210 protein-coding genes, 1 tRNA gene and 2 pseudogenes (1 of these 213 only partly in view) are annotated in these 227,214 nt (G+C 72.6%); 116 read left to right on the forward strand and 97 right to left on the reverse strand.

Going from position 1 to position 227,214, the window contains the following annotated elements; translation table 11 throughout:
• Positions 1-64 precede the first annotated feature (64 nt).
• Positions 65-190: pseudogene (locus ACQ393_RS11790) on the forward strand (integrase core domain-containing protein); the annotation flags it as partial.
• Between the two features lie 151 nt (positions 191-341).
• Entirely contained in the window at positions 342-500 is a 159-nt protein-coding gene (locus tag ACQ393_RS11795) for a hypothetical protein (RefSeq protein WP_430647320.1), read from the forward strand.
• Positions 501-554: 54 nt separating this feature from the next.
• Here ACQ393_RS11795 and ACQ393_RS11800 read toward each other — a convergent pair.
• Positions 555-625 (reverse strand) — tRNA-Gly (locus ACQ393_RS11800).
• A gap of 80 nt (positions 626-705) precedes the next feature.
• On the opposite strand from ACQ393_RS11800, the gene dcd reads away from it, so the two are divergent.
• From dcd to ACQ393_RS11860, 12 genes are all read left to right on the forward strand, one after another.
• The gene (gene dcd / locus ACQ393_RS11805) at positions 706-1,311 is read left to right on the forward strand and encodes a dCTP deaminase (RefSeq protein ID WP_430647030.1); all 606 of its coding nucleotides are present in this window, start codon (positions 706-708) and stop codon (positions 1,309-1,311) included.
• 4 nt (positions 1,312-1,315) lie between these two features.
• The gene (locus ACQ393_RS11810) at positions 1,316-2,506 is read left to right on the forward strand and encodes a hypothetical protein (RefSeq protein WP_430647031.1); all 1,191 of its coding nucleotides are present in this window, start codon (positions 1,316-1,318) and stop codon (positions 2,504-2,506) included.
• Positions 2,503-3,570 carry a glycosyltransferase gene (locus ACQ393_RS11815; RefSeq protein WP_430647032.1) on the forward strand — a complete coding sequence of 356 codons (1,068 nt, stop codon included), beginning with the start codon at positions 2,503-2,505 and terminating at the stop codon, positions 3,568-3,570. The genes ACQ393_RS11810 and ACQ393_RS11815 overlap by 4 nt, the downstream gene beginning before the upstream one ends.
• A 106-nt stretch (positions 3,571-3,676) precedes the next feature.
• Positions 3,677-5,152 (forward strand): hypothetical protein, encoded by a 1,476-nt coding sequence (locus ACQ393_RS11820; RefSeq protein WP_430647033.1) that lies wholly within the window; start codon positions 3,677-3,679, stop codon positions 5,150-5,152.
• 5 nt (positions 5,153-5,157) lie between these two features.
• A complete protein-coding gene (locus ACQ393_RS11825) occupies positions 5,158-5,967 on the forward strand; it encodes a glycosyltransferase family 2 protein (RefSeq protein WP_430647034.1) in 810 nt (269 codons plus the stop codon).
• Positions 5,968-6,073: 106 nt separating this feature from the next.
• A complete protein-coding gene (locus ACQ393_RS11830; RefSeq protein ID WP_430647035.1) occupies positions 6,074-7,885 on the forward strand; it encodes an ABC transporter ATP-binding protein in 1,812 nt (603 codons plus the stop codon).
• A 51-nt stretch (positions 7,886-7,936) separates the two neighbouring features.
• Positions 7,937-8,860: a polysaccharide pyruvyl transferase family protein gene (locus ACQ393_RS11835; protein WP_430647036.1), complete on the forward strand. Its 924-nt coding sequence runs from the start codon at positions 7,937-7,939 to the stop codon at positions 8,858-8,860.
• A gap of 117 nt (positions 8,861-8,977) precedes the next feature.
• The gene (locus ACQ393_RS11840) at positions 8,978-9,943 is read left to right on the forward strand and encodes a glycosyltransferase family 2 protein (RefSeq protein ID WP_430647037.1); all 966 of its coding nucleotides are present in this window, start codon (positions 8,978-8,980) and stop codon (positions 9,941-9,943) included.
• The gene (locus ACQ393_RS11845; RefSeq protein ID WP_430647038.1) at positions 9,940-11,058 is read left to right on the forward strand and encodes a polysaccharide pyruvyl transferase family protein; all 1,119 of its coding nucleotides are present in this window, start codon (positions 9,940-9,942) and stop codon (positions 11,056-11,058) included. The genes ACQ393_RS11840 and ACQ393_RS11845 overlap by 4 nt, the downstream gene beginning before the upstream one ends.
• A gap of 100 nt (positions 11,059-11,158) precedes the next feature.
• Complete coding sequence (locus ACQ393_RS11850; RefSeq protein ID WP_430647039.1) at positions 11,159-12,583, forward strand: O-antigen ligase family protein; 1,425 nt, start codon at positions 11,159-11,161, stop codon at positions 12,581-12,583.
• 72 nt (positions 12,584-12,655) lie between these two features.
• A complete protein-coding gene (locus ACQ393_RS11855) occupies positions 12,656-14,200 on the forward strand; it encodes a polysaccharide biosynthesis tyrosine autokinase (protein WP_430647040.1) in 1,545 nt (514 codons plus the stop codon).
• A 36-nt stretch (positions 14,201-14,236) separates the two neighbouring features.
• A complete protein-coding gene (locus ACQ393_RS11860; RefSeq protein WP_430647041.1) occupies positions 14,237-15,451 on the forward strand; it encodes a glycosyltransferase family 4 protein in 1,215 nt (404 codons plus the stop codon).
• A gap of 59 nt (positions 15,452-15,510) precedes the next feature.
• Here ACQ393_RS11860 and ACQ393_RS11865 read toward each other — a convergent pair whose 3' ends face one another.
• On the reverse strand, positions 15,511-16,578 hold the full coding sequence (locus ACQ393_RS11865; RefSeq protein ID WP_430647042.1) for a glycosyltransferase family 4 protein: 1,068 nt from the start codon (positions 16,576-16,578) through the stop codon (positions 15,511-15,513).
• A gap of 176 nt (positions 16,579-16,754) precedes the next feature.
• Between ACQ393_RS11865 and ACQ393_RS11870 the strand changes: the two genes are divergently transcribed.
• From ACQ393_RS11870 to ACQ393_RS11890, 5 genes are all read left to right on the forward strand, one after another.
• Positions 16,755-17,633, forward strand: coding sequence for a nucleotidyltransferase family protein (locus ACQ393_RS11870; protein WP_430647043.1), 879 nt, complete (start codon positions 16,755-16,757; stop codon positions 17,631-17,633).
• Positions 17,630-17,899 (forward strand): PqqD family protein, encoded by a 270-nt coding sequence (locus ACQ393_RS11875; RefSeq protein WP_430647044.1) that lies wholly within the window; start codon positions 17,630-17,632, stop codon positions 17,897-17,899. The genes ACQ393_RS11870 and ACQ393_RS11875 overlap by 4 nt, the downstream gene beginning before the upstream one ends.
• A gap of 62 nt (positions 17,900-17,961) precedes the next feature.
• Positions 17,962-19,113 (forward strand): ATP-binding protein, encoded by a 1,152-nt coding sequence (locus ACQ393_RS11880; RefSeq protein ID WP_430647045.1) that lies wholly within the window; start codon positions 17,962-17,964, stop codon positions 19,111-19,113.
• Between the two features lie 128 nt (positions 19,114-19,241).
• Positions 19,242-19,799 carry a hypothetical protein gene (locus tag ACQ393_RS11885; protein WP_430647046.1) on the forward strand — a complete coding sequence of 186 codons (558 nt, stop codon included), beginning with the start codon at positions 19,242-19,244 and terminating at the stop codon, positions 19,797-19,799.
• Positions 19,800-19,902: 103 nt separating this feature from the next.
• Positions 19,903-21,063 carry a glycosyltransferase family 4 protein gene (locus tag ACQ393_RS11890; RefSeq protein ID WP_430647047.1) on the forward strand — a complete coding sequence of 387 codons (1,161 nt, stop codon included), beginning with the start codon at positions 19,903-19,905 and terminating at the stop codon, positions 21,061-21,063.
• 179 nt (positions 21,064-21,242) lie between these two features.
• Here the strand turns inward: ACQ393_RS11890 and ACQ393_RS11895 are convergent, their stop codons facing one another.
• Genes ACQ393_RS11895 through ACQ393_RS11915 form a run of 5 tightly spaced genes read right to left on the reverse strand, consistent with a single transcriptional unit; the run spans position 21,243 to position 27,883 of the window.
• Positions 21,243-22,376, reverse strand: coding sequence for a glycosyltransferase (locus tag ACQ393_RS11895; protein ID WP_430647048.1), 1,134 nt, complete (start codon positions 22,374-22,376; stop codon positions 21,243-21,245).
• Entirely contained in the window at positions 22,373-23,416 is a 1,044-nt protein-coding gene (locus ACQ393_RS11900) for a glycosyltransferase family 4 protein (RefSeq protein WP_430647049.1), read from the reverse strand. Before ACQ393_RS11900 ends, ACQ393_RS11895 begins: the two co-directional genes overlap by 4 nt.
• Positions 23,413-24,552 carry a glycosyltransferase family 4 protein gene (locus ACQ393_RS11905; protein ID WP_430647050.1) on the reverse strand — a complete coding sequence of 380 codons (1,140 nt, stop codon included), beginning with the start codon at positions 24,550-24,552 and terminating at the stop codon, positions 23,413-23,415. Before ACQ393_RS11905 ends, ACQ393_RS11900 begins: the two co-directional genes overlap by 4 nt.
• Positions 24,549-25,736 carry a glycosyltransferase family 4 protein gene (locus tag ACQ393_RS11910; RefSeq protein ID WP_430647051.1) on the reverse strand — a complete coding sequence of 396 codons (1,188 nt, stop codon included), beginning with the start codon at positions 25,734-25,736 and terminating at the stop codon, positions 24,549-24,551. Before ACQ393_RS11910 ends, ACQ393_RS11905 begins: the two co-directional genes overlap by 4 nt.
• Positions 25,733-27,883: a glycosyltransferase gene (locus ACQ393_RS11915; protein WP_430647052.1), complete on the reverse strand. Its 2,151-nt coding sequence runs from the start codon at positions 27,881-27,883 to the stop codon at positions 25,733-25,735. The genes ACQ393_RS11910 and ACQ393_RS11915 overlap by 4 nt, the downstream gene beginning before the upstream one ends.
• A gap of 80 nt (positions 27,884-27,963) precedes the next feature.
• Between ACQ393_RS11915 and ACQ393_RS11920 the strand changes: the two genes are divergently transcribed.
• On the forward strand, positions 27,964-28,722 hold the full coding sequence (locus ACQ393_RS11920; RefSeq protein WP_430647053.1) for a hypothetical protein: 759 nt from the start codon (positions 27,964-27,966) through the stop codon (positions 28,720-28,722).
• Positions 28,719-29,888, forward strand: a complete 1,170-nt coding sequence (locus tag ACQ393_RS11925; protein ID WP_430647054.1) for a glycosyltransferase family 4 protein — start codon at positions 28,719-28,721, stop codon at positions 29,886-29,888. Before ACQ393_RS11920 ends, ACQ393_RS11925 begins: the two co-directional genes overlap by 4 nt.
• On the opposite strand, the gene ACQ393_RS11930 is transcribed toward ACQ393_RS11925, so the two are convergent.
• The gene (locus ACQ393_RS11930) at positions 29,858-30,805 is read right to left on the reverse strand and encodes an alpha/beta fold hydrolase (protein WP_430647055.1); all 948 of its coding nucleotides are present in this window, start codon (positions 30,803-30,805) and stop codon (positions 29,858-29,860) included. The genes ACQ393_RS11925 and ACQ393_RS11930 overlap by 31 nt on opposite strands.
• Positions 30,806-30,874: 69 nt before the next feature.
• On the opposite strand from ACQ393_RS11930, the gene ACQ393_RS11935 reads away from it, so the two are divergent.
• Positions 30,875-31,546, forward strand: a complete 672-nt coding sequence (locus tag ACQ393_RS11935) for a TetR/AcrR family transcriptional regulator (protein WP_430647056.1) — start codon at positions 30,875-30,877, stop codon at positions 31,544-31,546.
• Positions 31,547-31,642: 96 nt separating this feature from the next.
• Here the strand turns inward: ACQ393_RS11935 and ACQ393_RS11940 are convergent, their stop codons facing one another.
• From ACQ393_RS11940 to ACQ393_RS11980, 9 genes are read right to left on the reverse strand one after another with little or no spacing between them, the layout of a single operon-like run.
• Positions 31,643-33,067, reverse strand: a complete 1,425-nt coding sequence (locus ACQ393_RS11940) for an FAD-dependent oxidoreductase (RefSeq protein WP_430647057.1) — start codon at positions 33,065-33,067, stop codon at positions 31,643-31,645.
• 31 nt (positions 33,068-33,098) lie between these two features.
• Positions 33,099-33,938, reverse strand: coding sequence for a uroporphyrinogen-III C-methyltransferase (cobA, locus tag ACQ393_RS11945; protein ID WP_430647058.1), 840 nt, complete (start codon positions 33,936-33,938; stop codon positions 33,099-33,101).
• Positions 33,935-34,870: an ABC transporter permease gene (locus tag ACQ393_RS11950; RefSeq protein WP_430647059.1), complete on the reverse strand. Its 936-nt coding sequence runs from the start codon at positions 34,868-34,870 to the stop codon at positions 33,935-33,937. The genes cobA and ACQ393_RS11950 overlap by 4 nt, the downstream gene beginning before the upstream one ends.
• Positions 34,860-35,609, reverse strand: coding sequence for an ABC transporter ATP-binding protein (locus ACQ393_RS11955; RefSeq protein ID WP_430647060.1), 750 nt, complete (start codon positions 35,607-35,609; stop codon positions 34,860-34,862). Before ACQ393_RS11955 ends, ACQ393_RS11950 begins: the two co-directional genes overlap by 11 nt.
• Positions 35,606-36,712: an ABC transporter substrate-binding protein gene (locus ACQ393_RS11960; protein WP_430647061.1), complete on the reverse strand. Its 1,107-nt coding sequence runs from the start codon at positions 36,710-36,712 to the stop codon at positions 35,606-35,608. The genes ACQ393_RS11955 and ACQ393_RS11960 overlap by 4 nt, the downstream gene beginning before the upstream one ends.
• Entirely contained in the window at positions 36,709-38,034 is a 1,326-nt protein-coding gene (locus tag ACQ393_RS11965) for a sulfate adenylyltransferase subunit 1 (RefSeq protein ID WP_430647062.1), read from the reverse strand. Before ACQ393_RS11965 ends, ACQ393_RS11960 begins: the two co-directional genes overlap by 4 nt.
• The gene (gene cysD / locus ACQ393_RS11970; protein WP_430647063.1) at positions 38,034-38,999 is read right to left on the reverse strand and encodes a sulfate adenylyltransferase subunit CysD; all 966 of its coding nucleotides are present in this window, start codon (positions 38,997-38,999) and stop codon (positions 38,034-38,036) included. Before cysD ends, ACQ393_RS11965 begins: the two co-directional genes overlap by 1 nt.
• A complete protein-coding gene (locus ACQ393_RS11975; RefSeq protein ID WP_430647064.1) occupies positions 38,996-39,763 on the reverse strand; it encodes a phosphoadenylyl-sulfate reductase in 768 nt (255 codons plus the stop codon). Before ACQ393_RS11975 ends, cysD begins: the two co-directional genes overlap by 4 nt.
• On the reverse strand, positions 39,760-41,529 hold the full coding sequence (locus ACQ393_RS11980) for a nitrite/sulfite reductase (protein WP_430647065.1): 1,770 nt from the start codon (positions 41,527-41,529) through the stop codon (positions 39,760-39,762). The genes ACQ393_RS11975 and ACQ393_RS11980 overlap by 4 nt, the downstream gene beginning before the upstream one ends.
• Before the next feature lie 229 nt (positions 41,530-41,758).
• Here ACQ393_RS11980 and dinB point away from each other — a divergent pair, with 229 nt between their 5' ends.
• The gene (gene dinB / locus ACQ393_RS11985) at positions 41,759-42,955 is read left to right on the forward strand and encodes a DNA polymerase IV (RefSeq protein ID WP_430647066.1); all 1,197 of its coding nucleotides are present in this window, start codon (positions 41,759-41,761) and stop codon (positions 42,953-42,955) included.
• A 36-nt stretch (positions 42,956-42,991) separates the two neighbouring features.
• Here the strand turns inward: dinB and ACQ393_RS11990 are convergent, their stop codons facing one another.
• The 5 genes from ACQ393_RS11990 to ACQ393_RS12010 all read right to left on the reverse strand — a co-directional run bounded on the left by ACQ393_RS11990 (position 42,992) and on the right by ACQ393_RS12010 (position 48,145).
• The gene (locus ACQ393_RS11990; protein ID WP_430647067.1) at positions 42,992-43,729 is read right to left on the reverse strand and encodes a sirohydrochlorin chelatase; all 738 of its coding nucleotides are present in this window, start codon (positions 43,727-43,729) and stop codon (positions 42,992-42,994) included.
• A gap of 94 nt (positions 43,730-43,823) precedes the next feature.
• Positions 43,824-45,737, reverse strand: a complete 1,914-nt coding sequence (locus ACQ393_RS11995) for a substrate-binding domain-containing protein (protein ID WP_430647068.1) — start codon at positions 45,735-45,737, stop codon at positions 43,824-43,826.
• A gap of 165 nt (positions 45,738-45,902) precedes the next feature.
• The gene (locus ACQ393_RS12000; RefSeq protein WP_430647069.1) at positions 45,903-46,457 is read right to left on the reverse strand and encodes a hypothetical protein; all 555 of its coding nucleotides are present in this window, start codon (positions 46,455-46,457) and stop codon (positions 45,903-45,905) included.
• Positions 46,458-46,571: 114 nt separating this feature from the next.
• Positions 46,572-47,363, reverse strand: a complete 792-nt coding sequence (locus ACQ393_RS12005) for a cache domain-containing protein (RefSeq protein ID WP_430647070.1) — start codon at positions 47,361-47,363, stop codon at positions 46,572-46,574.
• A complete protein-coding gene (locus ACQ393_RS12010) occupies positions 47,360-48,145 on the reverse strand; it encodes a FadR/GntR family transcriptional regulator (RefSeq protein ID WP_430647071.1) in 786 nt (261 codons plus the stop codon). Before ACQ393_RS12010 ends, ACQ393_RS12005 begins: the two co-directional genes overlap by 4 nt.
• A gap of 151 nt (positions 48,146-48,296) precedes the next feature.
• Here ACQ393_RS12010 and ACQ393_RS12015 point away from each other — a divergent pair, with 151 nt between their 5' ends.
• From ACQ393_RS12015 to ACQ393_RS12035, 5 genes are all read left to right on the forward strand, one after another.
• Positions 48,297-49,346, forward strand: a complete 1,050-nt coding sequence (locus ACQ393_RS12015; protein WP_430647072.1) for an ABC transporter ATP-binding protein — start codon at positions 48,297-48,299, stop codon at positions 49,344-49,346.
• A 41-nt stretch (positions 49,347-49,387) separates the two neighbouring features.
• The gene (locus tag ACQ393_RS12020) at positions 49,388-50,578 is read left to right on the forward strand and encodes an ABC transporter substrate-binding protein (RefSeq protein WP_430647073.1); all 1,191 of its coding nucleotides are present in this window, start codon (positions 49,388-49,390) and stop codon (positions 50,576-50,578) included.
• Positions 50,579-50,662: 84 nt separating this feature from the next.
• Positions 50,663-51,625: an ABC transporter permease gene (locus ACQ393_RS12025; RefSeq protein ID WP_430647074.1), complete on the forward strand. Its 963-nt coding sequence runs from the start codon at positions 50,663-50,665 to the stop codon at positions 51,623-51,625.
• Between the two features lie 10 nt (positions 51,626-51,635).
• Positions 51,636-52,439 (forward strand): ABC transporter permease, encoded by an 804-nt coding sequence (locus tag ACQ393_RS12030; RefSeq protein WP_430647075.1) that lies wholly within the window; start codon positions 51,636-51,638, stop codon positions 52,437-52,439.
• Positions 52,440-52,465: 26 nt separating this feature from the next.
• Positions 52,466-53,068 (forward strand): nucleoside deaminase, encoded by a 603-nt coding sequence (locus ACQ393_RS12035; RefSeq protein ID WP_430647076.1) that lies wholly within the window; start codon positions 52,466-52,468, stop codon positions 53,066-53,068.
• Positions 53,069-53,104: 36 nt separating this feature from the next.
• On the opposite strand, the gene ACQ393_RS12040 is transcribed toward ACQ393_RS12035, so the two are convergent.
• Entirely contained in the window at positions 53,105-53,893 is a 789-nt protein-coding gene (locus tag ACQ393_RS12040; protein WP_430647077.1) for a hypothetical protein, read from the reverse strand.
• Positions 53,894-54,078: 185 nt separating this feature from the next.
• Positions 54,079-54,315, reverse strand: coding sequence for a hypothetical protein (locus ACQ393_RS12045; RefSeq protein WP_430647321.1), 237 nt, complete (start codon positions 54,313-54,315; stop codon positions 54,079-54,081).
• A 114-nt stretch (positions 54,316-54,429) separates the two neighbouring features.
• On the opposite strand from ACQ393_RS12045, the gene ACQ393_RS12050 reads away from it, so the two are divergent.
• Complete coding sequence (locus tag ACQ393_RS12050) at positions 54,430-54,762, forward strand: MarR family winged helix-turn-helix transcriptional regulator (protein WP_430647313.1); 333 nt, start codon at positions 54,430-54,432, stop codon at positions 54,760-54,762.
• Between the two features lie 174 nt (positions 54,763-54,936).
• Positions 54,937-58,113 (forward strand): ExeM/NucH family extracellular endonuclease, encoded by a 3,177-nt coding sequence (locus ACQ393_RS12055; protein WP_430647078.1) that lies wholly within the window; start codon positions 54,937-54,939, stop codon positions 58,111-58,113.
• Positions 58,114-58,194: 81 nt separating this feature from the next.
• Here ACQ393_RS12055 and ACQ393_RS12060 read toward each other — a convergent pair whose 3' ends face one another.
• The 6 genes from ACQ393_RS12060 to ACQ393_RS12085 all read right to left on the reverse strand — a co-directional run bounded on the left by ACQ393_RS12060 (position 58,195) and on the right by ACQ393_RS12085 (position 65,166).
• A complete protein-coding gene (locus ACQ393_RS12060) occupies positions 58,195-59,652 on the reverse strand; it encodes an MFS transporter (RefSeq protein WP_430647079.1) in 1,458 nt (485 codons plus the stop codon).
• A gap of 181 nt (positions 59,653-59,833) precedes the next feature.
• Entirely contained in the window at positions 59,834-60,406 is a 573-nt protein-coding gene (locus ACQ393_RS12065; RefSeq protein ID WP_430647080.1) for a YceI family protein, read from the reverse strand.
• Positions 60,407-60,507: 101 nt separating this feature from the next.
• A complete protein-coding gene (locus tag ACQ393_RS12070) occupies positions 60,508-61,386 on the reverse strand; it encodes a serine protein kinase RIO (RefSeq protein WP_430647081.1) in 879 nt (292 codons plus the stop codon).
• Positions 61,387-61,668: 282 nt separating this feature from the next.
• Positions 61,669-62,919, reverse strand: coding sequence for a 23S rRNA (adenine(2503)-C(2))-methyltransferase RlmN (gene rlmN, locus ACQ393_RS12075; RefSeq protein WP_430647082.1), 1,251 nt, complete (start codon positions 62,917-62,919; stop codon positions 61,669-61,671).
• Between the two features lie 104 nt (positions 62,920-63,023).
• The gene (locus ACQ393_RS12080; protein WP_430647083.1) at positions 63,024-63,584 is read right to left on the reverse strand and encodes a hypothetical protein; all 561 of its coding nucleotides are present in this window, start codon (positions 63,582-63,584) and stop codon (positions 63,024-63,026) included.
• A 70-nt stretch (positions 63,585-63,654) separates the two neighbouring features.
• Entirely contained in the window at positions 63,655-65,166 is a 1,512-nt protein-coding gene (locus tag ACQ393_RS12085) for a M1 family metallopeptidase (protein ID WP_430647084.1), read from the reverse strand.
• Positions 65,167-65,469: 303 nt separating this feature from the next.
• On the opposite strand from ACQ393_RS12085, the gene dnaK reads away from it, so the two are divergent.
• The 5 genes from dnaK to ACQ393_RS12110 all read left to right on the forward strand — a co-directional run bounded on the left by dnaK (position 65,470) and on the right by ACQ393_RS12110 (position 70,434).
• Positions 65,470-67,353, forward strand: coding sequence for a molecular chaperone DnaK (gene dnaK / locus ACQ393_RS12090; protein WP_430647085.1), 1,884 nt, complete (start codon positions 65,470-65,472; stop codon positions 67,351-67,353).
• 2 nt (positions 67,354-67,355) lie between these two features.
• Complete coding sequence (locus tag ACQ393_RS12095; protein WP_430647087.1) at positions 67,356-68,009, forward strand: nucleotide exchange factor GrpE; 654 nt, start codon at positions 67,356-67,358, stop codon at positions 68,007-68,009.
• Between the two features lie 96 nt (positions 68,010-68,105).
• The gene (locus ACQ393_RS12100; protein ID WP_430647089.1) at positions 68,106-69,104 is read left to right on the forward strand and encodes a DnaJ C-terminal domain-containing protein; all 999 of its coding nucleotides are present in this window, start codon (positions 68,106-68,108) and stop codon (positions 69,102-69,104) included.
• A complete protein-coding gene (locus ACQ393_RS12105) occupies positions 69,104-69,526 on the forward strand; it encodes a heat shock protein transcriptional repressor HspR (protein ID WP_430647091.1) in 423 nt (140 codons plus the stop codon). The genes ACQ393_RS12100 and ACQ393_RS12105 overlap by 1 nt, the downstream gene beginning before the upstream one ends.
• 125 nt (positions 69,527-69,651) lie before the next feature.
• Positions 69,652-70,434 (forward strand): EAL domain-containing protein, encoded by a 783-nt coding sequence (locus tag ACQ393_RS12110; RefSeq protein WP_430647092.1) that lies wholly within the window; start codon positions 69,652-69,654, stop codon positions 70,432-70,434.
• Here the strand turns inward: ACQ393_RS12110 and ACQ393_RS12115 are convergent.
• From ACQ393_RS12115 to ACQ393_RS12155, 9 genes are all read right to left on the reverse strand, one after another.
• Complete coding sequence (locus ACQ393_RS12115; protein ID WP_430647093.1) at positions 70,419-70,682, reverse strand: hypothetical protein; 264 nt, start codon at positions 70,680-70,682, stop codon at positions 70,419-70,421. The genes ACQ393_RS12110 and ACQ393_RS12115 overlap by 16 nt on opposite strands.
• Positions 70,683-70,734: 52 nt before the next feature.
• On the reverse strand, positions 70,735-71,049 hold the full coding sequence (locus tag ACQ393_RS12120) for an ATP-dependent DNA ligase (RefSeq protein WP_430647094.1): 315 nt from the start codon (positions 71,047-71,049) through the stop codon (positions 70,735-70,737).
• A 73-nt stretch (positions 71,050-71,122) separates the two neighbouring features.
• Positions 71,123-71,440: an ATP-dependent DNA ligase gene (locus ACQ393_RS12125; RefSeq protein WP_430647095.1), complete on the reverse strand. Its 318-nt coding sequence runs from the start codon at positions 71,438-71,440 to the stop codon at positions 71,123-71,125.
• A gap of 86 nt (positions 71,441-71,526) precedes the next feature.
• A complete protein-coding gene (locus ACQ393_RS12130) occupies positions 71,527-72,978 on the reverse strand; it encodes a diguanylate cyclase (RefSeq protein ID WP_430647096.1) in 1,452 nt (483 codons plus the stop codon).
• Positions 72,979-73,253: 275 nt separating this feature from the next.
• Positions 73,254-73,571, reverse strand: coding sequence for a hypothetical protein (locus ACQ393_RS12135; protein ID WP_430647097.1), 318 nt, complete (start codon positions 73,569-73,571; stop codon positions 73,254-73,256).
• 84 nt (positions 73,572-73,655) lie between these two features.
• On the reverse strand, positions 73,656-73,868 hold the full coding sequence (locus tag ACQ393_RS12140; protein ID WP_430647098.1) for a hypothetical protein: 213 nt from the start codon (positions 73,866-73,868) through the stop codon (positions 73,656-73,658).
• Positions 73,865-74,281: an arsenate reductase ArsC gene (locus ACQ393_RS12145; RefSeq protein WP_430647099.1), complete on the reverse strand. Its 417-nt coding sequence runs from the start codon at positions 74,279-74,281 to the stop codon at positions 73,865-73,867. Before ACQ393_RS12145 ends, ACQ393_RS12140 begins: the two co-directional genes overlap by 4 nt.
• 140 nt (positions 74,282-74,421) lie before the next feature.
• The gene (locus ACQ393_RS12150) at positions 74,422-75,324 is read right to left on the reverse strand and encodes a metalloregulator ArsR/SmtB family transcription factor (protein ID WP_430647100.1); all 903 of its coding nucleotides are present in this window, start codon (positions 75,322-75,324) and stop codon (positions 74,422-74,424) included.
• A 47-nt stretch (positions 75,325-75,371) separates the two neighbouring features.
• Entirely contained in the window at positions 75,372-76,688 is a 1,317-nt protein-coding gene (locus ACQ393_RS12155; RefSeq protein WP_430647101.1) for an FAD-dependent oxidoreductase, read from the reverse strand.
• Between the two features lie 91 nt (positions 76,689-76,779).
• On the opposite strand from ACQ393_RS12155, the gene ACQ393_RS12160 reads away from it, so the two are divergent.
• Positions 76,780-77,172: an ArsR/SmtB family transcription factor gene (locus ACQ393_RS12160; RefSeq protein WP_430647102.1), complete on the forward strand. Its 393-nt coding sequence runs from the start codon at positions 76,780-76,782 to the stop codon at positions 77,170-77,172.
• Positions 77,173-77,196: 24 nt separating this feature from the next.
• Here ACQ393_RS12160 and ACQ393_RS12165 read toward each other — a convergent pair whose 3' ends face one another.
• Positions 77,197-78,033, reverse strand: a complete 837-nt coding sequence (locus tag ACQ393_RS12165) for a hypothetical protein (RefSeq protein ID WP_430647103.1) — start codon at positions 78,031-78,033, stop codon at positions 77,197-77,199.
• Between the two features lie 81 nt (positions 78,034-78,114).
• Positions 78,115-81,261 (reverse strand): hypothetical protein, encoded by a 3,147-nt coding sequence (locus ACQ393_RS12170; protein ID WP_430647104.1) that lies wholly within the window; start codon positions 81,259-81,261, stop codon positions 78,115-78,117.
• Between the two features lie 182 nt (positions 81,262-81,443).
• Here ACQ393_RS12170 and ACQ393_RS12175 point away from each other — a divergent pair, with 182 nt between their 5' ends.
• From ACQ393_RS12175 to ACQ393_RS12205, 7 genes are all read left to right on the forward strand, one after another.
• Complete coding sequence (locus ACQ393_RS12175) at positions 81,444-82,781, forward strand: ion channel protein (protein ID WP_430647105.1); 1,338 nt, start codon at positions 81,444-81,446, stop codon at positions 82,779-82,781.
• Between the two features lie 9 nt (positions 82,782-82,790).
• A complete protein-coding gene (locus ACQ393_RS12180) occupies positions 82,791-83,924 on the forward strand; it encodes a class I SAM-dependent methyltransferase (protein ID WP_430647106.1) in 1,134 nt (377 codons plus the stop codon).
• A 58-nt stretch (positions 83,925-83,982) separates the two neighbouring features.
• Positions 83,983-86,652: an adenylate/guanylate cyclase domain-containing protein gene (locus ACQ393_RS12185; protein WP_430647107.1), complete on the forward strand. Its 2,670-nt coding sequence runs from the start codon at positions 83,983-83,985 to the stop codon at positions 86,650-86,652.
• 97 nt (positions 86,653-86,749) lie between these two features.
• On the forward strand, positions 86,750-87,046 hold the full coding sequence (gene clpS, locus ACQ393_RS12190; RefSeq protein ID WP_430647108.1) for an ATP-dependent Clp protease adapter ClpS: 297 nt from the start codon (positions 86,750-86,752) through the stop codon (positions 87,044-87,046).
• Positions 87,043-87,540 (forward strand): DUF2017 family protein, encoded by a 498-nt coding sequence (locus ACQ393_RS12195; RefSeq protein WP_430647109.1) that lies wholly within the window; start codon positions 87,043-87,045, stop codon positions 87,538-87,540. Before clpS ends, ACQ393_RS12195 begins: the two co-directional genes overlap by 4 nt.
• Before the next feature lie 135 nt (positions 87,541-87,675).
• The gene (locus tag ACQ393_RS12200) at positions 87,676-88,083 is read left to right on the forward strand and encodes a DUF7144 family membrane protein (RefSeq protein WP_430647110.1); all 408 of its coding nucleotides are present in this window, start codon (positions 87,676-87,678) and stop codon (positions 88,081-88,083) included.
• A gap of 138 nt (positions 88,084-88,221) precedes the next feature.
• A complete protein-coding gene (locus ACQ393_RS12205) occupies positions 88,222-89,349 on the forward strand; it encodes a hypothetical protein (protein ID WP_430647111.1) in 1,128 nt (375 codons plus the stop codon).
• A 52-nt stretch (positions 89,350-89,401) separates the two neighbouring features.
• On the opposite strand, the gene ACQ393_RS12210 is transcribed toward ACQ393_RS12205, so the two are convergent.
• A complete protein-coding gene (locus ACQ393_RS12210) occupies positions 89,402-89,797 on the reverse strand; it encodes an SHOCT domain-containing protein (RefSeq protein ID WP_430647112.1) in 396 nt (131 codons plus the stop codon).
• A gap of 181 nt (positions 89,798-89,978) precedes the next feature.
• Between ACQ393_RS12210 and ACQ393_RS12215 the strand changes: the two genes are divergently transcribed.
• The 10 genes from ACQ393_RS12215 (at position 89,979) to ACQ393_RS12260 (ending at position 100,072) form a co-directional block, all read left to right on the forward strand.
• Positions 89,979-90,410 carry a DUF6325 family protein gene (locus tag ACQ393_RS12215; RefSeq protein ID WP_430647113.1) on the forward strand — a complete coding sequence of 144 codons (432 nt, stop codon included), beginning with the start codon at positions 89,979-89,981 and terminating at the stop codon, positions 90,408-90,410.
• Positions 90,411-90,420: 10 nt separating this feature from the next.
• Positions 90,421-90,771 (forward strand): SHOCT domain-containing protein, encoded by a 351-nt coding sequence (locus tag ACQ393_RS12220; RefSeq protein ID WP_430647114.1) that lies wholly within the window; start codon positions 90,421-90,423, stop codon positions 90,769-90,771.
• A gap of 9 nt (positions 90,772-90,780) precedes the next feature.
• Complete coding sequence (locus ACQ393_RS12225) at positions 90,781-91,404, forward strand: hypothetical protein (RefSeq protein WP_430647115.1); 624 nt, start codon at positions 90,781-90,783, stop codon at positions 91,402-91,404.
• A 7-nt stretch (positions 91,405-91,411) separates the two neighbouring features.
• On the forward strand, positions 91,412-93,172 hold the full coding sequence (locus ACQ393_RS12230) for a SulP family inorganic anion transporter (protein ID WP_430647116.1): 1,761 nt from the start codon (positions 91,412-91,414) through the stop codon (positions 93,170-93,172).
• Positions 93,153-93,824, forward strand: a complete 672-nt coding sequence (locus ACQ393_RS12235) for a GAP family protein (protein WP_430647117.1) — start codon at positions 93,153-93,155, stop codon at positions 93,822-93,824. The genes ACQ393_RS12230 and ACQ393_RS12235 overlap by 20 nt, the downstream gene beginning before the upstream one ends.
• Before the next feature lie 55 nt (positions 93,825-93,879).
• Positions 93,880-95,754, forward strand: a complete 1,875-nt coding sequence (locus tag ACQ393_RS12240) for an alkyl/aryl-sulfatase (protein ID WP_430647118.1) — start codon at positions 93,880-93,882, stop codon at positions 95,752-95,754.
• Between the two features lie 35 nt (positions 95,755-95,789).
• Positions 95,790-96,926 (forward strand): AI-2E family transporter, encoded by a 1,137-nt coding sequence (locus tag ACQ393_RS12245; RefSeq protein ID WP_430647119.1) that lies wholly within the window; start codon positions 95,790-95,792, stop codon positions 96,924-96,926.
• A gap of 61 nt (positions 96,927-96,987) precedes the next feature.
• The gene (locus tag ACQ393_RS12250) at positions 96,988-98,136 is read left to right on the forward strand and encodes a type III polyketide synthase (protein ID WP_430647120.1); all 1,149 of its coding nucleotides are present in this window, start codon (positions 96,988-96,990) and stop codon (positions 98,134-98,136) included.
• Between the two features lie 3 nt (positions 98,137-98,139).
• Positions 98,140-98,901 (forward strand): methyltransferase, encoded by a 762-nt coding sequence (locus ACQ393_RS12255; protein WP_430647121.1) that lies wholly within the window; start codon positions 98,140-98,142, stop codon positions 98,899-98,901.
• On the forward strand, positions 98,894-100,072 hold the full coding sequence (locus tag ACQ393_RS12260) for an FAD-dependent oxidoreductase (RefSeq protein ID WP_430647122.1): 1,179 nt from the start codon (positions 98,894-98,896) through the stop codon (positions 100,070-100,072). Before ACQ393_RS12255 ends, ACQ393_RS12260 begins: the two co-directional genes overlap by 8 nt.
• 21 nt (positions 100,073-100,093) lie before the next feature.
• Here ACQ393_RS12260 and ACQ393_RS12265 read toward each other — a convergent pair whose 3' ends face one another.
• On the reverse strand, positions 100,094-100,579 hold the full coding sequence (locus ACQ393_RS12265) for a nitroreductase family deazaflavin-dependent oxidoreductase (RefSeq protein WP_430647123.1): 486 nt from the start codon (positions 100,577-100,579) through the stop codon (positions 100,094-100,096).
• 301 nt (positions 100,580-100,880) lie between these two features.
• Here ACQ393_RS12265 and ACQ393_RS12270 point away from each other — a divergent pair, with 301 nt between their 5' ends.
• Both ACQ393_RS12270 and ACQ393_RS12275 read left to right on the forward strand, forming a co-directional pair.
• Positions 100,881-101,204, forward strand: coding sequence for a hypothetical protein (locus tag ACQ393_RS12270; RefSeq protein WP_430647124.1), 324 nt, complete (start codon positions 100,881-100,883; stop codon positions 101,202-101,204).
• Positions 101,205-101,446: 242 nt separating this feature from the next.
• Positions 101,447-103,666 carry an ATP-dependent Clp protease ATP-binding subunit gene (locus tag ACQ393_RS12275; RefSeq protein ID WP_430647125.1) on the forward strand — a complete coding sequence of 740 codons (2,220 nt, stop codon included), beginning with the start codon at positions 101,447-101,449 and terminating at the stop codon, positions 103,664-103,666.
• Here ACQ393_RS12275 and ACQ393_RS12280 read toward each other — a convergent pair.
• Entirely contained in the window at positions 103,653-104,963 is a 1,311-nt protein-coding gene (locus ACQ393_RS12280) for an MFS transporter (RefSeq protein ID WP_430647314.1), read from the reverse strand. The genes ACQ393_RS12275 and ACQ393_RS12280 overlap by 14 nt on opposite strands.
• Positions 104,964-105,098: 135 nt before the next feature.
• Between ACQ393_RS12280 and ACQ393_RS12285 the strand changes: the two genes are divergently transcribed.
• Positions 105,099-106,652, forward strand: a complete 1,554-nt coding sequence (locus ACQ393_RS12285; RefSeq protein ID WP_430647126.1) for a carboxylesterase/lipase family protein — start codon at positions 105,099-105,101, stop codon at positions 106,650-106,652.
• A 99-nt stretch (positions 106,653-106,751) separates the two neighbouring features.
• Here the strand turns inward: ACQ393_RS12285 and ACQ393_RS12290 are convergent, their stop codons facing one another.
• Entirely contained in the window at positions 106,752-107,132 is a 381-nt protein-coding gene (locus ACQ393_RS12290) for a hypothetical protein (RefSeq protein ID WP_430647127.1), read from the reverse strand.
• A gap of 137 nt (positions 107,133-107,269) precedes the next feature.
• On the opposite strand from ACQ393_RS12290, the gene ACQ393_RS12295 reads away from it, so the two are divergent.
• A complete protein-coding gene (locus ACQ393_RS12295) occupies positions 107,270-108,319 on the forward strand; it encodes a zinc-dependent alcohol dehydrogenase family protein (RefSeq protein ID WP_430647129.1) in 1,050 nt (349 codons plus the stop codon).
• Positions 108,320-108,426: 107 nt separating this feature from the next.
• Here the strand turns inward: ACQ393_RS12295 and ACQ393_RS12300 are convergent, their stop codons facing one another.
• Positions 108,427-109,014: a nitroreductase family protein gene (locus tag ACQ393_RS12300; RefSeq protein ID WP_430647130.1), complete on the reverse strand. Its 588-nt coding sequence runs from the start codon at positions 109,012-109,014 to the stop codon at positions 108,427-108,429.
• Positions 109,015-109,151: 137 nt separating this feature from the next.
• The gene (locus tag ACQ393_RS12305; RefSeq protein ID WP_430647131.1) at positions 109,152-109,754 is read right to left on the reverse strand and encodes a hypothetical protein; all 603 of its coding nucleotides are present in this window, start codon (positions 109,752-109,754) and stop codon (positions 109,152-109,154) included.
• Positions 109,755-109,818: 64 nt separating this feature from the next.
• Between ACQ393_RS12305 and ACQ393_RS12310 the strand changes: the two genes are divergently transcribed.
• The gene (locus ACQ393_RS12310; RefSeq protein WP_430647132.1) at positions 109,819-111,240 is read left to right on the forward strand and encodes a cellulase family glycosylhydrolase; all 1,422 of its coding nucleotides are present in this window, start codon (positions 109,819-109,821) and stop codon (positions 111,238-111,240) included.
• A 101-nt stretch (positions 111,241-111,341) separates the two neighbouring features.
• Positions 111,342-114,917, forward strand: coding sequence for a cell wall-binding repeat-containing protein (locus ACQ393_RS12315; protein WP_430647133.1), 3,576 nt, complete (start codon positions 111,342-111,344; stop codon positions 114,915-114,917).
• Between the two features lie 70 nt (positions 114,918-114,987).
• Here the strand turns inward: ACQ393_RS12315 and ACQ393_RS12320 are convergent, their stop codons facing one another.
• Positions 114,988-116,079, reverse strand: coding sequence for a threonine aldolase family protein (locus ACQ393_RS12320; protein ID WP_430647134.1), 1,092 nt, complete (start codon positions 116,077-116,079; stop codon positions 114,988-114,990).
• Between the two features lie 210 nt (positions 116,080-116,289).
• Here ACQ393_RS12320 and ACQ393_RS12325 point away from each other — a divergent pair, with 210 nt between their 5' ends.
• A complete protein-coding gene (locus ACQ393_RS12325; RefSeq protein WP_430647315.1) occupies positions 116,290-117,681 on the forward strand; it encodes an MFS transporter in 1,392 nt (463 codons plus the stop codon).
• A gap of 3 nt (positions 117,682-117,684) precedes the next feature.
• Here ACQ393_RS12325 and ACQ393_RS12330 read toward each other — a convergent pair whose 3' ends face one another.
• The 3 genes from ACQ393_RS12330 to ACQ393_RS12340 are packed head-to-tail and all read right to left on the reverse strand — an operon-like array spanning position 117,685 to position 119,041.
• The gene (locus ACQ393_RS12330) at positions 117,685-118,245 is read right to left on the reverse strand and encodes a dihydrofolate reductase family protein (RefSeq protein ID WP_430647135.1); all 561 of its coding nucleotides are present in this window, start codon (positions 118,243-118,245) and stop codon (positions 117,685-117,687) included.
• On the reverse strand, positions 118,245-118,706 hold the full coding sequence (locus tag ACQ393_RS12335; RefSeq protein WP_430647136.1) for an SRPBCC family protein: 462 nt from the start codon (positions 118,704-118,706) through the stop codon (positions 118,245-118,247). The genes ACQ393_RS12330 and ACQ393_RS12335 overlap by 1 nt, the downstream gene beginning before the upstream one ends.
• Positions 118,703-119,041: an ArsR/SmtB family transcription factor gene (locus tag ACQ393_RS12340; RefSeq protein ID WP_430647137.1), complete on the reverse strand. Its 339-nt coding sequence runs from the start codon at positions 119,039-119,041 to the stop codon at positions 118,703-118,705. The genes ACQ393_RS12335 and ACQ393_RS12340 overlap by 4 nt, the downstream gene beginning before the upstream one ends.
• Positions 119,042-119,301: 260 nt before the next feature.
• Here ACQ393_RS12340 and ACQ393_RS12345 point away from each other — a divergent pair, with 260 nt between their 5' ends.
• The 3 genes from ACQ393_RS12345 (at position 119,302) to ACQ393_RS12355 (ending at position 123,151) form a co-directional block, all read left to right on the forward strand.
• A complete protein-coding gene (locus tag ACQ393_RS12345) occupies positions 119,302-120,321 on the forward strand; it encodes an extracellular solute-binding protein (RefSeq protein WP_430647138.1) in 1,020 nt (339 codons plus the stop codon).
• A 77-nt stretch (positions 120,322-120,398) separates the two neighbouring features.
• Positions 120,399-122,006, forward strand: coding sequence for an ABC transporter permease (locus ACQ393_RS12350; RefSeq protein WP_430647139.1), 1,608 nt, complete (start codon positions 120,399-120,401; stop codon positions 122,004-122,006).
• Positions 122,003-123,151, forward strand: a complete 1,149-nt coding sequence (locus ACQ393_RS12355) for an ABC transporter ATP-binding protein (protein ID WP_430647140.1) — start codon at positions 122,003-122,005, stop codon at positions 123,149-123,151. Before ACQ393_RS12350 ends, ACQ393_RS12355 begins: the two co-directional genes overlap by 4 nt.
• A gap of 64 nt (positions 123,152-123,215) precedes the next feature.
• On the opposite strand, the gene ACQ393_RS12360 is transcribed toward ACQ393_RS12355, so the two are convergent.
• The 4 genes from ACQ393_RS12360 to ACQ393_RS12375 form a co-directional block, all read right to left on the reverse strand.
• Positions 123,216-123,881 carry a DUF305 domain-containing protein gene (locus ACQ393_RS12360; protein WP_430647141.1) on the reverse strand — a complete coding sequence of 222 codons (666 nt, stop codon included), beginning with the start codon at positions 123,879-123,881 and terminating at the stop codon, positions 123,216-123,218.
• Positions 123,882-124,016: 135 nt separating this feature from the next.
• A complete protein-coding gene (locus ACQ393_RS12365; RefSeq protein WP_430647143.1) occupies positions 124,017-124,409 on the reverse strand; it encodes a phage holin family protein in 393 nt (130 codons plus the stop codon).
• A gap of 212 nt (positions 124,410-124,621) precedes the next feature.
• A complete protein-coding gene (locus tag ACQ393_RS12370) occupies positions 124,622-127,384 on the reverse strand; it encodes a PQQ-dependent sugar dehydrogenase (protein WP_430647144.1) in 2,763 nt (920 codons plus the stop codon).
• A 133-nt stretch (positions 127,385-127,517) separates the two neighbouring features.
• Entirely contained in the window at positions 127,518-128,669 is a 1,152-nt protein-coding gene (locus tag ACQ393_RS12375; RefSeq protein ID WP_430647145.1) for a sugar phosphate isomerase/epimerase family protein, read from the reverse strand.
• A gap of 370 nt (positions 128,670-129,039) precedes the next feature.
• Here ACQ393_RS12375 and ACQ393_RS12380 point away from each other — a divergent pair, with 370 nt between their 5' ends.
• Both ACQ393_RS12380 and ACQ393_RS12385 read left to right on the forward strand, forming a co-directional pair.
• Positions 129,040-130,353, forward strand: coding sequence for an MFS transporter (locus ACQ393_RS12380; RefSeq protein WP_430647316.1), 1,314 nt, complete (start codon positions 129,040-129,042; stop codon positions 130,351-130,353).
• Positions 130,354-130,446: 93 nt separating this feature from the next.
• Positions 130,447-131,847 carry an FAD-binding oxidoreductase gene (locus ACQ393_RS12385; protein WP_430647146.1) on the forward strand — a complete coding sequence of 467 codons (1,401 nt, stop codon included), beginning with the start codon at positions 130,447-130,449 and terminating at the stop codon, positions 131,845-131,847.
• Positions 131,848-131,861: 14 nt separating this feature from the next.
• On the opposite strand, the gene ACQ393_RS12390 is transcribed toward ACQ393_RS12385, so the two are convergent.
• The gene (locus ACQ393_RS12390; protein WP_430647147.1) at positions 131,862-132,677 is read right to left on the reverse strand and encodes an alpha/beta fold hydrolase; all 816 of its coding nucleotides are present in this window, start codon (positions 132,675-132,677) and stop codon (positions 131,862-131,864) included.
• Between the two features lie 52 nt (positions 132,678-132,729).
• Positions 132,730-133,572, reverse strand: a complete 843-nt coding sequence (locus tag ACQ393_RS12395; protein ID WP_430647148.1) for a PIG-L deacetylase family protein — start codon at positions 133,570-133,572, stop codon at positions 132,730-132,732.
• 261 nt (positions 133,573-133,833) lie between these two features.
• Between ACQ393_RS12395 and ACQ393_RS12400 the strand changes: the two genes are divergently transcribed.
• On the forward strand, positions 133,834-134,295 hold the full coding sequence (locus tag ACQ393_RS12400) for a hypothetical protein (protein WP_430647149.1): 462 nt from the start codon (positions 133,834-133,836) through the stop codon (positions 134,293-134,295).
• A gap of 39 nt (positions 134,296-134,334) precedes the next feature.
• On the opposite strand, the gene ACQ393_RS12405 is transcribed toward ACQ393_RS12400, so the two are convergent.
• Positions 134,335-134,994: an SDR family NAD(P)-dependent oxidoreductase gene (locus tag ACQ393_RS12405; protein ID WP_430647150.1), complete on the reverse strand. Its 660-nt coding sequence runs from the start codon at positions 134,992-134,994 to the stop codon at positions 134,335-134,337.
• 111 nt (positions 134,995-135,105) lie between these two features.
• Positions 135,106-136,569, reverse strand: a complete 1,464-nt coding sequence (locus tag ACQ393_RS12410; protein ID WP_430647151.1) for a DUF6421 family protein — start codon at positions 136,567-136,569, stop codon at positions 135,106-135,108.
• A gap of 368 nt (positions 136,570-136,937) precedes the next feature.
• Here ACQ393_RS12410 and ACQ393_RS12415 point away from each other — a divergent pair, with 368 nt between their 5' ends.
• The 4 genes from ACQ393_RS12415 to ACQ393_RS12430 all read left to right on the forward strand — a co-directional run bounded on the left by ACQ393_RS12415 (position 136,938) and on the right by ACQ393_RS12430 (position 140,265).
• Complete coding sequence (locus tag ACQ393_RS12415; RefSeq protein ID WP_430647152.1) at positions 136,938-137,594, forward strand: hypothetical protein; 657 nt, start codon at positions 136,938-136,940, stop codon at positions 137,592-137,594.
• A 177-nt stretch (positions 137,595-137,771) separates the two neighbouring features.
• Positions 137,772-137,963 (forward strand): hypothetical protein, encoded by a 192-nt coding sequence (locus ACQ393_RS12420; RefSeq protein ID WP_430647153.1) that lies wholly within the window; start codon positions 137,772-137,774, stop codon positions 137,961-137,963.
• Between the two features lie 164 nt (positions 137,964-138,127).
• The gene (locus tag ACQ393_RS12425; RefSeq protein WP_430647154.1) at positions 138,128-138,592 is read left to right on the forward strand and encodes a hypothetical protein; all 465 of its coding nucleotides are present in this window, start codon (positions 138,128-138,130) and stop codon (positions 138,590-138,592) included.
• Positions 138,589-140,265, forward strand: a complete 1,677-nt coding sequence (locus ACQ393_RS12430; protein ID WP_430647156.1) for a DUF5671 domain-containing protein — start codon at positions 138,589-138,591, stop codon at positions 140,263-140,265. Before ACQ393_RS12425 ends, ACQ393_RS12430 begins: the two co-directional genes overlap by 4 nt.
• Before the next feature lie 39 nt (positions 140,266-140,304).
• On the opposite strand, the gene ACQ393_RS12435 is transcribed toward ACQ393_RS12430, so the two are convergent.
• The 4 genes from ACQ393_RS12435 to ACQ393_RS12450 all read right to left on the reverse strand — a co-directional run bounded on the left by ACQ393_RS12435 (position 140,305) and on the right by ACQ393_RS12450 (position 143,952).
• Entirely contained in the window at positions 140,305-141,219 is a 915-nt protein-coding gene (locus tag ACQ393_RS12435; protein WP_430647317.1) for an ABC transporter permease, read from the reverse strand.
• Between the two features lie 140 nt (positions 141,220-141,359).
• Positions 141,360-142,385, reverse strand: coding sequence for an aliphatic sulfonate ABC transporter substrate-binding protein (locus tag ACQ393_RS12440; protein WP_430647157.1), 1,026 nt, complete (start codon positions 142,383-142,385; stop codon positions 141,360-141,362).
• Between the two features lie 68 nt (positions 142,386-142,453).
• A complete protein-coding gene (locus ACQ393_RS12445; RefSeq protein WP_430647158.1) occupies positions 142,454-143,332 on the reverse strand; it encodes an ABC transporter ATP-binding protein in 879 nt (292 codons plus the stop codon).
• Positions 143,333-143,481: 149 nt separating this feature from the next.
• Positions 143,482-143,952, reverse strand: a complete 471-nt coding sequence (locus tag ACQ393_RS12450; protein ID WP_430647159.1) for a GNAT family N-acetyltransferase — start codon at positions 143,950-143,952, stop codon at positions 143,482-143,484.
• A 68-nt stretch (positions 143,953-144,020) separates the two neighbouring features.
• Between ACQ393_RS12450 and ACQ393_RS12455 the strand changes: the two genes are divergently transcribed.
• Entirely contained in the window at positions 144,021-144,857 is an 837-nt protein-coding gene (locus ACQ393_RS12455) for an SDR family NAD(P)-dependent oxidoreductase (RefSeq protein WP_430647160.1), read from the forward strand.
• 30 nt (positions 144,858-144,887) lie between these two features.
• Here ACQ393_RS12455 and ACQ393_RS12460 read toward each other — a convergent pair whose 3' ends face one another.
• The 5 genes and pseudogenes from ACQ393_RS12460 to ACQ393_RS12480 all read right to left on the reverse strand — a co-directional run.
• Positions 144,888-145,370 (reverse strand): hypothetical protein, encoded by a 483-nt coding sequence (locus ACQ393_RS12460; RefSeq protein ID WP_430647161.1) that lies wholly within the window; start codon positions 145,368-145,370, stop codon positions 144,888-144,890.
• Positions 145,367-146,653, reverse strand: coding sequence for a serine/threonine-protein kinase (locus ACQ393_RS12465; RefSeq protein WP_430647162.1), 1,287 nt, complete (start codon positions 146,651-146,653; stop codon positions 145,367-145,369). Before ACQ393_RS12465 ends, ACQ393_RS12460 begins: the two co-directional genes overlap by 4 nt.
• A 64-nt stretch (positions 146,654-146,717) precedes the next feature.
• Positions 146,718-147,563 (reverse strand): exodeoxyribonuclease III, encoded by an 846-nt coding sequence (locus tag ACQ393_RS12470; RefSeq protein WP_430647163.1) that lies wholly within the window; start codon positions 147,561-147,563, stop codon positions 146,718-146,720.
• Positions 147,564-147,644: 81 nt separating this feature from the next.
• A complete protein-coding gene (locus ACQ393_RS12475; RefSeq protein ID WP_430647164.1) occupies positions 147,645-148,166 on the reverse strand; it encodes a DUF6328 family protein in 522 nt (173 codons plus the stop codon).
• Positions 148,167-148,289: 123 nt separating this feature from the next.
• Positions 148,290-148,763 (reverse strand): annotated as a pseudogene (locus ACQ393_RS12480) (hypothetical protein); the annotation flags it as partial.
• On the opposite strand from ACQ393_RS12480, the gene cofE reads away from it, so the two are divergent.
• The 4 genes from cofE (at position 148,757) to fgd (ending at position 152,628) form a co-directional block, all read left to right on the forward strand.
• Positions 148,757-149,539, forward strand: a complete 783-nt coding sequence (cofE, locus tag ACQ393_RS12485) for a coenzyme F420-0:L-glutamate ligase (protein ID WP_430647165.1) — start codon at positions 148,757-148,759, stop codon at positions 149,537-149,539. The pseudogene ACQ393_RS12480 and the gene cofE overlap by 7 nt on opposite strands.
• Before the next feature lie 100 nt (positions 149,540-149,639).
• On the forward strand, positions 149,640-150,638 hold the full coding sequence (locus ACQ393_RS12490; protein ID WP_430647166.1) for a TIGR03557 family F420-dependent LLM class oxidoreductase: 999 nt from the start codon (positions 149,640-149,642) through the stop codon (positions 150,636-150,638).
• Entirely contained in the window at positions 150,635-151,609 is a 975-nt protein-coding gene (locus ACQ393_RS12495) for a hypothetical protein (RefSeq protein ID WP_430647167.1), read from the forward strand. The genes ACQ393_RS12490 and ACQ393_RS12495 overlap by 4 nt, the downstream gene beginning before the upstream one ends.
• A complete protein-coding gene (gene fgd, locus ACQ393_RS12500) occupies positions 151,606-152,628 on the forward strand; it encodes a glucose-6-phosphate dehydrogenase (coenzyme-F420) (RefSeq protein WP_430647168.1) in 1,023 nt (340 codons plus the stop codon). The genes ACQ393_RS12495 and fgd overlap by 4 nt, the downstream gene beginning before the upstream one ends.
• A 108-nt stretch (positions 152,629-152,736) precedes the next feature.
• Here the strand turns inward: fgd and ggt are convergent, their stop codons facing one another.
• Complete coding sequence (ggt, locus tag ACQ393_RS12505; RefSeq protein ID WP_430647170.1) at positions 152,737-154,581, reverse strand: gamma-glutamyltransferase; 1,845 nt, start codon at positions 154,579-154,581, stop codon at positions 152,737-152,739.
• Positions 154,582-154,739: 158 nt separating this feature from the next.
• Here ggt and ACQ393_RS12510 point away from each other — a divergent pair, with 158 nt between their 5' ends.
• From ACQ393_RS12510 to ACQ393_RS12520, 3 genes are read left to right on the forward strand one after another with little or no spacing between them, the layout of a single operon-like run.
• Positions 154,740-156,062, forward strand: coding sequence for a LolA family protein (locus ACQ393_RS12510; RefSeq protein WP_430647171.1), 1,323 nt, complete (start codon positions 154,740-154,742; stop codon positions 156,060-156,062).
• 10 nt (positions 156,063-156,072) lie between these two features.
• Positions 156,073-157,026, forward strand: a complete 954-nt coding sequence (locus ACQ393_RS12515) for an ABC transporter ATP-binding protein (protein WP_430647172.1) — start codon at positions 156,073-156,075, stop codon at positions 157,024-157,026.
• Entirely contained in the window at positions 157,013-157,903 is an 891-nt protein-coding gene (locus ACQ393_RS12520) for an ABC transporter permease (protein ID WP_430647173.1), read from the forward strand. Before ACQ393_RS12515 ends, ACQ393_RS12520 begins: the two co-directional genes overlap by 14 nt.
• 36 nt (positions 157,904-157,939) lie before the next feature.
• On the opposite strand, the gene ACQ393_RS12525 is transcribed toward ACQ393_RS12520, so the two are convergent.
• The 5 genes from ACQ393_RS12525 to ACQ393_RS12545 all read right to left on the reverse strand — a co-directional run bounded on the left by ACQ393_RS12525 (position 157,940) and on the right by ACQ393_RS12545 (position 162,272).
• Positions 157,940-158,566: an MSMEG_1061 family FMN-dependent PPOX-type flavoprotein gene (locus ACQ393_RS12525; RefSeq protein ID WP_430647174.1), complete on the reverse strand. Its 627-nt coding sequence runs from the start codon at positions 158,564-158,566 to the stop codon at positions 157,940-157,942.
• Between the two features lie 80 nt (positions 158,567-158,646).
• The gene (locus ACQ393_RS12530; protein ID WP_430647175.1) at positions 158,647-159,132 is read right to left on the reverse strand and encodes a hypothetical protein; all 486 of its coding nucleotides are present in this window, start codon (positions 159,130-159,132) and stop codon (positions 158,647-158,649) included.
• Positions 159,133-159,172: 40 nt separating this feature from the next.
• Complete coding sequence (locus ACQ393_RS12535) at positions 159,173-160,069, reverse strand: ATP-binding cassette domain-containing protein (protein ID WP_430647176.1); 897 nt, start codon at positions 160,067-160,069, stop codon at positions 159,173-159,175.
• The gene (locus ACQ393_RS12540) at positions 160,066-161,259 is read right to left on the reverse strand and encodes a putative F420-0 ABC transporter permease subunit (RefSeq protein WP_430647177.1); all 1,194 of its coding nucleotides are present in this window, start codon (positions 161,257-161,259) and stop codon (positions 160,066-160,068) included. Before ACQ393_RS12540 ends, ACQ393_RS12535 begins: the two co-directional genes overlap by 4 nt.
• A complete protein-coding gene (locus ACQ393_RS12545) occupies positions 161,259-162,272 on the reverse strand; it encodes a putative F420-0 ABC transporter substrate-binding protein (protein WP_430647178.1) in 1,014 nt (337 codons plus the stop codon). Before ACQ393_RS12545 ends, ACQ393_RS12540 begins: the two co-directional genes overlap by 1 nt.
• Positions 162,273-162,569: 297 nt before the next feature.
• Between ACQ393_RS12545 and ACQ393_RS12550 the strand changes: the two genes are divergently transcribed.
• Positions 162,570-163,040 (forward strand): hypothetical protein, encoded by a 471-nt coding sequence (locus ACQ393_RS12550; protein WP_430647179.1) that lies wholly within the window; start codon positions 162,570-162,572, stop codon positions 163,038-163,040.
• Between the two features lie 15 nt (positions 163,041-163,055).
• Here the strand turns inward: ACQ393_RS12550 and cofD are convergent, their stop codons facing one another.
• Positions 163,056-164,126, reverse strand: coding sequence for a 2-phospho-L-lactate transferase (gene cofD / locus ACQ393_RS12555; protein WP_430647180.1), 1,071 nt, complete (start codon positions 164,124-164,126; stop codon positions 163,056-163,058).
• Positions 164,127-164,225: 99 nt separating this feature from the next.
• Here cofD and ACQ393_RS12560 point away from each other — a divergent pair, with 99 nt between their 5' ends.
• Positions 164,226-165,665, forward strand: a complete 1,440-nt coding sequence (locus ACQ393_RS12560) for a DUF1254 domain-containing protein (protein ID WP_430647181.1) — start codon at positions 164,226-164,228, stop codon at positions 165,663-165,665.
• A gap of 12 nt (positions 165,666-165,677) precedes the next feature.
• Here the strand turns inward: ACQ393_RS12560 and ACQ393_RS12565 are convergent, their stop codons facing one another.
• On the reverse strand, positions 165,678-166,667 hold the full coding sequence (locus tag ACQ393_RS12565; protein ID WP_430647182.1) for a zinc-binding alcohol dehydrogenase family protein: 990 nt from the start codon (positions 166,665-166,667) through the stop codon (positions 165,678-165,680).
• An 83-nt stretch (positions 166,668-166,750) separates the two neighbouring features.
• Between ACQ393_RS12565 and ACQ393_RS12570 the strand changes: the two genes are divergently transcribed.
• The 3 genes from ACQ393_RS12570 (at position 166,751) to ACQ393_RS12580 (ending at position 170,467) form a co-directional block, all read left to right on the forward strand.
• Positions 166,751-167,398: a phosphoribosyltransferase gene (locus ACQ393_RS12570; protein WP_430647183.1), complete on the forward strand. Its 648-nt coding sequence runs from the start codon at positions 166,751-166,753 to the stop codon at positions 167,396-167,398.
• A 10-nt stretch (positions 167,399-167,408) separates the two neighbouring features.
• Entirely contained in the window at positions 167,409-168,284 is an 876-nt protein-coding gene (locus tag ACQ393_RS12575; RefSeq protein WP_430647184.1) for an LLM class flavin-dependent oxidoreductase, read from the forward strand.
• 122 nt (positions 168,285-168,406) lie between these two features.
• On the forward strand, positions 168,407-170,467 hold the full coding sequence (locus ACQ393_RS12580; RefSeq protein ID WP_430647185.1) for an elongation factor G: 2,061 nt from the start codon (positions 168,407-168,409) through the stop codon (positions 170,465-170,467).
• A 90-nt stretch (positions 170,468-170,557) separates the two neighbouring features.
• On the opposite strand, the gene ACQ393_RS12585 is transcribed toward ACQ393_RS12580, so the two are convergent.
• Both ACQ393_RS12585 and ACQ393_RS12590 read right to left on the reverse strand, forming a co-directional pair.
• The gene (locus ACQ393_RS12585; RefSeq protein ID WP_430647186.1) at positions 170,558-171,136 is read right to left on the reverse strand and encodes a dihydrofolate reductase family protein; all 579 of its coding nucleotides are present in this window, start codon (positions 171,134-171,136) and stop codon (positions 170,558-170,560) included.
• Between the two features lie 103 nt (positions 171,137-171,239).
• Positions 171,240-172,631 carry a DUF222 domain-containing protein gene (locus tag ACQ393_RS12590; RefSeq protein WP_430647187.1) on the reverse strand — a complete coding sequence of 464 codons (1,392 nt, stop codon included), beginning with the start codon at positions 172,629-172,631 and terminating at the stop codon, positions 171,240-171,242.
• 226 nt (positions 172,632-172,857) lie between these two features.
• Here ACQ393_RS12590 and ACQ393_RS12595 point away from each other — a divergent pair, with 226 nt between their 5' ends.
• Positions 172,858-173,544, forward strand: a complete 687-nt coding sequence (locus ACQ393_RS12595; RefSeq protein ID WP_430647188.1) for a hypothetical protein — start codon at positions 172,858-172,860, stop codon at positions 173,542-173,544.
• A 10-nt stretch (positions 173,545-173,554) separates the two neighbouring features.
• Here ACQ393_RS12595 and ACQ393_RS12600 read toward each other — a convergent pair whose 3' ends face one another.
• A complete protein-coding gene (locus ACQ393_RS12600) occupies positions 173,555-175,009 on the reverse strand; it encodes a PLP-dependent aminotransferase family protein (RefSeq protein ID WP_430647189.1) in 1,455 nt (484 codons plus the stop codon).
• 276 nt (positions 175,010-175,285) lie between these two features.
• Here ACQ393_RS12600 and ACQ393_RS12605 point away from each other — a divergent pair, with 276 nt between their 5' ends.
• From ACQ393_RS12605 to ACQ393_RS12645, 9 genes are all read left to right on the forward strand, one after another.
• Entirely contained in the window at positions 175,286-176,134 is an 849-nt protein-coding gene (locus ACQ393_RS12605; RefSeq protein WP_430647190.1) for a nitrilase-related carbon-nitrogen hydrolase, read from the forward strand.
• Between the two features lie 28 nt (positions 176,135-176,162).
• Complete coding sequence (hydA, locus tag ACQ393_RS12610; RefSeq protein ID WP_430647191.1) at positions 176,163-177,599, forward strand: dihydropyrimidinase; 1,437 nt, start codon at positions 176,163-176,165, stop codon at positions 177,597-177,599.
• Between the two features lie 15 nt (positions 177,600-177,614).
• Positions 177,615-178,631, forward strand: a complete 1,017-nt coding sequence (locus tag ACQ393_RS12615) for a TIGR03842 family LLM class F420-dependent oxidoreductase (RefSeq protein ID WP_430647192.1) — start codon at positions 177,615-177,617, stop codon at positions 178,629-178,631.
• A 188-nt stretch (positions 178,632-178,819) separates the two neighbouring features.
• Entirely contained in the window at positions 178,820-179,638 is an 819-nt protein-coding gene (locus ACQ393_RS12620) for an ABC transporter permease (RefSeq protein ID WP_430647193.1), read from the forward strand.
• Positions 179,635-180,540, forward strand: coding sequence for an ABC transporter ATP-binding protein (locus ACQ393_RS12625; RefSeq protein ID WP_430647194.1), 906 nt, complete (start codon positions 179,635-179,637; stop codon positions 180,538-180,540). The genes ACQ393_RS12620 and ACQ393_RS12625 overlap by 4 nt, the downstream gene beginning before the upstream one ends.
• Complete coding sequence (locus ACQ393_RS12630) at positions 180,540-181,352, forward strand: ABC transporter permease (RefSeq protein WP_430647195.1); 813 nt, start codon at positions 180,540-180,542, stop codon at positions 181,350-181,352. Before ACQ393_RS12625 ends, ACQ393_RS12630 begins: the two co-directional genes overlap by 1 nt.
• A 185-nt stretch (positions 181,353-181,537) precedes the next feature.
• On the forward strand, positions 181,538-182,686 hold the full coding sequence (locus ACQ393_RS12635) for an ABC transporter substrate-binding protein (protein WP_430647196.1): 1,149 nt from the start codon (positions 181,538-181,540) through the stop codon (positions 182,684-182,686).
• Between the two features lie 71 nt (positions 182,687-182,757).
• Positions 182,758-184,077, forward strand: coding sequence for an aspartate aminotransferase family protein (locus ACQ393_RS12640; RefSeq protein WP_430647197.1), 1,320 nt, complete (start codon positions 182,758-182,760; stop codon positions 184,075-184,077).
• Positions 184,078-184,166: 89 nt separating this feature from the next.
• Complete coding sequence (locus tag ACQ393_RS12645; protein WP_430647198.1) at positions 184,167-185,702, forward strand: CoA-acylating methylmalonate-semialdehyde dehydrogenase; 1,536 nt, start codon at positions 184,167-184,169, stop codon at positions 185,700-185,702.
• 15 nt (positions 185,703-185,717) lie between these two features.
• Here the strand turns inward: ACQ393_RS12645 and ACQ393_RS12650 are convergent, their stop codons facing one another.
• The 3 genes from ACQ393_RS12650 to ACQ393_RS12660 form a co-directional block, all read right to left on the reverse strand.
• Positions 185,718-186,182 (reverse strand): CinA family protein, encoded by a 465-nt coding sequence (locus ACQ393_RS12650; RefSeq protein WP_430647200.1) that lies wholly within the window; start codon positions 186,180-186,182, stop codon positions 185,718-185,720.
• Positions 186,183-186,260: 78 nt separating this feature from the next.
• On the reverse strand, positions 186,261-187,082 hold the full coding sequence (locus ACQ393_RS12655; protein ID WP_430647201.1) for an enoyl-CoA hydratase/isomerase family protein: 822 nt from the start codon (positions 187,080-187,082) through the stop codon (positions 186,261-186,263).
• 77 nt (positions 187,083-187,159) lie between these two features.
• On the reverse strand, positions 187,160-188,131 hold the full coding sequence (locus ACQ393_RS12660; RefSeq protein WP_430647202.1) for a LysR family transcriptional regulator: 972 nt from the start codon (positions 188,129-188,131) through the stop codon (positions 187,160-187,162).
• Positions 188,132-188,269: 138 nt separating this feature from the next.
• On the opposite strand from ACQ393_RS12660, the gene ACQ393_RS12665 reads away from it, so the two are divergent.
• From ACQ393_RS12665 to ACQ393_RS12705, 9 genes are all read left to right on the forward strand, one after another.
• On the forward strand, positions 188,270-188,392 hold the full coding sequence (locus ACQ393_RS12665) for a hypothetical protein (RefSeq protein ID WP_430647203.1): 123 nt from the start codon (positions 188,270-188,272) through the stop codon (positions 188,390-188,392).
• 205 nt (positions 188,393-188,597) lie between these two features.
• A complete protein-coding gene (locus ACQ393_RS12670; protein WP_430647204.1) occupies positions 188,598-190,001 on the forward strand; it encodes a threonine/serine ThrE exporter family protein in 1,404 nt (467 codons plus the stop codon).
• 139 nt (positions 190,002-190,140) lie between these two features.
• Entirely contained in the window at positions 190,141-191,547 is a 1,407-nt protein-coding gene (locus tag ACQ393_RS12675; protein ID WP_430647205.1) for a threonine/serine ThrE exporter family protein, read from the forward strand.
• A 9-nt stretch (positions 191,548-191,556) separates the two neighbouring features.
• Positions 191,557-192,126 carry an orotate phosphoribosyltransferase gene (gene pyrE, locus ACQ393_RS12680; RefSeq protein WP_430647206.1) on the forward strand — a complete coding sequence of 190 codons (570 nt, stop codon included), beginning with the start codon at positions 191,557-191,559 and terminating at the stop codon, positions 192,124-192,126.
• Positions 192,123-195,200 (forward strand): septum formation family protein, encoded by a 3,078-nt coding sequence (locus tag ACQ393_RS12685; RefSeq protein WP_430647207.1) that lies wholly within the window; start codon positions 192,123-192,125, stop codon positions 195,198-195,200. Before pyrE ends, ACQ393_RS12685 begins: the two co-directional genes overlap by 4 nt.
• On the forward strand, positions 195,197-196,135 hold the full coding sequence (locus tag ACQ393_RS12690; RefSeq protein WP_430647208.1) for a ribokinase: 939 nt from the start codon (positions 195,197-195,199) through the stop codon (positions 196,133-196,135). Before ACQ393_RS12685 ends, ACQ393_RS12690 begins: the two co-directional genes overlap by 4 nt.
• Complete coding sequence (locus ACQ393_RS12695) at positions 196,132-197,079, forward strand: nucleoside hydrolase (protein WP_430647209.1); 948 nt, start codon at positions 196,132-196,134, stop codon at positions 197,077-197,079. Before ACQ393_RS12690 ends, ACQ393_RS12695 begins: the two co-directional genes overlap by 4 nt.
• A gap of 10 nt (positions 197,080-197,089) precedes the next feature.
• The gene (locus ACQ393_RS12700; RefSeq protein ID WP_430647210.1) at positions 197,090-197,272 is read left to right on the forward strand and encodes a hypothetical protein; all 183 of its coding nucleotides are present in this window, start codon (positions 197,090-197,092) and stop codon (positions 197,270-197,272) included.
• Positions 197,273-197,316: 44 nt separating this feature from the next.
• Complete coding sequence (locus ACQ393_RS12705) at positions 197,317-198,027, forward strand: NUDIX hydrolase (RefSeq protein WP_430647211.1); 711 nt, start codon at positions 197,317-197,319, stop codon at positions 198,025-198,027.
• 33 nt (positions 198,028-198,060) lie between these two features.
• Here ACQ393_RS12705 and ACQ393_RS12710 read toward each other — a convergent pair whose 3' ends face one another.
• The 4 genes from ACQ393_RS12710 to ACQ393_RS12725 form a co-directional block, all read right to left on the reverse strand.
• Positions 198,061-198,858 (reverse strand): HAD-IIA family hydrolase, encoded by a 798-nt coding sequence (locus ACQ393_RS12710; RefSeq protein ID WP_430647212.1) that lies wholly within the window; start codon positions 198,856-198,858, stop codon positions 198,061-198,063.
• A 94-nt stretch (positions 198,859-198,952) separates the two neighbouring features.
• Positions 198,953-199,360 (reverse strand): UBP-type zinc finger domain-containing protein, encoded by a 408-nt coding sequence (locus ACQ393_RS12715; RefSeq protein ID WP_430647213.1) that lies wholly within the window; start codon positions 199,358-199,360, stop codon positions 198,953-198,955.
• Positions 199,357-201,000 (reverse strand): FAD-dependent oxidoreductase, encoded by a 1,644-nt coding sequence (locus ACQ393_RS12720; protein ID WP_430647214.1) that lies wholly within the window; start codon positions 200,998-201,000, stop codon positions 199,357-199,359. The genes ACQ393_RS12715 and ACQ393_RS12720 overlap by 4 nt, the downstream gene beginning before the upstream one ends.
• Positions 201,001-201,134: 134 nt before the next feature.
• Positions 201,135-201,794, reverse strand: coding sequence for a metal-dependent transcriptional regulator (locus tag ACQ393_RS12725; protein WP_430647215.1), 660 nt, complete (start codon positions 201,792-201,794; stop codon positions 201,135-201,137).
• Positions 201,795-201,993: 199 nt separating this feature from the next.
• Here ACQ393_RS12725 and ACQ393_RS12730 point away from each other — a divergent pair, with 199 nt between their 5' ends.
• Positions 201,994-204,540, forward strand: coding sequence for a rhamnogalacturonan lyase (locus ACQ393_RS12730; protein WP_430647216.1), 2,547 nt, complete (start codon positions 201,994-201,996; stop codon positions 204,538-204,540).
• A gap of 119 nt (positions 204,541-204,659) precedes the next feature.
• On the opposite strand, the gene ACQ393_RS12735 is transcribed toward ACQ393_RS12730, so the two are convergent.
• Positions 204,660-206,090 carry an Nramp family divalent metal transporter gene (locus tag ACQ393_RS12735; RefSeq protein WP_430647217.1) on the reverse strand — a complete coding sequence of 477 codons (1,431 nt, stop codon included), beginning with the start codon at positions 206,088-206,090 and terminating at the stop codon, positions 204,660-204,662.
• Between the two features lie 171 nt (positions 206,091-206,261).
• Between ACQ393_RS12735 and ACQ393_RS12740 the strand changes: the two genes are divergently transcribed.
• The 5 genes from ACQ393_RS12740 (at position 206,262) to ACQ393_RS12760 (ending at position 209,553) form a co-directional block, all read left to right on the forward strand.
• The gene (locus tag ACQ393_RS12740; RefSeq protein ID WP_430647218.1) at positions 206,262-206,588 is read left to right on the forward strand and encodes a hypothetical protein; all 327 of its coding nucleotides are present in this window, start codon (positions 206,262-206,264) and stop codon (positions 206,586-206,588) included.
• A gap of 98 nt (positions 206,589-206,686) precedes the next feature.
• Positions 206,687-207,355 carry a TrmH family RNA methyltransferase gene (locus tag ACQ393_RS12745; protein WP_430647219.1) on the forward strand — a complete coding sequence of 223 codons (669 nt, stop codon included), beginning with the start codon at positions 206,687-206,689 and terminating at the stop codon, positions 207,353-207,355.
• 73 nt (positions 207,356-207,428) lie between these two features.
• Positions 207,429-208,061, forward strand: a complete 633-nt coding sequence (locus ACQ393_RS12750; RefSeq protein WP_430647220.1) for a TetR/AcrR family transcriptional regulator — start codon at positions 207,429-207,431, stop codon at positions 208,059-208,061.
• 91 nt (positions 208,062-208,152) lie between these two features.
• A complete protein-coding gene (locus tag ACQ393_RS12755) occupies positions 208,153-209,169 on the forward strand; it encodes a magnesium and cobalt transport protein CorA (protein ID WP_430647221.1) in 1,017 nt (338 codons plus the stop codon).
• 15 nt (positions 209,170-209,184) lie between these two features.
• Complete coding sequence (locus ACQ393_RS12760; RefSeq protein ID WP_430647222.1) at positions 209,185-209,553, forward strand: nuclear transport factor 2 family protein; 369 nt, start codon at positions 209,185-209,187, stop codon at positions 209,551-209,553.
• 70 nt (positions 209,554-209,623) lie between these two features.
• On the opposite strand, the gene cls is transcribed toward ACQ393_RS12760, so the two are convergent.
• Both cls and argG read right to left on the reverse strand, forming a co-directional pair.
• Positions 209,624-211,099 (reverse strand): cardiolipin synthase, encoded by a 1,476-nt coding sequence (cls, locus tag ACQ393_RS12765; RefSeq protein WP_430647223.1) that lies wholly within the window; start codon positions 211,097-211,099, stop codon positions 209,624-209,626.
• Positions 211,100-211,381: 282 nt separating this feature from the next.
• The gene (gene argG / locus ACQ393_RS12770; protein ID WP_430647224.1) at positions 211,382-212,809 is read right to left on the reverse strand and encodes an argininosuccinate synthase; all 1,428 of its coding nucleotides are present in this window, start codon (positions 212,807-212,809) and stop codon (positions 211,382-211,384) included.
• 204 nt (positions 212,810-213,013) lie between these two features.
• On the opposite strand from argG, the gene ACQ393_RS12775 reads away from it, so the two are divergent.
• Positions 213,014-214,456, forward strand: a complete 1,443-nt coding sequence (locus ACQ393_RS12775; RefSeq protein ID WP_430647225.1) for a S8 family peptidase — start codon at positions 213,014-213,016, stop codon at positions 214,454-214,456.
• Between the two features lie 85 nt (positions 214,457-214,541).
• Here the strand turns inward: ACQ393_RS12775 and ACQ393_RS12780 are convergent, their stop codons facing one another.
• Both ACQ393_RS12780 and ACQ393_RS12785 read right to left on the reverse strand, forming a co-directional pair.
• Positions 214,542-214,766 (reverse strand): helix-turn-helix domain-containing protein, encoded by a 225-nt coding sequence (locus ACQ393_RS12780; RefSeq protein ID WP_430647226.1) that lies wholly within the window; start codon positions 214,764-214,766, stop codon positions 214,542-214,544.
• A complete protein-coding gene (locus tag ACQ393_RS12785) occupies positions 214,766-215,263 on the reverse strand; it encodes a DUF2975 domain-containing protein (RefSeq protein ID WP_430647227.1) in 498 nt (165 codons plus the stop codon). Before ACQ393_RS12785 ends, ACQ393_RS12780 begins: the two co-directional genes overlap by 1 nt.
• A 279-nt stretch (positions 215,264-215,542) precedes the next feature.
• On the opposite strand from ACQ393_RS12785, the gene ACQ393_RS12790 reads away from it, so the two are divergent.
• From ACQ393_RS12790 to ACQ393_RS12800, 3 genes are all read left to right on the forward strand, one after another.
• Positions 215,543-216,352: an NAD(P)H-hydrate epimerase gene (locus tag ACQ393_RS12790; RefSeq protein WP_430647228.1), complete on the forward strand. Its 810-nt coding sequence runs from the start codon at positions 215,543-215,545 to the stop codon at positions 216,350-216,352.
• A gap of 192 nt (positions 216,353-216,544) precedes the next feature.
• Positions 216,545-217,084 carry a DUF3151 family protein gene (locus ACQ393_RS12795; RefSeq protein ID WP_430647229.1) on the forward strand — a complete coding sequence of 180 codons (540 nt, stop codon included), beginning with the start codon at positions 216,545-216,547 and terminating at the stop codon, positions 217,082-217,084.
• Position 217,085: 1 nt separating this feature from the next.
• Positions 217,086-218,372, forward strand: coding sequence for an adenylosuccinate synthase (locus tag ACQ393_RS12800; protein WP_430647230.1), 1,287 nt, complete (start codon positions 217,086-217,088; stop codon positions 218,370-218,372).
• A 120-nt stretch (positions 218,373-218,492) separates the two neighbouring features.
• Here the strand turns inward: ACQ393_RS12800 and ACQ393_RS12805 are convergent, their stop codons facing one another.
• Entirely contained in the window at positions 218,493-218,699 is a 207-nt protein-coding gene (locus tag ACQ393_RS12805; protein ID WP_430647231.1) for a hypothetical protein, read from the reverse strand.
• Here ACQ393_RS12805 and ACQ393_RS12810 point away from each other — a divergent pair.
• Together ACQ393_RS12810 and ACQ393_RS12815 are read left to right on the forward strand one after the other, a co-directional pair.
• Positions 218,689-219,354 carry a GNAT family N-acetyltransferase gene (locus ACQ393_RS12810; protein WP_430647232.1) on the forward strand — a complete coding sequence of 222 codons (666 nt, stop codon included), beginning with the start codon at positions 218,689-218,691 and terminating at the stop codon, positions 219,352-219,354. The two genes, ACQ393_RS12805 and ACQ393_RS12810, sit on opposite strands and share 11 nt — an antisense overlap.
• 224 nt (positions 219,355-219,578) lie before the next feature.
• Entirely contained in the window at positions 219,579-220,790 is a 1,212-nt protein-coding gene (locus ACQ393_RS12815; protein WP_430647233.1) for a choice-of-anchor L domain-containing protein, read from the forward strand.
• Positions 220,791-220,880: 90 nt separating this feature from the next.
• On the opposite strand, the gene ACQ393_RS12820 is transcribed toward ACQ393_RS12815, so the two are convergent.
• The 4 genes from ACQ393_RS12820 to ACQ393_RS12835 form a co-directional block, all read right to left on the reverse strand.
• The gene (locus ACQ393_RS12820) at positions 220,881-222,347 is read right to left on the reverse strand and encodes a cation acetate symporter (protein WP_430647234.1); all 1,467 of its coding nucleotides are present in this window, start codon (positions 222,345-222,347) and stop codon (positions 220,881-220,883) included.
• A complete protein-coding gene (locus tag ACQ393_RS12825; RefSeq protein WP_430647235.1) occupies positions 222,344-222,706 on the reverse strand; it encodes a DUF485 domain-containing protein in 363 nt (120 codons plus the stop codon). Before ACQ393_RS12825 ends, ACQ393_RS12820 begins: the two co-directional genes overlap by 4 nt.
• Positions 222,707-222,819: 113 nt before the next feature.
• Complete coding sequence (locus ACQ393_RS12830; protein WP_430647236.1) at positions 222,820-223,557, reverse strand: LytR/AlgR family response regulator transcription factor; 738 nt, start codon at positions 223,555-223,557, stop codon at positions 222,820-222,822.
• Positions 223,554-224,786 (reverse strand): sensor histidine kinase, encoded by a 1,233-nt coding sequence (locus tag ACQ393_RS12835; RefSeq protein ID WP_430647237.1) that lies wholly within the window; start codon positions 224,784-224,786, stop codon positions 223,554-223,556. The genes ACQ393_RS12830 and ACQ393_RS12835 overlap by 4 nt, the downstream gene beginning before the upstream one ends.
• A gap of 180 nt (positions 224,787-224,966) precedes the next feature.
• On the opposite strand from ACQ393_RS12835, the gene ACQ393_RS12840 reads away from it, so the two are divergent.
• Both ACQ393_RS12840 and ACQ393_RS12845 read left to right on the forward strand, forming a co-directional pair.
• Complete coding sequence (locus tag ACQ393_RS12840; RefSeq protein ID WP_430647238.1) at positions 224,967-225,335, forward strand: DUF485 domain-containing protein; 369 nt, start codon at positions 224,967-224,969, stop codon at positions 225,333-225,335.
• Complete coding sequence (locus ACQ393_RS12845) at positions 225,335-226,948, forward strand: solute symporter family protein (RefSeq protein ID WP_430647239.1); 1,614 nt, start codon at positions 225,335-225,337, stop codon at positions 226,946-226,948. Before ACQ393_RS12840 ends, ACQ393_RS12845 begins: the two co-directional genes overlap by 1 nt.
• 177 nt (positions 226,949-227,125) lie before the next feature.
• On the opposite strand, the gene lpdA is transcribed toward ACQ393_RS12845, so the two are convergent.
• Positions 227,126-227,214, reverse strand: partial view of a dihydrolipoyl dehydrogenase gene (gene lpdA, locus ACQ393_RS12850; RefSeq protein WP_430647240.1) — the final stretch only. It continues 1,312 nt past the right edge of the window; 89 of the gene's 1,401 nt are visible here — the last part of the coding sequence; its start codon lies off the right edge, out of view — the gene reads right to left on this strand; it ends in the stop codon at positions 227,126-227,128.

Below are 227,214 nucleotides of genomic sequence, written 5' to 3' on the forward strand. Positions count from 1 at the left end.
AGTTCGAGGTCATCATGAACACGCCAGCCGCACTGGCTGCGTGACTAAAAACTGTCACCTATCCGTGCAGCAGACCCAACGGCTCTGGCAGACCCTGAAGAAACACCTCGACACCCGACCCACCGCGAGCATCGAGGAGCTGCAGTCCGTGCTGGAGCTCTTCCGCGAGTACTACAACACCCAACGCCCACACCGGCGGCATCGGCCGGCGCACCCCCGCCTTCGCATACGGGCTGCTGCCGAAAGCATCCCCGACGGCACCGGACGACCCGAACCTGTGGCGCGTCCGCTACGACCGCGTCGACCCCGGCGGGAAAGTCTCACTCCGCTACGCCAACCGGATGCTGCACCTGGGCATCGGCCGACCCCACGCCGGCACCGACATCATCATCCTCATCCACAACCACGAGGCGACCGTGATCGACCCCGACGGCACCGTGCTCAGCGAACACCGAATCGACCCCGAACGCACCTACCAACCGGCAACGAAAAACGGCTGAACCCGCGTCATCCGCGGGTTCAGCCGTTCACAATGTCCTGAGACATCACAGAAGAGCCGATGACGGGAATCGAACCCGCGCTGTCTGCTTGGGAAGCAGAAGTTCTACCATTGAACTACATCGGCATGCGGCATCCGCTCGGTGAGGGCTGACCCGCGGAGACCATCGTAGCAAGCCGCGCGCACCCCCTCGGTAGGCTGACCTCGTGCTTCTCTCGGATCGCGACATCAGGGCCGAACTCGATCGCGAGCGCATCCGGCTCGACCCCTACGACCCGGCGATGATCCAGCCGTCTTCGATCGACGTGCGCCTCGATCGGTACTTCCGGCTGTTCGACAACCACAAGTACCCGTTCATCGATCCGGCGGAGGACCAGCCCGAACTGACCCACCTCATCGACGTGCGGCCCGACGAGGCGTTCGTGCTCCACCCCGGCGAGTTCGTGCTCGCGTCGACGTTCGAGGCGGTGACCCTGCCCGACGACGTGGCTGCGCGCCTGGAGGGCAAGAGCTCGCTCGGTCGGCTCGGCCTGCTGACCCACTCGACCGCGGGCTTCATCGACCCGGGATTCACCGGTCACGTCACCCTCGAACTCAGCAACGTCGCGACGCTCCCGATCAAGCTCTGGCCGGGCATGAAGATCGGGCAGCTCTGCTTCTTCCGCCTGTCGTCGCCGAGCGAGCGGCCGTACGGCTCGCCGGCCTACGCGAGCCGCTACCAGGGGCAGCGGGGGCCGACCGCATCGCGGTCGTTCCAGAACTTCTCCAGGGCGGATGTCGGCGTGACCGACGCCGGCGCCGCGGGGAGCTGATCCCGTGTCGATCGCCATCGGTCCCCCGACGATCGAGGTCGAGGGCGACCGGCTCGAGTACCGGGTCGACCTGTCCGGGTTCCCGGGCGTGGATCGACTCTGGTTCAGTCTTCCCGCTTCGGCCGCACCGTTCGTGAACGAGCGCACCGACGCCGCGGTCCTCGCACTGGCCGTTCCCGCGATGAGGCTCGGCCGTGACCTGGTCGTCCAGGGCGCAGTGACGGACGAGATCGTCTGGAATCTCAGTCGGGACCTCGGCGTGATGCTCGAGGTCCTCCGGCCCGAGATCGGCCCGATCTCCATCCGAGCAGACGACCGCCGGCCGGCCGCGGCAGGTGGAAGCGCGGTCGCCACGGGGTACTCCGCCGGCGTGGATTCGTTCGCCACGCTCGCCCGCCATCACTTCGCGGCGGATGTTCCCGAAGCCCTGCGCCTCACTCACCTGCTGTACAACAACGTCGGCTCGCATGGAACCGGGGAGAACGGGCGGGAGCTCTACCGGAAGCGGTTGGCATTGCTGCGTCCGAGCGCACTCGCCACCGGACTGCCACTCATCGACGTCGACTCGAACGTCGACGAACTCTTCTCGTCGGTGCGACTCGAGTTCCAGCCGACGCACACGATCCGCAACGCCGCCGTCGCGCATCTGCTCGGCGGCGGCCTCCGTCGCTACCTGTATGCGTCGACGGCCCCGTACTCCGATATCGCCGTTGCGCCGACGGGTGACATGAGCATGGCCGATCCCATCCTTCTCCCGTATCTGTCGACGAGCGCGTTGACCCTTCAACCGGATGGCACCGATCTCACGCGCGCGGAGAAGATGGAGGTCATCGCAACCGTCCCCGAGACATGGGACACCCTCGATGTGTGCGTGGCGTCGCGCGACGGCTCCAACTGCTCCGAGTGCTGGAAGTGCCAGCGGACGATGCTCACGCTGGAGCTGCTCGGAGTGTTCGACCGGTACAGCGGGCGATTCGTCGAGCCTCGAGACCCGGAATGGCGCGACGAGTACGTCATCCGCGCGATGCGCGAACCCGGCCCCAGCGCACGGGACTTCCTCCGGCTGTACGACCAGCGCATCGGCATCCCGCTCCGCCTGAGGCTGGCTGCCGGCAGGCGGAGAGCGGCGGGCGCCGCGGCCTACGCCGGGCGCCGGATCGGACGAGAGGTGCGCCGCAGAGTGGGGCGCGGGTGACCGAGATCGTCCTCGCGCACGACTACCTCGTGCAGGTCGGCGGCGCCGAGCGCGTCGTGGCGGAGTGGGCGGCCGGGTTCGAGGCGACCCGAGTCGTCACGCTCGCCTACCGACCCGAGACCACGTTCGATGCGTTCCGCGACCTCGACGTGCGAGCGACGATTCCGCCCGCGCTGTCGGGCCAGGTCGAGCGGATGCTGCCGGCGCTGCCGGCCATCGCGGCTCGGACGACGGTCACGGGCGGCGACGTCGCCCTCGTCTCCTCGAGCGGCTGGGCGCACCGCTTCCGCTTCGAGATCCCGCACGTGGTCTACGTGCACAGCCCGGCGCGCTGGCTGTACGCGGCCGACGACTACCGGATGCGGCTCAGCGCGATACGCCGCGCGGGCTTGACGGTGAGCACCCCGATACTTCGGCGCGGAGACGCGGAGGCGATGGCGCGTGCGACCGCGGTCATCGCCAATTCCGAGGTCACGCGTGAACGCATCCGAGCGGCGTACGGGCTCGAATCGGCCGTGGTGCATCCGCCGGTCGAGCCGGTGGCGACGGATGCCGTGGCGCCGGCCCGCGTGATCGCCGACGCGTTCGCCGTGGTCGTCGCGCGCGACCGCGGATACAAGAACGTGCCCCTGGCCGTCGATGCCGCTCGCGCCGCAGGTCTCTCGATCGCGGTGGTCGGATCGGGTTCGGAGTCGCTCGACGACCCGGCGGCCGGCGTGCACGGCCTCGGGCGCGTCGGCGACAGCGAACTCTGCTGGCTCTACCGCAACGCCGAGGTCGTCGTCGGCGCCGGACGGGAGGACTTCGGCCTCACGGTCCTCGAGGCCGCGCTCGAAGGCACGCCCGCCGCTACGGTCGCGGCCGGCGGATACCTCGAGACGGTACGCCCCGGCGTGAGCGGCGCGCACGCGGCATCCGCCACCGTCGCCGACCTGGCCGACGCGATCCGCGCCGCGCGGATGTCGGATCCCGACGAGGTGCGGCGATGGGGGCGCGCCTTCCGGCGCGATGCCCATGTCGCCCGGATCAACGCCGTGATCGGAGCAACATCGGACCGAGCGTGAGGCTCGAGCCGGAGGCCCGGTGCTGTCGGCCGGACGCCTCGACACCGAGGATCGACCGGCACGATACGCTGGCGCGACATCCGCGTCGACCTCCCGGGGGCCTCCATTGATCGCACAGCTCTGGACCGCGGTCCTGCTCGGCATCGCCGCTCTCGGGAGCGGAGCGGGGGTCGCGTCCGTCGTCACCCGTCGACTGCCCGTGCCGCCTGCGACCCGGATCGCGCTGATCGGTGCCGGCGGCCTCGCCGTCATCGGCGTCGCCACGCTCCTGGTCGGCCATCTCCTCCTGCTCGGGCCGTGGCTGCCATACGGGCTCGCGGGGCTGGGTGTGCTCCTCGGCGTCCTCGCACGCACCGAGCTCGTGGACGCCGTCCGCGCGGGCTGGCGCGGGATGGCGCGACAGTTCCGGACGTATCCGGTGCCACTCGCGGCCGTCTCGCTCTGCCTCGCCGTGGCGGCAGTCGCCACGCTCGCGCCGCCCTCTCGACGCGACGAGATCGAGTACCACTGGCCGGCACCGCTCGACTGGGCGGCGAGCGGCGGATGGACGGACAGCCCGTTCAAGCACGTCGACGGGTTCCCCTTCATGGAGATCGTCTACACCTCGGCGGCCACGCAGGGGTCGTACGTCGCGGCGCACCTGCTCCACTTCGGCGCATTCCTGACGCTCGGCTTCGCCGTCGCCGGCGTCGCCGCGAGCATGGGCATCCGCGGCACGGGCGTCACCGCCGCAGCAGCGCTCGCGATGCCCGTCGTCTGGGACTCCGCCTATGCCGCGTACAACGACACTCCCGTCGCCACGTTCACCGTGCTCGCCGTGGCCATCGTGCTCGCGGCCCCGCGCGAATCCGTGCGTGCGGTCGTGGTAGCCGGAATCCTGATCGCCCTCGCGACCAGCGTGAAGCCGACGGGGATCGCCGGCATCGGCATCATCGGCCTCGTCATCCTGTTGCGGTTCCTGTTCGGCGACACCGCCGTGCGGACCCCGCCCGACCGGTCCGCTCCGGATGCCCGGCCCTCGGTGGGAAGGCTCCTCGCCCAGCTCGCCGTCCTGGTCGCACCGGCGACTTTCGCGCTCATCTTCTGGAGTGTGCGCCAGTACGCCTACACCGGATTCTTCGTCGATCCCGCCTTCTTCGCCGAACCCAGTGCGGACGCGTTGTCGAGATTGCCGGACACGGCGCAGAAGGTGCTCGCGCCCTTCCTCCCGTTCGTCAGCGGGATCATCGGCGCCGGCGAGCCCTGGGGCGGCCGCACTGCGCTCGTGATCCAGCTCTTCCTGATCCCGGTCCTCGTGTACGTCATCTGGCGGCGCGGCGCGGTGCTGCGGCGGACGATGCTGATGCTCGTGCCCGCGTGGGCGCACTGGATCCTGCTCGGGTTCCGCATCGTGAGGACCCGGTTCCACGTGGCATCCTGGGCGCTCATGGTCGTCGCCGTGCGCATCGGCGTCGAGGACTTCGCCCGGCGGCACCCGCGCGCGAGGTTCTGGCTCGAAGCAGCATGGACGGTGTGCATCCTCCTCGGCCTGGTCGATGTCTCGTTCGAGATGTTCCGGCACATCCGCGCGATGTGGGGCTGAGTTCGATGCAGACGGTCTCCGTCGTCATCCCCGCACACGACCCCGGCCACTACCTCCTGGAGGCGGTCCGATCGGCTGTCGAGCAGGATCCGCCGCCGCTCGAGGTGCTCGTCGTCGACGACGGGTCGACGCAACCGCTCACCACCCCCGAGCACCCGCTCGTCCGCGTCATCCGCCAGCCGCGGGGCGGGGTGAGCGCCGCGCGCAACCGTGGAATCCGGGAGGCTCGCGGCGAACTCATCGCCTTCCTCGATGCGGACGACGTCTGGTACCCGGGCAAGCTCGCGAGCCAGCTTCGACTGATGCGGCCCGAAGTGGGGCTGTGCTCGTGCGACTTCGAGGCGATCACGCCGACGGGGGTGCGACCGGGCTGGGGCGGCCATGGCGGCGACTACCGTCGGCTGCTGCGCGGGAACAGCATCCATACCTCGGGTGTCCTCGTCCGTCGTGATCTGCTGCTCCGGGTCGGATGCTTCGACGAGCGGTTGACGCACAGCGAGGACTGGGCGACCTGGCTGGACGTCGCGAGGCTGAGCGCACTCGAGCACGCGGGGCAGGTGCTCCTCGGGTATCGCCTGCACGAACGGAACGCGAGCCGCGACTACCGGCGGATGTGGGTGGGTTCCATGCGCGTGCTCTGGCGGCACCGCGGGCCGCACGCCCTCGCAGGGGTTCGCCGCGTCGGGCAGATCTACGGCGCCCAGGCATTCGACGCGTTCCGCGAGACCCACCTGCCGGGTCACCTGCTCTGGTCGCTGGCGCTCTGGCCGGGATACGTCCTGAGGCAGGCCGTGCGGCGACGTCGGAGGAACTGAGACCCGGTCCGCCCAATGCGGCCGATCCCTCGCACTGGCGCAGCGCAGCTAAGATTCCGAGGGTCTGCACTGCCGTGCCGTCGGCAGATCGGCACGGAGGAGGATCATGGTCCACGCCAAGGCCGAGGGGCGTCTGGTCGCGCAGCTGCGGACCATGCTCGCGATGGCCGGTGCGCGTCCGAGCCGGTGGATCTTCAGCACGGTCGTCGTCTCCCTGGCGCTCGCCGCGCTCGACACGCTCGGTGTCGCCGCGATGATCCCGCTCACGCAGCTCGCCACCGGCGGTGAGCCCGACGATCCCCTGACCGATTGGCTGGGTTCCCTGGTCGGCACGACCGATCCCGTCGAGCTCGTTCCCGTCGTCGCCGCATTCGTCGCGATGGTGTTCATCCTGAAGAGCGTGGCCTCGATCCTCTTCCGATGGTGGCTGCTGGGTCGCACCACGCTCGTCTCCGCGCTCTCGTCGGCTGAACTGGCGCGCCGCTACGCCCTCGCGCCCTACGCCGACCATCGCGCACGTCGGCTGAGCGAGGTGTACCGCAACGTCAACGACGCGACCACCCAGTCGGCGAGCGTGCTCCTCGGAATCCTGAGCATCTGCACCGACCTCGTCGTGCTGATCGCGATCTCCGTCGTGCTCGCGATCACCTCGCCGTTCGTGACGCTGATCGCGGTCACGCTCTTCGGCGCATTCGTGCTCGGCGTGCAGGGCGTCCTCCGTCGGCGGCAGTATCGCGTCGGAGAGGAGATGGCCGAGGCGGGGCTCGAGGCCTGGCAGTTCCTGATCCCCACGCTCGACGGCTTCCGCGAAGCCCGCCTGAGCTCGAGCGGCGGCAGCCTGGTCGAGGGTTTCCGGCGTGCGCGGATGCGGCGCGCGAGGGCCGCGCGCGTCATGGGAATCCTGTCGGACGCCCCCCGGTACCTGCTGGAGATCGGCTTCGTCCTCGCGATCATGGCCGCGTCCGCCTACCTCTTCGCGACCACCACACCCGCGGCGGCGCTGACCGTGCTCGGCGTGTTCGCGGCCGCCTCGCTCCGAGCCCTGCCCACGCTCAACCGCATCTCGGCCAACCTGACCACGGTGCGCACCGGGCGACCGGGGCTGGACATCTTCATCCGCGCCGCCGACGAACTGGCAGCGGGCGGAACGCACGACGAGATGCCCCGGGGAGGCGAGGGCTTCACCGGCGACATCCTGTTGCAGGATCTCCGGTACCGCTATCCGGACACCGAGGACTTCGTCCTCGACGGGATCACGCTGCGCATCGCAGAGAACCGGACGACCGCGTTCGTCGGCGCGAGCGGAGCGGGCAAGAGCACGCTCATGGACCTGGTCCTCGGCCTGCTCGAGCCAACGTCAGGCTCGATCGAATGCGGCGGGCGCCCGCCGTCCGACGACCTCGCCGGATGGTACGCCCAGATCGGCGTGGTCCCACAGGACGTGTTCCTGCTCAACGACACCCTCATCGCGAACATCGCGTTCGGCGTCGCGCCTGATCGGGTCGATACGGACCGGGTTCGGAAGGTGCTGGAGATGGCGCGGATGACCGAGTTCGTCGCCGCACTGCCCGACGGCCTCGACACGATCGTCGGGGAACGCGGAACACGCCTCTCGGGTGGGCAGCGGCAGCGCATCGGTCTCGCGCGGGCCCTGTATCGCGAGCCCCGCATCCTGGTGCTGGACGAGGCCACCTCCGCGCTCGACAACCTCACCGAGCACGAGATCGCGGCGACGCTGGCCACACTGCGAGGCTCCATGACGATCCTGATCGTCGCCCACCGGCTCAGCACCGTGCGGAATGCCGATACGCTCGTCTTCCTGAAGGCCGGCGCGATCGAGTCGCTCGGGAGCTTCGAGCAGGTCATCGAGGGGAGCCCGGACTTCGCCAGGCTGGTCGAGCTGGGATCGCTGGACTGACACCGCGCTCCGCCCGGCTCGGCGTCGCGGATCGGCATGAGAGGGGAACCGGTGGAGTACACGCACCGAGTCCGGCGACGTGCACGCGCCCTGCGCCGGTTCGCGGTCGCGGCGGCCCAGCCCGCTGTGCTCCGTCGCGGAACGGTCGTGGGGGCCTACTGGTGGGTCGGGCTCCCGAACTTCGGCGACGACCTCACGCCGTGGCTGCTGCCCCGGTACGGCGTCGTGCCCGTGCATCGGACGGCCGGAACCGCTCGGCTCGCCGGTGTCGGCAGCATCCTCGAGCACCTGCCTCAGGACTTCTCGGGTGCGATCTGGGGGAGCGGCCTCATGCACGACCGGGAGCACCCCATGCCGGCGGCGAACGTGCTCGCCGTGCGCGGCCGCCTCACCGCCGAGCGGATCGGCGCGCCCCAGGGCACGGCGCTCGGTGATCCCGGGCTGCTCGTCGGTCGGCGCGTCCGGCGGGCACCGGTCCGCTGGGACGTCGGCATCGTGCCGCACTTCTCGCATCGAACGAATCCGGTGCTGCGCGCGCTCGCGGGTGGAGCGGCCGGGCGCGTACGTACCATCGAGGTGCAACGATCGGCGGCCCGCACCGTTCGCGACATCAGCGCCTGCGGGGCCGTCGTGACGACCTCGCTGCATGGGCTCATCACGGCCGACGCCTTCGGCATTCCCGCCGTGTGGACCAGCGTCGAACCGGATCTGGGCGGCGGTGACTTCAAGTTCCGCGACTACGAATCCGTCGTCACCCCGGGTCGCACCCGGTTCGTCTCGATCGACGAGCACACGAGTCTCGACGACCTCGTGGCGAGTGCGGAACCGGTCTCGCGCACCGTCGTGCGCGAGACCGGAGACGCGCTCATCGAGGCGCTGGGTCGCCTTCCGGATGCACTCGGCGGACTGGAGCGCTTCCCACTCGGCATCCTCGAAGTCGTCTCCGGCCGGGACCTCGGGGGGATGGCGCGCTGACCCACCCGTCAGCGGGATCGCGGCCCCGAGTTCCGGCGCCCTCGATCAGATCGGCGATGTCACCGACGAGATCGTCGGGGATACTTGACGCATTGCCGGCCGTCATGAGGAGAGTCGATGACATCACGCACGCTCTCGGTGTGCATCGTGACGTATGAGCGGGCGGTCTTCCTCCAGCGGTGCGTGGATGCGCTCGCGGCTGCGCCGGAGTCGATCGAGGAGATCGTGGTGGTGGATGCATCGCGTGTCGCCGCCTCGCCGACGTCAGCGGGGGTGCCGCTGCGCTACGTGCACGCGCCGGAACTGGCCGGTCACATGACCCGGTCGAGGAACCGGGGACTGAGGTACGTCCGAGGTGAGGTCATCGCGTTCCTCGACGACGACGTCACGGTGCGGGCCGGATGGGGACCCGCACTGCTCCGCGGCTTCGCGGCCGGCGGGGCGGATGCCGCGGTCGGGAGGACCTGCAACGGCCTTCCCGGGGAAGACGACTACCCCCGGGAGATCGGCCGCCTGCTCGCCGACGGATCGCTGACGGACGGCTTCGCGGCCCTGCGAGGCGAACCGTGCGAGGTCGATCACGGCATCGGGGCGAACATGGCCTTCACGCGAGAGGTGCTGCGCGAGCTCGGCGGATTCCGCGACGATTACCCGGGTACCGCCCTTCGGGAGGACACCGACATCTTCCTCCGCGTGAAGCAGCTCGGCGGTCGGTCGGTGTTCGTGCCCGACGCCACGGTCGACCACCGTCCTGCCCCTCACGTCAAGGGCGCCCGCTTCGACACCAGGTACAAGCTGTACGGCCGACGCAACCACTTCGTCCTGCTGGCGCGGTACGAAGGATGGCGCAGCCGCCGACTCCGCCGATGGGTCGGTGGGGAATTCGCGGGAGTCCGCCGCGTGACCGGCATCCGGCGGCGCCTGGAACGACTGGCGGTCGTGGTCGTCGGAGTGGCGTTCGGAGCCGGAGCGGCGCTCCGCCAGGCGCGATGGAATCCGACTCCGGCGCGTCGTTCCGGCCCGGCCGCCGAAGAACTGCGCCGCGCGCTCTCCGACCCCGACCGAAGCGCCGTATCACCGTGACCGGAGATGACGAAGGGCGCCGCACGGCGCACGGCGCGGGACGGGCCTTCGGCCTGCTGTCCTACCGCACGGCGAACATCGGCGATGAGATCCAGAGCCTGGCCGCTCGCCAGTTCCTCCCGCGCGTCGACCACCACCTCGATCGCGACGCACTGACCGAGGAACTGGGGAAGGTGCCCGGTACCGTCGACGCCATCCTGAACGGCTGGTGGATGTGGGGTACGGCCTGGCCGCCCCCGCCGAATCTCGCTCCCCTGCTGGTCTCGATGTACTTCGAGGTGTCGGATGATGCCGTGCGAGAGCGCATCGAGTCACCCGAGAGCCGCGAGTTCCTCGCGAGGTTCGGTCCGGTCGGCGCCCGCGACCACTCCACACGCGAGTACCTGCAGTCGATCGGCGTGGACGCCTACTTCTCGGGATGCCTGACCTTGACGCTCCAGCGCGATCCGCAGGTGCCCCGACAGGACTTCGTCCTCGCGGTCGACCTCGCACCCGACCAGGTGGGTGAGCTGAGGCGGCGGACGACTCGCCCGGTCATCGAGCTCTCGGTCGCGCACGATCCCGACATGACCGTCGACCGGAGATTCGCCCTGGCGGAGCTCTTCCTGTACTTCTACCAATCCGCCAGTTCGGTCGTCACCTCCCGACTCCACTCGGTCCTCCCATCGCTCGCGCTGGGCACACCGGCACTCCTCGTGACCAACGGCGGGACGTACCAGCGGCACCGCTTCCGAGGACTCGAAGAGCTGGTGCACTCGGTCGCGGCGAAGGATTTCGGCGACGCCCTGACGTGGTTCTCGCCCGATGATCCCGTGGCGAACCCGGACGAGCACCTGAAGCTCCGGCGCGACCTGATCGAACGGTGCCTGAGGTTCTCGGGACAGGACGAGGTGCGAGCCCCTCTGGTGTCCGGCAGGCTGCCCGGGCTCTCCGACCCCACGGTGCTGCTGGACCTGCTCTCGGATCAGCTGTCGAAGGCGCACGAGGGATACGTGTACCGCGTCGGCCAGGAGACGCACCCCTGGACGCTGCTCGGCCGAACGGCGAGGCGCATCGTGCCCGACGGGATCCTGCACCGGGCGGCGGCGGCGGTCCGCCGTGCCGGGCGAAACTGAGGGCCCGCGCGACCCGCATCTTCGACCGCCTCCTGTTCACCGGGAGTCCGTCCTCGCTCCCCGGGTGTGATACTGGACGGAACTCGATGAAGGACCGGGAATGAGCTCGAAGGCGCAGCCAGCGGTCTGGCGCATGCGCATCGCCGATGGCTGGGCAGGGTCGTGGCGGTGGCTCGCACTGGCGTCCGCCGCCGTCGTGGTCACGTGGGTGCTGCTCGAGCGCGGTCTGCAGAACGGCACCACGAACGCCGTCGTGCTGGCGGCATTCGTGGTGGCCGCTGCCCTCACGAAGTCCAGGCCGCTCGCGATCGCGCTCTTCGCCACCCCGGGCCTGCTGGTCGCGCAGCGGGTGGGCCTCGGCGGAGGAGACCTCTCCGTCTCGGATGCCGCCCTCGTCGCGGCCTTCGGAACCGCACTGCTGCTGGGAGAACGTCCCTACAGCGCCCCCCTGCGTTGGCTCCTCGCACTGAACCTGGTCTACCAGTTCGCCACGTTGTTCACCGTGATCGTGAACCCGTACCCGCTCAACACCATCGAGTGGTTCCACGCATGGATGCTGGTCTCCGGCGGGCTGATCGTCGGATGGGCACTCGGGGCCGCCGGGTACGCCAGGCTCGCGCTCTCGCTGCTCGTCTGGACCGCGTGCGTGATCGCGATCTCCACCATCGCCACGGCTGTCGTGCAGTTGATGCAGGGCGACACCGGTCCGGCCGCTCCGGTCTGGCCCTGGCCGATGCACAAGAACTTCGTCGGCACGGTCACCGCCTTCGCGGCGATCGTGACCTACGTGAACCCCGATTGGGTCGGCTGGACGCGCGGATGGTCGCGCGTGGCGTTGTTCGTGCTCGGTGTCGCTGCGGTGGCATCCCAGTCGCGGCAGGCGCTGATCGGCCTGATCGCCGCCGTCGTCTTCGTCGTGCTCCGGCGCAGCGCGTCGAAGCGGTCGCGACTCGTGCTCCTCCTGCTCATTCCGGCCGGATGGCTCGTCGTCTCGATGGTGATCGAGCAGGTCGAGTCGCAGAACCAGCACAACTCCGTCTTCCAGCGACTCGAGTGGTTCCGCGAGGTCTATCACTTCTGGCGCGACTCGCCGGTCTTCGGACACGGCTTGCGGTACTGGTACGTCGAGGGCAACCTTCCGTACCAACCGCCCCAGGCTGAACTCGAGGTCATCGCCTCGGCGGGCGTGGTCGGACTCATCGCATTCGTCGTGATGTGGATCGGTGCCTTCATCGTGCTCTGGCGCATCGACCCGCGATATGGAACCCTCGCGATCGCGGTCCTGCTCAGCCGCATCGTCCAGGCGCAGTTCGACCTCTTCTGGGTCGCCGTCCAGGTATCGGTGCCTTTCGTGATCGCCGGAATCTGCCTCGGCGCCATGGCGCGAGACGAACGCGCGTCGCCCGATCGTCCACCGGCCGGACGGCGGCGCCCGCGGGTCGGAGCTGCGGACGGGGACCCCCGATATGGGGGTGCGCCGGCGGGCAGGGCGACCGCCGCGATCGAGCAGGTCGAAGCCGCTTGACATACCATTGATCGAATTCGCGCCGCCTCCCGGCGGGGCGAACCGATGGCGGCATCACCCGGAGGTGTCCACTTGGAACTGCGCGACTACCTCCGCGGATTGCGCCGCCATTGGGTCGCCGTCGCACTGATGACGATCGTCGGCATCGGCGCCGGGTACGGGTGGACCCTGCTCCAGACACCGGTCTACGTCGCCTCGGCGAGCGGGCTGGTGCAGTCGACGGGACAGGGCACGGATGTCGGCAGCATGTCGCTGGGCGACAGCGTGGCCCGGTCTCGCGTGTCGTCCTACCTGATCATCGCGGGATGGTCGGATGTCGCGAAGGGCGCGATCGACGAGCTCGGTCTCGAAACGACGCCGGAGGCGCTGATCAACCGGGTCGAAGTGACGAATCCCGCCGGCACGCCCATCCTGAAGGTCGAAGCCGAGGCCCCCACGGGGCCCGATGCCAAGGTGCTCGCCGAAGCATGGCTCCGATCGATGGCCACCGTGATCGAGGGTGTCGAGTCCGAGAGCAGCGAGACCGGTGAGGCTCCCGTCGCGGTGATCTCGCGCGAATCCGCAACGGTCCCGTCGTCCCCCGCATACCCGGACGTGCAGACCGCCCTGATCGTCGGCGGGATCCTGGGCTTCGGGTTCGGCCTCGCCTTCGCGATGATCCGCACGGCGGGGGACCGTCGCATCCGCAACGCGGAGGACACGGAGGAGAAGACCGGCGTCGCGGTGGTCGGCACCATCCCGTTCGTGCCGAGCATGGACGAGAAGAATCGGCTGGTCGATTCCTCGGCCGCGAACAGTACGGGCAGGAACGGCACGTTCGCGGTCTCCGAGGCACTCCGTGCGCTGCGCACGAACCTCCAGTTCATGGATGTCGATCATCCGCCCAAGACCATCGTCGTCACCAGCCCCTTGCCCGGGGACGGCAAGTCGACGGTCGCGTGCAACCTCGCGCTCACCCTCGCCGCGGCAGGAACCACCGTCGTCCTCGTCGACGGCGACCTGCGCCGGTCGATGGTGGCGAAGACCATGGGGCTCCCCGGCGGTGCCGGGTTGAGCGACGTGCTGGCCGGGCGTGCGGCCCTGTCCGAGGTGCTCCAGCGCACGCCGAAGTCGAACAACCTGCTCGTGCTCACCGCGGGCAGTGTCCCGCCGAACCCGAGCGAGGTGCTCGGTTCGGAGCGCATGCACACCCTCCTCGCCGACCTCACCAAGCATGCGACGGTGATCATCGACGCCCCGCCGCTCCTGCCGGTGACGGACGGCGCCGTCCTGACCCACCAGGCCGACGGCGCCCTCATCGTCGTCACGCTCGGCAAGACGACGTTCGACCTGCTCGAGAAGGCGCTCGACACGCTGCGGAAGGCGCGCGGCCGCGCGCTCGGCATCGTGCTGAACAAGTCGCCGCTGCGAGGCGCGGATGCCGCCACCTACTCGTACGAGTACCGCAACGACTACACGTCGCAACCTGCGGATGTCGCCCAGCCGAAGCCGTCGTCGGGGGCACCGAAGTCCTCGCACAAGGCTTCCTCGTCGAAGTCCACCCGCAAGGGCGCAGCCGCGAAGGCGGATGCAACGGACGAATTCATCACCGAACCGCCGACCGACCAGCACGGCTGACGCGTGGCCGCGTCGGGATCGCGTCGTCGAGATCGTATGGCGTCCGGGTACCGTATCGCCCTTGTCGCCTCCTCGTACGCTCCGCACGTCGGCGGGGTCGAGGAGCACGTGCGCCAGGCGGCTCGCGCCCTGATCGAGCTGGGTTGCGCGGTCGAGGTCTGGAGCGTCGACCGCGGAACGGGCCCGGTGGTCCGCGAGATCGAGGGCGTCGCGGTCCGGTACCTCCCGACCCCGCTCCCGTCCGCGTCGCCCGATGGGGTCGGGCGCTTCGCGCGCGCACTCCCCGGTGCATGGCGGCGCTGGTCGGGCGCGCGCCGGGAGTTCCGCCCGGATCTCGTCCACGTCCACTGCTTCGGTCCGAACGGCGCATACGCGCTCGCGCTCGCCAGGCGATTCCGCGTTCCGCTCGTGGTCACCTCGCACGGGGAGACGATCGCCGACGACACCGCGGTCTACGACCGCTCGGCTCTGCTGCGAGCCGCGCTCCGTCGTGCGCTCGCCACCGCCTCGGCCGTGACCGCGCCGTCGGCATTCGTCCTCGACGACCTCCGCTCCCGGTTCGGGCTCGTCGGCGGTGAGGTCGTAGCGAACGGCGTCGACCTTGCGCTGCGAGGTGACGCGGGCCGCAGCCCGTTCGTCGGCGAGTACCTGCTCGGGGTCGGTCGACTGGGCCGCACGAAGGGGTTCGACCTGCTCATCGAGGCGATGGCCGGCCCGCGAACGGATCCGGAGGCGGATGCCGCACGCGGACGTGCCGCCGATGGCGATGTCGCCGCAGGCGCAGACATCCGTCTCGTCATCGTCGGAGACGGGCCGGAACGGGTCCGGCTCGAGTCGCTCGCCGATGAGCACGGGCTTGCGGGTCGCGTCGAGTTCGCGGGCCGCCTCGACTCGAGCGGCGTCGCCGACGCGATGGCCGGAGCGGTGGCCGTCATCGTGCCGAGCCGGACGGAGGCGTTCGGCATCGTCGCCCTCGAGGCCTGGCGGTCCGGGGCCGCGCTCGTCATGACGGACCGCGGCGGTGCGCGGGGCTTCGTGGTCGACGGCGTCGACGGACTGCTCGTCGATCCGCTGGACGTCGACGCGTTGCGAGCCACGATCGGTCGCGTCGTCGCCGACCCGCAACTGCGCTCGCGCCTCGTCGAGGCCGGGCGTCGGCGCGTGCCCGAATTCACCTGGCGTCGCGTCGCCGAGGCCTATCTCGAGGAGTACGCGCGGATCCTCGACGGCCCCGACGCCGAGGAGCGGTGAACGGAGAGCGGTGAGCGGCGGAGTCGGCATGACGACGCCCTCCACGTCGCGCCCCTCGCTCAGGCCAGGGACGCCCAGATGCGGGCGTGCTCCTCGGCGCACCGCTCCCAGGTGAACTCCCCGGCACGGGCTCGCCCCGCCGCGACGAGTGACGACAGGTCGGCCGTCGCGCTCGTGGCGTCCAGGAGCCCCGCGGCGATCGCAGGTCCGGTGGGATCGACGAGGATGCCGGCATCGCCGACGACCTCGGGCAGGGAGCTCGTCGCCGCGGCGACGACGGGGACGTTCGCGGCCATCGCCTCCAGCGCGGGCAGGCCGAACCCCTCGTACCGCGAAGGGACGACCACGACCCGGGCACCCGCGACGAGGCCCGGCATCACCGCATCAGGCAGGCGACCGACGAGGCGGGTACCGGGCATGCCATCGAAGAGTGCAGTGCGTGCCGGGTGCGGCGGGCCGGCGAGCACGAGTTCGAGGCCAGGGCGCTCGCGGTGCACGCGTGGCCACGCCTCGGCGAGGGCATCGAGGTTCTTGCGCTTCGTGGCACCGCCGGCGTGCAGCACGTACCGCTCGGGCAACGCGTGCACCTGCCGGGTGGCGGCATCGAGCGGCGGGGCGTCGAAGAACCGCGAGTCGACGCCGTTGTGCACGACGTGCGGCTCCCGGATGCCGAGCAGGTCGACGGCCTCCTGGGCACTGAACGCGGAGACGCAGATCACCGCTGCGGCACGGCGAGCTTCCTCGATCGCCGCGGGCACGGGAGCGGACTCGTCTGGGAAGCGCCACGCCACCACGTCGTGGATCGTGATCACGTCGCCGTGCGGCGACGGCGGCAGCTCGAGGTTCATCCGGTGCGAGACGGCATCGCCAGCGTAGATCAGGCGACCGAGCGCGCGGCGCTGCCCGGCCGACGCCCGGGCGACGCGGCCGAGGGGGAGTCGTCGATTGCCGTCGAGCTCGGACCGCATCGACCGGAACACGAGCCTCCGGTACTCCCAGTGGCGCTCATCGATCGAGGCGAGCGTCGATGAGGCCCGCGCGGCCACCTGCTCCTGGTAGGCCTGGGCCCCCATCGGAGCTCCCGTGGCGATCGTGGCGATCGTGAGTCGCGGGGCGACGGGCGTCATTCTCGGGCGAGTCCCTCCGGGAGCGTGCGCGCCGCCCTGTCGACGGCGATGTGAACACCCTAGACGCCGGGTGCCGCGAGCGGGCGCGGGTGCGGTCGCGCCCGCTCGACGTGCGGTGTCGGCTCGCCGGACCGCTCGGCCGGCTCGCTACGCTGATCGATGGAGGACGGAGGAGCGTGGACGAGACTCGGGTCAGCGTGCCGCTGCAGGTGCGCCTCCAGTTCGGGCACGCCGCCATCCAGTACGTCGCCGACGAGGTCGGCGTCGATCTCCTCCACATCAAGGGCGCAGCGGTCGATCCGACCCTGCGAGCCGGCTTCTTCGGCACCGACGTCGACGTGATCGTGCGGCCCGCCCAGGTGGCGATCATGGACCGCGCCCTCCGACGGGCGGGATGGTCGCTGTACAGCACCTTCGCCAACGGATCCCCGTTCGGGCATGCGCAGACCTATCTCCACCCGGACTGGGGGTACGTCGACGTCCACCGCCGTTTCCCGGGTATCGGAGTGGAGGCGGCGGCGGCCTTCGACGCGCTCTGGGAGGACCGGGCCAGCGTCGAGATCGCCGGCGTGCGTTGCGCGGTGCCGAGCGTCACCGCGCAACGCGTGTTGCTGATCCTCAACGCCGCGCGCTCATCGAACCGCGGGCGTCGTGACGTCCCATCCGTCTGGGACGGAGCGGATGGTGCGGCGCGCGCGGAGGCGGAGGCGCTGGTCGCCCGGCTGCACGCCGGAGTCGCATTCGCAGCGGCGACCGGGGACCTGGAGCAGTACCGCGGCGATCGCGCGTACCTGCTGTGGAAGGTCGTCTCCCAGGGCGGCCCGCGCTCGGTCGAGTGGTGGGCGCGGATCCGGGCCGAGCCGGACCTCCGCGAGCGACTGCGACTCATCGGCCGAGCCCCGCTCGTCAACGTCGACCACCTCGCCCACCGTCTCGGACGCCGACCCTCGAAGCGGGAGATCGGCGTCGAGTTCGTGCGCCGACCCGTCATCGCCCTGCGCGAGGCGGTGCGGGCGGCGCGGATGCGCGTGCGGGGAAGCGGGGCGTCTCGATGACTCGGTCGCTGCGGCCATCGTCGGCGACCGCCGAGTTGATCCACGCGGACGTGCGCTACGCCGCGGTGCTCCCGTCCGGCCCGATCGTCGTGCTGGACGGGGTCGCCGGACTCATCTGGGCGGAGGCCTGCGGCGGGCCCGCCGAGACGATCGTCGACCGTGTCGCCGCATCGACGGGAACGGAGCCCGACGAGGTCCGGGCGGACGTCGACCGCTTCGTCGCAGAACTCGTGGCACTGGGCCTCCTCGTGCCGGATGCCCCGTGACTCGTCCGCTGCGGTCCGCGCCTGAGGGCCGTGCCGCTCGAACCGCCGGTAGGCTCCCAGACATGTCCACCGCGATCGATGTGCGCGCCCTCTCGAGCCGAGTCCGCATCGAGCTCGACGATTCGCTGAGCGACGCGGAGCAGGCGGCGATCTCGGCGCACTGGGCCGACCTCGCCTGGGACGGCGGCGGCGAACCGGATCGCGTGCTCCGCGCCGGCATCCTGGCCGACGGTGCACCGCTGGACGCCACGCTCACGATCAGCGCGAACTCGCCGCACGCGCTGGCGCAGCGGATCACGTCGCAGGTGACGCTGGAGGCGATCGGGGGACTCCGTGGCGAGGCGCTCATGCTGCACGCGGCCGCGGTGGCGCTCGACGACGGGCGGGTGATCGGATTCATCGGGCCGTCCGGGCGCGGGAAGACCACTGCGGCACAGGAACTCGGCCGTGCCTTCGGCTATGTGACCGATGAGACGCTCGCCGTCAGGGCGGACGGGTCGATCATCCCGTATCCGAAGCCGCTCTCGATCGTGACGGAGTCGGGGGTCAAGGCCACCGAGTCCGCCTCCGGACTCGGCCTCACCGGACTGCCGCAGGCCGAGCTGCAGCTCGCCGCGCTCGTCCTGCTCGACCGGCGCCCAGAGGTCTCGCAGCCCTCGGTCGAGTCGGTGCCGATGATCGAGGCGCTTCCGGAGCTCGTGGCGCAGTCGAGTTTCGTCTCCGCACTCGACCGGCCCCTCGGGACCCTCATCGACACCGTCCGTAGGACGGGCGGTGTGCGCCGCGTCGTGTATTCCGAGGCGGCGTCGATCGCAGGCCTCGTCGACGACCTCCTCGCGACGGTCGAGGAGCCCGCTCCGGTCGTGTTGGACGTCGCCGGGCTGTCGCAGCGCGATTGCGACTGCGCGGGGAAGCCCGTCGATGAGGCTCCCGGTGGCTCGGCGCATGACGTACCCGGCGCCTACTGGCGTGGAGCGTTCGTCGACGCGAAGCTCGTCGATGACGCGCTGGTCGTGCTGGCGTCGGGCCGGCTCACGGTGCTGGCCGGCGTCGGGCCGGCGCTGTGGCTGGCGGCCGACGGGCTCAGCGAAGACGAGTTGAAGGCTGCCGCGAACGCGGATCTCCCGGCACCACCGCCTGGGGTCGACGTCGATGGGATCCTGTCCGAGGCGCTGAGCGGACTCGTCGACGCAGGCATCCTCGCACGAAGCTGAGAAATGATTACGACTGACCCCCGAATGCGGGTGATCTGGGACTCGACGGCGGGTACCCCCTACCCTTAGAGTGTGCTGGGAAACCCGAAAATCCTGATCTTTTCCCACACAGCATAGGAAGGTCTGTCATGAGCGACCTCGAAGAGCAGCGTCCCGGCATCAGTCGGCGCACCGTCGCGAAGGCAGCGGCGTGGTCCGTCCCGGTCGTGGCGCTCGCCGTCTCGACCCCCGCGTACGCGGCATCGCCCGGCATCATCACGCTCGACGGCACCGGCTGCAAGCTGCCCGGTAACTCCGCGTCGACCTACAAGGGGTACGCGTTCTCGGCGACCATCACGAACGACTTCAATGTCCCGATCACCGTGACGATCACGTCCGCCACGCTGGGAGGGGCCGACCTCGGTGGAGTCGCGGTGGTCAACCTCGACACCTGTCAGGGGACGGCGGGCTCGTTCGTCATCGCGCCGAACACCACCTACCCGAACATCGCGATCGTCACGCAGAACGCGCCGAACAGCCAGAACAACACGCTCACCCTCAACTACACGATCTCGGGTGGTCCCGGTGGCTCGGAGGCCGTGAGCGCATCGGTGCCCGCAGTGCCGCCCGCCCAGGGCGAGTCGTGCTCCGGGTTCACGGCGGCCCAGAAGCTCTGCCTGCTCTCGCTGATCATCGGCACTCCCTGATCATCGTCAGCTGAGCCCCGCACGTGGAGCCCGGTGGACCGCATGGTCTGCCGGGCTCCTGCGCGTTCGCGATCCTCGTGATGCAGGTGCTGGAGGAACTGGAGTGATCGACGTCATCCACGCGATCACACCTGGCGACCACTTCTCGCCGCGCACAGGCTCCGCCATTCCCACCGTCGTCGACGGGCTCGCCGGTGCGGCTCGGCGCGACGTGGACCGCGTGAACCACGCCGTCCTGCTCGACCGCTCGACGATGCGACCGTGGTATCGAAGCGCCGAGCCCATCGAGTACGAGCGGGCAGCCTGGCTGACCCGACGCGACCGAGCCATGGACCTGGCGAGGGCACGGTTGGGACTGCGACGCAGCGCTGTCGAGCGCTTCTACGCCCCGCTCGTCGACGCCGTGCGGCAGCGGCCGCCGGCGTTCGTGCTCGCGCACAACGCGCCGGTGCTCCCGTCGATGCTGCGCGACAGTGGTCACCGAGTGGTGTTGTACGCGCACAACGACCTCCTTCGCACGTACTCCCGCTCGGAGGCGGTCCGAGTGCTCGGGAGTGCTGCGGCCATCGTCTGCGTCGGCGATGCGCTCGCCGCGCGGACGCGGGCCGCGCTGCCGCCGTCCCTCGCGGAGCGGATCCATGTCGTGCGGAACGGGGTCGAGACCGAGCGGTTCCATCCCCCGGCGGATGCGCCGCGTCCTGGCGCCCGCCCGCGCCGCCGGTTCTGCGCGATGTTTGTCGGTCGGGTGATCCCGGAGAAGGGGCCCGATGTGCTCGTCCGGGCCGCGGCGCTGCTGCCGCCCGGCGAGGTCGAGGTCGTCATCGTCGGGAGCCGCGGGTTCGCCCGCGATGCACCCCTCTCTCGCTACGAGGAGGAGTTGCGACGTCTCGCCCGTGCGTCGGCCGCCGAGGTCCGGTTCGAACCCTTCGTCGACCGCGACGCGCTGCCGAACCTGCTCCGAGCGGCGGACGCGCTGGTCGTCCCCTCGACCTGGGAGGAACCGAGCGGGCTGACCGCCGGCGAAGGCATGGCCAGCGGTCTCCCCGTCGTCGCGTCACGGATCGGCGGATTGCCGGACGTCGTCGGCGACGCCGGGATCCTCGTCCCGCCGAACGACCCCGACGCGCTCGCGGAAGCGCTCCGCGCGCTGATCGACGACCCCCTCGAACGAGCCCGTCGTGCCGAGGCATCCCGAGCCCGCGCGCTCGCGCGCGACTGGAACTGGGCCTGGGCGAACCTCCGCGGGGTGCTCGAACGCCTCTGACCGGAGCGAGGGGCTGGTCGGTATCGGCCGGCACAGCCCGGCGTACTGCACGCCGATCGCGCCGGGTGATTCGCTCCACGTCATCCCCTCGTTCCGGGCCGGCACGTTCCCGCCGCGCTCGAGCAACGTCCCGTTCCCACAGGGCCGGCCGACCTGCGACCCGCCGTTCCTATCGGTGATCAGACGGTACCGGGTGTCGCGAGGCGCTCCAGCACCTCGCGCATCGCGAGGACGCGTTCGCTCCAGTCACTCGCCGAGCCGTCGGCGCCGTGCGGGAAGGGTCGTGCCTCGGGCATCGCGACAGCGACCGCGGCCGGGAATGCGTCTGGCTCCGCGACCGTGACGCGCGGATCCGTGACATCGCGGAACCCCGCCACCGGCGTCGACACGACCGGCCGACCCGCGGCCTGGTACTCGTAGAGCTTGATCGGGTCGAGGCTGTCGGTGAACGGCGTGACGACGTGCGGCACGAGGAGCACATCGGCGTGCTGCAGGTACCCGACGACGTCGGCGCTCGCGCGAGGCCCGAGCAGCACCGCCCCGGCGGCCTCGAGGCGCGCCGTCGCGGCCTCGTCGAGCAGGTTCGGTCCGACGAGCACGAGCGTGCCGCCCACGTCGGACACGGTACTGGCGGTCGCCTCGCACAGGTCGATGTCGACGCGATCCGGGTGCGCGGTGCCGAGGTACAGTGCAGTGCGGCCGGCGGGCAGGTCGGCGGGGCGCGGCGCGGGCCGCCGGTAGGCGGCCGCGTCCACCCCGTTCGGGATCAGCGTGACCGATCGGGTCGCGCCCTTGCGGCGTTCCAGTTCGGCCGAGCAGACGACGACCTCGCGGGCGACCTCGAGCAGCCGTGCCTCGGTGGCGGCGGCGCGGGCGCGTTCGCTCTCCGAGCGATCGGCGGCGACCCAGTCGTCGGTGATGTCGTAGAGCGTCGGCCATGCGGTGCGTTCGGCGAGCTCGACGGCACCGGGGTCGTTCAACCAGAGCAGCGGATGACGCATGCCGAGCGACGCGGCGGCGCGCTCGACGCCCGCGGCCAGACGCTGATCGGCCCGCGGATCGAGACGACGCGGCAGCCACTTCGTCGGGCGGAACGTCCAGAGCCGACCGGGTGCGGGTTCGCCGACCTCCTCGATGCCGCTTCCGAAGGCGGGGCGGCGCCGCGACGCGATGTCGTGAGTCGGGTCCGCCGCCGGCTCGACGAAGAGCACGCGCAACTCGGGGTCGGTGCGCAGGAGCCCCGCGACGAGATGCTGGTTGCGCCGCCAGACCTCGTCCCAGCGCTCGAGCGAGAGCACGACGAGGTCGCTCACCCGATCGCCTCCCGGTACACGACCTCGGTTCCGTCGGCCTGCGCCCGGAGCGAGAACCGTGACTGCTGGCGCTCGCGCGCGGCGGCGCCGAGGGCGGCACGCCCGGCAGGGTCTGCGGCGAGGGAGCGCAGGCGTTCACCCGCGGCATCCGCATCGCCGGGCGCGAAGCTTGCTCGCTCATCGAGACCCGCGAGCAGCTCGACGTGACCGGCGGCGTCCGCGGCCACGGGCGGCAGCCCCGACGCCATCGCCTCGAGAAGCGTGAGGCCGAGGCCCTCGATGGGACAGGGCGCGAGCAGCATTCCGGCGCGCAGGAGCAACTCCGGCAGGTCGGTGCGGTAGCCGCTGAACCGCACGGATGCCGCGATGCCGAGGTTCTCGACGAGCCGCTCGAGCGGCTCGCGCTCGGGGCCGATTCCGGCGACGTCGAGCGTCCATCCCTCATTCGCCAGGCCGGATGCCGCGAAGGCGCGCACCCCGACGTCGGTCCGCTTCTCGGGCTGGAGTCGCTGCGCGATCAGCACGGTGTGCTCGCGCATGTCGGGGTCGCCGGCCGGTCGCGGGTCGATGCCGGTGTGCACGACCGTGCTGGAGCCGTCGATCGCCTCGGCGACGGCGGCCGAGATCGCGATCTGCGCGTCGATCCGACGACGGACGAGCGCCTCGATCGGAACCGGGCCGACGCGGCCCCGAGGCCGCGCGAAGTGGCAGGTCGCGACGATCGCCGGTCGGCGCGTGCGCCGGCGGCTCGCGATCGCGGCGGCGGCGGCGACATCCGCGGCCGTCATGTGCGTGTTCACGACATCGACGTGGTCGGCCAGGTGCCGCACGGCGCGAACCACCTCGACCGTGCGCGCGGCCGGGATGTGCGCGACGCCCGCCTCGACCAGGCCCGGCCGCATGCGGGACGGATCGCCGCCGATGACGTGCACGGCGTGACCGTCGGCGGCCTGCGTCCCCGCGAGCCTCAGCACGAACTGCTCGACGCCCGAGAAGCCGTCGGAGCGGATGGCGTGCAGGATGCGCAGCGAGGCGGTCACGAGCCGCTCGTCCGTTCACGCTCGATCGAGCGGGCGAGCTCGAGGTAGCGCGCGGCGACCTCTCGCCACGAATGCTGCTCGCCGGTGCTCCGTGCACGCGCGCGCCAACGATCGCGCTCGGCCTCGTCGAGGGCGTCGAGTTCGGACAGCCGCGCGCCGATCGACTCCGACGTCCGCTCGGCGAGGAACCCGTTCTCGCCGTCGGCCACGAGGTCGGGCGCGAAGCCGACGCGCGTCGAGACGACGGGCACACCGCAGGCCAGGGCCTCGAGCACGACGAGCGCGTTGGCCTCGTAGGCGCTCGGCAGCACGAGCACGTCGGAGGCGCGCAGCATCGGCACCGGGTCGGAACGTTCGCCCGCGAACACCACACGGCCTGCGACGCCCCCACGGCGTGCCTGCCCGGCGGCGCGCCGGATCATGTCGGGCGTTCCGCCGACGACGAGGAGCACGACGCCCCGCGCCATCCGCAATGCGTCGATCGCGAGATGCAGGCCCTTGCGCTCGAACTCATGGCCGATGAAGACGGCGACCGTGGTCTCGCCGGCGATGCCGAGCTCCTGTCGTACCGCGGTGCGCTCCGAGCGGTCCCCGGGGCTGAACCGTTCGGTATCGACGCCGTTCGGGATGACCGTGACCGGCGGTCGCACGCGACCGTAGACCTCGGTGAGCAGACCCGCCTCCTCGCCGGTGAGCGCGACGACGGCGCGATGCGTGCGCCCGCGGTAGCGGATGCGGTCGCGCACCGCGGTGAACAGGTGGACGGGATTGCGAACCATCCGCCAGGCGTAGTTGCCGCGGGCGCGCATCGCCGCCTGGAGCAGGCCGTGGTTCACGTAGACGTCGCCGGCCATGACGTCGTTGTGGGTGATCGAGACCGCGTCCGGCCGCTCCGCGAGGAAGCGCTTCGCGCGGCGCGTGCCGACGGTGCTGAACCAGATCACGTTGCCGGCGCGGGCGAGATGCAGGCCGAGTGCCGTGCGGTGCGGCCGGTCGAGCGTGCGGCCGGCATCCGCGGCCGTGAACCCTTCGACCGTCACGCCCGCAGCGCGGAACTCGCGCTCGAGGGCCGCCGCGACGCCTGCGACGCCGCTGCCGGGTTCGATCGAGGGGGCGATCTGGACGATCCGCGTCATCCGCTCGTCCCGTCGCGGGCGGCGCTGTCGGCCCGCGCACCACGACCACCGTCTCGCTCGGCCCGGAGATCCTCGACGAGGGCGAGGTACCGACGGGCGACCTCGCGCCATCCATGTGGCTCGGCCGACGCACGCGCCCCACCCCGGAGCGCGGCGAACGCCTCGTCGTCGAGGGTCGCAAGCTCCTCGATCCGAGCGCCCACCGCCTTCGGATCGCGTTCGACCAGGTAGCCGTTCTCGCCGTCTCGGATGATCTCGGGCGCGAAGCCGACCGGCGTCGCGATCACGGGCAGGCCGCTCGCGAGCGCCTCGAGCACGACGAGCGCATTCGCCTCGTACGCACTCGGGAAGACGAAGAAGTCGCACGCGGCGAAGTGGGTCGGCAGGTCCTTGCGCACCCCCAGGAAGAGCACGCGGTCGCCGACGCCGTGCTCGATCGCCTCGGCGTGCGCCTCGGCGATGATGTCGCTGTTGCCGCCGATCACCATCAGCAGCGCGCTCGGGGCTGAGGCGAGCCCTCGGATCGCGACCGAGAGGCCCTTGCGCGAGAACTCGTGCCCGACGAACACGCCGACGCGCTGGTCATGGCCGAGCCCGAGCTCCGATCTCGCGGCGGCCCGCTCCTCAGCGGTCGGCGGCCGGAAGCGATCGAGGTCGACGCCGTTCGGGATCACCTCGATGCGGGGGCCGATCGGGCCGTACGTCGCCCGCAGGTCGGCGGCCTCGTGCTCGGACAGGCAGACGGCGACCCGGTGCGCATGGCCGCGGTAGCGGACCCGGTCGCGCAGGTAGATGAAGTCGTGCACCGGGTTCCGATAGGTGCCCCAGAACGACCGGCCGCGTGCGCGCATCGAGGCGAGCAGCAGACCGTGGTTGACGTAGATGTCGCCCGCCACCACGTTGTTGTGGCAGATCGAGATCGCGTCGGGCCGCTCGGCCAGGAACTGCTTCGCGCGACGAGTGCCGACCGTGCTGAACCAGATCATCCGCCAGCCGCCGCGGATGCGCGCGAGGATGCTGTTGCGCGAAGACCGCACTGTCGGTCGCCCGCGGCGTGCGGACTGGAACGTGAAGACCTCGACGTCGGCGCCGAGCGCGCGAAGCTCCTGGTCGAGGTGCCAGGCGACGCCCGCCACGCCGGTGCCCGGACCGATGAACGGGACGATCTGCACGATCCGCGTCATGCCGTGGCCTCCGAGGGGGTGTCGATCGGGACGGGCGGCGCCGTCGCGGGGGTCTCAGCCTGCGCGTCGCCATCCGCTCGCCTGAACCTGGCCTCGACCCGCACGGGCCCGAGCCGCATGATCGCCGCCCGCCGCCGTGCGGCCGCACCGCGCTCGCCCGGGAGCACGACCGACCGGGCCATCGCCCCGAGCCACTGCCCGGCCCGCGCCCACTGCCAGCCGGCCGCGCCGAAGTGCTTGCGGAGGAACCGCTCCTGCGAGGCGTGGAAGTGCGCCTCCCGTCGGCGTGGATCGCCGCCGGTGCCCGCGCCGACGTGCACCGCCCGCGCCTCGGGCACGACCGCGTGCCGCCAGCCCAGCCGGTGTGCGCGGTAGGCCCAGTCGGCCTCCTCGGCGTAGAGGAAGTAGCGCTCGTCGAACCAGCCGACCTGCTCGAGCGCCTCGGCGCGGAGCAGCATGACGGAGCCGATCACGTACGTCGGGTCGCGGCGGAGCCGCGCGAGGCCGAGCGCCTCGAGCCAGGAGCCCGACGGCGACGGCAGCCACCACTCGACGCGCGCCTCGTGGCCCTGCTCGTCGACCTGGGCGGGGCCGACGCTCGCGAGGTCGGGGCGCGCGCGCAGCGCGCGGTGCAGCCGTGCGACGTCGCCTTCCGAGATCTCGGCGTCGGGGTTCAGCAGCAGCACGTCGGCGCCGGGCGCGATCCGGTGCGCGAGGCCGTGGTTCACGCCGGCAGCGAAGCCGCCGTTGCGGCCGGGATCGAGGTAGCGCACGCCGAGCTCGTCGCAGAGTGCGCGGATGGCGGGCAGCGAGGAGTTGTCGACGACCGTGACCGGCAGGCCCGCGACCGGAGCGAGGGCGCGACGCAGCAGCTCGGGCGAGCCGTAGGCGACGACGACGACCTCGAGCGGCGGGGTCGGTTCGGGGGCGACGGATGCCTCCCGCACGATCGACCGGTACAGGTCGAGGTAGTCGCGGCCGACCGCGCCCCAGCTGCACTTCTCGGCGCGGGCGAACCCCGCGGCCCGCAGTTCGGCCGCGCGAGCGCCGGATGCCTCGACGAGCGCCTCGGCGAGGGCGACCGCGTCGCCGGTCGGCACGACCAGGCCCGCACCGCCCACCACGTCGGGCAGCGCGCCCGCATCGCTCGACACGACCGGGACCCCGCACGCCATCGCCTCGACGGCGACCCGCCCGAACTGCTCCGTCCACGACGGCGTCGGCAACGACGGCACCGCGAGCACGTCGAACGAGCGGAGCACCTCGGGGATGCCGGCCGGGTCGACCGCCCCGACGAGCTCGACCCGGTCGGCGACGCCGACCGATGCCGCGCGCGCGGGCAGCTCGGACGCGAGCGGCCCGGTGCCGACGACGCGCAGTCGCAAGCGCGGTTCGCGCGCGAGCGCGTCGAGCAGCAGGAGCACGCCCTTCTCGGGCACGAGCCGTCCGATGAAGCCGACCGTGACCGGGGCGGGCGCGGCATCCGTCGTGCCGGTCGTCGCCGGGACATCCGTTGCCCTACCGGTCGTCGCCGCGGCATCCGTCGCCGCGGGATCGGCTGCCGGGACATCCGCCGGGACATCCGCGGGCCCCGCCGGCCCCGCGCCATCCGCGGGCCGAAAGCGCTCGAGATCGACGCCGAGCGGAATCACCCGCGCGCGCCCGGCGAAGCCCTTGTCCTCCGCGATGCGCGCCGCCTCGGCGTTGCAGGCCGAGACTCCCGACGCCGCCCGGAGCGCCGCCCGCTCGATCCAGCCGAACGGGATCGGGTAGCGCTTGCGCAGGTTCTGCGCGGTGTAGAGCACGACGGGCGTGCGCCGCGATCGGGCGCGCAGCGCGCGCAGCAGCAGGATCTCGGCCGTCGCGAGCGCGAACGGCTCCTCGTGCACGTCGATGACGTCGAAGTCTCCGCCGAGCGCGCGCCAGAGCGGGATCGGATCGTAGACGAAGAGGGCCGGATGCCGCCCGAGCGTGCGCACCCCGCGCACGCGCTCGTCGGGTCGGGGCTGCAGCGTCACCTCGGTGCCGCCGGCGTGCCACCGCCGCGCGCAGCACAGCTCGACGTCGACGCCGAGCGCGGCGAGCGCGCGCTCGCGACCGCGCCACTCGTCGACGACGGCGCTGTGCGAGACCCTGAGTACGCGCACCGCACCCCCTCTAGAATCCTTTGCAGAAACCTTATCCGGGGCCCCGCTCCCGGGTCGTGGCGAGCCGGGGGTGATCGCGCATGGAATCCGACGAGTTCCGCGTGCTCGCGGTCTGCACCGGCAACCTCAACCGCTCCGCGCTCGCCGCGGCGCTCCTGCGGCGCTGGGCCGACTGGTACCTGCCGGCGGATGTCGCGGCGCGCGTCGTCGTCACGAGCGCGGGCCTCGCGGCGCCGGTCGGCCAGCCGATGCGCAGCCGCACCCGGGTCATCGCCGAGCGGCTGGGGGCGGAGGGGCGCACGCATCGCGCGACCCAGGTCGACGAGGCGACGATCCGTGCGGCGGACCTCGTGCTCGGCGCGGATGTCGCGCACCGCGACGGCGTGCTCGGCATGGTGCCGTCGATGCTGCGCTCGGCCTACACGATCCGCGAGGCGGGCGGCATCGCCGCGGCGCTCGGACCCGCCGCGCCGCCCGCGTCGATCGACGAGCTCCGCGCCCGCGCCGCCGCGTTCGCCGAGCGGCGCGCGCTCGGACTCGACGCCGACGGCGACATCACCGACCCGCAGGGGCGCGGCGACGACGCCTACCGCGCGATGGCGCGCGAGGAGGTGCCGCCGTTGGCGAGCCTCGCCGCGACGCTGTTCGGGATGCCGCGGGCGGAGGTCGTCGCGGTCGTCGACGCCGCACGCGCGCCGGACGCCTTCTCGTTCGATGGGGTCGGCCGATCCGGGTCGGGCGGGTCTGCCTCGGGGCGGGCGGGGTCCGGCGACGCCGGAACCTCCGCCTCGTCGCCCGAGCGGCCGCGCCGCCGCTGGTTCGGACGGCGCGACTCGTGAGCACGATCGGCGGACGCCGCCTGCGCGTGCTCCACCTCGACCACACGGATGCCGCCGGCGGAGCCGAGCTCGCGCTCGTCCGGATGCTGCAGGCCCGGCCCGACTGGGCCGCGGTGCTGCAGACGCCGCCGCTCGATCCCGGTCCGGGCGTGTGGGACGCGGTGCCGCCCCGCGTGCCGCGCCGCACGGCGGGCATCCGCCAACCGGCGGGTGCGAGCTCGGGCGGCGCGCTCGCCGCGGCCGGCTTCGGCGCGCGACTCGCGGTGCAGGCGCTCGCCGTCCGCACGTCGGCGGCGTTCCGGTCCGCCGACCTGGTCGACGCGAACACCGCGCGGTCGGCGGCCTACGGGGCGCTGGCCGCGCGGCTCACCCGCGGGCCGTTCGTCGTGCACCTGCGCGATCTCGTCGAGCCGGAGGCACTCGGTGCCGCCGGGCACGCGCTCATGACGCGCATCGTGCTGCCCCGCGCGGACGGTGTCATCGCGAACTCGCGGGCGACGCTCGAGACTGCGCGGCTGTTCCTCCGTTCCGACGCCGTCGCCGAGGTCGTCCCGAGCGCGTCGGGGCTCACGGTCGGCGCTGCGCTCCTCGTGCGATCCGATGCGCCGCTCCGAGCCGTCGGCATGGTGGCCCGGATCGATCCGTGGAAGGGTCAGGCCGAGTTGCTCGAGGCGTTCGCCCGGGCGTTCGCCGGCCGCGACATCCGCCTGCAGCTCGCCGGCGGCGCGCCGTTCGGGCACGAGCCGTACCTCGCCGCGCTGCGACGTCGGGCCGACGAGCTCGGCGTCGGGGGTCAGGTCGACCTGCTCGGTCACGTCGACGACGTGCCGCGCCTGCTCGACGGATGGGACGTGGCCGTGCAGTACTCGACCCGCGCCGAACCGCTCGGCCAGAACGTGCTGCAGTACCTCGCCGCCGGTCGCGTGGTCGTGGCCGCGGACGAGGGCGGGCCGACGGAGTGGGTGACGGACGGCGTGAACGGGCTCCGCGTGCCTCCGCGCGACGTCGATGCGCTCGCCGGAGCGCTGCGACGGCTGGACCAGGATGCGACGCTCCGCGCACGCCTCTCCGGCGCGGCCGCCGCGACCCCCGGCCTGCTCGACGACCTCGCGGTGGCGCGCGCCCACCTCGAGGTCTACGAGCGCGTACTCGCCGCCCGCCGCTGAGACGCCGACGCCGACTCGGCGATGCCGAGCCGATCGACGCCGTCCAGCCCGCCGGTGACGAACGCGGTGACGGCATCGAGCGTCGCGTCCGCTCCCAGCACCCGGTTGTGGCCGGCGCCGTGCGTGAGGACGAGCCGTGATCGCGCGCCGTGCGCGTCGTGCAGGCGGATTCCCTCGCTCGCGGGCACCTCCCGGTCGCCGCGGTCGTGGACGACGAGCAGCGGCACGTGCCCGGGCAACGGACGGGCGGCGCCGTCGAAGCGCGACCAGGGGTCGGCGACGTCGGGCAGGATGCCGCGCGCGAAGCGCGCGGCGAGCACGTCGGCGGTGCCGGAGCGCAGGCCGATCCTGCCGGCGAAGGCGTCGACGAGGTAGCGCGCCCGCGACGGACCGGCGATCGCGACGAGGCTGCCGGCGGCGACGCCGTCGCTGATCGCCGCGCGTGCCGCCATCGCCCCGAAAGAATGCCCGATGATCGTGTGGAAGCGACCCTCGCGCGACTGCATCGCCTCGATCGCAGCGAGCCAGTCGCGGATGTCGGTACGCCGCCCGGCCGATTCCCCGTTGCCGGGCGCCTCGAATGCGACGAGCCGGGCGCCCTCGGCGCGAAGCTCGCGCACGATCGGCCCGAACTGCGACGCGCGGCCGCGCCAGCCGTGGGCCAGCAGGATCGTGTCGGGCCCGCTCCCCCACTCGTACGTCGCCAGCTCGCGCCCGCGCACGCGGATGGTCGAGCGCCGCGCGGTCTCGTGCACGGCGCGGTCGGCGGGCCGCACGGGGAGGCGCCCGCCCAGGCGCATGAAGAGCGGCAGCGCCAGCGCAGCGGATGCCTCGGGGGAGACGGATTCGGCGGCCCTGATGCCGGCGACCCGGCCGGTGAGCGCAACGGCGGCAGCTGCCTTGGTGATGGTCGACACGATGCTCCGATCAATGAATACGAACGGTCGTGCGTAGAGTATACGAACGTTCGTGCGTAAAATCGAGGGGTGAGTGTGGATTCCTCGATCGGAGTGGTCGACGGTCGACGCGTCCGCGGGGATGCGTCCCGTCGTCAGGTGCTCGCCGCCGCCGTCGACCTCGCGTCGGTCGAGGGGCTCGACCAGCTCTCGATCGGTCGCATCGCCGATGCCGCATCGGTGTCGAAGAGCGGCGTCGCCACGCTGTTCGGCAGCAAGGAGCGCCTGCAGCTCGCGACCGTCGAGTCCGCGCGCCAGCGCTTCGTCGAGACCGTGATCGCTCCGGCTCGGGAGCGGCCGCGCGGGCTCGGCCGCATCCTCGCGCTCGCCGATCGATGGATCGCCTACTCGCGCGATCGGGTCTTCCCGGGCGGCTGCTTCTTCGCCGAGGCGTCCGCGGACTTCGACGCCAAGCCAGGTCCCGTGCGCGATGCCATCGACCGAGCGCTCGCCGACTGGAGCGGCTACGTGGCGGCCTCCCTCGCCCACGCCCGCTCCCTCGGGGAACTGCCCGAACTCGACGACCCCGAGCAGCTCGCGTTCGAGTTCACCGCCCTCCTCGACCTCGCGAACCGCGACTCGGTCATGCGCGGCACGAACGCCTCCTACGCCCGCGCCCGCCGCGGCATCGCCGCCCGCCTCCGCGCCGCAGGCGCCGACCCCGCAGCGATCGACGCCTTCACCTCCGTCGCCGACGCCTGAGCGGCTTCGCCCAGGCCCGTCCCGACGGGTGTTGCGGGTACGGCGAGCACCGCACCCGCAACGACCGTCGAGACGGGCCGGGTCGTCGTTCGGGCGTCAGCCGGCGATGAGCGCTTCGGCGCGCGACAGCGCGACCTGCTCGTCGCGGGGCACGACCTTCACGCGCTCGCGCGCGACCGGTCCCTCGAACGACTCGCCGAGCGCGCGCTCGTGTGCGTCGAGGGCGAGCCAGCCGTTCCAGGTCGTGAAGCGGATGCCGCGGGCCTCGAGCAGCTCGAGCACCTCGTCCCCGCCGGCCGCGTCGACCGTCGGCGCGATGCCGGGTGCGGCGAGCACGCCGGCCTGCGCGTCGGCCACGAGGTTCGTGATCGTCTCGAGCGCGTCGCCCTTGGTGTGGCCGATGAGGCCGACGGGGCCGCGCTTGATCCAGCCCGTCGCGTAGACGCCCGCGACGGGGGCGCCGGAGGCATCCGTCACCCGGCCGCCGACGTTCGGGATCACGCGGGCCGACCCGTCGAACGGGACGCCCTCGATCGGCGAGCTCGCGTAGCCGACGGCGCGGTACACGGCCTGCACGGGCACGTCGACGAACTCGCCGGTGCCCGCGACGGAGCCGTCGCCGACCGGGCGGGTGCGCTCGAAGCGCACGCCCTCGACGGCGTCGGTGCCGAGCACCTCGACGGGCGTGTGGAAGAAGTGCAGGTGCAGGCGGCGCGACGCGGTGGGCTGCCAGTCGGCGGGCTTGCGCCATCCGTTCAGCGTGCGCGTCATGACCTTGACCTGGTTGTTCGTCGCGAGCAGGTGCGCGGCGTGCTCGTCGCCCTCGGCGCGGTCGAAGTCGTCGTCGTACACGACGATGTCGACGTCGGGCACCTCGCCGAGCTCGCGCAGCTCGATCGGCGTGAACTTCACCTGCGACGGGCCGCGGCGTCCGAAGACGTGCACGTCGGTGACGGGCGATGCGAGCAGGCCCGCGTGCACGTTCGCCGGGATGTCGGTCGAGAGCAGGTCGGCGGGGTGCTTCGCGAGCACGCGGGCGACATCCAGCGCCACGTTGCCGTTGCCGATGACCGCGATCGACTCGGCCTCGAGCGGCCAGTCGCGCGCGACATCCGGGTGGCCGTCGTACCAGGCGACGAGGTCGGCGGCACCGTACGAGCCGGGCAGGTCGATGCCGGGGATGTCGAGCGGGGCGTCCTTGAGCGCACCCGTCGCGAAGATCACGGCGTCGTACCGCTCGCGCAGCTCGTCGACCGTGACATCCCGACCTACCTCGACGTTGCCGATCAGGCGGATCGTGCCCTCGTCGAGCGTCTCGTGCAGCGAGTTCACGATGCCCTTGATGCGCGGGTGGTCGGGCGCGACGCCGTAGCGGATCAGGCCGTACGGCGCGGGCAGCGACTCGAACAGGTCGATCGCGACCTCGCCGCCGGCCTCGTCGACCTGGCGGCGCAGGATGTTGCCCGCGTAGATGCCGGCGGGGCCGGCGCCGACGATCGCGACACGGAGGTTGAGGGTCATGAGGGCATGGCCTTTCGGTGGGGAGCTGGGGTCAGTCGAGGGTCGGGGGCGCGACGAAGGCGGATGCCGCGAGCGCGGCGGGCGCGTACGGGCTGAGCCGCACGACGTCGCCGACGACCACGACGGCCGGCGAACGGACGCCCCGGACCGCCGCCTGGTGGGCGATCGTCTCGAGCGTGCCGATCGTGACCCGCTGCCGCGGGCCGTACCCATCCTCCACGATCGCGACGGGGCACTCGGCACCACGCTCGCCGCGGGCGAGCGTGATCGCGGAGTTCGCGAGCGTTCCGACGCCCATCAGCAGCACGACCGTGTGGTCGCGCCCGCCGCCGAGCGACTGGATCTGGTCGTGGCCGGTCACGACGGTGAACGTCGTCGCGAGGCCGCGATGGGTGAGCGGGATGCCGGCGATCGCCGGCACCGAGACGGCGCTCGTGATACCCGGCACGACCTCCACGTCGACGCCGCGCTCGCGGCAGAACGCGAGCTCCTCGCCGCCGCGTCCGAAGACGTATGGGTCGCCGCCCTTCAGGCGCACGACGCGCTTGCCGCCCAGCGCGAGCGTCACGAGCAGCTCGTTGATCGCGTCCTGCGGCACCGCGTGATGGCCGGGCAGCTTCCCCACGTCGACGACCTCGGCGGTGAGTGCCACGCCCTCGGCGGCGAGCCCGTCGAGCACGGAGCGGGCGCCGAGCCGGTCGGCGACGATCACGTCGGCGGCCTCCAGGGCACGCAATCCCCGCAGGGTGATGAGCCCGGGGTCGCCGGGGCCCGCGCCGACGAGCGCGACGCGGCCGCGGTCGGCGCCGCCCGCCTGAGCGTCGCGCCCCGCGCCATCCGCCGGGCGGTTCTCGAAGATGCGATCGGTCATGGGGTTCCTCCCGTGAGTCCGCGGCGGCGCAGCATCCCGCGCTCGACCGGGGCGAAGACGAGCAGCTCGATCACCACGCCGATGGCGAGGATCACGAGGATCGTGCCGAGCACGCTCGCGAGGTCGGCGAGGTCCCGGCCCTGCTGCAGGAGCGAGCCGACGCCGAAGCCCATCGAGCCGCCCATCACGATGATCTCCGCCGCCATGAGCGAGCGCCACGAGAACGCCCACCCCTGCTTGAGGCCCGCCAGGTAGCCGGGCAGGGCCGCGGGCAGCACGACGGATGCCGCGAGCTCGAACCGCGACGCGCCGAGCACCGTGCCGACCCGCCGCAGCTGCGGCGGCACCTGGGCGACGCCGGCGACGAGGCCGTTCACGATCGACGGGATCGCGCCCATGAGCACGACGAAGTAGACCGTGGCATCCGACAGCCCGAACCAGAGGATCGCGGCCGGCACCCACGCGACCGACGGCAGCACCTGCAGGCCCGAGATGAGCGGGCCGAGCGCGCGTCGGAGCGGCGCCCACTCGGCGAGCAGCAGGCCGAGCGGCGTGCCGACGGCGACCGCGATGAGGAAGCCGAGGACGCCGCGCTCGAGGCTCGTCGCGACGGCGAGCTGGAGGCGGCCGTCGGCCCAGGCGTCGCCGAGCGCGGCGGCCACGTCGAGCGGGCCGGGCGCGAGGTCGGGTCGCGGCTGGGCGATCACGGTGTAGGCCTGCCACGCGGCGACGAGCACGACGAGGAGCAGCACGGGCGGGAGCACGCCGTCGATCGCGCGGCGCCACCACGGCGTGCGGCGCGCGACATCCGTCTGGAGCCGGTCGAGCCCGGCCTCGAGCGTGCGGAGGTCGTCGTGGGCGGAGGCGGAACCGGCGCCGGCGCTCACGCCGGTATTCGCGGCGACCGGCGGTGCGAGGGTGTCATGAGGCATTGCGGCGGATCTCCCTTCGCAGGTGCTCGGTGATCTCGACCGAGAGGTCGGAGACGGTCGGCGACTCGATGCGTCGCGGCCCGTCGTCGGCGATGCGCCACTCGTTCACGATCCGGCCGGGACGGCTCGACATGAGAAGAACGCGCTGCCCGAGCCGCGCGGCCTCGCGCACGTTGTGCGTGACGAACAAGATCGTGCGGCCGGTCTCGCGCCAGACGCGCTCGAGCTCCTCGTGCAGCAGGTCGCGCGTGATCGCGTCGAGCGCGGCGAACGGCTCGTCCATGAGCAGCACCGACCGGTCCTGCGCGAGGGCGCGCGCGAGCGCGACGCGCTGCCGCATGCCGCCCGAGAGCTCGTGCGGGCGCTTCTCGGCGGCGTCCGCGAGGTGCACGAGGTCGAGCAGTTCGAGCGCGCGGGCGCGGCGTCCGGCCCGCGAGAGGCTGCCGTCGCCGAACCGCAGCGCGAGCTCCACGTTGCGTCGGGCGCTGAGCCACGGCACGAGCGACGCCTCCTGGAACATCACCGCGGCGCGCCCGTCGACGTCGATGGTGCCGGTGCTCGGCTGCTCGAGGCCGGCGATGAGGGAGAGGAGGGTCGACTTGCCGCAGCCCGACGCGCCGAGCAGGCACGCGAACTCGCCCGGCGCGACCGCGAGGTCGATGCCGTCGAGCACGACCGGGGCGTCGGCCGCGTACTGCTTGCCGACGCCGGTGAGGTGGATGGCGGGTGCCCGCGTCATCGTGTGCCCCCGTCGAGTCCGGCGCCGTCGAGCGCGTCGAGCCCGGCGGCGGCTCGAACGGCGTCGAGCGGCCCGAGGTCGAGGATGCCGGCGAGGTCGCCCGCTTCCGCCGTCCCGGCCGCGACGGCGTTCCGCTGGAGCACGGGCAGCGTCGCCGCGAACGGGTCGACCGTCGGCGCGACGTGTTCGAGCGCGCGCTCGAGCACGGCGTCGGGCAGCGGAGCGCCCGCATCGGCCGCCAGGCGAGCGTTCACGAGCGCCGGCACCTCGTCGGGGTGCGTCGAGATCCAGTCGACGGATGCCGCGTGCCCGGCGACCAGCGCCGCGACCGTGTCGGGGTGCGCCTCGAGGTACTCGGTGCGCACGACGAGCAGCGTGGTCGGGAACGCGCCGCCCGGCCACAGCTCCGCCTCGTCGACGAGCACCTTCGCGCCCGCCTCGATGACGAGCCGCGACGCCCACGGCTCCGGCAGCCACGCGCCGTCGATCGCGCCGGTCGTGAAGAGCTGGAGCGTTCGCGCGTTGTCGGTCGGCACGACGTCGACGTCGCCGCCGCCGGTCGGCGACGTCTCGAGGTCGTGGTCGGCGAGCCAGGTGCGGAGCGCGACATCCTGCGTGTTGCCGAGCTGCGGCGTCGCGAGCGTCGCACCCCGGAGGTCGTCGGCGTCGTCGATGCCGTCGCGCACGACGAGCGCCGCACCGCCGCCGACGGCGCCCGCGACGATCCGGAGCGAGGTGCCGCCCGACTGCACGAAGCTGTTGATCGCCGGGCTCGGCCCGAGGTACGCGGCGTCGATCGCCCCGGCGCTCAGCGCCTCGACGGCGGCCGGGCCCGCGTTGAACGCCTGCGGCTCGAGCGCGGTCGCGCCGAGCTCGCCGGCCAGGATGCCGGTCTCCAGTCCGACGAGGGCGGGCAGGTGCGTGACGTTGGCGAAGTAGCCGAGGCGGAGGGCCGCGGCATCCGTTGCCCCTGCCGCCCCCGGCCCGTCGGCGGCTGCACGGCCGACCGAGCCGATGACCACGGGCACGATGACGATCGCCGCGGCGACCGCGACGCCGGCGACGAGTTCGCCGAGCTGCGCACCGAGCCCGCGGCGGGTCACGCCGGCGCCTCCACGACGATGCCGGCGGCGAGCGTCGCGCCGTCCTGCGGGTGGATCACGAGGAACGCGCCCGCCCGGCGGTGCGCGGCGTACGGCTCGACGACGAGGTCGGCGGCGAGCTTCAGGCGGACGAGCCCGATGTCGTTCGTCGCGAGCGACGCGGTCGGCGTCGTCTCGAGCGTGTCGAGGTCGAGGCGTCCGCGGATGTCGGTGACGATCGCCTGCACGGTCGTGGTGCCGTGCTTCACGAGCACGCGCGCGCCGGTCGTGAGCGGGCGTCCGTCGAGCTGGAACACGTCGGCGTCGAGCTCGCGCCGCGGCGCGGGCAGCGACCCGGCGGCGGCGATGACCGCCCCGCGCGAGGCGTCGACGGGGTCGGCGAGCTCGAGCGCGACCGAGAGCGGGGCGGATGCCTCGACGAGCGGCTCGGGGCCGCGGTGGATGCCCGTGACCGTCGTGCGCACGCCCGCCGGGAACACCTCGACGGGGTCGCCGACCTTCACCGTGCCCGACTCGATGCGCCCGGCGAACGCGCGGTGATCGCGGAACGCGTCGGCCGCGGCATCCGCCAGCTCGGGCGAGAGCCCGCCCTGCGGGCGGATCACGAGCTGCACGGGCAGGCGCAGCGCCTCGAGGTCGGTCTCGAGCTCGTCGATCGTGCTCAGCTCCTCGAGCAGTTCGAGCAGCGACGGTCCGTCGTACCAGGGCGTGTTCGCGGAGCGCTCGACGACGTTGTCGCCCGCGAGCGCCGAGACGGGGATCGTGTGCGCGTCGGCGATGCCGAGGTCGCGCGCGAGCGCGGCGACATCCGACGCCACGGCCTCGAAGGCCGCGCGGTCGTAGCCGACCAGGTCGATCTTGTTCACCGCGACGATCACGTGCGGCACGCGCAGCAGCTGCACGACCGCGAGGTGACGGCGGGTCTGCTCGAGCACGCCGTTGCGCACGTCGACGAGCACGACGACGGCGTCGGCCGTGGCCGAGCCGGTGACCATGTTGCGGGTGTACTGCACGTGGCCGGGGCAGTCGGCGAGGATGAACGATCGGCGCCCCGTCGAGAAGTACCGGTAGGCGACGTCGATCGTGATGCCCTGCTCGCGCTCCGCGCGCAGCCCGTCGGTGAGCAGCGCGAAGTCGATCGCGCCGGGCTCGCCGCCGAAGCCGCGCTCGGCGGAGGTGCGCGCGACCGACTCGAGCTGGTCGGCGAGGATCGCCTTCGAGTCGTGCAGCAGTCGGCCCACCAGCGTCGACTTGCCGTCGTCGACCGAGCCGGCGGTCGCGAAGCGCAACAGCGTGCCGGTGGCGGGCGTGATCGTCGTCATCAGAAGTACCCGTCCTTCTTCCGGTCCTCCATGGCCGCCTCGGACAGGCGGTCGTCGGCGCGCGTCGCGCCGCGCTCGGTGAGGGTGGATGCCGCGACCTCGCGCACGATGTCCGGCACCGTCGCGGCGTCGGAGACGACCGCGCCCGTGCAGCTGAGGTCGCCCACGGTGCGGTACCGCACGGTGCGGCGCTCGACGCGCTCGCCCTCGCGCGGCGCGGACACGTCGCTCACCGCGAGCCACATGCCGTCGCGGGCATACACCTTGCGCTCGTGCGCGAAGTACAGCGGCGGCAGCGCGATGCCCTCGCGCTCGATGTAGCGCCACACGTCGAGCTCGGTCCAGTTCGAGATCGGGAACGCGCGCACGTGCTGGCCGACGGTGTGCCGGCCGTTGTAGAGCGTCCAGAGCTCCGGCCGCTGGTTGCGCGGGTCCCACTGGCCGAACTCGTCGCGCAGCGAGATGATGCGCTCCTTGGCGCGCGCCTTGTCCTCGTCCCGCCGGGCGCCGCCGAAGACCGCGTCGTGCCGGCCGGCCGCGATGGCGTCGAGCAGCGGCTGGGTCTGCAGCGGGTTCCGGGTGCCGTCCGCCCGCTCCTGCAGGCGGCCGTCGTCGAGGTAGTCCTGCACCGAGGCGACCTCGAGGCGGATGCCGAGCCGCTCGACGGTCTCGTCGCGGAACCGCAGCACCTCGGGGAAGTTGTGGCCGGTGTCGACGTGCAGCACCGGGAATGGGACCTTCGCCGGCCAGAACGCCTTGGTCGCGAGGTGCAGCACCACGACCGAGTCCTTGCCGCCCGAGAAGAGCAGGACCGGACGCTCGAACTCGGCGACGACCTCGCGGATCACGTGGATCGCCTCGGCCTCGAGCACGTCGAGGGCGTCGAGGGCACGGGTCGCGCCGTTCGCGTCGGTGGCGCGGGCAGCGGATGCCGCGGCAACCGTCGTCGTCAGGTTCTCGCTCATAGGTGCAACCCGCATTCCGTCTTGGCGAGGCCGGCCCAGCGGCCGGACCTCGGGTCCTCGCCCGCGGCGACGGGCTTCGTGCACGGCTCGCAGCCGATCGAGGGGTAGCCGTGCGACATCAGGAGGTTCACCGGCACGGCGTTCGCGCCCGCGTAGTCGAGGAGGTCGTCGAAGGTCCACGCCGCCACGGGATTGACCTTCACGAGCCCGTTCCGCTCGTCGTAGGCGACGAGCGGGGTGAGCGTGCGCGTCGGCGCCTCGTCGCGGCGGACGCCCGTGAACCAGACCTCGTAGCGGCCGAGCGCGCGCTGCAGCGGCTCGACCTTGCGGCGCGCGCAGCACAGCCCGGGGTCGCGGGCGAAGAGCTCGGCGCCGAACCGGGCGTCCTGTTCGGCGACCGTCTGCTCGGGGAGCACGTCGACGATCCGCACGTCGAGCTGCCGGGCGACCTCGTCGCGCGTGACGCGCGTCTCGGTGAAGTGGTACCCCGTGTCGAGGAAGAGCACGTCGACGCCCGGCAGCTGCTGCGACACCAGGTGGGGGAGCGCGGCGTCGGCCATCGAGCAGGCGACGGCCGCGGCATCCGTCGCGAAGTTCGCCGTGACCCACGCGACGACCTCGGCGGGGGACGCCTCGTGGTCGGTCAGGCTGCCGAGCGTCGTGTTGCCGGCCTCGGCGAGGGCGCGCAGTTCGTCGGGCGAGCGGCGGGCGCGGGCGGAGGCGTCGGTCGTGGGGGCCCCGATCCCGAGGTTCCGCGCGCTCATCGGAGTGCCTCCTCGTCGGCGCGGTGCGCCCACTGGGCGAACGTCTCGTCGGCCGCCGCGTCGCGTTCCTCGAGGAACCGCGTGACCACGCGCGAGACGTAGTCGGCGATGCCGTCGGCTGCGACCTTGAGTCCGCGCACCGTGCGGCCGAGGCCGGCCTCGTCGCGGTCCTGTGAGGCGAGCCCGCCGCCGAGATGCACCTGGTAGCCCGGCACCTGCTCGCCGTCGATCGTGACGAGCTGGCCCTTGAGCCCGATGTCGGCGGTCTGGATGCGGGCGCACGAGTTGGGGCATCCGTTCACGTGCAGCGCGATCGGGTGCGGCAGGTCGAAGGCGGCGAGGCGCTCCTCGAGGTCGAGCACGGCGGCCGTCGCGAACGCCTTGGTCTCGACGATGGCGAGCTTGCAGAACTCGATGCCCGTGCACGCGATCGTTCCGCGCCGGATGAGGCTGGGCCGCGCCTGGAGCCCGAGCTCGTCGAGGCCGGTGATGAGCGACTCGATGCGGTCCTCGGGGATGTCGAGGATGACGACCTTCTGGTGCGGCGTCGTCCGCAGGCGGCTGGAGCCGTGCGCCTCGACGAGGTCGGCAAGCCTGGTCAACGTCGGGCCGGAGACGCGGCCGACGATCGGCGTCGCGCCGACGTAGAACCGACCGTCCTTCTGGCGGTGCACGCCGACGTGGTCGCCGACCGTCGCGGGCGCCGGCGCGGCCGGCCCGTCGGGCAGGGCGGCGCCGAGGTACTCGGTCTCGAGCACCGACCGGAAGCGCTCGACTCCCCAGTCGGCGAGCAGGAACTTCAGGCGCGCCTTGTTGCGCAGCCGCCGGTAGCCGTAGTCGCGGAAGATCTGGGCGACGCCGTGCCACACCTCGGCGACCAGCGACGGCGCGACGAACACCCCGAGCCGCTCCGCCAGCCGCGGCGCCGTCGACAGTCCGCCGCCGACCCAGAGGTCGTAGCCGACGCCGAGCGTCGGGTGCTCGACCGCGACGAAGGCGACGTCGTTGATCTCGTGCACGACATCCTGCGAGGGGTGGCCGGTGATCGCCGACTTGAACTTGCGCGGCAGGTTGGCGAGCGACTCGTCGCCGATGAACCGGCTCGTGATCTCCTCGATCTGCGGCGTCGGGTCGATGAGCTCGTCGGCGGCGATGCCCGCCACCGGCGAGCCGAGCACGACGCGCGGCACGTCGCCGCACGCCTCCGTCGTGCCGAGGCCGACCGCCTCGAGCCGGCGCCAGATCTCGGGCACGTCCTCGACGCGGATCCAGTGCAGCTGGATGTTCTGCCGGTCGGTGAGGTCGGCCGTGTCGCGGCCGAACTCGGTCGAGATGCCGCCGATGACCCGCAGCTGCTCGGTCGTCAGCTGCCCGCCGTCGATGCGCACGCGCAGCATGAAGTACTCGTCCTCGAGCTCGTGCGGCTCGAGGGTCGCGGTGCGGCCGCCGTCGATGCCGGGCTTGCGCTGCGTGTAGAGGCCCCACCAGCGGAAGCGGCCGTGCAGGTCGGTCGGGTCGATCGAGGCGAAGCCGCCGTCGGCGTAGATGCGCTCGATGCGCTCGCGCACCGCGAGGCCGCCGTCGGCCTGCTTCCACTCCTCGTTGCCGTTCAGGGGCGTGGTGCCGTCGACCTTCCACTGCCCGTTCGGCTTCGCCGAGGGGCGGGGCGGGCGGATGTCGCGAGCCGCCCGATCGGCGCGCGCGGGACGCTCGGCGCGCTCGGTGCGCGGCGCGCGCGGCGCGGCATCCGTCGTCTCGATCGTCACGGTTCCCCCTCTCGTCCCGCGCCCCGTTCGGGGCACGTGGTTGACGAAGGTACGAGGCCCGAGCGGATGCCGGTAGGTCGCCCCGTCACGTTCGGTCACCCCGTGTCGCACGGCGTCACATCCCGTCGCAGTCCGTCACGCGCCGGGGCGCGGATGCCGCGACCGGGCGCACGGCGCCGTGTCGCCGGTGCGTGGGACGATCCGCAGGACGGAGGGCGGGAGGACGCGAGTGCGGGGCGAGGCGACCGTGTTGCATGCGGATCTCGATGCGTTCTACGCCTCGGTCGAGCAACGCGACGCCCCCGAGCTGCGCGGCCGACCGGTCATCGTGGGCGGCGGCGTGGTGCTGGCGGCGAGCTATGAGGCCAAGGCTCGCGGGGTGCGCACCGCGATGGGCGGTCGGCAGGCGCGCGACCTGTGCCCGGACGCGGTGGTCGTGCCGCCGCGGATGGATGCGTACTCGGCGGCGAGCAGGGCCGTGTTCGAGATCTTCCGCGACACGACGCCGATGGTCGAGGGGCTCTCGATCGACGAGGCGTTCCTCGAGGTCGGGGGCCTCCGACGCATCGCCGGCACGCCGGAGCAGGTCGCCGCGCGACTCCGCGAGCGCGTCCGCTCGGAGGTCGGGCTGCCGATCTCGGTCGGCATCGCGCGGACCAAGTTCCTGGCGAAGGTCGCGAGCGCCGTCAGCAAGCCCGACGGGCTGCTGGTGGTCGAGCCCGAGCGCGAGGCGGCGTTCCTGCTCCCGTTGCCGGTCGAACGGCTGTGGGGCGTCGGCGCGGTCACTGCCGAGAAGCTGCACCGGCTCGGCATCCGCACGGTCGGGCAGCTCGCCGAGCTCGAAGGCGATGCCGCCGAGCGGCTGCTGGGCCGGGCGACCGGCGCGCACCTGCATGCCCTTGCCCGGTTGCGCGACCCGAGGCCGGTGGACTCGACGCGGCGCCGCGGGTCCATCGGCTCCCAGCGTGCGCTCGGCACCCGTCCGCGCTCGCCCGACGAACTGGAGGTCATCCTCTCCCAGATCGTCGACCGGCTCGCCCGGCGCCTCCGCGACAAGGACCGGGCGTGCCGCACGGTCGCGCTGCGGCTCCGCTACGGCGATTACGCGAAGGCCACCCGGTCGCGCACCCTCCGATCCCCGACCGACCGCACCGCGGTGCTGCTCGACGTCGCACGAGGGCTGCTCGTCGCAGCGCACCCCGTGATCGCCGAGCGCGGCATCACGCTCATCGGCGTCTCGCTGTCGCAGTTGGCGCGCGCCGACGCCGTGCAGCCGGAGCTGCCGATCGACTGGAACGACGGCGTGCGCCTCGACACGGTGCTCGACGCGGTGCGTGACCGCTTCGGTGCGGCCTCCGTCGCGCGGGCCGCGCAGCTCGGCCGCGATCCCGGCGTGGAGGCGCCGCTGCTGCCCGAGCACGAGTGACCGGCGTCGGCCGGCGCGAGGGCGTGCGGGGCCGCGTCAGGCGAGCGAGCGAGCGGATGCCGCGTAGCGGTCGAGCACGACGTCCACGAGTTCCCGCGGCGCAGGCTCGTCGGGCACGAGCAGCGGCGCTGCCGTGACCTCCGCCCCGGCCGCCCGCGCGAGGTCGTCGAAGTACCCGGGCGCGAGCAGGTAGTTCGCGACGACCACGCGGCCCCGGTCGCCGAGTGAGGCTCGCGCCGCCGCGACCGCGTCGGGCAGGCGCGGCTCGGCCGCCGACAGGAACCCGACCGGGACCTCGCGACCGGATGCCGCCGCGAGCCGCCGCGCCTGCTCGACGCAGTCGACGACCGCGCGCCGGTCGCTCGAGCCCGCGACGGCGAGGACGATCGCGTCGCCCTCTCGGAGCCCGGCTTCGTGCAGGCGCCGCAGCAGGAGCGTCGCGAGCCGGTCGTCCGGCCCGAGCGCACCGGCCAGCACGACCGGGCGCGACGTCTCCTCCGCGACCGCCTCGGTGAGGTCCACGTACACGTGGTAGCCCGCCGACAGCAGCAGCGGCACCACCACTGCCGGCTCGCCGTCGGCGAGCGACGCGAGCGTCGCCGGCACGTCGGGCTGCTCGACGTCGACGTGTCCGAGCCGAACGCCCGGCGTGCCATCCGGATGCCGCTGCGCCATCGCCTCGGCGACGGCGACGTGCAGGCCGCGCACCGCGCGCCGACCCTCGGGCGACGAGGTGCCGTGCGAGATGCCGACGAGGGCGGGGAGCTGCGTCATCCGTTCATGCTCGCAGAGCGGCGGGCCGCATGCGCACTGATCACGGCGGGTCTCGGTATGGGCGCTTCGCGTCCTCCTCGACCGCCGGTGGCGGCTAGAAGCTCGTGACGAGGTCACCGAGCACCTCGTCGACCTCGGTCGGGTCGGTCGCGTCGTAGTAGTGGGCGCCCGTCGCGCTCGAGATCGACTGCAGGGTCTTCACGTCGGCGTCGGCGCCGTAGGCCAGCGTGAAGACGAGCACGGGGGTCGAGTGGTGCAGCTCCTCGAGCGTGTCGAGCATCTGCTTCGATGACGTGCTCGGCGCCTCGGTCTCGTTGCGCCCGTCGCTGAGCAGCACGATCGCGTTGATGCGGTCGGGGTCGTAGTCGTCGGCCTGGCGCTTCGCGAAGGTGTCGACCGCCTCGTACAGGGGCGTCCACTCGATCGGCTTCAGCTTCGCGAGGGCCGACTCGAAGCGGTCGCGGGTGTCGGCGATGTCGTCGACGGCGCTGACCTCGCCCGGCGCGAGAGGTCGTGCGTCGACCTCGGAGAACGCAGCGAGCCCGACGTGGTCGCCGTCGGAGAAGTGGTCCAGCGACAGCTCGATCGCCTGCTTCGCGGCCTCGAGCTTCGTCTCGCCCGTCTCGATGGGGTCGCTCATCGAGCCCGACACGTCGAGCAGGAACAGCACGTTCGCGCGCTTGCGCACGTCGGGGAACGCCTCGTGCATCGCGACGACGACCTGCGGCTGGGGGAAGGCGAGGCCCGACTCGGGGGTCTCGGCGAGCGCACCCACCTCCGCGACCTCACTGTCGAGCTCGCGGTTGAGGTCGCGGTAGCCCGCGTCGCGCACGATCGCCTGCCCCTCCGCCGTGCCGGCGAACCGAAGGAAGTCCTCGGCTGCGGCGGCCTCGGCCTCGTCGACCCAGGCTCCCGTGAGCACCACCGCCGGGTTGTCGGCGACGTAGTGGCCGTCGGCCGGGTAGATCGGCACGAGCTGCTCGGAGGGCGGGTCGGCCTCGATGCGCGTGACGCCGTCGCGGCTCGTGATGCCCCGGTTGTAGTCCCACACCGACTTCTCGTCGACGATCACGGCCGAGAGGAAGTCGGCGGCCGAGCCGCCCGCGTCGGCGGCCTGCCTGGCGTGCCAGAGGAAGTGCTCCGGCGTGGCCATGTAGTGGCTCGTCGCGAGCTCGTGCTGCTTCACCTCGTCGGTGACCTCGTCGTCGGCGATGTCGTCGGCCGTGAGGTCGGCGACCGAGCCGGCGGCGGCACCGTACGACGCGAGCATGGCGGCCTCGCCCGAGCTGGCGATCACGGGGCTGGTCTTGCCGAGCTTGAACTCGCCCCACTCAGGGTGGTCGAGGTCGGCCCAGACGTCGGCGTCGTCTGCGGTCGCGAACACCTCGGACCAGGTCGGCGGCTCCTCGTCCCAGCCGATCGCCGCAGCGAGGGGCTCGGGCATGGCGAGCACGATGTCGGACGACCCGACGCTCGTCCCCTCGGCGGGGACGTTCGCCGATCCGCCCGCCTCGCGGGCGACGCCGAGCCACGACCGCGCGTCCGGGATCCAGACGACGGGCCGCTCGTCCTCGGCGGCCTCGGAGAATCCGACGGCGGCCTCCTCGGCCGCGATGCCCGACTTGTCCTTCGACGCCACGACCGTGACGCACGAGCCCTCGACGTCGCGCGGTTCGGCGTTGTACGCCTCTGCGAGCCGTTCGACCATCTCGGCGTTCTCGAAGGACGACAGCACCGGGACCGCCGTGCACGGCTCGTCGCCCGCCTCGGCCGCGGGTTCGTCGTCGGGGAAGACGATGGGGTCGGGTTCGGCGGGCTGGCTCGGCGCGGCCGCCGTGCCGCCCCGGTTCACCATGACCAGGGCGGTCACCGCGCCGCCGATGACGAGGACGGCGACGATGCCCGCGGCGACGGCGAGCCACGCGCCCCGGCGGCGTCGGCGTCGGCGCTCTTCGCGCAGCTGACGGCGATCGCGTCGGGCCGGGACGTTGCTCGGTGCGTCGGGCATCGGTCCTCCAGTCGGGGCGGCTGGCTCGTTCGTGAGCCTAGCTCAGCTGACCGTGACGCGGCAGGGAAGGTCCGCAGCCGGGCCCGGTGCGCCGGCGACCCGCGCCCTCGTCCGCGCGTCGCGGGTCGCGGGTCGCGGGTTGCGGGTTGCGGGTTGGACGGACGTTCACCCGGTCGCGTTGAGCAGCCCGACGACCACGGCCGTCCACCAGGCCGTCTGCGACACGACCGCGCTCGCCGCGAACCAGACGCGCGCCCGCCGCGGGAGCGAGCGGAAGCGGGCATTCGCGGGGAGTCGCCCGAGGCCGGAGGTCCAGCGGGTCAGTGCGACCCCGTTGAGGCTGAGCACGAGGACGGCGACGAGCTTCACCTGCGTCGCCGTCGCGGTCAGGTCGGGCTCGAGCAGCGCCCCGCTCGCGAGCAGCCCGACGAGCCCCGCCCAGACCGGGAGGATCATCGTGCGGTCGGCCTGCCGGAGTTCCCGGACGCTGCTCCACCCGGTCGCCCAGAGCAGCGCGTGCCACTCGATCATGAGCACGGCGCCGAGGCCGACCACGAGCGACGCGAGGTGCACGAACAGGGCCGCGCCGTGCAGCCAGTCCGGCGGGGCGACGATCGCGCTGAGCCAGACGGTCAGGGCCCAGGCGACGGTCACCGCGGCATAGGCGACGGCGCGCCCGCGTCGCCTGCGGGCCTGCTTCTGCCTGATCGTGGTGGTCACGAGCGAGCGCCGGCCTCTCGTCAGTCGCACGCGATCGCACGTGCGCATCCCGTTCCGCTGGCCCTCACCTTAGCGAGCGGAGGTTCCGGCATGGTGACCGGCGAGCTGATGCGCCTACTCGGCGACGACCGCCAGCGACGTGTCGCCGCAGGGCACGACGTCGGCGCCGCCCGGCAGGCGCAGCGCGCCGGTGACGCGGCCGTCGGCCTCCGCCTCGCGCAGGGGCGCGAGTGCGTCGGGCAGCCCCTCGAGGCGCAGCAGGGCGCCGGTCGCGCGATGCGCGTCGGTCGAGGTGACGATGCGGCCGGACGCGTTCACGACGGTGAGGGTGCGCTCGGCGCCGTGGAGCACGGGCAGCAGCACCTGCTCCAGCCGCGCCACGTACATGTCGGCCCCCACGAGCCCGACCATGTCGCCGGCGACCGACACGGGCGTCGTCACCGTCACGGTGTAGTCGTCGGTGCACAGGTAGTCGACGTAGGGGCCCGTCAGGTGCCGGGAGCCGGTGCGCTCCGGCACGCGCCACCACTCGAGCGTGGTGTAGTCGCGGAAGGCCTCGGCGTCGGGGTCGCTCACCGCGTCGAGGCGACGGATGCCGCGTGCCGGCACGCCGCGGAACGGGTTGCCGTCGCTGAGCCACCAGGCGAGGTGCCACGGCGCGTCGGCGAGGTAGCCGGGTGCAGCGACGAATCCGGCGCCGGTGATGAGCGTTCCCGCGCGGTCGAGCTCGGCGGCGACGGTCGCCGCGACGACGGGGTCCAGTTCGGCGGCCCGCGGCTCGGGCTCCGCGGCGAGACGTTCCTCGAGCGCGTCCCGCCACGCGTCGATCAGGGCGAACACGGGGTCGATGACCTCCGCGATGCTGGTCGCGATCGCGGTGGCGCCCGCGGCGACGGCCTGCGTCATGGCGCGCTCCCTTCCTCACGGGCGATCGACGGTGCCGACGTCTCGAGCCGCACCTTCTCGTCGATGAGCCATTCCACCGCCGAGCCGATGTGCGTCGTGGTCGCCCGGCGGGCGGCCGTGCCATCCGCCGCCCTGATCGCGTCGATCACCTCGAGGCGGTGTTCCCTCGTGCGGTCACGGTACTCCTGTTCGCGCAGGCAGAGCCAGAGCAGGGCGCCCGCTTCGGCCTGCAGGCGCAGCTCCTCGTGCACGAGCCGGGGGGACTGGCTGATGGCGGCGACCTCGAGCTGGAACCGGCCGACGGCGCGACGCGCGCCGCCCGGCGACGCGAGGTCGGCCCGGGCGTCGATCTCGACGAGGCTCTGCAGGTCGTCGTCGCTCGCACGGTCGGCGGCGACCTCGGCGGCCATGCCCGCGATGGCGGCGTAGTGCAGCGAGAGGTCGCGCAGCTCGATGCGGCTGAGCGCCCGGACGCGCTCCTCGGTGAGGCGCAGCGACAGGTCGTCGTCGTAGGTGACGAAGCTGCCGCCGTCGCGTCCGCGGCGCGTGCGCACGAGTCCCTTGTGCCGGAGGGCGACGAGCGCCTCGCGCGCGGTCACCGGGGCGACGCCGAGGAGCTTGGCGAGGTCGGCCTCGCTCGGGAGGCGTTCGCCGTCGCGGAGCACGCCCGACGCGATCGCGTCGGTGAGGCGCTGCTCGACGAGCTCTGCCCTGCCGGCGCCCTCGAGCGGGGAGAAGACGACGGCGCGGGCGGCGTCGGCGCGCGCGGTGGCGTGCGGCATCCGTCCTCCTCGATCGAGCGCCCGCGGATCCCCTCACCCCCCGGACTGGGGACGGTCGCCGGCGAATCCGTGATGAGACCGTAACACGGACCTCTGGACTATGACATATGGATTCATAGGATTAGGAACCACGCCATCGAAGGAGAGGCCCATGACCGACCTGCAGCCGGCCATCCGGCTCACCGGACTCACCAAGGAGTTCGGCGCCGTCACCGCCGTCGACCACGTCGACCTCGAGATCGCCGCGGGCGAGTTCTTCTCCATGCTCGGTCCGTCCGGCTCGGGCAAGACGACCGTGCTCCGGCTCATCGCCGGGTTCGAACAGCCCACGGGCGGCACCATCGAGCTCTTCGGCGACGACGTCACCAAGCGCGCGCCGTTCGACCGCGACGTGAACACGGTGTTCCAGGACTACGCGCTCTTCCCGCACATGAGCGTGCTCGAGAACGTCGCCTACGGCCTGCGCGTGCGCGGCATCGGCCGCAAGGAGCGCGTCGAGCGCGCCCGCCGGGCGCTCGCCTCGGTGCGCCTCGAGCAGATGGCCGACCGCAAGCCGTCGCAGCTCTCCGGCGGCCAGCGCCAGCGCGTCGCGCTCGCCCGCGCGACCGTGGTCGAGCCCAAGGTGCTGCTCCTCGACGAGCCGCTCGGCGCACTCGACCTGAAGCTCCGCGAGCAGATGCAGGTCGAGCTGAAGGAGATCCAGCGCGACCTCGGCATCACCTTCATCTTCGTCACGCACGACCAGGAGGAGGCGCTCACGCTCTCCGACCGTGTCGCCGTGTTCAACGACGGCCGCATCGAGCAGCTCGGCACGCCCGCCGAGCTCTACGAGCGGCCCACCTCGCGCTTCGTCGCCGACTTCGTCGGCACGTCGAACCTCTTCGACGACGCGGTCTCGCGCGAGCTCCTCGGTCGCGGCGGCGTCCACTCCGTGCGCCCCGAGAAGATGTCCGTCGGCTCGGGCGAGACCGGCGCCGACGTGCGCAACGCCCCGGGCACCGTCGTCGAGACCATCTACCTCGGCAGCGGCATCCGCCTCGTCGTCGACCTCGACGCCGGCGTGCGCGTGAGCGTGCTCGAGCAGAACGACCGCAACCGGGTCCACGACGACGAACGCGGCGATCGCGTGGTCGTCAGCTGGCACGACGACGACGTCGTCGCGCTCGGCGGGGCGGATGTCGCATCCGCACCGGCCGCCTAGACGCACCACCTCCACCCACCAAGAGAAACCAGGAGAGAACCATGATGCGCACCCCGCGCACGGCGCGCCGCGGCGCGACCGTCGGCCTGGCGATCGGCTCGATCGCCCTGCTCACCCTGACCGCCTGCGGTACCACGTCGGGCGGCGACTCCGCGTCGACGGACGATACCCTCACCGAGCTCGGCGAGGCCGAGGGCCAGGTCTCGATCCTCGCGTGGCCCGGCTACGTCGAGGACGGCACGAATGACCCGACGGTCGACTGGGTCACGCCCTTCGAGGAGGAGACGGGCTGCGAGGTCACCTCGAAGACCTACGGCACCTCCGACGAGGCCGTGAACCTGATGAAGACCGGCGAGTACGACGTCGTCGCCGCCTCGGGCGACGCGACCCTCCGCCTCATCGCCGGCGGCGACGTCGCGCCGGTGAACACCGACCTCATCCCGAACTACGAGGGCATCTTCTCCTTCCTCAAGGAGAAGGAGTGGAACTCGGTCGACGGGCAGAGCTACGGCGTGCCCCACGGCTACGGCGCCAACCTCCTGATGTACAACACGGAGACCTTCGCCGAGGCTCCCACCTCGTGGGACGTCGTGTTCGACGGCGCCGGGGAGAACACCGGCAAGGTGACCGCGTACGACTCGCCGATCTACATCGCCGACGCCGCGGTCTACCTGATGGCCCACCAGCCCGAACTCGGCATCGAGAACCCCTACGCCCTCGACGAGGAGCAGTTCCAGGCCGCGGTCGACCTCCTGAAGGCGCAGCGCGAGCACGTCGGCGAGTACTGGAGCGACTACCTCAAGGAGATCCAGGCCTTCACCACCGGCGACTCGGTCGTGGGCACGACCTGGCAGGTCATCCAGAACGTCCTCGCGGGCGAGGGTGCACCGACCGAGGTCGTCCTCCCCGAGGAGGGCGCGACCGGATGGTCGGACACCTGGATGGTCGCCTCCGACGCGGCCAACGTGAACTGCGCCTACATGTGGCTCGACTACATCGCCAGCCCGGAGGCGAACGCGACCGCGACCGCCTACTTCGGCGAGGCGCCCTCGAGCCAGGAGGCCTGCGAGTACCGCGAGGACTGCGAGGCCTACCACGCCGGTGACGAGGAGTACGCCTCGCAGATCTGGTACTGGACGACCCCGATCGCCGAGTGCGTCGACGGTCGCACCGACGTCGAGTGCGTCGACTACGCGCAGTGGACCGCTGCGTGGCAGGAGATCAAGGGCTGACCTGACCGCCCGCGCGGGCCGGGGAGCACGCTCCCCGGCCCGCACACCCCAGTTTCCCCCGAGCACCACCCGACAGGAAGCAGCATGACGATGAACGCGACGGCACCCGCATCCGTCGGCTCCTCGACCGGCCCCGCCCCGGACGGCCCGCCCCGCCGCGGCATCCCCAGGCCGAAGGCGACGCCCGCCCGCCGTGCGTCGGTCTTCCTGAGCTCGCACCCGCGTGTGCGGCTCGGGTTCCTGCTCGCCGCCCCGCTGTTCTGGCTCGGCCTCGTCTACGTCGTCGCGCTCGCCGCGCTGCTCGTCACCGCGTTCTGGTCGGTGAACAGCTTCACCGGCGAGATCACGACCGACTGGACGCTCGACAACATCGTCACGGTGCTCACCGGCTCGCTCTACCAGACGGTCACCCTCCGCACGATCGGCGTGGCGCTCCTCGTCACGGTCATCGACGTCGCCCTCGCCCTGCCCATCGCGTTCTACATGGCGAAGGTCGCCTCCCCGCGAGCTCGCCGCATCCTCGTCATCGCGGTGCTCATGCCGCTCTGGGCGAGCTACCTCGTCAAGGCCTACGCCTGGCGGTCGGTGCTCTCGCAGGACGGCATCCTCGAGTGGGTGCTCGCGCCGTTCGGCCTGCACACGCCCGGCTACGGCCTGCCCGCCACGGTCATCACGCTGTCGTACCTGTGGCTGCCGTACGTGATCCTGCCGATCTTCGCCGGGCTCGAGCGCGTGCCCGATTCGCTGCTCGAGGCATCCGCCGACCTGGGGGGCAAGACCTGGCCGACCATCCGCCACGTCGTCTTCCCCATGGCGCTGCCCGCGATCATCGCCGGCACGATCTTCAGCTTCTCGCTCTCGCTCGGCGACTACATCACGGTGAACATCGTGGGCGGCGCGAGCCAGATGCTCGGAAACCTCGTCTACACGAACGTGGGCGCGGCCAACAACCTGCCGCTCGCGGCGGCGATCGCGCTCATCCCGATCGCGATCATCTTCGGCTACCTCGCGCTCGTGCGTCGCACGGGCGCCCTCGACAACCTCTAAGGGGCGACGGATGCGACTCTCCCGACTCTCGCGCACGACGCTCGCCGTCGTCGCCGGCCTCATCCTCGTGATCGTGTACGTGCCGCTCGGCGTCGTGCTCGTGAACTCCTTCTCGACGTCGACCTCGCTCAGCTGGCCGCCGCCCGGCTTCACGCTCGAGTGGTGGCAGCGCGCCTTCCAGTCGGCGGGCGCGATGGAGGCGGTCGGCACGAGCGTGTTCGTCGCGATCGTCTCGACCGCGATCGCCCTCGTGCTCGGCACGCTCATCTCGTTCGCGCTGCAGCGGTTCGACTTCTTCGGCCGCCACACCGTCGACCTGCTCGTCATCCTGCCGATCGCGCTGCCCGGCATCATCACCGGTATCGCGCTGAACAACTTCTTCCGCACGATCATGGGCGTGCCGCTGTCGATCTGGACGGTGATCATCGCCCACGCCACGTTCTGCATCGTGACCGTGTTCAACAACGTGATCGCGCGACTGCGCCGCACGGGCACGAAGCTCGAGGAGGCGTCGGCCGACCTCGGCGCCGGTGTCTGGACGACCTTCCGCCTGGTGACCTTCCCGCAGCTGCGCTCGGCGCTCCTCGCGGGCGGCCTGCTCGCGTTCGCGCTGTCGTTCGACGAGATCATCGTGACGACGTTCACGGCCGGATCGGGGGTCACGACCCTGCCGATCTTCATCCTGAACAACATGTTCCGGCCGAACCAGGCGCCCATCGTGTCGGTCATCGCGGTCGTGCTGGTGCTCGTCTCGATCATCCCGATCTGGCTCGCGCAGCGGCTGTCGGGCACCGAGGACCAGAAGGCGCCCTAGTCGCGTCGCGGGTGGAGAATGGGCGCATGGATGCCACGCCGACGTCGTCCTTCTCCGCCGCGCTGCCCGACTGGCTGGTCGCCGAACTCCCACGGATCGCGGCCGAACCGCTCCCCGACGACGACGCGCGGATGGCGCTCGCGATCGAGCTCGCGGACCGGAACTGGCGGGAGGGCAGCGGCGGGCCGTTCGCCGCTCTCGTCGTCGACGCGGCATCCGGTGAATTGGTCTCGGCGGGGGTCAACATCGTGCTCTCGAGCGGGCTGAGCTCGCTGCACGCCGAGGTGACCGCGCTCTCGCTCGCGCAACGACGGCTCGGCCGCTGGGACCTGGGTGCGGGCGGCGCCGAACTCGAGCTCGTCGTCAACTGGGCGACGTGCGTCATGTGCTACGGCGCGACCATGTGGTCGGGCGTGCGCCGGCTCGTCCTCGCGGGCGACGGCGAGGAGTGCGAGCGGCTCACCGGCTTCGACGAGGGGCCGATGCCGCTCGACTGGATGGGCGAGTTCGAACGCCGCGGCATCCGCGTGCACTCGGGCGTGCGCCGCGACGAGGCCATCGAGGTGTTCCGCGCGTTCGGCGCCTCGGACGCGGTCGTCTACAACGCGCGCGGCGCGACCGAGCGGTAGCCCGGCCGCGCCGCGGCGTCGAGTCCGGGCGACGGGTCAGCGGTCGCCGTGGTCGTGCGCGCCGTCGTGGTGCAGGTGGACGTGCACGTGGAGGTCGTCGCGCCGGCGGCCGCGACCGTAACCGCCGCGGCGCCGGTCGTGCGGGTGCTCGCACGGGTCGACGTCGTGACCGCGGGAGTCGTCGAACGCCGACGGATGCCGCATCGGCTCGCCGTACGGAGCGCCGGCGGCCCAGGGCGGCATGCCCCGGCGTCCGCCGCGGCGCATCCAGGGCGCGGGCCCGAAGCCGGGTCCGAAGCCGCCGCCGAACCCGGGGCGTCGCCGACCGCGCCGGCCTCGAGGCTCGGGCGACGACTCGTCCCAGCCGAGCTCGCGCGCGATGGCCTCGAGCGAGGCGATCGTGGTCGCGTAGTCCTCGTCGGAGACGGCCGAGCGCACGCGGTCGCGCACGACCTGCACGCGCTCGGTGAGCGCGTCGAGCGCCTCGCGCCCGGCGTCGGTCAGCGACCAGGTGCCGGGCTCGCCGGCGACCCAGCCGCGCTCGACGAGGTCGTCGAGCTTGTGCGGGCGGGCGGCGAGTCGTGCCTCCAGGCGTTCGTCGCGGACCTCGCCGGCGATCAGGTTGAGCCGGCGCCAGTCGCGCAGGTCGGCCTCCTGGTCGGCGAATGCGGCGTCGACCTCGGCGGCGATGCGCCGGTCGACGACCTTCAGCCAGAAGCCGAGGGGTCGGATGCCGGGTGCCGGCGTCTCGCGGGCGTCGTTCGCGCCGTTCGAGTCGGCGGGCCGGTCGTGGTCGTGGTCGTCGAATCCATCGTGGGTGTTCATGGGAATCCTCTCGTGGCGCGCGAGCGCGCCGTGGTGCTGCGCCCGCACGGATGGCGGGCGTGACGGCGTGTGCCGCGATCGCGGCGTCGGTGCGGATCGCACCGACGTGGGAACCGGCGGGACGATCCGCGCGGTCCATGTCCCCCGACATGTATATGCACTATGACATGGACCAAGGTCGCATGTCAAGTGACATGTAATCTGGAGGGATGAGCGAGCAGCACGGCGGCAACGGTGACGGCGATGCGGTCGATCGCATCGAGCAGGCGCTCGCATCGCTCCGTCGGGGCGGCCGACCCTCGTGGGCGGGCCAGCACGGCGAACCGGGATCCGGCGGCCCGTTCGGTCATGGCGGTCCGGGCCGCCATGGCGGCGAGTCGTCCCACGATGCTCACCCGGATCACGGCGAGCCGCACGGTCACGAGGGCAGGCACCGGCACGGCCCCCCGTTCGGCGGCGGTTTCGGCGGGCCGTTCGGCCGCGGCGGCTCTCGGGGTCCGTGGGAGTTCCGCGTCGGCCCGGTCGCGCGTGCGCGCCTGCTCGCGATGCTCGATGCCGCCGACCGACCGATGTCCGTGACGGAGCTCGCGGGGGCGATCGGCGTCGACCAGCCGAGGGCGAGCCGGCTCGTGCAGGCCGCGGTCGGGGAGGGCCTGGTCGTGCGCGAGGCGGACCCCGACGACGCCCGCCGCACGCGCGTGCGCATCACCGAGCAGGGCCGCGAGCTCGTGCGCGCGGCGAGCACGAGCCGGCGGCGCGCGATCGAGTCCGCGCTCGACGGGTTCACCGAGGAGGAGCGCGAGCGGTTCGCCGAGCTCCTCGGGAGGTTCGCCGCCGGACTGCGTCGGTCGCACCCGCCGCACGCGTGACATCGGCGCCGGGCGCCCGCCTGCTCATCTGAGCAGCGGCACGTGGCAGCGGTGCACATATGCGTGCATCACGTGAACGTCTCGTGACGGGTCTTCCCCGACGCACTCGTCCTCCATAGGCTGACGCCGTCCGGGGGTCATGGTGGCCTTCGGTCGTGTGCCGGAGGTGCCGAGATGCAACGACCCGTCCAACGCCTGACCGTGGGGCTCACCGCGGCCGCCCTGATGGGGGTGGGAATGGCGGTACCCGCGACCGCCGCCGTCGCGGCGGAGGTCGAGCCATCCGACCTCATCATCAGCGAGTACGTCGAGGGCTCGTCCTTCAACAAGGCCGTCGAGCTCTACAACCCGACCGATGCCGACATCTCGCTGGCGACCTATTCGCTCGGCGTCTACTTCAACGGCAGCTCCACGCTGACCGCCGGCGGCACGTTCGCGCTCGAGGGCACCGTGGTGGCAGGCGGCACGTTCGTCTTCGCCGACGAGGATCTCGAGGACTACGCCGACCAGATCACGTCGGCCAGCCTGTGGAACGGCGACGACGCGATCGTCCTGAAGCGCGGCGACAACGTGGTCGACTCGCTCGGACAGGTCGGGTTCGACCCCGGCGAGCGGTGGGGCGCCTCCCCGACGTCGACCCAGAACAACACCCTCCGACGCAACGCGGACGTCTGCGTCGGCGACACGAACCCGTCCGATGTCTTCGACCCGGCCGTCGAGTGGACGGGCTTCGCGCAGGACACCTTCGACGGCCTCGGCTCGCACACGTGCGGTGACACCGGCCCGCAGACGCCCGTGATCAACGAGTTCTCGGCCTCGACCGCGGGCACCGACGTCGAGTACGTCGAGATCCTCGTCGAGCCGGGCACCGACGTGAGCGGCTATCGGGTCCTCGAGATCGAGGGCGACTCGCCCGTCACCGGAACGGTGGACGAGGTCATCTCGTTCGGGTCGGTCGACGACGGCGGGCGCTCGCTCGCCTGGCTTCCCGCGAACGCGCTCGAGAACGGCACGGTCTCGCTGCTGCTCGTCAGCGGCTTCACGGGTGCGGTGAACGACGACCTCGACGTCGACGACGACGGGGTCATCGACGACGTCGCAGGCCTCGAGATCCTCGACACCGTCGCCGTGCACGACGGTGGCGAGTTCGACCTGGCCTATGGCGACACGGTGCTCACCGAGCTCTACGACGGCCTCGCCTTCGCCCCCGGCGGTGCCTCCCGCATCCCGGACGGCGTCGACACCGGCACGACCGCCGACTGGGTGCGCAACGACTTCAATCTCGCCGGCATCCCGGGCTACACGGGCTCCCTCGTCGACGGCGAGGCGGCCAACACGCCGGGCGCGACGAACTCGCTGACCGTCGTTCTCGTGCCGCTGCCCCCGGCCGACTGCAACGCCGCGACCGTGTCGATCGGATCCATCCAGGGCTCGGGCGACACGTCGCCCGTGGTCGGCCAGTCCGTCCAGATCGAGGGTGTCGTGGTCGGCGACTTCCAGGACGGCGGCTTCGACGGCTACTACGTGCAGGACGCCGGTGACGGCGACCCCGCGACATCCGACGGCATCTTCGTCTACGCGCAGACCGGGATGGCGGTCGCCGAGGGCGACGTCGTCCACATCGCCGGCGTCGTGAGCGAGTTCTTCGGCATGACCGAGATCACCGCGACGGCCAACTCGGTGTGCGAGACCGGCGCCGCGCTTCCGTCGGCGGCCGAGCTCACCCTGCCCGCGACCGACGAGCAGAAGGAGCAGCTCGAGGGCATGCGCGTCACGCTCCCGCAGGATCTCGCGATCCTCGAGTACTTCAACTTCGGCCGCTACAACGAGGTCGCGCTCGGCACGGAGCGGCAGATGCAGCCGACCGCCGTCTACGAGCCCGGGTCGCCCGAGGCGATCGCGCTGGCCGACGCCAACGAGGCGAACCGGATCACCCTCGACGACGGACGCAGCATCGAGAACCCCGACCCGGCGATCCACCCGAACGGTGAGGAGTTCGCGCTCGACAACACCTTCCGGGGCGGCGGCCTCGTGTCGAACGCCACGGGCGTGCTCGACTACCGGTTCGACCTGTGGCGTGTGCAGCCCACCGAGGGCGCCGACTACGAGGCCGTGAACCTCCGGACCGACGCGCCCGAGGTCGGCGGCAACTTCACCGTCGCGAGCTTCAACGTCCTGAACTACTTCACGACGCTGAACTCGCGAGGCGCGAACACCCAGGCGGAGTTCGACCGGCAGGAGGCGAAGATCGTCGCCGCGCTCGCCGAGATCGACGCCGACGTGTTCGGCCTCATCGAGATCGAGAACAACGGCGACACCGCCGTCGGCACGCTCGTCGAGGCGCTCAACGAGGTGGTCGGTGCGGGCACGTACGACCTCGTGTCGACCGGCGTGCTCGGCACGGACGTCATCACCACGGCGTTCATCTACAAGCCGTCCGAGGTCGAGCTCGCCGGGGACTTCGCCGTCCTCGACGAGACGGTCGACCCGCGCTTCGACACCGACCGCAACCGGCCGGCGCTGGCGCAGACGTTCGCCGACGTCGAGTCGGGCGAAGAGGTCACCGTCGTGGTGAACCACCTCAAGTCGAAGGGCAGCGACTGCGACGACATCGGCGACCCCGACACGGGCGACGGACAGGGCAACTGCAACCTGACCCGCACGGCGGCCGCCGAGGCGCTGGCCGACTGGCTCGCCACGGGACCGACCGGCGCCGAGCCCGGCCGCGACCTCATCATCGGCGACCTCAACTCGTACGACAAGGAGGACCCGATCCAGGCCCTCCTCGAGGCCGGGTACACCGACCTGCTGCTCGCCGAGCAGGGCGAGTACGCGTACTCGTACGTGTTCGACGGCCAGCTGGGCTACCTCGACTACGCGCTCGCCGGCCCGGGGCTCCTGCCGCAGGTCACGGGTGCCGCGCCGTGGGCGGTCAACGCCGACGAGCCGAGCCTGCTCGACTACGACATGACCTACAAGAAGGACGCGCAGGACGCGATCTTCGCGCCCGACGCGTACCGCTCGAGCGACCACGACCCGGTGCTCGTCGGCTTCGACTTCGTGCCGCCGGAGCTCTCGGTGACCGTCGACCCCGAGCTGGTCTTCCCGCCCAACGCGAAGTGGCACACGGTCGAGTTCGAGATCGAGGCGACGGATGACTCGGGCGGCGAGGTCACGGTCGAGATCATCGAGGCGACCGCCGAGGGGCACAAGGCCGAGGTCGAGGTACTCTCGAGCACCGAGGCGCGGGTGCTCGCCCGCCAGGGCGCGATCTACACCTTCGTGTTCGAGGCGACCGACCCGAGCGGCAACACCACCACCCAGGAGGTGACCGTCACGGTCGGACCGTAGTCTCGCCCCCGAGCCGACGGCGCGTCGCTCCCCTCCCCGGGGCGGCGCGCCGTCGGGCGTCCGGGTGGGACCGCCGGGCCGCTACGCCGCCGAAGGGGCGGACGCGGCATCCGTCGCCCGCTGCGGCACGCGGACGAACAGCATGAGCACCAGCCCGGCGGCGAGCACGAGCACGATGCCGAGCACGCCCCAGTAGGTCGCGCCGAAGATCGCGATGAACATCGACCAGAGCAGCGGCGAGAGGAAGCTCGCCGCGCGACCGGTCGTCGCGTAGAGGCCGAAGATCTCGCTCTCGCGTCCGGCGGGCGTGACGCGCGCCAGGAACGAACGTGACGCGGCCTGCGCGGGCCCCACGAACAGGGTCAGCACGAGGCCGAAGATCCAGAACGGCAGCTTGCCGGCGTCGTGCAGGAAGAACACGATGAGCCCGGCGCCGACCAGGCCGCTGAGCGCGGTGAGGATGACGGCGCGCGGGCCGAACCGGTCGTCGAAGCGCCCGGCGACGATCGTCGAGACGCCCGCGAGGAGGTTCGCGGCGATGCCGAAGATCATGACCTCGTTCGAGGTGAAGTGGAACGCGACGGCCGCGATGACGGCGCCGAACGCGAACACGCCCGCGAGCCCGTCGCGGAAGACCGCGCTCGCGAGCAGGAACCAGAACGTCGGACGCGAGTCGCGCCAGAGGCGCACGATGTCCTGCACGAGGACCGCGTAGCTGCGGAAGAAGCCGACCCGCTCACGGCCGGGCGCCGGCGGCGCCTCGGGGACGTAGACGAGCACGGGCCAGGCGAACACGAGCGTCCAGATCGCGCAGCCGACCGCGATGACGCGGTAGACGAGACCGTCCTCCGTCGGCATGCCCCACCAGTCGAACGTCGTCGCGATGACGACGAGCACGAGCGCGACGATGCCGCCGAGGTAGCCCAGGCCCCAGCCGAGGCCGGACACCTTGCCGACCGTCGCCGGCGTCGAGACCTGCACGAGCATCGCGTTGTAGTTGACGCCGGCGATCTCGCTGAAGACCGTGCCGGCCGCGATGAGCGAGATACCGAGCACGAAGTACGACGGCGAACCCTGCACGAAGAACAGCGCGAGCATGCTGGCGACGAGGGCCGCGGTCGCGCCGCCCAGCCAGAGCTTGCGACGCCCCGCGGCATCCGCTCGCTGGCCGAGCACGGGGGCGAGCACGGCGATCAGGACGCCCGCAATCGTGATGGCCCAGCCGAGCCCGCTCGCCAGGTCGGCGAGGCCGCGCTCGTAGGCCGGATCGCCTTCGCCGAGCGCCGCCACCTCTGGGTCGAGGAACCAGTCGCTCGTGAGGTAGAGCGCCGTGAAGACGAAGGTGAGGATGACCGAGTTGAACGGCTGGGTCGCCCAGTCCCAGAGCGCCCACGACCACACCTGCCGCTTCGGCACCGTGCGCTCGGCCTGCAGTTCGAGGCCGGTCACGGCCCGCAGCTCGGCGGTCGAGATCGGGGGAGCGACGACGCCGGGGCGGGTCGGCTTCGCGGGTTCGGGCGACTGGGGCTGGTCGGTCATGGGGGGAGTCTTCCGACGTGGGGTGAACGGGCGGTGACGACGCGCCCGGCCGGAGACGATCCGCGTCGATCCAGTGCAGGCTAGCGCCTGGCCCTCGTGCCCCGATACCCCGCGGGCGCGCTGGAAGCCCCGCCGTGCCCCGCGTCAGCGGGAGCGGCTGCGAGCCGTCCGTCGTCGACGGTCAGGCGACGCCTTCGGCCTCGGCCTGTCGCTTGATCGCCGAGATCTCGAACTCGAGCGTGATCTTCTCCGACACGAGCCAGCCACCCTGGTCGAGCGCCATGTTCCACTCGAGGCCGTACTCGCGACGGTCGATGCGACGCGTGCCCTCGAAGCCCGCGCGCTGTACGCCGAATGCGTCGACCTGGGCACCCGTGAACTCGATCGGGATCGTGATCGGCTTCGTCACGTCGCGGATCGTCAGGTCGCCGGAGACGACCAGCGCGTTCTCGCCGACCTCCTCGATCCGCGTGCTGCGGAACGTGATGTCGGGGAACTTCTCCACGTCGAAGAAGTCGGCGCTGCGCAGGTGCTCGTCGCGCTGCGCGTTGCGCGAGTCGATGCTCGCGACCTTCAGCACGATCTCGGCGTTCGACTTCTCGGGGTCGTCGAAGTCGACGTGCAGGGTGCCGGTCACGTCGTTGAAGGCGCCGCGGACGTTCGCCACCATGGCGTGCTTGGCCGAGAAGCCGATGCGGCTGTGCCCGGGATCGATGTCCCAGTCGCCGCTGAGGTCGGGTCCGTTGTCGGTCATGATCTCCCCACAAGTCAGTGCACGAACTCCACCATCCTCTCATCGACTCGGATGGGAGAACGCCCACCGCCGAAGCTGGACGCGACGTCCGGCCCTCGAAGTCACCGGGTGACGTCCCCGACCAGCTCGGCGAAGAGCTCCTCCGCGTCGCACTCGAGCCGCTGCCGCGTGAACCACTCGCAGACGTTCACGCAGTCGCGGTGCAGCAGGTCGAACCCGTTCGGATTCGCCACGACGTCGACGACCTGCGGCAGGTCGATCGCGACGACGCGGCCGCGGTCGACGAGCAGGTTGTACGGCGAGAGGTCGCCGTGCGCGAGGCCCGCGTGCGCGAGCGTCCGCATGAATCCGGCGACCTGGTGGAACAGGTCGCGGAGCTCCTCCGAGCTCGCCCGCACCTGTGCGAGCCGCGGCGCGGCGACCCGGCCCTCGCCGATGAACTGCATGAGCACCTCGGTCTCGCTCACCTGGACCGGGTACGGCACCGCCGCCCCGAGCTCGGTGAGTCGCGACAGGGCCGCGAACTCGGCGTACGCCCACTCGACGCGGGCGACTTCGCGCCCGTACGACGACGAGCGCTGCACGGCGCGAACGTCGCGCGAGCGCCGGGTCCCGCGCCCCTCGGTGTAGATCGCCGACCGGTGGAAGAGCCGGTTCTCGGCGCCGCGATACCGCTTCGCGGCGAGCAGCGTCGCATTGCCGGGCACCTCGGCGGGCGCGCCGGGCACGGCCCGTTCGATGAGCCAGAGGTCGGCCTCCTTGCCGGTCTTGACGATGCCGAGCTCGGTGTCGATCGCCGCGGCGGAGGTGACGAGCCAGTCGGGCCGCGGCTGCGGCCCGCGCTCGCTGGGCTGGGTCGCCGGCCAGGTAGACCAGCGCTGGTCCTCGCCGGGCTCGACGTCCGAGAAGGCGAGTGAGGCGGATGCCGCGCCGAACGGCGCAGCGGTGGCCGCGCGCGATCGCGCGGCGGAATCGTCCAATGACGACAGCATGTTCACGGTGGTGTCTCCGAGATCGTGGAGGCCACCGGTCGCTGATGCTAGCGGGCGGCCTCGCAGGGAAGGGTGTCTGCGATACGCGCGACAAGGACGGTGTTCATCGCTTCACTCCTTCCGCTCTCGGCCCGCTTCGGGCTGTGTGGTCGCCTCGATCGGGCGACGGATGCCGCGTGGCGCGGCCCGGTCGAGCATACGCCGCGCCGCGGCATCCGTAAAGACCTCTCGCCGGACCCGACCCGGGCCCTGGCTCGTGCCGCCCGGCGCTCAGACGGGCGTGACGGCGGCGGCCGCCTCGTCCTCTTCCGTCGCGACGAGCTGCCCGCAGGCGCCGTCGATCTCCTTGCCGCGGGTGTCGCGGATGGTCGTCGGGATGCCGGCGTCCGAGAGGCGCCGCACGAACTCGCGCTGCACCTCGACGTCGCTCGCCGTCCAGATGGAGCCCGGCGTCGGGTTCAGCGGGATCGGGTTGACGTGCACCCATCCGCGGCCGCGCTCGTTGAGCTTCTCGGCGAGGAGGTCGGCGCGCCATCCGTGGTCGTTCATGTCCTTGATGAGCGCGTACTCGATCGAGACGCGGCGACCGGTCTTCTCGAAGTACTCGCGCGCCGCGTCGAGCGCCTCGTCGACCTTCCAGCGCGAGTTCACGGGGATGAGCTCGTCGCGCAGGCCGTCGTCGGGCGCGTGCAGGCTGAGCGCGAAGGTCACGGGCACGTGCTCGTCGGCGAGCTTGCGTATGGCGGGGACGAGCCCGACCGTCGAGACCGTGATGTTGCGGGCCGACATGCCGAGGCCCTCCGGCGCCGGTGCGGCCATGGTCCGCACGGCGCGCGTGAGGCGGGCGTAATTGGCGAGCGGCTCGCCCATGCCCATGAAGACGATGTTCGAGACCCGCTCGGGCGTGCCGTCGTCGGTTCGCTTGCCGTGCAGCGCGCCCGATGCGATCACGCGGTTCGCCTCGACCACCTGCGCGAGGATCTCGGCGGCCGACATGTTGCGGGTGAGGCCGGCCTGGCCGGTGGCGCAGAACGGGCAGTTCATGCCGCAGCCGGCCTGGCTCGACACGCACAGCGTGATGCGGCCGGGGTAGCGCATGAGCACCGACTCGACGAGCGCGCCGTCGTGCAGCTTCCAGAGGAACTTGATGGTGTCGCCGCGGTCGGTCTCGAGGCGCCGCACCTCGGTGAGCAGCGGCGGGAGGAGGCCCGCGACGAGTTCCTCGCGGCCGGCGGCCGGCAGGTCGGTCATCTCGGCGGGGTCGCTCGTCCAGCGGGTGAAGTAATGGCGCGCGACCTGCTTCAGCCGGAACGCGGGGATGCCGAGCTCCTCGGCTCTGGCCTTCCACTCCTCGGGGGCGAGGTCGGCGAGGTGGGCCGGCGGCTTGCCGCGCTTCGGCGAGGCGAACTGGAGCAGCGGGCGGCCGTCGGGGCCCTTCGCCTGCTTCCAGCCCTCGGTCTTCGGGCGGACCTGGCGGATGCCCGCGGAGCCGGCGGGGGTCTCTGGGGCGTCGGTCGGCATGGTTCCAAGGGTACGCGCCGACGCCCGTGCATCGGCTGGATGCACGGGCGTCGCGGCCGTTCGGCGCGGTCCGCGGGCCGGTGCGCCCGGCGCGCCGGCCCGCGTCAGCTCGCGGGGAGCAGGAACTCCGCGAAGGTCGGCGTGCTCACATACGTCAGGGTGCCGCCCTCGACGACCACGACCGGGCTGATGCCGTTGCCCGCATCGGGCTGGCCGCGGTAGCCGCCGGGCACGGGGCCGTCGCCCGGAACGTAGCCCGCCTCGGCGAGTTCGGCGATCCACGCAGCCTCGTCGTCGCCGATCGCGATCTGGGCGACGTCGAGCACGAGGTCGGTGTTCGGCCTGCCCCACGAGCAGACGAGCCCGCCCTCCTCCTCGATGGCGATCGCGATGGGATCGAAGAGCGTCGCGGCGCGGGCCTCGAGTCCGTCGGCCTCGAGCTTCGCGTACCCATCGGGCACGAGGACGGTCTCGCAGGTGGCGGGCACCGATTGCGCATCGCCGGTCGGCTCCGCGCTGGGCGAATCGGCCGGTGCGGGGGTCGACGCCGTCGGCTCCGGCGAGGACGAGGGGGCGGGGTCGGCGCCGGTGCATCCGGCGAGGCCGACGACGAGCAGGGCGGCGGCGACCGGCGCGACGATGCGCGGGTGGGCGAGTCGAGTCATCCGCTCAGCGTAGGGCCGCCGGGCGGGCCGGGCCGGTCGCTCTGCACAGCGACCAGCCCGTGAACCATCGCTACGGCGTGGTCCAATCGGCCGGCGGCTTCTGCTGGTCGTAGAGCCAGACCCGGAAGAAGTCGTCGAGGTCCTGGCCCGAAACCTCCTCGTAGACGGCCTGGAAGTCCTCCGAGGTGCCCGCCGAGTCGTCGTAGCGCTCGACCCAGAGCTGGGCGGCCGCGAAGAACGCGTCGTCGCCGACCTCGATGCGGAGGGCGTGGAGCGCCCCAGCGCCGCGGTTGTAGACCTGCGTCGCGAAGAGCCCGAGCTCACCCGGGTCGCCGATCTGGAGTTCCCAGTAGCCGGCCGGCCGCGCCGCGTTGTACCAGTTGTCGTACGCGGTCTGCGCGGTCCGGATGCCGCGCTCCTCGTTCCACATCCAGTTCGCGTACGTCGCCCAGCCCTCGTTGAGCCAGATGTCCTGCCACCGCTCGGGGCTGACCGCGTTGCCGAACCACTGGTGCGCGAGCTCGTGCGAGACGGTGCCTTCGCTCGCCTGCGACGAGTACACCGGCCGCGTCTGCGTCTCGAGTGCGTAGCCGACGCTGTCGTTGTCGACGATCGAGCCGTAGGCGACGAACGGGTAGGGACCGAACTTCGACTCGAAGAAGTCGAGCATCTCGTCCTGCCATCCGAGGCTGGCGTTGGTCGTGGCCAGGCGCGGCGCGGTCAACTTCGTGTCGACCGCATCGATGATCGGCACGCCGCTGCCGGAGGTGTACGTCTCGCGCAGGTCGAAGTCGCCCACCGAGGCGGTGGTCAGGTAGCTCGCCTGCTGGTCGGGGGCGTCCCAGTACCACGTGGTCCAGCCGTCGGCGGTCTCCTCGGGCTTCGGCTGGATGCCGTTGGCCACCGCGACCTTGCCCTCGGGCACGCTCATCTCGAAGGAGTACGTCGCCTTGTCGGTCTGGTGGTCGCTCACCGGGTACCAGGTCATGGACCCCTCGGGCTCGCTCACGACCATCGCCCCGTCGCGCATGGTCACCCAGCCGTACAGCGCGCCTTCGATATCCGTCGGGCGGGCGGTCGTGCCCCCGTACTCGACGACGACCTGCACCTGCTCGCCGGCCTTGATCTTGGGTCGCGGCTGCACGGTGAGCTCCCAGATCCGCGCGTCATCGTCCTGCACATGCCAGTACGCCGCGCCCTCGACCTCGGCGCCGGCGAGGGGCGGGGCGACGGATGCCGCGGGCCTGCCGTCCACGCTCAGCGCGCTGACGTCCATCCCGCGCAGGTCGAGGTTGAACCGGTCGAGGTCCTGGGTGGCGACGAGGTCGATCGTGGCGACGCCCTCGAACTGGCCCTCGAGCGGTGCGGGCGCCGCCGCCGGCGGCGTGTAGGTGATGTCGAGGTGGTAGTGCTGCACGTCGTAGCCGCCGTTGCCCGCGTAGGGGAAGTACGCGTCGCCGACGCCCTCGGCGCCGGCGGTGTACCGCGGGCCGCCGGGCTTGCCGGGCGCGGCCGCCGCGCCCGCTGCGCCGATCGCACCCAGTGCGAACGTCGCGACGGCGATGCCGCCGACCAGTCTCATCCTCGATCTCATCCCCGCGCTCCCGGTCCGCTCGTGTGTGACCGCACTCTATGGGTGGAGCCAGGTCTCCGGTAGCCCCCGTCCGGAGCCCGAGCGCCGGAGGAATACTGAGATCTCGCCGAGAGTTGAGTCGAGTACGCTCAAGTTCTCCGGTCTCGACTTGACATCGATTCGGCCGGGATCGACACTTGAGTCGTCGAGGCTCAAGTCTCGACGAACATGGACTTCGGCCGCGGGCGGGCATCGCCGGGCCGATCGCCGAGGGGCGACATCCGAGACCCCGCGGCAGAAGGAGAGACACACATGTCACGTGCAGTCGGAATCGACCTGGGCACCACCAACTCGGTCGTCAGCGTCCTCGAGGGCGGCGAGCCCGTCGTCATCGCCAACGCCGAGGGCTTCCGCACCACCCCGTCGGTGGTCGCGTTCACGAAGGACGGCGAGGTGCTCGTCGGCGAGACCGCCAAGCGCCAGGCCGTGACCAACGTCGACCGCACCATCTCGTCGGTCAAGCGCCACATGGGCACCGACTGGAAGTCGGCCTCGATCGACGGCAAGGAGTACACGCCGCAGGAGATCTCGGCGCGCATCCTCCAGAAGCTCAAGCGCGACGCCGAGCAGTACCTCGGCGACACCGTCACCGACGCGGTCATCACCGTGCCGGCGTACTTCAATGACGCCGAGCGCCAGGCCACGAAGGAGGCCGGCGAGATCGCGGGCCTCAACGTGCTGCGCATCATCAACGAGCCCACGGCCGCCGCACTCGCGTACGGCCTCGATAAGGGCAAGGAGGACGAGCTCATCCTCGTCTTCGACCTCGGCGGCGGCACGTTCGACGTGTCCCTCCTCGAGGTGGGCAAGGACGACGACTTCTCGACCATCCAGGTCCGCGCGACCGCCGGCGACAACCGCCTCGGCGGCGACGACTGGGACCAGCGGATCGTCGACCACCTGATCAAGCGCTTCAAGGACACCACGGGCGTCGACGTCTCGAAGGACAAGATCGCCCTGCAGCGCCTGAAGGAGGCCGCGGAGCAGGCCAAGAAGGAGCTGAGCTCGAGCATGAGCACCAGCATCCAGCTGCCCTACCTCTCGCTCACCGAGTCCGGACCGGCGAACCTCGACGAGACGCTCACGCGCGCCCAGTTCGAGAACATGACCTCCGACCTGCTCGACCGCACCAAGAAGCCGTTCGAGGACGTCATCCGCGAGGCCGGCATCAAGCTCTCCGACATCGCCCACGTCGTGCTCGTCGGCGGCTCGACCCGCATGCCCGCGGTCTCCGAGCTCGTGAAGAAGGAGACCGGCAAGGAGCCCAACAAGGGCGTGAACCCGGACGAGGTCGTCGCCGTGGGCGCCGCCCTGCAGGCCGGCGTCCTGAAGGGCGAGCGCAAGGACGTGCTGCTCATCGACGTCACCCCCCTGAGCCTCGGCATCGAGACCAAGGGCGGCATCATGACGAAGCTCATCGAGCGCAACACGGCCATCCCGACCAAGCGCAGCGAGACCTTCACGACCGCCGACGACAACCAGCCGTCGGTCGCGATCCAGGTCTTCCAGGGCGAGCGCGAGTTCACCCGCGACAACAAGCCGCTCGGCACGTTCGAGCTGACCGGCATCGCCCCGGCGCCCCGCGGCATCCCGCAGATCGAGGTCACCTTCGACATCGACGCGAACGGCATCGTGCACGTGTCCGCGAATGACAAGGGCACCGGCAAGGAGCAGTCGATGACGATCTCGGGCGGCTCCGCGCTGCCCAAGGAGGACGTCGAGCGCATGGTCCGCGACGCCGAGGAGCACGCGGCCGAGGACAAGAAGCGCCGCGAGTCCGCCGAGACCCGCAACCAGGCCGAGCAGCTCGCCTATTCGGTCGAGAAGCTGATCAAGGAGAACGAGGACAAGCTCCCCGCCGACGTCAAGTCCGACGTGCAGGGCGACGTCGACGCGCTGAAGTCGGCCCTCGCAGGTGACGACGACGACGCGGTGAAGTCGGCGTTCGAGAAGCTCTCCCAGTCGCAGGGCAGGCTCGGCGAGGCGATCTACGCGCAGGGCCAGCAGGCGGATGCCTCCGCCGCCGGCGCGAACCCCGGTGAGGACGCGAACGCGTCCGGCGCCGAGGGTGCCGAGTCCTCCGACGAGGACGTGGTCGACGCCGAGGTCATCGACGACGAGGACGAGAAGAAGTAACCATGACGGACGAGAACCGGAACCAGGACGAGCCGATCATCCGCGACAAGCGGCGGATCGACCCCGAGACGGGTGAGGTTCGCCAGCCGCAGGCCGAGGGGGCGGATGCCGCGGCATCCGCCTCCCCGGAGGCCGCCGACGCGCCGGCCGCCGACGCGGACGCCGCCGAGGCCGGCACGGTCGACGAGGCGGAGCTGACGGTCGACGACATCCTCAACGCGGCGCAGGCCGAGGTCGAGGACCCGTCGGCGGAGCACCTCGCCGACCTGAAGCGCGTCACCGCCGAGTACGCCAACTACCGCAAGCGCACCGAGGCGAACCGCGAGGTCGAGCGCGAGCGCGCGATCGGCGCCACGGTCGCGGTGCTGCTGCCCGTGCTCGACGACCTCGACCGGGCCGAGAAGCACGGCGACCTCGAGGGCGACACCCCCTTCGCGACGATCGCGGCCAAGCTGCGCGCGTCGGTCGAGAAGCTGGGGCTCGCGAAGTTCGGCGAGGTGGGCGAGCCGTTCGACCCGCAGCGCCACGAGGCGATCTTCCAGCAGCCCTCCGACGAGGTCGAGGTCGACACGGTCGCCGACGTCGTCGAGACCGGGTACCTGCTCGGCGGCACGCTGCTGCGTGCGGCGAAGGTCGTCGTCAAGACGCCCGCGTAGCGGCATCCGGTCCGGTTCGCGGCATCCGTTCCCATAGCGGATGCCGCGGGCCGGCCCTCCACGGTTCCCAGTAGATTCAGCAGGGAGGAGGCGCCGATGGCCAGCCAGGATTGGTTCGACAAGGACTTCTACGCCACGCTCGGCGTCTCGAAGGACGCGAGCGACGCCGACATCAAGAAGGCGTACCGCAAGCTCGCGCGCAAGTACCACCCCGACCAGAACCCGGGGGATGCCGCGGCCGAGGCGAAGTTCAAGGAGATCAGCGAGGCGAACTCGGTGCTCTCCGACCCCGAGGAGCGCAAGGAGTACGACGCGGTCCGCGCCATGGGCGGTGGTGCGCGGTTCACCGCCCCCGGCGGCCCCGGCGCCGGGGGCTTCGAGGACGTCTTCGGCGGCATGTTCGGCCAGCAGGGCGGCGGCCAGCGCTACACGTTCCGCCAGGGCGGCGGAGGCGGCGACTACGACGACCTGCTCGGCGGGCTCTTCGGCGGCGGCCGGTTCGGCCAGCCGTCGGGCGGCTACCGCGGCTACGGCGGTCCGACCAAGGGTCGCGACGTGACCGCGTCGACGACGCTCGACTTCATCACCGCCACGAAGGGCGACCGCATCACGCTGCAGACCGCCGAGGGGCGCGAGATCAGCGTGAACGTGCCGGCCGGCGTCGCCGACGGCCAGAAGATCCGGCTGCGCGGCAAGGGGCACCCGTCGCCCGACGGCGGCGAGGCCGGCGACATCGTGCTCACCGTGAAGGTACGCAAGCACCCGGTGTTCGAGCGCGACGGGCTGAACCTGCGCGTCACGGTGCCGGTCACCTACGCCGAGGCCGCGCTCGGCGCGACGATCCAGGTCCCGACCCTCGGCGGCGAGCCCGTCAAGCTGCGCGTCGCACCCGGCACCCCGAGCGGCCGCGTGCTGCGGGTCAAGGGCCGCGGCGTCGAGACGAGGAAGGGCACGGGCGACCTGCTCGCGGTCGTCCAGGTCGCGGTGCCGGCGCACCTGTCGAAGGACGCCGAGGAGAAGCTGCGCGAGTTCGCCTCGCAGCTGCCCGACGAGGACCCCCGCGAGGACCTCCTCGCCAAGGCCCGGAGCGCCTGATGCAGGTCGACGGCGAGAGCCCGCTGTTCGTCATCTCGGTCGCGGCCGAGCTGGCGGGCATGCACCCCCAGACGCTCCGCCAGTACGACCGCATGGGCCTCGTCTCGCCCAAGCGCACCGCGGGCAAGTCCCGTCGATATTCGATGCGGGATGTCGCGCAGCTCCGCGAGATCCAGCAGCTCTCGAGCGAGGGCGTGAGCCTCGAGGGCATCCGCCGCGTGCTCGGCCTCGAGAACGAGGTCAACGAGCTGCGCGGTCGAGTGCGCGAGCTCGAGCGGGCGCTCGCCGACGAGATGCTGAACCGGCCCGGCCGTCGCGTGTTCGCCGCCGGGTCGGAGGGTGAGGTCGTCACGCTCCGCTCGGGCACCCGGGTTCGGCGCGAGAACGCGGTCGTCGTGTGGCGTCCGCTCGAGCGGGGATGACCACCCGGAACAGGGCTGGTGCGCATTATACGAGTTCGGCCGACGCCGCAAGGTGGTTTGACGGATTTCGGATACCGTAGGCACAATGCTCTGGTCCCGATCGGGACGGGGGAAGGTGTGTTGACGTGCGATCCGACCAGTGGGTGATCCGCGAGTTGCCGAACGCGGCGGCCCGCGGTGAGATCGCGGCGTTCTTCCAGTCCCAGGTCGACGCGGCGACCGGCGACACCGTGGCGCTCGAGGCGCTGAGCCGCTGGATCCACCCCGAGCGAGGCGTGATCCCGCCGCAGGAGTTCATCCCCGTCGTCGAGGAGAGCCCGTCGATGGACGTCCTCGGCGATGCGATGCTGCGAGCCGCCTGCACGTACGGCGCCGAGCTCGTCGCCGCGGGGCGGCGCATCGAGATCGCGGTGAACGTCGCGGCCGTCCAGCTCGCGCAGGTCGGGTTCGCCGACCGGGTGGAGCGTCGGCTGCTCGAGTCGGGGCAGCTCCCGGAGCTGCTGACGCTCGAGCTCACCGAGGCGCGGCCGTCACCGCCGTCCGCGTCGGCCGAACTCCACCGGCTGCGCTCGCTCGGCCTCGGCATCTCGCTGGACGACGTCCGGACGGTGGACGAGGCGGACTTCCGCGCGGGCGGTTTGCCGATCACCGAGATCAAGGTCGACCGGTCGATCATCGAGCGGCTGCCCGAGGACGACGAGGCCGCGGTCGAGCTGGTCGCGTGCGCGCGTCGCCACGGCGTGCGTTCGGTCGCCGAGGGCGTCGAGACCGAGCGGCAGTGGGACGCGGTCCGGCGCCTCGGCTTCGATCGCGCCCAGGGATTCCTGTTCGGGCGACCGATGCCGCCCGAACAGGTGACCGAACGCCTCGACGCCGAGGCCGCCGGCCCGGGTCAGAGCGAGCTGTAGGGGTCCGGGAAGGACTCGTCCGCGTCGCCGGCTGCCGTGGCCTCGCCCTCGCCGATGTCGAGCTGGGTCCAGGTCACGGGCATGCCCGGGGAGAAGAGGATGTCGACGCCGGGCCCGCCGCGGAGCGGCGGGATGTTCACGTAGCCGCCGCCGGCCTTCACGGCCTCGAGCACCTTCGAGCGCAGTTCGTCGATGGGGTCCGGGAGGAAGTAGTCCTTGCCGTCGACGGTCAGACGATGGATCAACACAACGGGTCTCCGTTCTCTGGGAGTTGGTCGGGGAGCCGGGCTCGGGCCGAGGTCAGCTCGGCGCGCCCTCGGCCGGTTCCGGCACCCAGTGCAGGCCGGCGCGGCTGTTCGCACTGTCCATCAGTGCTTCGAGCCAGACGCGATTCAGCTTCGGCGGCCGATTCCCGCTGAACCGGAAGTGGACCTGCGCCGAGGGGCTGATCCAGATCGCACTGCGACCGCTGCCGCGCTCGACGCCGTGGCTCCAGGTGAACATGAACTGCTCCCCGCGCTGCAGCTTCGCCGCGATGACGAACTGCAGGTGGGCGAGCGTCCGATCCTCGATCTCGAACTCGGAGATGCGCGGGCCGTAGATCAGGGTACCCATGCCGTTCCTTTCGTCGTCGGGTCCGTGGTCGTGCGGGTCGGGGCGGTGCGGTGACGGGTGGCGCGGTGCCCGCTCATGCGGTCCGCGGCGATCCGTCGGCCGTCGGTTCGGGCAGCAGTCGCAGCCCGCCGGCGGAGTTCGCCGCCTTGGTCAGCAGCTCCAGCCAGTGCGGGTTCAGCTCGGGCATGTCGGCCTGCTCGAACTGGAACGTCATCGGGATGGTCGGGCTGCACCACACCGACGTCCGCGGCGGTGCCGCCTTCTCGTCGGTCCACGTGAACGCGAAGTGCTCACCGCGGCGGAGCTTGGACCAGATCACCACCTGCAGGTGGGCGAGCGTCCGGTCGTCGAACTCCGCCGAGAGCTTGGAGTCGTACTCCAGTGTTCCCATGTCGTCTCCTTCCTCGGGCATCGTGCCGCAGGCCGGTGGCCCGCGGCGCGGATCGGCCCGGGCCGGCGCCGCGCACGTGTCGGATGCTACGCCGAGACCGTCGTCACGCGGTTCCGGCCCTCGCCCTTCGAGACGTACATCGCCTCGTCCGCCAGGTGCAGCAACCGGTCGGTGTCCAACGGCTCCGACCCGAGTCCGGGGTCCCACGTCGCGACGCCGATGCTCGCGGCCACGGCATACCTCCGGGGGAGGGTCTGCAGCGGCAGCTCCACCTCGGCCCTGAACCGCTCCGCGATGACAGCGGCCGAGGCGGCATCCGCGTTCTGGCACACGACCACGAACTCGTCTCCACCATACCGGGCGACCTGGTCGGACGCCCTCGCAGCACGACGCAGGCGCTCGGCGACCTCCACGAGCACCTCGTCGCCCACCCGGTGTCCGAGCTCGTCGTTGATCGGCTTGAAGCCGTCGAGGTCGATGAACACCACCGACAGCGGACGGCCATCGCGTTCGGCGCCCGCGGCTTCCGCCTCGAGGGTCTCCTCGAGGAGCTTCCGGTTGGCGAGGCCGGTGAGCTGGTCGTGGAGCGCGCGATGCGCGAGCTCGTCCTGCAGTCGGACCCGTCGGATGACCTGCGCTGCATGACGCGCGAGCGCGGCCTGCACGTCGCGGGTCTCGGCGTCGAACACCTGGTCGCGATCGTAGAAGCTCAGGAGCACGCCCTTGGTTCCGGTGGCGCCGCGGAGCGGGCCGATGCTGAGGGCGCAGAGGTGCTGCTCGCGCATCGCGGAACCCAGGTCGGGGGCGATGGCGTCGACCTGCTCGAGGCTCTCGATGGTGATGATCTCGTCGGATTCGATCGCCTGGGTGATGAGGCTGACGATGGCCGTCGAGAGCAACGGCTCGATCTGCACGCCCTCCGCGACCATGCCGCTCTGCCGGCCGTCCTTCATCAGCAGCACGGCGGCGCCGACCGCGAACAGGCCGGTGCGGACCGTCGAGACGAGGGCCTCGGCGAGCTGCTGCTCGCTCATCGCGAGGCCGAACGCGAGTGAGGCGTCCTGGAGGAGCCGGACGCGGGCCTCCGACGCCTCGGCCTGTCGGCGCGCCAGGAGGAGCTGCCGTTCGTAGTCGTGGCGCTCGGTGGCGTCGAACACCGCCACCCTGATCTCCTCGCATGCTCCGTCTTCGGCCCGCACCCGGATCGCGTTGACGAGCACGGGAAGATCGCGGCCGTCGGCGCACTGCAGCGACAGCACGACCTCGTGGACCTCGCCGCTCTCGCCGAGCGCCGCGGCGAACCGCGATTCGTAGAACAGCCGGCCGGCGGCCCCGAGCAGGTCGACGAACGGCGCGCCGAGGAGGTCCGCGCCGGGTCGGCCGGTCCAGGACTCGAGCGTGCCGTTCACGCGGGTGATGACGCCGTCAGGGGTCGTGGTGACGTAGCCGCACGGCGCGCGATGGAACAGGTCGGAGTACGCGGTGCCCAGGTCTCCCGCGCCGCGACCGAGGGGTGCGGGAGCTTCCGAGATCGTCATCGGACACCCCCGGACATCGTGCCGGTGCGCGTGGCGATGGGCGTGCACAGCACATCGACGCGGCATGCGAGTGTGCTGTGGCTCATTCGGCTCCGGAGGATCGTGTCGGCGCGAACGCCGATCGGGTTTCGATCGCGCGGGGAGGAATGGTGCTGCGCGTCGCTGGTCCTGTGACTCTATCCCGCGCCGACTGCGCGGCCTATTCTGCCCGATTCGGTCAAGAGGGGTTGACCGAACCAGTGATCCCGTGTTAGCGGATCTGGATGTCGCTGCGGTCAGGTCGCCGCGATGACCGACCAGATCCCCACGGTCGCCGCGGCCCCGGCCGCGACGAGCGCGATCCCGATCGCGAAGCGGCGTCGCTCGCGGTACTCGCGGGCGACGAGCACGAGGAGGCCCGCGGTGGAGGCGGTCGTCACGACGGCGACGAGCCACAGCCACAGGTCGAACGTCGGATCGGCGCCGGCCGCGCCGTCGGCGAGCATTCGGAGTCCGCCGCAGATCGCGGTGACGAGGACCCCGAAGATGAAGAGCAGCCCTGCCCAGTCCCGGGCAGTGGCGCCGGGTTCGACCGGCTCCACGTCTGGCGTCATGTGGGAAGGATGCCACGCCCGAATGCGCGCGTCGAGACATCCCGGCGCATTCCCGGCGCACGCATCGGCGATGACGGGGCGCGGTCAGACGGCGGCGGCCGCCGGGGCGATCTCGGCGAGCAAGCGCTCGACGTGCGTGCGGATGCCGTCGCGCACCTGCCGCACGCCCGCGAGGTCGAGGTCGGCGGGGTCGTCGAGGTGCCAGTCGAGGCAGCGGTTGCCGGGGTGGACCGGGCATGCGTCGCCGCAGCCCATCGTGACCACGGCGTCGCCGACCTGCCCGTCGCGGGTGCTCATGCGCGGGCCGCTTCCGGGAGGATCTCTCCGAGCAGCTCCTCGATGCGGCGGCGGATCTCGTCGCGGATGGGGCGGACGGCCTCGATGCTCTGGCCCGCCGGGTCGTCGAGCTCCCAGTCCTCGTAGCGCTTGCCGGGGAAGATCGGGCACGCGTCGCCGCAGCCCATGGTGATCACGACGTCGGATTCGCGGACGGCCTCGGTGGTGAGCACCTTCGGCGTGTTGCCGGCGATGTCGATGCCCTCCTCGGCCATGGCCTGCACGGCGACCGGATTGATCTCGTCCTTGGGCGCGGAGCCGGCCGAGCGCACCTCGACGCGGTCGCCGCCGAGCTCGCGCAGGTAGCCGGCGGCCATCTGCGACCGGCCGGCGTTGTGGACGCAGACGAACAGGACGGTGGGCTTGTCGGACATCGTGACCTCGTTTCGCGCGGAACGGTTAAAGCATAGAGCCACATCTATGTGTTGTCGAGCGGATGGCGCGCGGCGACCTCTCCGCGTGCGCGAAACCGTGGCGGCGACGGACGGCGCGCGGCCGCGGCATCCGCTCGATCTCAGGTCAGGCTCGCGATGAGCTCGCGCACCCGGCGGTCGATGTCGTCGCGGATGCCACGGACCTCGCCGAGCGGCCGGCCGACGGGGTCCTCGAGCTCCCAGTCCTCGTAACGCTTGCCGGGGTAGACCGGGCACGCGTCGCCGCAGCCCATCGTGATGACGACGTCGGCCGCGCGGACGACCTCGTCGGTGAGCGGCTTCGGGAAGGCGCCTCCGACGGGGACGCCGATCTCGTCGAGCACGCCGACGACGGCCGGCGACACGGCGTCGGCGGGCTCGGACCCGGCCGTGCGGACGTGCACGCGGTCGCCGGCGAGGTGCCGGAGGATCGCGGCCGCCATCTGCGACCGGCCCGCGTTCTGCACGCAGACGAAGAGCACCTCGGGCGTGGTCGCGGCCGACCCGCGCCCCTGCGCCGCGAGGGCGGCGAGGCGCTCCGCGGCGAAGCCCGCGGCCCGCGACGTGAAGCGCTTCGAGATCCCGCTCCGCTCGGCGAGCAGGTCGCGGCTCTCGCGCACGTAGCGCTCGACCGTCTGCCGGCCGAACGTGCCCGCGAACCGCGTCGCGAGGTCGTCGACCACGCGGACGATCGCCGGCTCGTCGTCGGGCGAGGGGGTCGTGGTGGGCACCTCGAGCAGTTCGGTGACGCGGTCGAGCTGGTCGGGCGCGATCGAGTACCAGGCGCGACGCCCCTCGGGCTCGCGCACCAGCACGCCGTCGTCGAGCAGCGCCTTCGCGTGGTGCGACACGGTCGGCTGCCGGAGCCCGAGCTCGTCGGCCAGCGCCGTCACGGTCGCGCGGCCGTCAGGGCTCGCGAGGATGAGCGAGAGCATGCGCGCCCGCGTGGGATCGGCGATCAACGCGAGACCGCCGGCCGCGGCATCCGCCCCACCCGTGTGCATAGACGACAGTCTATGCGAGCAGCGGATGTCGCGGCCGATCGCCGTGCTCAGCAGCAGCCGCTCGACCCGTCGAGGCTCGTCGAGCACACGCCCGTCGCGGGAAGCTCGAGCCGCACGTTCGCCGCGCCCGCCGGGTCGCCCGCGAGCCACGCCGCGATGGAGCGGACCTGCTCGTACCCGGTCGCGAGGAGGAAGGTCGGCGCACGGCCGTAGCTCTTCATCCCCGCGAGGAAGAAGCCGTCCTCCGGCTGGCGGAGCTCGGCGAAGCCGTGCGGCTCGACCGTGCCGCAGGTGTGCACGTTCGGGTCGACGAGCGGCGCCAGGCGCTTCGGGGCCTCGACCACGTCGTCGAGCTCGAGGCGGATCTCGCGGAGCATCCCGAGGTCGGGGCGGAAGCCCGTGGCGTTGACGACGACGTCGGCCTCGTGCTCGACGAGTTCGCCCGCGCGCGCGCCGACGACGCGCACGCCGCCGTCGGTGCCGCGGCCGAGCCGTACGATCTCGAAACGGTCGAGCACCTCGATGCGGCCCGCCGCGACGAGGTCGTCGACGCGGCGCCCGATCGAGGCCCGCGCGGCGAGCCCGTCGTCCTCCGAGGTCGTCACGCGCACGGCCGAGGCATTGCGGATCGCCCAGGTGATGCGGGTCTCGGGTACCTCCCGCGCGAGGGCCGCGAGGGCGAGGAGGGTGTTCGCGGCGGAGTGCCCGGCGCCCACGACGGTCGTGCGACGTCCCGCGAAGCGGGCGCGGTCGGCGCCGAGCACGTCGGGCAGGGCGTGCGTCACCGAGTCCGCGACCTCGTCGAGCCCGAGCGGGTCGAGGCCGCTCGAGCCGAGGGAGTTGGGGTTCCGCCAGGTGCCCGACGCGTCGATGACGGCGCGGGCCGCGACATCCTGCACCGCACCGGATGCCTCGCGCACGCGCAGCACGAACGGCGTATCCGCACGCCCGGCGGTGCGGGTCCGGTCCATGCCCTCGCGCGCGACGGCGGTCACGTCGACGCCGAAGCGGATGCGCGAGGCGATCGGCTCGAGCGCGGCGAGCGGCTCGAGGTACTGCTCGACGAGCTCGGCGCCCCTGGGCAGGCGGTCCTCCTCGGGGTGCTCCCACCCGGAGGCCTCGAGCAGGCGCCGCGAGGCGGGGTCGACGAGCATGCGCCACGGCGAGAAGAGGCGGATGTGGCCCCACTCGCGGATGCTCGCGCCGACCCGGTCGCCGGCCTCGTAGACGACGACGTCGAGGCCGCGCTCGAGCAGGTTCGCTGCGGCGGCGAGGCCGATCGGCCCGGCGCCGATGATCGCGACGGGCAGGGTGTCCAGGCGCTCGGAGCGCGTCGTCGGTCGGGTGAGGTCGAGCAGGGTCATGGCGGGCCTTTCCGGCTACATCGAAGTTCGTCGATGCCCAGTGTCGACCCGTTCATCGAAGTTTGTCAATATTCGAGCTAGGATCGGCGGCATGACGACCTTCGAACTCACGCCCGTCGGCGTCGGCGCCCGCGTCGACCTCGGGGTCGAGGTCCGGCCGGCCGCGAGCGGCGCGTGCTGCAGCCCGCTCGTGACGGAGCCGATGGACGCCGCCCGCGCCGACCGGCTCGCGGCATCGTTCAAGGCGCTCGCCGACCCGACGCGGTTGCGGCTGCTCTCGATCGTCGCGAAGTCCGAGGGCGAGGAGGCGTGCGTCTGCGACCTCATCGAGCCCGTCGGCCTCAGCCAGCCCACCGTCTCGCACCACCTGAAGATCCTGACGACCGCCGGCTTCCTCGAGCGCAGCAAGCGCGGCACCTGGGCGTACTACCGGCTCGTGCCCGGCGCACTCGATCGGATGTCGCAGCTCCTCGCCGACGCCTGAGTGCCGGACCGGCCTCGGGTCGGCTCAGCGCCCCCAGGCCGACGCGGGCGCGGCGACCACCGGCACCGGCGCCGTCGACCACCACGCCCCGTTGCCGTAGTGGCTCGACGCCCAGGGCGACGCCCAGATCGCTCGCGCCGTGGCATCCGCCGACGTGCCGGCCTCGAGCCCGGCGACGATGCCGGCGTAGAACGAGCGCTTCTCCAGGTTGGACGCGGCGTACTCGGCCGCCGTCACGAGCGTGTCGTAGCTGCCGAGCCCGCTGCCACCGCCCGAGCCGTAGCCGTTGTTCAGGGGGTTGTTCCGGTTCCACCAGTTGTCGGGGCCGTTCTCCTCGCGCATCCACTCGACCATGAGCCGCACGTTCTCGTCGGTGAGCGGCCAATCGCCGAACACGAGCACGAGCTTCGCCCAGTCGTAGTTCGTACCGGACTCGACCAGCGTCTCGGGCCCCGTCGTCGTCGAGTACCCCTCGCGCGACACGCTCGCCGCGGAGATCCCGGCGTCGACCTCGACCTCCTGCGCGGCGCCGGCGAACGGCGACAGCGAGGTGACGGATGCCTCGGCCACGGGCAGCTCGGCCCGGGGCAGCGGCGCGAGCGCGAGGGTCGCGAGCAGGCCGGCGACCGCGAGCGTCGCGCCCAGCGCGGCGGCGAACCGTCGGCGACGATGCGGGCGGGCGGATGTCGCGCCGCGACGGGACGGCGAGGGCCCCTGCGTCGGCGGTGCGGCCCGCCGACCGGATGTCGCGTCCCGCGCGCTCGGCGCGGCCCGGCGGCCCGACGGCGCAGACGACGGACGCCGCGCCGACGATCCCCTCGCCGCGCGGCGCTCCCCCGATGCTCCCGCCGTGTCTCGCATTCGGGGGCAGAACCTACCAAACCCGGCTGGGCGCCGCCATCGGATTGCGCGGGTCGATCAGGCCCGTCCGCGACGCCGACGTCAGTCCTCGGTGAGCGAGCGCAGCGTGTGGAGGTTCGGGACGTCCGTGGTGGAGGGCTGCGTCTGCACGAGCATCGCCCGGTCGAGGCTCTCGATGCTGAAGCCGCTCAGGGCCCAGCCGAGCGGCGGCATCACCGCGGGCACCGTCGAGGGCGCGACGATGACCTCGAGGCCGGGCAGGCAGCCGTCGTTGGCGCAGTCCTGCACCTCGTCGATCACCCGAGCGCCCGCGCGGTCGCCCTCGCCGATCGTGACGAACGCCGCGGTCGCGCGCTGGCGCAGCGCCTGTTCGGTGCTGGACTTCGTCAGGGCCGGGTAGCCGACGAGGGGCACGAGCGGCTCCGCGGTCACGTCCTCGAGGCTCCGCCGGAGGTCGTAGCCCGCCGAGTTCCTGAGGTAGACGAGGATCGGCACGATGGGATCCGCGGCCGGGTGATCCCGGTTCCACGCCGCGATCCGGTCGGCGATGACCGGCGCCAGGTCGGCGGCCGTGCCGAGGCCCGTCGGTTCGGCGTAGCCGCCGTCGACGAGTTGCATGCTGGCGTCGCCGCACACGCTCTCGCCGGGCATGCGCGCGGCGGGCGTGATGACGGCGAAGCGTGCGGAGAGCATCGCCGCGGTCGCCCACTCCATCTCCGAGAAGCACGCGGATGCCACGGGCAGGCTCGCGGCCGGCGCCGTCGCGGGCATCTCGCAGCCGACGCTCGGGTCCGCCTCGACGGCGGCCGCTGCGGCCTCGGCGTCGGTGTCCGGCGCGGCCTCGCCGGCGCCGGACGTCGAGGGCGGCACCGGCGGCGGTCCGGCCTCCGTCATGAGCCCGTTCGACACGAGCACCTTGCACTTGGAGCGGATGTCGGTGGAGTTCAGCACCGGGATCCCGATCCGATCGGATGCCGCGAGCGCGACCGTCTCCTCGAGGCCGTTGACGGAATCGACCCAGACGCCCTCGATGAGGGCCGCCCGATCGCGCCACGCCCATTCCCCGGCCACGTTCGACGGCATCCGGAGCCCCGTCACCGAGGCGACCAGGTCGCCGACCAGGAGCGAGGCGGCACCGGTGCCGACGGCGTCGGGGCCGGCGAGCGCCTCGAGCTCCGTCGCGCTGCGCCGTTCGGTCGCGGCGACGGCGAGCCCGACCGAGCCGCCGCTGACCCCGCTCGAGGCGAGCACCGAGGTCGACATGCAGTCCGGGTCGTCGACGGGACCGCGGAGCTGGTCGAGCGCGCGGGCGGTCCAGTACGCCGCGCGGATGCCGCCGCCTTCGGCGACGACCACCAGGGCGGGCGTGAACGACGCGTCGCCCACGCGGGCGGTGCAGCCGGATGCCGCGAGCCGGTCGAGTCGGTCGGTGATCTGCTGCTCGAGCGAGTCGTCGGCCTTTCGCGCCGCGGCGGCGTCGCCGTTCCCGACGGCGCCGGTGCGGGTGCCGTGGAGGCCCGGGTCGTCGGCGCCGAGCACGGGCGCGATGATCGCCCAGATCAGCGGGATCGTGATGGCGAGGGTCAGGACCGGGTCGGCGCGGAGCCGCAGGAACCGGAAGACGGGTGCGGGCGGATGGTCCTGCAGCACGACCGTGAAGGTGCCGAGCACCGCGCCCCACGCGGTGAGCAGCAGCACCGCGAGCGCGGGCGCACCGAAGAGCGCCGCGGTCTGCACGGGCAGCAGGCCGATCAGCGCCAGGAAGACGAGGCCGGCGGCGAACCCCAGGACGATCACGCGGAGGTGCGCGCGTCGCCGCCGGGACGGCACGACGGGGTCCGCATCGACGCGCACGGTCGGATCGAGGAGCACCGGCACGTGCCACCGCCACCGCAGCAACCAGGGCGAACCGACCGCCATCCCCAGCCCGAGCAGCAGCAGGACGACCGAGAACGGATAGCTCAGCCCGCTCTCGTACGGCAGCTGCCCGGCGAAGACCGGGGCGGTGAACGACCGGACGAGCCCGAGCCCGGCGATGACCGGGATGGCGACGGCGATCGCGTCGCCCGTCAGCCAGGCCCAGCGCGCCCGATCGAGGCGATCGACCCGTGGGGCGACCGCCCACTCGGCCTTCCACCACGGGAGATAGGTGAGCATGACGAGCGCCGGGACGGCGAGGAACGCGATCGCCGCCCAGCCGGGCAGCCAGGCGCCGGTCAGCCACCCGGTGATCCCCCAGAGGACCAGCCAGACGACCATGGGGGCGAGCCACCACAGCGCGTGCTTCCGATGGGGCTTCACCTTCGTCACGTCGAAGCCGCGGACCCCCGAGGCCAGGGCGCGCGTGCGCGCCCGCCCGAGGGCCCAGGCGCAGAGCACCGCGACGGCGATCGCCACGAGCGCCCACCCCATGTGCAGCAGGGCCGTCCCGTCGACGCCGGCCTGGGCCCACCGGCGCTGGAGGTCGGGCAGCTGGTCGAGCACGCCCTCGGTCGGGATGCAGGTCAGGACCGCGAGCGCGAGGACGAGCACGGTCGAGAGGCGGTGCAGCCAGAGTGCCTGCGCGAGACGGCGGACGGCCGTCCAGATGATCCGCCGCGCGAGGCCGTCGCGCACGATGAAGACGGCGAGGAGCACGACGAGCGCGCACTTCAGCGTGCCGAGCACCGCCTCGGTGATCGCGACCGGCCCGATCGGCGCGAGGAGGCCCGCCTGGTCGGCGGGGACCGGGCCGCCGCCGAACACGAGCAGCAGTGCACCCGCGAGCAGCACGACGAACTCCGCCGCCTCGATGCCGAGCAGCACGATGAGGGCGGTGCGCGCGTACCGGCGCGGCTCCTCGTCGCCCATCCGCGAGATGATGCGCTTCGCCATCCAGAAGTACGCGGCGATGAGCGCGAGGTCGATGAGGATCGACGCGATGATCCAGCCGCCGATCGAACCGCGGCTCGCGCTCGACGCCCACTCGGCCCAGCTCTCGCGGGAGAGCAGCGCGAGGGGGCCGATCGTGCCGTTCAGCGAGGCGCTGCGCCCGGTGGCGCTCAGGGCGCCCGCGATGAGCCGGTCGATCTCGGCGAGGGCGATGACCGCGGCGAGGGCGATCGCGACCGCGACGATCGCGCGCAGCGTGCGCGGGCGCCGCGAGCGCACCCAGCGCCTCAGCGACGCCGCGGCGCGCGCCTGCGCGGCGACGGTCGAGGTCGAGGCAGGTTCGACGACGGCGGCCATGGTCCCCCCTCCCGGCCTGCGCGGCACGATAGTCCTCGAGCGGATGGCGCGCCGAGCCCCGTTCGGGGGTGGAATCCGCATCGCGGCCGAAGCCGCGTGCCCATATGGTGGGCGGAGGGTCGTCGCCGGGGGCGAGCGCGACCCGGCGGTCGCGGGAGGGGCCCGGACCCGGGGGAGCGGCGATGACGGAGCCATCCGACCAGACCGAGCGGACGCCGGCGGGCGACGCCGAACCGGCGCAGCAGGCCATGCCGGCGCCGACGCCGGGCCAGCTGGCGCTGCTCGCGGTGCCCGCGATCGTCATCGGCGTGCTCTCGGCACTCGTGCTGCGCCTGCTCGACGTGAGCGCCGGCGCCCTGGAGGACCTGGTCTGGACCACCCTGCCGGAAGCCCTCGGCATCGCACCCGACGGCTGGTGGATCGTGGTCGTCCTCACGGCCACGGGACTCGCCGTCGGACTCTGCCTGCAGGTCCTGCCCGGGCACGGCGGCCCCGACACCGCCACGACGGAACTCGTCGAGGAACCGCTCCGCCTCCGGGTCCTGCCGGGCCTCGCCGTGGTCACCGCGCTCGGCCTCGCCGGTGGCGTGAGCCTCGGGCCCGAGAACCCGATCATCGCGATCAACGTCGCGCTCGCCGTCGCCGTGCTCGGACGGTTCATGCCGCGCGTGGGCGCGAAGCTCGCGATGCTCATGGCCGGAGCGGGCACCATCGGCGCGCTGTTCGGCTCGCCCGTGGCCGCCGCGCTGCTCTTCACCGGCATCCTCGCCGCGGTGCGCGGCGGCGGCGCCCTGTGGGACAAGCTCTTCCTGCCGCTCGCCTCCGCCGCCGCCGCCGCGCTCACGATGCACGCGCTCGGCGAACCGCCGCTGGAGTTCCACATCCCCGCGGAGGCGCTCGAACCCGTCGACCTGCTCTGGGGCACGCTCATCGCCCTCGCGGCCGTGCTCGTCGGGCTCGCGGCGACCTATCTCTTCCCGCTCGTGCACCGCGCGTTCCACTCGCTCCGGCAGCCGATCCTCATCGCCACGGCCGGCGGGTTCCTGCTCGGGCTCCTCGGCCTGCTCGGCGGACCGATCACGCTGTTCAAGGGTCTCGACCAGATGGGCGAGCTGCTCGAGCACCCCGAGGACTACGACGCGCCGACCCTCGCGCTGATCGTCGGGGTCAAGCTCGTCGCCCTGCTGGTGGCCGCGAGCGCGGCCTTCCGGGGCGGCCGGGTCTTCCCGGCCGCGTTCATCGGCGTCGCGTTCGGGATGCTCGGCCACGCGCTGTTCCCCGACATCCCGCTCGCGTTCGCCGTCGCGTGCGCGCTGCTGGGCATGCTGCTCGTCGTCACCAGGGACGGCTGGCTCGCCCTGTTCCTGGCAGTGGCGGTCTCGGGCGACATCTCGCTGCTCTCGTGGCTGTGCGCGATCGTGCTGCCGGCCTGGCTGCTGGTGTCGAAGGCGCCCGAGTTCCGGATCGTCCCCCGCCAGCGGGCCACCGCGTCCGACGGCCCGCCCGAGGAGCGCGGGTAGGGTTCCGGGGTGGACTTCGACGCCCTCCGCCGGTACCCCGACCTCGAGGCGCCCGGCCTGGCCGCATCGGATGCCGCGGACCGGCTGATCCTCGACGAGGCGGCGACGGCGCTCGCCGAGGCCGCCGGGGCCCCGGGCTCGGTGGTCGTCATCGACGACGCGTACGGCGCGCTCGCCCTCGGCGCCGTCGAGGCGGGCGCACGCGGCGTCCGCGTCCACCAGGACCCCCTCACGGGCGAGCGCGCGCTCGCCGCCAACGCGGCCCGGCTCGGCGTCCCCGCCGACGAGCGTCCGCGGAGCTCGCCCCTCGCCCCGGAGCTCGTCGCCGGGGCGAGGCTCGTGCTCATGCGCCTCCCTCGCTCGCTGGACCGGCTCGACGAGGTCGCGGCGCTCGTCGCGCAGCATGCGGCGGCCGACGTGCGCGTCGTCGCAGGCGGACGCATCAAGCACATGTCGGTCGCGATGAACGACGTGCTCGGCCGGTGGTTCGCGCGCGTCGACGTCACCCATGCCCGCCAGAAGTCGCGGGTGCTCGTCGCGACGGCACCTCGCGACCGGCCCGCCACGGCCGCCCCGCCCTGGCCCCGCCACGCGCACGACGACGCGCTCGGCCTCGAGGTCGTCGCGCACGGCGGCGTCTTCGCGGGCACGACGGTCGACATCGGCACGCGCTTCCTGCTCGACGTGCTGGGCGAGGCGGTGCCGGATGCCGCGACCGCCGTGGATCTCGCGTGCGGCTCGGGCGTGGTGGCGGCGTGGCTCGCGCGCGAGCGCCCGGGCCTCGTGGTGCGCGCGTCGGACCGGAGCGCCGCGGCCGCGGCATCCGCTCGCCTGACCGCCGCCGCCGACGGCGTGGCCGACCGCGTCGAGGTCGTGCGCGCCGACGGCCTCGAGCACCTGCCCGACGCGAGCGAGCGGCTCGTCGTGCTGAACCCGCCGTTCCACTCGGACGCCGCGGTGCACACGGGCATCGCCGCCCACCTCTTCGGCGAGGCCGCGCGGGTGCTCGCATCGGGCGGCGAACTCTGGTGCGTGTGGAACTCGCACCTGCGCTACCGGCCGCTGCTCGAACGCCTCGTCGGGCCGACCCGCCAGGTCGCGCGCAACCCGAAGTTCACCGTCACCGCCTCCACCCGGCGCTGAACGCGGCGCGCCCGAAGTGGGGCGTGCGCCGGCAGCGCGAACATGTCAGGCTCGGAGGGTGACCACCACGGCTGCGACGAGCCGTCGTCGTCTCCCGACGGGGACGGTCACCTTCCTGTTCACGGATGTCGAGGGGTCGACCCGTCTCGTCGAGGCTGCCGCCGAGCGGTGGCCCGCGTTGCTCGAGGAGCACGACCGGCTGCTGCGCGAGGCCATCACGGACTGCGGCGGCACGGTGGTCAAGACCGAGGGCGACGGCTTCTTCGCCGCGTTCGCGTCGGCGGTCGACGCCGTGACCGCCGCAGTCGCCGCGCAACGCGCGATCGCCGGCCACGACTGGCCGGAAGGGCTCGCGCCGCGGGTCCGGATGGGCCTGCACACCGGGCTCGGCCTCCTCGGCGGCGACGACTACATCGGGCTCGACGTGCATCGGGCGTCGCGGATCACGGCGACCGCGCACGGCGGCCAGGTCGTGCTCTCGGCGACGACGGCCGCGCTCGTCGAGCACGAACTCCCCGGCGGGGTCGCGTTGCGCGACCTCGGCAGGCACCGCCTGCGGGACCTGTCCCAGGCCGAGCACCTCTTCCAGCTCGACGCCGACGACCTCGACCACCGCTTCCCGGCGCTGCGGTCGCTCGAGGCCGTGCCGAACAACCTGCCGTCGCAGGTCACCCACTTCGTGGGCCGGCGTCGCGAGAGCGCCCGGGTGCGCGAACTGCTCGAGACCTCGCGCGTCGTGACCATCACCGGCACCGGCGGGACGGGCAAGACCCGGCTCGCCCTGCAGGTCGGCGCCGAGATCGGCGACCGCTTCCGCGACGGCGTGTGCTTCGTCGACCTGGCGCCGGTCGACGACCCCGACGTCGTGCCGTCGCAGGTGCTGCGGTCGCTCGGCGAGGATTCCGCGCCGGGGAACCGGCCGCCGCGCGACGCGCTCGTCGACCGGATGGCGGACCGGGAGGTGCTGCTGATCCTCGACAACTTCGAGCAGGTCATCGCCGCGGCATCCGTCGTCGCCGACATGGTGCGCGTCTCGCCGCGGTCGCGCTTCCTCGTCACCTCCAGGGGACCGCTGCGGATCGCCGCCGAGCAGGAGATGCCGCTCGAGCCGATGGAGCTCCCGGACCGGCGCAACCCCGCGCTCGTGACGGAGGCGGACGCGGTCGCGCTGTTCGTCGACCGGGCGATGGCCGTGCGCCCCGACTTCGCGGTGACGCCCGAGAACGCCGCCGCGGTCTCCGAGCTGGTGCGCGGACTCGACGGGCTGCCGCTCGCGATCGAGCTCGTCGCCTCTCGCGTGCGCCTGCTCCCGGTGCCCGAGATCCTCGCGCGGCTCGATCCCGCGCGGCCGGGAACCGGATCGATCGACCTGCCCGAGCGGCAGCGCACGATAGAAGGCGCGATCGCCTGGAGCCACGACCTGCTCGAGCCGTCCGTGCGGGAACTGTTCGCGCGGCTCGGCGTGTTCGCCGGCGGCGCGAACCTCGAGCAGATCGAGCGCGTGTGCGACGACGTCGACGTCGACCTGCTGGCCGGGCTCGCCGAGCTCGTCGACCAGGGGCTGCTGCGACAGGTCTCGTCGCCCGGCGGCTGGGCGCGGTTCCGCACCCTGCACGTGATCCGCGAGGTCGCGCTGCTGAAGCTCGAGGCGAGCGGCGCGGCGGAGGCGATCCACCGCCGCCACCTCGAGGCGTACGCCGACTGGGCGGAGGAGGTGGCCGTCCACGTCATGGGCGAGGACCGGTCCGCATGGCTCGACCGGTTCGACGACGACCACGACAACGTCCGCACCGCGCTCGACTGGGCGGCCGTCCACGGCGAGACCGACCTCGCGCTGCGGCTCGCCGCGGCATCCTGGCGGTTCTGGCAGTCGCGCGGCCACCTGCACGAGGGCCGCAGCCGGCTCGAGACCGTGGTGTCGCTGGAGGGCGGCGAGCCCCGGAACCGGGCGAGGGCGCTCGAGGCGCTCGGCGGCGTCTACTGGTGGCAGGGCGAGATCGACCGCTGCGTCCCGCCGTACCGCGAGGCGCTCGCCATCCAGCGGGAGGTCGGCGATCCGGCCGACGTCGCCAACGCGATCTACAACGCCGCGATCGGGCAGTCCGTCGCGGCCGTCACCGCCGGGATCACGGACGAGGTGCGGCGCGAGGTGTACGGGCTCTACGACGAGGGCGAGGCGATCTACCGGCGACTCGGCGACGAGGACGGGCTCGGGAACATCACGTGGGGCCGCGCGCTCGCGATCTCCGACCTCGACGACGACGTGCCGCGTGCGCTCGAGCTCTTCGGCGAGAGCATCGAGCACTACCGACGCGCGGGCAACGAGTTCGGCATGGGCTGGGGCATGTTCGAGGTCGCCATCTTCAGCGCCAGGCTCGACGACATCGACACCGCCTGGGTCTACCTCGAGGAGGGCCTCGAGCTCTTCGCCCGGCACCGCGACGTCTCGGCGGTCGTGCTGTTCCTCTCGCTCGCGGCCGCGCTGGCGCAGGCCGCCGGCGACGACGAGCGCGCCGCGCGGCTCGCCGGGGCGGTGCGCGGCCTCCGCAACTCCTCGGGCGCGAAGATCGTCGACCACGAGATGACCCGCATCCGCGGCCTGTCGGTCGACGAGCTCGATCCGGCGCGCGAGGACCTGGCGCCGCTCTACCGCGCCGGCATGGCGATGGACCTGCCGCAGGCCGTGGCCTACGCGCTGGGCCGCGACCCGGCGGCCGACGCCGGCTGACGGCGCCGCCGGGGCAGGCGCCGGCGGCGCGCCGGACGGCCCGCGTCCTGACGAAGGGGGACGTGCGGCCGGGCCGGGAGCGTGTCAGTCTGGGATCGTGACGTCCACCATCGAGCAGCTCGACACCGACCTCGTCGCCGACGAGGCCGTGCTGCCCGACCTGCCCTGGCAGACCATCGTGTGGGACGACCCCGTCAACCTCATGACGTACGTCACCTACGTCTTCCGCAGCTACTTCGGCTACCCGCGCGAGGAGGCCGAGCGGCTGATGCTGCAGGTCCATCACGAGGGCCGCGCGGTCGTGGCATCCGGCAACCGGGAGGCCATGGAGCGGCACGTGCACGCGATGCACGGGTACGGCCTGCAGGCCACCGTCTCGAGGGTCGAGCCGTGATCGTCGCCGGACGCGAGGGGGGCGCCGACGGCGTGCGGATCGTGCTCGAGACCGAGGAGGCCATGCTGCTCTCCGAGCTCGCCGACCAGGTCGACTCGGTGCTGCTGCTCGGCGGCGACGACGACCCGGCGCTCGGCCGGCTGTTCCCGTCCGCGTACCCCGACGACCAGCAGGCCGCGCACGACTTCACCCGCTACACGCGCGACAGCCTCGTCGACGGCAAGCGGCAGGCCGCGCAGTCGGTGCGCGACGCGACCGCGACCGAGCGAGACGCGGGCCTCGTCGAGATCGAGCTCGACCAGGCCCAGGCGTGGGGCTGGCTGACCTTCCTGACCGACCTCAGGCTGATCCTCGCGGAGCGCGTCGGCGTCACCGACCCCGACGAGGCAGAGCCCGCCGACGACGAGCGCGACGACTACCTGCGCGCCGCGTACGAGTGGGCGGGCATCGTGCAGGGGTCGATGCTCGAGGTGCTGGACCCGATCGGGCGCTGAGTCACGGGCTGCCGTGCCGAGGAGCGCGCCGCGGGCCGGCGGCGGTGGGCCGAAAGTCCCGCGGCCGCGCTCCCGGATCGCGGGACGATGCGCGTGGGCACGCCCACGGGGGGACGTGCCGGAGGGAGGCGCGCCATGTCCGACACGAACGTCACCGGCTGGGTCGGCTGGGGCTGGTTCGCCGGGGTGATGATCATCATCTCCGGTGCCATCGGCGCCATCTACGGGCTCATCGCGATCCTGCTGCCCGACAACACGTACTTCCTGAAGCCGTCCGACGGCGAGCTCCTGATCCTGAACGCGACCGGATGGGGCTGGCTGCACCTGTTCCTCGGGATCTTCCTGATCCTCGTCGGCGTCGCACTGCTCGCCGGCGCGTCGTGGGCGCGGGTCGTCGCGATCATCCTGGCCGCCTTCAGCGTCCTGGCGAACCTCATGGTCCTGCCGCTGCAGCCCTGGTGGTCGGCGATCGTCATCGCCGTCGACGTGTTCGTGATCTACGCGCTGACGGTGCACGGCAGGGAGCTCGCCGCGAACCGCTGACCTGCGGCGGCCGACGTCTGCTCCGGAGCGACCGGAGCGCCATCCTCGCGCGCGCCCGCCCGACTGGCAGTCTGGTGCCGCGGGCCCGGCGCCTGCGCCGGAGGACGGCGCGACGAGCCCCGACCGAGTGGAGGAACGATGTCCCAGCCGTCGTCGATCGCGGGGATCCTGCGGGAGCCCACGCGTACGACCGAGTCGATCGAGTCGACCGCCCTGATCGTCGGGGCGCTCGTCTTCGTCGTCGCGGCCCCGATCGGCCTGCTGATGTTCTGGGGGCGCGACCTGCCGATCGCCGGCCCCGGCTCCCTCGGGACGAGCGTCGCGATCGGATCGGCGATCGCGGGCCTCCTGGCGTTCGTGGTGGGGCGGGTGCTGTGGCGACGCCGCTTCGGTCCGGCGCCCGACGATCCCGCCGTCGAGGACGCCGCGGCGACGCGGAGCGCGACCGGCCCGCGCGGCGCCGAGGCGCCGCCCCTGCGCTGGTTCGACGTGCTCGCCCTCTCGGTGGCGCACGGCATCATCGCGCTCCTCGGTTGGACCGGCCTCGCCGACGTCCTCGAGCAGAGCTTCGTCGGCGCCGAGGTGTTCCCGATCCCCGGCGCGCTCCTCTTCGGCGTCGCGCTCGCCCTGACCGCCTACGTCTGCTTCCTGTCGTCGGTCCGGATGACGCCGATGCTCCTCTCGATCGTCCTGGCCGCGTTCCTCGTGGTCGGCGTCATCACCGCCATGCTGAGCTCGAGCGATCCGCTCTGGTGGCAGATGAACCTCAGCGCCCTCGGCATGACGGACGACGTGTCGGCCCTCGCGTTCAACCTCACGCTCATCATCGCCGGGGCGATCGTGACGATCGTCGCGCGCTACGCGACCGCCGGGCTTCCCGTGACGACCGACCGCGACCGCCGCGGTCGCGACTTCGTGCGCTACGGGCTCGTGCTCATCGGCATCCTGCTCGCGTGCGTCGGCATCTTCCCCGTTGACGACTTCTTCGCCCTGCACAACACGGTCGCGAGCGGGATGGCGGTCGTCTACGCCGTGATCGTGATCGGGCTGCCGCGCTTCCTGCCGTCGATGCCGCGCGTGTTCGTGATCCTCGGCTGGGTCTACGTCGGCGTGATCGTCGTGCTCGGGGTGTTCTTCGCGATCGGGTACTACAACCTCACGGCGGTCGAGCTCGTCGCCGGCCTCCTGATCTTCAGCTGGATCATCCTGTTCCTGCGGAACACGGGGTCGGTCGGGGCGAGGCGGGTGGTCGCGGTCACCGCGTGAGACGGCGAACGGCCGGGCACCCGCGGGTGCCCGGCCGTTCGCGGTCGGTGCGTCAGGCGGTGAGCGCCTTGGCCTTGATGGCCTCGTACTCCTGCGCCGTGATGGTGCCGGAGTCGAGGAGCGCCTTGGCCTTGGCGATCTCGTCGGACGGACTGGCCGATCCGCCGGCGGTCTGCCGGATGTACGCCTCGGTCGCCGCCTGCGCCTCGGAGGCCTGCTTCGCCGAGCGCTTGGCCATGCCGTCACCGCGCGCGATGAGGTAGACGAGGGCCGTGAGGAACGGCACGAAGATCAGGAAGATGATCCAGACCGCCTTCCACCAACCGCTCAGCTGGTGGTCGCGGAACAGGTCGCCGATGATCGCGAACAGCGCGAAGAGGTAGGCGATGAATGCGAAGCTCCAGAAGAAGATCCACACGAAGCTCCAGAAGTTGTCCCAGAAGTCCACGGGGGTGCGCCTTTCCAGTCGATGACGGGGACGCCCGAATGCCGCCCCCGGTCGTCACATTAGCGGCGCCGGTGGCCCGCGCGGCGCGAAATCACGCGAAACGGGTGAACATCCGTCTCACGGGCGGTTCGCTCTGGTGCGGCGCGCTCCGCGCCCCTAGGGTGCTGATCGGGGGGTTGCGATGACTGCATTCGAATACGGTCCGGTCGACGTCTACGTCGTGAGCTTCGAGGGGGATCGCCTCGATTCCGCGACAGCGAGCGCCCTCGGCGAGTTGATGGTCGGCGACGAGATCCGGCTGCTCGACCTGCTGATCGTGTCGCGCGACGACGAGGGCGGGGTCACGGTGCGCGAGTACGAGGAGTTCCGCGACGAGGCCGGCTTCACGGTCGTCGAGCTCGAGGCATCCGGCGTCATCGGCGACGAGGACATCGACGAGCTCGCCGAGTCGATCCCGCCGGGCACGTCGGGCGCCATCATGGCGATCGAACTGCTGTGGGCGAAGAAGATCGCGTCGGCGTTCGCCGCGTCCGGCGGCGAGGTGCTGCAGGTCGAGCGGATTCCCGCGACGGTCGTCAACGAGGTGCTCGCCGAGGCGAGCGACGAGGAATAGGGGGAAGGTCATGCCGATCCGGAGGATGGGACGACCCGGGCTGATCGGGATGGCGGCGCGCACCGCCGTCGTCGCGGGCACCGCGACGGCGGTGAGCGGACGCGTCGCGCACCGCCAGCAGGAGCGCTACGCCGGCCAGCAGGCCGAGGAACAGGCTGCGGCGCAGCAGCAGTGGGAGGCCGAGCAGTACCAGGCCCAGCAGGCCGCGGCGCAGCAGGCGGCCATGCAGGCCGCACCGCCGCCCGCACCGGCGGGCGGGGTCGATGTCGTCGCCGAGCTGCAGAAGCTCGCGACGCTCAAGGAGCAGGGGATCCTGAGCGACGCCGAGTTCGCGGCAGCGAAGGCGAAGCTGCTCGGCTGACGACGCCCGATGACCGAACACGAGACGCGCGACCGCTGGACGCGCGCCACCGAGATCGTCGGCGTGTTCCTGCTGTCGATCACGGCCGTGCTGACGGCGTGGTGCGGCTTCGAGTCGTCGAAGTGGGGCGGCGAGATGTCGATCGCGTTCAGCCAGGCGTCGAGCGCGAGGATCCAGGCGGCATCGGCGGAGGGTGAGGCGAGGTCGGCGGAGATCTTCGACCTGACGATCTACGCCTCCTACGTCGAGGCGGTCGGTCGCGGCGAGGACGAGCTCGCGGAGTACATCCGGGCGCGGTTCACGCCGGAGTTCGAGGTCGCCTACGTCGAATGGGTCGCCGACGGGCAGGTGGAGCGGGCGCCCTTCGCGCGCGAGGAGTACGTGCCGGACGGCACCGAGGAGGCCGAGGAGCTGAACGCGCGGGCCGACGCCAAGTTCGCCGAGGCGCTGGAGAACAACCAGCGCGGCGACAACTACTCGCTGCTCACCGTGCTCTTCGCGCTCGTGCTCTTCCTCACCGCGATGTCGCAACGCGAGATCGCGCCGTGGGTCGCGCGCACGCTGCTCGGCCTCGCCGCGGTGGTGGCGGTGATCGGGGTGGTCATCCTCGCGACGTTCCCGGTGAAGATCTGATCCCGTGATGCGCTCGAGCACCCGGATCGCCCCGCCGCGCGGACGGCGCGGCCGCCCGCTCGCCGGGCTGACGCGGGGCAACCTCGTCCGCGAGCTCGGTGCCGGCGTGACGCTCCTCGCGATCGCCGTGCCGCTCAACATCGGCTACGCCCAGATCGCGGGCCTGCCCCCGACGGCCGGACTGTACGCGCTCGTGGTGCCCTCGATCGTCTTCGCGCTCACCGCGTCGTCGCGGCAACTGGTCGCCTCACCGGATGCCGCGGCATCCGCCCTGGTCGCCTCGTCGATCGGCGGACTCGCCGTCGCGGGCAGCGCCGACTACGCGACCATGGCCCTCGCCCAGGCCATCATCTGCGGCGTGGTGTTCGCGCTCGCCGCGGTGTTCAAGCTCGGCTTCCTCGCGAGCTTCCTCTCGAAGCCGGTGCTCGTCGGGTTCATCGGCGGCCTCGCGCTCGACATCCTCGTCAGCCAGGTCGCGAAGATGCTCGGCGTGCCGATCGACTCGAGCCGGGAGTTCGTCGAGAAGCTGGCCGAACTCGCCGGCAACCTCGGCGAAGCCGACCTGTGGTCGGCGGTGATCGCGACCGCATCGGTGCTCGTGCTCGTGGTGGGGCGGCGCATCGCGCGCCTCGTCCCGTGGGCGCTCGTCGTGCTGGTGGGCTCGACCATCGCGGTCGTGCTGCTCGACCTCGACGGCGCCGGCGTCGACGTGCTCGGCGAGGTGCCCGCGGGTCCGCCCGTGCTCACCTGGCCGATCCTCGAGTGGGCGACCTGGTTCGCGCTCGTGCCCTCGGCGCTCGCCCTCGTGCTCGTGACGATCGCGGAGGGCCTGCTCGTCGCCCGCGCGTATGCCGAACGGCACGGCTACCGCGACGACCCGAACCGCGACCTCTTCGCGTTCGGACTGGGCAACATCGCGGCCGGCGCGACCGGGGGCTACGTCGTCGGCGCCTCCGCATCGCGGACCGCGGCCGTCGACCTCGCGGGCTCGCGCACGCAGTTGCCGGCGATCGTCGCGGCGATCGGCACGCTCCTCCTGCTGCTGTTCGGCACCGCCGTGCTCGCCGACATCCCGTCGCCCGCGATCGGCGCGGTGGTCGCCGTGGCGGTGGCCCCGCTCCTCGGGCTCCGGGAGTTCGCGCAGCTGCGGCGCACGGCCCGGTTCGAGTTCTGGATCGCCGTCGTCTGCTTCGCGGCGACCCTGTTCATCGGCGCCATCCCGGGCATCCTCGTCGCCTTCGTCCTCGCGCTCGTGAACCTCGCGCGCCGCGCCGCGCGACCGGCCCTCGACGTGCTCGCCGCCGACGGCGTCCCGACCGACTCGCTCCTCGATCCGGCGCCGAAGGGCAGCGTGACCGAGCCCGGCGTCGTCGTGCTCCGCCTCGCCGCGCCGCTCTTCTTCGCCAACGCCGCGTCGTTCGCCGACGCGTCGCGCCTGGCGGTCACGGGCGCCGCCGAGCCCGTGCACCACCTCGTGCTCGACTGCGAGGCGATCACCGACGTCGACGTCACGGGTGCCGAGGCGTTCGCGTCGCTCCGCGACTGGCTGCGCCAGCGCGACGTCGCACTCGCGATGAGCCGCGTGCGACCCGGGGTCCGGGACGCGTTCGAGCGGTTCGGCCTGCTCGACGGCGTCGACATCCATGCGACCAACCGGGCGGCACTCGCCGCCGCGGCCGACACGACCCGGAGTGCCGGCGCGGCGCGGGTCGCCGATGCGACGCCGGTCGCAGACGAGGAGGATGCCGATGGGCGCAGCGATCGGTGACATCCTGCCGCTCGCGGTGGGGATCGCGATCAGCCCGATCCCGATCATCGCCGCGATCCTGATGCTGCTCTCGCCGAGGGCGCGAGTCACGAGCGTCGGGTTCCTCGGCGGGTGGGTGCTCGGCATCGCCGTCGCCGCGACCGTGTTCACGCTGCTCTCCGCGGTGCTCCCGCAGGGCGACTCGGATGACCCGAAGCCCGTGACCGCCGTGATGCAGCTCATCCTCGGGGCCGGCCTGCTGTTCCTGGCCCTCCGCCAGTGGCGGAGCCGCCCGGCGCCCGGCGAGGAGCCGCCGCTGCCGAAGTGGATGGCGGGCATCGACGCGATGACCGCCGGCCGTGCCTTCGGACTCGGGTTCCTGCTCGCGGCGGTGAACCCGAAGAACCTGCTGCTCGGTGCGGGCGCGGGCCTCGCGATCGGTTCGGCCGGACTCGGCGTCGGGCCCGCCGCAGTGGTGCTCCTCGTGTTCACGGTCATCGCCGCGGCATCCGTCGCCCTGCCGGTGATCGCCTACCTGGTGGCTTCGGATCGGATGTCGGCACCGCTCGAGCGCCTGCGCGGCTGGCTCGTGCACAACAACGCGACCGTCATGGCCGTGCTCCTGCTCGTGATCGGCGCCGTGCTGATCGGCAAGGGCATCGCCAACTTCTGACTCGGCGCCGCACCAGCGCGCCGCATCGGCCGAAAGGGAAATGGAGACAGGAACCATGCACCAGAACGACGCGACCGAAGCGATCCGCGCCCAGCAGCGCGAGCTCGCGTCATCCCTGCCGTTCGACGACCGGCGCGACTTCGAGGCCGCCGACCGCGGCTTCATCGGCGCGCTCGACCCGGCGGAGATCCGCGACGCGGACGGCGACGTGGTCTGGGACGCGAACGAGTTCGCGTTCATCACCGGTGACGCGCCCGACACGGTCAATCCAAGCCTCTGGCGGCAGTCGACGCTCGCCGCGAAGCAGGGGCTCTACGAGGTCGTCGAGGGCATCTACCAGGTGCGCGGGCTCGACCTGTCGAACGTGAGCTTCGTGGAGGGCGACACGGGCGTCATCGTCATCGACCCGCTGATCTCGAAGGAGACGGCGGCCGCGGCGCTCGCGCTCTACCGCGCCCACCGCGGCGACCGGCCGGTGACCGCGGTCATCTTCTCGCACAGCCACATCGACCACTTCGGCGGCGTGCTCGGCATCGTCGACCCGCAGGACGTCCGGCCGGGCGGCGTGCAGGTCGTCGCGCCGATCGGCATCGTCGGCGAGGCCGTGGCCGAGAACGTCTACGCGGGTACCGCGATGTCGCGCCGCGCCGGGTACATGTACGGAGCGCGGCTCGAGCGGGGTCCGAAGGGCGCCGTCGGCGCCGGGCTCGGCCAGTCCACGTCGACGGGCCACCCCGGCATCCTCGTGCCGACGCTCGAGATCCGGAGCACGGGCGAGACGCACGTCATCGACGGCGTCGAGATCGAGTTCCAGATGGCGCCCGGCACCGAGGCGCCGGCCGAGATGCACTTCCTCTTCCCGGGCAAGCGTGCGCTGTGCATGGCCGAGAACGCGACGCACACGCTGCACAACCTGCTCACGCTCCGCGGCGCGCTCGTGCGCGACCCGCACGTCTGGGCGGGCTACCTGACCGAGGCGATCGAGCGGTTCGGCGGTCGGGTCGACGTCGTGTTCGCGTCGCACCACTGGCCGACGTGGGGCGCCGACGAGATCGGCGAGTTCCTCGCACTGCAGCGCGACCTCTACGCGTACCTCCACGACCAGACGCTCCGCATGCTCAACCTCGGCATGACGGGCGCCGAGATCGCCGAGGAGATCCAACTGCCGCCCGCACTCGAGAACGCGTGGAACGCGCGCGGGTACTACGGCTCGGTCAGCCACAACGTGAAGGCCATCTACCAGCGCTACATGGGCTGGTTCGACGGGAACCCCGCGCGGCTCTGGCCGCACCCGCCGAAGCCGCTCGCCGAGCGGTACGTCGCGGCGATCGGCGGCATCGACCGCGTGGTCGAGGTCGCGCAGCAGGCCTACGACGATGGCGACTTCCGGTGGGCGGCGACCCTGCTCGACCACGCCGTGTTCGCCGCCGCCGACCACGCCGCGGCGCGCACGCTCTACGCCGACACGCTCGAGCAGCTCGCATACGGCGCCGAGAACGGCACGTGGCGGAACTTCTTCCTCTCGGGGGCGACCGAGCTCCGCGGCGAGAACTTCGGCACGCCGACCGCGACCGCGGCGCCCGAGATCCTCGCCCAGCTCTCGCCCGAGCAGATGCTCGACGCCATCGCGATCAGCGTGGACGGGCCGCGCGCCTGGGACCTCGACCTCGCGCTCGACCTCACGTTCACCGACATCGGGCGGAACTTCCGGGTCACCCTCCGCAACGGCGTGCTCGTGTACGTCGAGAAGGCCGCCGACGAGTCGACCGCGCAGGCGACGGTCTCGCTGGCGAAGCCGCGCATGCTCGCGCTCATCGGCGGCGACCGGGAGAGCGCCGGCATCGAGCGCACCGGCGACCAGGGCGTGCTCGACCGGCTGATGTCGGTGCTGCAGCCGGGCGACCCGTCGTTCGACATCGTCCTGCCGTGACGACGGGAGGGGAGGCGCCGCCTATGGTGGGGTCCGTGACCGATCAGGCGCCTCCCCTCCCCGTTCCCGGCGCGTCCGGGCCCGCCGCCGATCGCGGCCCGACCGTGCGCGGTGCCGTGACCGTCATCGCCGTGCTGCTCGTGCTCGTCGCGCTCTGGTTCGCGCGCGAACTCGTCGCACCGCTCGCGCTCGCCCTGGTACTCGTCGTGATCGTGCACCCCGTCCGGCATCCCCTCGAACGGCGGGGGTGGCCGCGCTGGGCGGCCACGACCGTCGTCATCGCCGTCGCGTACCTGATCCTCGCGGTGCTCGCGGCCCTGCTCGTCTTCGCCGGGGTGGAGTTCGCCGACCTCGTGGTCGACGTCGTCGACGAGCTGCAGGCGGCCGTGGCATCCGTCGCCGCCTGGCTCTCGTCGGTCGGGCTGGGCGACCAGCTCGCGGATGCCACGGCGTCCGCGCTCGATCCGTCCGCGCTGCTCGACCTCGCCCAGGGCCTCGGCGGGTGGCTGCTCGGCTTCCTCACCGCCGCGTTCTTCGTGCTCGCGTACGTGATCTTCATGGCCGCCGACGCGGCGCGCTACCGCCGAGCCGAGCAGGCGTTCGGCGCCGGCGTCCGGCCGCGGGTCGACCGCATCCGCTCGCTGAACTCCTCGATCCGCCGCTACTACGTCGTCAACGCGACCTTCGGCGCGATCGTCGCGGTCGTCGACGGGCTCGCCCTGTGGGCGCTCGGCGTCCCGATCCCGGCGGTGTGGGCGATCCTCGCGTTCGTGACGAACTTCATCCCGAACATCGGGTTCGTGCTCGGGCTCGTCCCGCCCGCGGTGCTCGCCTTCGTCGTCGGCGGCGTGCCGCTGCTGCTCGTCGTGATCGCCGTCTACTCGGTGGTGAACGTCGTGCTGCAGGTGCTCGTGCAGCCGAAGTTCGTGAGCGACGCGGTCGACCTGTCGCTCACGCTGAGCTTCTTCTCGGTGGTCTTCTGGACGTTCGTGATCGGCCCGCTCGGCGCCATCCTCTCGATCCCGCTCACCCTGACGGCCCGCGAGGCGCTGCTCGGCGATCGCGACGGCTGGCTGCGCTGGCTCTCGGGCAACGCGGCGATCAGCGCGCCGCCCGCACCCGATCCGGAGCCCGCGCCGCAACCTCTGGATCAGGATCGCCCCGCCGGTTAGTCTGCAAGCGGGGAGAGGGGGCACCCATGCCGCAGCGACCGACCGACCGGAGGCAGGCCGGATGAGCGCGGGGGTGCACCTCAGGGGTCTCTCGACCGCCGTGCCCGCCACCGAACTCCCACAGCCCGCCGTCCGCGACGTGTTCGCCGCCCAGCCCGGCCTCAACCGGCTCGCGCAGCGGATCATCACCACGTCGTTCGACGTCTCGGGCATCGAGCGCCGCTACACGGTGCTCGAGGAGCTCACGTTCGACGACCGGGGCGACGAGCCCGTGTTCTTCGACCGGACCACGGGCGACCTGCTCCTGCCCGGCACGAAGGCGCGCAACGAGATCTACGCGGTCGAGGCGACGAAGATGTACCTCGAGGCGGGGCGGCGCGCCATCGCGGCGACGCCCGGCATCGAGGCATCCGACATCACGCACGTCGTCACCGTGTCCTGCACCGGGTTCTACGCGCCCGGACCCGACTACATGCTCGTGCGCGACCTCGGGCTCGGGCCCGCCGTGCAGCGCTACCACCTCGGCTTCATGGGCTGCTACGCCTCGATGCCCGCACTGCGGACCGCCGCCCAGTTCTGCGTCGCCGACCCCGACGCGGTCGTGCTCGTCGTGAGCGTCGAGCTCTGCACGCTGCACCTGCGGTCGTCGAACGACCCCGACACGATCGTCGCGTCGTCGCTGTTCGCCGACGGTGCCGGTGCCGGCATCGTCACCCGGCGGCCGCTCGAGCCGGGCGAGCGCGCGTTCGCGCTCGACCGCTTCGAGACCCGCATCACGCCCGTCGGCGAGGGCGACATGGCGTGGAAGATCGGCGACCACGGCTTCGAGATGGTGCTCTCCAACGCGGTGCCGGCCATCATCGACGACCACATCACGGGGGCGCTCGAGCCGCTGTTCGCAACCGACGACGACCTCGCCGGGGCCCTGGCGACGGATGCCGCGGGGGAGGCGGTCGCGCACTGGGCCATCCACCCCGGCGGTCGGAGCATCCTCGACAAGGTCGAGACGCGGTTGAAGCTCACCGAGCCGCAGCTCGAGCCCGCCCGCGAGACGCTCCGCGACTACGGCAACATGTCGAGCGCCACCGTGCTGTTCGTGCTGCGCAACATCCTCGACCGCTCCTCGTCGGAGGACGGCGATCGGGTCGCCGCCATGGCGTTCGGCCCCGGACTCACCGTCGAGTCCGCGCTCATGACGGTGAAGGGGTGACGGATGCCGCGAGCTGACGCCGGCGGGTCGGGGCTGCTGCAGGCGCTCGCGACGCTCGACCGCCGCGACGTCGACGTCAGGGAGCTCATGGACGATCCGGCCGCCGATCCGGAGGCCCTCGCGCGCACGTTCCGCCGGTTCGGGCTCGTGAACCGGATCGTCTCCCGGCCTGCGGCCGTCTACGAGGAGTGGGTGCGCCCGCGGCTCGCGACCACGCACCGGGCGCGTCTGCTCGACGTCGGGGCGGGCGGCGGCGACCTGCCGTTCCGGATCCTGCAGCTCGCGCGTCGCGACGGGCTGCGGCTCGAGGTCGTGGCCATCGACCCCGACGAACGTGCGGTGCGCGCGGCGGACCGGTTCGCGACGGCCGGCCTCGAGTTCCGGGTCGCGACGACGGCCGACCTCGTCGCCGAGGGCGAGGTGTTCGACGTCGTGTGGTCGAACCACGTGCTCCACCACCTGGCCGCCGCGGAACTCGGGGCGCTCCTCGCCGACACCGAGCGGCTCGTCGCCCCGGGCGGCATCGGCGTGCACGGCGACATCGAGCGGACCCGCGGCGCCTACCTCGCGTTCTGGGCGGCGACGCTGCCGTTCGCATGGAACGTGTTCGCGGGCTCGTTCATCCGACCCGACGGGCTGACCTCGATCCGACGCAGCCACACCGCGCCCGAGCTCGCCCGGGCCGTCCCGCGCGGATGGCGTGTGAAGCGCGGGTTCCCGTCGCGGCTCGAGCTCGTCTGGGGGAGCGAGATCCCCGATGAGTGAACCGGCCGCGTCGGCACGGCCGGCCGCCGAGCGCCCCATCCACGACGTCGTCGTCGTGGGCGGCGGCGCCGTCGGGCTGCTGCTCGCGTGCCTGCTGTCGCGGCGCGGACTCGACGCGGTCGTGCTCGAGCGGCGCGATGCGCCGGACCCGGCGACGACGCCGTCGCGGGCGATCGGGATCCATCCGCCGGGGCTGCGCGCCCTCGCCGCCGCCGGCATCGGCGACGACGTGCGCCGCCGGGCCGTCGTCATCCGCGACGGTCGCGTCACGTGCGACGGGCGCACGCTCGGCCGGCTGCGGTTCCCCCGCTCGGGACTCGTCCACTCGCTGCCCCAGCTCGAGGTCGAGGCGCTGCTCGAACACCGCATCAGCGGCGCCCGGACGGTCTCCATGCGCCGGGGCGTCGAGGTCACGGGAGTCACCGATCGCGGCACGCACCTCGTGGTCCACGCGCGCGTCGGCGGCGAGCGACTGGACCTGCCGGCGCGCTACGCGGTCGGCGCCGACGGCGTGCGCAGCGGCATCCGCTCGCTCATCGGCGCCGACTGGAAGCCGCGCCGCGGGCGCGCCACGTACGTGATGTGCGACACCCGTGACGACACGGGCGCACCCGAGACGGCGCTGCTGCACTTCGAGCCCTCGGGCGTCGTCGAGTCGTTCCCGATGCCCGGCGGACGGCGGCGGTGGGTCGCCCGGGTGCGGCGGGAGCCGACCGATCTCGACGCCGCCACGATCGCGACCGTCGTCGAGGCGCGCACCGGCTCCCGGTTCGACACGGATGCCGCGACGGCACCGACCGCGTTCGAGGCCGCCCAGCACGTCGCCCACCCCATGGCCTCCGGCCGCGTCGCGCTCGTCGGCGACGCGGCGCACGAGATCAGCCCGATCGGCGGGCAGGGGATGAACCTCGGCTGGAGCGACGCCGTGCACCTCGACCGGGAACTCGCCGCCGCGCTCGCCGCGGCCGCACCGATCGACGTGTTCGCGGCGTACGACCGGTCGCGACGCGCGGCCGCGCTCCGCGCGACCCGGCAGGCCGCCTTCAACATGCGCATGGGCGCGCCGGCCAGCGGCCTGCGCCTGCGCCTCCGCAACGCTGCGGTGCGCGTGCTCGGGCTGCCGGGCCTGCGCGGGGTGCTCGGCCGGGCGTTCACGATGCAGTGGCTGTGAGGCCCGCGGCATCCGCTCGGATCAGGCGGCGGTGTCCTCGCCGGCGCTCGCGGACGTCTCCGCCGTCTCCGGCTCGAACGGTGTGAGCACGAAGATCGGGATCTCGCGGTCGGTCTTCGCCTGGTAGCCGTCGTAGTCGGGCCAGACCTCCGTGGCGCGTGCCCACCAGGCGTCCTTCTCGGCGCCCGTGACCTCGCGGGCGAGGTAGTCGCGCTTGACGTCGCGGTCCTGCAGCTCGACGTGCGGCTGCTGCTTCATGTTGAAGTACCAGGCGGGGTGCTCGGGCTCGCCGCCCTGCGACGCCACGACCGCGTACTCGCCCTCGTGCTCGATGCGCATGAGCGCGGTCTTGCGCAGCTTCCCGCTCTTCGCGCCGACCGTGGTCAGCACGATGACGGGCCGGCCGCGCAGCGAGTTCGCCTCGCGCCCTCCGGTCGCCTCGTAGGTCTCGGCCTGGTCGCGTGCCCACTTCGATGTGCTCGGCGCGTAGTCGCCCTGCAGCGGCATCCGTTCCTCCTCGTTCGGGTCCGTGATCCAAGGTAACGCGCTCCCCCGCCCCCCGATTCCCCCTGTGCCCTGCTCTTCTCAGGAACGGGGGCGGCGTGTCGCGGTCGAGGTCGGCGTTTCCTCCTGACAAGCGGACGGATCGGGCAGGTGGTTCCTGAGAACGGTGCCGCTACCGGGGCGAGGACTCGTGGGCGGCGCTCGGGCGGGCGTGGAGCGTCGGGTGCCGCCGGCGCAACCCCGAGCGGCGGAGTCGGCGCGAGCCTACGCTGACCGGATCCGACCGACGGACGAAGGAGCGATGATGGGCACGACGGATGACGCGGAGCGGCGTTCCGACGCGGTCACCGAGGCCATGCGGGCGGGCCAGGCGGCGGCGTACGGCGACGGGATCGTCGACAGGTCGACCGGGCCGGATCCGGCGCACGGCAGCGGAACCGACTCGCGCACCGGCACGCCCGACGGATCCGACGAGGAGCGCTTCGTCGAGGGGGGTCCGATCGACGCCGGTGAGGATGCGGGCGGGAGTCGGGCCGGGATCGGCGAGGTCGCGGCCGACCGGGCACGCGCGCGCGACGCGCGCGAGGCCCAGGAGGAGGAAGGGCTCGCCCCGGGCGAATCCGACTGAGGGGAATCGGCGCGCCCGCCCGCGGGCCGAGCATCCTCGCCCTGACCGCGATGCCGCGCCCCGATCCATCCGATGCCGTTCTCAGGACCGGCCGCGGCGTGTCGCGCGAGCGGTCGGTGTTTCCTCCTGAGAAGCGGGCGGATCGCGGCCTCCGTTCCTGAGAAACGAACTGGCGGGAGCGGAATAGGGGTCGTGGCCGCGAAGTTGAGCGTAGTAGACTCAAGTTTGTCGGAAGGAGTCCCGTGGCCAACATGCAGGGCGCGCCGAGCTCGCAGGAGGAGCAGAAGTCGGCGCTCGAACAGTACGGCGTCAACCTCACTGAGATCGCCCGGCAGGGCAAGCTCGACCCGGTGATCGGGCGCGACGCCGAGATCCGCCGCGTCAGCCAGGTGCTCACGCGGCGCACGAAGAACAACCCCGTGCTCATCGGCGAGCCCGGCGTCGGCAAGACCGCCGTCGTCGAGGGGCTCGCCCAGCGCATCGTGGCCGGCGACGTCGCCGATTCGCTGAAGGACAAGCAGCTCGTCGCGCTCGACATCTCCGCGCTCGTCGCCGGCGCCATGTACCGCGGCCAGTTCGAGGAGCGCCTGAAGGCCGTCCTCAAGGAGATCAACGACGCCGAGGGCCGCATCATCACGTTCGTCGACGAGCTGCACCTGCTCATGGGCGCCGGCGGCGGCGAGGGCTCCGTCGCGGCGTCCAACATGCTGAAGCCCATGCTGGCGCGCGGCGAGCTGCGCCTCATCGGTGCGACCACGCTCGACGAGTACCGCGAGTACATCGAGAAGGATGCCGCGCTCGAGCGCCGCTTCCAGCAGGTCTTCGTCGGCGAGCCGAGCGTCGAGGACACGGTCGCGATCCTCCGCGGGCTCAAGGGCCGCTACGAGGCGCACCATGGCGTGACGATCACGGATGCGGCGCTCGTCGCCGCGGCGGCGCTGTCGAACCGGTACATCACCGCGCGGCAACTGCCCGACAAGGCCATCGACCTCGTCGACGAGGCCATGAGCCGCCTCAAGATGGAGATCGACTCGAGCCCGGTCGAGATCGACCAGCTCAAGCGCCAGGTCGACCGGATGCGCCTGGAGGAACTGGCCCTCAAGAAGGAGAAGGACGAGGCGTCGAAGGAGCGGCTCGAGCGCCTGCGCGAGACGCTCGTCGAGAACGAGCGCGAGCTCGCCGCGCTCGAGGAGCGCTGGACGCGCGAGCGGATGTCGCTGAACCGCGTCGGCGAGCTGAAGAAGCAGCTCGACGAGGCCATCACCCAGCGCGACCGCGCCATGCGCGAGGCCGACTACGCGACGGCGTCCAAGCTCGAGTACGAGACGATCGCGCGCCTGCAGCGCGACCTCGAGGCCGCCGAGCAGGCCGAGCAGGCGCCCGACGAGCCGCGAATGGTGAACGAGCAGGTCACCGAGGAGGACATCGCCGCAGTCATCGCGCAGTGGACCGGGATCCCCGTCGGCCGCCTCATGCAGGGCGAGACCGAGAAGCTGCTGCACCTCGAGCAGGAGCTGGGTCGCCGGGTCATCGGGCAGCGCCGCGCCGTCGAGGCGGTCGCCGACGCGGTCCGGCGCGCCCGGGCGGGCGTCTCGGACCCCGACCGTCCGACCGGGTCGTTCCTCTTCCTCGGCCCGACCGGCGTCGGCAAGACCGAGCTCGCGAAGGCGCTCGCCGAGGTGCTCTTCGACGACGCCCACGCCATGGTGCGCATCGACATGTCGGAGTACGGCGAGAAGCACTCCGTCTCGCGGCTCGTCGGCGCCCCTCCCGGCTACATCGGCTACGAGCAGGGCGGTCAGCTCACCGAGGCCGTGCGCCGCCGGCCCTACTCGGTGATCCTCCTCGACGAGGTCGAGAAGGCGCACCCCGAGGTGTTCGACGTGCTGCTCCAGGTGCTCGACGACGGCCGGCTGACGGATGGCCAGGGCCGCACGGTCGACTTCCGGAACGTGATCCTCGTGCTCACCTCCAACCTCGGCTCGCAGTTCCTCATCGACCCGACGCTCGCCTGGTCCGAGAAGGAGGAGGCCGTCCTCGCCGCGGTGCGGCAGGCGTTCAAGCCGGAGTTCGTCAACCGCCTCGACGACCTCGTCGTCTTCTCGGCGCTCACGCAGGAGGAGCTCGGCGAGATCGTCAACCTCTCGATCGACCGGCTCACGGCGCGCCTGCACGAGCGTCGGCTCGAGCTCGGCGTCACGCCCGATGCCCGGACGTGGCTCTCCGAGCGCGGCTACGACCCGCTGTTCGGCGCACGGCCGCTCCGCCGACTCATCCAGACCGAGGTCGCCGACCGGCTCGCGCGGGCCCTGCTCGCCGGCGAGATCCGCGACGGCGACACGGTCGTGGTCGCGCTCGCGGAGGACGGCGAGCACCTCGCGGTCGCCCGGGCACCCGAACCGGGCGAGGTGCCCGAGGGCGGCGACCACGACGTGATCGACGCGGAGATCATCGAGGAGTAGGCGGGTCCGTGAGGCCGGTCGCGGCCTCGGCGCCCGTCGCGGGCGTCGGGGCCGTCGCCTCGGTCACGCCGTTCGCCGCCGGCGGGACGCGCCGCTCCAGGGCGATGGCGAGCACGGCGATCGCGACGCAGCCGGCGACCATCGTCGCGATGTAGCCGGCATCCCACCCCTGGTCGAGGAGCAGCCCGGCGGCGATCGGCCCGGTGATCGCGCCGCCCTGGAACGCGGCGGCGTTCACCGCGTTGACCCGCCCGCGGTTGCGGTCGGTCGCGAGGTCGTTGTACATCGCGGGCACGGTCGGCTGCAGCATGGTCTCGCCGAAGGCGAAGACGCCCATGAAGGCGAGGACGCCCATCGCGGCGACGAGCGAGCCGGGAAGGAGGCCGGTCGCGCCGAGGATCAACCACGAGGCGGCCCACACGAGCGCCATGACCTGCATCACGCGCGTGCGCCGGTGGCCGGAGATCAGCTTCAGCACCGCGAACTGGAGCAGGACGATGACGGCCGTGTTGACCGCGAACGAGAAGCCGACGACCTGCGTCGAGACGCCGGAGACCTGGCGGGCGAACGCCGGGAACCCGGCCTCCATCTGGCCGTAGCCGATGAACATCGCGATGAACGTGAGCAGGGTGAGCCAGAGGATCGCCGGGCGACGGAGGATCGCCCGGTAGCTCACCGCGTCGCCGTCGTCGGCCGGGCCGTCGGCGCCGCCCTGCGTGCGGACGCGACGCAGCGGACCGAGCAGCAGCGCCATCGGGATGAGCTGGCTCGCGGCGTCGGCCAGGAAGATCGTGGTGAAGGTCACGGGTTCGTCGACGTCGACGAAGAAGCCGCCGATGATGCCGCCCACGCCGATGCCCAGGTTGACGAGGGCGAAGTTGATGCCGAAGTACTGCTGCCTGATCTCGCCGTCGACGACCGTGGCGATGAGGGCGTTGAAGCCGGGCCACGACACGCCGAAGTTCACGCCCATGAGCACGAGCGCGATCGCCGCGACCGCCGGATGCGTCGCGAAGGCGAGCAGGGTGCAGCCCGCGATCATCGCCGTGAGCCCGACGAGCAGCACCCCACGTGCGCCGTAGCGGTCGATGAGCGTGCCGCCCGGGCCCGTGACCGCGAGCGCGGTGATCGCGATGATGCTCATGAGCGCACCGGACAGCGCCAGGTCGAACCCCCGCACCTCGTGCAGGTAGATGATCGTGAACGGCAGCGTGAGCCCGCGCCCGAGCGTCTGGACGGCGACCGTCGAGAGCAGCCACCGACCCTCGGTCGGGAGCGCGTTCCAGAAGCCCGTCATGCCGGTCACGCGTGCAGTCTGCCGCAGTCCGCCGACAGCGCGCGACCTCATCCACCGCCGCGGGTCGCGGCGCGGTGAACGCGCGTCCGCGACATCCGCCACCGGCCGTTCACCCGGGCCGCCTACGGTCGTGGCATGGCGCTGGGGGTGCGGGCGGACGGATCGCTGGTGGTCGAGCTCGATTCGGGGGCGGCGCGCGGTCGGCGCCGCCGCGGCACGCGCCAGTGGCGGGGCATCCCGTATGCTGCCGCACCGGCGGGCGACCTGCGGTTCCGGGCGCCGGCGCCGCCCGGTGCATGGGACGGCGTGCGCGATGCCGCGGCGTTCGGGCCCGTCGCGCCGCAGCACCGCCGGGGCCAGTTCCTCGGCGCGGCCGAGCATCTCGCGCGCAGTGAGGACTGCCTGCGACTCAACGTCACCGCACCCGACCGCGACGACGACGCGCTGCGCCCGGTCATGGTGTTCGTGCACGGTGGCGCCTACAGCGTCGGGTCGGCCGCCGAGTACCCGCGTCAGGGCGAGCGGATGGCACGCGAGCACGGCGTCGTCTACGTCGGCGTCGACTACCGGCTCGGCGCGCTCGGATGGCTCGACCTCAGCGCCTACTCGAGGCCGGGCCGTCCGTTCGAGGTCAACCTGGGGCTGCGCGACCAGGTCGCCGCGCTCGAGTGGGTGCGCCGCAACATCCGCGCGTTCGGCGGCGACCCCGGTCGCGTCACGCTCTTCGGGGAGTCGTCGGGAGGCAACTCGGTGACGACGCTGCTCACGGTGCCCGCGGCCGAGGGACTGTTCGCCCGCGCGATCGCGCAGAGCTCGCCGGCCAACGCCGTCTACCCGCCCGAGGTCGCGCAGCGATGGGCGGCCGAGTACGTGCGGATCCTCGCCCGGCTCGTCGACGATGACGACCTCGACAGCGAGGCGCCCGAGGATGCCGCGGAGATGCTCCGCACGGCCGATCCCATGCGGCTCGCCGACGCGACGACCGAGCTCACGGTGCGGACGCCGGACGAGCAGCCGGGGACCATCGCGCTGGCGCCCGTAATCGACGGCGTCTTCCTGCCGCGCCGGCCGCTCGACGCCTTCCGGGACGGACTCGCGCACCGCGTGCCCCTCATCATCGGCACGAACGATCGCGAGGGGTCGCTGTTCGAGGGGCGGATCGACATCCTCCCCACCACGAGACCGCGCATCCGGGCGATCTTCGCCAACACCCCCAAGAAGGCGCGCAAGGCGATCAAGGCCCGCTACCCGGGCCTGCCCGACCGGCGCGCCGCCGCCGACTTCGCCGGCGACTTCACGTTCTGGTTCCCGAGCGTGAAGGTCGCCGAACGCCACGCCCGCTTCGCGCCGACCTGGTGCTACCGGTTCGACGCCGCGCCGCGCGCGGCGCGGTGGCTCGGCCTCGATGCGACGCACGGCCTCGAGCTCTTCGCGCTGTTCGAGAAGTTCGACACCCCGGTCGGCGCCGGGCTCACCGTGCTCGGCGGGCGGCGGATGCTCCGCGCGGTCGGGCGGCGGATGCAGGCGCACTGGACCGGCTTCGCGGCATCCGGAGCCCCCCACCCCGACTGGCCGCGCTACGACGAGCGGCACCGGCGCACGCTCGTGTTCGACGCCGTCGATCGCGTCGTCGCCGACCCGCGCAGGCGGAAGCGGCTCGCGTGGCAGGAGTTCGTGCCGCACGTGTGACGGCCGCCGCCGACTCCCGGCGTGTGGGCGCACGCCGGCTGCCCGCTCCCGGTGCCGCGACAGCGGTCGCCCGCGGGCTCGGATGCTGCGGAGTCCGGCCTACCCGCCGCCGTGCTGCGCTCGGCGGCGGAGCACCCAGGCCCGCATCAGGAGCAGCGCGCCGATGCCGACGAGGATCGCCGACACGATGATGAGGCCGCCCTGGAAGGCGTAGTCGGCCTGCGCGTTCCCCTCGACCGGGGTGTCCCGCGGCATGGACGCGTACACGCCGACGCCGATCAGGCCGAGGACCCCGATGATCGCGCCGGCCACGAGCAGCCCGGTCCTCCTTGCCGGGGTCGTCCGCAGGTCGCCGGCACCCCGGCCCACATCGCGGACGCCGGGTTCCAGGTCCCGGATCCGGTCGGCGTCGTCGTCGTCGTCGCGATCGTTCCGGGCAGGATCGGGGCGATCCGGTGTCTGGCGCGCGTGCTCGTCCATCCGTCGACGCTAGGCCGGGATCCCGCGATGCGGTCAGGGGGTTGACGATCACGGGACGGGGTGCGGGGGTCGCATCCGCCGAGGCGACCAGCGGATGCCACGGGCGCCGCCGCGCCGCACGCGCGTAGTCTCGGACCATGCTCGCCACCGTGATCCATGCCGCCCGTGACATCCGCGTCGAAGACGTGCCCGACCCCGAGCTCTCGACCGGCGGCGACGCGATCGTCCGCGTCGTGGCCGCCTGCGTCTGCGGCTCCGACCTGTGGCCGTACCGCGGCGTCACGCCGACGCACGCCCCGCATCGGATCGGCCACGAGTTCATCGGCGTCGTCGAGGCGGTCGGGCCCGACGTCTCGCTCGTCGAGGTGGGCGACTTCGTGATCGCCCCGTTCTACGTCTGCGACGGCACCTGCGCGAACTGCCGGAACGGGGTGAGCACCTCGTGCCTCTCGGGCAGCTGGTGGGGCGGTGACGACCGGGTGGGCGGCGTCGCCGACGGCGGCCAGGGCGAGCGGGTGCGCGTGCCGCTCGCCGACGGCACGCTGTTCGTCGTGCCCGGCCCGGTCTCCGACGACGAGATCCCCGGGCTGCTCACGCTCAGCGACGTCATGGGCACCGGCCACCATGCCGCGGTGTCGGCGGGTGTGGGCCCCGGCGACTCGGTCGCGGTCGTCGGCGACGGCGCCGTCGGGCTCTGCGCGATCATCGCCGCCAAGCGGCTCGGCGCGACCACGATCATCGCGATGTCGCGGCACGCCGACCGGCAGGCGCTCGCGCGCGAGTTCGGGGCGACGCACGTCGTCGAGGAGCGGGGCGACGAGGGCGTCCGTCGCGTGCAGGAGCTCACCGGCGGCATCGGCGCCGACCGCGTGCTCGAGTGCGTCGGCACGAAGGAGTCGATGGACCAGGCGCTGCGCTCGACCCGACCCGGCGGGATGGTCGGCTACGTCGGTGCGCCGAACGGCGGGCCCGAACTGCCCGTGCGGCCCATGTTCAACCGCAACGTCGGCGTGAACGGCGGGGTCGCGCCGGTGCGCGGGTACATCGGCGAGCTGCTGCCCGACGTGCGCTCCGGCGCCATCCGCCCCGGCCTGGTCTTCGACCTCGAGCTGCCGCTGGCGGATGCCGCGGAGGCCTACGCCGCGATGGACGAGCGCCGCGCGATCAAGGTGCTGCTGCGGCCGTAGGTCGGCGGGCTGGGTTGCCCCGTGTGATACACCTCGCGCCGAGTGATACCGGTGGACCGGTATCACTCGGCGCGCGCGGTATCACACCGCGGGATGCTGCGACCCGATCAGGCCGCCGCGATGACGATCTCGTCGAGCGGCTTGCGGCTGCGCGGGGCGACCTCGCGCTCGCGGAGCGGCTCGGGGAGCGCCGACGCGTCGCCGACCTTGCCGATGGCGCTGACCGACACCACGTCGAGGCCGGCGCGGAGACCGAACACCTCGGCGAGGCGGGCGCCGTCGAAGCCGCCCATCTGGTGCGTGTGCAGGCCGTCGTGCTGGGCCTGGAGCGACATGTAGGCGACGGCCTGGCCGAGGTCGTACTTCGCCCACGGGCGCGGGGTGCCGGCCTCGTCGACCGTCTCGGCGACGTTCACGACGAGCGCGGCCGCCGAGTCGGCCCAGGCCTGGTTGAAGCCCATGAGCGCGTCGTGGATCGCCGTGAACGCCGCGCTGCCGCGCCGGGCGACGATGAAGCGCCACGGCTGGACGTTGTTCGCCGACGGCGCCCAGCGCGCGGCTTCGAGCAGGGTACGCAGGCTCTCCTCCGAGAGCTCGGCGGTGGGGTCGTAGGCGCGGGGGCTCCAGCGCTCCACGAGGGGCGCGATGAGCGGGGCGTCGGTGGGGACGTGGCGCGAGGTGTCGACGAGGGTCATGGTGACGGTGCCTTCCGAGTGGATCCGATGGTTCTGCCGGGACACCGTCGTCCCAGTGCATTACAACGCATGGATCCTGCACGTATTCCGCACGCGGGTCCCGTTCTCAGGACCGCTCGTGCGTCTGCGTGCGTTGCTCAGGAGGACACCCCGCCGGAGGGCGACCGGCGCGGCGTGTCGTCCTGAGGAACGAGATCGGCGGATGGCGCGCCAGTCGAGCGACCGACCGCGGCGACGGTCGCCGCGACGACGCCGACGACCAGGCCGAGCACGGCGCCGGTGAGCCCCGACACGGCGATGTTCCCGAGCATCGTGCCGAGGTAGGTGCCGGGGTCGGCATACACGACGAAGGAGGAGAACACCCCGCGGATGATGTTGCCGGCGATCAGCGCGAGGGTCGTGACGCCCACCGCGCGCCCGAACGCCCGCGCGGGACCCGGATCGGGCCGGCGGCGCTGCGCGGCGCGCAGCAGCACGAACGCCGATCCGAGCATGACGGCGGCGCCGGCGATGTCGGCTGCCCAGAAGGCCCACGTCGTCTCGCCGACCGGTGTCGTGCGCAGCGGTGGGATGAGGAACGGCAGGCCGGCCGCGGCGGGCACGGCGAGCACCGGCGCGAAGGTGGCGAGGGGCCCCACGATCGGCTGGATCCCGGCGAGGATCGCGAGCACGGAGAGGCCGGCGAGGACCGCCCACGAGACGCGACCGAACGGAAGTGGGTCAACTGTCCCAGTCGGCATGCGAACGATGATAGCGTCGCGCTCACGCGCGCCGACAGGGGCGCCGGGAGTCGAGGAGGACGACGTGGGATTCGGTGCTCGTTCGGTGCTCGCCGCCGGCCTGGTCGGGCTGATGGCGGTCGGGGCGGCGGCCGCGGCGCTGCGCACGCCCGGACCCGCCGCCATCGGCGCGCACCTCGCCGACGAGACGGGCCGCACGATCGTGGCGCGCGGCTTCAACACCGCGAGCAGCTCCAAGAGCGCTCCCGACGGACTCCCCGACTTCACCGAGGCCGACCTCGACGCCGAGCACGCGGACATGGGCACCGACTTCGTCCGCTTCCTCATCTCGTGGCGGAAGGTCGAACCAGAACCGGGCGTCTACGACCAGGGCTACCTCGACGACGTCGCCGAGCGCGTCGACTGGTACGCCGAGCGCGGCTACCGCGTCATGCTCGACATGCACCAGGACCTCTGGGGGCCGGCCATCACCGAGGCCGGCACCGCCGGCAACGGCGCGCCCGCGTGGGCGACCCACCTCGACGGCCTGCCCGTCGCCGACCAGGACATGTGGGAGCTGTACTACCTCGAGCCCGGCGTCATCCGCGCCTTCGACCACTTCTGGAACACGACCGGTGAGCATCCGGAGCTCATGGAGCACTACGCCGGCGCCTGGCGTGCCGTCGCCGAGCGGTTCGCCGACGTCGAAGCCGTCGTCGCGTACGACCTCATGAACGAGCCCTACGGCGGCACGGTGCAGGGTCCGGCGTTCGAGTCCGGCCCGCTCACGGCGCTCTACCAGCGCACCGTCGACGCGATCCGCGAGGTCGACGACGACACGTGGGCCTGCCTCGAACCGCAGGCGCTCGGGTTCAACTGGGGCCTGCCGAGCGGGCTCGGGCGGGTCGACGACCCGCGCGAGGGCGACGCCCGGATCGCGTTCTGCCCGCACATCTACCCGCTGCCCATGGACCTGGGCGACGGCTTCACCGGCACCTCGCGCGACCTCGTCGAGGGCACCGTCGCCGCGTGGCGGTCGAACGTGCTGCGCACGTCGGAGGCGCTCGGCGACGTGCCCGTGATCCTCGGCGAGTTCGGGCTCGACACGAGGCTCCCCGGAGCGCTCGACTACGTCGACCTCATGTACGACACGGCCGACGAACTCGGGATCGGCGTCACCTACTGGTCGCGCGACCCCGGGAGCTGGGGCCCATACGAGGACGACGGCACGCCGCGCAACCTCGTCGACGCACTCGACCGCGCCTACCCGCGCGCGATCGCGGGCACGCCCGCGGGCTGGTCTGCGACGGATGCCGCCTTCGAGCTCGTCTTCACGCCCGACCCCGAGGCATCCGCGCCCACCGAGCTGTACCTGCCCGACGCCTTCGGCGACGACCCTGCCGTCGAGGGCGCCGAGGTCGCGGCGTGGGACGCGGAGACGCGCGTGCTCGTGCTCACCGCCCCCGAGGGCATCGGCGAGCAGCGGGTGGTCGTCACGGCCGGCTGAGGGGGTTCGGGCCATGGCCCTCGAACGGGGGCATGTGGAGCGACGTGTCCCCTCGCTTCGCGCCCCCTATGCTGCGATCACCCCTACAGACAGGAACCCCCTTGGACCCGAACCTCCCGGGGCGGCGACCGCGGTCGCTCGTCGCCCTGTTCATCGCGGTGCTCACCGCGCTCTCGATCCTGCAGCCCACCGCGGCGATGGCAGCCGACATCGCGCCGAACCTCGTGTCGCTCGAACGGACCTCGCCCGACCTCGCCGCCGAGGGGGACGAAGTCGTCGTGGCCTGGGAGTTCGACGCCCCCGTCGAGTCCGTCACGGTGGCCGTGCGCGATGCGCTCGGTCGCACCCACTACCTCTACGGCGGCTGGGAGGGCGGCGCCGCGGGCGATGCACGCGGCATGATCGACACGGCGTCCTGGGCGGGGGGCATCGTCGCCCTCGCGGGGGTGAGCTACTCGTGGACGGTCGGCGACACCTACCACTACGTCGAACTCGATGCCGCCGGTGAGGTGCTGTGGTCGAGCGACGGGCTCGCGCCCATCGGATCGGCAGCCGACGCGATCCGGTTCACGCCGTTCGAGGTGCATTCCGACGTCGACCTCTCGATCCCCCCGACGCTGATCGGTGCCACGCGGCTCTCGGCGGACAGCCTGGTCGACGGCGAGCGACTCGAGGTGGCGTGGGAGTTCGACCGACCGGTGGACTCGGTGACGTTCTCGTTCCGCGACGCCTTCGGTCGCGACCACCGCGCGGAATGGAGCTGGTGGTACGACGGAACCGGCCCGGCGACGGCGGGCACGGTCGGGCTCGAGGTCGACACCCCAGCCTGGGCCGGCGGTGCCATCCAGTTCGCCGAGCTCAGCTACGGCTGGGACGGCGGCTACATGACGATCGACGCCTCCGGCGCCGTCGTCTACAAGTCCCCCGAGGGCATCGCCGACGCGGTGCTGCAGGACGGTGCCCTCACCGGACTCGACTTCATCGTGATCTCGGACCACGACCCGTCCGCGGTGCCGGTGCTGACCATGCTCGCCAGGGCATCCACGGACCTCGTCCGCGAGGGCGATGAGATCGTCGTGGACTGGGCGGTCGACGGCGTCGTCGACTCCGTCTCGGTCGTGCTGCGCGATGCGCTCGGCGGCAGCCACTACCTCTACGGCGACGCGTGGGGTGGTGCCGCGTCCGGTCAGATCCGCAGCTACGTCGACACGACGGAATGGCCGGCCGGCACGGTGGAGCTCGAACAGATCGGGTACTCCTGGATCGGGGTCGGTGGCGAGCACTTCTCGGTCGCACTCGATGCGAGCGGTCAACTGCTCTGGAGCACGGCCGACGGAGCGGTCCCGCCCGCGCCCGAGGCGATCGCCTTCGCGCCGTTCACCGTCGAGTCCGACGTCGACCTGTCCGTGCCGCCATCGCTGACGGGGCTGGTCCGGACCTCGCCCGAGGTGCTCGGCGAGGGCGAGGAGCTGCTGATCTCCTGGTCCGCAGACCGGCCCGTCGGGTCGGTCCAGCTGACCTTCACCGACGCCATCGGCCGGACGCACCTCGCGGACTGGTCGATGTGGCAGGAGGGAACGGGGCCGGCGACCGAGGGCGTCGCGCGTGCGGCGATCGACACGACGCAGTGGGCCGGAGGCGCCGCCGTGCTCGAACAGCTCAGCTACCAGTGGGCCGGCGGATCGATCACCGTCGACGCGAGCGGCGACATCGTCGCGAAGGAGCCGTCGGGTCTCCAGGATCCGACCGTGCCCGTCGGCGACCTCGACGGGCTGGGCTTCGCCGTCGATTCCGACGTCGACCTCGCCGCCGTTCCGACGCTGACCTCGGTGTCGCGCGTCTCGGCCGAGGTGGTCCGCGACGGGGAGGCGCCCGCCATCGCGTGGGAGTCCGACCGGCCCCTCCAGTGGATCGGATTCCTCTACGTCGACGGCCTCGGGCGTCAGCAGATGCTGATGTGGAACGGGGACCCCGCGACATCCGGGATCGCCGAGGTGACGCTCGAAGGCGCGACATGGGCGCCCGGCATCGCCGAGCTCGTCCAGGTCCGTTACTCGGCGCCCGGCGACGCGAGCGTCGTCCTCGGGCGGGACGGCACGGTCGTCTCGAAGTGGCCGGCCGGCGTCGACGATCCCGGCGCGTACGAGCCCGGATTCGCCGCGCTCGACTTCACGGTCGAGACGGATGCCGCGTTCGAGACCGTCACCGTTCCCGAGCCCGTGTTCACGCCGGCGACCTGCGATGCACCGGCGCACCTGCTGCTCGAGGACTTCCCGCACGGCTGGTGGTCGTGGACGGCGAACGGCGGCGTGTCCGGCGACGGCGGCGAGTCCTACGACGGCGCGCCGTGGGGTGTCCCGGCATCCGGCGAGTACCGCGTCTCGTACACCGTGACGGCCGTCTTCGAAGACGGATGGGGCACCACCGGCGAGTCGCAGTGGACCCACGTCTACACGGATCCCGGTTCGTGCGAGGCGCTCCTCGACCTCGACTCCGCACCCGCCCCGCTCATCGACGGCGATCCCGTCGTCGGGGGGACCGTGACGGCGGTCGCCGGTGACTGGCAGCCGGCACCGGTCGAACTCGCGTTCCAGTGGCTCCGCGACGGCACCCCCATCGCGGGAGCCGTCCAGCCGAGCCTCGTCCTGACCGCCGCCGATGCCGGTGCGGCCATCTCGGTCGAGGTCACGGGCACGAAGGCGGGCTACGTGCCGACCACACGGACGAGCGTTCCGGTGTCGATCGCGAAGCCGGCTCCGTCGGTGGTCCGGATCGCCGGCGACGGCCGCTTCCGCACGTACGCGGAGGCGTCCGCGGCCGAGTGGGCGCCGGGCACCGAGGTGGCCTACGTGGTGAACGGGACCGACCGCGCCGCCGCGGTCGCGGCGGCGGTGCTCGCCGGTCGGCACGGCGGGCCGCTGCTCGCAGTGAAGCGCGAGTCGGTGCCGTCGGAGACCGCGGTCGAGCTCGAGCGGCTCGCGCCCGAGCGGATCGTGGTGATCGGCGGTGCCGACCGCGTCTCCGACGCCGTGATCGAGGATCTCGGCGGTGTCGCCGACGGAGCGGTGGAGCGGGTCTCGGGGGACGGCGACGCCGGTCTGCTCGCCGGGGTCTCGGCCATCGGCACCGACCCGGGCGCCGAGGTGGCGTACCTGGTCGACCCGGCGGACGCGCCGACGTCGTTCGCTGCGGCGGCGCTCGCGGCGGCGCAGGGTGCACCGCTGCTCGCCGTCGGGTCCGACGCGGTACCGGCGGCGACCGCCGCCGAGCTCGATCGCCTGGGCGCGCAGCGTCTCGTCGTGATCGGCGCGACCGAGGTCGTCGCCGACTCGGTCCTGGAGGCGCTCGCCCACTTCACCACGGGGACCGTCGAGCGGTTGGCCGGCGAGGGGCGCTTCGGAACGGTCGCCGCGGTCGCAGCCGAGGGCTGGCCGTCGGTGGTGGACACCGTCTACGTGGTCAACGGATCGGACACGGCGGCCCTCGCCGCCGGAGCGGCACTGTCCGCCGCCGGGGCGCCGTTGCTCACCGTCAAGCGGTCGTCCGTGACCTCCGACATCGCGTCCGAGATCGAACGTCTCGGGCCGAACCGCGTCGTGGTGCTCGGCGACGCGAACGCGGTCGACGGTTCGGTGCTCGCCGAACTCTCCGCGTTGATCGGCGCCGGCCCGGCCTGATCCGAGCGACGAACGCCGCGGGGCCCGCTCGGGAGCCCCGCGGCGTTCGCGGGTGAGGCGGATCCGGGCGCTACGCCGCCGCGCGCGCCAGCTCCTCGCGGATCCCCGCGACGAACGCGTCGATGTCGCCCTCGGTCGTGTCGAACGAGCACATCCAGCGCACCTCGTTCCTCGCGGCATCCCAGTCGTAGAACTTGAAGCCGCGCTCGCGCAGGCGGTCGGCGACGCCCGCGGGCAGCACCGCGAAGACGCCGTTCGACTGGGTCGCCTGCGTGAACGAGAGCCCCGGCAGCTCGCCCGCGGCGATGCCGGCGTCGAGCGCGTCGCGCAGGCGTCGGGCCATGGCGTTCGAGTGCGACGCGTTCCGCAGGTAGAGGTCGCCGTCGAGCAGCGCGATGAGCTGCGCCGACACGAAGCGCATCTTCGACGAGAGCTGCATGTTGAGCTTGCGCAGGTACTTCAGGCCCTCGGATGCCGCGGGGTTCAGCACCACGATGGCCTCGCCGAGCAGCGCGCCGTTCTTGGTGCCGCCGAAGCTCAGCACGTCGACCCCGGCGTCGCGCGTGAACGCGCGCAGGGGCAGGCCGAGGGATGCCGCGGCGTTCGAGATCCGCGCACCGTCCATGTGCAGCGTCATCCCGCGCTCGTGCGCGTGGTCGGCCAGCGCCCGGATCTCCTCGACGGAGTACGCGGTGCCGAGCTCGGTGGTCTGCGTGATCGACACGACGAGCGGCTGCGCGCGGTGCTCGTCGCCCCAGCCCCAGGCCTCGCGGTCGACGAGCTCCGGCGTGAGCTTGCCGTCATCCGTCGGCACGGTCAGCAGCTTGATGCCGCCGACGCGCTCCGGGGCGCCGCCCTCGTCGACGTTGATGTGCGCGGTCGACGCCGACACCACCGCACCCCAGCGGGGGAGCATCGACTGCAGCGCCGTGACGTTCGCGCCCGTGCCGTTGAAGACGGGGTACACCTCGACCGGGTCGCCGAAGTGCCGCGCGAACACCTCGTGCAGGTGCCCGGTGTAGTCGTCGTCGCCGTAGGCGACCTGGTGCCCGCCGTTCGCACCCGCGATCGCGGCGAGCACCTCGGGGTGCACGCCCGAGTAGTTGTCGGAGGCGAAGCCGCGGAAGGCGGTGTCGTGCAGGGGCTGGAACGGAGGGGTCACCGGACGATTCTCCCAGACGCGCGGATGCGGCGGACGCGCCTCCGATCGCTCGCAGCCCGAGGGTTCCGGATGTCGGTGGACCGGCCTACGCTCACCCTCATGTCCGATCACGTCGGGGCGGATGGAGCGTCAGCCCGGAACGAGGCGACGGTGCCGAGCAGGGCGGATGCCGCGGGGCTCGCGCCCGACGTCGAGCCGCCGCCGAACGGCATGCGCACGTTCCTCCAGGTGCTCGTCAACACCGCGCTCGCGAACGTCACGACGAGCTTCCTCTGGTTCGCCCTGACGTTCTGGGTCTACCTCGAGACCCGGTCGGTGCTCGCGACCGGCATCGTCGGCGGCGCCTACATGCTGCTCATCGCGTTCTTCGCGATGCTGTTCGGCACCATCGTCGACCGGCATCGCAAGCTGCAGGTCATGCGGTTCTCGAGCCTCGTCACGCTCGGCTCGTTCGTGGTGGCCGGCGCGATCTACCTGCTCCAGCCCGAGTCGGCGCTCGTCGATCTCGGCGGGCCGTGGTTCTGGCTGTTCGCCGGAATCATCCTGTTCGGCTCCGTCGTCGAGCACATGCGCAACATCGCGCTCTCGACGACGGTCACGCTCCTGGTGCCCGTGGAACGGCACGCGAACGCGAACGGCCTCGTCGGCACCGTGCAGGGCGTCGCCTTCATCGTGACGAGTGTCTTCAGCGGCCTCGCGATCGGGTTCCTCGGCATGGGGTGGACCCTCGTGATCGCGATCGTGCTGACGCTCGTCGCGCTCGTGCACCTGTTCTTCCTGCGCGTGCCGGAGGAGCGGCCCGCCCGCGAGGGCGAACGCGAGCCGATGATCGACGTTCGGGGCAGCATCAGCGCCATCCGGGTGGTGCCCGGGCTGTTCGCGCTCATCATCTTCGCCACCTTCAACAACCTCATCGGCGGCGTCTACATGGCGCTCATGGACCCGTACGGCCTCACGATCTTCCCGGTCGAGGTCTGGGGCGTCGTGCTCGGCGTCACGGCGACGGGCTTCATCATCGGCGGCGCCGTGATCGCGAAGTTCGGGCTCGGCCGCAACCCGATCCGAACGATGCTCCTCGTGGTGGTCGCGATGGGCGTGCTCGGCGCCGCGTTCACGATCCGCGAGCAGTGGTGGCTCTACGCGGCGGGCATCTGGCTGTACATGTGCCTCATCCCGGTCGTGGAGGCGGCCGAGCAGACCGTGATCCAGAAGGTCGTGCCGTTCCGCCGGCAGGGCCGGGTCTTCGGATTCGCCGCGGCGGTCGAGGCTGCCGCGGCGCCGATCACCGCCTTCCTCATCGCCCCGATCGCGGAGTTCTGGATCATCCCGTACATGGAGGCGCCGACGGGCCAGGCCACGTGGGGCTGGCTGCTCGGCGACGGCGACGCCCGCGGGATCGCGCTCGTGTTCCTGTTCGCCGGGCTCGCGACGGTCGTGCTCGCGCTGGTCGCGTTCACGACGAAGTCGTACCGCCTGCTCTCGGAGACGTACCGAGGCGCCGAGGAATCGGTGCCGGCCCCGGAATCGGCACCGGCGGTGGGGCCGGCTGACGAGGTCGGGCGCAGCGTCGAGTTCGACCCGGCGGCGCCCGACCGGCCGTAGCGGTCACCGCAACCGGTAGTGCAGGCTCACATGTCCCGTGGGGTGCGTGTGCAGGTGCTCGAGCGCCAGCGCCTGCTGCCCGAGGGCGGACGGCGTGAACGGGCGCCCCGACCCGATCAGCACGGGCACGATCCGCAGTCGGAGTTCGTCGACGAGCCCGGCTGCGAACAGCGCCTCAGTGAGCTCGAGGCTCCCCCAGAGCACGATCGCGTCGAATCGCTCCTTCAGGCGGGCGACGGAGGTCGCGCCATCCCCCCGCAGCACCTCGATCTCGCCGTCGCCCCACGGCGCCCGCTCGAGCGAGTTCGACACGACGTGCTTCGGCAGCCGCGCGATGGGCTCGGCGACCGCCTCGACGGCGGGGTCGGCCGCGGGCCAGTAGTCCGCGAACATCCGGTACGTGTTCGCACCCAGCAGGATCGCGTCGACGCCCTCGAGGAAGTCGAGCTGATCCTGGTCGGTCGCCTCGAGGCCCGGGACGGCCTCGAAGAACCCGATCCCGCCCTCGGCGTCGGCCGCGTAGCCGTCGGCCGACACGATCTGCTCGACGATGAGCCGTTCCATCAGCGGATCCTCGCCGAGAGCTGCTCGTCGAGCAGGTCGAACGCCGAGTCCCAGCCGTCGTACACGTCCTCGTCGCCGGGTGCGCCGGGGAAGCCGCGCACGTGGAACAGCATCTCCGTCCGGTCGTCGTCGAGCTCGCGCAAGTCGACCGTGATGACGGGCGCGGTCTCGTCGGGATCGCCGGGCGACGCCCAGGTGAAGACGAGTCGCCTGGGCGGGTCGACCTCGCGGTAGACGCCGGCGGTCGGGTACTCGCTCCCGTCGGCGGGATTCACCATGGTGTAGGCGTACCGCCCGCCGGGCCGGGCGTCGACGGAGACGCTGCCGTCCTTGATGACGATGCCGCGCGGGTGCCACCATTCCGCTGCGTCGGCGGACTCGGTCCAGGCCTGCCACACCAGTTCGCGGGGTGCATCGAAGATGCGGGTGATGGTGAACTGCGCGTCGGACTGCGCGGTCATGGGGTTCCCCCTCTCATCCTTCGGAGCTGCTCGTCGAGCAGGTCGAACCGCTCGTTCCACTCGCCGCGATGGCGTTCGACCCAGTCGGATGCCTCGTCGAGCGGTTCCGTCCGCAGCGTGCAGGTGCGCCACTGCGCGGTGACGGTGCGCTCGATGAGCCCGGCGCGCTCGAGCACCGCGAGGTGCTGCGAGATCGCGGGGCGGCTCATCGCGAACGGCTCCGCGAGTTCTCCGACGGTCGCCGGTCCGCGGTGCAGGCGCGAGAGCATCGCGCGCCTGGTGGGATCGGCGAGGGCGCGGAAGACGAGGCTGAGCTCGTCCGCGGCTTCCGCCATGAAAGCAACTCCTTAATTAATGACGTGCTTAACCGTAGGCGACGTCCCGCCGGCCGTCAAGCGATTCGCTCGTGCATGAGGATCCGGTCGATGCCCGCTCGCAGGGCTGCGCGTGCAGGATTCTCATGCGCGGATCACTCGGAGCGGTCGGGCCCGACGGTGACGCCCGGGGTCGAGGTCGAAGTCAGGTGAGGCTAGGCTAAGTTCACCCGCTTTCGACGGGCCCTCACCTTTCCATCGACCGTTGGAGCAGTTCGCCCATGCGCGCACGACGCGGAATCGTCCTCGCCGGAGCCGGCCTCGCCGCCGCGACCCTCGCCCTGACCGGCTGCACCGCGCCGGAAGACGACGCGGAGACGCTCACCGTCTACGTGGGCCGCGACGAGAGCCTCGTCGGTCCGCTCATCGAGCAGTTCGAGGAGGAGACGGGCATCACCGTCGAGGCGCGCTACGCTGCGACGCCCGAGCTCACTGCCCTGCTCCTCGAGGAGGGCGACCGCACTCCCGCCGAGGTGTTCCTGTCGCAGGACGCCGGCGCGCTCGGCGCGCTCGCCGACGCCGACCTCGTGACCGAGATCCCGTCCGACCTCGCCGACCTGATCCCCGACGGCTTCACCTCGACGGATGACTCGTGGATCGGCGTGACCGGCCGTGCCCGCGTCATCGCCTACGACGGCGAGCAGCTCAGCGAGGACGAGGTGCCCGACACGGTCGACGACCTCACCGGCGAGGAGTGGTCGGGCCAGGTCGCCTTCGCGCCCGGCAACGCCAGCTTCCAGTCGTTCATCACGGCGCTGCGAGTGCTCGAGGGCGAGGACGCCGCAGCTGCGTGGGTCGAGGGCATGGCCGCGAACGACCCCGAGCTCACCGAGAACAACCTCGCCTCGCTCGACCTCGTCAACACCGGGCAGGCGCAGCTCGGCCTCATCAACCACTACTACTGGTTCCGCCAGGCCGCCGAGGTGGGCGCGGAGAACATGCGCGCCCGGCTGAAGTTCCTCCCGGGCGACCCGGGCGGCATCGTGAACGTGACGGGCGCCGCCATCATGGACGGCGCGGAGGACGACGAGGCCGCACGCACGTTCGTCGAGTTCCTCGTCTCCGAGCAGGCGCAGCAGTACTTCGTGGAGGAGACCTTCGAGTACCCGCTGCTGCCCGGCATCGACGCGCCCGAGGGCCTGCCCGCGATCGACACGCTCGTGAACCCCGGACTCGACCTCAGCGACCTCGACTCGGTCGGCGAGTCGCAGCAGCTGCTGGCCGACAACGGCCTGATCTGACCCCGAGGGGCGAGCGGATGCCGCGGGGCCGACGACCCCACCGCAGCGCTGCGCCGCACGCCTACGCTGGAACCGAGATGACCGACCGAGTCGCGACGCCGAGCCCCCGCCGTCCGTGGGGGCTCGTCGCGGCGTCCCTCGTCGCGGTCGCGCTCGCCGCGATCCCGGTCATCCACCTCGTCGTCCGGGTGCTCTCGGCCGACCCCGACGCGCTCGCCGCGGTCTTCGACCGGCCCCGGATCCCGCTGCTCGTCGGCAACTCGGTGCTGCTCGCGGCATCCGTCACCCTCACCGCGGTGGCGCTCGGCGTGCCGAGCGCGTTCCTGCTCGCCCGCGCCCGGCTGCGCTGGCGCGGCGCGTGGGCGGTGCTCGCGGCGCTCCCGCTCGCGATGCCCTCGTACCTCGCGGCCTACGGATGGCTCGCCTGGCAGCCGTCGATGAAGGGCTTCTGGGCCGCCTGGCTCGTGCTCAGCTTCGTCTCGGTGCCGTACGTGACGTTGCCCGTCGCCGCGGCGCTCCGGATCGGCAGCACCGGCCTGGACGACGTCGCCCGCACGCTGGGGCGCGGGCCGTTCGGCTCGTTCATGCTCGGCACGTGGCCGCAGATCCGGCCGGCGGTGCTCGCGGGCGCACTGCTCGTCTGCCTCTACACGCTGAGCGACTTCGGCGGGGTCGCGCTGTTCCGCTTCCCGGTGCTCACGACCGCGATCCAGCAGGCGTACTCGGCGAGCTTCAGCCGCGACGAGGCCGCGGTGCTCGCGGTGCTCCTCGTCGCGCTCGCGCTGCTCGTCGTGATCGGCGAGCAGGTCGCGCGCGGGCGCGCGGCACGACGCATCCAGGCGGCGCCGACGGCCGGGCGACGACGGATGACCCGGCTCGGGCCGTGGACCGTTCCCGGCCTGCTGCTGCTCGCGCTCGTGCCCGTGGTGGCGGTCGTCGTCCCGGTCGCGGTGCTCCTCGGCCGCGTGCTCACCGCCGAGACGCTGCAGGCCTTCGACGGCGCGAACCTCGCGCGCGCGGTCGGCAACACGGTGCTGCTCTCGGCGGGGGGCGCGGTCGTCGCGGTCGCGCTCGCGCTGCCGATCGGCGTGCTCGCGGCGCGGCACCGCGGCCGGATGGTGCGGGGCATCGAGTCCGCGGGCTACCTCGCGCTCGGCCTGCCCGGCATCGTCGTCGGCCTATCGCTCGTGTTCTTCTCGCTGAGCGTCGTCCCGGCGCTCTACCAGACCGCGCTCGTGCTCGCGTTCGGCTACGGCATCCTCTTCATGCCGAAGGCCATCGGCTCGATCCGTTCGGCGACCGGCCAGGTGCCGACCTCGCTCGAGGACGTCTCGCGCACGCTCGGCAACTCGCGCGCCCGCACGTGGTGGTCGGTGACCGCGCGCCTCGCGCGCCCGGGCATCTTCGCGGCCGCACTGCTCGCCGCGGTCTCGGCCATGAAGGAGTTGCCGGCGACCCTCATGCTGCGCCCGACGGGCACCGACACGCTCGCCGTCGAACTCTGGCAGCGCACCGACATCTCCGCCTACGGCGCCGCCGCGCCGTACGCGGTCGCCCTGCTGCTCGTCGCGGCGGTGCCCGCGTTCCTGCTCTCCGACGCGCGCGCCGGACGCGAGGCGACCCGGGAGGCGATCGCGCCGCGCGCGGCGGCCGAGCGCGAGACGACCCGGGAGGTCATCGGATGAGCCGGTTGGAGGTGCGCGACCTGACGGTCGGCTACGAGGGCGGCCCGGTCCTGCACGCGGTCGACGTCGAGGTGCCGCACGGCGAACTGCTCGCCATCGTCGGGCCGAGCGGATGTGGCAAGACCACCCTGCTGCGCACCATCGCCGGTCTGCTCCGCGCGCAGTCGGGGGAGATCCGCATCGGGCAGCGGATGGTGACGACGCACGGCATCCACCTCGCGCCCGAGAAACGGCGCATCGGATGGGTGCCCCAGGATGCCGCGCTCTTCCCGCACCTCACGGTCGCCGAGAACGTGGCGTTCGGCATGCTCGCCGGCCGCGGCTCCGCGCGCGCGGCCCGCAGGGCGGCGAGGTCCGACGAGGTCCGGCGCCTGCTCGACCTCGTCGACCTCGCGCCGCTCGCGACGCGCGCCCCGGGCCAGCTCTCGGGCGGGCAGGCGCAGCGCGTCGCGCTCGCGCGGGCCCTCGCGGCCGGCCCCGAGCTCGTGCTCCTCGACGAGCCGTTCGGTGCGCTCGATCCGATGCTGCGCGCCGATCTCCGCGCCGCGGTGCGCGAGCTGCTGCGCACCGAGGGCGTCACCGGCATCCTGGTCACGCATGACCAGGCCGAGGCGCTCTCCGTCGCCGACCGCGTCGCGGTCATGCGCGGCGGCGAGGTGCTGCAGCTCGGCACGCCGGAGGAGGTCTACCGGGAGCCGGTCACGCCCTGGGTGGCGGGGTTCGTCGGCGACGCCGTGTTCCTTCCCGGGGTGCTGCACGGCGACGAGGTCGCGACCGCGATCGGGCGGCTTCGCGCGGTGCCGGTGGCGGATGCCTCGGGGCTCGCGCCCGAGGACGGCGAGCCCGTGACGGTGCTCGTGCGCCCGGAGGAGCTGCACGTGGAGCGTGCGGACGCGGAATCCGTCGGTCGGAGCGGATCGGGGTCGGCCGCCGTCGGCGGCACCGGACCCGGCCCGGCCGCCCCGCTCGACGCGATCGTCGCCGACGTCGAGTACACGGGTCACGACGCGATGCTCGCCCTCGCGCTCGCCGACGGCCTGCGGCTGCGGGCGCGGGTCACGGCGTCCGGGGTGGTGCCCCGCGGCACCGAGGTCCGGGTGTCGGTCTCGGGTCCGGTCCGGGCCTTCCGTCCCGAGCCGGCCTGAGTCGCCGCGGCCGGGCTGCGCCGCATCGGTTCGCTGCGCGTCGCGGCGCATTCCCCCGCGCCGCTCAGGGCGCCGGGCACTCGCGCTCGGCCTCCGCGGGGAACTCGGGCACGGGGCGCGCCTCGGCCTCCTCGGTCGTCGTGGCGGGGCCGTTCTCCTCGATGTCGCGGATCAGCCAGTCCATCTCGTCGATCTCGCGCCGCTGGGCCTCGCTGATCTCGACCGCGAGTTCGCACACCCGGACGTCCTCGTTCTGGAAGCGCTCGGATCGCGTGATCGCCAGCGAGTGGTGCGGGATCATCGCGCGCATGAAGGACGTGTCGTTCACGGTGGCCTGGGTGCGGTCGAGGGCGATGCCGCCGCCGATGAGCAGCACGCTCGCCGCGATCACGGCGATGTTGCCCTTCGTGCTCTTGTACATGCCGAGCATCCAGGCGAGCATGACGAGTCCCATGGTGCCGCCCATGGTGATCGCCATGAAGACGCGGCTCTGGCTGAAGCGGATGTGGCTCCACTCCCACGAGCCGGCGAACATCACGAAGTACATGACCACCATCGACGTGAGGATCATCGCCCCGAACCGCAGGTACATATTCAGCGTCGGACGCGACTGCTGCTCGTGCTCGTGCTGCTGCTCGTGCTCGGATTCCGGGTCGTGCCCGGACTTCGGGTCGTGGGCGTCGGGGCCGTCGTGCCGGGACCGCCCTGACGCGTGCTCGTTCGTCGTCATGGTGCTTCGCCTCCTCGATCGGGTCCTTCCATGCGATCGTGGAGGCGCGGAGGCGGCAAGGGCGTTGCGCCCGGCGAGGCCCTCTGGTACCCGGGGGGTATCCGGGCGTCGGCGTCGGACCTCGGCGCCGCGACGTCAGCTGGTGGCGCGACGGTCGTCGACGCGGCCCTTCAGCCACCAGAGGCCGAGCAGCCAGGTGCCGAGCGCCGTGATGATCCACATGATGAGCGTCGCGAGGATCCAGGTCACGATGCCGTCGACGCGGATGCCGTTCGGGAACAGCGACGCGATCAGCAGCGCGACGAACGTCGAGACGAGCCCGATGCCGCCGAGGATCGCCGAGGCGTACTGCCGGGCCACGTTGAAGATGAACGGCGCGAGGACCGCCTGGGCGATCGTGAACACGAGCACCGCCACGATGAACCCGGCCGGGTCGACATGGAAGTCCGGGAGGATCCAGGACGTGACGAGCAGCCCGATGGCCGCCGTGATGAGCGAGATCGCGATATTGATCAGGAAGCGGATCATGAGCGAAGGCTAGCGCCGGACGCCCGTCGCGGGCCGGTGCCGACCGGCCAGCCGTTCGTTCCGCCCGCCGCGCGGGCATGGGAACGGGCCGCGTCCCCGAGGGAGCGCGGCCCGATCCGTTCTTGGTGCGGCCGGAGGATCCCGCCAAGGTCGTTTCCCGACCGCACCGGCCTGATGCGCGGCGGCGGGGAGGGCCCCGCCGCCGCGGGGTGCTACTCGAGCTCGGCGATCAGCGCCTCGACCGCGCGGACCACGAGCGCCGCGGCGTCCGCGTCGGTGCGGATGCGGTTCGGCACCTGGCTCGCGATGAACTCGAGCCGGGCGATCGCCGTCGCGGTGTCCTCCGCCTCGAGGGCCGCGTCGACCTCGGCGAGCACGTCGCCGAACGAGGCCTCGACACCGCGGGTGATGCTGCCGTCGGCCTTCAGGGCCGCGAGGAGCGCCCGGATGTCGTCGACCGACGTCGTGAACACGAACTGGTCGAGGACGACCCCGCCCGTCGAGGTCACGAGCACGCGACCGGTGCCCTCCGGCACGGTCACGAGCGGCACCGAGACATCCGCCCAGCCCTCGGAGTCGACCGCGAAGGTCGCGAAGGCGTCGGCGTCGGCGTCACCCCAGTGCAGCGACACCTCGCCCTCACCCGAGGCGCGGACGGCGGCCCCCGTGATGCCGCCGAACTCGACCGGCTGGTAGGCGATCCACTCGCCGGCGTCCAGGCCCGCCAGGTGGCGGAAGCCCTCGGCCGACTCGTCGTCGACGACCGTCACCTCGCCGCTGCGGGCGTCGTTGTGCTCGGCCTGCAGCGCGCGCGGGTTGAGCAGCGCCACGTCGTCACCCGTCAGCGCGGGAGCGGTGTCGGTGCCGGCATCGGTGTACGACGCGCCGATCTGGGCGTAGATGTTCTCGGTGTCGCCGTGGCCGGCCTCGAGCGCCATCTCGATCGTGGCGGTGCAGCCGTTGCCCGTGAACAGCGGGTGCGTGTGCGTGTTGTCGTGGCCGAGGCCGTAGCTCCACAGCACGCGGTCGCAGTCGATCGTCTCGTCGGGGTCGGTGACCTCGACCACGAACTCGATCTCGTCGCCCCAGTCGGCGAACGAGCCGTTCGCCGGGGAGATGATCTCGACGACGGGCGCGGTGTTGCCGACCGTGATCGTGACCGAGGCGAGGCTCACGCGCCCGCCCGTGTCGGTGACCCGGACGCGAGCCTGGTACTGGCCGTCCTCGGCGAAGGTGTGCGACGCGGTCGCCTCGCCTGCCTCGAACGTGCCCGTGCCCTCGAAGTCCCACGCGTAGCTCAGCGCGAGCCCGTCGGGGTGCGTCGAGTCGGACGCGTCGAAGTCGACCTCGAGCGGTCCCTCACCCGACGTGGGCGAGGCGTCGAGGATGACGCGCGGGCCCTTGGTGCCCTCGACGTAGTCGACCCGGTAGAGCCCCGCGTCGGGGTTCGGCCGGAAGAACCCGTCGCCGTAGTCGAGCACGTAGAGCGAACCGTCGGGACCGAACTCCATGTCCATCACGTTGTCCCACGGCGGCATTCCGGCCGCGTTCAGCGACGCGTTCGGCAGGAAGTCCTCGATCCTCGTGACGGGCCCGTCACCCTCGTCCTGCGAGAAGACGAACACGCGGTCGCGCGAGAACTCGCCCATGAACGTCTTGTGGTTCCAGTACTCCGGGAACTTCGTCTCCGAGGGGTTCTCCTCGTCGTAGACGTAGGTCGGGCCGCCCATGGGGGCCTGGCCACCCGAGCCGAACTCGGGCCACGGCTGGTGCTCGGGACGGTCGCCGTACCAGAGCTGCGGCTCGGTCGCCGTCGGGAGCTGGTCGAGGCCGGTGTTGTAGGCGCTCGTGTTGATGAGCGTGCCCTCGCAGTCGAACCACTCGCCCTGGGTCGCCGTCTCGAAGTCCCAGTCGTTGTAGTTCGCGTTCGGACCGTGGCAGTACGGCCATCCGCCATTGATCGCCGTGGTCGTCGACTGCCACTCCACGTAGCCCATCGGGCCGCGCAGGTCGCTCGCCGTGCCCGCGTCGGGGCCGTAGTCGCCCCACGTGACGGCGCCGGTGACCGTGTTGAAGTCCATGCGGAACGGGTTCCGCACGCCCATCACGAAGATCTCCGGTCGCGTCTCGGCCGTGCCCGGCGCGAACAGGTTGCCCTCGGGGATCGTGTAGCTGCCGTCGTCCTGCACGTCGATCCGGATGATCTTGCCGCGGAGGTCGTTCGTGTTGCCCGCACCGCGTCGCGCGTCGAAGCCGGGGTTGTAGCCGGGGCGGTCGTTGTTCGGCGCGTAGCCGCTCGCGCCCGGCGTGCTGGCCGGCGTGTTGTCACCCGTCGAGAGGAGCAGGTTGCCCTCGTCGTCGAAGGCGACGTCGCCGCCGACGTGGCAGCACTGCCCGCGCTGGACCTCGACCTTGATGATGTCCTGCTGCGTCGACATGTCGAGCGCAGACGCCTCGGCGTCCCACGTGAAGCGGCTGAGCTGGTTGTAGCCCTTCCACTGGTCCCAGTACGAGGCGTCCTGCCCGCTCGGGAGCGTGTTCGGCGCCGATCCGACCGGCGTCGTCGCCGGGTACGGTGCCTCCATCTCGCGCGGGGCGTAGTAGAGGTAGACCCAGCCGTTCTCCTCGAAGTCCGGGTCGAGGGTGACGGTCTGCAGGCCGTCCTCGGAGTTCGAGTAGACGTCGATCGTGTTGACCGTCGTCGTCGTGCCCTGCGCCGGGTCCGTGAGGCGGACCTGACCGTTCCGCGTCGTGTGCAGGACGCGGGAGTCGGGGAGGACCGCGAGGTCGATCGGCTCGCCGACGCCTTGGGTGCCGGCGAGCCGGACGCGCTCGTAGTTGGCCCAGGTCGTGGCCGAGACCGCGTCACCGTGGTCTTCGCCGTCGTGGGCGATGGCGGGCCCCGCGACGATCACGGATGCCGCGACCGCGACTCCGATCACCAGGGTCGCGAGGCGCGAACGTGCGATGTGCATGGATGTGCTCCAGTCAACGAGTGGAAGGAGGTTCGGCGGGATCCATGTGATGTCCGAGCCGCGCGGGGAGTCGGGTCACCCGCGCGGCCCGGGGTCGTGCGTCGGACGCGGAGCGCGCCCGACGGGCCGTGCGTCAGCCGCGGAGCGCGGCCAGGTTGCCGTAGCTGTATGCCGAGTTCTCGAGCGACAGCGAGGCGGAAGGTGCGTTCTGGTTGAGGTGGTTGATCGAGCTCGCGTTGTCCTGCTCGTACATCGCGTTGTGGTAGCCCTTCGCGCCGATCCGCTGGAAGAACGTCGTGTAGTCGATGTCTCCCGCGCCGAACGGCACGATCGAGTAGCCGGCGGCGCTGTCGTTCTTCGCGCCGTCCTTCGCGTGGAAGAGCGGGAACCGGGTGGTCTGCTCGGCCACGAGGCCGGCCGGGTCGAACCAGTCCGCCACGGTCGAACCGTCGGCGGCCGTGTAGCTCTGGTACCGGTGCTGGGCCACGTGCGCCCAGTACACGTCCATCTCGAGGTAGACGTAGTTCGGGTCGGTGTTCTGCAGGAACCACTCGAGGCGGCGGATGCCGCTCGATGCGGTCGGGTTGCCGGCCGCGTCCAACGGTCCGCTGTCGAGCAGGAAGCTGTACGCCTGGTCGTGGTTGTGCGTGTACAGCTTCAGGCCGTGCGACGCCGCGCGCTCGCCGAACACGTTCCACACCTCTGCAGCGGTCTGCCATGAGGAGAGGTAGGGGTCGCGGGTCGGGTCGTTGCCCGTGCCGATGTGGCCGAAGCCGAGGATGTTCGCGATCTCGCACGCCGCGTCGAACTGTGCGAGCGTGGTCTCGTTGACGACGTTCGGGATCGACCCGTGGTTGCCCTCGGCCTCGAGCCCGTTGTCGTCGAGCCACGTGCGCAGCAGCTGCGCGCCGGCGACGTTGTTGAGGTTGCCGCCCTCGGAGTTGGCGTTCTGGCTGTAGCCGGCGAACTCGATCTGCTTGTACCCCTGACGTGCGAGCTCCTCCAGGACCTGCTTGAAGCCCGAGGGCAGCCCCGGGTTCGTCAGGGGGTTGCGGCTGATCGCGTCGCGGACCGTGTAGAGGATGATGCCCCGCTTGCCGGGCGGGACGAGCACCCCGTTGCCGTTGCCGGGCGCAGCGTGCGCGTGCGTGTGGCCGCCCGCGAGGCCGACCGCTGCCGCGGCCGCCATGCCCGTCGTCGCCGCGAGCAGCTGCCGGCGGGTGAGACCCAGTCGGGTCCCGAGGAGCCGGGCGTCGTGCTCGGCCTGTTCCGTCAGTTCATCCATGATGCTCCCTTGCACTGAACCGTTATGGGGTCGGGCTCAACGCCCGCGACGCGGGACCAGGACCCGCGCCCGGCGCGAAGGGTCACCATCAGCCACTCTTCGCACCGTTGCTCGTGAGTTGGCGTCCACGAACTTTTCCGGACATTACGGCATTTGTTTCGGCGCAGTCAAGCAAAAGAATTCTCTTGCTGCGCGGCTTTTAACGTTCTACGGTAAAAGCGCCGCGAACGGGGGGTGTGCAGCACGGCGGCCCGCCAAGGCTGGCGTCGGCGCCGCCGAGGCGGGCATGATTGGGCGGGTGGGGAGTCGGAGGCGCGACGCCGACGCCGCCGCCGAACAGGGCGACGACGGGGGGCGCGCCGCGCGTCGCGTGCAGGGCACGTACTACACGCTGACGCTCGGCAACACCCTCGCCGCGTCGTTCATCTGGGGCATCAACACGCTGTTCCTGCTCGATGCCGGCCTCACGAACCTGGAGGCGTTCGCCGCGAACGCGTTCTTCAGCGTCGGCATGTTCGTCTTCGAGATCCCCACCGGCGTCGTCGCCGACACGGTCGGTCGCCGCGCGTCGTACCTGCTCGGCACGATCACGCTCGCCGCCACGACGGCGATGTACTGGATGCTCTGGGTCTGGCAGTCGCCGTTCTGGGCGTGGGCGGTCGTGTCGGTGCTGCTGGGGCTCGGGTTCACGTTCTTCTCGGGGGCCGTCGACGCGTGGCTGGTCGACGCGCTCCAGGCGACGGGGTACACGGGCAGCCTCGAGTCGGTCTTCGGCCGCGCGGTCGTCGTCGGCAACGTCGCCATGCTCGGCGGTTCGGTGCTCGGCGGTGTCATCGCCCAGCTGTCGAACCTCGGCGTCCCGTTCCTGGTGCGCGCCGCAATTCTCGTCGTGATGTTCGTCGTCGCCGCCGTGCTCATGCACGACCTCGGCTTCACCCCCGAGCGCGGGGCCGGTCCGGTGAAGGCGACCGGCGAAGTGCTGCGCGCGTCGGTGAAGTACGGGCTCGGACGCCGCCCGGTGCGCTGGCTGATGTTCACGACGCCGTTCACCACGGGCGTGGGCTTCTACGCGTTCTACGCGCTGCAGCCCTACTTGCTCGAGCTCTGGGGCGACGAGGGCGCCTACTCGATCGCCGGACTCGCCGCCGCCCTCCTCTCGGGCGCCGGCATCGTCGGCGGTTTCCTCGCCCCGGTCGTCCGGCGGCGCTTCCACAAGCGCACCTCCGTGATCCTCCTCGCCACGATCCTCAGCACGATCGTGCTCCTCCTGCTCGGACTCGTCGCGGACTTCTGGCTCGCGGTCCTGCTGATCGCCCTGTGGGGCGTGTCGTCGTCGATCGACGATCCCGTCCACCGGGCGTACCTGAACGACATGATCCCCTCGCGGCAGCGCGCGACCGTGCTCTCGTTCGACTCGCTGCTGGGCAGCGCCGGAGGCGCCGTCATCCAGCCGGCGCTCGGACGCGCCGCCGACCTCGGCGGGTACGGCTTCTCGCTCCTCTGCAGCGGGGCGGTCCAGCTGCTCGCCGCACCGTTCGTCCTGCTCAGCCGGGCCGAGCGGGATCCGGCCGACGCCGCGACCGCCGTGACGTCGGATTCGGAGGGGACCGGGGCGAGCCGTGCCGCCGGCGGTCCCGACGAGGGGCCGGCCACGGATGCCTCGCTGCCGCCGACCGCATCATGACGCCCTGAACCGCCGCGAACCGAACCGACCCGACCGAACCGACCCACCCGAACCGACCCGACCGAACCGACCCCAGCCGAGGAGCCCCATCCGATGCCCCGCCATTCCCCTGCGCCGACCGACACCCTCGCCGATCTCCGGCGCGAGATCGCGCCGGAGCGGCTGCTGACCGAACCGACGGAGGTCGCCGGCTATGCGCACGACGACGCCGAATGGGCCGACTTCGCCGACCCGGTCGCGGTGGTGCTCGCCGAGTCGATCGACGACGTCGTCGCGACGGTGCGCGCGGCCGCGGCATCCGGTCTGGCAGTCGTGCCCCGCGGCGCCGGGACGGGACTCTCGGGCGGCGCGAACGCCGTGGCGGGCTCGATCGTCCTCTCGCTCGAGCGGATGACGCGGATCATCGAGATCGACCCGGAGGAGCGCCTCGTGGTCGCCGAGGCCGGGGTGCTCAACGACGATCTCCGGCAGGCGGTCGCCGCGCACGGCCTCTGGTATCCGCCCGACCCGGCCAGCCATCGCATCTCGACGATCGGCGGCAACGCCGCCACCAACGCCGGCGGCATCTGCTGCGTGAAGTACGGCGTCACACGCGACTACGTGCTCGGCATGACCGTCGTGCTCGCCGACGGCGAGGTCGTGCGCCTCGGGCGCCGCACCGCGAAGGGCGTCACCGGCTACGACCTCACGGCGCTGATGGTCGGTTCCGAGGGCACGCTCGGCGTCATCGTCGAGCTCACGCTGCGGCTGCTGCCGCTCGACGGCCGCGAGGACCGTGCCATCGTCGGGTCGTTCGGCTCGCTCGAGGCGGCGGGCGACGCGGTGGCCGCGATCGGAGCCGCGGGCATCGTGCCGTCCGCCCTGGAGCTCATCGATCGCACCTGCATCGAGGCGGTCGATGCCTGGCAGTCGCTCGGCCTGCCGCACGGCGTGGAGGCGATGCTGCTCGCCCGCGTCGACGAGGTCGGTGCGGCCGGCGAGGCGCTCGCGGCGGCGGTGGCCGAGCGGATGTCGCGGGCCGGCGGCCTGACGGTCGAGCGCGGCGCCTCGACCGAGGCGGCGGATCGGCTCTTCCTCGCGCGACGCCTCGCGTATCCCGCACTCGAGCGCCTGGGTCCGGTGCTCACCGAGGACATCTGCGTGCCCCGACGGCGTGTTCCGGAGATGCTCGCTCGCATCCAGGCGAGCGCACGCGACCACGACGTCGTGATCGCGAACATCGCCCACGCCGGCGACGGCAACCTGCACCCGCTGATCATCGCGCCCGAGGGCGACGACGCCGCGAAGGCGCGGGCGAAGCTCGCGTTCGACCGGATCGTCGACGACTGCCGGGCGCTCGGCGGCACGGTCACGGGCGAGCACGGCGTCGGCCTGCTGAAGCTGCCGGGTGCGGCGCACGAGTTGAGCCCGCGCGTGGTCGAGCTGCACCGGGCGGTCAAGCAGGCGATCGACCCGCACGGCGTGCTGAACCCGGGCAAGGCGTTCCCGGTCTGAGCCGCGGCGCCCCCTCAGGGCGTGCGCTGCAGCCGCTCGAGCAGGATCCGGTTGAACAGGAGCGGCTGCTCGATGTTCGCGGCGTGCCCGTCGCGCGGGATCACGACCGAGTCGGCGAGCGGGTTCAGGGCCGCGGCGGCCGCCGCGTGGTCGGCCGGCCACAGCTCGCTCTCGGCGCCCGCGACGAACAGGACGGGCACGTCGCAGGCGGCGACGACCGGCCGCCAGTCGCGCTTCGCATGGTCGTTCAGGAGCGCCAGCTCGGCCTCGGTGAAGGCGGGCGCGCCGCCTCGCGGCAGGTCGAGCGAGGTGAGCAGGCGTCCGATGCGGACGAGCCCCTTCGACTTCGCGGGGAAGCGGCCCGGGTCGGGGATCCCCGCCGCGAAGAAGCTGTCGCGGTTGCCGTCGACGTAGTCGTAGAACCCGTTCGGCCAGTCGTCGGAGTTCAGCATGCACGGGGTCTGGTCGACGATCACGAGGTCGCGGATCCGCTCGGTGCCCCGTTCGGCGACGAGCGCCCAGAGCGCGTTCCCGCCCATGGACTGGCCGACGAGCGTCGCGTCGGTCAGGTCGAGCCCGTCGAGCAGGTCGAGGATGTCGCGGCCGTGCCGTTCCATCGTCGGCTCGCCCTCGCCCGGATCGGACTTCCCGTGGCCGCGCCGGTCGAGGGCGATGACGCGGTAGCCGGCCCGGGCCAACGGCTTGACCTGGTACCGCCAGCTGGTCGCGGGCGCCTTGAACCCGGCCACCAGCACCACGGGCCGGCCGCCCGGGTCGCCGTACTCGAGGTAGTTCAGCCGGGTGCCGTCGGATGCGATGAGGTCGACCACGCTCCGCCCCCTTCCGGGTCGTGTGGATGCACCCTATCGGGGCCGCCGCGGCTCAGGCGAGCGGATCGGCCCCGAGGTCGCGCACGTGGTAGAACTCGTGGTCCCAGAGCGCATAGATGAGCCACGTCGGCAGGATGTAGGACGCCGGCATGAAGTCGCGCTGCGACGCGTGGATCTGCCAGCCCTCGTACTTCTTGCCGACCTCCGCCGGCATCGCGTAGTCGGGCTCGGGCTGGTTCGCGACGACGAACGCCCCGGTCTCGCCGCCGAAGGCCGTGAGCGCCTTCGTCGGGCTGATCGTGTAGACGAGGTGGTCGGGCCCGGAGTACGAACCGTCGGATGCCTCGAGCTCGGCGATCGCGAGCTCGGTCACGCGGCCCATCTCCATGTGGTCGGCGTGGCCGGTGGCGCCGCTCTCCGGCCAGAACGCGACGACGACGTCGGGCCGGAACTCGCGCATCGCGTCGGCGACGCGTTCGACGAGCTCGTCCTCGTCCTCGTCCGGGAGCCCGCCGTCCGGGTACTCCCACACCTCGTGCTCGTCGACGCCGAGGTTGAAGCTGTTCTTCAGCGCCTCGGCGGCCCGGACCGTGCCGAGGTCCTCCTGCCGGGCGACGACCGGCACCTGGTGCCCGGCCTCGCCGCGCGTGGCCGTGATCATCGCCGTCTCGGCGCCGTCCTGCGCCGCACGCCAGAACAGCCCGTTCACGGTCTGCTCGTCGTCCGGGTGGGCGAAGACGCCGAGCACGCGCTCGCCGTCCAGCTCGGCGACGACGGAGTCGACGCCGCGGGCGCTCGGCTCGTGGAACAGGTCGCGACCGGCCCAGTAGGCCGCGCCGAGCGCGGCGACGACGACGGCGGAGACGGTGATGAGCGCGACGGTGCGCTTGCGCATGGGCGGGACTCTCGTTCGGGTGCGCCGTGGTGGCGGGGTGCGGGGGTGCGGGGGTGCGCGGGAATGCTACCTGCATGAACATCGAATCCCGAATCGCGCTCGGGCGACGGATGGCGCGGCGTGCGCCCGCGCCATCCGCTCGTCATCGCCGCGGCATCGTCGATTCACCGCCGATGCATAGCGAACCCATACGCATCGCCCGTAGGGTCGGTCGGGTCCGTAGCGACGCCCTGCGTCTCCCGTCGAAACCGAGGTCCTCCCATGCCTGCGCCCCGCCGTTCCATCTCCCTCGCCGCCCTGGTCATCCCGCCGGTCGCGCTCGTCGCGTCCGTCGCGGTGCTCGTGCTCGGGATCGTCATGACGATCGCGGAGAACGACGCCCTGGTCGCCGCCCTGAACAGCCCGGATGCCACGGCCGCCGACGTGTACGGCGGCCAGTCGCGCGTCGTGGTCGCCGGCGCCGTCCTCGCCGCGGGCATCCTCGCGGTGGTGATCTCGCTCGCGACGATCGCGATCACGGGCAGCATCCGCGCCTTCGCGCCGCGCCCCGTGGCGGCCTCCGGCCACCCGATCGACGCCGACGACCTCGATCACGTGGAGGACGTGGACGACCTCGACGACGACGGCTTCGAGGCCGAGGCCGAGGCCGACGCCGAGACGGACGCCGAGACCGACGTCACGACGTCGTCGTCCGCGACGGAGCCCGCCGCGCCCACGCGCTGAGGACGCGGGCGCGGACCCGATCGAGGTCCGCGCCCGGCCTCAGCCGGCCAGCGTGGTGACGCGCCCGTTGAGCTCGGGGGCCGCGGCATCCGTCGACCAGAGGGCGACCACCTCGTCGGCGAGCCGCTGCTCGAGCCCGGCGAGCGCCGTGACCCGGAAGGTCACGGCCGCGGCCGGCGCCCCGGCCTTCGCGAACCCGTCGGCGAGCGAACGCACCCACGACTCGCTGGCGGACTTGATCGCGGTGTAGTTCGCGGCCCCGGCGGTCGGCTTCTCGACCGTTGTGGACGAGACGATCGCGACGCGGCCGGCGTTGGAGGCCACGAGGTCGTCCCAGAAGACGCGGCTGGCGTAGCGGAGCGAAGTCAGCGAGCGCTCGAGGAGGCGGTAGTCCTCCTCGGTCTGCCCGGGGATGCCGCCGCCGCCGCGCCATCCGCCCACGAGGTGGACGAGGCCGTCGATGTCGCCGAGCTTCGCGTGCACGCGCATCGCGAGCTCGAGCACGTCGTCGCCGTCCGTGAGGTCGGCCCGCTCGCCGACGACGCCGGGGATCTCGACCTCGAGCTCGTCGAGCCGGCCCTGGTGGGTGCCGACCACGACGACCTTCGCACCTCCGTCGACGAGCGCGCGAGCGACCGCGCGGCCCGAGGCGCTGGTGGCGCCGGCGATGACGATGACCTTGTCCTGCAGGGTGTTCACGGTAGGGGATCCTCTCATGGCGCGAGCCATCCCGAACAACCGGCTGATGCCTCGGGTGCGGTGTTCGGGATGGCTCGCGGGTGCGCCTCCGGGGGGCGAGGCGGCTCGGGGTCAGGCGCCGGCGGCGGTGATGCCCACCGTCGACTCGATGACCGGCTTCATCTTCTTGTCGAGCGCCTCGAAGAACATCGAGAGCGGGAACTCGTCGTCCATCACGAGGTCGGTGTAGCCCTTGGGCGGGCCGGCGAGCACCTCGCGCGGCAGGCCCTCGGCCCACACCGACGCCGGGTTGGGCGTCAGCACGCCGCGGACCAGTTCGTAGGCGGCGAGCCAGTGCGCGGTCTTCGGCCGGTCGATCGACTTCCAGTACAGCTCGTCGATGGCGTCGCCGAGTTCGACGACGGCGTCGGGCACCGCGTCCCAGTCGAACGTGAGCTTCACGTCGGTCCAGTCGAGCACGTGCTTCTGGTGCAGCCACGCGAACAGCAGCTGGCCGCCGAGCCCGTCGTAGTTGCGCACGCGCGAGCCGGTGATCGCGAACCGGAAGATCCGGTCGAAGATCACGGCGTACTGCACGAGCTTGCCGGTCGTGCGCATCTGCTCCTCGACCTCGCTGAGCTCCTCGCCCGCCGCGAGGCGTGCGTCGAGTCCGCGCTGGATCTTCACCGACTCGCGGAACGCGGTCAGGTCGCACCGCAGCTCCTCCAGCGAGTAGAGGAAGAACGGCATCCGCTGCTTGATCATGAACGGGTCGAACGGCAGGTCGCCGCGCATGTGCGTGCGGTCGTGGATGATGTCCCACATCACGAACGTGCGCTCGGCGAGGTCCTGGTCCTCGAGGAGCGACGCCGCGTCATCCGGCAGTTCGAGCTTCGTGATCTCGGAGGCCGCACGCACCACCCGGCGGTACCGGGCGGCCTCGCGGTCCTGGAAGATCGCACCCCAAGTGAACGTCGGGATCTCGCGCATGGCCACGGTCTCGGGGAAGAGCACCGCCGAGTTCGTGTCGTACCCGGGCGTGAAGTCGACCAGGCGCAGGCTCACGAAGAGCGTGTTGCCGTAGTCGCCGGCCTCGAGATGCGCGATGAACTCCGGCCAGATCGTCTCGACGACGAGCGCCTCGACGTGCCGGTCCTGCGAGCCGTTCTGCGTGTACATCGGGAAGACCACGAGGTGGCGGATGCCGTCGACGCGGTGCAGCTGCGGCTGGAACTCGACGAGCGAGTCGAGGAAGTCGGGCACGCCGAGGCCGTCGGCCTGCCACTTCCGGAAGTCGGCCTGCAGCGCCTCGAGGTACGCGGCCTCGTGCGGGAACCGGGGCGCGAGGGCCGCGACCGATTCGACGATGGCGTCGACGAGGGCGGATGCCTCGGGACGGTCGGACTCCTCGGCGACCGAGCCGTCCTTCACCTGGAGGGACTGCAGGCGGGTCGCGGCCTCCTTCAGACGCAGCCAGGCGGCGTCGGACTCGACCTCGTCGGCGAGGGCGATGAGCTCGGGCGTGATCTCGACGCGGCGCTCGTCCTCGAGGACCTCGGGTTCGCCAACGATCGTCTCAATGGTGCTCTGTGACATCGGAAACCTCCGTTCCTCATGGGTCGGGCCGCTCGCCGCGGCGTTCATCGGCGCGGCGGATCCGCGCGCAGTCCAAGGCTACGTTCGCGGCCTCCGCGATTGATTGCGGTCCGGCGCGGGAATGTTGCGTCGGCGCACGAATCGGCGCGCGCTTCCTGCGCCGCTTCCGTCCGCCGCGCTGTGCGTCGCTCTCGCTCCGGAGCGGGTTCGGGTGGCATCGCCCCTGAGGGGACCGCGGACGGACACTGAGGAAAACTCGGGAAAACCGGTCCCCGTTCCGCGGGATCGCACGGATCCGGACCATCGTCGCGCTTCGTAGCTTGACCGTATCCCGACAAGTGGCCCCGATCGATGGAAGGAATGGAGCCATGAACAAGAGGACGGCGGCCACGGTGATCGTCACCGGGTCGCTCGCACTGCTGATCGGCAGCGGAACCGCGTCCGCAGCCTGGGGCGGACCCGTCCGGGAGGACCGCGTCCCGTCGGTCGTGGGCCTCGCTCGGGGACACGTCATCATCCGCGACGATCTCTCGCCCGCAGCCGTGAGCGGTCCGATCTCGGCGGCCGTCGAGCGCGTCGCCCAGGCGCCGGGGTTCAACGCCGACGCGCGTCGTGAACTCCACGCGTCCCTGCGGACGAGTGCCGCGACCCCGTTCAGCGCGGATCAGCTCCGCGAGCTGCGCTCGGTCGAGGTGCCGAGCGCCGCCGCGCCGCTCAGCGCGGAGAAGCTCCGAGAGCTGCACTCGGCGGCCGTGCCCGGCGCGCAGTCCGCGATCGGCGCCGACGCGCGTCGCGAACTCCACTCGATGGGGACCACGGCAGGAAGCGCCGAGATGCAGGGCGACCGGCTCGCGGAGTACGCCGAGGCCATGAACGCCTCTTCGACCTCGGGGACGGACGCGCAGGGGCAGCGCCTCACCGCGTACGCCGAGGCCATGCAGGAGCTCCACGCCGAGGGCGCGAGGTCCGCGACCGCGGTGACCGACGAGGGCGACGACCTCTCCCCGCTCCGGAGCGGCCGATGAGGCCGGATCGGGAGCGCACGATCGACGGGCGCGGCAGGTCGGGTCGACCGCCGCGCCCGTTCCCACGGTGACGGCCGGTGGTTCTGAGGGGACGGAGCGCAGATCTGAGGACCGTCCTCGGATGCGGCGGTGCATCGCCGATCCTACGTTCGCCCTGTTCGAGTCCGATGGGGGGGCATGATGGAGATCCGGAAGCACATCGGCGTCGCGGCGCTCACCGCGGGCGCGATCGGGGTGCTCGGCGGCTGCGCGGCCCAAGGGGCGGCGTTCGCGCTCGGAGGGGCGACGAGCTCATCGCACCAGCAGGGAGAACGGCTCGCACGCCTCGCCGAGGCGATGGGTGCGAGCGACACGACGGACGGGCGCTGACCGCTCGAACCACGGCCCCAGGCCGCGCCCGCCGACGGCGGGCGGTCGCGCGAGCACCGGCGACCGCCCGTTCGGGGCGTCTCGTCGACCGGGGCCGCGCGACACGACGCACCGGGTGACCTTCGGTCCGTCGTCACGGGGGCGGCGCGCGCCAAGATACGGGCATGGATGCCCAGCGCCCGAGACCCGACCGCACGCTCATCGTCATCCTCGCGGTCCTGGGGGTGCTCGTCGTCGTCGCCCTCATCGCCGTGTTCACGCGGGGCGAGCCGGAACCGCTCGACGAGGGCACGCCCGAGGGGGTCGTGCAGCAGTACTCGGCCGCCGTGATCGACGGCGACGAGGAGACGGCCATGGAGTACCTCGTGCCCGAGGTCGCCGAGGAGTGCGTGCGGATCCCGCTCGGAGAGCCGGACGGCATGCGCGTCACGCTCGTCGAGACCACGGAGCGCGACGACACGGCCGACGTCGACGTGCTCATCGTCACGACCTACGGGGGCGGACCGTTCGGCTCGAACGAGTACGAGGAGCGCGGCACGTTCGACCTCGTGCGCGTCGACGGCGAGTGGCGCATCGAGACAGCGCCGTGGCCGCTCGCGATCTGCGACCCGACGGCGGTGAAGCAGTGAGCTCGCCGACCGGCGGGTCCGCGCAGGGCGCTGTCCGCCGCCTGATCGTCTTCGTCCTGCTGTTCGTCCTGGTCACGATCACCGCGATCGGAGCCGGCGGGCTCCTCGAGCGCGCGCTCGATGTGGAGCGACGGCTCGCGGAGGGCGGCGCGAGCGACCTCGCGCTGCAGCTCGCATTCGCATTGATCGGTGGGCCGCTCGCCGCCCTGCTGTGGTGGGCGTCGTGGCGCCGGCTCGCCGACCCCGCGGAGCGCGGCTCGATCGCCTGGGCGCTGTACCTCACGGCGATGACCACGGTCTCGCTGATCGTCGCGACGGTGGCGATCGGGAACGGGCTCACGGACCTGGTCGAGGGTCGGTGGTACGGCGGCGGCTTCGCGATCGGCCTGGTGTGGGCCCTCGTCTGGCTGTGGCATCGCTGGATGCTCGGGCACGCCGCGAAGGGGCCGACGCGCCTCTCCACGGTCCCGCTCGTCATCGGGGCGGCGTATGGGCTCGCCGTCGGTGCGATCGGCGCGATCGCGGCCCTCGGAGCCGTGTTCGACGCGGCGGTCCGCGGAGCGGCCGAGACCGTGCTGGTCGGAAGCGTCTCCTGGAGCCGGACGGCGTTGCAGGCGCTCGTGTGGACCGCGCTCGGCGCCCTCGTGTGGTGGTGGCACTGGGTGCGCGACGACGTCCGCCGCATCCCGACCGGGTTCGCGGCGGTCGCCCTCGTGGTCGTCGGCGTGCTCGGCGGCGCCGCCGCCATGCTCGGCGGTCTCGGCACCGCGTTGTTCGTGGGGCTGCGCCTGGCGTTCGATCCGAGCGAGTCCGCGAGCGCTGTGCTCGTGCCCCTCGGAACGTCGATCGCCGCCGCCGGCGTCGGTGCGATCGTCTGGGTCCTCCACGCGCGCATCGCCGTGACGCACTCCGACGCCACGCGACGCGCCGCCGTGCTCGTGATGTCCGGTCTCGGCCTCATCGCCGCGGCGTCGGGCATCGGCGTCGTCGTGAACGCCCTGCTCGCCGAACTCGCCGCGCCGCTCGCGTCCTCCGGGAACCGCGCGCTGCTGCTCGGCGGCATCAGCGCGATCGTGGTCGGCGGGCCCACGTGGTGGCTGAACTGGCGGCCGATGCGCCGGCCCGAACCCGCGGAGGCCGTCGACGTCGGTCGGCGGGTGTATCTCATCGCGGTCTTCGGTGCGAGCGCGGTGGTCGCGGTCATCACGCTCCTCGTCGTCGGGTACCGCGTCTTCGAGTTCGTGCTCGATCCGGCGACCGGCGCCTCGCTCGTCGACCGCATCCGCGCGCCGCTCGGACTGCTCATCGCGACCGCGCTCGTGTTCGCCTACCACTTCGCGGTCTGGCGGCGGGATCGCGCGATGATCGCGGACCGCGGCGTCGCGGCGCCCGCGCGCCGCATCGGACGCGTCGTGCTCGTGGCGGCCGGCGACACCCGCGAGCTGGAGCGCGCGATCGCCGGGACCACGGGCGCGAGCGTCGTCGTGTGGCGTCGGGTCGAGGCGGGCACCGAGACGGCCGCGGGTGCCGAGCCCGGTGCGGCCCCGACAGGGCCGGGGCTCGGTCCGGATGCCGCGGCGGTGGTCGCCGCACTCGAGGGCGTCGCCGCGCGCCGGGTGCTCGTCCTGGCCGGGCCGGGCGATCGGGTCGAAGCGGTGCCGCTCCTCGAGTGACGGGGCACGCCCCGGCCGGCTCGCGTCAGCCCTCGGGGCTCACGCCCAGCGGCGGACCGCCCACCTCTCCAGCAGCCCCACGAGCGCGTCGCTCAGCTTGCCGAGCACCGCGAGCAGGATGATCGCCAGGAAGATCCGGTCGATGCGGCCCGTGTTGCCCGAGTCGCTGAGGAGGAACCCGAGCCCCATCGACGACGCGATGAGCTCGGCCGCGACGAGGAACAGCCAGGCCTGCGCGAGCGCGAGGCGGAGCGCAGCGATCACCGACGGCACGACCGCCGGCAGCTGGACGGTCGTGAAGAGCGTCGCGCCGCGGAGCCCGAAGGCCCGGGCGGCCTCGAGGAGGCGCTTGTCGACGTGCCGGAGCGACGCGGCGACGATCGTGTAGACGGGGAAGAACGCCCCGATCGCGATGAGGATGACCTTCGAGTCCTCGCCGATCCCGAACCAGAGGATGAGCAGCGGCACCCACGCGAGCGAGGGCAGCGCGCGCACCGCGCCGAGCGTGGGCGAGAACAGCACGTCGCCGAGCCGCGAGAGCCCGACAAGCGCGCCCGCCAGCAGCCCGAAGAGCGCCCCGAACGCGAAGCCGATGAAGACGCGCTGCGTCGAGATCGCGACGTAGAGCCCGAGCAGCCCGCGTTCGGCGAGGTCGACCGCCGCGAGCCACACCATCTCGGGGCTCGGCAGCTGCGACACGGGCACCGCGCCCGACGTCGAGACCAGCTGCCAGGTCGCGAGCAGCGCGAGCGGGATGAGCGCCCCGCCGACGATGCGGAACCAGCGGCGGGTGGTCAGCGGTCGCCGATCGTCGCGACCGGCTCGACGCTCGCCGATGCTCGGTCGGCCGCGACCGAGGCGTCGAGGGCCGACGGATGCCGCGGCGCGCCGGTCCTCGTCACCCGCGGGCCGCGCGTCGACGCCGACCGGCCCAGTGGCATCCGTCGTCGCCACCGGCCGCCCGGCGACCACGACGGGTGCCGCGAAGGCCGACCCGACCGAGCCGTCGGGCCGGCCCGAGCGTTCCGTGTTCGTCGTCTTCGCGGCATCCGTCGTCATGTTCTGCTCCTGTTGCTGGAAGCGGGCCGCGCCCGCTACTTCGCGAACCGCTCGGGGTCCGCCTGCGTGACGTACGAGTCGTCGATGAGGGTCGCGAGCGCCTCATCGACCTGGTCCTGCGAGGCGACGTCGCCGAGCTCGACGAACACCGGGCCGATCTTCTCGAGCAGCGCGACCTGCGCGTCGCCGGGGACCGGGTCGACGTCGAGGTTCGAGCGCTCGAGGATCACCTTCGAGGCGACGGCCTCGTCGAGTCCGGCGACCTCGGCGAGGATCGCGGCGGTCTCCTCGGGGTTCTCGGCCGCCCAGGCGCGGGCGCGCTCGTACGCGTCGACGACGAGCTGTGCGAGCGCGGGCTTCTCCTCGAGGAACGACTCGGTCGCGTTCAGGAAGCCGTAGCTGTTGAAGTCGACGTTGCGGTAGACGAGCGTCGCGCCCGCCTCCTCGGCACCGGCCATGATCGGGTCGAGGCCCGCCCACGCGTCGACGGCGCCGTTCTGGAGCGCCGCCCAGCCGTCGGCGTGCTGGAGGTTCTCGACCGTGATGTCCTCGGGCGTGAGGCCCTCGGCCTCGAGCGTCTGCAGGAGGAAGAAGTACGGGTCGGTGCCCTTGGTCGCCGCGACGGTCTTGCCCTCGAGGTCGGCGACCTCGTCGACCTCGCTGCCGGGACCGGCGACGATCGCCGACCACTCGGGCTGCGAGTAGATGTCGATCGTCTTGATGGGCGAGCCGTTGGCGCGCGCGAGGAGCGCCGCCGAACCCGCGGTGGAGCCGACGTCGATCGCTCCGGCCCGCAGTGCCTCGTTCGCCTTGTTCGAGCCGGCCGACTGCACCCAGGTGACCTCGAGGCCCTCATCCTCGAGCCAGCCCTGCTCCTTGATGATGAGGCTCAGCGGGTTGTAGGTCGCGAAGTCGATGTTGAGCGACTGGCCCTCGAGCGAGTCGCCCTCGGCGACGGCCTCGGCGGACTGGTTCTCGCCGGCGACGCAGCCCGACAGCAGCAGGGCGGTCGCGGCGGCGCCCGCGACGAGCGCGGTGCGGAAGACGGTGGTGCGGGACACGGGTGGCTCCTTCTCGGTGGGACGGTGGGACGTCGACGGCGCTGCTGTGGTCGGGCCGTCGACGCCCGTCAGTACGGGTAATGCGGGATGGTCGTGGTGGCCTGGATGCCGCGTGCGGCGCCGTGCCGGTCGATGCCGAGGCCGTCGAGCAGCCGGCCGCGGAGCTCGGCGAGCTCGGCCGAGCCGCGGTCGCGCGGGCGATGGCCCGGCACGACGACGGTCTGGCGGATGTCGGCTCCCGGCTCGTCGCCGTCGGTGCCGAGCAGCACGATCCGGTCGGCCAGCTGCAGCGCCTCGTCGACGTCGTGCGTGACGAGCAGCACGGTGGTCGGCTCGGCGGCGTGCACGTCGAGGAGGAGGTCCTGCATCTTCAGGCGCGTCAGCGCGTCGAGCGCGCCGAACGGCTCGTCGAGGAGCAGCACCTCGGGGTTGCGGGCGAGGGCGCGGGCGAGCGAGGCGCGCTGCGCCATGCCGCCGGACACCTCGTGCGGGCGGTGGCCGGCGAACTCGGCGAGGCCGACCAGCTCGAGCAGTCGGGCGATGTGCGCACGGCCCTCGCGTCGCGGGGTGCCGCGCGGCAGGCCGAGTGCGACGTTCTGGGCGATGCTCCGCCACGGCAGCAGGCGCGGCTCCTGGAAGCCGACCGCACAGCGCACGTCGTACGGCCGCACGGGGGCCTCGTCGATCGACACCTCACCCGAGGTCGGGTGGTCGAGGCCCGCGACGATCCGCAGCAGCGTGGACTTGCCGCAGCCGCTCGGCCCCAGGATCGCGACGATCTCGCCGGCGGCGACGTTGAGGTCGACACCGCGCAGCACGTCGCGCGTGCGGCCGTCGGGCGCCGTGAACGCGCGGCCCACGCCGCGCAGCGCGACCGGGGCCGCGGGCGCGGAGGTCCGCTCACCGGCGGAGGCGGCTCCGGCGGGTGCGGCGGGTGCGGTCGTCATGTCGTGCTCCGGGTCGTGGCGGGCGGATGCTCGACGCTAACCGGAAGCCGCGGTCCGCCGCCGGGCGCGCGAAGCACGGCGTAACACCCGGGTGACACGGGACGTCACACGCCGATCGCGCACGACACCGGATCGGCTCGCGCGCGCCCCTAGAGCGGCTTGACCATGTGGAGCGAGGCGACGTCGTAGCCGAGTCCCTCGTACAGCGCGATCGCGCCGTCGTTGTAGCCGAACACGTTCAACATGAGCCGCGACGCCCCGTGCTCGCGCGCGACGTCCTCGCCGAGGAGCATCGCACGCCGGGCGATGCCGCGACGCCGGAACCCGGGATGCACCTCGAGGTCCCAGATCCACCAGAGCTCGCCGCGCTCGTTCCACGGCCCGAGCCAGAGCCATCCGGCCTCGTCGTCGCCGACCCGGATCGAGTGCAGCAGCTGGCCCTCGACGAGGCGGCCGTCCGGGAAGAAGCGCTCCTCCGACGCGCGCCGGCCCGCCGCCGCCTCCTCGGGGGTGTCGCCGGCCTCCATCCTGGCCTGCTCGTAGTGGGCCATCGCCGCCGGGAGCCAGGCGGCCACCTCGGCATCGGTCATCGTTACGAGCCGCACGTCGGGTCCGGTCATACGGGGATTGTGCCGCCTGCAGCGACCCTCGGCGCGGCGAGGCGCGCCGGGTTGCCAGAATGATGCGCATGGCGAGAACCGTTCGGGGCGCGAACCTCCTGATCACCGGCGCGGCGGGCGGCATGGGCCGCATGTACGCCGAGCGTGCCGTGGCGGAGGGCGCGGCATCCGTCGTGCTCTGGGACCGCGCCGCCGCGGCGCTCGCGCGCACCGCCGACGAGCTCGGTCGGCAGGCGCAGGGTCGCACGCGGGTGCGCTCGTACGTCGTCGACGTCGCCGAGCCCGGCGCGATCGCGAAGGCGGCGCACGAGGTCCGGCGCGACCTCGGATCGCCCGACGTGCTGATCAACAACGCCGGGATCGTGCGAGGCAACGCGTACTTCTGGGAGACCGACAGCGGCGAGGACGTTCGACCGACCGTGCTCGTCAACGCGCTCGCGCCGATGTACGTCACGCGCGAGTTCCTCCCGGCCATGATCGGGCGCGGTCGCCCGGCCCGGATCGTCAACGTCGGCAGCGCCGCCGGTACGCTCGCCAACCCCCGCATGGCCGTGTACGCCGCATCGAAGGCGGCCCTGAACGGATGGAGCGACTCGCTGCGACTCGAACTCGAGCAGGCCGGTCACCGGCACGTGAGGGTGACGACCGTGACCCCGTCCTACATCTCGACCGGGATGTTCCAGGGCGCCCGCGGGCCGCTCCTCGCGCCGGTGCTCGAGCCCGGATACGTGGTCGACCGCGTGTGGCGCGCCATGCTCGCGGGTCGTCCCATCGTCGAGCTGCCGGCGTCCGTCCGGCTCTCCCGCGCGCTGCGCGGCATCCTGCCGACCCGCGTCTTCGACCGGGTGGTCGGCGACGGCTTCGGCGTCTACCGGTCGATGGAGCGGTTCACCGGTCGGGCCTGAGCCCGCGTCTCGCAGGGTCCGCGGGCGGATTCAGTCCTTGCCCTTGCCCTTGCCCTTCTCGTCGCCCTTGCCCTTCTCGTCGCCCTTGCCCTTGTCGCTCTCGCCGTCGTCGTCGCCCGACCCGCCGTCGTCCGACCCGTCGTCGTCGCGCGATTCGTCGTCGGCATCGTCGTCGGCCGGCGACGGCTCCGGGCTCGGAGTCGCCGCGGCGATCGCCGCCTCGAGGTCGGCGCGGACGATCGCGATCGACTCGGTGATGTCGGCCGCACGATCCGCGTCGAGGCTGCCGTCGGCGACGGCCGCGTCGACCTCCGCCTGGAGCACGTCGAGCCTCGTGAGCGCGTCGGCGAAGTCGCCCGCCGAGGACGATTCGGCGATCGAGACGACCTGCGCCCGCAGGCCGGTCGTGCCGTCGTCCGAGGTCTCGGCGCCGGGCGCGCAGCCCGCGAGGCCGACGGCGAGGGCGAGGGTGACGGATGCCGCGGCGACCCCGCGGCGCAGTCGGGAGATCACGGCGACACCGCCTCCTCCAGTTGGTCGAGGTGGACGCCGAGGTCGCCCTCGACGCTCGGCATGGGCGCCTCGGACGGCGAGGCCGGCGTGGATCCGGTCGTCCCTCCGTCGTCGGGCAGCGCCCCGATCGTGAGCGGGACGACCACCGCCGCGGCCAGCACGACCGCGGCCGCGGCGATGCCGAGGACCGCGCGCCGGGGCAGCCGCCGGTCGGCGCGCTCGGACGCCGCGGACGGAGTTCCCGGCGCTCCCGGCGCAGCCGTCGCGGCCGATGCGGCGGGTGCCGCGCCGACGCCGGTCAGCACGCGCGTGGCCGCCGTGGCGTCGTCCGCCGGCGTGCCCGCGGTCCGCGTGGCGGGCAGGATGCGGGTGTCGCCCTCCGCCGGCACGTCGCCGGTCGTGCCCGCCTCGGTCGCGAGCGCCTCGGTCGCGAGCGCCTCGGTCGCGAGCGCCACGTCGAGCGCCGTCGGCCGCTCGGCGGGGTCTCGCGCCGTCATCGCGGCCAGGAGCTCGCGCCAGTCGAGCGGGAGGTCGCCCGGGATCTCGGGGTCGCGCACGAGGCGAGCGCTCGCCGATTCGAGGGCGGGGCCGGGGAACGGCTGCCGGCCCGTGAGCGACTCGAGCACGAGGAGGCCGAGCGCGTACACGTCGGCGCTGCTGCCCACGGCCTCGCCGCGGACCTGCTCCGGGCTGAGGTAGCCGGGCGTGCCGATGATCCGGCCCGTCGCGGTCAGCCGCGACTCGTCGAGCAGCCTGGCGATGCCGAAGTCGGCGAGCTTGGCGTTCCAGCGCCGCGTCGGCAGGTGCGCCGGGGCGAGGAGCACGTTCGCGGGCTTCACGTCGCGGTGGACGATCCCGCGCGAGTGGATCACGTGCAGCCCCTCGGCGAGGTCGGCGAGCATGCGTGCCGCGTCCCGACGGCCGATCGGGCCGCGCTCGAGCACCTTGCGGAGGTCCTCGCCCTCGACGAGTTCCATCACGAGGAACTCGCGTCGCGAGGCCGGATCCTTGGCGGCGTCGTACAGCGTGACGAGCGCCGGGTGCGTGAGGCTCGCGAGCAGCGCCGTCTCGGAACGGCGACGGTCGGCGTCGTCGATGCCCTCGGTCGAGGCCGTGAACACCTTGACGGCGACGCGACGCCCGAGCGCGACGTCGTCCGCGCGGTACACGGCGGCCATGCCGCCGCGGCCGATCAGGCCGTCGACGCGATACCGGTCGTCGAGGATCGAGCCGAGGATCGGGTCGATCGCCGGGCCGGCGACCTCGTCCGTGGGGGAGTCCATCTGACGAAGGGTAGCCCGTCGGGCTGGACGCCCGGACGGGGTTGCGGACGACCGGCGCGGCACCTCAGCCGAAGATCATCGGCAGGTCGTCGTCGTCGGCCGACTCGTCGCGCGAGAGTTCCACGAGCACGGGCACGTGGTCGCTCGGCGCGTCGCCCTTGCGCTCGTTGCGGTGGATCGAGGCGCTCGTCACCTGGTCGGCGAACGCCGCCGAGCCGAGCACGAAGTCGATGCGCAGGCCCTCGTTGCGCGGGAAGCGGAGCTGCTTGTAGTCCCAGTAGGTGTAGCCGTTCGGCACGAGCGGGCGGACCACGTCGGTCATCCCCGCCGCCTCGAGCGCGCGGAACGCCGCCCGCTCGGGCGGGGAGACGTGGGTCGTGACGCCCTCGATCACGGTCGGGTCGCCATTGTCGTCGTCGAGGGGCGCGATGTTGAAGTCGCCCATGAGGGCGAACGGGCGCTCGGGGCGGCCCGTCGTCTCGGCGCGGGCCAGGTCGGCGAGCGCGGCCAGCCAGTCGAGCTTGTAGGCGTAGTGCGGGTCGCCGAGCGACCGGCCGTTCGGCACGTAGAGGCTCCAGAGCCGGATGCCGTCGACCGTCGCGCCGATCGCGCGGGCCTCCTTCGGCAGGTCGGGCCCCTCCTGCCCCTTGAGGAAGCCCGGCATTCCGGGGAACTCGGTCTCGACGTCGGCGATGGGCCGGCGGCTCGCGATCGCGACCCCGTTCCACTGGTTCAGCCCGTGCAGCGCGACGTCGTAGCCCGCCCGCTCGAACGCCTCGTGCGGGAACTGCTCGGCCTTGCACTTGATCTCCTGCATCGCGAGCACGTCGACGTCCTCGCGCACCATCCAGTCGACCACTCGGCCGTAGCGGGTGCGGATCGAGTTGACGTTCCAGGTGGCGATGCGCATGGATGCCAGCCTAGGGTCGCCCGACGACCTCCCGGTCGCACCGCCGGTTCACGCCGGCCGGTCACGCCGCGGGGAGCCGAATCACTCGAGGCGGCGGCGCTCGTGCCGGCCGATGCGCGGCACGACGATCCAGAACGCGAGGAGGAGCAGCAGCGCCACGCTGCCGGCGATCCATCCCGCCTCGGTGCTCATCGTGACGTCGAAGATGAGCATCGCGACGCCCGCGGACACGAGGGAGACCACGACCAGGAGCGCCAGCAGGAGGGCGTTCGCGATCCGCACGACCCGGTCCTTCTGCTTCTTGCCGCTCAGCTGCCGGTGCAGGATCACGGGCGCGAGGCCGAGCATCGTCGCCGTCGTCGCGAGCACCACGAGCACGAGGTAGAGGGCCACCTCGTGCGGCTGGAGGTCGGCGAACTTCGGCTGGAACGCGACCGCGAGCAGGAAGCCGGTGATGAGCTGCGTGCCCGTCATCACGACGCGCAACTCCTGCAGGATGTCGTTGAACTTCCGATCCTGCCGCTCGGCCTCGGTCTCGTTGCGCTCCTCTGCGCCCACCGAGCGATCGTCGTCGTCGGGGTCGCGGTCCGCCTGCGGTGCCATGGCTCGGATGCTACGCCGTCGATGCGCCCGCATGCACGTGCTTGCGCGTCGGGAGCATTTCGGGCACTCGCATCGGCGCGCGGGTCATCCGAGCGCGGCGATCCGAGCCGGCGTCGTCGATCATCAGGCCGGCTGCACGGCGGCGGCCGTGATGCCCGCACCGAGCGCGAAGGCGCCGACCATCAGCACCATCCCGACGAGGGGGATCCAGAACGCGATCCGCTTCAGCACGAGCACGACGACCGCTCCGACGAGTGCGATGACCGCGACGACGATCGGGAGGATCATCGCGACGAGCATGCCCGTGCCCATCCGGTCGAAGTCGCACGTCGACGATGCGCCGCACGAGTCCCCGGCGAACGCGAGGAAGAAGGAGAAGAAGAGCAGCAGGAACGCCAGGCCAGCCATGACCGCGAGCAGGACGATGGTGAGCACCAGGTCCCACACGATCACCGGTCGCTTCGCGGGTGCGGCGCCGACCTCGGACATCCGCCCCTCCCCCCCGGGCGCACCCCCGGCGCCTGACCGAAGTCTGACAGCGACCGGCGCAGCTGCCAAGATGTCAGGAGGACCGAGCGGAGGGTGGGCGCGTGAGGTACAGCATCGAGGGCGTGGAGGGACTGCCGGAGATCGGCCCCGGGGTCGACCTGGCGGCGCTCATCGTCGGCGCGATCGACGAGCCGCTCGGCGACGGCGACATCCTCGTCGTGACGTCGAAGATCGTCTCCAAGGCCGAGGGCCGTGTCGTGCGAGCCGACGATCGGGAGCAGGCGATCACCGACGAGACGGTGCGCGTCGTCGCCACCCGGCAGACGGGCGAGTTCACGACGCGCATCGTCGAGAACCGGCTCGGCATCATCGGCGCCGCCGCGGGTGTCGACGCGTCGAACGCCCCGGAGGGGACGGTACTGCTCCTGCCGGTCGACCCGGACGCGTCCGCGCGGGCACTGGCCACCGGCATCCGCTCGCTCACGGGCGCCCGCGTCGGCGTGCTGCTCTCCGACACGCTCGGTCGGCCGTGGCGCGAGGGCCAGACCGACATCGCGATCGGCGCGGCCGGCGTGCACGTCTTCGACGACCTGCGCGGGCAGGCGGATGCCTCGGGCAAGCCGCTCGCGGTCACCATGCCGTGTGTGGCCGACGAACTGGCCGGCGCGGCCGAACTCGTGAAGGGCAAGTCCGCCGGCGTGCCCGTGGCCGTCGTCCGCGGCCTCGGCAGCCTGGTCGGCGACCTCGACCTGCCGGGTGCCCGCTCGATCGTCCGACCGGCGGATCGCGACCTGTTCCGCCAGGGCGCCGAGGAGGCGTACGACGAGGGCTACCGCGCGGGCTTCGACGAGGCGCAGGCGGAGGGGCCGCTGCGCACGCAGTGAGCGGGGCCGCAGGTTCGGGTCGCGCGCCGATCGCGCGCCGATCGCGTCCGGTTCCCGCCCGTACGGACCCGGCCGCCCGAATGCGGGGGAGGATGGAGGGGTGAGCCCCCACATCGGTTACGCCGTGATGCTCGAGCGGTTCCCGCCCGCCGAGGCGGTCGAGCTCGCGGCTCTCGCGGAGCGCAGCGGGTTCCGCGGCACGATGGCGAGCGACCACTTCCAGCCGTGGCTGCCGACGCACGGCGAGTCGGGGTTCGTGTGGAGCGTGCTCGCCGGCATCGGCGCGGCGACCTCCGGCGACTTCGGCCCCGGCGTCACGACGCCGTCGTTCCGGATGCATCCGGCCGTCGTCGCCCAGGCGTCCGCGACCCTCGCGGCCATGCACCCGGGGCGGCACTGGCTCGGCATCGGCTCCGGCGAGGCGATCAACGAGCACGTCACGGGCACCTACTGGCCCGAGCCGGCCGAGCGCATCGCGCGCATGTTCGAGGCGGTCGAGGTCATCCGGAAGCTGTTCACGGCGTCGGCCGCCGGTCGCGACGTGCGGCACTCGGGCGAGTTCTTCAAACTCGAGTCGACCCGGCTCTGGACCATGCCCGAGCGGGCGCCCGAGATCCTCGTCGCGACGCAGGGACCGGTGACCGCGCGCCGGGCCGGACGAACGGTCGACGGACTCATCACCACGAACGCGCCCGCCGACCGCCTCGCGGAGCTGCTCGCCCGGTTCGCCGCAGGAGCGCGCGAGGCGGGTCGCGACGCGGCCCGCATGCCGCGAGTGCTCCAGCTGAACCTCGCGTGGGCGCCGACCGACGAGGAGGCGATGGCCGACGCGCTCGCCGAGTGGCCGGTCGGCGCGCTGCGCTTCCCCCGAGGCGACATCCGCTCGCCGTTCGAGGTCGAGCAGCTCGCCCGCGGCGTGCGGCCCGACGACTTCGCCGGCCGCATGCTCGTGTCGGCCGACCCCGACGCGCACCGCGCGAACATCCAACGGCACCTCGACCTCGGCTTCAGCCGCATCTACCTGCACAACGCGGGGCGCGACCAGGCCCGGTTCCTCGAGGTGTTCGGCCGCGACGTGCTGCCCGGGCTGCGCGCATGACGGCGTCGGGCAGGACCGGGGCGCCGGATGCCACCGGCTGGACGCTCGTCGTCCCCGTGAAGTCGCTGACCGGTGCGAAGACCCGGCTCGCGCCCGAGCTCGGGCCCGGGGAGCGGGCTGCGCTCGCCCGGGCGTTCGCGCTCGACACGATCGACGCCGCGCGTGCGGCGCGCGCAGTGCGGCGTGTGGTCGTCGTCACCGATGAGCCGGTCGTCGAGCGCGAGCTGCGCGGCGTGCCCGGGGTCGACGTCGTGCCGGAGTCCGGCCCGCGCGGGCTCGCCGCCGCGATCGCGTACGGCATCGCCGTCGCCCGCGCCGACGCCCCGTCGACAGCGCCGTCCGCCGCATCCGCACCCGCACCCGCATCCGCATCCGCGATCGAGACGTCGCAGATGCAGGGTGCGGATCGCCATTCGGGACGTCTCGATGCCGAGGCGCTGGGCGGTGCGCGGTCGCCGGCGGCGGCGGGCGCCGCGGTCGCGGTGCTGCTCGGCGATCTGCCGGCCATGCGATCGGGCGACCTGGATGCGGCGCTCGAGGACGCGGCGCGGCATCCGCTCGCCTTCGTGGCCGACGCCGAGGGCAGCGGCACCACGCTCGCGACCGCGCTCGCCGAGGTGCCGTTCGTCGCGCACTTCGGACCCGACTCCGCCGCGCGGCATCGCGCGGCCGGCTTCGCCGACCTCATCGCCGAGTGCCCGGGGTCGATCGCGCCCGGGCTCCGCCGCGACGTCGACACGGCCGCCGAGCTCGACGAGGCCGCGGCGCTCGGTGTGGGCACGCGCACGTCCGAGGTGCTGCGGTCGCTCCCCTACGGCGTCGACGGCCCCGCACCGCGCACGTCCGCCACGGGCGCCCGCCGGCCCGACCTCGCCCACGGCGCGGCGCCGCGGCATCCGCTTCCCCCATCGACCGCGCCCACGGGCGCCGCAAACGCGCCCGACGGCGCAGACAGGAAGGCAGCATCGTGACCCTGACCCTCGGATACAAGGCCAGCGCCGAGCAGTTCGACCCACGCGAGCTCGTCGAGATCGCCGTCGCGGCCGAGGCGCACGGCATGGAGTCGGTGTGGACGAGCGACCACTTCCAGCCGTGGCGGCACACGGGCGGGCACGCGCCGTTCTCGCTCACGTGGATGGCCGCGGTCGGCGAGCGCACGTCGACCGTGAAGATCGGCACGAGCGTCATGACGCCGACGTTCCGGTACAACCCGGCGGTGCTCGCGCAGGCGTTCGCGTCGCTCGGCGTGATGCACCCCGGCCGGGTCATCGCGGGGTTCGGGACGGGCGAGGCGCTGAACGAGATCGCGACCGGCTTCCGCGGGGCGGGTCCGCAGGAGTGGCCCGAGTTCCGCGAGCGGTTCGCGCGCCTCCGCGAGTCCGTCCGGCTCATGCGCGCACTCTGGACGGGCGACGACCAGGTGAGCTTCGAGGGCGAGTACTACTCGACGCACGACGCGTCGATCTACGACCGGCCGGATGTCCCGGTGCCGGTGTACATCGCCGCCGGCGGGCCGACCGTGGCCAAGTACGCGGGGCGCGCCGGCGACGGCTTCATCTGCACGTCGGGCAAGGGGCCGGAGCTGTACGTCGACCAGCTCATTCCCGCCGTGAAGGAGGGCGCCGAGGCGGGCGGACGCGACTACGACGCGATCGACCGGATGATCGAGATCAAGGTGTCGTACGAGGAGACCGAGGAGGCGGCGCTCGAGAACACGCACTTCTGGTCGCCGCTGTCGCTGTCGAAGGAGCAGAAGCACGACATCCACGACCCGGTCGAGATGGAGCGGGTCGCCGACGCCCTGCCGATCGAGCAGATCGCCAAGCGCTGGATCGTCGGGACCGACCCCGACGCGGTGGTCGCCGAGATCGGGCGGTACGTCGACTGGGGCTTCACCCACCTCGTGTTCCACGCGCCCGGGCACGACCAGCGCCGGTTCCTCGAGCTGTTCGAGCGCGACCTGGCACCGCGGCTGCGCGCGCTCGGGTAGCCGCGCGCCCGACGGTCGAGGAGGACGCGCAGGTCCGATCGGTGGTCGGTGAGGACGCGCAGCGCCCGTATCGAGACCCGCCGCGCGGCTACCCGACCACCCGGCACCTCACTCGGCCGGCTCGAGCACCAGCCCCGTTCCGCCTCCGCGCCGCTCCGGCTCGGCCGCGGCGATCATGAGACCGTCGGCATCCACCTCGATCGTCGCGGCCGCACCGATCTCGCCGGTCGGGTTGATCACGTGACCGTAGGGCGCGAGGTCGTCGGCGTACTCGGCGATGAAGTCGGCCTCGGCGAGGACCGCGGCGGTGTTGCGCTGCGTTGCCCGCGGCGCCGCGACCGCCTCGGGCATCGACATGCCGAGGTCGATGCGGTTGAGCAGGATCTGCACGACGGTCGTGATGATGGTCGACCCGCCGGGCGAGCCGACCACGTACCGCACGTCGCCGTCGTCGAGCACGATCGTCGGCGACATCGACGAACGCGGACGCTTGCCGGGCTCGACGATGTTCGGGTCGTCCGGGTTCGGCACGAAGCTGAAGTCGGTCAGCTCGTTGTTCAGGAGGAACCCGCGGCCCGGCACGGTCATGCCCGATCCGCCCGTCTGCTCGATCGTGAGCGTGTACGCGACGGCGTTGCCCCAGCGGTCGACGACCGAGAGGTGCGTGGTCGACATGCCCTGGTCGACGGATGCCGCGGCCGCGGCGACCTCGCAGCCGGTGGCGCCGAGGTCGCCGGGCGCGACCGGCTTGACCGATGCCTGCTCGGGGTCGATCTCGCAGGCCCGAGCGTCGGCGAACGCCTGGCTGAGCAGCGTCTCGGTCGGCACGTCGACGAACGCCGGGTCGCCGACGTACGCGTTCCGGTCGGCGAACGCGTGCGCGGTCGACTCGAGGTAGAGGTGCAGCGCCTGCCCCGGGTCATCCGCCGACGGTTCGAAGTTCTCGAGGATGTTCAGCGACTCGCCCACGGTCGTGCCGCCCGACGACGACGGCGCCATGCCGTACACGTCGAGGCCGCGGTACTCGACGTGCGTCGGGTCCTGCAGCAGCGTCTCGTAGTCGGCGAGGTCGTCTGCGGTCATGAAGCCCGGGTAGGCGGGCAGCGCGGCGCCGTCGGTCGTGATCGGGTCCTGCACGAGGTCGGCGATCTCCTCGGCGATCGCGCCGTCGTAGAACGCGTCCGTGCCGCGCAGCGCGATCTCCCTGAGCGTCCTCGCCAGGTCGGGGTTCCGGAACGTCGAGCCGACCACGGGCGGCTCGCCGTCGGGCAGGAACAGCTCGGCCGTCGCCGGGAACTGCGCGAACCGCGCCTCGTTCGCCGCGGTCTGCGCGCGGAAGGTCTCGTCGACCGTGAACCCGCGCGTCGCGAGCAGGATCGACGGCTTCAGCATCTCCTTCAGCGATTCGGTGCCGAATTCGTCGAGCGCGGCCTCCCAGGTCGCGAGCGTGCCGGGCACGCCGACCGACAGGCCGGACGACACCGCGTTCGAGAACGAGTAGGGCGTCCCGGTCGCGGGGTCGATGAACGCGTCGCTCGCCATCCCCACGGGCGCCGTCTCGCGCCCGTCGATCGTCGTCACCTCACCCGTCGCGGCGTCGAAGTACACGAAGTACCCGCCGCCGCCGATGCCGGCGCTGTACGGCTCGGTCACGCCGAGCGCGGCGGCGGTCGCGACCGCGGCGTCGGCTGCGTTGCCGCCCTTCCGCAGCACCTCGAGCCCGATGCGGCTGGCCTCGGCGTCGACGGATGACACGGCACCGCCGTACCCCGTCGAGGTGGCGGGCGCCGGCGGTGCGGGCCGGCCGGCGCTCGCGGGCGGACCCGGCGGCGTCGTCGGCGGTGCGGCCGCGGCGGGTGCGCCGATGGCGAGTGCCCCGGCGGCGGCGATGGCGACGGCGGTCATGAGGCCGGTGCGCCGGAGTGCTGAGCGCGAACGGACGTCGGTGTCCATGGTTCCCCCCGAACTGGTTACAGACGAATGGTGCCCACGCTAGCCCCACGGGGCGACACCGGGCTAGAGGGTTGCGACGATTCGGCGTTGCGCGCCGGCAGCCTGCGAGTTCTCTCCGGACGGGCGCCGGGGCGCCGCAGCGGGCGTAGCCTGAGGACATGAGCCCACGCCGCACCGGGCCGTCGCGAGCCCGCATCGTCGTCCCCGCCGTCGGCGTGCCGGTGGCGATCGCAGTGGCGGTGCTCGTTCCGATGCAGGCGAACGCCACCGTCGACCTGCCCGACCTCACCGCCGAGGAACTCGTCGAGTTCGCGCACACGAGCGACGTCGACGCGCTGTCCGGTGCGATCGAGCAGCGATCCGAGCTCGGGCTCCCCGACCTCGGATCGCTGATGGGCGGCTCGCGCGCGGCCGCCGACGACGCGGAGGCGGATGCCGCGGCATCCGACGCCCTCACCGACCTCGTGTCGCTCGCCACCGGGAGCTTCGACGCGAACGTCTACCTCGACGGCGACTCGGCGCGGTTGCAGGTGCTCGACCGCATGGCCGAGCGGAACGTGTACGTGAACCCCGGCGAGGCGTGGTTCGTCGACTCCGAGTCGCAGACGGCGACCCGGCTGAGCGTCGACGACGACGCCGACCTCGAGGGCCTCGAGGCCGAGCTCGACCGCCTCGCGGACGAGGCGGAGGCCGACGCCGAGGCCGCCCTTCCCGACGGCGAGCAGCTGCCGACCCCCCAGCAGCTGCTCGACCGCGCGCTCGATCGGCTCGACGAGACCACGGAGGTCTCCGTCGGGACCGACGGGCGCGTCGCGGGCCGCGACGCCTACGAGCTCCTGCTCGAGCCGCGCACCGACGAGACGCTCGTCGGCGAGATCCGCATCGCGATCGACGGCGAGAACGGGGCGGCGCTGGCGGCATCCGTCACCGCGCGCGGCGCCGAGGCGCCCGCGTTCGAGGTCGCGTTCACCGAGGTCTCGTTCGAGGCGCCCGACGCGTCGGTCTTCGCGTTCGAGCCGAGTGACGCGTATGCCGTGGAGGAGGAGGTCCTGCCGCTGCCGACGGTGGACGAGCTCCGGCAGCGGATCGCCGACGTCGAGGCGCGCGCGGCCGAGGGGACCGAGGGCGGGACGGATGCCGCGCCGGACCTGCCGCACCCGATCGTCCACGGCGGGGGCTGGGCGACGGCCGTCGAGATCGATGCCGCGACCGCGGCGACGCTGATGGCCGAGCACCGCGCCGGCGGCACCGGCGACGAGCCGCCCGGCACCGGCGACGCCGAGGCGGTCGCACCGGCCACCGAGCCGCCGTTCACCGAGGGCGAGGCGCTCGACCTGCTCGACGCCCTCACCACGCCGGTCGACGGCGGGCGGGCGCTCCAGACGTCGCTGCTGTCGGTGCTGTTCACCGACGACGGTCGGGTGCTCGCCGGGTCGGTCCCGGTCGGCACGCTCGTCGGCTACGCCGGGTCGGGTCGCTGACGGGCCGCCGGTGAGCGACCTCGCGATCCGGACGACCGGGCTCACCAAGCGCTTCCGCGCGCAGACCGCGGTCGACGGCATCGACCTCGCCGTGCCGCGCGGCTCGGTGTTCGGGTTCCTCGGCCCGAACGGATCGGGCAAGACCACCACGATCCGGATGCTGCTCGGGCTCGTCGGCGCGACCTCCGGAACCGCGATCGTGCTCGGCACCGACATGCCGAAGGGGCTCGATGCGGTGCTGCCGCACGTCGGCGCGCTCGTCGAGGGTCCGGCGTTCGCGCCGTTCCTCTCCGGCGCCGCGAACCTCGCACGTTTCGACGCCGCCGACCGGCACGCGCCGCCGTCGACCCGTGCCGACCGCGTCGCGGCCGCGCTCGACCGCGTCGGGCTCTCGCACGCCGCCCGCAAGAAGGCCGGCGCCTACTCGCTCGGCATGAAGCAGCGCCTCGGTCTCGCCAACGCCCTGCTCATGCCGCGCGACCTGCTCGTGCTCGACGAGCCGACGAACGGCCTCGACCCGCAGGGCACGCGCGAGGTCCGATCGCTCATCCGCTCGTTCGCGGCCGACGGCACGACCGTGTTCGTCTCGAGTCACCTCCTCGCGGAGGTCGAGCAGCTCTGCACCCATGTGGGCGTGATGAGCGCCGGTCGGCTCGTCGCGCAGGGCACGCTCGACGACCTCCGCCGGTCGGGCGTGTCGCGCGTGGAGGTCGTCACGCCCGATCCCGGGGCTGCCCGCGTGGTCCTGGCACGGTCGGGTCTGGCGACGGATCCCGCCGCGCCCACCGACGCCGGCGACGCCGTCGTGACCGCCGAGCTCGGCGAGCACGCGCCGGCCGCCGAGGCGATCGTCGCGGCGCTCGTGCGCGACGGCGTGCGGATCCGCGGGTTCGCGGTGCGCCGCACGAGCCTCGAGCAGCGGTTCGTCGAGCTCACGGGGGAGGGCTTCGATGTCGTCGCCTGAGGCCGCGACGGCCACGACCGTCGTCGGCGCCGCGACGAGCGGGGAGCCGACGCGCCGCGGCGGCGGCCTCGCCTCGCTCCTCGCCTCCGAGACCGCGACGCTCTTCCGCCGGTGGCGCACCTGGGCGATGCTGGCCGCGCTCGCGCTCATCCCGATCCTCATCGCCGTCGCGATCCGCCTCGCGGGGCCCTCGAGCCCGGGTCGCGGGCCCGCGTTCCTCGACCAGGTCGCCGGCAACGGGCTGTTCGTCGGCGTCACGGCCCTCGTCGTCGCCACGCCGCTCTTCCTGCCCCTGACCATCGCGGTCGTCTCGGGCGACGCGATCGCGGGCGAGGCGAGCTTCGGCACCCTGCGCTACCTGCTGATCGCGCCGGCCGGTCGCCTGCGCCTGCTGTCGGTGAAGTACGTGGTCGCCGCCGTGTTCTGCGCGGCGGCCGCCCTCACCGTCATCGCGGTGGGCACGCTCATCGGCTGGACGCTGTTCCCGATCGGGCCGGTGACGCTGCTCTCCGGCGGCGAGATCTCCGTCGGCGAGGGGGTGCTCCGCCTCCTCGCGATCGGGGCGTACGTCGCGGTGTCGATGCTCGGCCTCTCGGCGATCGGCCTCTTCGCCTCGACGCTCACGGTCGTGCCGGTCGGTGCGATGGCCGCGACCGCGATCCTCGCCGTCGTCGCGCAGATCATCGGCGCCATCCCCCAGCTCGAGTGGGCCCACCCGTTCCTGTTCACCGACCGCTGGTTCGACTTCGCCGACCTGCTGCGCTCGCCGCCGTCGTGGGAGTCCTTCGGCGACAACGCCATGCTTCAGGCCGCGTGGATCGCGCTGTTCGGCGGGCTCGCCGCCTGGCGGTTCGCGACGCGCGACATCCTGTCCTGAGGTCGGCCCGGGCGGTGCGGATGCCGCGACCGCGCACTACCCGTAGATGCGCTCGGCGTACGACGGGCCGTAGTACTCGTCGAGGTCGGCGACATCCGCCTCGGGCCGTTCGAGGGCCTTGGCGATGAGCGCGCGCCGGCGGACGGCGTCGGGCGTCCACGACTCCGGCTTCCACGTCTGCGAGCGGAGGAACGCCTTCGAGCAGTGGAAGAACACCTCGTCGATGTCGACGATGAGGGCGAGGGCGGGCCGGTGCCCCTTCACGACCAGCTCGTCGAAGAACGGTGCGTCGCGCACGATCGTCGCGCGGCCGTTGATGCGAAGGGTGTCGCCGCGGCCCGGCACGACGAAGATCAGCCCGACATGGGGGTTCCGGAGCACGTTGTGGAATCCGTCGGCCCGCCGGTTGCCCGGTCGCTCGGGGATCGCGATGGTCGTGTCGTCGAGCACGTGCACGAACCCTGCCGGGTCGCCCTTCGGCGAGACGTCGAGGTCGCCGTGGTCGTCGCCGGTCGCGACGAAGGCGAGGGATGCCGCGGCGAGCCATTCGCGGTCGATCTCGCTGAGGTTGTCGCGCGCCTTCTCGGCTGCCGCTCTCGTCGGGGCGCCGAGGATCGCCTCGAGTTCGTCCGACGTGGTCACCGGGATGCCGCGTTCGCTCATGCGTCCCATCCTGCACCCGGTGCACCGCACCCGGCGCACCGCGCCCGGCGCACCGCGCCCGGCGCTCGGCGCCGCCGCGGTCAGCCGATCGCGGCGCGGCGCTCGCCGATGCTCGGCGGGAGCTTGCAGAGGTCGTAGAAGTAGCGGGTCGGCGCGGACTCGTCGGTCAGGTCGATGATGACGTTCGTCGACGCGTGGGGGAGTTCGTCGCCCGCGAGCGTCCAGACCGTGAAGTGCCAGATGCCGCGGACGGCGTCGTTGAGCAGGCGCCGACCGTCGACGACCAGCACGGTGTCGTCGGCCTCGGCCCCCGCGAGCCTGCCGGCGCGGAACGGCTCGACGGTCTCCGCACGGAGATCGGCCTCCGAGACGTCGCCGAGCGAGGCCCGCACGGCGGGCTGCCCGCGTTCGACGAGCGTCGTCGCGAGGTCGTCGGCGAACCGTGCGGCGGATGCCTCGGAGGCGCCCTCCACCGCGACGAGCCGTCGCCCGCGCCACGAGTTGTGCAGGAACTCCTCCGCGACGGACTCGACGAGCTCTCGGCGGTCCTCGGTCACCTGTGCCATGGCGGCCACGCTACGCCGATGCCCGCGCTGCGGCATCCGCTCAGGCCGGCTCGGGCGCAGGCGCCGGCTCGGGCGCGACGGGCTCGTCCGCGGCGGCGGGAGCGAACGCGAGCAGCGGCCGACCCGTCGACGGATGCCGCAGCACGCTCGCCTCCACGCCCCAGACCGCGCGGATGAGCGGCGGCGTGAGCACCTCGGACGGGTCGCCCGCGGCGACCACGACCCCGTCGGCGAGCACGACGACGTGGTCGGCGTACGAGGCGGCGAGCGACAGGTCGTGCAACGCCGCGAGCACGCTGAGCCCGTCGTCGGCGAGGCGGCGCAGCAGCCCGAGCGTCGACAGCTGCGAACGGATGTCGAGGTGGTTCGTCGGCTCGTCGAGGAGCAGCAGCTCGGGCTCCTGCGCGAGCGCGCGCGCGAGGTTCACGCGTTGGCGCTCGCCGCCCGAGAGCTCGTCGTAGCGACGGCTCGCGAACGCGGCCGCGTCGGCGGCGTCGAGCGCCCGCGCGACGATCTCGCGATCGCGGACCGAGTCGCCGCCCCACGCCGACTGGTGCGGGATGCGGCCGAGCCCGACCACGTGCTCGACGTCGAGGCCGTCGGGCGCCTGCGCGTCCTGTTCGACGAGCGCGATGCGGCGGGCGCGTTCGCGCCGCCGCAGCGACACGAGGTCATCGCCGTCGAGCGTGAGCGCGGCGACCTCCGGACGCTCGACGCCCGCGAGCAGGTGCAGCAACGTGGACTTGCCGGCGCCGTTCGGGCCGAGGAGCGCGCCCACTGCGCCGCGCGGCACGGTGAGGTCGACGCCGTCGACGACGAGCCGGGAGCCGCGCGCGAACGAGACGCGCGAGCCCTCGAGGCCCGCGCCGGGCCGCGCCGGGCCGAGCCCGTCCGACGCCTCGGGAACGCGGCCGCCGCCGGCCCGCCCGGCGTTCACGACGCCCTCCTCGCGCGCAGCAGCAGCGCCGCGAACACGGGCCCGCCGACGAGCGCCGTGAGGATGCCGACCGGCAGCTCGCGCGGGTCGAACAGCGTGCGCGCGCCCGTGTCGACCCAGACCAGGAAGATCGCACCGGCGAGCGCCGAGAGCGGCAGCAGCGCGCGATGGCGCGCGCCGACGACGAGCCGCACCGCGTGCGGCAGGATGAGCCCGACGAACCCGATCGCGCCGCTCACCGCGACGAGCGCGCCCGTGAGCAGCGCGGTCGCGACGAGCAGCAGCGCGCGCGTGCGCGGCACGTGCACCCCGAGGGCGGATGCCGCGGTGTCGCCGAAGGCGAACGCGTCGAGCGTGCGCCCGGTCGCGAGCAGGGGCAGGCCGACGATCGCGATCGCGGCGCCCGCGAGGGCCGCGGCCGGCCAGCCGGCGCCGGCGAGCGAACCGAGCAGCCAGTTGAGGATCTCGCGGTAGCTGTCGGTCGTCGCGCTCCAGAAGATCACGAGGCTCGTCACGGCCCCGAACACGGCCGACACCGCGAGCCCCGCGAGCACGGTGGTGGTCGGGCTGAGTCCGCCGGCCGCGCGCGCCAGCCCGAGCGTCGCGGCGAGGGCGGCGAGGGCGCCCGCGAAGGCCGCGACCGGCAGCGCGACGGCCATGCCGAGCACGAGCACGATCACCGCGCCGACCGATGCGCCCGACGAGAGGCCGAGCAGGTACGGGTCGGCGAGCGGGTTGCGCGTGAGCGCCTGCATGACGACGCCGCAGATCGCGAGCCCGGCGCCGACCGCGGCGGCCGTGAGCACGCGCGGCATCCGCAGCTCCCACACGATCGCGTCGCGGAGCGGTGCGAGCGTCGGCTCGCCGAGCCCGAGGTGCGCGGCGATGGACGCGAGCACGTCGCCCGGTGCGAGTCCGGCCGGCCCGATGGTCACGGCGAGCACGACGGATGCCGCGAGCAGCGCGACGAGCGCGACACCGACGCCGACCGCGGTCGCCGTACCCGCACGCCGCGGGGTTCGGTCACCGCTCGAAGGTGCGCTGTGCGACCCTCCGTGCGGCCCGCCCGAGCCGCTCGACCCTGGATGCAGACCCGACGCCGGCCGCCCCGACGCCGGCCCAGCACGGCGGGCAGGCTCGACGGTCGACCGCCCCGCGGCATCCGTCGCCCTGCCCGCCTGCATCGCCATCAGACCCCCTCGAGCTGCTCCACGATCGAGGCGACCGCGTCCACGTTGCGGACGCCCGCCTCGGTCGCCGGGAAGTCGACGACCACGTACCGCCCCTGCTGGACGGCCGGCATCGCGGCGGTCGCGGGGTTCGACTCGAGCCGCTCGATCTTCGACTCCGCGGTGTTCCACGCGGCGTCGACGAGCACGATCACGTCGGGATCCGCGTCGACGACGGCCTCCCACGAGAGCGAGGTCCAGGTGTCGTGCACGTCGGCCGCGACGTTCGCCAGGCCGGCGGCCTCCATGATCATCTGCGGCGCACCGATGCCGGCGCCGACGAACGGCTGGTCGTCGCCCGAGGAGTACCAGAGCGCCGTGAGGCCGTCATCGTTCGGCTCGATCGCCTCGAGCGCGGCGCGCTGCTCGGCGACGAGGTCGGCCGCGGCATCCGTCGCACCGAAGATCTCGCCCGCCTCCTCGAAGTCGGCGAAGACGCCGTCGAAGGTCAGCGGGTCGGGCATGTAGCCCTCCGCCTTGCACGCGGCGGGCGCGACGTAGGTGCGCACGCCGAGCTGCTCGAGGGTCGCGCGGTCGCCCGCGCCCTCCGCGGTGAGGTTCGACTCCCAGCCGGCGAAGACCAGGTCGGGCTCGGCGGCGAGCGTCGCCTCCTGCGAGGGCACCTTGTCGGAGAGGGTCTCGATGCCCGCTGCCGCGTCGGCGACCTCGTCGGGGACGGGCCCGTCGGTGAACGCGGCGCCGACGATGCGGTCCTCGAGGCCGAGCGCGAGCAGGAGTTCGAGCGTCGACGACTTGATGGTGACGACCCGCTCGGGGGCGGACTCGAAGGTCACCTCGGTGCCGCAGTTGTCGACCGTGACGGGAAAGCCGGCGGCATCCGTCGCCTCGGCGAGCGGGACGTACCCGCCGTCGTCGGCGCCGGCCGAGGCGCAGCCGGCGAGCAGGGCGACGGATGCCGCGGCCGCGACGAGCGCGCCGGCGCGGCGCGGACGGAACTTGGGGGACGTGGGCATGGAACCTCCGGGACGGTGTGCGCGTTCGTTGACCGACGAAGACGTCGGCGACTCGCGGCCCAATCCCGGGCCGGCCCGACCGGTCAATCCGAACCGGCGGTCGCTCGCCAGTCTACGCAGTGCTCGGAGCGCCGTGCGCGTCCCGCCGTTCCCTGTCGGCGAACGCCGCGTCCGCGTAATCCCCGCGTAAGCGGACGGTAAGCGCACCGTCATCGCTCCCCCGTCGCCGCGGTGGGCGCGCCGGCATTGACTCATGGAGGGCCGCCGCACGGGCGGTCGGACGAAAGGGGAGACCTCATGCACACCACCCGCACCCGTACCCTGCTCGGCGCGGCCGCGGCGCTCGCCCTCGCCGCCGGCGGCGTGCTGCTCGGCGCGGCCGCGGCGAACGCCGCCGGGGTCGGCGGGCCCGCGTTCTGGGTCGACGGCGCGCAGTACCGCACCGTCGGCACGACGACCGACTTCTCGGGAACCGGCGCGCCCGTCGGGTCGTTCCAGCCGATCTACGCGTTCCCGGCCGGAACGCAGGCGAACGTCGCCACGGCCGCGCCCGGCGACGCCGACTACCGCGGCGGTCGCTGGGTCGTCACCGAGGTGCTGCTGCCGAACGGCTACGCCGCGGCGCTCGCCTCGGGCGACCTCGACGGCGACGGCGTGCTCGACTCCGACGAGGAGCTGTGGGCCGCAGCCGACGCGGGCGACCTCGCGATCGGCGGAGTGCTCCGGTCCTTCGAGTGCCCGGTGATCCCGCTCCCGGGCAACGCCTGAGCCGGTCGCGCTGAGTCAGTCGCGCCCCGCGGGCGCGGTGCCGGTCGCGGCGATGCACGCCGCGAGATCGAGCGCCGCGCCCGCGAGCGCGGCCGACGTGTCGAGGTCGCGCATCCAGAGCGGGGCGGATGCCGCGGCGAACCCGTCTCCGACGAGGTCGGGCACGGCCGCGGCATCCGTCTCGTCGACGAGCCAGCCGTCGAGCACGCCGCTCGCCGCGCGCGGGCCGTAGTGGCGGGCGACGGCCGCGGCATCCGTCTCGACGCCGATCGCGGAGAGGCACGCGTCGGCCATGCCGCGCACGACGCGTCCGCCGATGATCGGGGAGACGCCGACGACGGGGGCGGAGGTCGCGGCGAGCGCCTCGCGGATGCCCGGGATCGCGAGGATCGTGCCGATCGAGACCACGGGGTTCGACGGGGCGAGGAGCACGACGTCGGCGTCGGCGATCGCGGCCTCGACGCCCGGTGCGGGTCGCGCGCCGGCGAGGTTCCGCTGGTCGAAGCCGAGCGCCGGGATGGCGGCGCGGTAGCGCGTCCACCACTCCTGGAAGTGGAGCTCGTCGCGGCCCGCGGCGTCGGGATGCGCCGGGTCGATGCGCACGTGCGTGTCGACCTCGGTGTCGGTCGCGGGGATGAGCCGGACGCCGAGCCGCCACCGGCGCTGCAGCCGTTCGGCGACGTCGGACGGCGCGAGCCCGTCGCGGAGCCACGACGTGCGGGCGAGGTGCGTGCCGAGGTCGAGGTCGCCGAGGGTGAACCACGGCCAGCCCACACCCCACTCGCGGAGCTCGGCGGCGGCGCGCTCGGTCTCGCCCGCGCGACCCCAGCCGCGCTCGGCGTCGTTCACGCCCGCGAGGGCGTAGAGCAGCGAGTCGAAGTCGGGCACGAGGCGCACGCCCGAAAGCCACAGGTCGTCGCCGGTGTTCACGACGACGGTGATCTCGGCGGCGGTGGCCGGTGTGCCGTCGGCGGCGGGTTCGGCGCCTGCGTCGGACGCGACCGGCCACCGCCGCGCGCACTCCTCGCGCACGCCGCGCACGAACCGCGCGCCTCCGACCCCGCCAGCGAGCACCGTGATCTTCACCGTTCCACGCTAACGCCGCCGGGGCTCTTGTCCGCAGGCGCTCGGTACGGGAGTCTGGCGGAGTGCCCGCGAGGGTCGCGGGCACTCGGGGGGGACGAGATGACGCATGCCACCGGTGGGTCGACGGAAGACGGGCCGGAGACGACCTCGCCGCTCGTGCGGCAGGTGAACGGGGGCAACTGGCTGCCGCAGGCCGAGGCCGAGGGGCTTCGCGCCGAGCTGTTCCACCAGCGCGCGGTGCACGCGTACTTCACGATGCAGCCGGCACTGAACGTGATCGGGATGCGCGACGGCTCGGAGGCACGGTTCGGGAAGGGCTACCAGGTCCTGCCGATCTGGAAGGACCGGATGGACAGCCGGGCGTGGGTGCCGACGCCGAACGCCGACGTCATCTACTCGATGAGCTACCTCGACCTGAAGCAGACCGGTCCGCTCGTCGTGAACGCGCCGGCGAACGTGATCGGCATGTTCACCGACTTCTTCCAGCGCACGATCACCGACGTCGGTGCCGTCGGCCCGGATCGGGCGCGCGGCGGGCTGTACCTCCTGCTGCCGCCGGACTACGACGGTCCGGTGCCGGGCGGGTACTTCACGTTCACGTCGCGGACGTACAACGTCTTCCTGTTCTTCCGCACGATCATGGGTCGGGGCGATGGCGTGCCCGATCCTGCCGCGGGCGTCGCGGTCGCCGAGAAGACCCGGGTCTTCCCGCTCTGGGAGGAGGAGAAGGACGTCGCGCCCATGGAGTTCCCGAACGCCAGCGGCATCCGCCTCGACATGATGTACCCGACCGACTCGACGTACTGGACCAAGCTCAAGGAGTTCGTCGACTACGAGCCGGTCGCGGCGATCGACCCGGAACTCCGCGGCGTACTGGCCTCGATCGGGATCATCAAGGGTCGCCCGTTCGAGCCGACGCCCTGGCAGCGCGAGCAGCTCGATCGGGCGGTCGAGACCGCGCCGAGGATGATCCTCGCCCTCGCGCAGCTCGGGCGCGAGGACGAGCGCCAGCGGTACTACCACGACCGCCAGTGGGAGCAGGCATGGGCGGGCGGCACCAACGACTGGATGCAGGAGAGCTACCTCGACGTGAACACGAGGGCGCGGTTCTTCCAGTACGCCTACTCGTCGGCACCGGCGATGAACATGCACAGCACCGGCGCCGGATCGAAGTACCCGTACACCTACCGCGACGCCGACGGCGACTTCCTCGACGGGTCGGGAACGTACCGGTTGCACCTGCCGCCCGAGGTGCCGGCCGGGTTGTTCTGGGCGGTCACGGCGTACAACATCACGGATGGCACGATGCCCGAGACGGAGCAGCTGCTGCCGTCGACGAACGGGTACTACGACCTGCCGCAGAACGACGACGGGTCGCTCGACATCTGGTTCGGTCCGGCCAAGCCGGACGGCGTCGTGGATGCGGCGTTCATCCAGACCGTGCCGGGGCGGAACTTCATCGTCGCCCTGCGGCTGTACGGCACGGAGCACGCGTTCTACGACCAGACATGGAAGCCGGACGACATCGTGAAGGCATGACCGTCGGCGGCCTCAGGCGTCGCGGACGAGCACGAGCGAGCCCGAGGTGCGGCCGGCACGCAGATCGTCGACCGCGGCATCCGCTCGGTCGAAGGCGTACGGCGTCGCGCTGGGGGCGAGGCCGAGCCGCAGCGCGAGCCGCAGGAACTCGTCGCCGTCGGCGCGCGTGTTCGCCGTGACCGTGCGGAGGTCGCGTTCGAGGAAGAGGTGGTCGGCGTAGGTCATCGCCGGGACGTCGGTCAGGTGGATGCCGGCGAGCACGACCGTGCCGCCGCGGGTCGTCGCCTCGAGCGCCACCGGTACGAGCTCGCCCGCCGGGGCGAACACGATCGCCGCGTCGAGCGGTTCGGGCGGGGCGTCGCGCTCGCCGCCGACGAAATCGAGGCCGAGCTCGTGAGCGAGCCGCTGGTTCGCCTCGCCGCGGGTCATCGCGACGACGCTCGCGCCCGCGGCCATCGCCAGTCGCGCGGTCAGGTGGGCGCTCGAGCCGAAGCCGTAGAGTCCGAGGCGCCCGCCCGGCGGGAGGTTCGCGCGGCGGAGCGCGCGGTAGCCGATGATGCCCGCGCAGAGCAGCGGCGCGACGGCGACCGGGTCGGCGTCGGACGGCAGCGCGTACGCGAACGCCTCCGGCACCGTGGCGAACCGCGCGTAGCCGCCGTCGGCGTCCCAGCCGGTGAAGCGCGCGTCGGGGCAGAGGTTCTCGCGGCCCGACCGGCACCACCGGCACGCCCCGCAGGTCGAGCGGAGCCACGCGATCCCGACGAGGTCGCCGACGCCCGCCCGGCGCACGGCAGGGCCGGTCGCGACGACCCGCCCGACGACCTGATGGCCCGGCACGACCGGGCTGCGGTGCGACGCGAGCTCGCCGTCGATCACGTGCAGGTCGGTGCGGCACACGCCGCACGCGGCGACCTCGACGACGAGCTCGTCGCCGGCCGGTTCGGGTTCGGGGAGCGTCGTCGCGGTCAGGCGTCCGTCGCCGCGCGTGGTCCAGGCATCCATGGGGACAGCCTGACACCGCACCATCCGGTGTCGCGGGGACCAACGACCTCGCGCGGTCGCGGGAGCGCGCGCATGCTGGAGGCATGTTCCGTGATCGCGCCGACGCGGCGGCCGCCCTGCTCGAGCGGCTGGACGCGTACCGCGACGAGGACGTCGTCGTCCTCGGGCTCCCGCGCGGCGGCGTGCCGGTCGCCGCCGCGGTCGCCGAGGGGCTCGACGCCCCGCTCGACGTCATCGTCGTGCGCAAGCTCGGCATCCCGGGCCAGTCCGAGGTCGCGATGGGCGCGATCGGCGAGGGCGGCGTGCGAGTCGTCGACGACGAGCTCGTGCGTCGCGCGCGGGTCTCCGACCGTCGCCTGGCCGAGGTCGAGCGGCAGGAGCAGCAGACCCTGGGCCGCCGGGTCGTGCAACTGCGCGGCGACCGCCCGCCCGAGCCGCTCGCGGGCCGCACGGCGCTCGTCGTCGATGACGGCCTCGCCACGGGCGCGACCGCCGAGGCGGCGTGCGAGGTGGCCCGGTCGCGCGGTGCGAGCCGCGTCATCCTCGCCGTGCCGGTGGCGCCGAAGGATGCCGCGCGGCGCGTGCCGTCGGCCGACGCGGTCGTCGCGGTCGAGGTGCCCGACTGGTTCATGGCGGTCGGGCAGGCGTACGCCGACTTCCGCCAGACCCGCGACGAGGAGGTCCTCGCGCTGCTCGAGGCGGCGCGGGAACGGATGGCCGGACCGGCGTAGCGTGGCATCCATGCCCGACTACGGCCGCCCCATCGAGTTCGGAACCTTCATCACGCCGTCGGCGCTCGACCCGGAACGCACCGTCGAACTCGCGCTCGCGAGCGAGCGCGCCGGGCTCGAGTTCGTCACCTTCCAGGACCACCCGTACCAGCCGCGGTTCCTCGACACGTGGACGCTCATGAGCTGGGTCGGCGCCCGGACCGGTCGTATCCGCATCTCCGCGAACGTGCACAACCTGCTGCTGCGCCCGCCGGCCGTGCTCGCGCGCGCCGCGGCATCCCTCGACCTCCTCACGGGCGGCCGCGTCGTGCTCGGCCTCGGGGCGGGCGGGTTCGCGCCGGCCGCGGTCGCCATGGGCGCACCGAGTCGCACGCCCGCCGAGCAGGTGGGCGCGCTGGGCGAGGCGATCGCGGTGATCCGCGAACTGCACGACACGGATGCATCGGGCGGGGTGTTCCTCCACCAGGAGCACTACCCGATCCGCGGCGCCAAGCGCGGGCCCGCGCCCGTGCAGCGACCCATGCCGATCTGGCTCGGGGTGCTGAGGCCAAGGGGGCTGCGGCTCGTCGGCAGCGTCGCGGACGGCTGGCTGCCCTCGCTCGGACGGCTCGAGCACGGCGTCGAGTCGCTCGACGCCGGGCACGCGATCATCGACGAAGCGGCGCGTGCCGCCGGCCGCGAGCCCCGCGGCATCCGTCGCCTGCTCAACGTGGGGCCGCGCGACGCGCACCCGGAGGTGCTCGCCGATCTCGCGACGCAGCACGGCGTCGACACCTTCATCGTCGTCGGGGACGACCAGGCGCTGATCGAGGAGCTCGGCGCGCGCATCGCGCCGGCGACACGGGCGATCGTCGCCGAGCGGCGGGCGGCGGCTCCGGCGGACTGAGGGGGCTCCGGCGCGGGTGCGCCCCGGGGCATCCGCTGCACATCGGGACCTCCGCCCTCTGGACCTCCGGGCCTCCGCGCGCGACGATGGACGCACGGAACCGCACCGGCGCGGGAGGCCCCATGAACCAGGCATCGCCCCAGACCCACCGGACCGTCGCCCTGGTGGGCGCGTCGGGCTCGGGCAAGACCACCCTCGCGGAGGCGCTCCTGCATCGCGCCGGCGCGATCCCGCGAGCGGGGTCCGTCGAACAGGGCACCACCGTCTGCGACCACGAGCCCGAGGAGATCGCCCGGCACACGAGCCTCGGGCTCTCGCTCGCGCACCTCGACTGGACGGGGCCGGACGGCACGGCCTACACGGTGACGCTGGCCGACACCCCGGGCCATCCCGACTTCGTGGGCGCGGTCGACGCGGCGCTGTCGGTGGCGGATGTCGCGCTGATCACGGTGAGCGCGGTGGACGGCGTCGTGGCGGGGACGCGTTCGGCGTGGGAGGCCGCCGAGGCGGCCGGTGTGCCGCGGGTCGTGGTGGTCACGCAGGAGGACAAGGCGAGGGCCGACTTCCGGCGCGTGCTCGCGGAGCTCCGGGCCGAGTTCGGCGAGCACCTGTGGGCGCTGGAGCTGCCGATCGGCGAGGAGGCGTCCTTCCGGGCGATCGCCGACGTGCTGAGCGAGGAGGCGCACGTCTACGACGGCGACGGGACGCATCACGACGAACCGCTGCCGCCCGAGGCGGAGGCCGAGGAGCATGCGATGCACGTCGAGGTGACCGAGGACATCGTGTCGCACGACGATGCGCAGCTCGAGGCCTACCTCGAGGGGGAGGAGCCGTCGGCGGCCGAGCTCGAGCGGACGTTCGCGCGGGAGGTCGCCGCCGGCGAGGCGGTGCCGGTGCTCGTGTGCTCGGGGGTGAGCGGCACGGGCGTCGACCGGGTCGCGGACCTCGTCTGCGAACTCACGCCCGCCGCGACCGAACGCGACGGGCGCATCCTCATCGGGGAGGGAACCGGCGGGTCAGAGCTGAAGGTCGCGCCGATCGAGACGGGTGACACGCTCGTGCAGGTCTTCCGCACGGTCGCCGACCCGTTCGTCGGCCAGGTGTCGATGCTGAAGGTGCTCTCGGGGACCCTACGCACGGGCGACAAGCTGCGGAATGCGACCACCGGCGCGGACGAGCGGATCCACGGGCTGTTCCGGCTGCGCGGGTCCGAGCACGTGACCGCGGGCACGCTGGCCGCCGGCGAGGTCGGCGCCGTCGCCAAGCTCACCGGCTCGCCGTCTGGGTCGCTGCTGTGGTCGCGCGCCTCGGGCACCGCGCGTCCGGCGCCGACGCCGCCGCGTCCGCCCGTGTACGCCGTCGCACTCGAGCCGTCGTCGCAGTCGGACGACGAGAAGCTGCCCGTCGCGCTCGCGCGACTCACCGCCGAGGACCCGACGCTCGTGGTCGACCGGGCGGGGGACCGGACCGTCCTCCGCGGGTTGGGCGACACGCATGTGGCCGTCGCGGTCGAACGGCTCGCGCGGATCTTCGGGGTCAAGGTCGAGACGAGCCCGGCTCCGGTCGCGTACCGGGAGACGATCGCGGCTTCCGCGTCGGTCGAGGGCAAGCTCAAGAAGCAGTCGGGCGGGCACGGCCAGTTCGCGGTGGTGCAGCTGACCGTGTCGCCGTTGTCCGCAGGTGACGGGTTCGAGTTCGTCGACTCGGTGACCGGCGGTGCGGTGCCACGGCAGTACATCACCGCGGTCGAGAAGGGTGCGCGCGATGCCCTCGCCTCGGGCGGGCCGAAGGGTCACCCCGTCGTCGACGTGCGCGTCGAGCTCACCGACGGGAAGACCCACTCGGTCGACTCGTCGGACATGGCCTTCCGCACGGCGGCGTCGATCGGCGTGAAGGCGGCGCTCGCCGAGGCCGGGACGGTGCTGCTCGAGCCGGTCTCGAGCGTGACCGTGACCGTGCCGAACGACCTGCAGGGGGCGGTGCTCACCGACCTGTCGGGCCGTCGCGGGCGGGTGCACGCGACGGAGTCGGCGGCCGACGGTCGCGCGCGCGTCGTCGCGCACGTGCCCGAGTCGGAGCTCACCCGCTACGTGCTCGACCTGCGGTCGATCACCGCCGGACAGGCGGAACTCACGATCACGCCCGACCACTACGCCAAGGCGCCGAGTACCGCGCGAGCGTGAGGTCGCCGGTCCGATCGGTGGATTCGGAGGAGCGGGGTGCTGCGCGGTGCGCTGCGGTTCGGTGCGATGTGGTGCGGGGTTGTCGGCCGCTCAACCCGCCGGGGCGGTGCCGGGCGGCCCGTCGAGCACGGTGGGGACGTACTCGAGCAGCTGGAGCCCGCCCTCGAACGTGCGACTCTGCACGAGCTCGAGGCGCACGTCGGGGTAGTCGTCGAAGATGCGGTCGGTGCCGGTGGCCCCGGTGATCACCGGGAAGACGACGAGTCGATACCGGTCGACGAGCCCCGCCTTCAGCAGCGAACGGCACAGCGAGACGCTGCCGAGGGTGCGCAGCGGGAGATCGGACCGCTCCTTCAGCTCGCGGACGGCGGCCACGGCGTCGGTCGTGACCAGGCTGGAATTCGACCACGAGAGCGGCCCCGCGAGGCTCGATGAGAACACCACCTTGGGCACGGCGTCGAGCAGGCCCGTGCCCGGTTCCCCCGACGCCGCGAGCGACGACATGAGCCGGTAGGTCGTGGAGCCCATCAGGATCGGATGATCCTGCTCGGGCGACTCCTCGAGCCACTGGAGGTATTCGGGGCTCTCCATGCCCCACCAGCCCGGCCATCCGTCGGCTGCGCCGTAGCCGTCCAGCGAGACGATGAAGTCGACCGTCAGTCGTTGCATGGTTCTCTCCTTCGCGCCCGGTCGCCCCGAGGGTAGACCGAGGCGGATGCGGCGGCCAGCCCCTTCGGGCGCCGGATCGGACCGCCCGGGCGACCGCGCACCATCACGCTGCGGCATCCGTCATCTGCAGCTCGAATCGCGCGCGCCCGCCGAGTCGCGGCACGCGATCGGGATCGACGTGCGGTGGAGGGATGAACCAGATCGCGCCGGCTTCCGCCCGGATCTCCCACCCCTCGCGGTGGATCAGGCGATGGCAGAAGCTGCAGAGGAGCACTCCGTTCGCGAGGTCGGTCGGGCCGGCATCTCGCTCCCACCAGCGGATGTGATGCGCCTCGACGTAGCCGATGTTCTGCCCGCAGCACGCGCAACCGCCGTCGCGCTCGCCGAGGGCGAGGCGCTGGGCTCGGGTGAAGAGGCGGGCGGTGCGGCCGAGGTCGAGGGGGAGGCTCGGTCCGCCGAGCACCGCGGGGATGAGCTCGGCGTCGGCGGCGAGCCGCCGGGCGGTGGCTGCGGAGATCGGCTGGTCGAGCCCGTCGATGCGGGCATCGCCGAGGCCCTCGACGAGCGTGGCGAGGTCGACCCGCACGACGACGGTGGTCTTCGACAGCGGCGTCAGCGTCGCGTCGCAGCCCAGCGCGTGTCGTGCGATCGCCGCGAGCGCGTCGGCCTGCAGCTGCGGAATCGAGCGGCGATCGTCGACGATCGGGCGCGGCTCGCCGGGGCGCGGGTCGCGACGCCGGAGGGCGTCGCCGACGAGTGCCTCGACGGCGGCCTTCACGGGAGCCGCCGTCTCGGGATCGAGCCTGGCGTGCAGGTGGACGACCCCGTGGCGGTCTTCGCGCATCGTGAGCGAGCGCTCGTCGCGCAGCTGTGCTTCGCGCGGTTCGACCCCGTCGGCGTCGAGTCGCGCCTCGGCCTCGCGGATGCCGCGGACGAGCAGCTCTAGCGGAGCGCGCTCGGCGAGCTCGGTGAGAGCTGCTTCCGCCACGTCCACCATTCCGGAATCGGCGCGCAGCGCCACGCGGTCGAGCATCGTCGCGATCGCGGACGCGGCCTCGAGACTGATCGCCGACCGGGCGAGCGCGCTCGCGACGTGCGGCCGCCGCGGCGGCATCCGTTCGCCGATGAAGGACGCACGGGTGGCGGTCGCCGAGCCGACGGCGATGAGCCGCGCGGCATCGCTGCGAGAGGCGCCGGTCGACGCAGCGACGAGTCGACCCGCATTGTGGAACCCCTGGCCCTTCGACAGCCCGAGCTCGCCGAACTCGGGCCCGGATCGCCGGGCGACCTCTGCGGCGGCGCGGGCGAGCAGCGCATCGACTCCGCGACGCAGCGAGGCGAGCGCGTCGGTCACGTGAACGACACCGCGGTCGCTCATCTGCTCGAGCTCGACCTGCGCCTCACCCGGGATCGAGCCGAACGCCGGCATCGCCTCACCCCACGCATCGCGCAGCGCGCCGAGCTCTCGCTCGAGCGTCGCCAGGGGTTCGTCCATGCTTCGATCCTGCACCCGACCACCGACATTCGAGGCGGCATGAATATCGCCCACGACCAGCAATTTCCCTGTGGAAAAGCAGGGCCAGCAGTGAGCTGTGGAGGACGAGTCCCGCCCGCATGGGCGGCTGACATCCTCTGCGCGATGATGACCGTCCGGACCTGGACCGTCGTCGCCGCCTGCGACATCATGAACCCACCGCGATCCGCGAGCGAACGGGAGTCCGATGCGATCCTCAGTCCCGATCCCGGGGAACCCCTGGCCGCATGAGATGGTGCTCAAGGTCGACGACAGCCCGCACCAGCTCGTCGAACTGCTCTGGATCCGTGAGGCGTGGGAGCTCGACGTCATCGCGATCGACGCCCCGCCGCCCCTCGAAGACCGGCCGACCCCGCCGACGCCGGTGCAGCGCTCGGCGGTGGATGCCGACGGCACGCGCGCCGAGTGGTCTCGGGTGTGGCCCTCGATCTGGTCCAGGGCGATCGACCATGCCGGAGGCATCAACGACGCGCGCGAATTCGCGCTCCTGCAGCAGACCGGCGACGGCTCGCTCGAGCGTGCGGCGATGCTCCGCCGACTGATCGGACCGACCTGGCGAGACGAGTTCGGCGACGCGGCACTCGACGAACGCATCCATGCGTGGAACGAGCGAGCGTTCGCCGAGCGCACGGCATCGCGTCCGAGAAGTCTCGAGGAGCAGCCCGAGCAGAGGAATCTCGACCAGCTCATCCCGGCATGGCGCGCAGGGCTCGAGAAGATCGTCACCATCCCATGCGTCGGCGAGCACACCCGGCAGATCGGCGAGCACGTGCTCCTGGTGACCGAGGCCACTCGCGACGACCCCGAACGCTACGCCCATGCGCTGCGCGAATTCGCCGCGGGCACGGCCATCCCGAACCGCGGTCCGCGGTGAGGGCGAGTCGCTAGTACCCGCCCGCCGCGAGGTGCTGCGCCGCCACCGCGAGCGCATCCGCCACGGACGACGCGTCCTCGCGCACCGCCCCGACGGTGACCCGGACGAACTCCGAACCCCGGGCCGACTCCGAACTCCGCACGCCCCCCGAAGCCCCGCGCCCGCCCCCGGCCCTCGCAACCGACGTCGCCCCCGCCACCGCCGACCCGTTCGCCGCCGCCAGGAACGGCGTTCCGCCCGCGACCCGGATCCCCGCCGCCGCGAGCTGCACGAGCGTCGACCGCTCGGACACGACCGGCATCCAGAGGTTGATCCCGTCGGCGTGCATCACCGGCACGCCCCGCTCGCGCAGGGCGTCTCCGAGCGCGCGCTGCCGGGTGTAGTATGCGCGACGCGCCTCGGCGACGGCGTCGATGGCCGCGCCATCCGTCAGCAGGTCGAGCAGGATCGACTGGAGCATCCGCGACGTCCACCCCGGCCCGAGCATGCGCCGGGACATGATCCGGCCGACGAGGTCGCGTGGTCCGCCGACCGCGGCGATGCGCAGGTCCGGGCCGTGCGACTTCGAGAAGCTGCGCACGTGCACGACGCGGTCGGGCAGGTGCGTGCCGAGTGTCACGTCGCCCTCGGTCGAGATGAGGCCCGAGTGGTCGTCCTCGACGACGACGAGGTCGAGCCCGTGTTCGTCGACGGCCGAGCGGATGGCGCCCGCCAGCGCCGCGGCACGCGACGGCGTCATCGACGCCCCCGTCGGGTTCTGGGCTCGCGGCTGGAGCAGGATGGCGCTCGGCCGCCGCCGGAGCGCGGAGGCGAGGCCGTCGGGCGACATGCCGTGCTCGTCGATCGCCACGGGCACCGCCTCCGCGCCGAGCAGGTCGAGGAGGTCGAGGAACGGCGGGAAGCCGGGGTGCTCGACGACGACGCGATCGCCGAACCTGACCACCTGCTCGAGCGTGCGCGAGATCGCATCGAGTGCGCCGTCGACGACGACGATCGACGCGGCCTCGCTCGGCCACGATTCGCGCAGCACGGCGGCGAGCGCGGGCAGCACGGGCTCGGCCTGGTAGCTGCCGACGTCGGCGCGCGCGGACACGCGCGACAACGCCGGCCCGAGGGGCGGCAGCAGCAGGGGGTCGGGCGTCCCGCGCGACAGGTCGAGCCGGACCGGGTCGTCGGGGGCCGCCATCCCGCGCATGCGCACGGCGGGGCCGGCGGTCGCCCCGCGTCGCACGAAGCTGCCGGCGCGACCGCGCGACTCGATGAGGCCGGCGCGCGCGAGCGCCTGCCATGCCTGGCTGATGGTGGCCGGGCTGACCCCGAGCGACGCGGCGAGTTCGCGCACGGTCGGCAGGCGCACCCCCGCCTCGAGTTCCCCGCTGTTCACGAGCCGTGCGAGGTCCGCGGCGATGCCGCGCGGAGTCGTGTCGGCGAAGGCCGCGAGCGACGTCAGCTCGGAGACATCCATGCGAAGAGCAGATCGCACCATTGCCTCCTCACGAAGCAAGGGACAGGATGTTTAACCACCACGTCACAGAGCGAAACAAAAGGGAAATGTTCAAGCCGAAGAATAACAGAACGGGTCGCAAGCCCGATCTGGCAAGCCCCGCCGGTCCCCAGCCGGCGTCGATTCTCGGCACCACTGCTCGGCGTCCCCGCGCGCACGGCAGGCACTAGCGCAGCAGTACCGCGCATCGCGCCTGTCCTGTCGCCGGCAACGACGCCGACCGACACAGGAGGCACCATGACGATCGTTCGAGCGGCCATCACCCAGACGAAGTGGACGGGTGACAAGGAGTCGATGCTCGACAAGCACGAGCAGTTCGCGCGCGACGCCAAGGAGCAGGGCGCCCAGGTGATCTGCTTCCAGGAGCTGTTCTACGGCCCGTACTTCGGCATCACCGAGGACGTGAAGTACTACGACTTCGCCGAGCCGGCCGACGGCCCGATCGTGCAGCGCTTCGCCGCCCTGGCGAAGGAGCTCGGCATGGTCATGGTGCTGCCGATCTACGAGGAGGAGCAGCCCGGCGTGTACTACAACACGGCGGTGGTCGTCGACGCCGACGGCACGATCCTCGGCTCCTACCGCAAGCACCACATCCCGAACCTCGACAAGTTCTGGGAGAAGTTCTACTTCCGCCCCGGCAACCTCGGCTACCCCGTCTTCCAGACCGCGGTCGGACCGATCGGCGTCTACATCTGCTACGACCGCCACTTCCCCGAGGGATGGCGCGAGCTCGGCCTCAACGGCGCGCAGATCGTCTTCAACCCGAACGCGACCAAGCCCGGCCTCTCCAACCGCCTCTGGGAGATCGAGCAGCCCGCCGCGGCCGCCGCGAACGGCTACTTCATCGGTGCCGCGAACCGCGTCGGCCTCGAGGACAACGAGTACGGCGACCTCGCCGTGGACTTCTACGGCAAGAGCCAGTTCGTCGACCCGCAGGGCAACATCGTGGGCGAGTACGGCTCGGAAACGGACGAGGAGGTCGTCGTCCGCGACCTCGACATGGACATGATCCGCAACGTGCGCAATGCGTGGCAGTTCTACCGCGATCGCCGGCCCGACTCCTACACGTCCATCCCGAAGCCGTAACCCGTCGAGACGAGAAGGAGCGAAGCGCATGGCCACCACCCTCATCTCCGGCGGCACCGTCGTCAGCGCCACCGGCCGCGCCGCGGCCGACGTGCTCGTCGACGGCGAGAGGATCGTCGCCGTCCTGCAGCCCGGCAGCGAACTGCTCGGCACGGATGTCGCGGCATCCGTCGACCGCGTCGTCGACGCCACCGGCAAGTACGTGATCCCCGGCGGCATCGACGCCCACACCCACATGCAGCTGCCGTTCGGCGGCACCGAGGCGTCCGACACGTTCGAGTCGGGCACCATCGCCGCCGCGCACGGCGGCACGACCTCGATCATCGACTTCGCCGTGCAGACCTACGGGCAGCGCATCGAGGACGGCCTCGCCGCCTGGCACGAGAAGGCCGGGGGCAACTGCGCGATCGACTACGGCTTCCACCAGATCGTCGGCGACGTCAACGAGGCATCGCTCGAGGCCATGCGGAAGCTGCCCGACGAGGGCATCACGAGCTTCAAGATGTTCATGGCCTACCCGGGCGTCTTCTACTCCGACGACGCGCAGATCCTGAAGGCCATGCAGGTCTCGCGCGACACCGGCATGCTCACGATGATGCACGCCGAGAACGGGCCCGCGATCGACGTGCTCGCGCAGCAGCTCGTCGACCAGGGCAAGACCGACCCGTACTACCACGGCATCGCCCGCGCCTGGGAGATGGAGGAGGAGGCGACGCACCGCGCGATCATGCTCGCGAAGCTCACGGGCGCGCCCCTCTACGTGGTCCACGTGTCGGCCAAGCAGGCCGTCGAGCAGCTCGCGTGGGCGCGCGACAAGGGCCAGAACGTCTACGGCGAGACCTGCCCTCAGTACCTCTACCTGTCGCTGGAGGACCAGCTCGGTGCGCGCAGCGACGAGTGGGGCGCGTTCGAGGGCGCGAAGTGGGTCTGCTCCACGCCGCTCCGCAGCCGGGCCGAGGGTCACCAGGACTCGATGTGGCAGGCGCTCCGCACGAACGACCTGCAGATGGTCTCCACCGACCACTGCCCGTTCTGCATGAAGGACCAGAAGGAGCTCGGCCTCGGCGACTTCCGCAAGATCCCGAACGGCATCGGCTCGATCGAGCACCGCATGGACCTCATGTACCAGGGCGTCGTGACCGGCGAGATCACGCTCGAGCGTTGGGTCGAGCTCACCTCGACGACCCCCGCGCGCATGTTCGGCCTCTACGGCACCAAGGGCGTGATCCAGCCCGGCGCCGACGCCGACATCGTCGTCTACGACCCGAACGGGCACACCTCGATCGGCTTGGACAAGACGCACCACATGAACATGGACTACTCCGCGTGGGAGGGCTACGAGATCGACGGCAAGGTCGACACGGTCATGAGCCGCGGCAAGGTCGTCGTCGAAGGCGACGCCTACGTCGGCGCCAAGGGCGACGGGCGCTACCTCAAGCGCGGTCTCAGCCAGTACCTGATCTGAGCGACGGGAGCAGTCATGGAATTCGGAGCGGTCCTCCAGACCAACCCCCCGGCATCGCGGACCATCCAGCTCGCGAAGCTCGCCGAGGTGCACGGCTTCAGCCACGTATGGACGTTCGACTCGCACATCCTGTGGCAGGAGCCCTACGTCATCTACAGCCAGATCCTCGCAGAGACGCAGCGCATCAAGGTCGGCCCGTTCGTGACGAACCCGGCCACGCGCGACTGGACCGTCACGGCCTCCGTCTTCGCGACGCTCAACGAGATGTTCGGCAACCGCACGGTGTGCGGCATCGGCCGCGGCGACTCGGCGGTGCGCGTCACCAACGGCAAGCCGACCACGATGACCGAGCTGCGCGAGTCGATCCACGTGATCCGCGAGCTCGGCAACTCGCGCTCGGTCGAGTACCACGGCTCCACGATCCAGTTCCCGTGGAGCAAGGGGTCCGAGCTCGAGGTGTGGGTCGCGGCGTACGGGCCCATGGCGCTGCGCGTCGCGGGCGAGGTGGGCGACGGGTTCATCCTGCAGCTCGCCGACCTCGACATCGCCGAGTGGATGATCACGACCGTGCGGAACGCCGCCGAGAAGGTCGGGCGCGACCCGGCATCCGTGAAGTTCTGCGTCGCCGCGCCCATGTACATCGGCGACGACTGGGCGCACATGCGCGACCAGTGCCGCTGGTTCGGCGGGATGGTCGGCAACCACGTCGCCGACATCGTCGCGAAGTACGGCGCGCACGGCACGGTGCCGGATGCGCTGACGGACTACATCCGCGGACGCCAGGACTACGACTACAACGAGCACGGACGCGCGGGGAACACCCACACCGAGTTCGTGCCCGACGAGATCGTCGAGCGGTTCTGCGTGCTCGGCTCGGCCGACCAGCACATCCAGAAGCTGAAGGCGCTCGCCGAACTCGGCGTCGACCAGTTCGCCGGCTACCTCCAGCACGACAACAAGGAGGAGACGCTCCGGGTCTACGGCGAGACCGTGATCCCGGCGCTCTCCGAGCACCTCACGGCGAAGCGATGACCGACACCGGTGGCCGAGTGGCGAGCCGCGAAGCGCCTCGCGTATCGAGACCTGACGAGACGGAGACCGGGCACGAGGTCCCCGCACGCACGTCTGCGCCCGCTGCTCGACCACCGGGGAACCGCTCGCGCCGCGCCGGCCGGACCGCCGCCGCGTGGGCGTGGGGCCTCGCCGGCATCGTCGTCATCGTGCTGATCTGGGAGGGCTACAAGGCGCTCGCCCCCGACGACGGCGTGGTGATCGGCGACACGCGGATCCTGCCGCGCAGCACCGACCTCGCGATGCCGCACGTCTGGGACATGTTCGCGCGACTCGGCGAGCCGGTCACGAGCGCGCCGACGGCGCAACCGCTGTGGCTGGTCGTGCTGCTCGCGGCGCTCACCACGCTCGGCATCGCCGCGGCCGGATGGCTCGTGGGCGTCGTCGTCGGCATCGGCCTCGCGCTTGTCATGCAGCGGTGGCGGATCGCCGAGTGGGGCCTCCTGCCGTGGATCGTGCTCAGCCAGACGGTGCCGCTCATCGCCTTCGCGCCGGTCGTGAAGAGCTGGGGCTCCCGCGTCGAGATCGGCTCGTTCGAGTGGCAGGACTGGATGTCGGTCGCCCTCATCGCGAGCTACCTCGCGTTCTTCCCGATCGCGGTCGGCGCGCTCAGGGGACTGCAGTCTCCCGACCGCATCCACACCGAGCTCATGCAGACCTACGCCGCCGGCTACTGGCAGACCCTCGCCAAGCTGCGCTTCCCGGCCGCGGTGCCGTACCTGCTTCCGGCGCTGCGCCTGGGCGCCGCGAACGCCGTCATCGGCGCCGTCGTCGCCGAGGTGTCGACGGGCCTGCAGGGCGGCATCGGCCGCATCCTCATCCAGTTCGCCGGGCAGGCGTCGGGCGATCCCGCCAAGGCGTGGGGCCCGATCTTCGGCGCGATCGTGCTCGGCCTCGTCGCGGCCGGCTCGGTGGCGCTGCTCGGCGTGATCCTCAAGAACTACCGACGAACGGAGGAGTCCGCATGACGGATGCCACCCCCGCCAGCCTGTCGTCCGGCGCAGCGGCCGCCGCGGCCCAGGCCCCGACCGCCGAGGCGTCGTCGGCGACTGCACCGGCCGCCGTCGAGGTGCGCGGCGTCGACAAGGTGTTCGACACCCGCACCGGCCAGGTGCAGGCGCTGCAGGGCATCGACCTCGCGATCGCCCCGGGCGAGTTCGTCTCGCTCATCGGGCCGAGCGGATGCGGCAAGTCCACCCTGATGCGCCTCATCGCCGACCTCGACGATCCGACCGGCGGCACGCTCTCCGTCTTCGGCAAGTCCGCCCGCCAGGCCCGGCTCGACCAGGACTACGGCATCGCCTTCCAGCAGGCCGGCCTCCTGCCGTGGCGGACCGTGGCCGCGAACGTCGCCCTCCCGCTCGAACTGCACGGCGCGGCATCCGCCGACCGCCGCGATCGCGTCGCCCGCCTGCTCGACATGGTCGGCCTCTCGGACTTCGCCGACCGCTACCCCGACCAGCTCTCCGGCGGCATGCAGCAGCGCGTCGCGATCGCCCGCGCACTCGCCGAGCAGCCGCGCCTGCTGCTCATGGACGAGCCGTTCGGCGCGCTCGACGAGATGACGCGCGAGAAGATGCAGACCGAGCTCGTGCGCATCTCGGCCGAGACCGGCGCCGCCGTCGTCTTCGTCACCCACTCGATCCCCGAGGCCGTGTTCCTCTCCGACCGGGTGGTCGTCATGTCGCCGAGGCCCGGGCGGATCCAGGAGATCGTGCCCATGCGGCTCGGTGCGGACGCCGCGCGCGCGGCGCGCACCGAGGAGCTCCGCGAGGAGCGCTCGTTCTTCGACATGGTCACCGCGGTCCGCGAAGCGCTGCACGGCGGCTCGCCCGTGGCATCCGGCCCTCGCGGAGTGGAGAACCGCTGATGAGCGCCACGACCGCCGGACGCGCGAGCCGGATGAGCCCGCGCACCGAGGCGACGCTGCGCGTCGTCGCGCCCATCGCGGTCGGGCTCATCGTGCTCGGCGTCTGGCAGTTCCTCGTCACCGTCGTCGGCGTCTCCGACTACCTGCTGCCGAGCCCCGCGTCGATCATCGAGGAATTCGTCGCGTTCTTGCCGTCGATCGTGTCGGCGACGCTCATCACCGGGACCAACGCGCTCATCGGCCTCGTCGTCGGCACGCTGCTCGGCATCGCGCTCGCCGCGGTCGCCGCGCGGTGGAAGGTCGCCGACCGCATGAGCGCACCGATCGTCGCGGCGCTCGCCGTCGTGCCGATCGTCGCCCTGGCCCCCGTGCTCAACTCCATGTTCGGCGCCGACAGCCAGTTCGGCCGCCAGGCGATCGCGGCGCTGGCGTCGTTCGTCCCCGTGTTCGTCAACACGCTCCGCGGCTTCCGGCAGACCACGCCCGTGCATCGCGACCTCATGAAGGCGTACGCGGCGAGCCCGCAGCAGGTGCTGCGCACCCTCACCCTCCCGACCGCGGTGCCGTTCGTGCTCACCGGCATCCGCATCGCGTCGTCGCTCGCGGTGATCTCGGCGCTCGTCGCCGAGTACTTCGGCGGTCCGCGCGGCGGGCTCGGCTCGCTCATCTCGACGTCGGCGGCCTCGAGCGCCTACGCGCGGGCGTGGGCGTACGTGCTGGCGTCGATCGTGCTCGGCCTCGTCTTCTACCTCGTCACCCTCGGACTCGAACGGCTCGTGCTGCGCCGCGGGCCCGGCGGAGATGCGCGATGACGCGCGCCCGGCCGGCCACGCGGCATCCGCTCGCCCGAACCGCGCACGGCGCGGCCGGGCCCCGACGTCCCCGCACGGCAGGGGACGGCGCCGACGCAGCATCCGGCGCCACCGCACCACCGCACCACCGCACCACCCGGCACCACCAGCACCATCGCACGCACCGAGAACACGGAAGGACTGACATGAAGCACAGCACACGCCGCGGATTCGCGGCCGGAGCTCTCGCCGTCTCGGCGGCACTGCTCCTCGCGGCCTGCTCGGCGGGCGGCGACTCCGGCGACGGCGACGCGGGCGCCGACGGCGACCTCACGCCGGTCAAGCTCCAGCTCCAGTGGCTCCCGCAGGGCCAGTTCGCCGGCTACTTCGCGGCCGTCGAGAACGGCTACTTCGAGGAGGAGGGCCTGGAGGTCGAGATCATCCCGTCCGGCGGCGACATCGTGCCGCAGGACGCGCTCGCCAACGGCGACGTCGACTACGCGATCGCGTGGGTGCCCAAGGTGCTCGGCTCGATCGAGCAGGGCGCGAACCTCACGAACATCGCGCAGATCTTCCAGCGTTCGGGCACCCTGCAGGTGTCGTGGGCCGACTCCGACATCTCGTCGGTGGCCGACTTCGAGGGCAAGAAGATCGGCTCGTGGGGCTTCGGCAACGAGTGGGAGATCTTCGCGGCGATGGCCGCCGAGGGCCTCGACTCGTCGACGGTCGAGATCATCACGCAGGACTTCAACATGAACGCCTTCCTGCAGGGTGACATCGACGCGGCCCAGGCGATGACCTACAACGAGTACGCGCAGCTGCTCGAGACGGTCGACCCCGACACGGGCGAGCTCTACACCGAGGACGACTTCAACGTCATCAGCTACCAGGACACCGTCGGCGCCATGCTGCAGGACGCGATCTGGGCCGACACGGAGCGCCTCGAGAGCGACGAGGAGTACCAGGAGACGACGGTCGCGTTCCTCAAGGCCGTCATCAAGGGGTGGGCGTTCGTGCGCGACAACCCCGAGGAGGCGTCCGAGATCACGATCGCGGCCGGCTCCGGCTGGGGCCCGAGCCACGAGCTGTGGATGGTCAACGAGACCAACAAGCTCATCTGGCCGGCCGAGAACGGCATCGGCGTGATCGACGAGGCGGCCTGGGACCAGACCGTCGAGGGCGCGCTGTCGGCCGTGAACGAGTCGGGAGCGAGCCCGATCACCGAGGAGCCGCCGGCCTCCGCGTGGACCAACGAGTACATCGAGCAGGCCATCGAGGAGCTCGGCGACGAGGTCGACACGACCGGCGAGTCCTTCGAGCCCATCGAGGTCACCCTCACCGAGGGCGGCAACTAGCAGACGGATGCCGCGGGGCCGGCCCGCACGGCCCGCCCCGCGGCATCCACCCGAGAAAGGCGACGACGCTGATGACCGAGAACCTGACCGCCGACCTCGACGCGCTCGCGCGCGAGCTCGACGCCGCCCACGTCTTCCACTCCTGGTCGGCGCAGGGGAGTCCGCCGCAGCTCGTCGTCGCGAGCGGGCGCGGCACCCGCGTCTGGGACCACGCCGGCCGCGAGTACCTCGACTTCTCGAGCCAGCTCGTGAACGTCAACATCGGCCACCAGCACCCGGCCGTCGTCTCCGCGATCCGCGAGCAGGCGCAGCTGCTGGCCACGATCGGACCCGCAACCGTGAACCTCGCGCGCGGCGAGGCCGCGAAGCGCATCGTCGCCCGTGCGCCCGAGGGCATGTCGAAGGTGTTCTTCACCAACGGCGGCGCCGACGCCAACGAGAACGCGATCCGGATGGCGCGGCTCCACACCGGCCGCGACAAGGTCCTCTCGACCTACCGCTCTTACCACGGCAACACGGGCGCCGCGATCGTGTCGACGGGCGACTGGCGCCGCATCCCGAACGAGTTCGCGCGCGGGCACGTGCACTTCTTCGGGCCGTACCTGTACCGCTCCGAGTTCTGGGCGACGACGCCCGAGGAGGAGTCGGAGCGCGCGCTCACCCACCTCCGTCGCGTCATCGAGTCGGAGGGGCCGTCGAGCATCGCCGCCGTGCTGCTCGAGACGGTGCCCGGCACGGCCGGCGTGATCGTGCCGCCGCCCGGCTACCTCGCCGGAGTCCGCGAACTGTGCGACCGCCACGGCATCCTGCTGATCCTCGACGAGGTCATGGCGGGCTTCGGCCGCACCGGTCGCTGGTTCGCCTTCGACGGCTACGACGTGCGCCCCGACCTCATCACGTTCGCGAAGGGCGTGAACTCGGGCTACGTCCCGGCCGGCGGGGTCGTGATCGACGACGAGATCGGCGCCGACTGGGACGACCGCGTCTTCCCCGGCGGGCTCACCTACTCGGGGCACCCGCTCGCGATGGCGGCGATCGTCGCGGCCCTCGACGCCATGGAGTCCGAGGGCATCGTCGACCACGCGCGCCGCGTCGGCGCCGAGGCCATCGCGCCCGCGCTCACCGAGCTCGCCGAGAAGCACGCCGTGATCGGCGAGGTGCGCGGCGAGGGCGTCTTCTGGGCGCTCGAACTCGTCGCCGACCCCGAGACGCGCGAGCCGCTGCCCGCCGCCGAGGTCGGACGCATCAAGGGCGCGCTCATCGAGCGCGGCCTGCTGCCCTTCGTCGCGGACAACCGCATCCACGTGGTGCCGCCGTGCGTCGTCACGGCCGAGGAGGTCGAGCAGGCCATCGCGATCTACGACGAGGTGCTCGGCACCGTCGCCGTGTGAGACGGATGCCGCGGCATCCGTCCGGGGCGCCGCGGCAGCCACCACCCTACGAAACCACCCGGACACCTCGATTCGGAAGGAACGAGACCATGACCGACACCAGGACCGCCCCCAGCGCCGAGGGCACCGCGACCGCCGAGACGGTGGAGCACTGGATCGACGGCGCGCCCGCGTCTGGCGCATCCGAGCGCACCGGCCCCGTCTACAACCCGGCGCACGGCGTCGAGCAGCGGCGCGTGCGCTTCGCTACCGCCGAGGACGTGGATGCCGCGGTCGAGGCCGCCGCCCGTGCGTTCCCCGCGTGGCGCGACGCCTCGATCGCGAAGCGGCAGCAGATCATGTTCCGCTTCCGCGAGCTGCTCGCGTCGCGGACCGACGAGCTCGCCGCCATCCTCACGAGCGAGCACGGCAAGGTCACCGCCGACGCGCTCGGCGAGATCGCCCGCGGCCTCGAGGTCGTCGAGCTCGCGTGCGCGATGCCCGCCTACACGAAGGGCGAGTACTCCGAGAACGTCTCGACCGGCATCGACGTCTACTCGCTGCGCCAGCCGCTCGGCGTCGTGGGCATCATCAGCCCGTTCAACTTCCCCGCGATGGTGCCGCTGTGGTTCTTCCCGCTCGCGATCGCGACCGGCAACACGGTCGTGCTGAAGCCGTCGGAGAAGGACCCCTCGGCCTCGGTCTGGCTCGCCCGCCTCTTCCAGGAGGCGGGCCTGCCGGACGGCGTCTTCAACGTCGTGCACGGCGACAAGGTCGCGGTCGACGCGCTGCTCGAGCACCCGACCGTGCGCTCGATCTCGTTCGTCGGCTCGACGCCGATCGCGCAGTACATCTACGCGACGGCGACCGCGAACGGCAAGCGCGTGCAGGCGCTCGGCGGTGCGAAGAACCACATGCTCGTGCTGCCCGACGCCGACCTCGACCTGGCGGCCGACGCCGCCGTCAACGCGGGCTTCGGCTCGGCGGGCGAACGCTGCATGGCGATCTCCGCCGTCGTCGCGGTCGACTCGATCGCCGACGAGCTGGTCTCGAAGATCAGCGAGCGGATGTCGCGGCTCGTCACCGGCGACGGCACCCGTGGGTGCGACATGGGCCCGCTCATCACGCGCGAGCACCGCGACAAGGTGGCCGGGTACCTCGACGTGGCCGGCGCGGACGGGGCATCCGTCGTCGTGGACGGCCGCGACCCCGACGTGGACGGCGAACCCGATGGCTTCTGGATGGGGCCGACGCTCATCGACCACGTGCCGACCTCGTCGGCCGTCTACCGCGACGAGATCTTCGGCCCGGTGCTCTCGGTCGTGCGCGTCGACGGCTACGAGGACGGCGTCGGCCTCATCAACTCGTCGCGGTACGGCAACGGCACGGCGATCTTCACCAACGACGGCGGCGCCGCGCGGCGCTTCCAGCGCGAGGTGACGGTCGGCATGATCGGCATCAACGTGCCGATCCCCGTGCCCGTGGCGTACCACTCGTTCGGCGGGTGGAAGGACTCGCTCTTCGGCGACGCCAAGGCCTACGGCCCGCGCGGCTTCGACTTCTTCACGCAGGAGAAGGCGATCACCTCGCGCTGGCTCGACCCGAGCCACGGCGGGCTGAACCTGGGCTTCCCGCAGCACGACTGAGCGCGCGCACCTGCCTCAGGCGATCGTGCTCCGCACGAGCTCGAGGGCCGCACGCACGGTCTGCTCGACGACGGCGGACGGGTCGCCGTCGAACCGCCACACGGCCTCGGTCACGTCGTCGCCCGCGCTGACGGCGGCGTAGACGGTGCCGGGCGGCAGTCCCTCCTCGGGGTCGGGACCGCCGACCCCGGTCACCGCGACGGCGACGTCCGCGCCGAGCAACCGAGCCGCGCCCGTCGCGAGTTCGCGCGCGCACTGGGCGGTGAGCACCGAGGCCGCGGTCACCCCGAGCACGTCGCGCTTGACGCGCTCGGCGTAGGCGACCACGCCGCCGGCGAACCACTCGGACGCCTGCTCGCCGCGCCCGAACGCGCTCGAGATCGCGCCCGACGTGAGCGACTCGGCGGCGGCGATGACGGTGCCGCGCTCGCGGGCGAGCTCGGCGATCTCCGTGGTGAGCTGATCGAGGTCCTCGGACATGCCTCCATCATGCAGACCGGAGCCGACGAGGTCATCGGGGTTGACGTCAGTTCGTCGCCCGCGCGGCAGGCACCCGGGTCAGCGGCGGGTCGACCCGGCGGCGAAGCGCGAGATGCCGGCCTGCGCGTCCGGCGTGACGAAGGCGGCCGCGATGGTCGCCGCCTCGTCGTCGAGCGAGTCCTGGAACGCGCGGCCCCGGCCGGCGTGGACGAGGCGCTTCGCCTGGCCGAACGCGTGCGTCGCGCCGGCGAGCCACCCCTCGGCGATCGCGCGCGCCCGGGCTTCGAGGGCCCCGGGCGCGACGACCTCGGCGACGAGGCCCCAGTCGAGGGCCTCGGCGGCGGAGAGCGTGCGCGAGGTCAGCGTGAGCTCGAGCGCTCGCCGCACCCCGACGGCTTCGGGCAGGAGCGTCGACACCCCGCAGTCCGGGGTGAGGCCGACGTCGCTGTAGCGGCTCGCGAAGGTCGCCCGCTCCGACGCGACGATGACGTCGGCGACGAGCAGGAAGCCGAGGCCGCCGCCCGCGACCGGGCCCTGCACGGCGGCCACGATCGGCTTGGTGCTCTCGCGCAGGACGCGATGGCCCTCGTGGATGCGATCGGCGAGCTCCCGGATGACGCGGGCCGCGCCATCCGCGGCCCCGTCGCCGCGGCCGCCGGGCTCGCCATCGGCTGCGGCCGCGAGCTCCGACATGGCGACCACGTCGCCGCCTGCGCAGAACGCCCGGCCCGCCGCGTCGAACAGCACCGCCCCGATGTCGTCGCGTCCGGCGATCTCGTGCGCCAGCTCCCGCCAGCGGTCGATGGCCGCCGGGTCGACCGCGTTGAGCCGCTCGGGACGGTTGAGCGTGAGGTGCGCGAGGCCGTCGCGCACGTCGAACAGGATCACGTCGTCGGGCATCCTCGGATGCTACCCCGGGCGGCGTGCCGCGTCCGGCCCGGTCGTCGCGAGCGCGGCCGTCGTCGTCGCGGCCGCCGTCAGCCGGTCGCCGGTCCGGATGCCTCCGCGGCCGGCGCCGCGGCCGTGCCGCGCGACGGGTGATCGTACGACCGCTCGAGTCGCGCGGCGCGGTCGACGAGCACCTCGAGCACGGTCCGGACGGCGAGCCGCTCCGAGACATCCGGTCGTACCAGCGCGAAGATCTGCCGCACCGACGCCACGCCGCGCAGGGGCTTCAGCACGATCCCCTCGGGGACCGCGCCCGAGGTGTACCGCGGCACGAACGCGATGCCGAGCCCGGCCGCGATGAACGCCTCGACGATGCGCATGTCGCTGAACCGCTGGCTCACCTCGACGCGTCGGCCGCCCGCCTGCTCGATCGCGTGCAGGATGCGCTCGAACGGGAACCCGGGCGGGACGCCGAGCCATGTCTCCTCCACGAGGTCGGCGGGCGTGACGTGGGATCGCCCGGCGAGGCGGTGGTCGGCCGGCAGGCCGATGTCGAGCGGCTCGGTCAGGAGCGGCAGGGCCCGCAGGCCGCGGCCGCCCCACGGCAGTTCGCCGGGCATGGTGTGCGCGAGCACGATGTCGTACTCGTTGGTGAGGTCGGGGAACTCGGCGAGCTCGGGGTCGAGATCGGTCGCGCGGACCACGAGGCCGGCCACCGAGCGCAGGTCGGCGAGGACCTGGGGGAGCAGGGTCGCGCCGACCGTGGGGAAGGTGAGCAGCGTGACCTCGCCGCTCGGGTGGTTGCGGAACTCGTCCCACAGGGCGGACGCGCGTTCGAGCGCCACGGCGACCTCGGTCGCACTGCGCGCGAGCGCGTGGCCGGCGCTCGTCAGCACGACACCGCGCCCGCTGCGCTCGGTCAGCGGCATGCCCGCCTCGCGCTCGAGCACCTTCAGCTGCTGCGACACCGCGGACGGGGTGCGACCGGTCGCCTCGGCGACGGCCGTGACGCTGCCGCGTTCGGCGAGTTCCCTGAGCAGGTCGAGACGACGCACATCCATGAAGGCAATCTACATGGTTCGTGTAGTTCTGTGAGATTGTGCTGAACGTTTCGACACGGCACAATAGACCATGTCGGACACGTGCAAGGGCGCACTCGGACGCCCGACATCCCAACGAACTCCTCGAAAGGAACCGCCGTGTTCACCGTCTTCGCCATGCTCGCCGCCGCCTCGGTCGCCGGAATCGTCGGCTCTGTCGTCGTGACCGCTCGCGATGGATACCGTCGCCAGCCGCGCGAGACCTTCGCGCGCACCGTCTGAGTCGCGCGCGTCGCGGAGCCCGCGGGCTCCGAGCAGGGCCGCCGTGCGGGGGAGGGACACCCCGCAGGGCGGCCCTTCGCACGTCCGATGGCCGGCATGTCGACCCCTCGACACCGGCTCGCCGCCGGCGATACGGTGACGACACCGCCGGGGCCCGGGCGCCCGCCCGCACGACGGCCCCGCCGTCGAACCGAGGAGCGCGCGGATGCCCATCACCCCGACCCCGCCGCCTGCGCCCGAACGCGAGCGCTCACCGGAGGACCCGGCCATGCTGCGGGCGTTCCTGCTCGGCATCGCCGAGGGCCTGACGGCGTCCGATGAGACCACCGACCGGATCCAGGCCGAGGTCGTCGCCGTCGCCGACGCCTACGGACTCGACGACGTCGAGGTGGTCGTGCTGCCCACCATCGCGATCGTCCAGACCGGCCGCGCCGAGGCCGCGAAGGTGTCGCTCAGGTCGGTCCGTGCGTCGTTCCGCTTCGACCAGATCGCCGCGATGGCGAAGCTCGTCCGGTCGGCGAAGGCGGCCGAGATCGGGCCGGAGGACGGCATCCGACGCCTGAACGAGATCGGCGCGATGCCCCCGTCGCGGCACTGGTTCATGCGCACGCTGGGTCACGCGCTCCTCGTCTCGGGCCTCGGACTGCTGCTGGCCCCGAGCTGGCAGGGCGTGCTGGTCGGGTTCGGGCTCGGCGCCGTCGTCGGCGTCGCCAAGCTGACCCGGTCCCAGACGCTGTCGCTCATCCTCCCGGTCGCCGCCGCCTTCGTGTGCGCGCTCATCGTCTTCCTCCTCGCCCCGATCGTGGCGATCGGCGACCCGCTGCGGCTGCTCATCGCGCCGCTCGCGACCTTCCTGCCCGGCGCCATGCTCACGACAGGCGTCCGCGAGCTCGCGGCCGGCCAGATGGTCGCGGGATCGTCGCGGCTCGGCGCGGGCGTGGTCCAGCTCGCGCTCCTCGCCTTCGGGATCCTCGCCGCCGGCACCGTGGTCGGCATCGGACAGGACGAGTACGTGCCGCGCGAGGTGCAGGAGACCCTGCCGTGGTGGATCGCCGGGATCGGGCTGGTCGTCTACGGCTTCGGCGTCTACCTCCACTACGCCTCGCCGGGCCGGTCGTACGGATGGGTGCTGCTCGCCCTCGTCGTCGCGTACGCCGCGCAGCAGCTGGGGACCCTCCTGCTCGGCGCGCCGGTGAGCGGCTTCGTCGGGGCGCTCGCGGCCACCCCGCTCGTGCTCTGGATCGAGGACCTGCGCCGCGGGGCGGTGCCGTCGCAGCTCACCTTCACGCCCGCGTTCTGGATCCTCGTGCCCGGCGCGGCGAGCCTCATCGGCGTCACCGAGGGCGCGGTCGAGGAGTCGGCGGGCATCGACGACCTCTCGACCGCGTTCGTCGCGGTCATGTCGATCGCGCTCGGCGTGTTCATCGGTTCGGCGCTCTACCGCTTCCTGCGCCGCAGTGCGGCGGGCATCGCCGACTTCCACGTCGACCTGCCCCGCGTGCTCGGCGCCGCAGAGGGGTCGGTGCTCTCCCGCATCGCCGACGCGACGCCCGCGGTGACCCACCCGCACGATCCCGAGCCGGACCGGCGGCGCGACCCCGAGGAGTGAGCGCGGGCGGCGTCCGCCCGCGCACCTGCGTCCGCCATCCGCCCGCCGCACTGCGGGCGGGGCCGCGCGTCGTGCCGCGGCCGCCGTCGCGATCGTCGTACGGTGTGCCCAGGGCCAGCGACGCGAGCGAGGGGGTCGGATGTCGGACGTCGACGAGCGCGCCGTCCTCCGGCGCTTCCTGCTGGGCCTCGCCGAGGGCATGAACGCCGCGGGCGAGGCGGTCGACCGGGTCGCCGACACCATGGACGCCGTCGCCCGGGCCTACGGCCGCCACGACACCGACTTCATCGTGCTGCCGACCGCCATCATCGTGCAGGTCGGCGGTGCCGAGGAGGGTCGCGTGGCCTTCCGCTCGGTCCGCGCGAACTTCCGGTTCGACCAGATCGCGGCGCTGTACCGCCTCGTCGAGGACGCCCGTCGCGCCGCCGTCGCGCCGGCCGACGGCATCCGCCGGCTCAACGAGATCGGCGCGATGCTCCCACGGCACGGATGGTTCGTGCGCACGTTCGGCCACGCCGTCCTCACGACGGGGCTCGCCCTCCTCCTCGCGCCGACGTGGCAGGGCGCGATCGTCGCGTTCGCGCTCGGCGCGCTCGTGGGCCTCGCGAAGCTCGTTCGCTCCCCCACGCTCCAACTCGTCTTCCCGGTGTTCGCGGCCTTCGTGTGCGCGCTCTGCGTCTTCCTCCTCGCGCCGTACGTCGAGGTCGGCGATCCGATCCGGCTGCTCATCGCGCCGCTCGCGACCTTCCTGCCCGGCGGAGTGCTGACGACCGCGACCATGGAACTCGCGGCGGGCCAGATGATCGCGGGCGCCGCACGGCTCGTGTTCGGCATGGTCCAGCTCGCCCTGCTCTCCTTCGGCATCATCGCGGCCGGCACCGTGGTCGGCGTCTCGAGCTCGGCGTACTCCCCGCTCGAGCCCGCCGCCGGCCTGCCGTGGTGGGTCGCGCCCGCCGGGGTGATCCTCTTCGTGATCGGCAACCACCTGCACTTCTCCGCGCCGCCGTCGACGTTCGGCTGGGTGCTCCTGGCGGTCGCGGTCGCCTATACGGGACAGGTGCTCGGCACGGCGTTCGTCGGAGCCACGGTGAGCGGCTTCATCGGCGCGGTCGCGATGACGCCGGTCGTGCTGTGGATCGCGAGCCTGCGTCGCGGCGCCCCGTCGCAGCTGACCTTCCTCCCGGCGTTCTGGATCCTCGTCCCGGGTGCCGCGGGACTCGCCGGCCTCACCGAGGCGGTGGGCACGGCGGCCGGGCTCGAGGACTTCGCGACCGCGCTCACCGCGGTCATGTCGATCGCGCTCGGCGTGCTCATCGGCACGGCGCTGTACCGGGTCGTGCACCACGGCGCCGAGGAGATCGCGCAGTTCCACGTCGAGATGCCCGCGGCGCTCCAGGTCGACGATCCGCCGCTCTGGGCGCGGTTCGTCCCCGGCACGCCGCGTTCGTTCTGGGGCGGCCGGCGCCGCCGTGCGACGCGCGTGCCCGAGCCCGCCGCGGTCGGCCCCGCGACATCCGGACCTTCCTCTCAGGCGGTGGAGACTTAGAGTATTCGGGTGACTTCCCGGAATCCCCAGTCCGCCGAGGCCCGCCGACAGCTCATCGAGCACATCTCGAACGAGGCGGTGTTCCACGGCGACTTCACGCTGACGAGCGGCAAGCAGGCCTCGTACTACGTCGACCTGCGCAAGGTGAGCCTCGACCACCGCGTCGCGCCGCTCATCGGCCAGGTCATGCTCGACCTCATCGCCGAGGTTCCGGATGTCGCGGCGGTCGGCGGCATGACGATGGGCGCCGACCCCATCGCGACGGCCGTCCTCCACCAGGGCGCCGCACGCGGCCTCGCGTACGACGCGTTCGTCGTCCGCAAGGAGCCCAAGGACCACGGTCGCGGCAAGCAGGTCGAGGGGCCGGATGTCGCGGGCAAGCGCGTCATCGTGCTGGAGGACACGTCGACCACGGGCGGATCGCCGCTGAAGGCCATCGAGGCGCTGCGCGCCGTCGGGGCCGAGGTCGCGGCCGTCGCCGTCGTCGTGGACCGCGACACCGGTGCGCGCGAGGTCATCGAAGCCGCGGGGGTGCCCTACCTCGCGGCCATCGGCTTGAAGGATCTGGGATTGTCATGACGGAACGCGACGGACGCTACGACGCGAACGGGTTCGACGACGACACCGACTGGCTGATGAGCCAGCTCGGCAGCGGTCGCCGGCCCGATCTGGAGGGCCGCCGGGCCCCGGAGCTCCCCGTCGCACCGCCCGCTCCCGAGCCCCCGCTCGTCGAGCCCGCACCGCAGTCGCGTCCGCGCCGCCGCAGCGAGGAGTCGCTCGACTGGTTCTCCGTCGCCGAGCCCGCCGCGTCCGATGAGGCGCCGACCCGAGCGCTTCCCGTCGTCGGCGAGCCCCTCGAGCGCAGCCCCCAGGGCGATGCGCCGGCACCGCCGCCCGCCTCGACCCAGCCGGCGTGGAGCCAGCCCGCCTGGAATCCCCCGGCGTGGAGCAACGCTCCCGTCGACGCGCCGCGGATCCCCGAGCCGCCCGCCGACCCCCGGCTCGACTCGGTCGAGCCACCCGCGGGAATCGTGCCGCCGGCCTTCGCCGGCGCGCCCGCCGAGCCGCAGACGCCGCCGGGTCCCGTGACTCCGCCGGCGAACTTCGCGTTGACGTGGGGAGAGGCGGAGCACCAGCCGCCGATGGACACCGAGGCCGGCCTTCGCGCCGCCTTCGCGCGGCTGGCCGATCCGTCGAGCATGCCGCCGCGGGTGCGCGATCAGGAGCAGGGATACGAGCCGGAGCAGCAGTTCGAGCCGGAGCAGCAGTTCGACCAGGCGCAACAGTTCGACCAGACGCAGCGGTTCGACGCGCAGCCGTTCGCCGACGCGGAGCCTGAGCAGGCCGTCGAGCAGGCGGACGGCGAGTCGCCGTTCGCGGGGTTCACGCCGCCGCCGGTCGCTCGCCGATCGTTCACGCCCGTGTCGCCGGGCACGGGAGCGGGGCCGTCCGACGACTTCGCCGACGAGCTCTGGTCGGCGCTGCACGAGGAGGAGCCCGCTCCGGCGTCGCACGGAGCCTCCGGTGACGCGTACGCCGACCAGGGCGCGTACGCCGGTCCGGCCGCCTACGGCGAGCAGGACGCGTACGGCGAGCAGGAGGGGTACGGCGAGCAGGAGGGGTACGGCGAGCAGCAGGGGTACGCCGAGCAGGACGTCTACGCCGCGCAGGACGCGTACGCCGAATCGGGCGTCTACGCCGCGCGGGCGTACGACGGGCCGGCCCCCTACGACGCCCGCGGCGGCGACGGTTCGCCCGGATGGGAGCGGGGCGGCGACGACGAGCAGGCCTCCGACCGGGACGGCTACGACCGGGGCGGCTACGACCGGGACGGCTACGACCGCGGGAGGTACGACCAGGGCGGGTACGACCGAGGCGGGTACGACCAGGGCGGGTACGACCAGGGCGGGTACGACCGCGACGGGGACGGGCGCGCCAGCTATGACGGCGCAGGGTACGACGGCGCCGACGGCGCCGACGGGGAGGATCGCGGGTACGACCGAGGCGCCGGCCCCGACGCCGGGTACGGCCACGGCGACGACGCCGACGGGCTCCAGCGGGCGTTCGGCGCCGGTGCGTTCGCCGCCGCATTCGACCACCGGGCCGGTGACGGGTCGGGATTCGGACCGGAGGCGTACGCGGACACCGGCGACTACGGCGACGACCGGTTCGGCGCGCAGGCCGAGGTGTCCGCGCACGACGACGGATACGACCTGCGCGAGCTCTGGCGCGACGAGACCGACGGGGCGGACGACCCCTGGTCCGACGAGGCGACGGACTGGCGCGCGGACGTCGGGCAGCCGGCAGCCGAGCAGGACGACGTGCGCTGGTACGCCGACGACCTCGCCGACCGGCGACGCGACCCCGGCGCCGCCGCGCCGGCGATCGACGACGCGGGCGGCGCGGCGCCGTGGGAGGCCGACGAGTCCCCGCGCGCTCGCGAGTTCGCCCAGGCGGGCTACCTCTGGAACCTGACGCCGGACCCCGCGGGCCGGGATCCGAAGGTGCCGAGCGACGAGACCGACGACGACGCGGAACCGGGACCCCGTCGCGGTGCGGCAGCCGCCGGTGCGGCAGCCGCGGGTGCGGCCGCCGCCGGCGCGGCGTTCGCGGGCCGGCCCGCCGCCGATCCGGACGACCCCTTCGGTCTCGGCGCAGCCGACGACCGCGGGTACGACGACCGCCTCCACGATGACCGCGCGCCCGACGACGACCGATTCCGCGACGAGCAGGCCGTCGTGGACGACGCGCCTGCGTACGGATGGGATGACCGGGGGGTCGACGAGCGCACGACCGAGCGTCCGTCCCGCGGCGCCCAGGAGCCGCACGGCGACGACGGCCTCGCCGCGCTCTTCGGCGGCGCCGGCTTCGGCGCGACCGGCCCGATGTCGGTGGTCGACGCGAACGCGGCCGCAGCCGACCTCGACCGGTCGCCGACCCGCGCGGCGGACTTCGGCTTCGTCTCCGGGCGCGGCACCGACGATCCCTTCGCGGGCTGGAACGACGACCGGGGAGACGCCCGCGCGGCGCAGCCGCGCGGCGGGTCCGGCGGTCCCGGTGCGGCGACCGGCGCGCGCGCCGACGACGAGGGCCGCGACCGGTCGCCCGTCAAGATCCTGACCTGGGTGGCCGGCGGCCTCGCGCTCGTGGTGCTCGTCGTCGCCGTGGTGACGTTCGGCATGCGCTTCCTCGCACCGAGCGACGCCGGCACCGCCGCACCGGTCGCGACCGACGAGCCGGTGGCCGCTCCGACCGCACCGCAGCCGGCCGGCGTCCACTCGTGGCAGGCCCTGTTCGGCACCGAATGCCTCGAGCCCTTCGAGGACGCGTGGGCCGAGGAGTTCACGGTCGTCGACTGTGCGACGCCGCACACCGCCCAGCTCGCCTACCGCGGCACGTTCGCGGGCGACGAGGCGGCCGAGTTCCCCGGCGAGGAGGCGCTCGCCGCGCAGTCGCAGGAACGCTGCGCCGCCGAGGGGATCATCGACCCGGCCGCCGCGGCCGGCGTCGGCGAGCTGCAGATGCTGACCGCCTTCCCGGTGACCGCCGAGCAGTGGGACGCCGGCCAGCGGAGCTACTACTGCTTCGTCGAGCAGGTGAGCGGCGAGCCGCTCACGGCGAGCCTCGCCGGGGCGGGACCCGCCGCGCAGTGAGCGGGCTCGTCGTCTTCGGGTCGGTCAACGTCGATGCGACGAGCTACGTCGACGCGTTCCCCGCGCCCGGCGAGACGATCCACTCGACCGGATACCGGGTCGCGCTCGGCGGCAAGGGCGCCAACCAGGCGATCGCGGCGCACCTGTGCGGAGCCGACGTCGCGCTCGTCGCGCGAGTGGGGGACGACCCGGCCGCCGAGGTCGCCCGCGAGGCGTTCGCCCGGTTCGGCCTGGCGACGGGGGCGGTGACGGCCGTTCCGGGCACGCCGACCGGCGTCGCCCAGATCACGGTCGCCGGCTCGGGCGAGAACGCGATCGTCGTGACCCCGGGTGCCAACGCCGCGTTCGGCGCCGAGACCGTCGCGGCGGAACGCGAGTGCGTCGCGGCGGCCGCCGTCGTGCTGACGCAGGGCGAGCTGCCCGTCCCCACGATCGAGGCGCTCGCCCGCGCCTGCGACGAGGCGGGCACCCGCTTCGTGCTGAACCTCGCCCCGCCGGTCGAGGTCCGGCCCGAGGCCGTCGCGCTCGCCGACCCGCTGGTCGTGAACGCCCACGAGGCGCGGGCGCTCGGGCTGGGTTCCGACCTGTCCGCCGATGCGTCGGTCGCCGCGTGGCGGGATGCCGCGGCATCCGTCGTCGGCACGCTCGCACGCTCGGTCGTCGTGACCCTGGGCGCGCGGGGTGCCGTCGCGGCCGACGCGGGCGGGGCGTGGAGCGTCGCTGCGCCCGAGGTCGAGGCGATCGACACGACCGGGGCCGGGGATGCCGCGACCGGCGCCCTGGCGGCGATGCTCGCCGAAGGGCGGAGCCTGCCCGACGCGGTCCGCGTGGCGGTCGCCGCCGGCGCGATCGCGGTCCAGGCCCGCGGCACCGTCGACTCGTATGCCGCGCGAGCGGAGATCCTGACCCTCGCCGACCGTCTGGAGTTCCGATGACCGTTCCCGTGATCGTCGACTGCGATCCCGGCCACGACGACGTGTTCGCCCTCTGGCTCGCGGCGGGCCACCCGGCCCTCGAGCTGCTCGCCGTGACCACCGTCGGAGGGAACGTGCCGCTCGAGCACACGAGCCGGAACGCGCGCGTCGCGCTGTCGGTCGCCGGCGTCGTCGACGTGCCCGTCGCGGCCGGCGCGGCCGGGCCGCTCGCGCGCGAACTCGCCACGGCGGAGTGGATCCACGGCGAGAACGGGCTCGGCGGACCCGAGCTGCCGGATCCCGACGCCGGCCCGTCGCCGGTGCCGCTCGACCCGCGCGGCGCGACCGAGCTCATCGCGGACACGCTCGCCGCGGCATCCGAGCCGGTGGCGATCATCGCGACCGGGCCGATCACGAACGTCGCCGTGCTGCTGCGCGACCGGCCCGAGCTCGCGCCGCGGATCCGCGAGGTCGTGTGGATGGGCGGCTCGACCGAGCGCGGGAACGCGACGCCGTACGCCGAGTTCAACGCGTGGGTCGATCCGGAGGCGCTCGACCTCGTGCTGCGCAGCGGCATCCGCTTCACCATGGTGGGGCTCAACGTCACGCACCGGGCGCTCGTCACGAGCCGCGTCCGCGAGCGCCTCGCCGCCATCGGCAACCGCACGTCCGGCTTCGGCGACGAACTGCTCGGGTTCTTCTGCCGCACGAACGACGAGGTGTTCGGCATGCCCGACGGCCCGCTGCACGACCCGGTCGCGGTCGCCGTGCTCGCCGACCCCGACGCCCTCGAGGTCGTGCACACGCGCCTCGACGTGGAGCTGACGGGTGCCGAGACGATCGGGGCGACGAGCGTCGACCTCGACGGCATGCTCGCCCGCGAGCCGAACGCCTTCGTCGCGGTCGGCCTCGACGTCGAGAGGTTCTGGACGGCCGTCGAGACCGCCCTGGCACGGTCGGCCTGAGGGGGCGCGCATGGACTGGACCTTCTGGATCGCCGGAATCGTCATCATCGTGCTCGTCGTCGTGACGCAGGTCTTCTTCCACGAGAGCCGGTGGTCGCGACGCCCGCGCGAGGACGAGCCGTTCGACGATGACGGGCGGCCCGACGACGGCCGGCCCGGCCGGGGCGACGACCCGGACGGCGGATCGCGCTGACCGCCCGCGCTGACCGCACGCGCGGCGCGGGCTACGCTCGTCGGATGACCTCCCGCGACGATGCGACCCGATCGGCGCGCGCCCAGCTGGCGGCGCTCGCGACCGACGACGGGCTGCGCGACCTCTGGCGGGACGCTCGCCCGCCGGTCGATCCCGAGGCGGCGCGCGCCGCCGCCGTGCTCGTGCTGTTCGGCGTGCTCGACGGCCTGCCGAGCGGCCACGAGGCGCAGGCGGCCGCGGTCTCGCGCGATCTCGACGTGCTGCTGCTCGCCCGCGCCGACACGCTGCGCTCGCACGCGGGCCAGATCGCGTTCCCCGGCGGGCGGCTCGAGCCGGGAGATGCCGACCTCGTCGCCGCCGCACTCCGCGAGGCGCGCGAGGAGACCGGCCTCGACCCGGCGGGCGTCGACGTGCTGGGTGAACTCGACCCCATCCCGCTCGCCTACTCGCGGCACCTCGTGACCCCGGTGCTCGGGTGGTGGACCCGGCCGAGCCCCGTGCGCGCGGTCGACGTCGCGGAGTCGTCGGCCGTCTTCCGGACGCCGGTCGCCGACCTGCTCGATCCCGGCAACCGGCGCACCACGGTCCTGCGCCGCGACGGCGAGGAGTGGCGCGGTCCGGGCTTCCTCGTCACGTCGGGCGGCGCCGACCGCCTGGTCTGGGGCTTCACCGCGATGGTGCTCGACGCGATGTTCGAGGCGCTCGCGTGGACCGAGCCATGGGACCGCGGGCGGGAGATCGACCTCGCGGCCTGAGCCCTGGAGCCCCGAGTCCTGAAGCCCCGCCCGCTACAGCTCGGTCTCGACCGGCTCCTTCGACACGAGCTCGAACACGCCGTCGAGGATCTCGTCGGGCCGGAACGGGTACTTCTCGATCTCGCGCCGGTCGCTGATGCCCGTGAGCACGAGCACGGTGTGCAGGCCCGCCTCGATGCCCGCGACGATGTCGGTGTCCATCCGGTCGCCGATCATCGCGGTGTGCTCGGAGTGCGCGCCGATCGTGTTCAGCGCCGACCGGAACATCATCGGGTTGGGCTTGCCGACCACGTAGGGCTCCTTCCCGGTCGCCTTGGTGATGAGCGCCGCGATCGCCCCGGTGGCCGGCAACGGGCCGTCGGCGCTCGGCCCCGTGGCATCCGGATTGGTCACGATGAACCGCGCGCCCGTCCCGATGAGGCGGATCGCCTTGGTGATCGCGTCGAACGAGTAGTTGCGGGTCTCGCCGACGACGACGAAGTCGGGGTTCGTCTCGGTCATGATGAAGCCGGCCTCGTGCAGCGCGGTCAGGATGCCGGCCTCGCCGATGACGAACGCCGAGCCGCCGGGCACCTGCTGCCTGAGGAAGTCGGCCGTCGCGAGCGCCGACGTCCAGATGCGCTCCTCGGGCACGTTGAGGCCCGACGCGCGCAGCCGCGCGGACAGGTCGCGGGCGGTGAAGATCGAGTTGTTGGTCAGCACGAGGTACGGCGTCCCCGCGTCCTCCCACTGCTGCAGCAGCTCGGCCGCGCCGGGGAGGGCGTGGTTCTCGTGCACCAGCACGCCGTCCATGTCGGTCAGCCAGGCCTCGACCTCTTCACGCTTGCCCATGCGCCAAGCCTAGGCGGCGCGTGTCACCGGGCGATGAACGGCGGATGCCGCGCGCGCGACGGGCGCTCACGACCGGGTGCGCGTGCCGGCCGCGTCATTGGTGGAGCAGGTCCTCCCAGTTCTCGGGCACGTTGCCGTTCGGCCCGGGGCACGACTGCCCCTCCGGGCGCCAGCGCGGCGGCGCGAGCGGGACGTGCTTCGCACCCCGCTCCGCGGCGTAGTCCCAGAACCACTCCTCGCCGGGCTCGAACGACGCGGCGACCGTGTGCCCCGTCTCCTCGGCGTGCCGGCGCGCATGCTGCCCGGGCGAGGCATCGCAGCATCCGACGTGACCGCACTCGACGCAGCGGCGCAGGTGCCACCACCAGCCGTCGTGCTCGAGGCATTCGACGCAGCCGGTGCCGGAGGGCGGCGGTGCCGGCGCCGGGGCGTCGAGTGTCGCGGCGTCGGGCGCCGGGGCGTCGGCCGCCCCGGGTTCGGTCGCGTCGGGCTTCGGGTTCACGCGTACACCTCCATCGCTGCGAGCGCTCGGTGCACCGAGGCGACCGCGCTCGATCCTTCGCCGACGGCCGCGGCGACTCGTTTCATCGAACCGCGGCGCACGTCGCCCGCGGCGAAGACGCGCGGCACCGAGGTCTCGAACGGCAGCGGCATCCGCCCCGCCGCCCGCCAGCCGTCGCCCAGCGCGAGCACGTCGGCACCGGTGTGCACGAAGCCGTCGTCGTCGCGCTCGAGGTCGCTCAGCCAGTCCGTCGCGGGCACCGCGCCGATGAAGCAGAACAGGGCACGGCACTCGACGGTCTCGTCGCCCGCACCGCTCAGGGTCACGCGCGCGAGCGCGTCGTCGCCGTGGAGCGCCGTGACCCGGGTGCCCGTGCGGACGTCGATGCGGTCGTCCTCCCGGATCCGGTCGACGAGGTAGCTCGACATGCGGTCGGCGAGGTCGCCCGAACGCACGACGAGCCGCACGCGGCATCCGCCCTGTGCCAGGGCCAGCGCCGCCTGGCCGGCCGAGTTCGCGCCCCCGACGACCACGACGTCGGAACCGGACGCCTGCCGGACCTCGAGCGCGGTCGCGGCGTGGTGGATCCCGGCGCCCTCGAACTCGTCCCACCGCTCGAGCGGCAATCCTCGGTAGGCCACGCCGGTCGTCACGACCACGGCGCGCGAGCGCACGACCGCACCGTCCGCGAGCAGCAGGCGGTGCACGCCGCCGTCGGCGTCGAGCCGCACAACGGGGCACGGCGCCGCGATGCGCACGCCGAACTTGAACGCCTGCAGCGATGCCTGCGAGGTCAGGGCGTCACCGCTCACCCCGAACGGGAATCCGAGGTAGTTCTCGATCCGCGACGTCGTCGCCGACTGCCCGCCGGGGGCGACGGCGTCGAGCAGCACCGTCCGCAGGCCCTCGGATGCGCCGTAGATCGCGGCGGCGAGCCCGGCCGGACCGGCGCCGACCACCGCGAGGTCGAACTCGGTGTCCTCCTCGGCCGCGTACGCGAGCCCGAGCATGTCGGCGATCTGCCCGGGTGCCGCGTTGCGGATGATCTCGCCCTGCACGATCGCGACCGGCAGGTCGTCGCGCGTGTAGCCGTGCGACCAGATGTCGTGGTCGAGGTTCGGGTCGTCGACGTCGATCCAGGTGTGCACGAGCTCGAGCCGCTCGGCGTAGCGCCGCAGGGCCAGCGACTCGGGGGAGCTCGAGCCGACGAGCTTCAGCGTCCACGCCGCCGGGCCGTTGCGGAGCATCTCGCGCCGGGCCCACAGCGTGCGCAGCATGAGGTCGCAGAGCTCGTCGTCGTCGGCCATCATCCTCTGGAGCGCGTCGTGGTCGATGCGGAGCACGCGGCCCGGCACGGTGACGCGCGCCGTGAGGAATGCGCGCTGCCCGTTCAGCAGGCCGAGCTCGCCGACGAAGGTCCGCGGGCCGAGCAGCGCGAGGCGGGTCTCCTCGGTCCACCACAACGCCTCGCGGACGACCTCGACCTCGCCGGACTCCACGAGGATCAGGTCGTACGACCGATCGCCCGCTCGGAAGAGGACGTCGCCCTCGGCGACGTCCTGCGGCACGCCGTAGCGTCTGAGGCGCTCCCATTGCGCATCAGTGAGTTCCGGGGTGATCTTCTCGCCGGCACCGCCCATCCCCCCATCCTCGCCGACGGCGGGGCGCAGCGGGAGAGGGCGACGCGAACTCCCGGCCGACACGCGGGCGGACGGTGGACGGGGCGGCGGGGTGGACGCCGGCGGACGGCAGGACGGCTCCCGCCCGCGATCGGTCAGTCGGTCACCCAGATGCCCGCCGCGGCGCCGAGCGGGATGGAGTGCACGACGCCGTCGAGCGAGACGCCGACGCCGGCGGGAGCCGCGGCATCCGTCACCCGGAGCTCGCGGCCCGGGCCGACGCCCGCGGCCTCGAGCTCGCGCAGCACCGCCGGGTCGCGGTCGCTGATCCGGATGACCCGGCCCACGTGCCCCGCCGGCGCCTCGTCGAGCCGCACCGACGGCTCGCTGACGAGCGTGCCGTCGGCGCGGGGGATCGCATCGCCGTGCGGGTCGCGCTCCGGCCGCCCCAGCCGTTCGTCGATCGCCTCGAGCAACCGGTCGGAGAGCGCGTGCTCGAGCACCTCGGCCTCGTCGTGCACCTCGTCCCAGGCATAGCCCATCTCGCGCACGAGCCACGTCTCGATGAGCCGATGACGGCGGACGACCGCGAGCGCCCGCGCCCGGCCGTCGTCGGTGAGGCGGATGGCGCCGTAGGGGACGTGCTGCACGAGGCCCTGCGCGGCCATCTTCTTCACCATCTCGGTGACGGAGGAGGGGGCGACGCCGAGCGCGGCGGCCAGCACGGAGGGCGTGATCGCGTCGGGCTGCCACTCGGTGTGCGCGTACACCGTCTTGAGGTAGTCCTCGATGGCGGGGCTCTGGGTCGTCGGCATCGCGCCCAGACTACCGGCGTCCGTTCGGCGGTCTCGGGCCGGGTGAGCGGGCAGTCGGGTCGTGCAGCGGGGCGGTCGGATGCCGCGGGGTTGACCCCGCCCCCGTTCGGGGGTAGCGTCGCTCGGGCACGGAAAGCGCTATCCCAACCGGACAGCTCAATCCCACCGACGGGCCCACCGCCCAGAGAAGGATTCGACGATGAATCTCGGACCCCATCCGTTCCGCGCAGCCCTGGCGGTCGCCGCCGCCGGGTGCCTGATCGCCGGCGTCGCGCAGAGCGCGACCGCCGCGCCGCCCGACGCCGGCCCGCCGGCGAGCGTCCCGCAGCTCGAGACCCTCGACCGCGGCCTCGTCGCCGTCTCGACCGACGAGGGCGTCTTCGTCTCCTGGCGCCTGCTCGGCTCCGAGGTCGCAGGCGCCACCGACACCGGCATGGCGGGCCCCGACTTCGCCGTCTACCGCGACGGCGAGAAGATCGCGACCGTCACCGACAGCACGAACCTCGTCGACGCGGAGGGCACGGCCACCGCCGAGTACGCCGTCGCGCCGATCGTGAACGGCGTCGAGCTCGAGGCGAGCGCCGCGACATCCGCCTGGTCCGACGGTCACCTCGACGTGCCGCTGCAGAAGCCCGCCGACGGCGTGACGCCCGGCGGCGTCATCCACGGCGAGGACGGAGAGGCGTACACGTACTCGGCCAACGACGCCACGGTCGCCGACGTCGACGGCGACGGCGCCTACGAGCTCCAGGTCAAGTGGGACCCGTCGAACTCGAAGGACGTCTCGCAGAAGGGCTACACCGGCACCGTCTACCTCGACACCTACGAGCTCGACGGCACGCTGCTGAACCGCATCGACCTCGGCGTGAACATCCGCGCCGGCGCGCACTACACGCAGTTCATGACCTACGACTTCGACGGCGACGGCCGCGCGGAGACCATGCTGAAGACCGCGCCCGGCACGAAGTCGATCACCTACGACGCCGACGGCTCGGTCGCCGCCGAGGCCTTCGTCACGATGCCCGAGGCGGATGTCGCGGCCGGCTACGCGCACGACGACGACTACCGCCTCAGCGCGGAGGACTACCGCGAGCACCTCGTCGAGCTGTTCCAGGGCTGGAGCGAGCACCCCGAGGTGGTCGCCGGCAACTGGCCCGCGACGCTCGAGGAGGCGTTCGGGATCCCCGTCGCGCACGACTACCCGCTCTCGGAGACGAGTGCGGAGGAGCTCGTCGACCACTTCATCGACGTCTACGCGCCGAGCCGCAGCAGCCGGAACGACCTCACCACCTTCGAGGGCTTCATCGTCGACGGGCCCGAGTACCTCACGGTCTTCGACGGCGCCACCGGCGAGGAGCTGCAGACGATCGCCTACAAGCCGGGTCGCGGCGACGACGGCCTCATGTGGGGCGACTACGCGATGAGTCGCATCGAGCCGGGCAACCGCGTCGACCGGTTCCTCGCCGGCGTCGCCTACCTCGACGGCGAGCACCCGTCGGCGGTCTTCGCGCGCGGCTACTACACGCGCACCACGATGGTCGCGTACGACTGGGACGGCGAGGCGCTCGAGGAGCGCTTCTTCGTCGATTCGGGCCACGCGCCCATGTCGAACCCGTTCAACGACTCGCCGCACGGCGTCGACGGCACCGACCCCGAGTACGGCGGCATCACGACGCAGGGCTTCCACTCGCTGAGCGCGGCCGACGTCGACGGCGACGGCAGGCACGAGATCGTCTACGGCGCCGCCACGATCGACGACGACGGCAGCGTGCTCTACAGCTCGTACGACGTGCTGCCCGAGGGCAGTGCCGCGCCCGGCACGCTGGCCCGGCTCGGCCACGGCGACGCCATGCACGTCACCGACATCGACCCGGCTCGCCCCGGCCAGGAGATCTGGACCGTGCACGAGGGCGGCGCGTGGGCGCCGTACGGCTCGGTCCTGCGCGACGCGGCGACCGGCGAGATCCTGTTCGGCTCGTACTCGGGCCGCGACACGGGTCGCGGCATGATCGGCGACGTGCGGGCGGATGTCGCGGGCACCGAGGTCTGGGCGAGCATGCCCGGCGGCAGCGACGGCAGCGGCCTGCTCAGCGCCGAGGGCGACCAGCTCGAGACGTCGACGCCCGGCACGAACCAGTCGATCCGCTGGGCGGCCGACCTCACGACGCAGATCGTGAACGGCAGCGGGAACGCGACGCCGACGATCGACGACTGGACTCGCGGCACGCTGCTCACCGCGGAGGGCACCCGCACGAACAACGGGACGAAGGGCAACCCCTCGCTCGTCGCCGACGTCTTCGGCGACTGGCGCGAGGAGCTCCTCGTCCGCACGGCGGACTCGACCGCGCTGCGGATCTACACGAGCACCGAGGTCACGGGGCACAAGCTCACGACCCTGATGCACGACGCGCAGTACCGCGCCGAGGTCGCCCGCCAGAACACGACGTACAACCAGCCGTCGTACACGTCGTACTCCCTCGCGAGCGACATGGACTTCGCCGCGGTGCCGGTGCTGACGGCCCCGGCGACGCCGGTCGGCCCGAAGTTCAAGGACCGCCCGGGCACCGACCACGACGAGGTGCAGATCCCGCACGACCCGGCCTTCGCCTACTTCCTCGACGGCGAGCTCGTCGAGAAGGGCAAGCTGGCGGCCGACGGTGAGCTCACGGTCGTGGCCGTGCCGAAGGCCTGGGTGTCGATCGCCGACGGTGCCGACACCGAGTGGACGGTCGCCTTCGACGACTGAGCCCGTGATGCGGTGACGGATGCCGCGTGCCGCGCCCCGCGGCATCCGTCACCGCCCGACGACCCCGCCCCGGGGGCGCGATCCGTGCCGCGCTCCCGGGGCGGTTCCATGCCGTGGGCTCAGGCGCCCGTGAACACCAGCCAGAGCAGCACGCCGTTGAGGGTGATCAGGAAGATCGACGCGCCGATGCCGGCGAGGGTCGTCGCCCAGTGGTTGCGCCACCGGCCAAGCACGGTGCCGCGCGCGGTGAGCGCCACGAGCGGGACGAGTGCGAACGGGATGCCGAACGAGAGCACGACCTGGCTGAGCACCAGCGAGAGCGTCGGATCGAACCCGAGCCAGAGGATGGCGAGCGCCGGCACGAGCGTGATGAGGCGTCGCGCGAGGAGCGGGATCCGCACGTGCAGCAGGCCGTGCATGATCTCGGCGCCCGCGTATGCGCCGACCGACGTCGAGGCGAGCCCGGAGGCGAGCAGGCCGACCGCGAAGAGCGTCGCGATCACCGGGCCGAGCGAGACCTCGAGCGCGGCGTAGGCGCCCTCGAGGCTGTCGGTGCCCTCGACGCCCGAGAGGTTGACGGCCGCGAGCAGCAGGATGCACAGGTTCACGGTGCCCGCGATCGCCATCGCGATCGAGACGTCCCAGCGGGTCGCGCGGACGAGGCGATCGGTCGGGAGTGCGGTGGCCGTGCCCGGCTCCCCGCCCCGTACGCGTCCGTCCGCCTCGCTGCCCTCGCGCATGATGAGCTGCGACAGGGCGCGGCGCAGCGCGCCCGCGCCGGGTCGGGCCGTCGGCGCCGTCCGCCGCGTCACGAAGCGGTCGCGGCTGAGCGCCGAGTGCGCGTAGATGGCGTGCGGCATGATCGTCGCGCCGAGGATGGACGCGGCGAGCAGCACCGAGTTGGCGTCCTCGAAACGCGGCACGAGGCCCGCCGCGAAGCCCGCCGGGTCGGGCGGGGCGATGAAGACGCCGACCGAGAACCCGACGGCGATGATGACGAGCAGCCCCATGATGACGAACTCGAACGTGCGGGGGCCGCGGCGGGACTGCAGCATGAGCAGCGCGATCGACACGGCGCCCGTGATGAGGCCGCCCCAGACGAGCGGGATGCCGAAGAGCAGGTTGAGGGCGACCGCGCCGCCGATCACCTCGGCGAGGTCGGTGGCCATCGCGACGAGCTCGGCCTGGAGCCAGTAGGCGCGTCGGCCCCAGCGGTTGCGCAGCCGCCGGCCGAGGACCTCGGGCAGGCTCTCGCCGGTGACGATGCCGAGCTTGGCGGAGAGGTACTGGATGAGCCAGGCCATGACGTTGCCGAGGACCACGACCCAGACGAGCAGGTAGCCGTACTGCGCGCCGGCGGTCATGTTGCTCGCGACGTTGCCGGGGTCGAGGTAGGCGACCCCCGCGACGAGCGCCGGGCCGATCAGCCACGCGAGGCGCGCGACGGAGGCCGGCGGTGTCGTCGGCGACGCAGTCGGTGCCGCCGTCGGCGGCGCGTCGGCGTTCGGGCTGGACGAGTCGACGTCGGTGTCGATCGGAGGTTTCGGCATGCCGAAATCATACCGAGATTTCGGCATCCCGAAAGACTGCGGCGAGCACCCCCGTTCGGGGCATTGCCGCGGCCGGGCGGAGGAGTACGTTGCACTCGTACGGCGACCGCCGCGCGCCCGCCGATCGGGCGCGATCCGAACCGAGGCCGTCAGGCGAATCGGAGGTGGCTGATGAAGCGAGCGGTCATCGGGTGCGTGGTCGCACTCGGACTCGTCGTCGGCGGCGGCGCGGGAGCGGCGTTCGCGGGCGAGTACAACGGAAAGGGTGAGCACCTGAAGGCGGGCGCGCACGTCGCGAACTCGGCATGCGCGTTCTCCGGCCGGGACCTGCCCGACGGCACGGGCGAGGGATTCGAGAACAACCCGTTCCCGTTCATGGACGACGACGCCGTGACCGGAGGCCACGTGCAGAGCTACGGCCAGTACGTCCGGGCCGGGCTCAAGAGCGAGTACCCGAGCCCCGGCGTGGCCTGCCGCGGCGGCGCAGAGGAGGAGTGACCCGTTCCGTTCCATGGCGCGCGCCCGGGTCCATGCTCCGGGCGCGCGTCGCCGCGTCCGGCGTCCGTTGCGCGGCGCGCGACGACTAGCGTGGTCGCGTGACCGATGAGCGAGCGGATGCCGCGGCCGACGCTGACGCGCATCCGGAACCGCAGCTGCCCCTCCACGGCGTCGGCCCCTGGCCCGGCGGTCGCGACGCCTGGCCCGACGACCCGCGATACGACCTCGAGCTGCTCGAGCACGGCGACCGCCGGAACGTCGTCGACCGCTACCGCTACTGGTCGCTCGAGGCGATCGTCGCCGACCTCGACACGCGGCGCCATCCGTTCCACGTCGCCATCGAGAACTGGCAGCACGACCTCAACATCGGCTCGATCGTGCGCACGGCGAACGCCTTCGCGGCCGAGACCGTGCACATCATCGGCCGGCGCCGGTGGAACCGTCGCGGCGCCATGGTCACCGACCGGTACCAGCACCTCATGCACCATCCCGACGTCGCCGACTTCACGGCGTGGGCGGATGCCGCGGGCCTCCCGATCGTCGCGGTGGACAACGTCGAGGGTTCCGAACCGGTCGACCTCGTGGACCTGCCCGAGCGCTGCGTGCTGCTCTTCGGCCAGGAGGGCCCCGGGCTGAGCGAGGAGGCGCTCGCGGCCGCGGACCGCGTGGTCGAGATCACGCAGTACGGGTCGACGCGCTCGATCAACGCGAGCGCCGCCGCCGCGATCGTCATGCACGAGTGGGCGCGGCGGCACGCGCGCCGCTGACGCGCGCCGCTGACGCCGACGCCGCCGGAGCACCCGGTTGGCCGGGCGGACAAGAGCGTCCTACGATCGGAGGATGGCCACCCGACTCGACCCTGCCGAGCGGCGCGAGCAGATCATCGCCGCGACGCTCCGCCTCGTCGCGCGCGACGGCTTCGCGCGCGTCACCCTGCGCGACGTCGCCGCAGAGGTGGGCGTCGTGCACGGGCTCATCCGCCACTACTTCGCCACGCGCGAGCAGCTCGTCGCCGCCGCGTTCGACGCGGCCGTGCTCGCCGAGGCCGCGGAGGACGAGGAGCTCGCCACCCGGCTCGAGCCGATCCCCGCGCTCGCCGACTGGCTCGCGACCACGCCGCGCGACCACTACTTCGTGTGGATCGACGCGTGGAGCGAGGCCCCCCGCAACGCCGAGCTGCATGCCTCGCTCACGCGCCACCACCGCGAGTCCGATGCGCGCCTCGCGGGCATCATCCGGCGCATCGTCGCCGCCGGCGACGGCTCGAGCGCCGACCCCGAGTCCGACGCCCGGGCCCTCACCGCCCTCATCGACGGCCTCGCCGTGCAGCACCACGCGCTCGGGCTCATCGACGAGGCCGGCGCGGACGAGATCGCCTTCCGCACCGCCGAGGCGCGGCTCGGCCTCGAGCCGGGCGTGCTCGTGCGGTCGCGCGCGACGCCCGAGCGGAGCCGCTGGGCCGTCACGCACTGACGTCGCCGTCGCGCGCGGCACCGGGCACCGGCGGTATCCCGTGCGTGCGTGTCGCGGCACCCGGCCGTTGCGTCGGGATGACACTGGACCCGTGCCGATCATCGACAACGCGGTCTACCGCGACGGGCGCCGCGTCGCGACGCCGGATTCGCTCGAGGAGACCTTCGAGACGCGCGAGCGCCACGGCGGCTTCGCCTGGATCGGCCTCTACCGGCCGACCGACGCGGAGCTCGACTCCGTCGCGACGGAGTTCGGCCTGCACCACCTCGCGGTCGAGGACGCGCGCAAGGGCCATCAGCGCCCGAAGGTCGAGCGCTACGGCCAGACGCTGTTCGCGGTCCTGAAGCCGGCCCGCTACCTCGACGACGTCGAGCAGGTGGAGTTCGGCGAGCTGCACGTGTTCGTCGGACCCGGCTTCGCGATCACGATCCGGCACGCGGAATCGCCCGACCTGGCTCGCGTGCGCAGCCGTCTCGAGGGCACGCCCGAGCTGCTCGCCCGCGGGCCGGAGGCCGTGCTCTACGCCGTGATCGACGAGGTCGTCGACGAGTACCAGCCGGTCGTGACCGGTCTCGAGAACGACATCGACGAGATCGAGCAGCAGCTCTTCGACGGCGACCCGGCGGTGACGCGCCGCATCTACGACCTCGCGGCCGAGGTGATGGACTTCCAGCGCGCGACGAAGCCGATCGTCGGCATCCTCGAGGCACTGGAGCGCGGATTCGAGAAGTACGGCGTCGACCTCGAACTGCAGCGCTACCTGCGCGACGCCGACGACCACGTGCTCCGCATCGTCGATCGTGGCGAGTCCTTCCGCCAGCTCCTGCAGAACGCGCTCGCCGTGCACTCGACGCTCGTCACGCAGCGCCAGAACGAGGAGATGCAGCGGCTCACCGAGACGAGCCTGAAGCAGAGCGAGGAGGTGAAGAAGATCTCCAGCTGGGCGGCGATCATCTTCGCGCCGACGCTCATCGCCTCGATCTACGGCATGAACTTCCGGTACATGCCCGAGCTCGTCTCGCCGTTCGGCTACCCGCTCGCGCTCATCGGCATGGCCGCGTTCGCGGCGGCGCTCTACATGATCTTCAAGCGGCGCAACTGGATGTAGGCGTAGCGTGGCTGCATGACCGAGATCACCGACGATCTTCCCGCCCGACTCCTGCACGAGGAGCACGCCGGATGGCGCGCCATCCTCGACGGCCACGGCGGCGAGCACTACGCCCGCGCCATGACCCGCGACGCGCTCATGATCGTCGAGGGTGCAGTCCTCGGGCGCAACGACGTGATCGCGGCCTTCCGCAGCGCGCCGCCCTGGGACGCGTACGAGATCCACGAACCCGCGATCGTGCGGCTCGGGGATCGCGCCGGCATCCTCGCCTACCGCGCCACGGCGCGTCGAGGCGACGAGATCGCCGACCTCCGGATGTCGACCACCTACCTCTACGACGACGGCGCGTGGCACGTGGCCGCGCACCAGCAGACGCCGGCGTAGCGGCATCCGTCACCGCGTCGGGCGCGCACGGCGCGGCCGATCGCCGCAGTGCCGGTCACCGCAGCACCGGTCACTGCAGCGCCGACGTCAAGCGCGCGATCCCGTCGAGGAACGTGCGTGACGCGGGCTCGCGCTCCCACTCCTCGAGCGTGAGCTCGCGGCCCAGCGTGCGGTACCTCTCCTCGATCTCGCGCATGCCGGCCACGAACGGTGCGCCGCGCACCAGCAGGCTGATCTCGAAGTTCAGCACGAACGAGCGGATGTCCATGTTGCTCGAGCCGATGACCGCGACGTCGTCATCGATCGACAGGTGCTTGGCGTGCAGGATGTACGGCCCCGGGTAGAGGAAGATCCGGACGCCCGCGCGCAGCAGCGCGGCGTAGTAGGACCGCTGCGCGTGCCACACCGAGCCCTGGTCGCCGATCTCGGACACGAACAGCTGCACCTCGAGCCCGCGCAGGCGCGCGGACGTGATCGCGTACATCATCGCCTCGTCGGGCACGAAGTACGGGCTCGTGATGATCACGCGCTCCTGCGCCGCGTGCACGAGCGCGAGGAAGAGCCGCAGGTTGTTCTCGAGCTCGTACGAGGGGCCGCTCGGCACGACCTGGCACGTGACCGCCTCGGCCGAGGCATCCATCGGCACCTCGGCCGCGGGGACGTGCTCGCTCGTCGAGAGGTCCTCGCCGCCCTCGGCGTACCAGTCCGACATGAAGACCGCGTTGATCGCGGCGACCGTCGGCCCCGTCATCCGCACCACGAGCTCCTGCCACATGAGCCCGCGCTTCTGGTTCTTGGGCGAGTCGTAGTCGCGCGAGATGAGGTTCTGCGAGCCGGTGTACGCGACGCGCCCGTCGACGACGACGAGCTTGCGGTGGTTGCGGAGGTCGGGTCGCTCGTACTCCCCGCGCCGCAGTTTCACGGGCAGCAGGTAGCGCCACTGCACGCCGATGCGGTCGAGCTCGGCGATCGTGGCCGCGTGCAGGCTCACGCGGCGGGATGCCACGTTGTCGAGGAGCAGCCGAACCGTCACGCCCCGCTGCACGGCGCGCTCCATCGCGGCGAAGAACCCGCGGGTCGTGTCGTCGAACGCGACGATGTAGAACTCCACGTGCACGAACCGCTCGGCGGAGTCGAGGTCGGCGGCCATCCGGTCGATCGACCCCTGGTAGTCGTCGATCAGCTCGAGCCGGTTGCCGTCGGAGGCCGGGAGCGCGCCGAGGTGCCGGTTCTGCTCGACGACCGTCGCGAACCAGGCCGGCCACTCCGGCCGGCTCGGCACGAGGTCGAGGCCCGCGGTGCGCCCGGCGATCTGCCGGTCGATCTCGAGCTGGCGGCCCCGGCGGCGCTTCGAGAGCTTCCAGTTGCCGATGAGGAGGTAGAGCAGGATGCCGATGAACGGGATCAGGAAGATCGCCAGCAGCCAGGCCATGGCGGCCGTCGGCTTGCGCTCGCGCGGGATGATGATGAGCGCGGTGATCCGGATCGCCCAGTCGACGAGGATCACCATGCCGCCGACCAGCGCGGTCCATTCGCCGCCGCTCATTCGCGCCCGCCCACCGGCGTCGACACGTCCTCGGTCATGGCACCCTCCCCGAATGGTCGCCTCCCCGCAGCCCGGAGCCGGTGCGTGCGGCCGATGCCCGAGTATGGCACCGCGCGGCGGGCCGTGTCAGCACCCCGGCTCGAGTGCCGCGGGCCGAGTGCCGCCGGGCCGAGTGCCGTTCTCAGGAACTCAGCGCCGATTCGTGCGTTTCTCAGGACGACACGCCGTCGCGTGCAGCGACACGCCGAATGACTCCTGAGAAACGAATGCGCGGGAGGCGCGTCAGTCGGTGCCGAGGTCGAAGGCGGCGGCCTCGTTCGCGGCATCCGTCGCGGCGTCGAGCGCGGTCTCGGCCTCGCCCGCGGCGATCTCGGCCGCCCGGCCGGCCGCGATCTCGCCGACGAGCTGCGCCGTCGCGCCGCCGACGATGCCCAGCGCGGCGTACTGCTCGAGGCGCGCACGCGAGTCGGCGATGTCGAGGTTGCGCATGGTCAGCTGGCCGATGCGGTCCTCGGGACCGAACGCCTGGTCGCCGACGCGCTCCATCGAGAGCTTGTCGGGGTGGTAGCTGAGGGCCGGGCCCGTCGTGTTCAGGATCGTGTAGTCGTCGCCGCGGCGCAGGCGCAGCGTCACCTCGCCCGTGACGGCCGAGCCGACCCAGCGCTGGATCGACTCGCGCAGCATGAGCGACTGCGGGTCGAGCCACCGGCCCTCGTACATGAGGCGCCCGAGTCGACGACCCTCGTTGTGGTAGTTCGCGACGGTGTCCTCGTTGTGCACGGCGTTGAGCAGCCGCTCGTACGTGATGTGCAGCAGCGCCATGCCCGGCGCCTCGTAGATGCCGCGCGACTTCGCCTCGATGATGCGGTTCTCGATCTGGTCGCTCATGCCGAGGCCGTGGCGGCCGCCGATCCGGTTCGCCTCGAGCACGAGCTCCACCGGGTCGTCGAACTCGACGCCGTTCAGGGCGACGGGGCGGCCCTGGTCGTAGCGGACCGAGACGTCCTCGGCCGCGATCGCGACCGACTCGTCCCAGAACCGGACGCCCATGATGGGCTCGACGATCATGACGCCCGCGTCGAGGTCCTCGAGCTTCTTCGCCTCGTGCGTGGCGCCCCAGATGTTCGCGTCGGTCGAGTACGCCTTCTCGACCGAGGCGCGGTAGGGCAGGTCGCGCGCCTGCATCCACTCGCTCATCTCCGTGCGGCCGCCGAGCTCGGTGACGAACGCGCTGTCGAGCCACGGCTTGTAGATGCGCAGGCGCGGGTTCGCCATCAGGCCGTAGCGGTAGAACCGCTCGATGTCGTTGCCCTTGTAGGTCGAGCCGTCGCCCCAGATGTCGACGCCGTCCTCCATCATCGCGCGGACGAGCATCGTGCCCGTGACCGCGCGGCCGAGCGGCGTCGTGTTGAAGTACGTCCTGCCGCCCGAGCGGATGTGGAACGCGCCGCACTGGAGGGCGACGAGGCCCTCCTCGACGAGCGCGGTCTTCACGTCGACGAGCCGGCTGATCTCGGCGCCGTACTCGAGCGCCCGGCCGGGGACGGCCTCGACGTCGGGCTCGTCGGGCTGGCCGAGGTCGGCGGTGTAGGTGCAGGGCACGGCGCCCTTCTCGCGCATCCAGGCGACCGCCACGGAGGTGTCGAGACCCCCGGAGAAGGCGATGCCGACGCGCTCGCCGACGGGAAGGCTCGAGAGGACTTTCGACATGCCGACAAGCCTACTTGCGCGCGTGCGCGCGCGACGACGCTCCGAACCGGAGAGGGCTATCCCTCGGACGGGGGTCGCCGATAGGCTCGCCGAATCCGGCTGCGCGGCACCACCGTCGCTGCGTCGCGTCGCATCCACTGGACCGGCCGGACCGCCGGTCGACTCGGCCGGTGGGACCCTCCACGTACACCGAACGGAGACAGGATGAGGAACCACAAGGTGATCGGCGCGGCATCCGCCGTCGCCCTCGCCGTCGGCCTGGTCGGGACGGCAGCCGTCGCCCCCGCCGCCGCGGTCGGCCCGGAGAGCACCTACCTCGTGCTCGCGCCGCAGGGCGCGAACACGAAGGCCGCGGAGAAGCGCGTCGCGGCCGCCGGCGGCACCGTCGTCGCCAGCTACGACCAGATCGGCGTGCTCGTCGCGAAGTCGACGAGCACCGCGTTCGAGAGCAAGGTCGTCGGCGCCGGCGTGCAGTCGGTCGCGTCGACCGACGGGCTCGGCACGACGCTGATCGACGACGAGATCATCGAGGCCGTCGACACGGCCGCGGTCGAGGCCACGGGCGACCCGACGGGCGAGCCGCTCTGGTCCTACCAGTGGGACATGACCCAGATCGACGTCCCCGAGGCGCACGCGGTGACCACGGGCGACCCCTCGGTCGTCGTCGGCGTGCTCGACTCGGGCATCGACTACACCCACCCCGACCTCGCCTCGCAGGTCGCGTTCGACCAGAGCGCGTCGTGCCTCGGCGGCGTCGTCGACACCGAGCCCGCGGCGTGGGGCCCCACCACCTCGTCGCACGGCACGCACGTCGCGGGCACCATCGCGGCGGCCATCAACGGCGTCGGCATCGCCGGCGTCGCACCCGGCGTGAAGGTCGCCTCGGTCAAGGTCGTGAACGACGACGGCTACATCTACCCCGAGGCCGCGATCTGCGGCTACCTGTGGGCCGCCGACCACGGCATGCCGGTGACGAACAACAGCTATTACATCGACCCGTGGGAGTTCAACTGCGTGAACGACCCGCGCCAGCGTCCGGTCTGGCAGGCCGTGCAGCGCGCGCTGAGCTATTCGCAGACGAAGGGCACGCTCACCGTCGCGTCGGCGGGCAACAGCAACGTCGACCTGCAGCACAAGTTCATCGACTCGGGCAGCCCGAACGACGGCAGCTACCCGGTCGAGGACCGCACGATCACCGGCGCGTGCCGTGACCTGCCCGCCGAGGCGCCCGGCGTCGTGACGGTCTCGGCCGTCGGCCCGACCGAGCAGAAGAGCTACTACTCCTCCTACGGCCAGGGCGTCGTCGACGTGACGGCTCCCGGTGGCGACACGCGCTTCCGCACCGGCGGCGCGTCCTCGACCATCACGGATGCCGTGCTCTCCACCGTCCCGGGCGGCTGGGGCTGGTCGCAGGGCACCTCGATGGCCGGCCCGCACGCGGCCGGCGTCGCGGCGCTCGCGATCTCCGCGCACCCCGACATGAAGGTCGGCCAGCTCGCGTCGTTCCTCGAGCGCACCGCGACGGCGCTGGAGTGCCCGGAGGGCGTCTACGAGCCGCGCCCCGGCTACCCGGCGACCTGCACGGGCGGCGAGCGCAACGGCTTCTACGGAGCCGGCAACGTCAACGCCTTCAACGTCGTCCAGTGACGCGCTGAGCGATCGACCGTGAGGGGTCGGGCCTTCGGGCCCGGCCCCTTCGTCGTGCCGGCGCTCGGTCGGCCGAGGCGCCGGGTCAGGCGGATGCCTCGGCATCGTCGGGCACCCACTCGAGCAGGTCCCCGGGCTGGCAGTCGAGCACACGGCACATGGCGTCGAGTGTCGTGAAGCGAACGGCCTTCGCGCGGCCGTTCTTCAGGACGGCGACGTTGGCCGGTGTCAGGCCGACGCGGTCGGCGAACTCGCCCACGCTCATCTTCCGCCGGGCGAGTTCGACGTCGATGCGGACGACGATCGGCATCAGATCACCTCTTCGAGGTCGCTGCGCATCTCGGCCGCCCGGTGCAGCAGCGCCCGCAGGACGACGACCACGAGCACCACGACGCCGCCGATCAGCACGAGGCCCGTGGGGATGACGCCGTTGCCGGGGTCGCGCAGTTCGGGGGTCGTGAGGAAGAGCGTCATGAGCCAGACGGCGACGCCGACGAGTGCGAGCCAGGCGACGACGATGGCCCACGCCATGACGTCGACCCAGACGAACGCCTTCGCGCTGAAGATCCGGTCGGATCCGATCAGGCTGAGCAGCCGCCAGATGCAGACGAGCACGACCTGCACGCACAGGATCTCGAAGATCCCGAAGGCGAGGAGGATCCACGGCGCGGCGCCGAGCTCCGGCGCCTCCCTCGCCTGCTGCGCGAACTCGCCGGGCAGGCTCATGACCTGCGCGACCACGAGCCCGGCGAAGACGAGCACGATCAGGATGCGGAGCGGGATGATGACGCGTTCGAGCGAGAGCATGCGTCGAATATCGCTCAAAAACTATCGATTGTCAATCGATCTGCCCGCTCGCAACCCATACCGTTCTCAGGAGATTCTCCGCGTGTCGCCGTATCCGGCGGCGTGTCTTCCTGAGAACGGTGCGGATCCGGCCCGCCGTTCCTGAGAACGGTGGGGATCCGGCCCGCCGGTCCTGAGCACGGTGGAGGCCCACTGAGACAGGCCGCCCGGCGGTCGCGTTCGGGGGCGCTCGCTGAAGTGGCGCACGGCAAGCGGACGCCCCGGCGTAGGCTCGGCCGCATGGACCGCGATGCCCGTGCGCCCGCGCCGTCCCCGCGGGAGGGCTACACGGCCGAGCAGGTCCGCGCGGCGGAGCGGCCGCTGCTCGAGGCCGGAGAACCCCTCATGCAGCGTGCGGCGCTCGCGCTCGCCGACGAGGTCTCGCGGCTGATCGCGACGAGTCCTGCAGCATCGACGCCGGCGACGGAGGCCGCGGGTACGGCGCCGCCGGCCCGGCCGCTCGTCGTCGTGCTCGCCGGCTCGGGCGACAACGGCGGCGACGCGCTCTTCGCCGGTGCCCACCTCGCCGCACGCGGCGCGGACGTCAGGATCGTTGCGGTCGGTTCGCGGCTCCACGAGCAGGGCGCGACAGCCGCGCATGAAGCCGGCGCGAGGGACCTGGACCCGGACGCCGACCCCGACGCGTTCGACCGGATCGTGGCCGTCGCCGAGGTGATCGTCGACGGCATCCTCGGCATCGGGGCGGCCGCGAGTCCGGCGTTGCGGGGCCGGGCGCGCGAGGTCGTGGCGCGCGTGCGCGCGTTGCTCGGGCCGGACCGGCTCGCGCGTTCCGGGCGCGGGCCGAGGCATCCGCTCGTCGTGGCGGTCGATCTGCCGAGCGGCATCTCGCCCGACGACGGGCGCGTGCCCGACCCCACGGTGCTCCCCGCCGACGTGACCGTGACGATGGGCGCCGTGAAGGCCGGACTGATCCTCGGGCCGGCGGTCGAGTTCGTCGGTCGCGTGGTCCTCGTCGACCTGGGCCTCGGCCCGGGCCTCGCGGGCGTGCAACCCGTCGTCCAGTCGGGCCGGCGCACCGTGCTCCCCTGAGCGGCGGGTACCGTTCTCAGGAGGTATTCGGCGTGTCGCGTTCCGCCGCGGCGTGTTCTCCTGAGAAAGGTGCGGAATCGGACGGCCGCTCCTGAGAAGCGCATCCAGCCGGGAGGCGGCCCGCCACACGGGCGGAGGCGGAGCGGCCGGGCGCGCCCGGAGCCGCCGGAAGCCCATGCGATACGGTTGAGTGTGACTCAGGAACAGACACGACCGGAGGCCGAGGCGGTGCTCGCCGACGAACCCGAGGTCAGGCAGGCGCTCAGCGAAGCCGACCGCTCGTCGGTCGCCGGAGTCGTCGCCGACCACCCGTCGTCCCCGCTCGCGTGGGCCGAGCTGGCCGACCTGGCCGACTCCGAGGGCCGCGCGCTCGACGCGTTCGCGTACGCCGTCGTGGCGGTCGACCTCGCCCGCGTCCAGCTCGAGGCGGAGGGCTGGACGCCCGGCGAACCCGTCGCCTGGTCCGAGGAGCCCAACCGCGCCTACCTGCGCGCGCTCGACGCCGAACGGCGCGCGGCCGCACGGCTCGGGCTCGACGAACGCGCCGAGCGCGCGGCATCCGACCTCGAAGCGGCCGACGCCGAGGCGCCCGCTCGCATCGCGTCGGAGTTCACGCCCACCCAGGTCATCAGCGTCATCACGGATCCCCTGCCGCCTGCGCCGTCGCCCGAGGCGACGGCGGGCGACCCGCCCGACGAATCCGCCGCGCCGGGTGCGGCACGAGAGGACTGACATGCCCGCAGTCGTGCTGATCGGGGCACAGTGGGGCGACGAGGGCAAGGGCAAGGCGACCGACCTGCTCTCCTCGCGCCTGGACTACGTGGTCAAGTTCAACGGCGGCAACAACGCCGGGCACACCGTCGTCGTCGGCGACGAGAAGTACGCCCTGCACCTGCTGCCCTCCGGCATCCTCACGCCCGGCGTCACGCCGGTGATCGCCAACGGCGTGGTCGTCGACCTCGAGGTGCTCTTCGAGGAGATCGAGGGCCTCGAGTCGCGCGGCGTCGACACGTCCCAGCTGAAGATCTCGGCGAACGCGCACGTGATCACGCAGTACCACCGCACGCTCGACAAGGTCACCGAGCGTTTCCTCGGCAAGCGCCAGATCGGCACGACCGGCCGCGGCATCGGCCCGAGCTACGCCGACAAGATCAACCGCGTCGGCATCCGCATGCAGGACCTCTTCGACGAGAACATCCTGCGACAGAAGGTCGAGGGCGCGCTCGATCAGAAGAACCACCTGCTCCTCAAGGTCTACAACCGTCGCGCGATCGGCGTCGACGAGGTCGTCGACGAGCTGCTCGGCTACGTCGACCGGCTCCGCCCCATGGTCACCGACACGTCGCTCCTGCTGCACCGTGCGCTCGAGGCCGACGAGACCGTGCTCTTCGAGGGCGGCCAGGCGACGATGCTCGACGTCGACCACGGCACCTACCCGTTCGTCACGTCGTCCAACGCGACGAGCGGCGGCGCGGTGACCGGCTCGGGCATCGCGCCGAACCGCATCGACCGCGTCATCGGCATCGTGAAGGCGTACACGACCCGAGTCGGATCGGGGCCGTTCCCGACCGAGCTGTTCGACCGGTGGGGCGAGTTCCTCGCCGAGCAGGGCCACGAGTACGGCACCACCACCGGCCGCCGCCGGCGCACCGGATGGTACGACGCGCCCATCGCGCGCTACACCGCGCGCATCAACGGCGTGACCGACTTCGTGCTCACCAAGCTCGACGTGCTCACCGGCATCGACCGCATCCCGGTCGCGGTCGCATACGACGTCGACGGCGTGATCATGGAGGAGGTGCCGGTCTCGCAGTCCGACTTCCACCACGCCAAGCCGGTGTACGAGGAGTTCCCCGGCTGGACCGAGGACATCTCGGGCGCCCGATCCTTCGAGGACCTCCCGCCGAACGCGCAGAGCTACGTGCGCGAGCTCGAGGCCATGTCGGGCGCGCGGTTCTCGGCGATCGGCGTCGGTCCGGGCCGCGACGAGATCGTGCAGCTGCACGACCTGCTCGACTAGCGGCGACAACACACCCGCGTCGCTGCGGCGACGACACGACGAGGGGCGGATGCCACGTGGCATCCGCCCCTCGTCGTCCACGCCGCCCGCCCGGGGGCCGGCCGTGGGCCGGTCGCCGCCTTACGGCTCGTTGCCGACCGCCCGGTCGAGGTTCGCCTTCACGTCGTCGACCACGCCGTCGTGCTCGTCGGGGACGACCTTCTTGACGGCATCGGCCACCGCCTCGAGGACCGTGTCGCTGACCTGCTCGGCCTGCTCGCTCTCGAGCGCCTCCGCGATCTCGTCCTCGTGCTGCGGCGCGTGCCAGACTGGCCGGGTGCCCGCCACCCGCCCCCTCGTCCACACCCTGGAGGGTCGCCACGTCGCCCTCACGCCGCTCGCCGAGCACGACCTCCCCGCGCTCCGGGCCGCGATCGGCCGGCCCGAGGTGTTCGCCGGCGGCTTCGGCGGCGGTCCATCCGCGTTCCCCGTCGACGACGAGTCGTTCGAACGCTTCGCGCGGGCGTCGTACACGCCTGCGGCCGACGCGATCCCGTTCGCGGTGCGCCTGCGTGGCGGACCCGACGACGGCACGCTCGTCGGCGCGACGAAGCTCGGCGACCTCGACCTGCCGAACGAGTCCGCGCACATCGGCTGGACGGGGTTCGACCCGCGCGTGTGGGGCACCGCCGTGAACCCAGAGGTGAAGCTGATGATGCTGGGCCTCGCCTTCGACCACGGCTTCGGCCGGGTCAGGCTGCAGGCGGATGCCGTCAACGCGCGCTCGCGCGCCGCGATCGCGAAGCTCGGCGCGGCGTTCGAGGGCATCCACCGCCGCGCGATGCGGCGCCCCGACGGCACATGGCGCGACACCGCGGTCTACGCGGTCCTCATCGACGACTGGCCCGCCGTTCGGGCCGGCCTCGAGGCGCGGCTCGACGCGTGGGGTGACCGGCCGGTGACGCTGGACGGCGACGGCGACGGTGACGGCGGCGACCGGTAGCGCGCCGGGTCGGTTCGGGCCCTCCGCTCCGTCGTCGGGGCACTGACCCCAGAACGGGGGAAATGGTCCGCGGCCGTCTTGCCGCGCCGCTCGCCCGAGAGTAGGCAGTGCGTGTCAGGGGGGACACTCTGGCATCGGACACGGGGGAGCGGGCGCTCGGGGGAACGCCCGCGGTGCGGATGCCGTGGCATCCGCGCGCCCGTTCGACGTCGAAAGGCACGAACATGCAACGGACCCGAACGACGGCCATCGCGGTCGCCGGAATCTCGCTCGCCGCGCTCATCGGAGGCGCGACACCCGCCGTCGCCATCGGCAGTACGGCCTACATCAATCCCGTCGACCCGGCGGCGCTCGCGCAGACGCTCGTCGGCGGAGACGGCGTCGCGATCTCGAACGTCACGTACGTCGGCGATCCGATCAGCGCCGGCTCCTTCTCGGGCGGTGACACGTCCGTCGGCTTCGGCTCCGGCGTCGTGCTCGCCAGCGGCGACATCGCCGACACCGTCGGACCCACGAACGACGCGACGGACACGCAGACCGTGGTCGGTACCGGTGGCGACGCCGACCTGACCACGCTCGCAGGATTCCCGACCTTCGACGCCGCGGTGATGGAGTTCGACTTCACCGTGCCCGCAGGCGCGACGACGATCTACTTCCGCTACACCTTCGGTTCCGAGGAGTACAACGAGTGGGTCAACTCGGAGTACAACGACGTCTTCGCGTTCTACGTCAACGGCGTGAACTGCGCGGTCGTGCCCGATCCCGCGATTCCCGGCGGCACGCTGCCCGTGGCCGTCAACTCCGTGAACAACGGCAACCCCGGCGGCGACCCGACGGCGACGAACCCGGACCTGTATCGCGACAACACCGCCAGCCCGAACCCGCTGCCGACCGAACTCGACGGCGTCACGGACACGTTGACGTGCATGGCACCGGTCGATCCGACCATCACCAACCACATGAAGCTCGCGATCGCCGATGCGAGCGACAGCGTGCTGGACAGCGCGGTCTTCATCGAGGCGGGTTCGCTCGCGATCACCCCGCCGGCCGGCAGCGGCAAGGTCACGGGCGGCGGCCGCCTCGACCTCGCCGACGGCGCGGTCACGTTCGGCACCACGGTGATCCGCGACGAGCAGGGCCTGCGCGGCAACCTGCAGGTCAACGACCACCGCACGGGCGACCGGTTCCACGGGTACGACGTGCTGGCGTTCTCGCAGAGCGGCAACGAGGCGACGTGGTCGGGTGACGGACGCTTCAACGGCGAGGACGGCTACTCGTTCGAGGTGACCGTCGTCGACAACCGCAACGGCAACTCGGCGAAGAAGGGCAGCCCCGACACGATCTCGATCGTGATCACGGACGGCTCGGGTGCCACCGTCTGGAGCCTGGACCCGGCGGTCCAGCTCCCGAAGGGCAATATCGTCGTCCACCAGTAGACGCCGGGTGCCCGGCCCCGTCCGCCTCGAGCGGGCGGGGCCGCGGCATGCCGCCGCACCTGCCTCGCCGGCCGGGGGCGCACCCCGAGCTCAGCCCCGATCGCGCTCCGGCAGGTGCAACCGCGCCAGGAACGCGTCGGTGCCCCGCGGCATCCGTCGCCGGTCGGCCCGCGAGACGAGCACGGTGACGAGGACCGCGATCGGCACCGTCCACGCGGCCGGCTGCTCGACGAGGGGGCGGATGGCGGGCGCCGCCGCCGCGAGGAGCGCACCGCCGAGGATCGCCGCCCCCGAGAGGGTCGCCCCGGTGGCCATGCCCGCGATGGCCCCGCGCGCGGTGAGGCCGCGCCACCAGATGCCGAGGATGAGCACCGGGCAGAGCGTCGACGCCGTGAACGCGAACACCAGGCCCACGCTGCCCGCGAGCCCGGCGGGCTCGGTGGCGAACGCGACGACGAGGGGCACGGCCGTCGAGGCGAACGCGGCGATGCGGAAGCCGCGCACGCTGCCGCCGAGGAGGTCCTGCGAGATGACGCCGGCGACCGAGACCACGAGGCCGGACGACGTCGACAGGAACGCGGCGAACGCGCCGCCGATGACGAGCGCCGTGAGCAGGTCGCCCCACACGCCCGGCAGCAGCCGGTCGGGCAGCACGAGCACGAGCGCGTCGGCCTCGCCCGGCGTCGCGAGGTCGGGGGCGAACGCCCGGCCGAGCAGCCCGAACAGGGTGGGGAACGCATAGAACACCGACAGCAGCACGAGCACGATGACGGTGGTGCGGCGCGCGGCCGGGCCATCCGGGTTCGTGTAGAAGCGCACGAGCACATGCGGCAGGCCGAGCGTGCCGAGGAGGAGTGCGACCATGAGCGACACGGTCCGGTAGACGTCGAGCGAACCGGGGCCGTCGGCGGCCGGGAACGCCTCGGCGGGCGGCAGGGCGGGCTCGACGGCGCCGGTCACGAGGAGGAGCGCGACGACGGGCACCGCGATCGCCGCGAGCTTGAGCCAGAACTGGAACGCCTGGACGAACGTGATCGAGCGCATGCCGCCCGAGGCGACGACGATCGCGACGAGCGCGGCGACCGCGACGGATCCGACCCAGCTCGGCAGCCCCGTGGTGATCCGCACGGTGAGCGCGGCGCCCTGCAGCTGCGGCACGATGTAGAGCCATCCGATCACCACGACGAGCACGCTCGTGACGCGCCGGACCGCGACCGACTCGAGCCGCGCCTCGGTGAAGTCGGGGATCGTGTACGCGCCCGAGCGGCGGAGCGGCGCCGCGACGAAGAGCAGCAGCATGAGGTAGCCGGCCGTGTACCCGATCGGGAACCACATGCCGCCCGACCCCGTGAGCAGGATCAGCCCGGCGATGCCGAGGAAGGACGCCGCCGAGAGGTACTCGCCGCCGATCGCCGACGCGTTCCACCAGGGGCGCACGGTGCGGCTCGCGACGTAGAAGTCGCTCGTCGTGCGCGAGATCCGCAGCCCGTAGAAGCCGATCAGCACCGAGGCGAGCGCGACCGCGACGATGGCGGTGTAGCCGACGGCGGGGTTCACGCGTCCTCCGCGAGGGAGCGGTAGCGGGCCTCGTTCCGGGTCGCGGCGCGGACGTAGAGGGCGGCGACGCTGATCGCGAGCGGGTACACGCCGAACCCGAGGAGCAGCCACGACACGGGCACGCCCGCCACGAACGCGCCGTCGAGCGCGGGGGCGAACGCGATGACGCCGACGAAGAGGAGCGTCGCGAGCACGAATCCGGCGGCGCAGATCAGGGCCAGGCGGAGCTGCGACCGGATCAGCGAGCGCACGTAGACCGAGTGGATGTCGGTGGGCCCGGTGTCGGTGCCGGGCGTGCGGGTGCGGGCGACCGGGCGGCGATCGGATGCCGCGGGGCCGGCGGTGCCGCGTGCGGTCACGCGGACCCGGGGCGGCGGGGGCGGGGCGCCGGGGGCGGGGGCTCTCGATACGGGCGCTTCGCGTCCTGCTCGACCACCGGCGGCGTCCCCCGGGCCCGCGGGGGGCTCGGCGCTCACGGCCGCGCCCGCGGGGTCGCCGCCTCGAGCCGTTCCCGGAGCCCGGGCAGCAGGCGCCTGCTGACCGGCAGCTCGGCCTGCCCGACCACGATCGTCGGCCGCTCGCCCCCGAGCCGCACGCGCGTCACGTGGGGGAGCGCGACGAGGTACGACCGGTGCACGCGCACGAAGCCGGCATCCGCCCACTGCCGCTCGAGGTCGGACATCGGCACGCGGACGAGATAGCTCGCCTCGTCGGTGTGCAGGCGCGCGTAGTCGCCCTGCGCCTGCACGTACCGGACGTCGTCCCGACGGATCATGCGAGTCGTGCCGCCCAGCGTGACGGCGATCATCTCGGGGCGCGCGGCCGCGGCATCCGTGGCCTGTCCCTGGCCCATCGACTCGACGACGCGCGTGACCGAGCGGTGCAGCCGGTCGGTGCGCACGGGCTTCAGCAGGTAGTCGACCGCGGCGAGGTCGAACGCCTCGAGCGCACCCTCCTCGTCGGCCGTGACGAAGACGAACGCGGGCTTGTGCTCGAAGCGCTGCAGCGCGCGGGCGAGGTCGAAGCCCGACAGGCCGGGCATGTGGATATCGAGGAACGCCGCGTCGACGGGTTCGCGGGTGAGGATCCGGATGGCCTCGGCGCCGGAGGTCGCGCGATGGATGAGGCCGATCCGCGGGTCCTGGCCGAGCAGGAACGCGAGCTCGTCGACGGCGGGCTGCTCGTCGTCGGCGATGAGGACCGAGATCACGGCACCAGTCTCCCATCCGGTTCGGCGGGGCGGCCCGCTCGGGCGTCGACGGATGCCGCGGAGCGGCCGGGCTGCGACTTCGGCACGCGCATCCGGACCAGCGTGCCGGCACCGACGTTCGTCTCCACGACGAGGCCGTGCTCGTCGCCGTACACCTGCCGCAGGCGCGCGTAGACGTTGCGGAGGCCGACGTGCTCGCCCGGCGTGCCGCCCGCGAGCACCTCGGCGGCCACCTCGGGGTCGATGCCGACGCCGTCGTCCTCGACGGTGATCTCGGCGAACGCGCCGCGATCCTCCGCGGTGATCGTGATGCGCCCGCCGCCCTCCTTGGCCTCGAGCCCGTGCCGCACCGCGTTCTCGACGAGCGGCTGCATCGACAGGAACGGGATCACCGTGGAGAGCACCTCGGGTGCCACCTGCAGCGTGACCCGGAGGCGGTCGCCGAAGCGCGCCCGCTCGAGCTTCAGGTACGAGTCGATCGAGCGGAGCTCCTCGGCCACCGTCGTGAAGTCGCCGTGGCGGCGGAAGGAGTAGCGCGTGAAGTCGGCGAACTCGAGCACGAGCTCGCGCGCCTTCGACGGGTCGGTGTTGATGAACGACGCGATCGCGTTCAGCGAGTTGTAGATGAAGTGCGGGCTGATCTGCGCGCGGAGCGCACGCACCTCGAGCTCGGCGAGCGCCGCGCGCGACGCGTCGAGTTCGCCGAGCTCCGCCTGTGCGGCGACCCACTCGGCGACCTCGCCCGTCGCGCGGACGAGCCCCGCGCGCACCCGCCCCGCGAACGCCACGACCGCACCGACGGCGACGCCGTCCGCGAGGATCGGCGCGGCCGCGGCATCCGTCTCACCCGACGGCGTCGGCACGCGCCGCTCGACCTGCGGCCGCCCGCTTCCGACCGCCTCGTCGGCGAGTCGCTCCGCGGCGGACACGAGGGTCTCGTCGCCGTCGACCGCCACCGGGCCGCCCGCCATCACGAGCGCGAGCGTGTCCGCGCCCAGGAGCGCACGGAGGTGGCGGGCCGCGCGCGCGGCATCCGCCTCGGTCATGTCGCCCCGCAGGTGCTTCGCCGCGCGCGACGCGAGGTGCAGCGTCTCGTACGTCGCCCGCTCGGCGTCGGTGCCGAGCTCCTTCGACTGCACCGCGAGCCGCCGGAGCAGCACCACCACGCCGACCGCGAACGCGCCCGCGACCACGCCGACGGCGGCAGCGAGCAGCATCGACTCGGGCATGCACGTCACTGTAGCCGTCGTTCGTCGTCGCCCCGCGCCGTTCGTCGCACGGTCGGCGCCGTTCACCGACGACGAGCGGTCGTCGCCCCCGGCGCGGCATCCGCGCGGTCAGCATGGACGCATTGCGACCGCAGCGGAGCGGGCCGAGCCCGTGCCGCACCCCCTCGAAGGAGAGACGCCATGGGCAACGACGCCCTGAGTGCGGAAGTCGACCTGAGTCACGTCGACTACCGCGCCGTGCAGCAATCCCCGGAGTTCCAGGAGCTCCGCAAGACCCACCGCAGCTTCGTGTTCCCCGTGCTCACCGCGTGCCTGGCCTGGTACTTCGCGTACGTGCTGCTGGCCGTGTACGCGGTCGACTTCATATCGACCCGCGTGTTCGGCAGCGTCAACGTGGCGATGGTGCTCGGCCTCGCGCAGGTGGTCACGACCTTCGCCGTGACGATGTGGTACGTCCACTACGCGAACAAGCGGCTCGACCCGCAGTCGGAGAAGCTCCGCACCGAGATCGAGTCGGGCGACTTCGAGACCGAGGAGGCGGTGCGCTGATGTTCCGATTCGAAGCGGCCACCAGCTCGCCCGGCGAGCCCTGGCTCAACATCGCCATCTTCGCCGCGTTCGTCGCGGTGACGATGGTCATCGTGTTCCGCGCCAGCCGGAACAACAAGACCGCGGCCGACTACTACGCGGCCGGCCGGTCGTTCACGGGCGGCCAGAACGGCTCGGCCATCGCGGGCGACTACCTCTCGGCGGCGTCGTTCCTCGGCATCGTCGGCGCGATCGCGCTGAACGGCTACGACGGGTTCCTGTACTCGATCGGCTTCCTCGTCGCGTGGCTCGTGGCGCTCCTGCTCGTCGCGGAGCTCCTCCGCAACACGGGCAAGTTCACGATGGCCGACGTGCTCTCGTTCCGCCTGAAGCAGCGCCCGGTGCGCATCGCGGCGGCGACCACGACGCTCGTCGTCTGCTTCTTCTACCTGCTCGCCCAGATGGCCGGCGCCGGCGGCCTGGTGTCGCTGCTGCTCGGCGTCGGCGACCAGGTCGGGCAGGCCGTCGTCATCACCGTGGTCGGCGCGCTCATGATCCTCTACGTGCTCGTCGGCGGCATGAAGGGCACCACCTGGGTGCAGATCATCAAGGCCGTGCTGCTCATCGCCGGCGCCGGCGTGATGACGGTCTGGGTGCTCGCGCTCAACGGCTTCGACTTCTCGGCGCTGCTCGACAAGGCCGTCGCCGTGGCGGAGAACCCCGCGATCCTCGACCCGGGCCTGAAGTACGGCGTCTCGGAGATCAGCAAGGTCGACTTCGTCTCGCTGGGCCTCGCGCTCGTGCTCGGCACTGCGGCACTGCCGCACGTGCTCATGCGCTTCTACACGGTCCCCACCGCCAAGGAGGCCCGCAAGTCGGTCGTCTGGGCGATCTGGCTGATCGGCATCTTCTACGTGTTCACGCTCGTGCTCGGCTACGGCGCTGCGGCGCTCGTCGGCCCGGCGGTCATCGCGGCGGCCCCCGGCGGCCCGAACTCGGCGGCTCCGCTGCTCGCCTTCGCGCTCGGCGGTCCGTTCCTGCTCGGCCTCATCTCGGCCATCGCGTTCGCGACGATCCTCGCGGTCGTCGCCGGCCTCACGATCACGGCCGCCGCCTCGTTCGCGCACGACATCTACGCGTCGGTCGTGAAGAAGGGCAAGCCCGAGCCGGGCGCCGAGGTCAAGGTCGCCCGCCGCACCGTCGTCATCATCGGCGTCGTCGCGATCATCGGCGGCATCGGGGCGAACGGCCAGAACGTGGCGTTCCTCGTGGCGCTCGCGTTCGCGGTCGCCGCCTCGGCGAACCTGCCGACGATCGTCTACTCGCTGTTCTGGAAGGGCTTCACCACCAAGGGCGCCCTCTGGAGCATGTACGGCGGCCTGATCTCGGCGATCGTGCTCATCGTCTTCTCGCCGGTCGTCTCGGGCTCCGAGACGTCCATGCTGAAGACCGAGGCGATCGACTTCGCGATCTTCCCGCTGTCGAACCCGGGCATCGTCTCGATCCCGCTGGCCTTCCTCCTCGGCTGGATCGTGAGCAAGCTCGACAAGACGGTCGAGAGCCCCGAGAAGCAGGCCGAGATGGAGGTCCGCTCGCTCACCGGCCTCGGCGCCGAGAAGGCGGTGAGCCACTAGGAGAGACTCCGGCGGCCGCTCCGGGATGGGGTAGCGGGCGGCCGCCGGACACGACTGCGACGGGGTGGGACCGCCTGCCCACGACCTCGTCGCCGGCACGACGGGGGCGGATGCCTCGGGCCTCGGGCCCGGCATCCGCCCCCGTTGCGCTGCGCCCGGGACACCCGACGGCGCGTCCTACATGTTGATCATGTGCCCCACGAGGCCGTGGAACGCCTCCTGCAGGCCCTCCGAGAGCGTCGGGTGGGTGTGCACGTTGCGGGCGA

The organism is Agromyces sp. GXS1127, from assembly GCF_050565425.1.
Taxonomy (GTDB): Bacteria; Actinomycetota; Actinomycetes; order Actinomycetales; family Microbacteriaceae; genus Agromyces.

Coding starts and splice junctions, on each gene's coding strand:
- ACQ393_RS11795 (WP_430647320.1), top strand. CDS start 342: ATGCTGCACCTGGGCATCGGCCGACCCCACGCCGGCACCGACATCATC.
- ACQ393_RS11825 (WP_430647034.1), top strand. CDS start 5,158: ATGCAGACGGTCTCCGTCGTCATCCCCGCACACGACCCCGGCCACTAC.
- ACQ393_RS11830 (WP_430647035.1), top strand. CDS start 6,074: ATGGTCCACGCCAAGGCCGAGGGGCGTCTGGTCGCGCAGCTGCGGACC.
- ACQ393_RS11840 (WP_430647037.1), top strand. CDS start 8,978: ATGACATCACGCACGCTCTCGGTGTGCATCGTGACGTATGAGCGGGCG.
- ACQ393_RS11850 (WP_430647039.1), top strand. CDS start 11,159: ATGAGCTCGAAGGCGCAGCCAGCGGTCTGGCGCATGCGCATCGCCGAT.
- ACQ393_RS11860 (WP_430647041.1), top strand. CDS start 14,237: ATGGCGTCCGGGTACCGTATCGCCCTTGTCGCCTCCTCGTACGCTCCG.
- ACQ393_RS11865 (WP_430647042.1), bottom strand. CDS start 16,578: ATGACGCCCGTCGCCCCGCGACTCACGATCGCCACGATCGCCACGGGA.
- ACQ393_RS11875 (WP_430647044.1), top strand. CDS start 17,630: ATGACTCGGTCGCTGCGGCCATCGTCGGCGACCGCCGAGTTGATCCAC.
- ACQ393_RS11880 (WP_430647045.1), top strand. CDS start 17,962: ATGTCCACCGCGATCGATGTGCGCGCCCTCTCGAGCCGAGTCCGCATC.
- ACQ393_RS11885 (WP_430647046.1), top strand. CDS start 19,242: ATGAGCGACCTCGAAGAGCAGCGTCCCGGCATCAGTCGGCGCACCGTC.
- ACQ393_RS11905 (WP_430647050.1), bottom strand. CDS start 24,552: ATGACGCGGATCGTCCAGATCGCCCCCTCGATCGAACCCGGCAGCGGC.
- ACQ393_RS11910 (WP_430647051.1), bottom strand. CDS start 25,736: ATGACGCGGATCGTGCAGATCGTCCCGTTCATCGGTCCGGGCACCGGC.
- ACQ393_RS11920 (WP_430647053.1), top strand. CDS start 27,964: ATGGAATCCGACGAGTTCCGCGTGCTCGCGGTCTGCACCGGCAACCTC.
- ACQ393_RS11940 (WP_430647057.1), bottom strand. CDS start 33,067: ATGACCCTCAACCTCCGTGTCGCGATCGTCGGCGCCGGCCCCGCCGGC.
- cobA (WP_430647058.1), bottom strand. CDS start 33,938: ATGACCGATCGCATCTTCGAGAACCGCCCGGCGGATGGCGCGGGGCGC.
- ACQ393_RS11950 (WP_430647059.1), bottom strand. CDS start 34,870: ATGCCTCATGACACCCTCGCACCGCCGGTCGCCGCGAATACCGGCGTG.
- ACQ393_RS11955 (WP_430647060.1), bottom strand. CDS start 35,609: ATGACGCGGGCACCCGCCATCCACCTCACCGGCGTCGGCAAGCAGTAC.
- ACQ393_RS11965 (WP_430647062.1), bottom strand. CDS start 38,034: ATGACGACGATCACGCCCGCCACCGGCACGCTGTTGCGCTTCGCGACC.
- cysD (WP_430647063.1), bottom strand. CDS start 38,999: ATGAGCGAGAACCTGACGACGACGGTTGCCGCGGCATCCGCTGCCCGC.
- ACQ393_RS11975 (WP_430647064.1), bottom strand. CDS start 39,763: ATGAGCGCGCGGAACCTCGGGATCGGGGCCCCCACGACCGACGCCTCC.
- ACQ393_RS11990 (WP_430647067.1), bottom strand. CDS start 43,729: ATGACGCAGCTCCCCGCCCTCGTCGGCATCTCGCACGGCACCTCGTCG.
- ACQ393_RS11995 (WP_430647068.1), bottom strand. CDS start 45,737: ATGCCCGACGCACCGAGCAACGTCCCGGCCCGACGCGATCGCCGTCAG.
- ACQ393_RS12005 (WP_430647070.1), bottom strand. CDS start 47,363: ATGACGCAGGCCGTCGCCGCGGGCGCCACCGCGATCGCGACCAGCATC.
- ACQ393_RS12010 (WP_430647071.1), bottom strand. CDS start 48,145: ATGCCGCACGCCACCGCGCGCGCCGACGCCGCCCGCGCCGTCGTCTTC.
- ACQ393_RS12015 (WP_430647072.1), top strand. CDS start 48,297: ATGACCGACCTGCAGCCGGCCATCCGGCTCACCGGACTCACCAAGGAG.
- ACQ393_RS12020 (WP_430647073.1), top strand. CDS start 49,388: ATGATGCGCACCCCGCGCACGGCGCGCCGCGGCGCGACCGTCGGCCTG.
- ACQ393_RS12025 (WP_430647074.1), top strand. CDS start 50,663: ATGACGATGAACGCGACGGCACCCGCATCCGTCGGCTCCTCGACCGGC.
- ACQ393_RS12030 (WP_430647075.1), top strand. CDS start 51,636: ATGCGACTCTCCCGACTCTCGCGCACGACGCTCGCCGTCGTCGCCGGC.
- ACQ393_RS12035 (WP_430647076.1), top strand. CDS start 52,466: ATGGATGCCACGCCGACGTCGTCCTTCTCCGCCGCGCTGCCCGACTGG.
- ACQ393_RS12040 (WP_430647077.1), bottom strand. CDS start 53,893: ATGAACACCCACGATGGATTCGACGACCACGACCACGACCGGCCCGCC.
- ACQ393_RS12055 (WP_430647078.1), top strand. CDS start 54,937: ATGCAACGACCCGTCCAACGCCTGACCGTGGGGCTCACCGCGGCCGCC.
- ACQ393_RS12060 (WP_430647079.1), bottom strand. CDS start 59,652: ATGACCGACCAGCCCCAGTCGCCCGAACCCGCGAAGCCGACCCGCCCC.
- ACQ393_RS12065 (WP_430647080.1), bottom strand. CDS start 60,406: ATGACCGACAACGGACCCGACCTCAGCGGCGACTGGGACATCGATCCC.
- rlmN (WP_430647082.1), bottom strand. CDS start 62,919: ATGCCGACCGACGCCCCAGAGACCCCCGCCGGCTCCGCGGGCATCCGC.
- ACQ393_RS12080 (WP_430647083.1), bottom strand. CDS start 63,584: ATGACTCGACTCGCCCACCCGCGCATCGTCGCGCCGGTCGCCGCCGCC.
- ACQ393_RS12085 (WP_430647084.1), bottom strand. CDS start 65,166: ATGAGACTGGTCGGCGGCATCGCCGTCGCGACGTTCGCACTGGGTGCG.
- dnaK (WP_430647085.1), top strand. CDS start 65,470: ATGTCACGTGCAGTCGGAATCGACCTGGGCACCACCAACTCGGTCGTC.
- ACQ393_RS12095 (WP_430647087.1), top strand. CDS start 67,356: ATGACGGACGAGAACCGGAACCAGGACGAGCCGATCATCCGCGACAAG.
- ACQ393_RS12100 (WP_430647089.1), top strand. CDS start 68,106: ATGGCCAGCCAGGATTGGTTCGACAAGGACTTCTACGCCACGCTCGGC.
- ACQ393_RS12105 (WP_430647091.1), top strand. CDS start 69,104: ATGCAGGTCGACGGCGAGAGCCCGCTGTTCGTCATCTCGGTCGCGGCC.
- ACQ393_RS12120 (WP_430647094.1), bottom strand. CDS start 71,049: ATGGGTACCCTGATCTACGGCCCGCGCATCTCCGAGTTCGAGATCGAG.
- ACQ393_RS12125 (WP_430647095.1), bottom strand. CDS start 71,440: ATGGGAACACTGGAGTACGACTCCAAGCTCTCGGCGGAGTTCGACGAC.
- ACQ393_RS12130 (WP_430647096.1), bottom strand. CDS start 72,978: ATGACGATCTCGGAAGCTCCCGCACCCCTCGGTCGCGGCGCGGGAGAC.
- ACQ393_RS12135 (WP_430647097.1), bottom strand. CDS start 73,571: ATGACGCCAGACGTGGAGCCGGTCGAACCCGGCGCCACTGCCCGGGAC.
- ACQ393_RS12140 (WP_430647098.1), bottom strand. CDS start 73,868: ATGAGCACCCGCGACGGGCAGGTCGGCGACGCCGTGGTCACGATGGGC.
- ACQ393_RS12145 (WP_430647099.1), bottom strand. CDS start 74,281: ATGTCCGACAAGCCCACCGTCCTGTTCGTCTGCGTCCACAACGCCGGC.
- ACQ393_RS12150 (WP_430647100.1), bottom strand. CDS start 75,324: ATGCACACGGGTGGGGCGGATGCCGCGGCCGGCGGTCTCGCGTTGATC.
- ACQ393_RS12155 (WP_430647101.1), bottom strand. CDS start 76,688: ATGACCCTGCTCGACCTCACCCGACCGACGACGCGCTCCGAGCGCCTG.
- ACQ393_RS12160 (WP_430647102.1), top strand. CDS start 76,780: ATGACGACCTTCGAACTCACGCCCGTCGGCGTCGGCGCCCGCGTCGAC.
- ACQ393_RS12165 (WP_430647103.1), bottom strand. CDS start 78,033: ATGCGAGACACGGCGGGAGCATCGGGGGAGCGCCGCGCGGCGAGGGGA.
- ACQ393_RS12170 (WP_430647104.1), bottom strand. CDS start 81,261: ATGGCCGCCGTCGTCGAACCTGCCTCGACCTCGACCGTCGCCGCGCAG.
- ACQ393_RS12175 (WP_430647105.1), top strand. CDS start 81,444: ATGACGGAGCCATCCGACCAGACCGAGCGGACGCCGGCGGGCGACGCC.
- ACQ393_RS12200 (WP_430647110.1), top strand. CDS start 87,676: ATGTCCGACACGAACGTCACCGGCTGGGTCGGCTGGGGCTGGTTCGCC.
- ACQ393_RS12205 (WP_430647111.1), top strand. CDS start 88,222: ATGTCCCAGCCGTCGTCGATCGCGGGGATCCTGCGGGAGCCCACGCGT.
- ACQ393_RS12215 (WP_430647113.1), top strand. CDS start 89,979: ATGACTGCATTCGAATACGGTCCGGTCGACGTCTACGTCGTGAGCTTC.
- ACQ393_RS12220 (WP_430647114.1), top strand. CDS start 90,421: ATGCCGATCCGGAGGATGGGACGACCCGGGCTGATCGGGATGGCGGCG.
- ACQ393_RS12225 (WP_430647115.1), top strand. CDS start 90,781: ATGACCGAACACGAGACGCGCGACCGCTGGACGCGCGCCACCGAGATC.
- ACQ393_RS12230 (WP_430647116.1), top strand. CDS start 91,412: ATGCGCTCGAGCACCCGGATCGCCCCGCCGCGCGGACGGCGCGGCCGC.
- ACQ393_RS12235 (WP_430647117.1), top strand. CDS start 93,153: ATGGGCGCAGCGATCGGTGACATCCTGCCGCTCGCGGTGGGGATCGCG.
- ACQ393_RS12240 (WP_430647118.1), top strand. CDS start 93,880: ATGCACCAGAACGACGCGACCGAAGCGATCCGCGCCCAGCAGCGCGAG.
- ACQ393_RS12250 (WP_430647120.1), top strand. CDS start 96,988: ATGAGCGCGGGGGTGCACCTCAGGGGTCTCTCGACCGCCGTGCCCGCC.
- ACQ393_RS12255 (WP_430647121.1), top strand. CDS start 98,140: ATGCCGCGAGCTGACGCCGGCGGGTCGGGGCTGCTGCAGGCGCTCGCG.
- ACQ393_RS12260 (WP_430647122.1), top strand. CDS start 98,894: ATGAGTGAACCGGCCGCGTCGGCACGGCCGGCCGCCGAGCGCCCCATC.
- ACQ393_RS12265 (WP_430647123.1), bottom strand. CDS start 100,579: ATGCCGCTGCAGGGCGACTACGCGCCGAGCACATCGAAGTGGGCACGC.
- ACQ393_RS12270 (WP_430647124.1), top strand. CDS start 100,881: ATGGGCACGACGGATGACGCGGAGCGGCGTTCCGACGCGGTCACCGAG.
- ACQ393_RS12280 (WP_430647314.1), bottom strand. CDS start 104,963: ATGACGGGCTTCTGGAACGCGCTCCCGACCGAGGGTCGGTGGCTGCTC.
- ACQ393_RS12285 (WP_430647126.1), top strand. CDS start 105,099: ATGGCGCTGGGGGTGCGGGCGGACGGATCGCTGGTGGTCGAGCTCGAT.
- ACQ393_RS12290 (WP_430647127.1), bottom strand. CDS start 107,132: ATGGACGAGCACGCGCGCCAGACACCGGATCGCCCCGATCCTGCCCGG.
- ACQ393_RS12295 (WP_430647129.1), top strand. CDS start 107,270: ATGCTCGCCACCGTGATCCATGCCGCCCGTGACATCCGCGTCGAAGAC.
- ACQ393_RS12300 (WP_430647130.1), bottom strand. CDS start 109,014: ATGACCCTCGTCGACACCTCGCGCCACGTCCCCACCGACGCCCCGCTC.
- ACQ393_RS12305 (WP_430647131.1), bottom strand. CDS start 109,754: ATGCCGACTGGGACAGTTGACCCACTTCCGTTCGGTCGCGTCTCGTGG.
- ACQ393_RS12325 (WP_430647315.1), top strand. CDS start 116,290: ATGCGCACGTTCCTCCAGGTGCTCGTCAACACCGCGCTCGCGAACGTC.
- ACQ393_RS12330 (WP_430647135.1), bottom strand. CDS start 118,245: ATGGAACGGCTCATCGTCGAGCAGATCGTGTCGGCCGACGGCTACGCG.
- ACQ393_RS12335 (WP_430647136.1), bottom strand. CDS start 118,706: ATGACCGCGCAGTCCGACGCGCAGTTCACCATCACCCGCATCTTCGAT.
- ACQ393_RS12340 (WP_430647137.1), bottom strand. CDS start 119,041: ATGGCGGAAGCCGCGGACGAGCTCAGCCTCGTCTTCCGCGCCCTCGCC.
- ACQ393_RS12345 (WP_430647138.1), top strand. CDS start 119,302: ATGCGCGCACGACGCGGAATCGTCCTCGCCGGAGCCGGCCTCGCCGCC.
- ACQ393_RS12350 (WP_430647139.1), top strand. CDS start 120,399: ATGACCGACCGAGTCGCGACGCCGAGCCCCCGCCGTCCGTGGGGGCTC.
- ACQ393_RS12355 (WP_430647140.1), top strand. CDS start 122,003: ATGAGCCGGTTGGAGGTGCGCGACCTGACGGTCGGCTACGAGGGCGGC.
- ACQ393_RS12360 (WP_430647141.1), bottom strand. CDS start 123,881: ATGACGACGAACGAGCACGCGTCAGGGCGGTCCCGGCACGACGGCCCC.
- ACQ393_RS12365 (WP_430647143.1), bottom strand. CDS start 124,409: ATGATCCGCTTCCTGATCAATATCGCGATCTCGCTCATCACGGCGGCC.
- ACQ393_RS12370 (WP_430647144.1), bottom strand. CDS start 127,384: ATGCACATCGCACGTTCGCGCCTCGCGACCCTGGTGATCGGAGTCGCG.
- ACQ393_RS12375 (WP_430647145.1), bottom strand. CDS start 128,669: ATGGATGAACTGACGGAACAGGCCGAGCACGACGCCCGGCTCCTCGGG.
- ACQ393_RS12385 (WP_430647146.1), top strand. CDS start 130,447: ATGCCCCGCCATTCCCCTGCGCCGACCGACACCCTCGCCGATCTCCGG.
- ACQ393_RS12395 (WP_430647148.1), bottom strand. CDS start 133,572: ATGCGCAAGCGCACCGTCGCGCTCATCACCGTCTCCGCCGTCGTCGTC.
- ACQ393_RS12400 (WP_430647149.1), top strand. CDS start 133,834: ATGCCTGCGCCCCGCCGTTCCATCTCCCTCGCCGCCCTGGTCATCCCG.
- ACQ393_RS12410 (WP_430647151.1), bottom strand. CDS start 136,569: ATGTCACAGAGCACCATTGAGACGATCGTTGGCGAACCCGAGGTCCTC.
- ACQ393_RS12415 (WP_430647152.1), top strand. CDS start 136,938: ATGAACAAGAGGACGGCGGCCACGGTGATCGTCACCGGGTCGCTCGCA.
- ACQ393_RS12420 (WP_430647153.1), top strand. CDS start 137,772: ATGATGGAGATCCGGAAGCACATCGGCGTCGCGGCGCTCACCGCGGGC.
- ACQ393_RS12425 (WP_430647154.1), top strand. CDS start 138,128: ATGGATGCCCAGCGCCCGAGACCCGACCGCACGCTCATCGTCATCCTC.
- ACQ393_RS12445 (WP_430647158.1), bottom strand. CDS start 143,332: ATGACGACCGCACCCGCCGCACCCGCCGGAGCCGCCTCCGCCGGTGAG.
- ACQ393_RS12450 (WP_430647159.1), bottom strand. CDS start 143,952: ATGACCGGACCCGACGTGCGGCTCGTAACGATGACCGATGCCGAGGTG.
- ACQ393_RS12455 (WP_430647160.1), top strand. CDS start 144,021: ATGGCGAGAACCGTTCGGGGCGCGAACCTCCTGATCACCGGCGCGGCG.
- ACQ393_RS12465 (WP_430647162.1), bottom strand. CDS start 146,653: ATGGACTCCCCCACGGACGAGGTCGCCGGCCCGGCGATCGACCCGATC.
- ACQ393_RS12470 (WP_430647163.1), bottom strand. CDS start 147,563: ATGCGCATCGCCACCTGGAACGTCAACTCGATCCGCACCCGCTACGGC.
- ACQ393_RS12475 (WP_430647164.1), bottom strand. CDS start 148,166: ATGGCACCGCAGGCGGACCGCGACCCCGACGACGACGATCGCTCGGTG.
- ACQ393_RS12495 (WP_430647167.1), top strand. CDS start 150,635: ATGACGGCGTCGGGCAGGACCGGGGCGCCGGATGCCACCGGCTGGACG.
- ggt (WP_430647170.1), bottom strand. CDS start 154,581: ATGGACACCGACGTCCGTTCGCGCTCAGCACTCCGGCGCACCGGCCTC.
- ACQ393_RS12510 (WP_430647171.1), top strand. CDS start 154,740: ATGAGCCCACGCCGCACCGGGCCGTCGCGAGCCCGCATCGTCGTCCCC.
- ACQ393_RS12520 (WP_430647173.1), top strand. CDS start 157,013: ATGTCGTCGCCTGAGGCCGCGACGGCCACGACCGTCGTCGGCGCCGCG.
- ACQ393_RS12525 (WP_430647174.1), bottom strand. CDS start 158,566: ATGAGCGAACGCGGCATCCCGGTGACCACGTCGGACGAACTCGAGGCG.
- ACQ393_RS12530 (WP_430647175.1), bottom strand. CDS start 159,132: ATGGCACAGGTGACCGAGGACCGCCGAGAGCTCGTCGAGTCCGTCGCG.
- ACQ393_RS12540 (WP_430647177.1), bottom strand. CDS start 161,259: ATGGCGATGCAGGCGGGCAGGGCGACGGATGCCGCGGGGCGGTCGACC.
- ACQ393_RS12545 (WP_430647178.1), bottom strand. CDS start 162,272: ATGCCCACGTCCCCCAAGTTCCGTCCGCGCCGCGCCGGCGCGCTCGTC.
- ACQ393_RS12550 (WP_430647179.1), top strand. CDS start 162,570: ATGCACACCACCCGCACCCGTACCCTGCTCGGCGCGGCCGCGGCGCTC.
- ACQ393_RS12560 (WP_430647181.1), top strand. CDS start 164,226: ATGACGCATGCCACCGGTGGGTCGACGGAAGACGGGCCGGAGACGACC.
- ACQ393_RS12565 (WP_430647182.1), bottom strand. CDS start 166,667: ATGGATGCCTGGACCACGCGCGGCGACGGACGCCTGACCGCGACGACG.
- ACQ393_RS12570 (WP_430647183.1), top strand. CDS start 166,751: ATGTTCCGTGATCGCGCCGACGCGGCGGCCGCCCTGCTCGAGCGGCTG.
- ACQ393_RS12575 (WP_430647184.1), top strand. CDS start 167,409: ATGCCCGACTACGGCCGCCCCATCGAGTTCGGAACCTTCATCACGCCG.
- ACQ393_RS12580 (WP_430647185.1), top strand. CDS start 168,407: ATGAACCAGGCATCGCCCCAGACCCACCGGACCGTCGCCCTGGTGGGC.
- ACQ393_RS12585 (WP_430647186.1), bottom strand. CDS start 171,136: ATGCAACGACTGACGGTCGACTTCATCGTCTCGCTGGACGGCTACGGC.
- ACQ393_RS12590 (WP_430647187.1), bottom strand. CDS start 172,631: ATGGACGAACCCCTGGCGACGCTCGAGCGAGAGCTCGGCGCGCTGCGC.
- ACQ393_RS12595 (WP_430647188.1), top strand. CDS start 172,858: ATGCGATCCTCAGTCCCGATCCCGGGGAACCCCTGGCCGCATGAGATG.
- ACQ393_RS12600 (WP_430647189.1), bottom strand. CDS start 175,009: ATGGATGTCTCCGAGCTGACGTCGCTCGCGGCCTTCGCCGACACGACT.
- ACQ393_RS12605 (WP_430647190.1), top strand. CDS start 175,286: ATGACGATCGTTCGAGCGGCCATCACCCAGACGAAGTGGACGGGTGAC.
- hydA (WP_430647191.1), top strand. CDS start 176,163: ATGGCCACCACCCTCATCTCCGGCGGCACCGTCGTCAGCGCCACCGGC.
- ACQ393_RS12615 (WP_430647192.1), top strand. CDS start 177,615: ATGGAATTCGGAGCGGTCCTCCAGACCAACCCCCCGGCATCGCGGACC.
- ACQ393_RS12625 (WP_430647194.1), top strand. CDS start 179,635: ATGACGGATGCCACCCCCGCCAGCCTGTCGTCCGGCGCAGCGGCCGCC.
- ACQ393_RS12630 (WP_430647195.1), top strand. CDS start 180,540: ATGAGCGCCACGACCGCCGGACGCGCGAGCCGGATGAGCCCGCGCACC.
- ACQ393_RS12635 (WP_430647196.1), top strand. CDS start 181,538: ATGAAGCACAGCACACGCCGCGGATTCGCGGCCGGAGCTCTCGCCGTC.
- ACQ393_RS12640 (WP_430647197.1), top strand. CDS start 182,758: ATGACCGAGAACCTGACCGCCGACCTCGACGCGCTCGCGCGCGAGCTC.
- ACQ393_RS12645 (WP_430647198.1), top strand. CDS start 184,167: ATGACCGACACCAGGACCGCCCCCAGCGCCGAGGGCACCGCGACCGCC.
- ACQ393_RS12650 (WP_430647200.1), bottom strand. CDS start 186,182: ATGTCCGAGGACCTCGATCAGCTCACCACGGAGATCGCCGAGCTCGCC.
- ACQ393_RS12655 (WP_430647201.1), bottom strand. CDS start 187,082: ATGCCCGACGACGTGATCCTGTTCGACGTGCGCGACGGCCTCGCGCAC.
- ACQ393_RS12660 (WP_430647202.1), bottom strand. CDS start 188,131: ATGGATGTGCGTCGTCTCGACCTGCTCAGGGAACTCGCCGAACGCGGC.
- ACQ393_RS12670 (WP_430647204.1), top strand. CDS start 188,598: ATGCCCATCACCCCGACCCCGCCGCCTGCGCCCGAACGCGAGCGCTCA.
- ACQ393_RS12675 (WP_430647205.1), top strand. CDS start 190,141: ATGTCGGACGTCGACGAGCGCGCCGTCCTCCGGCGCTTCCTGCTGGGC.
- ACQ393_RS12685 (WP_430647207.1), top strand. CDS start 192,123: ATGACGGAACGCGACGGACGCTACGACGCGAACGGGTTCGACGACGAC.
- ACQ393_RS12695 (WP_430647209.1), top strand. CDS start 196,132: ATGACCGTTCCCGTGATCGTCGACTGCGATCCCGGCCACGACGACGTG.
- ACQ393_RS12700 (WP_430647210.1), top strand. CDS start 197,090: ATGGACTGGACCTTCTGGATCGCCGGAATCGTCATCATCGTGCTCGTC.
- ACQ393_RS12705 (WP_430647211.1), top strand. CDS start 197,317: ATGACCTCCCGCGACGATGCGACCCGATCGGCGCGCGCCCAGCTGGCG.
- ACQ393_RS12710 (WP_430647212.1), bottom strand. CDS start 198,858: ATGGGCAAGCGTGAAGAGGTCGAGGCCTGGCTGACCGACATGGACGGC.
- ACQ393_RS12720 (WP_430647214.1), bottom strand. CDS start 201,000: ATGGGCGGTGCCGGCGAGAAGATCACCCCGGAACTCACTGATGCGCAA.
- ACQ393_RS12725 (WP_430647215.1), bottom strand. CDS start 201,794: ATGCCGACGACCCAGAGCCCCGCCATCGAGGACTACCTCAAGACGGTG.
- ACQ393_RS12730 (WP_430647216.1), top strand. CDS start 201,994: ATGAATCTCGGACCCCATCCGTTCCGCGCAGCCCTGGCGGTCGCCGCC.
- ACQ393_RS12735 (WP_430647217.1), bottom strand. CDS start 206,090: ATGCCGAAACCTCCGATCGACACCGACGTCGACTCGTCCAGCCCGAAC.
- ACQ393_RS12740 (WP_430647218.1), top strand. CDS start 206,262: ATGAAGCGAGCGGTCATCGGGTGCGTGGTCGCACTCGGACTCGTCGTC.
- ACQ393_RS12750 (WP_430647220.1), top strand. CDS start 207,429: ATGGCCACCCGACTCGACCCTGCCGAGCGGCGCGAGCAGATCATCGCC.
- ACQ393_RS12760 (WP_430647222.1), top strand. CDS start 209,185: ATGACCGAGATCACCGACGATCTTCCCGCCCGACTCCTGCACGAGGAG.
- cls (WP_430647223.1), bottom strand. CDS start 211,099: ATGAGCGGCGGCGAATGGACCGCGCTGGTCGGCGGCATGGTGATCCTC.
- argG (WP_430647224.1), bottom strand. CDS start 212,809: ATGTCGAAAGTCCTCTCGAGCCTTCCCGTCGGCGAGCGCGTCGGCATC.
- ACQ393_RS12775 (WP_430647225.1), top strand. CDS start 213,014: ATGAGGAACCACAAGGTGATCGGCGCGGCATCCGCCGTCGCCCTCGCC.
- ACQ393_RS12780 (WP_430647226.1), bottom strand. CDS start 214,766: ATGCCGATCGTCGTCCGCATCGACGTCGAACTCGCCCGGCGGAAGATG.
- ACQ393_RS12785 (WP_430647227.1), bottom strand. CDS start 215,263: ATGCTCTCGCTCGAACGCGTCATCATCCCGCTCCGCATCCTGATCGTG.
- ACQ393_RS12790 (WP_430647228.1), top strand. CDS start 215,543: ATGGACCGCGATGCCCGTGCGCCCGCGCCGTCCCCGCGGGAGGGCTAC.
- ACQ393_RS12800 (WP_430647230.1), top strand. CDS start 217,086: ATGCCCGCAGTCGTGCTGATCGGGGCACAGTGGGGCGACGAGGGCAAG.
- ACQ393_RS12815 (WP_430647233.1), top strand. CDS start 219,579: ATGCAACGGACCCGAACGACGGCCATCGCGGTCGCCGGAATCTCGCTC.
- ACQ393_RS12835 (WP_430647237.1), bottom strand. CDS start 224,786: ATGCCCGAGTCGATGCTGCTCGCTGCCGCCGTCGGCGTGGTCGCGGGC.
- ACQ393_RS12840 (WP_430647238.1), top strand. CDS start 224,967: ATGGGCAACGACGCCCTGAGTGCGGAAGTCGACCTGAGTCACGTCGAC.
- ACQ393_RS12845 (WP_430647239.1), top strand. CDS start 225,335: ATGTTCCGATTCGAAGCGGCCACCAGCTCGCCCGGCGAGCCCTGGCTC.